The organism is Cronobacter sp. HA18003, from assembly GCF_011605905.1.
In the GTDB taxonomy this organism is placed as follows: Bacteria; Pseudomonadota; Gammaproteobacteria; order Enterobacterales; family Enterobacteriaceae; genus Cronobacter; species Cronobacter sakazakii.
In genome coordinates this window covers 115,344-344,477 of the sequence record NZ_JAANQO010000021.1, presented here as the reverse complement: position 1 = coordinate 344,477, position 229,134 = coordinate 115,344, and the positions used below count along the sequence as shown (strand labels likewise).

The 229,134-nt window shown below is 57.7% G+C and carries 208 protein-coding genes, 4 tRNA genes, 1 other RNA gene, 1 pseudogene and 1 riboswitch (2 of these 215 running past the window's edge); of the genes and pseudogenes, 131 read left to right on the top strand and 83 right to left on the bottom strand.

Annotation, left to right across the window (positions count from 1 at the left end; genetic code table 11):
- Both G6041_RS12790 and G6041_RS12785 read left to right on the top strand, forming a co-directional pair.
- Positions 1-581, top strand: partial view of a methyl-accepting chemotaxis protein gene (locus G6041_RS12790; protein WP_041460680.1) — the 3' end only. The gene continues 1,360 nt to the left of window position 1, outside the view; only the last 581 of its 1,941 coding nucleotides appear in the window; its start codon lies off the left edge, out of view; the stop codon is at positions 579-581.
- Between the two features lie 175 nt (positions 582-756).
- Positions 757-1,299: a sterol desaturase family protein gene (locus G6041_RS12785; protein WP_041460374.1), complete on the top strand. Its 543-nt coding sequence runs from the start codon at positions 757-759 to the stop codon at positions 1,297-1,299.
- On the opposite strand, the gene crtB is transcribed toward G6041_RS12785, so the two are convergent.
- From crtB to G6041_RS12750, 7 genes are all read right to left on the bottom strand, one after another.
- Positions 1,187-2,158, bottom strand: a complete 972-nt coding sequence (crtB, locus tag G6041_RS12780) for a 15-cis-phytoene synthase CrtB (protein ID WP_012123796.1) — start codon at positions 2,156-2,158, stop codon at positions 1,187-1,189. The genes G6041_RS12785 and crtB overlap by 113 nt on opposite strands.
- Positions 2,155-3,633 (bottom strand): phytoene desaturase, encoded by a 1,479-nt coding sequence (locus tag G6041_RS12775; protein ID WP_012123797.1) that lies wholly within the window; start codon positions 3,631-3,633, stop codon positions 2,155-2,157. Before G6041_RS12775 ends, crtB begins: the two co-directional genes overlap by 4 nt.
- Entirely contained in the window at positions 3,626-4,801 is a 1,176-nt protein-coding gene (crtY, locus tag G6041_RS12770) for a lycopene beta-cyclase CrtY (RefSeq protein ID WP_012123798.1), read from the bottom strand. The genes G6041_RS12775 and crtY overlap by 8 nt, the downstream gene beginning before the upstream one ends.
- Positions 4,798-6,072, bottom strand: a complete 1,275-nt coding sequence (locus G6041_RS12765) for a glycosyltransferase (RefSeq protein WP_012123799.1) — start codon at positions 6,070-6,072, stop codon at positions 4,798-4,800. Before G6041_RS12765 ends, crtY begins: the two co-directional genes overlap by 4 nt.
- A complete protein-coding gene (gene fni / locus G6041_RS12760; protein ID WP_012123800.1) occupies positions 6,069-7,112 on the bottom strand; it encodes a type 2 isopentenyl-diphosphate Delta-isomerase in 1,044 nt (347 codons plus the stop codon). The genes G6041_RS12765 and fni overlap by 4 nt, the downstream gene beginning before the upstream one ends.
- A gap of 42 nt (positions 7,113-7,154) precedes the next feature.
- On the bottom strand, positions 7,155-8,060 hold the full coding sequence (locus tag G6041_RS12755; RefSeq protein WP_004388238.1) for a polyprenyl synthetase family protein: 906 nt from the start codon (positions 8,058-8,060) through the stop codon (positions 7,155-7,157).
- A 261-nt stretch (positions 8,061-8,321) separates the two neighbouring features.
- On the bottom strand, positions 8,322-8,870 hold the full coding sequence (locus tag G6041_RS12750; RefSeq protein WP_012123801.1) for a YtfJ family protein: 549 nt from the start codon (positions 8,868-8,870) through the stop codon (positions 8,322-8,324).
- Positions 8,871-9,027: 157 nt separating this feature from the next.
- Here G6041_RS12750 and G6041_RS12745 point away from each other — a divergent pair, with 157 nt between their 5' ends.
- On the top strand, positions 9,028-9,399 hold the full coding sequence (locus tag G6041_RS12745; protein WP_012123802.1) for an STY0301 family protein: 372 nt from the start codon (positions 9,028-9,030) through the stop codon (positions 9,397-9,399).
- Between the two features lie 1,016 nt (positions 9,400-10,415).
- Positions 10,416-10,592 (top strand): annotated as a pseudogene (locus tag G6041_RS21455) (IS3 family transposase); the annotation flags it as partial.
- A 65-nt stretch (positions 10,593-10,657) separates the two neighbouring features.
- On the opposite strand, the gene G6041_RS12740 reads toward G6041_RS21455, so the two are convergent.
- Both G6041_RS12740 and G6041_RS12735 read right to left on the bottom strand, forming a co-directional pair.
- A complete protein-coding gene (locus G6041_RS12740; protein ID WP_012123803.1) occupies positions 10,658-10,915 on the bottom strand; it encodes a hypothetical protein in 258 nt (85 codons plus the stop codon).
- Positions 10,916-11,483: 568 nt separating this feature from the next.
- Positions 11,484-11,559 (bottom strand) — tRNA-Ile (locus G6041_RS12735).
- Between the two features lie 125 nt (positions 11,560-11,684).
- Between G6041_RS12735 and mug the strand changes: the two genes are divergently transcribed.
- Positions 11,685-12,191, top strand: a complete 507-nt coding sequence (mug, locus tag G6041_RS12730; protein ID WP_004385589.1) for a G/U mismatch-specific DNA glycosylase — start codon at positions 11,685-11,687, stop codon at positions 12,189-12,191.
- A 52-nt stretch (positions 12,192-12,243) separates the two neighbouring features.
- On the opposite strand, the gene G6041_RS12725 is transcribed toward mug, so the two are convergent.
- The 4 genes from G6041_RS12725 to rpsU all read right to left on the bottom strand — a co-directional run bounded on the left by G6041_RS12725 (position 12,244) and on the right by rpsU (position 17,066).
- Positions 12,244-12,666 (bottom strand): hypothetical protein, encoded by a 423-nt coding sequence (locus tag G6041_RS12725; RefSeq protein ID WP_004385590.1) that lies wholly within the window; start codon positions 12,664-12,666, stop codon positions 12,244-12,246.
- 242 nt (positions 12,667-12,908) lie between these two features.
- On the bottom strand, positions 12,909-14,753 hold the full coding sequence (rpoD, locus tag G6041_RS12720) for an RNA polymerase sigma factor RpoD (RefSeq protein ID WP_004385591.1): 1,845 nt from the start codon (positions 14,751-14,753) through the stop codon (positions 12,909-12,911).
- Positions 14,754-14,992: 239 nt separating this feature from the next.
- Positions 14,993-16,738 carry a DNA primase gene (dnaG, locus tag G6041_RS12715; protein ID WP_012123805.1) on the bottom strand — a complete coding sequence of 582 codons (1,746 nt, stop codon included), beginning with the start codon at positions 16,736-16,738 and terminating at the stop codon, positions 14,993-14,995.
- A 112-nt stretch (positions 16,739-16,850) separates the two neighbouring features.
- A complete protein-coding gene (rpsU, locus tag G6041_RS12710; RefSeq protein ID WP_001144069.1) occupies positions 16,851-17,066 on the bottom strand; it encodes a 30S ribosomal protein S21 in 216 nt (71 codons plus the stop codon).
- A 248-nt stretch (positions 17,067-17,314) separates the two neighbouring features.
- On the opposite strand from rpsU, the gene tsaD reads away from it, so the two are divergent.
- The gene (gene tsaD, locus G6041_RS12705) at positions 17,315-18,328 is read left to right on the top strand and encodes a tRNA (adenosine(37)-N6)-threonylcarbamoyltransferase complex transferase subunit TsaD (protein ID WP_007778149.1); all 1,014 of its coding nucleotides are present in this window, start codon (positions 17,315-17,317) and stop codon (positions 18,326-18,328) included.
- 36 nt (positions 18,329-18,364) lie between these two features.
- On the opposite strand, the gene plsY is transcribed toward tsaD, so the two are convergent.
- A complete protein-coding gene (gene plsY / locus G6041_RS12700; RefSeq protein WP_012123807.1) occupies positions 18,365-18,982 on the bottom strand; it encodes a glycerol-3-phosphate 1-O-acyltransferase PlsY in 618 nt (205 codons plus the stop codon).
- A gap of 107 nt (positions 18,983-19,089) precedes the next feature.
- Here plsY and folB point away from each other — a divergent pair, with 107 nt between their 5' ends.
- The gene (gene folB / locus G6041_RS12695) at positions 19,090-19,449 is read left to right on the top strand and encodes a bifunctional dihydroneopterin aldolase/7,8-dihydroneopterin epimerase (RefSeq protein ID WP_007707315.1); all 360 of its coding nucleotides are present in this window, start codon (positions 19,090-19,092) and stop codon (positions 19,447-19,449) included.
- A gap of 127 nt (positions 19,450-19,576) precedes the next feature.
- Positions 19,577-20,395: an undecaprenyl-diphosphate phosphatase gene (gene bacA, locus G6041_RS12690; protein WP_004385596.1), complete on the top strand. Its 819-nt coding sequence runs from the start codon at positions 19,577-19,579 to the stop codon at positions 20,393-20,395.
- Between the two features lie 5 nt (positions 20,396-20,400).
- Here the strand turns inward: bacA and G6041_RS12685 are convergent, their stop codons facing one another.
- Both G6041_RS12685 and G6041_RS12680 read right to left on the bottom strand, forming a co-directional pair.
- A complete protein-coding gene (locus G6041_RS12685; RefSeq protein ID WP_012123809.1) occupies positions 20,401-21,648 on the bottom strand; it encodes a multifunctional CCA addition/repair protein in 1,248 nt (415 codons plus the stop codon).
- Positions 21,649-21,743: 95 nt separating this feature from the next.
- Positions 21,744-22,358 carry a TIGR04211 family SH3 domain-containing protein gene (locus G6041_RS12680; protein WP_012123810.1) on the bottom strand — a complete coding sequence of 205 codons (615 nt, stop codon included), beginning with the start codon at positions 22,356-22,358 and terminating at the stop codon, positions 21,744-21,746.
- 250 nt (positions 22,359-22,608) lie between these two features.
- Between G6041_RS12680 and G6041_RS12675 the strand changes: the two genes are divergently transcribed.
- The 3 genes from G6041_RS12675 to hldE all read left to right on the top strand — a co-directional run bounded on the left by G6041_RS12675 (position 22,609) and on the right by hldE (position 28,262).
- Positions 22,609-23,910 (top strand): CYTH domain-containing protein, encoded by a 1,302-nt coding sequence (locus G6041_RS12675; protein WP_012123811.1) that lies wholly within the window; start codon positions 22,609-22,611, stop codon positions 23,908-23,910.
- 19 nt (positions 23,911-23,929) lie between these two features.
- A complete protein-coding gene (gene glnE, locus G6041_RS12670; protein WP_012123812.1) occupies positions 23,930-26,767 on the top strand; it encodes a bifunctional [glutamate--ammonia ligase]-adenylyl-L-tyrosine phosphorylase/[glutamate--ammonia-ligase] adenylyltransferase in 2,838 nt (945 codons plus the stop codon).
- A 67-nt stretch (positions 26,768-26,834) separates the two neighbouring features.
- Positions 26,835-28,262, top strand: coding sequence for a bifunctional D-glycero-beta-D-manno-heptose-7-phosphate kinase/D-glycero-beta-D-manno-heptose 1-phosphate adenylyltransferase HldE (gene hldE, locus G6041_RS12665; RefSeq protein ID WP_004385601.1), 1,428 nt, complete (start codon positions 26,835-26,837; stop codon positions 28,260-28,262).
- Positions 28,263-28,312: 50 nt separating this feature from the next.
- Here hldE and ubiK read toward each other — a convergent pair whose 3' ends face one another.
- On the bottom strand, positions 28,313-28,678 hold the full coding sequence (gene ubiK, locus G6041_RS12660; protein WP_007895210.1) for a ubiquinone biosynthesis accessory factor UbiK: 366 nt from the start codon (positions 28,676-28,678) through the stop codon (positions 28,313-28,315).
- A 123-nt stretch (positions 28,679-28,801) separates the two neighbouring features.
- Positions 28,802-28,985, top strand: a riboswitch (FMN riboswitch).
- Positions 28,986-29,092: 107 nt separating this feature from the next.
- On the opposite strand from ubiK, the gene ribB reads away from it, so the two are divergent.
- Positions 29,093-29,746: a 3,4-dihydroxy-2-butanone-4-phosphate synthase gene (gene ribB / locus G6041_RS12655; protein WP_012123813.1), complete on the top strand. Its 654-nt coding sequence runs from the start codon at positions 29,093-29,095 to the stop codon at positions 29,744-29,746.
- Positions 29,747-29,812: 66 nt separating this feature from the next.
- On the opposite strand, the gene zupT is transcribed toward ribB, so the two are convergent.
- A complete protein-coding gene (gene zupT, locus G6041_RS12650; RefSeq protein WP_041460375.1) occupies positions 29,813-30,589 on the bottom strand; it encodes a zinc transporter ZupT in 777 nt (258 codons plus the stop codon).
- A gap of 191 nt (positions 30,590-30,780) precedes the next feature.
- Here zupT and ygiD point away from each other — a divergent pair, with 191 nt between their 5' ends.
- Positions 30,781-31,572 (top strand): 4,5-DOPA dioxygenase extradiol, encoded by a 792-nt coding sequence (gene ygiD, locus G6041_RS12645; RefSeq protein WP_041460376.1) that lies wholly within the window; start codon positions 30,781-30,783, stop codon positions 31,570-31,572.
- A 27-nt stretch (positions 31,573-31,599) separates the two neighbouring features.
- Here the strand turns inward: ygiD and G6041_RS12640 are convergent, their stop codons facing one another.
- From G6041_RS12640 to tolC, 3 genes are all read right to left on the bottom strand, one after another.
- Positions 31,600-32,760 carry a glutathionylspermidine synthase family protein gene (locus G6041_RS12640; RefSeq protein ID WP_012123816.1) on the bottom strand — a complete coding sequence of 387 codons (1,161 nt, stop codon included), beginning with the start codon at positions 32,758-32,760 and terminating at the stop codon, positions 31,600-31,602.
- A gap of 3 nt (positions 32,761-32,763) precedes the next feature.
- Complete coding sequence (locus tag G6041_RS12635) at positions 32,764-33,417, bottom strand: DUF1190 family protein (protein WP_004385609.1); 654 nt, start codon at positions 33,415-33,417, stop codon at positions 32,764-32,766.
- Positions 33,418-33,567: 150 nt separating this feature from the next.
- Positions 33,568-35,055, bottom strand: a complete 1,488-nt coding sequence (gene tolC, locus G6041_RS12630; protein ID WP_007895224.1) for an outer membrane channel protein TolC — start codon at positions 35,053-35,055, stop codon at positions 33,568-33,570.
- Positions 35,056-35,268: 213 nt separating this feature from the next.
- On the opposite strand from tolC, the gene nudF reads away from it, so the two are divergent.
- The 6 genes from nudF to katG all read left to right on the top strand — a co-directional run bounded on the left by nudF (position 35,269) and on the right by katG (position 42,190).
- Positions 35,269-35,901, top strand: coding sequence for an ADP-ribose diphosphatase (gene nudF / locus G6041_RS12625; protein WP_004385611.1), 633 nt, complete (start codon positions 35,269-35,271; stop codon positions 35,899-35,901).
- A gap of 2 nt (positions 35,902-35,903) precedes the next feature.
- On the top strand, positions 35,904-36,326 hold the full coding sequence (locus tag G6041_RS12620) for a DUF1249 family protein (RefSeq protein ID WP_004385612.1): 423 nt from the start codon (positions 35,904-35,906) through the stop codon (positions 36,324-36,326).
- Between the two features lie 24 nt (positions 36,327-36,350).
- Positions 36,351-37,178, top strand: a complete 828-nt coding sequence (gene cpdA, locus G6041_RS12615) for a 3',5'-cyclic-AMP phosphodiesterase (protein ID WP_004385613.1) — start codon at positions 36,351-36,353, stop codon at positions 37,176-37,178.
- A complete protein-coding gene (gene yqiA, locus G6041_RS12610; protein ID WP_084999131.1) occupies positions 37,178-37,753 on the top strand; it encodes an esterase YqiA in 576 nt (191 codons plus the stop codon). The genes cpdA and yqiA overlap by 1 nt, the downstream gene beginning before the upstream one ends.
- A gap of 42 nt (positions 37,754-37,795) precedes the next feature.
- A complete protein-coding gene (gene parE, locus G6041_RS12605; protein ID WP_004385615.1) occupies positions 37,796-39,688 on the top strand; it encodes a DNA topoisomerase IV subunit B in 1,893 nt (630 codons plus the stop codon).
- Positions 39,689-40,009: 321 nt separating this feature from the next.
- Entirely contained in the window at positions 40,010-42,190 is a 2,181-nt protein-coding gene (gene katG / locus G6041_RS12600) for a catalase/peroxidase HPI (RefSeq protein WP_012123821.1), read from the top strand.
- Positions 42,191-42,253: 63 nt separating this feature from the next.
- Here katG and G6041_RS12595 read toward each other — a convergent pair whose 3' ends face one another.
- Positions 42,254-42,568, bottom strand: coding sequence for a putative quinol monooxygenase (locus tag G6041_RS12595; protein WP_004385617.1), 315 nt, complete (start codon positions 42,566-42,568; stop codon positions 42,254-42,256).
- Positions 42,569-42,599: 31 nt separating this feature from the next.
- Positions 42,600-43,181, bottom strand: a complete 582-nt coding sequence (locus G6041_RS12590) for an NAD(P)H-dependent oxidoreductase (protein ID WP_041460377.1) — start codon at positions 43,179-43,181, stop codon at positions 42,600-42,602.
- 199 nt (positions 43,182-43,380) lie between these two features.
- Here G6041_RS12590 and parC point away from each other — a divergent pair, with 199 nt between their 5' ends.
- The 3 genes from parC to ftsP all read left to right on the top strand — a co-directional run bounded on the left by parC (position 43,381) and on the right by ftsP (position 48,088).
- On the top strand, positions 43,381-45,651 hold the full coding sequence (parC, locus tag G6041_RS12585) for a DNA topoisomerase IV subunit A (protein ID WP_004385619.1): 2,271 nt from the start codon (positions 43,381-43,383) through the stop codon (positions 45,649-45,651).
- A 239-nt stretch (positions 45,652-45,890) separates the two neighbouring features.
- Positions 45,891-46,628 (top strand): 1-acylglycerol-3-phosphate O-acyltransferase, encoded by a 738-nt coding sequence (locus tag G6041_RS12580; RefSeq protein WP_012123823.1) that lies wholly within the window; start codon positions 45,891-45,893, stop codon positions 46,626-46,628.
- 47 nt (positions 46,629-46,675) lie between these two features.
- Positions 46,676-48,088, top strand: a complete 1,413-nt coding sequence (ftsP, locus tag G6041_RS12575; protein WP_004385621.1) for a cell division protein FtsP — start codon at positions 46,676-46,678, stop codon at positions 48,086-48,088.
- A gap of 384 nt (positions 48,089-48,472) precedes the next feature.
- Here ftsP and hemW read toward each other — a convergent pair whose 3' ends face one another.
- Genes hemW through G6041_RS12550 form a run of 5 tightly spaced genes read right to left on the bottom strand, consistent with a single transcriptional unit; the run spans position 48,473 to position 51,780 of the window.
- Positions 48,473-49,609: a radical SAM family heme chaperone HemW gene (gene hemW / locus G6041_RS12570; protein WP_012123824.1), complete on the bottom strand. Its 1,137-nt coding sequence runs from the start codon at positions 49,607-49,609 to the stop codon at positions 48,473-48,475.
- On the bottom strand, positions 49,602-50,195 hold the full coding sequence (locus G6041_RS12565) for an XTP/dITP diphosphatase (protein WP_012123825.1): 594 nt from the start codon (positions 50,193-50,195) through the stop codon (positions 49,602-49,604). Before G6041_RS12565 ends, hemW begins: the two co-directional genes overlap by 8 nt.
- 14 nt (positions 50,196-50,209) lie before the next feature.
- Positions 50,210-50,500, bottom strand: a complete 291-nt coding sequence (gene yggU, locus G6041_RS12560) for a DUF167 family protein YggU (RefSeq protein WP_004385624.1) — start codon at positions 50,498-50,500, stop codon at positions 50,210-50,212.
- Positions 50,497-51,051, bottom strand: a complete 555-nt coding sequence (locus G6041_RS12555; RefSeq protein ID WP_004385625.1) for a YggT family protein — start codon at positions 51,049-51,051, stop codon at positions 50,497-50,499. Before G6041_RS12555 ends, yggU begins: the two co-directional genes overlap by 4 nt.
- Before the next feature lie 21 nt (positions 51,052-51,072).
- Positions 51,073-51,780 (bottom strand): YggS family pyridoxal phosphate-dependent enzyme, encoded by a 708-nt coding sequence (locus tag G6041_RS12550; protein ID WP_012123826.1) that lies wholly within the window; start codon positions 51,778-51,780, stop codon positions 51,073-51,075.
- 15 nt (positions 51,781-51,795) lie between these two features.
- Here G6041_RS12550 and G6041_RS12545 point away from each other — a divergent pair, with 15 nt between their 5' ends.
- On the top strand, positions 51,796-52,812 hold the full coding sequence (locus tag G6041_RS12545; RefSeq protein ID WP_012123827.1) for a type IV pilus twitching motility protein PilT: 1,017 nt from the start codon (positions 51,796-51,798) through the stop codon (positions 52,810-52,812).
- On the opposite strand, the gene G6041_RS12540 is transcribed toward G6041_RS12545, so the two are convergent.
- Positions 52,809-55,067: an FAD-dependent oxidoreductase gene (locus G6041_RS12540; RefSeq protein WP_012123828.1), complete on the bottom strand. Its 2,259-nt coding sequence runs from the start codon at positions 55,065-55,067 to the stop codon at positions 52,809-52,811. The genes G6041_RS12545 and G6041_RS12540 overlap by 4 nt on opposite strands.
- Before the next feature lie 62 nt (positions 55,068-55,129).
- Between G6041_RS12540 and G6041_RS12535 the strand changes: the two genes are divergently transcribed.
- Positions 55,130-55,822 (top strand): IclR family transcriptional regulator domain-containing protein, encoded by a 693-nt coding sequence (locus tag G6041_RS12535; protein ID WP_041460378.1) that lies wholly within the window; start codon positions 55,130-55,132, stop codon positions 55,820-55,822.
- A 159-nt stretch (positions 55,823-55,981) separates the two neighbouring features.
- On the opposite strand, the gene ruvX is transcribed toward G6041_RS12535, so the two are convergent.
- From ruvX to metK, 8 genes are all read right to left on the bottom strand, one after another.
- Positions 55,982-56,398, bottom strand: coding sequence for a Holliday junction resolvase RuvX (gene ruvX / locus G6041_RS12530; RefSeq protein WP_007870755.1), 417 nt, complete (start codon positions 56,396-56,398; stop codon positions 55,982-55,984).
- Positions 56,398-56,961, bottom strand: a complete 564-nt coding sequence (locus tag G6041_RS12525; RefSeq protein ID WP_004385631.1) for a YqgE/AlgH family protein — start codon at positions 56,959-56,961, stop codon at positions 56,398-56,400. The genes ruvX and G6041_RS12525 overlap by 1 nt, the downstream gene beginning before the upstream one ends.
- 113 nt (positions 56,962-57,074) lie before the next feature.
- Positions 57,075-58,022 carry a glutathione synthase gene (gene gshB / locus G6041_RS12520; RefSeq protein WP_004385632.1) on the bottom strand — a complete coding sequence of 316 codons (948 nt, stop codon included), beginning with the start codon at positions 58,020-58,022 and terminating at the stop codon, positions 57,075-57,077.
- Between the two features lie 12 nt (positions 58,023-58,034).
- The gene (gene rsmE / locus G6041_RS12515) at positions 58,035-58,766 is read right to left on the bottom strand and encodes a 16S rRNA (uracil(1498)-N(3))-methyltransferase (protein WP_007870753.1); all 732 of its coding nucleotides are present in this window, start codon (positions 58,764-58,766) and stop codon (positions 58,035-58,037) included.
- Positions 58,767-58,839: 73 nt separating this feature from the next.
- Complete coding sequence (endA, locus tag G6041_RS12510; protein WP_012123831.1) at positions 58,840-59,547, bottom strand: deoxyribonuclease I; 708 nt, start codon at positions 59,545-59,547, stop codon at positions 58,840-58,842.
- Between the two features lie 88 nt (positions 59,548-59,635).
- On the bottom strand, positions 59,636-60,136 hold the full coding sequence (locus tag G6041_RS12505; protein WP_012123832.1) for a SprT family zinc-dependent metalloprotease: 501 nt from the start codon (positions 60,134-60,136) through the stop codon (positions 59,636-59,638).
- Positions 60,137-60,226: 90 nt separating this feature from the next.
- Positions 60,227-61,621, bottom strand: a complete 1,395-nt coding sequence (locus G6041_RS12500; protein WP_007796137.1) for a sugar porter family MFS transporter — start codon at positions 61,619-61,621, stop codon at positions 60,227-60,229.
- A gap of 413 nt (positions 61,622-62,034) precedes the next feature.
- Positions 62,035-63,189 (bottom strand): methionine adenosyltransferase, encoded by a 1,155-nt coding sequence (metK, locus tag G6041_RS12495; RefSeq protein ID WP_004385637.1) that lies wholly within the window; start codon positions 63,187-63,189, stop codon positions 62,035-62,037.
- A gap of 420 nt (positions 63,190-63,609) precedes the next feature.
- On the opposite strand from metK, the gene G6041_RS21675 reads away from it, so the two are divergent.
- The 4 genes from G6041_RS21675 to speB all read left to right on the top strand — a co-directional run bounded on the left by G6041_RS21675 (position 63,610) and on the right by speB (position 67,103).
- Positions 63,610-63,756: a hypothetical protein gene (locus G6041_RS21675; RefSeq protein ID WP_419715444.1), complete on the top strand. Its 147-nt coding sequence runs from the start codon at positions 63,610-63,612 to the stop codon at positions 63,754-63,756.
- Positions 63,757-63,843: 87 nt separating this feature from the next.
- Positions 63,844-63,990, top strand: a complete 147-nt coding sequence (gene yqgB / locus G6041_RS12485) for an acid stress response protein YqgB (RefSeq protein WP_139153191.1) — start codon at positions 63,844-63,846, stop codon at positions 63,988-63,990.
- Positions 63,983-65,959 (top strand): biosynthetic arginine decarboxylase, encoded by a 1,977-nt coding sequence (gene speA / locus G6041_RS12480; RefSeq protein WP_004385640.1) that lies wholly within the window; start codon positions 63,983-63,985, stop codon positions 65,957-65,959. Before yqgB ends, speA begins: the two co-directional genes overlap by 8 nt.
- A gap of 223 nt (positions 65,960-66,182) precedes the next feature.
- Positions 66,183-67,103 carry an agmatinase gene (gene speB, locus G6041_RS12475; RefSeq protein ID WP_007718896.1) on the top strand — a complete coding sequence of 307 codons (921 nt, stop codon included), beginning with the start codon at positions 66,183-66,185 and terminating at the stop codon, positions 67,101-67,103.
- A 113-nt stretch (positions 67,104-67,216) separates the two neighbouring features.
- Here speB and G6041_RS12470 read toward each other — a convergent pair whose 3' ends face one another.
- On the bottom strand, positions 67,217-67,975 hold the full coding sequence (locus G6041_RS12470) for a M48 family metallopeptidase (protein WP_004385643.1): 759 nt from the start codon (positions 67,973-67,975) through the stop codon (positions 67,217-67,219).
- Positions 67,976-68,255: 280 nt separating this feature from the next.
- Here G6041_RS12470 and tkt point away from each other — a divergent pair, with 280 nt between their 5' ends.
- On the top strand, positions 68,256-70,247 hold the full coding sequence (gene tkt / locus G6041_RS12465; RefSeq protein WP_012123836.1) for a transketolase: 1,992 nt from the start codon (positions 68,256-68,258) through the stop codon (positions 70,245-70,247).
- Between the two features lie 55 nt (positions 70,248-70,302).
- Here the strand turns inward: tkt and G6041_RS12460 are convergent, their stop codons facing one another.
- Positions 70,303-71,439, bottom strand: a complete 1,137-nt coding sequence (locus G6041_RS12460; protein WP_012123837.1) for an ADP-ribosylglycohydrolase family protein — start codon at positions 71,437-71,439, stop codon at positions 70,303-70,305.
- A gap of 353 nt (positions 71,440-71,792) precedes the next feature.
- On the opposite strand from G6041_RS12460, the gene epd reads away from it, so the two are divergent.
- The 6 genes from epd (at position 71,793) to G6041_RS12430 (ending at position 78,038) form a co-directional block, all read left to right on the top strand.
- On the top strand, positions 71,793-72,812 hold the full coding sequence (epd, locus tag G6041_RS12455; RefSeq protein ID WP_004385647.1) for an erythrose-4-phosphate dehydrogenase: 1,020 nt from the start codon (positions 71,793-71,795) through the stop codon (positions 72,810-72,812).
- A 76-nt stretch (positions 72,813-72,888) separates the two neighbouring features.
- Entirely contained in the window at positions 72,889-74,052 is a 1,164-nt protein-coding gene (gene pgk, locus G6041_RS12450; protein ID WP_004385648.1) for a phosphoglycerate kinase, read from the top strand.
- 96 nt (positions 74,053-74,148) lie between these two features.
- On the top strand, positions 74,149-75,225 hold the full coding sequence (gene fbaA, locus G6041_RS12445; protein ID WP_004385649.1) for a class II fructose-bisphosphate aldolase: 1,077 nt from the start codon (positions 74,149-74,151) through the stop codon (positions 75,223-75,225).
- A 190-nt stretch (positions 75,226-75,415) separates the two neighbouring features.
- The gene (locus tag G6041_RS12440) at positions 75,416-76,354 is read left to right on the top strand and encodes a small-conductance mechanosensitive channel MscS (RefSeq protein ID WP_012123838.1); all 939 of its coding nucleotides are present in this window, start codon (positions 75,416-75,418) and stop codon (positions 76,352-76,354) included.
- Between the two features lie 146 nt (positions 76,355-76,500).
- The gene (argO, locus tag G6041_RS12435) at positions 76,501-77,136 is read left to right on the top strand and encodes an arginine exporter ArgO (protein ID WP_007870733.1); all 636 of its coding nucleotides are present in this window, start codon (positions 76,501-76,503) and stop codon (positions 77,134-77,136) included.
- A 104-nt stretch (positions 77,137-77,240) separates the two neighbouring features.
- Positions 77,241-78,038: an oxidative stress defense protein gene (locus G6041_RS12430; RefSeq protein ID WP_007870732.1), complete on the top strand. Its 798-nt coding sequence runs from the start codon at positions 77,241-77,243 to the stop codon at positions 78,036-78,038.
- Positions 78,039-78,066: 28 nt separating this feature from the next.
- Here the strand turns inward: G6041_RS12430 and argP are convergent, their stop codons facing one another.
- Positions 78,067-78,960 (bottom strand): DNA-binding transcriptional regulator ArgP, encoded by an 894-nt coding sequence (gene argP, locus G6041_RS12425; RefSeq protein WP_004385653.1) that lies wholly within the window; start codon positions 78,958-78,960, stop codon positions 78,067-78,069.
- Positions 78,961-79,127: 167 nt separating this feature from the next.
- Between argP and rpiA the strand changes: the two genes are divergently transcribed.
- Together rpiA and serA are read left to right on the top strand one after the other, a co-directional pair.
- Positions 79,128-79,787, top strand: coding sequence for a ribose-5-phosphate isomerase RpiA (gene rpiA / locus G6041_RS12420; RefSeq protein WP_007796106.1), 660 nt, complete (start codon positions 79,128-79,130; stop codon positions 79,785-79,787).
- 269 nt (positions 79,788-80,056) lie between these two features.
- Positions 80,057-81,295: a phosphoglycerate dehydrogenase gene (gene serA / locus G6041_RS12415; RefSeq protein WP_012123842.1), complete on the top strand. Its 1,239-nt coding sequence runs from the start codon at positions 80,057-80,059 to the stop codon at positions 81,293-81,295.
- 86 nt (positions 81,296-81,381) lie between these two features.
- Here serA and G6041_RS12410 read toward each other — a convergent pair whose 3' ends face one another.
- From G6041_RS12410 to zapA, 3 genes are all read right to left on the bottom strand, one after another.
- Positions 81,382-81,978: a 5-formyltetrahydrofolate cyclo-ligase gene (locus tag G6041_RS12410; RefSeq protein ID WP_041460682.1), complete on the bottom strand. Its 597-nt coding sequence runs from the start codon at positions 81,976-81,978 to the stop codon at positions 81,382-81,384.
- 15 nt (positions 81,979-81,993) lie between these two features.
- A non-coding RNA gene (ssrS, locus tag G6041_RS12405) (6S RNA) lies at positions 81,994-82,177 on the bottom strand.
- 42 nt (positions 82,178-82,219) lie between these two features.
- Positions 82,220-82,549, bottom strand: a complete 330-nt coding sequence (gene zapA, locus G6041_RS12400; RefSeq protein WP_004385658.1) for a cell division protein ZapA — start codon at positions 82,547-82,549, stop codon at positions 82,220-82,222.
- Between the two features lie 161 nt (positions 82,550-82,710).
- Between zapA and G6041_RS12395 the strand changes: the two genes are divergently transcribed.
- The 8 genes from G6041_RS12395 (at position 82,711) to G6041_RS12360 (ending at position 92,865) form a co-directional block, all read left to right on the top strand.
- Entirely contained in the window at positions 82,711-83,289 is a 579-nt protein-coding gene (locus G6041_RS12395) for a YecA/YgfB family protein (protein ID WP_004385660.1), read from the top strand.
- Positions 83,290-83,312: 23 nt separating this feature from the next.
- Positions 83,313-84,629: a Xaa-Pro aminopeptidase gene (gene pepP, locus G6041_RS12390; RefSeq protein WP_012123843.1), complete on the top strand. Its 1,317-nt coding sequence runs from the start codon at positions 83,313-83,315 to the stop codon at positions 84,627-84,629.
- The gene (ubiH, locus tag G6041_RS12385) at positions 84,626-85,804 is read left to right on the top strand and encodes a 2-octaprenyl-6-methoxyphenyl hydroxylase (protein WP_012123844.1); all 1,179 of its coding nucleotides are present in this window, start codon (positions 84,626-84,628) and stop codon (positions 85,802-85,804) included. The genes pepP and ubiH overlap by 4 nt, the downstream gene beginning before the upstream one ends.
- A 10-nt stretch (positions 85,805-85,814) precedes the next feature.
- A complete protein-coding gene (gene ubiI / locus G6041_RS12380; RefSeq protein ID WP_007892620.1) occupies positions 85,815-87,017 on the top strand; it encodes an FAD-dependent 2-octaprenylphenol hydroxylase in 1,203 nt (400 codons plus the stop codon).
- 422 nt (positions 87,018-87,439) lie between these two features.
- Positions 87,440-88,537 (top strand): glycine cleavage system aminomethyltransferase GcvT, encoded by a 1,098-nt coding sequence (gene gcvT / locus G6041_RS12375; RefSeq protein ID WP_166491667.1) that lies wholly within the window; start codon positions 87,440-87,442, stop codon positions 88,535-88,537.
- Positions 88,538-88,560: 23 nt separating this feature from the next.
- A complete protein-coding gene (gene gcvH / locus G6041_RS12370; protein ID WP_004385667.1) occupies positions 88,561-88,950 on the top strand; it encodes a glycine cleavage system protein GcvH in 390 nt (129 codons plus the stop codon).
- 130 nt (positions 88,951-89,080) lie between these two features.
- Positions 89,081-91,954, top strand: coding sequence for an aminomethyl-transferring glycine dehydrogenase (gcvP, locus tag G6041_RS12365; protein ID WP_012123849.1), 2,874 nt, complete (start codon positions 89,081-89,083; stop codon positions 91,952-91,954).
- A gap of 167 nt (positions 91,955-92,121) precedes the next feature.
- The gene (locus tag G6041_RS12360) at positions 92,122-92,865 is read left to right on the top strand and encodes an SDR family oxidoreductase (RefSeq protein ID WP_041460380.1); all 744 of its coding nucleotides are present in this window, start codon (positions 92,122-92,124) and stop codon (positions 92,863-92,865) included.
- A gap of 287 nt (positions 92,866-93,152) precedes the next feature.
- Here G6041_RS12360 and G6041_RS12355 read toward each other — a convergent pair whose 3' ends face one another.
- Together G6041_RS12355 and G6041_RS12350 are read right to left on the bottom strand one after the other, a co-directional pair.
- Complete coding sequence (locus G6041_RS12355; RefSeq protein ID WP_012123851.1) at positions 93,153-94,586, bottom strand: 6-phospho-beta-glucosidase; 1,434 nt, start codon at positions 94,584-94,586, stop codon at positions 93,153-93,155.
- Between the two features lie 151 nt (positions 94,587-94,737).
- The gene (locus tag G6041_RS12350; protein ID WP_004385670.1) at positions 94,738-95,466 is read right to left on the bottom strand and encodes a MurR/RpiR family transcriptional regulator; all 729 of its coding nucleotides are present in this window, start codon (positions 95,464-95,466) and stop codon (positions 94,738-94,740) included.
- A gap of 176 nt (positions 95,467-95,642) precedes the next feature.
- On the opposite strand from G6041_RS12350, the gene yqfB reads away from it, so the two are divergent.
- Both yqfB and trhA read left to right on the top strand, forming a co-directional pair.
- Complete coding sequence (yqfB, locus tag G6041_RS12345; protein WP_012123853.1) at positions 95,643-95,957, top strand: N(4)-acetylcytidine aminohydrolase; 315 nt, start codon at positions 95,643-95,645, stop codon at positions 95,955-95,957.
- Positions 95,958-96,099: 142 nt separating this feature from the next.
- Positions 96,100-96,753, top strand: coding sequence for a PAQR family membrane homeostasis protein TrhA (gene trhA / locus G6041_RS12340; RefSeq protein ID WP_007777939.1), 654 nt, complete (start codon positions 96,100-96,102; stop codon positions 96,751-96,753).
- 104 nt (positions 96,754-96,857) lie between these two features.
- Here trhA and ygfZ read toward each other — a convergent pair whose 3' ends face one another.
- The gene (gene ygfZ / locus G6041_RS12335; protein WP_012123854.1) at positions 96,858-97,847 is read right to left on the bottom strand and encodes a tRNA-modifying protein YgfZ; all 990 of its coding nucleotides are present in this window, start codon (positions 97,845-97,847) and stop codon (positions 96,858-96,860) included.
- Positions 97,848-98,124: 277 nt separating this feature from the next.
- Here ygfZ and sdhE point away from each other — a divergent pair, with 277 nt between their 5' ends.
- Positions 98,125-98,391 carry an FAD assembly factor SdhE gene (sdhE, locus tag G6041_RS12330; protein ID WP_007870701.1) on the top strand — a complete coding sequence of 89 codons (267 nt, stop codon included), beginning with the start codon at positions 98,125-98,127 and terminating at the stop codon, positions 98,389-98,391.
- Positions 98,372-98,788, top strand: a complete 417-nt coding sequence (locus G6041_RS12325) for a protein YgfX (RefSeq protein ID WP_012123856.1) — start codon at positions 98,372-98,374, stop codon at positions 98,786-98,788. The genes sdhE and G6041_RS12325 overlap by 20 nt, the downstream gene beginning before the upstream one ends.
- Positions 98,789-98,801: 13 nt before the next feature.
- Here G6041_RS12325 and fldB read toward each other — a convergent pair whose 3' ends face one another.
- Positions 98,802-99,323, bottom strand: a complete 522-nt coding sequence (gene fldB, locus G6041_RS12320; RefSeq protein WP_004385676.1) for a flavodoxin FldB — start codon at positions 99,321-99,323, stop codon at positions 98,802-98,804.
- A gap of 101 nt (positions 99,324-99,424) precedes the next feature.
- On the opposite strand from fldB, the gene xerD reads away from it, so the two are divergent.
- The 11 genes from xerD (at position 99,425) to G6041_RS12265 (ending at position 110,918) form a co-directional block, all read left to right on the top strand.
- Positions 99,425-100,321, top strand: coding sequence for a site-specific tyrosine recombinase XerD (xerD, locus tag G6041_RS12315; protein ID WP_004385677.1), 897 nt, complete (start codon positions 99,425-99,427; stop codon positions 100,319-100,321).
- A gap of 22 nt (positions 100,322-100,343) precedes the next feature.
- Positions 100,344-101,063 (top strand): bifunctional protein-disulfide isomerase/oxidoreductase DsbC, encoded by a 720-nt coding sequence (gene dsbC / locus G6041_RS12310; RefSeq protein ID WP_004385678.1) that lies wholly within the window; start codon positions 100,344-100,346, stop codon positions 101,061-101,063.
- A 3-nt stretch (positions 101,064-101,066) separates the two neighbouring features.
- Positions 101,067-102,800, top strand: coding sequence for a single-stranded-DNA-specific exonuclease RecJ (gene recJ, locus G6041_RS12305; RefSeq protein ID WP_041460381.1), 1,734 nt, complete (start codon positions 101,067-101,069; stop codon positions 102,798-102,800).
- Positions 102,801-102,896: 96 nt separating this feature from the next.
- A protein-coding gene (gene prfB / locus G6041_RS12300; RefSeq protein WP_097564053.1) for a peptide chain release factor 2 occupies positions 102,897-103,995 on the top strand; the annotation gives its coding sequence in 2 pieces (ribosomal slippage) (positions 102,897-102,971 and positions 102,973-103,995; 1,098 coding nt in all).
- A 9-nt stretch (positions 103,996-104,004) separates the two neighbouring features.
- The gene (lysS, locus tag G6041_RS12295; protein ID WP_007870695.1) at positions 104,005-105,522 is read left to right on the top strand and encodes a lysine--tRNA ligase; all 1,518 of its coding nucleotides are present in this window, start codon (positions 104,005-104,007) and stop codon (positions 105,520-105,522) included.
- Positions 105,523-105,664: 142 nt separating this feature from the next.
- A complete protein-coding gene (gene actS, locus G6041_RS12290) occupies positions 105,665-106,423 on the top strand; it encodes an amidase activator ActS (protein ID WP_041460382.1) in 759 nt (252 codons plus the stop codon).
- 107 nt (positions 106,424-106,530) lie between these two features.
- Positions 106,531-106,604, top strand: a tRNA-Gly gene (locus G6041_RS12285).
- 539 nt (positions 106,605-107,143) lie between these two features.
- A complete protein-coding gene (locus tag G6041_RS12280) occupies positions 107,144-107,764 on the top strand; it encodes a LysE family translocator (protein WP_012123861.1) in 621 nt (206 codons plus the stop codon).
- A gap of 121 nt (positions 107,765-107,885) precedes the next feature.
- Entirely contained in the window at positions 107,886-108,545 is a 660-nt protein-coding gene (locus G6041_RS12275; RefSeq protein ID WP_012123862.1) for a helix-turn-helix domain-containing protein, read from the top strand.
- Positions 108,546-108,696: 151 nt separating this feature from the next.
- On the top strand, positions 108,697-109,875 hold the full coding sequence (locus G6041_RS12270; protein WP_012123863.1) for an acetyl-CoA C-acetyltransferase: 1,179 nt from the start codon (positions 108,697-108,699) through the stop codon (positions 109,873-109,875).
- Between the two features lie 362 nt (positions 109,876-110,237).
- A complete protein-coding gene (locus G6041_RS12265) occupies positions 110,238-110,918 on the top strand; it encodes an oligogalacturonate-specific porin KdgM family protein (RefSeq protein ID WP_012123864.1) in 681 nt (226 codons plus the stop codon).
- Between the two features lie 240 nt (positions 110,919-111,158).
- Here G6041_RS12265 and G6041_RS12260 read toward each other — a convergent pair whose 3' ends face one another.
- Entirely contained in the window at positions 111,159-112,337 is a 1,179-nt protein-coding gene (locus G6041_RS12260; RefSeq protein ID WP_012123865.1) for an oligogalacturonate lyase family protein, read from the bottom strand.
- 610 nt (positions 112,338-112,947) lie between these two features.
- On the opposite strand from G6041_RS12260, the gene kduD reads away from it, so the two are divergent.
- Positions 112,948-113,709: a 2-dehydro-3-deoxy-D-gluconate 5-dehydrogenase KduD gene (gene kduD / locus G6041_RS12255; RefSeq protein WP_004385688.1), complete on the top strand. Its 762-nt coding sequence runs from the start codon at positions 112,948-112,950 to the stop codon at positions 113,707-113,709.
- A 221-nt stretch (positions 113,710-113,930) separates the two neighbouring features.
- Here the strand turns inward: kduD and G6041_RS12250 are convergent, their stop codons facing one another.
- The 4 genes from G6041_RS12250 to G6041_RS12235 are packed head-to-tail and all read right to left on the bottom strand — an operon-like array spanning position 113,931 to position 118,171.
- Complete coding sequence (locus tag G6041_RS12250) at positions 113,931-115,220, bottom strand: ABC transporter substrate-binding protein (RefSeq protein ID WP_012123868.1); 1,290 nt, start codon at positions 115,218-115,220, stop codon at positions 113,931-113,933.
- 13 nt (positions 115,221-115,233) lie between these two features.
- On the bottom strand, positions 115,234-116,361 hold the full coding sequence (locus G6041_RS12245; protein WP_054628656.1) for an ABC transporter ATP-binding protein: 1,128 nt from the start codon (positions 116,359-116,361) through the stop codon (positions 115,234-115,236).
- A 12-nt stretch (positions 116,362-116,373) separates the two neighbouring features.
- Positions 116,374-117,288, bottom strand: a complete 915-nt coding sequence (locus G6041_RS12240) for a carbohydrate ABC transporter permease (protein WP_004385691.1) — start codon at positions 117,286-117,288, stop codon at positions 116,374-116,376.
- On the bottom strand, positions 117,281-118,171 hold the full coding sequence (locus G6041_RS12235; protein WP_004385692.1) for a carbohydrate ABC transporter permease: 891 nt from the start codon (positions 118,169-118,171) through the stop codon (positions 117,281-117,283). Before G6041_RS12235 ends, G6041_RS12240 begins: the two co-directional genes overlap by 8 nt.
- Positions 118,172-118,779: 608 nt before the next feature.
- On the opposite strand from G6041_RS12235, the gene wzz(fepE) reads away from it, so the two are divergent.
- Entirely contained in the window at positions 118,780-119,922 is a 1,143-nt protein-coding gene (gene wzz(fepE), locus G6041_RS12230; protein WP_012123873.1) for an LPS O-antigen length regulator Wzz(fepE), read from the top strand.
- 56 nt (positions 119,923-119,978) lie between these two features.
- Here the strand turns inward: wzz(fepE) and G6041_RS12225 are convergent, their stop codons facing one another.
- Positions 119,979-120,302 carry a cupin domain-containing protein gene (locus G6041_RS12225; protein WP_004385694.1) on the bottom strand — a complete coding sequence of 108 codons (324 nt, stop codon included), beginning with the start codon at positions 120,300-120,302 and terminating at the stop codon, positions 119,979-119,981.
- A 152-nt stretch (positions 120,303-120,454) separates the two neighbouring features.
- Here G6041_RS12225 and G6041_RS12220 point away from each other — a divergent pair, with 152 nt between their 5' ends.
- Positions 120,455-121,156, top strand: coding sequence for an aspartate/glutamate racemase (locus tag G6041_RS12220; protein ID WP_012123875.1), 702 nt, complete (start codon positions 120,455-120,457; stop codon positions 121,154-121,156).
- Here G6041_RS12220 and G6041_RS12215 read toward each other — a convergent pair.
- Positions 121,134-122,072 (bottom strand): LysR family transcriptional regulator, encoded by a 939-nt coding sequence (locus tag G6041_RS12215; protein ID WP_012123876.1) that lies wholly within the window; start codon positions 122,070-122,072, stop codon positions 121,134-121,136. The two genes, G6041_RS12220 and G6041_RS12215, sit on opposite strands and share 23 nt — an antisense overlap.
- A 303-nt stretch (positions 122,073-122,375) precedes the next feature.
- Between G6041_RS12215 and lysA the strand changes: the two genes are divergently transcribed.
- The gene (gene lysA / locus G6041_RS12210; protein WP_012123877.1) at positions 122,376-123,638 is read left to right on the top strand and encodes a diaminopimelate decarboxylase; all 1,263 of its coding nucleotides are present in this window, start codon (positions 122,376-122,378) and stop codon (positions 123,636-123,638) included.
- Here lysA and G6041_RS12205 read toward each other — a convergent pair.
- On the bottom strand, positions 123,615-124,652 hold the full coding sequence (locus G6041_RS12205; RefSeq protein ID WP_029463832.1) for a LacI family DNA-binding transcriptional regulator: 1,038 nt from the start codon (positions 124,650-124,652) through the stop codon (positions 123,615-123,617). The two genes, lysA and G6041_RS12205, sit on opposite strands and share 24 nt — an antisense overlap.
- Before the next feature lie 274 nt (positions 124,653-124,926).
- Between G6041_RS12205 and G6041_RS12200 the strand changes: the two genes are divergently transcribed.
- From G6041_RS12200 to G6041_RS12180, 5 genes are all read left to right on the top strand, one after another.
- Complete coding sequence (locus G6041_RS12200; protein WP_012123879.1) at positions 124,927-126,264, top strand: PTS sugar transporter subunit IIC; 1,338 nt, start codon at positions 124,927-124,929, stop codon at positions 126,262-126,264.
- Positions 126,265-126,271: 7 nt separating this feature from the next.
- Positions 126,272-127,699: a glycoside hydrolase family 1 protein gene (locus tag G6041_RS12195; protein ID WP_041460684.1), complete on the top strand. Its 1,428-nt coding sequence runs from the start codon at positions 126,272-126,274 to the stop codon at positions 127,697-127,699.
- A 9-nt stretch (positions 127,700-127,708) separates the two neighbouring features.
- Positions 127,709-128,026, top strand: coding sequence for a PTS sugar transporter subunit IIB (locus G6041_RS12190; protein WP_007870568.1), 318 nt, complete (start codon positions 127,709-127,711; stop codon positions 128,024-128,026).
- Positions 128,027-128,087: 61 nt separating this feature from the next.
- Positions 128,088-128,861, top strand: coding sequence for an FCD domain-containing protein (locus G6041_RS12185; protein WP_012123882.1), 774 nt, complete (start codon positions 128,088-128,090; stop codon positions 128,859-128,861).
- Complete coding sequence (locus G6041_RS12180) at positions 128,858-129,334, top strand: GNAT family N-acetyltransferase (protein WP_012123883.1); 477 nt, start codon at positions 128,858-128,860, stop codon at positions 129,332-129,334. The genes G6041_RS12185 and G6041_RS12180 overlap by 4 nt, the downstream gene beginning before the upstream one ends.
- On the opposite strand, the gene galR is transcribed toward G6041_RS12180, so the two are convergent.
- A complete protein-coding gene (gene galR, locus G6041_RS12175) occupies positions 129,295-130,311 on the bottom strand; it encodes an HTH-type transcriptional regulator GalR (RefSeq protein WP_007777824.1) in 1,017 nt (338 codons plus the stop codon). The genes G6041_RS12180 and galR overlap by 40 nt on opposite strands.
- A 495-nt stretch (positions 130,312-130,806) precedes the next feature.
- Here galR and aas point away from each other — a divergent pair, with 495 nt between their 5' ends.
- Together aas and lplT are read left to right on the top strand one after the other, a co-directional pair.
- Entirely contained in the window at positions 130,807-132,966 is a 2,160-nt protein-coding gene (aas, locus tag G6041_RS12170; protein ID WP_012123884.1) for a bifunctional acyl-ACP--phospholipid O-acyltransferase/long-chain-fatty-acid--ACP ligase, read from the top strand.
- Positions 132,959-134,152, top strand: coding sequence for a lysophospholipid transporter LplT (gene lplT, locus G6041_RS12165; protein ID WP_007894423.1), 1,194 nt, complete (start codon positions 132,959-132,961; stop codon positions 134,150-134,152). The genes aas and lplT overlap by 8 nt, the downstream gene beginning before the upstream one ends.
- A 50-nt stretch (positions 134,153-134,202) precedes the next feature.
- On the opposite strand, the gene G6041_RS12160 is transcribed toward lplT, so the two are convergent.
- The 4 genes from G6041_RS12160 to mutH all read right to left on the bottom strand — a co-directional run bounded on the left by G6041_RS12160 (position 134,203) and on the right by mutH (position 137,205).
- Positions 134,203-135,243 (bottom strand): NADP(H)-dependent aldo-keto reductase, encoded by a 1,041-nt coding sequence (locus G6041_RS12160; RefSeq protein WP_041460383.1) that lies wholly within the window; start codon positions 135,241-135,243, stop codon positions 134,203-134,205.
- Positions 135,244-135,379: 136 nt separating this feature from the next.
- The gene (locus G6041_RS12155; protein ID WP_071817993.1) at positions 135,380-135,598 is read right to left on the bottom strand and encodes a YgdI/YgdR family lipoprotein; all 219 of its coding nucleotides are present in this window, start codon (positions 135,596-135,598) and stop codon (positions 135,380-135,382) included.
- 128 nt (positions 135,599-135,726) lie between these two features.
- Positions 135,727-136,440, bottom strand: a complete 714-nt coding sequence (locus G6041_RS12150) for a TerC family protein (RefSeq protein WP_012123888.1) — start codon at positions 136,438-136,440, stop codon at positions 135,727-135,729.
- A gap of 78 nt (positions 136,441-136,518) precedes the next feature.
- Positions 136,519-137,205, bottom strand: a complete 687-nt coding sequence (gene mutH, locus G6041_RS12145) for a DNA mismatch repair endonuclease MutH (RefSeq protein WP_041460384.1) — start codon at positions 137,203-137,205, stop codon at positions 136,519-136,521.
- A 683-nt stretch (positions 137,206-137,888) separates the two neighbouring features.
- Here mutH and rppH point away from each other — a divergent pair.
- The 12 genes from rppH (at position 137,889) to recD (ending at position 156,215) form a co-directional block, all read left to right on the top strand.
- On the top strand, positions 137,889-138,422 hold the full coding sequence (rppH, locus tag G6041_RS12140) for an RNA pyrophosphohydrolase (RefSeq protein WP_004385951.1): 534 nt from the start codon (positions 137,889-137,891) through the stop codon (positions 138,420-138,422).
- A gap of 12 nt (positions 138,423-138,434) precedes the next feature.
- The gene (ptsP, locus tag G6041_RS12135) at positions 138,435-140,681 is read left to right on the top strand and encodes a phosphoenolpyruvate--protein phosphotransferase (protein WP_007894428.1); all 2,247 of its coding nucleotides are present in this window, start codon (positions 138,435-138,437) and stop codon (positions 140,679-140,681) included.
- Positions 140,682-140,845: 164 nt separating this feature from the next.
- Positions 140,846-141,721 carry a prolipoprotein diacylglyceryl transferase gene (lgt, locus tag G6041_RS12130; protein ID WP_004385953.1) on the top strand — a complete coding sequence of 292 codons (876 nt, stop codon included), beginning with the start codon at positions 140,846-140,848 and terminating at the stop codon, positions 141,719-141,721.
- 6 nt (positions 141,722-141,727) lie between these two features.
- The gene (thyA, locus tag G6041_RS12125; protein WP_012123890.1) at positions 141,728-142,522 is read left to right on the top strand and encodes a thymidylate synthase; all 795 of its coding nucleotides are present in this window, start codon (positions 141,728-141,730) and stop codon (positions 142,520-142,522) included.
- A gap of 180 nt (positions 142,523-142,702) precedes the next feature.
- Complete coding sequence (locus G6041_RS12120) at positions 142,703-143,176, top strand: prepilin peptidase-dependent protein (RefSeq protein ID WP_007894437.1); 474 nt, start codon at positions 142,703-142,705, stop codon at positions 143,174-143,176.
- The gene (locus tag G6041_RS12115; RefSeq protein ID WP_012123891.1) at positions 143,167-143,730 is read left to right on the top strand and encodes a prepilin peptidase-dependent protein; all 564 of its coding nucleotides are present in this window, start codon (positions 143,167-143,169) and stop codon (positions 143,728-143,730) included. Before G6041_RS12120 ends, G6041_RS12115 begins: the two co-directional genes overlap by 10 nt.
- Positions 143,731-143,747: 17 nt before the next feature.
- Positions 143,748-144,149 carry a DUF2509 family protein gene (locus G6041_RS12110; RefSeq protein ID WP_041460385.1) on the top strand — a complete coding sequence of 134 codons (402 nt, stop codon included), beginning with the start codon at positions 143,748-143,750 and terminating at the stop codon, positions 144,147-144,149.
- Positions 144,134-144,466, top strand: coding sequence for a prepilin-type N-terminal cleavage/methylation domain-containing protein (locus tag G6041_RS12105; protein ID WP_012123893.1), 333 nt, complete (start codon positions 144,134-144,136; stop codon positions 144,464-144,466). The genes G6041_RS12110 and G6041_RS12105 overlap by 16 nt, the downstream gene beginning before the upstream one ends.
- Positions 144,467-144,478: 12 nt before the next feature.
- Entirely contained in the window at positions 144,479-147,850 is a 3,372-nt protein-coding gene (gene recC / locus G6041_RS12100; RefSeq protein WP_007870519.1) for an exodeoxyribonuclease V subunit gamma, read from the top strand.
- A 105-nt stretch (positions 147,851-147,955) separates the two neighbouring features.
- Entirely contained in the window at positions 147,956-150,844 is a 2,889-nt protein-coding gene (gene ptrA, locus G6041_RS12095; RefSeq protein WP_041460386.1) for a pitrilysin, read from the top strand.
- The gene (gene recB, locus G6041_RS12090; RefSeq protein WP_012123895.1) at positions 150,841-154,383 is read left to right on the top strand and encodes an exodeoxyribonuclease V subunit beta; all 3,543 of its coding nucleotides are present in this window, start codon (positions 150,841-150,843) and stop codon (positions 154,381-154,383) included. The genes ptrA and recB overlap by 4 nt, the downstream gene beginning before the upstream one ends.
- The gene (recD, locus tag G6041_RS12085) at positions 154,380-156,215 is read left to right on the top strand and encodes an exodeoxyribonuclease V subunit alpha (protein ID WP_012123896.1); all 1,836 of its coding nucleotides are present in this window, start codon (positions 154,380-154,382) and stop codon (positions 156,213-156,215) included. Before recB ends, recD begins: the two co-directional genes overlap by 4 nt.
- Positions 156,216-156,251: 36 nt before the next feature.
- Here recD and argA read toward each other — a convergent pair whose 3' ends face one another.
- Positions 156,252-157,583 (bottom strand): amino-acid N-acetyltransferase, encoded by a 1,332-nt coding sequence (gene argA, locus G6041_RS12080; protein WP_032968395.1) that lies wholly within the window; start codon positions 157,581-157,583, stop codon positions 156,252-156,254.
- A 227-nt stretch (positions 157,584-157,810) separates the two neighbouring features.
- Here argA and amiC point away from each other — a divergent pair, with 227 nt between their 5' ends.
- Positions 157,811-159,064: an N-acetylmuramoyl-L-alanine amidase AmiC gene (gene amiC / locus G6041_RS12075; protein WP_012123899.1), complete on the top strand. Its 1,254-nt coding sequence runs from the start codon at positions 157,811-157,813 to the stop codon at positions 159,062-159,064.
- Between the two features lie 88 nt (positions 159,065-159,152).
- On the opposite strand, the gene G6041_RS12070 is transcribed toward amiC, so the two are convergent.
- Positions 159,153-159,229: transfer RNA gene (locus tag G6041_RS12070), tRNA-Met, on the bottom strand.
- Between the two features lie 41 nt (positions 159,230-159,270).
- Positions 159,271-159,347: transfer RNA gene (locus G6041_RS12065), tRNA-Met, on the bottom strand.
- Positions 159,348-159,550: 203 nt separating this feature from the next.
- On the opposite strand from G6041_RS12065, the gene mltA reads away from it, so the two are divergent.
- A complete protein-coding gene (mltA, locus tag G6041_RS12060) occupies positions 159,551-160,648 on the top strand; it encodes a murein transglycosylase A (protein ID WP_004385385.1) in 1,098 nt (365 codons plus the stop codon).
- Between the two features lie 109 nt (positions 160,649-160,757).
- Entirely contained in the window at positions 160,758-161,567 is an 810-nt protein-coding gene (tcdA, locus tag G6041_RS12055) for a tRNA cyclic N6-threonylcarbamoyladenosine(37) synthase TcdA (RefSeq protein WP_004385386.1), read from the top strand.
- Here tcdA and csdE read toward each other — a convergent pair whose 3' ends face one another.
- A complete protein-coding gene (csdE, locus tag G6041_RS12050) occupies positions 161,568-162,011 on the bottom strand; it encodes a cysteine desulfurase sulfur acceptor subunit CsdE (protein ID WP_012123901.1) in 444 nt (147 codons plus the stop codon).
- Positions 162,012-163,217 (bottom strand): cysteine desulfurase CsdA, encoded by a 1,206-nt coding sequence (csdA, locus tag G6041_RS12045; RefSeq protein ID WP_041460387.1) that lies wholly within the window; start codon positions 163,215-163,217, stop codon positions 162,012-162,014.
- Positions 163,218-163,409: 192 nt separating this feature from the next.
- Here csdA and G6041_RS12040 point away from each other — a divergent pair, with 192 nt between their 5' ends.
- The 4 genes from G6041_RS12040 (at position 163,410) to rlmM (ending at position 166,434) form a co-directional block, all read left to right on the top strand.
- Positions 163,410-163,637: a YgdI/YgdR family lipoprotein gene (locus G6041_RS12040; protein WP_004385389.1), complete on the top strand. Its 228-nt coding sequence runs from the start codon at positions 163,410-163,412 to the stop codon at positions 163,635-163,637.
- A 345-nt stretch (positions 163,638-163,982) separates the two neighbouring features.
- Entirely contained in the window at positions 163,983-164,900 is a 918-nt protein-coding gene (gene gcvA, locus G6041_RS12035; protein WP_004385390.1) for a glycine cleavage system transcriptional regulator GcvA, read from the top strand.
- A gap of 45 nt (positions 164,901-164,945) precedes the next feature.
- A complete protein-coding gene (locus tag G6041_RS12030; protein WP_007701398.1) occupies positions 164,946-165,341 on the top strand; it encodes a DUF423 domain-containing protein in 396 nt (131 codons plus the stop codon).
- Positions 165,334-166,434, top strand: coding sequence for a 23S rRNA (cytidine(2498)-2'-O)-methyltransferase RlmM (gene rlmM / locus G6041_RS12025; protein WP_012123905.1), 1,101 nt, complete (start codon positions 165,334-165,336; stop codon positions 166,432-166,434). Before G6041_RS12030 ends, rlmM begins: the two co-directional genes overlap by 8 nt.
- A gap of 244 nt (positions 166,435-166,678) precedes the next feature.
- Here rlmM and xni read toward each other — a convergent pair whose 3' ends face one another.
- From xni to queF, 5 genes are all read right to left on the bottom strand, one after another.
- Complete coding sequence (xni, locus tag G6041_RS12020) at positions 166,679-167,434, bottom strand: flap endonuclease Xni (RefSeq protein WP_012123906.1); 756 nt, start codon at positions 167,432-167,434, stop codon at positions 166,679-166,681.
- Positions 167,435-167,564: 130 nt separating this feature from the next.
- Complete coding sequence (locus tag G6041_RS12015; protein WP_041460388.1) at positions 167,565-168,932, bottom strand: L-serine ammonia-lyase; 1,368 nt, start codon at positions 168,930-168,932, stop codon at positions 167,565-167,567.
- A gap of 66 nt (positions 168,933-168,998) precedes the next feature.
- The gene (locus G6041_RS12010) at positions 168,999-170,285 is read right to left on the bottom strand and encodes an HAAAP family serine/threonine permease (RefSeq protein WP_012123908.1); all 1,287 of its coding nucleotides are present in this window, start codon (positions 170,283-170,285) and stop codon (positions 168,999-169,001) included.
- Positions 170,286-170,735: 450 nt separating this feature from the next.
- Positions 170,736-172,100: a nucleotide 5'-monophosphate nucleosidase PpnN gene (gene ppnN / locus G6041_RS12005; RefSeq protein ID WP_004388155.1), complete on the bottom strand. Its 1,365-nt coding sequence runs from the start codon at positions 172,098-172,100 to the stop codon at positions 170,736-170,738.
- Positions 172,101-172,217: 117 nt separating this feature from the next.
- Positions 172,218-173,063, bottom strand: coding sequence for an NADPH-dependent 7-cyano-7-deazaguanine reductase QueF (gene queF / locus G6041_RS12000; RefSeq protein ID WP_012123911.1), 846 nt, complete (start codon positions 173,061-173,063; stop codon positions 172,218-172,220).
- Positions 173,064-173,132: 69 nt separating this feature from the next.
- On the opposite strand from queF, the gene syd reads away from it, so the two are divergent.
- From syd to G6041_RS11980, 4 genes are all read left to right on the top strand, one after another.
- A complete protein-coding gene (gene syd, locus G6041_RS11995; RefSeq protein ID WP_054628655.1) occupies positions 173,133-173,678 on the top strand; it encodes a SecY-interacting protein in 546 nt (181 codons plus the stop codon).
- Positions 173,679-174,319: 641 nt separating this feature from the next.
- A complete protein-coding gene (locus G6041_RS11990; protein WP_004388159.1) occupies positions 174,320-174,649 on the top strand; it encodes a YqcC family protein in 330 nt (109 codons plus the stop codon).
- Positions 174,646-175,443 (top strand): tRNA pseudouridine(65) synthase TruC, encoded by a 798-nt coding sequence (gene truC, locus G6041_RS11985; protein ID WP_012123913.1) that lies wholly within the window; start codon positions 174,646-174,648, stop codon positions 175,441-175,443. Before G6041_RS11990 ends, truC begins: the two co-directional genes overlap by 4 nt.
- 3 nt (positions 175,444-175,446) lie before the next feature.
- Positions 175,447-175,896 (top strand): flavodoxin, encoded by a 450-nt coding sequence (locus G6041_RS11980; protein WP_012123914.1) that lies wholly within the window; start codon positions 175,447-175,449, stop codon positions 175,894-175,896.
- Positions 175,897-175,930: 34 nt separating this feature from the next.
- On the opposite strand, the gene barA is transcribed toward G6041_RS11980, so the two are convergent.
- Positions 175,931-178,690: a two-component sensor histidine kinase BarA gene (gene barA, locus G6041_RS11975; RefSeq protein ID WP_012123915.1), complete on the bottom strand. Its 2,760-nt coding sequence runs from the start codon at positions 178,688-178,690 to the stop codon at positions 175,931-175,933.
- 57 nt (positions 178,691-178,747) lie between these two features.
- On the opposite strand from barA, the gene rlmD reads away from it, so the two are divergent.
- From rlmD to eno, 5 genes are all read left to right on the top strand, one after another.
- Complete coding sequence (gene rlmD, locus G6041_RS11970; protein ID WP_084999301.1) at positions 178,748-180,046, top strand: 23S rRNA (uracil(1939)-C(5))-methyltransferase RlmD; 1,299 nt, start codon at positions 178,748-178,750, stop codon at positions 180,044-180,046.
- A gap of 51 nt (positions 180,047-180,097) precedes the next feature.
- Entirely contained in the window at positions 180,098-182,332 is a 2,235-nt protein-coding gene (gene relA, locus G6041_RS11965) for a GTP diphosphokinase (RefSeq protein WP_004386865.1), read from the top strand.
- Positions 182,333-182,432: 100 nt separating this feature from the next.
- Positions 182,433-183,224, top strand: a complete 792-nt coding sequence (gene mazG, locus G6041_RS11960; protein ID WP_012123917.1) for a nucleoside triphosphate pyrophosphohydrolase — start codon at positions 182,433-182,435, stop codon at positions 183,222-183,224.
- Positions 183,225-183,449: 225 nt separating this feature from the next.
- Positions 183,450-185,087, top strand: a complete 1,638-nt coding sequence (gene pyrG / locus G6041_RS11955) for a glutamine hydrolyzing CTP synthase (protein WP_012123919.1) — start codon at positions 183,450-183,452, stop codon at positions 185,085-185,087.
- Between the two features lie 82 nt (positions 185,088-185,169).
- Positions 185,170-186,468, top strand: coding sequence for a phosphopyruvate hydratase (eno, locus tag G6041_RS11950; protein WP_012123920.1), 1,299 nt, complete (start codon positions 185,170-185,172; stop codon positions 186,466-186,468).
- A 50-nt stretch (positions 186,469-186,518) separates the two neighbouring features.
- Here the strand turns inward: eno and G6041_RS11945 are convergent, their stop codons facing one another.
- Positions 186,519-187,628, bottom strand: a complete 1,110-nt coding sequence (locus G6041_RS11945; RefSeq protein ID WP_012123922.1) for an SDR family oxidoreductase — start codon at positions 187,626-187,628, stop codon at positions 186,519-186,521.
- 322 nt (positions 187,629-187,950) lie between these two features.
- Entirely contained in the window at positions 187,951-188,778 is an 828-nt protein-coding gene (locus G6041_RS11940) for a MurR/RpiR family transcriptional regulator (RefSeq protein ID WP_007894510.1), read from the bottom strand.
- 170 nt (positions 188,779-188,948) lie between these two features.
- On the opposite strand from G6041_RS11940, the gene G6041_RS11935 reads away from it, so the two are divergent.
- Together G6041_RS11935 and G6041_RS11930 are read left to right on the top strand one after the other, a co-directional pair.
- Complete coding sequence (locus G6041_RS11935) at positions 188,949-190,502, top strand: PTS transporter subunit EIIC (RefSeq protein ID WP_012123924.1); 1,554 nt, start codon at positions 188,949-188,951, stop codon at positions 190,500-190,502.
- A gap of 8 nt (positions 190,503-190,510) precedes the next feature.
- Complete coding sequence (locus tag G6041_RS11930; protein ID WP_012123925.1) at positions 190,511-191,200, top strand: N-acetylmannosamine-6-phosphate 2-epimerase; 690 nt, start codon at positions 190,511-190,513, stop codon at positions 191,198-191,200.
- Here G6041_RS11930 and G6041_RS11925 read toward each other — a convergent pair.
- The gene (locus G6041_RS11925) at positions 191,186-192,154 is read right to left on the bottom strand and encodes a TPM domain-containing protein (protein WP_041460389.1); all 969 of its coding nucleotides are present in this window, start codon (positions 192,152-192,154) and stop codon (positions 191,186-191,188) included. The genes G6041_RS11930 and G6041_RS11925 overlap by 15 nt on opposite strands.
- A gap of 198 nt (positions 192,155-192,352) precedes the next feature.
- Between G6041_RS11925 and queE the strand changes: the two genes are divergently transcribed.
- Complete coding sequence (queE, locus tag G6041_RS11920; protein ID WP_004386873.1) at positions 192,353-193,024, top strand: 7-carboxy-7-deazaguanine synthase QueE; 672 nt, start codon at positions 192,353-192,355, stop codon at positions 193,022-193,024.
- Positions 193,025-193,338: 314 nt separating this feature from the next.
- Here queE and queD read toward each other — a convergent pair whose 3' ends face one another.
- Both queD and G6041_RS21585 read right to left on the bottom strand, forming a co-directional pair.
- Complete coding sequence (gene queD, locus G6041_RS11915; protein ID WP_004387911.1) at positions 193,339-193,701, bottom strand: 6-carboxytetrahydropterin synthase QueD; 363 nt, start codon at positions 193,699-193,701, stop codon at positions 193,339-193,341.
- 180 nt (positions 193,702-193,881) lie between these two features.
- Positions 193,882-194,007, bottom strand: coding sequence for a hypothetical protein (locus G6041_RS21585; protein WP_007701306.1), 126 nt, complete (start codon positions 194,005-194,007; stop codon positions 193,882-193,884).
- Between G6041_RS21585 and cysJ the strand changes: the two genes are divergently transcribed.
- The 3 genes from cysJ to cysH all read left to right on the top strand — a co-directional run bounded on the left by cysJ (position 194,006) and on the right by cysH (position 198,412).
- Positions 194,006-195,808: an NADPH-dependent assimilatory sulfite reductase flavoprotein subunit gene (gene cysJ, locus G6041_RS11910; RefSeq protein WP_054628654.1), complete on the top strand. Its 1,803-nt coding sequence runs from the start codon at positions 194,006-194,008 to the stop codon at positions 195,806-195,808. The genes G6041_RS21585 and cysJ overlap by 2 nt on opposite strands.
- A complete protein-coding gene (gene cysI, locus G6041_RS11905; RefSeq protein ID WP_012123928.1) occupies positions 195,808-197,520 on the top strand; it encodes an assimilatory sulfite reductase (NADPH) hemoprotein subunit in 1,713 nt (570 codons plus the stop codon). The genes cysJ and cysI overlap by 1 nt, the downstream gene beginning before the upstream one ends.
- A gap of 157 nt (positions 197,521-197,677) precedes the next feature.
- On the top strand, positions 197,678-198,412 hold the full coding sequence (gene cysH / locus G6041_RS11900; RefSeq protein WP_004387915.1) for a phosphoadenosine phosphosulfate reductase: 735 nt from the start codon (positions 197,678-197,680) through the stop codon (positions 198,410-198,412).
- 31 nt (positions 198,413-198,443) lie between these two features.
- On the opposite strand, the gene G6041_RS11895 is transcribed toward cysH, so the two are convergent.
- Positions 198,444-199,433 carry an aminopeptidase gene (locus G6041_RS11895; protein ID WP_012123929.1) on the bottom strand — a complete coding sequence of 330 codons (990 nt, stop codon included), beginning with the start codon at positions 199,431-199,433 and terminating at the stop codon, positions 198,444-198,446.
- 244 nt (positions 199,434-199,677) lie between these two features.
- Here G6041_RS11895 and cysG point away from each other — a divergent pair, with 244 nt between their 5' ends.
- The 13 genes from cysG to rpoS all read left to right on the top strand — a co-directional run bounded on the left by cysG (position 199,678) and on the right by rpoS (position 211,236).
- Complete coding sequence (gene cysG, locus G6041_RS11890) at positions 199,678-201,093, top strand: siroheme synthase CysG (protein ID WP_012123930.1); 1,416 nt, start codon at positions 199,678-199,680, stop codon at positions 201,091-201,093.
- A 9-nt stretch (positions 201,094-201,102) separates the two neighbouring features.
- Positions 201,103-202,011: a sulfate adenylyltransferase subunit CysD gene (gene cysD / locus G6041_RS11885; protein ID WP_004387918.1), complete on the top strand. Its 909-nt coding sequence runs from the start codon at positions 201,103-201,105 to the stop codon at positions 202,009-202,011.
- 9 nt (positions 202,012-202,020) lie between these two features.
- Complete coding sequence (gene cysN / locus G6041_RS11880) at positions 202,021-203,448, top strand: sulfate adenylyltransferase subunit CysN (RefSeq protein WP_007777742.1); 1,428 nt, start codon at positions 202,021-202,023, stop codon at positions 203,446-203,448.
- Positions 203,448-204,053 (top strand): adenylyl-sulfate kinase, encoded by a 606-nt coding sequence (gene cysC / locus G6041_RS11875; protein ID WP_007870417.1) that lies wholly within the window; start codon positions 203,448-203,450, stop codon positions 204,051-204,053. The genes cysN and cysC overlap by 1 nt, the downstream gene beginning before the upstream one ends.
- A gap of 49 nt (positions 204,054-204,102) precedes the next feature.
- Positions 204,103-204,426 (top strand): DUF3561 family protein, encoded by a 324-nt coding sequence (locus G6041_RS11870; protein WP_004387921.1) that lies wholly within the window; start codon positions 204,103-204,105, stop codon positions 204,424-204,426.
- Positions 204,427-204,588: 162 nt separating this feature from the next.
- A complete protein-coding gene (gene ftsB / locus G6041_RS11865) occupies positions 204,589-204,900 on the top strand; it encodes a cell division protein FtsB (RefSeq protein ID WP_004387922.1) in 312 nt (103 codons plus the stop codon).
- A 19-nt stretch (positions 204,901-204,919) separates the two neighbouring features.
- The gene (gene ispD / locus G6041_RS11860; protein WP_012123931.1) at positions 204,920-205,630 is read left to right on the top strand and encodes a 2-C-methyl-D-erythritol 4-phosphate cytidylyltransferase; all 711 of its coding nucleotides are present in this window, start codon (positions 204,920-204,922) and stop codon (positions 205,628-205,630) included.
- Positions 205,630-206,109, top strand: coding sequence for a 2-C-methyl-D-erythritol 2,4-cyclodiphosphate synthase (ispF, locus tag G6041_RS11855; RefSeq protein ID WP_007851809.1), 480 nt, complete (start codon positions 205,630-205,632; stop codon positions 206,107-206,109). Before ispD ends, ispF begins: the two co-directional genes overlap by 1 nt.
- A complete protein-coding gene (gene truD / locus G6041_RS11850) occupies positions 206,106-207,155 on the top strand; it encodes a tRNA pseudouridine(13) synthase TruD (protein WP_012123932.1) in 1,050 nt (349 codons plus the stop codon). The genes ispF and truD overlap by 4 nt, the downstream gene beginning before the upstream one ends.
- A 380-nt stretch (positions 207,156-207,535) precedes the next feature.
- Positions 207,536-208,297: a 5'/3'-nucleotidase SurE gene (surE, locus tag G6041_RS11845; protein WP_007777731.1), complete on the top strand. Its 762-nt coding sequence runs from the start codon at positions 207,536-207,538 to the stop codon at positions 208,295-208,297.
- Entirely contained in the window at positions 208,291-208,917 is a 627-nt protein-coding gene (locus G6041_RS11840) for a protein-L-isoaspartate(D-aspartate) O-methyltransferase (RefSeq protein WP_012123933.1), read from the top strand. The genes surE and G6041_RS11840 overlap by 7 nt, the downstream gene beginning before the upstream one ends.
- A gap of 127 nt (positions 208,918-209,044) precedes the next feature.
- Entirely contained in the window at positions 209,045-210,184 is a 1,140-nt protein-coding gene (gene nlpD / locus G6041_RS11835) for a murein hydrolase activator NlpD (RefSeq protein ID WP_032987836.1), read from the top strand.
- Positions 210,185-210,243: 59 nt separating this feature from the next.
- Positions 210,244-211,236: an RNA polymerase sigma factor RpoS gene (gene rpoS / locus G6041_RS11830; RefSeq protein ID WP_007663544.1), complete on the top strand. Its 993-nt coding sequence runs from the start codon at positions 210,244-210,246 to the stop codon at positions 211,234-211,236.
- 54 nt (positions 211,237-211,290) lie between these two features.
- On the opposite strand, the gene G6041_RS11825 is transcribed toward rpoS, so the two are convergent.
- The gene (locus G6041_RS11825; protein ID WP_012123935.1) at positions 211,291-211,665 is read right to left on the bottom strand and encodes a hypothetical protein; all 375 of its coding nucleotides are present in this window, start codon (positions 211,663-211,665) and stop codon (positions 211,291-211,293) included.
- Positions 211,665-213,044 (bottom strand): MFS transporter, encoded by a 1,380-nt coding sequence (locus tag G6041_RS11820; protein WP_012123936.1) that lies wholly within the window; start codon positions 213,042-213,044, stop codon positions 211,665-211,667. The genes G6041_RS11825 and G6041_RS11820 overlap by 1 nt, the downstream gene beginning before the upstream one ends.
- Positions 213,045-213,152: 108 nt before the next feature.
- Between G6041_RS11820 and G6041_RS11815 the strand changes: the two genes are divergently transcribed.
- Entirely contained in the window at positions 213,153-214,058 is a 906-nt protein-coding gene (locus tag G6041_RS11815) for a LysR family transcriptional regulator (RefSeq protein WP_012123937.1), read from the top strand.
- 2 nt (positions 214,059-214,060) lie between these two features.
- On the opposite strand, the gene G6041_RS11810 is transcribed toward G6041_RS11815, so the two are convergent.
- A complete protein-coding gene (locus tag G6041_RS11810; RefSeq protein WP_007870392.1) occupies positions 214,061-214,471 on the bottom strand; it encodes a MarR family winged helix-turn-helix transcriptional regulator in 411 nt (136 codons plus the stop codon).
- A gap of 171 nt (positions 214,472-214,642) precedes the next feature.
- Between G6041_RS11810 and G6041_RS11805 the strand changes: the two genes are divergently transcribed.
- Genes G6041_RS11805 through G6041_RS11795 form a run of 3 tightly spaced genes read left to right on the top strand, consistent with a single transcriptional unit; the run spans position 214,643 to position 216,926 of the window.
- Positions 214,643-215,260 carry a non-oxidative hydroxyarylic acid decarboxylases subunit B gene (locus tag G6041_RS11805; RefSeq protein ID WP_012123938.1) on the top strand — a complete coding sequence of 206 codons (618 nt, stop codon included), beginning with the start codon at positions 214,643-214,645 and terminating at the stop codon, positions 215,258-215,260.
- The gene (locus G6041_RS11800) at positions 215,250-216,680 is read left to right on the top strand and encodes a non-oxidative hydroxyarylic acid decarboxylases subunit C (protein WP_012123939.1); all 1,431 of its coding nucleotides are present in this window, start codon (positions 215,250-215,252) and stop codon (positions 216,678-216,680) included. The genes G6041_RS11805 and G6041_RS11800 overlap by 11 nt, the downstream gene beginning before the upstream one ends.
- A 9-nt stretch (positions 216,681-216,689) precedes the next feature.
- Positions 216,690-216,926 (top strand): non-oxidative hydroxyarylic acid decarboxylases subunit D, encoded by a 237-nt coding sequence (locus tag G6041_RS11795; protein ID WP_007894575.1) that lies wholly within the window; start codon positions 216,690-216,692, stop codon positions 216,924-216,926.
- Positions 216,927-217,169: 243 nt separating this feature from the next.
- On the opposite strand, the gene mutS is transcribed toward G6041_RS11795, so the two are convergent.
- On the bottom strand, positions 217,170-219,731 hold the full coding sequence (mutS, locus tag G6041_RS11790; protein ID WP_012123940.1) for a DNA mismatch repair protein MutS: 2,562 nt from the start codon (positions 219,729-219,731) through the stop codon (positions 217,170-217,172).
- A gap of 250 nt (positions 219,732-219,981) precedes the next feature.
- Positions 219,982-220,686, bottom strand: a complete 705-nt coding sequence (locus tag G6041_RS11785; RefSeq protein ID WP_012123941.1) for a GNAT family N-acetyltransferase — start codon at positions 220,684-220,686, stop codon at positions 219,982-219,984.
- Between the two features lie 207 nt (positions 220,687-220,893).
- Here G6041_RS11785 and tcp point away from each other — a divergent pair, with 207 nt between their 5' ends.
- Complete coding sequence (tcp, locus tag G6041_RS11780) at positions 220,894-222,561, top strand: methyl-accepting chemotaxis citrate transducer (RefSeq protein ID WP_012123942.1); 1,668 nt, start codon at positions 220,894-220,896, stop codon at positions 222,559-222,561.
- Positions 222,562-222,627: 66 nt separating this feature from the next.
- Here the strand turns inward: tcp and G6041_RS11775 are convergent, their stop codons facing one another.
- On the bottom strand, positions 222,628-222,840 hold the full coding sequence (locus G6041_RS11775; RefSeq protein WP_007870378.1) for a KTSC domain-containing protein: 213 nt from the start codon (positions 222,838-222,840) through the stop codon (positions 222,628-222,630).
- A 172-nt stretch (positions 222,841-223,012) separates the two neighbouring features.
- Between G6041_RS11775 and G6041_RS11770 the strand changes: the two genes are divergently transcribed.
- From G6041_RS11770 to alaS, 8 genes are all read left to right on the top strand, one after another.
- Positions 223,013-223,780: a basic amino acid ABC transporter substrate-binding protein gene (locus tag G6041_RS11770; RefSeq protein WP_041460392.1), complete on the top strand. Its 768-nt coding sequence runs from the start codon at positions 223,013-223,015 to the stop codon at positions 223,778-223,780.
- Positions 223,781-223,853: 73 nt separating this feature from the next.
- Positions 223,854-224,618 (top strand): amino acid ABC transporter permease, encoded by a 765-nt coding sequence (locus G6041_RS11765; RefSeq protein ID WP_004387893.1) that lies wholly within the window; start codon positions 223,854-223,856, stop codon positions 224,616-224,618.
- On the top strand, positions 224,605-225,327 hold the full coding sequence (locus G6041_RS11760) for an amino acid ABC transporter ATP-binding protein (protein WP_012123944.1): 723 nt from the start codon (positions 224,605-224,607) through the stop codon (positions 225,325-225,327). Before G6041_RS11765 ends, G6041_RS11760 begins: the two co-directional genes overlap by 14 nt.
- A gap of 115 nt (positions 225,328-225,442) precedes the next feature.
- Positions 225,443-226,525: a lytic murein transglycosylase B gene (gene mltB, locus G6041_RS11755; RefSeq protein WP_004387895.1), complete on the top strand. Its 1,083-nt coding sequence runs from the start codon at positions 225,443-225,445 to the stop codon at positions 226,523-226,525.
- Positions 226,526-226,665: 140 nt separating this feature from the next.
- Complete coding sequence (gene pncC, locus G6041_RS11750; RefSeq protein ID WP_004387896.1) at positions 226,666-227,163, top strand: nicotinamide-nucleotide amidase; 498 nt, start codon at positions 226,666-226,668, stop codon at positions 227,161-227,163.
- 88 nt (positions 227,164-227,251) lie between these two features.
- Entirely contained in the window at positions 227,252-228,316 is a 1,065-nt protein-coding gene (gene recA / locus G6041_RS11745) for a recombinase RecA (protein ID WP_004387897.1), read from the top strand.
- Positions 228,317-228,385: 69 nt separating this feature from the next.
- Complete coding sequence (recX, locus tag G6041_RS11740; RefSeq protein WP_012123946.1) at positions 228,386-228,883, top strand: recombination regulator RecX; 498 nt, start codon at positions 228,386-228,388, stop codon at positions 228,881-228,883.
- Between the two features lie 135 nt (positions 228,884-229,018).
- Positions 229,019-229,134, top strand: partial view of an alanine--tRNA ligase gene (gene alaS / locus G6041_RS11735; RefSeq protein ID WP_012123948.1) — the 5' portion only. 2,512 nt of this gene lie beyond the right edge of the window; 116 of the gene's 2,628 nt are visible here — the first part of the coding sequence; the start codon lies at positions 229,019-229,021; its stop codon lies beyond the right edge, outside the window.

Below are 229,134 nucleotides of genomic sequence, written 5' to 3'. Positions count from 1 at the left end.
AAATCGCCGACATTATCAGCGTTATCAACGGCATTGCCTTCCAGACTAATATTCTGGCGCTGAACGCCGCCGTGGAAGCCGCGCGCGCCGGTGAGCAGGGCCGCGGGTTCGCCGTGGTGGCGGGGGAAGTTCGCACCCTGGCAAGCCGCAGCGCCACCGCCGCCAAAGAGATAGGCGCGCTGATTACGGAGGCTAACCAGCGTGTCGAAAACGGCGCGCAGCTGGTGGCGAGCGCGGGCGAGGCGATGGAAGATATCGTCGGCTCCGTCGCCAAAGTGCGTGAAATTATGGATGAGATTGCCCGCGCCTGTACCGAGCAGAGCCGCGGCATCGCGCAGATTGGCCAGGCCATGTCGGAAATGGACACCACGACCCAGCAGAACGCCGCGCTGGTGGAGGAATCCTCCGCGGCCGCCTCGTCGCTCGAAGAGCAGGCGCGCGAGCTGGAGCAGATGGTCGCGATATTTAACGTCGGCACCAGCGCGCCTCGCCGTGCTGAGCCCGCCGCCGTGCCGGTCGCGGCGCCTGCGCCGAAAGCGCTCGCCGTGGCGGGTGCTCAGGGCGAATGGGAACATTTTTAAGCGTCAGCTCAGACACACATTAACCCCGGCCTGCCGGGGTTTTTTTTATTCGCAGGGGCAGGGCGACTCCCCCGACACTGACGCCTGGGTTGCTATACTCTCTGGGTTGCGGCGCGAACCGCGCTTACGTTTCCCGGCAACAGGACGTTCCGTTCAGGCGGGCCCAGGAGAAATTATGATAGTGCTGTATAACGTGGCGATTGTATTGCTGACGGTCGCGGCGATGGAAATCGTGGCGGCGCTGACGCACAAATATGTGATGCACGGCTGGGGATGGGGCTGGCATCTTTCCCACCATTCGCCGCGCAAAGGCTGGTTTGAAGTCAACGATCTCTACGCGGTGGTGTTTGCGGGCGTGGCGATTTTGCTTATTGCGCTTGGGGCAGGCGGACGCTGGCCGCTACAGTGGATTGGCGCGGGGATGACGCTCTACGGCGCGCTCTATTTTATCGTGCATGACGGGCTGGTTCACCAGCGCTGGCCGTTTCGCTATGTGCCGCGCCGGGGTTATCTGAAGCGGCTCTATCTGGCGCACCGGCTGCATCACGCGGTGCGCGGGCGCGAAGGCTGCGTCTCCTTTGGTTTTCTCTACGCGCCGCCGGTGGCTAAGCTGCAGGCGGTGCTGCGTGAGCGTAACGGTCGTCCTGCGCGCGCGGCCGCTGCCAGAGCGCCGAAGGGCGAGGCGACGACGACGCGCCGCGAGAACTCACAGCCATAACTGCGCCTTTCGCCAGCAGGGCCAGTTTCTCGGTCTTGCTGGTGCCCTGACGCGTTTCCCACGCGTTAACGCCCGCGCGCTTCACCTTTACGCCAATTTCCCGGTAGACCCCATGCGCGGTGGCGATAGCCCAGGCGCTGCGTAGCGGCAGTCCGGCAAGCCCGGCGCGCGCCGAGGCGTAATACGGCTCTGCTTCATCCACAAGACGTGCAGCGAGACGCGCCAGCGCCGGGCGGTGCGCGCGGTCTGTTAAGGTGTCAGCGCGAAGCCCTTCCTCCTGAAGCCACACCTCAGGCAGATAGCAGCGCCCGATGGCGGCGTCTTCGACAATATCCCGCGCAATATTCGTGAGCTGAAACGCCAGGCCCAGATCGCAGGCGCGATCCAGCACGGCCTCATCGCGCACGCTCATCACGCGCGCCATCATCAGCCCCACCACGCCCGCCACGTGATAGCAGTAGCGCAGCGTGTCATCAAAGGTGTGATAGCGCTCGTCGCGCACGTCCATCGCGAAACCTTCCAGATGATCGAGCGCCAGCGCAGGCGGGATCTGATGTGCCAGCGCTACCTCCTGAAACGCCGCGAAATTTGGCTCGCGCATCGGTTTGCCCGCGTAAGCCTCAAGCGTCAGCGCGCGCAGCAGGGCGATGCGCGCCTGCGGAGTGTCAGTCGGCGCGTCGGCTGTGCGAAAACCAAGCGACTGCCCGTCAGTCACATCGTCGCAGTGGCGACACCAGGCGTAGAGCATCAGCGCGCTGCGCCGGGTTTTTGCGTCAAACAGTTTCGAGGCGGTGGCAAAGCTTTTGGAGCCCGCCTCGATGGTTTCTGTGGCATGCGTCAGCAGCGGTTTGTCACTCATGCATGCCCCTCCAGCATCAGCCCGGCGGTAGCCTTCGCCGAGCCGATAACCCCCGGAATGCCCGCGCCGGGGTGCGTGCCCGCGCCGACTAAATAGAGGTTATCGATGCGGCTGTCGCGGTTATGCGGGCGGAACCAGGCGCTCTGGGTGAGGATAGGCTCTACCGAAAACGCGGAGCCATGATACGCGCCGAGCTGGTCGCGGAAATCGAACGGCGTGAACATACGGTGCGTCACCAGTTGATCGCGAAGGCCCGGCATATAGTGCTGCTCAAGATATTCAAAAATCCGGTCGCGCAGGCGCGGCCCTTCGACATCCCAGTTCAGGTTCGCGGTGCCAAGGTGCGGCACCGGGGCGAGCACGTAATAGCTGCCGCAGCCCGGCGGAGCCAGCGACGGATCGGTGACGCACGGCGCGTGCAGATAGAGCGAGAAGTCGTCCGCGAGCGAGTCGCGTTTGAAGATATCTTCAATCAGCCCTTTGTAGCGCGGCCCGAAGCAGACGGTGTGGTGTGCGAGCTGGCTGTGGTGGTGATTGAGCCCGAAATAGAGCACGAACAGCGAGTTGCTCATCCGCTTGCGGCGCAGAGAGGCCGCCTGCGAGACGCCGCGCGGGTGATGGCCCAGCAAATTGTTGTAGGTATGTACCACATCAGCATTCGACGCCACGGCGCGCGCGGGAATGCGTCGGCCATCGGCGAGCGTCACGCCGCTGATTTTGTCGCCCTGAGTGTCGAGGCGCGTCACTTTGGCGTTAAGTTCGATTTCGCCGCCCAGATCGGTAAACAGCTTCACCAGCCCCTGCACCAGCGCGCCGGTGCCGCCGCGGGCGAACCAGACGCCCCACTGGCGCTCCAGCGCGTGGATAAGCGTATAGATTGATGACGTCGCAAACGGGTTGCCGCCCACCAGCAGGGAATGAAAAGAGAACGCCTGGCGCAGATGATCGTCTTCGATAAATTTCGACACCATGCCATACACACTGCGCCACGCCTGAAGACGCGCGAGCTGCGGGCCTGCGCGCAACATATCGCGAAACGAGAGGAACGGCACCGCGCCAAGCTTCAGATAGCCTTCTTTAAACACCGCCTGCGAATACGCGAGGAACTGGCGATAGCCTTCGACATCGCGCGGGTTGAAGCGGGCGATTTGCGCCTCAAGGCTCGCCTGATCGTTATCGTAGTTAAAGACCTGGCCATTCTCCCAGCACAGGCGGTAGAACGGCGTGACGGGCAAAAGATCGACATAATCGGCGATGTTTTTACCGGCCAGCGTGAACAGCTCCTCGATGGCCGAAGGATCGGTAATCACCGTCGGGCCGGCGTCAAAGGTAAACCCTTTATCTTCATAAACATACGCCCGCCCGCCGGGTTTATCGCGCTGCTCAAGCAGTAAGGTGGGAACGCCCGCCGCCTGTAAGCGGATAGCCAGGGCCAGGCCGCCAAAGCCGGACCCGATAACAACAGTTTTAGTCATGATGAAAAGCTCGCAGCCGGGGAGTTTGCTTTAGCACGGCCTGCATGGCCTCGCCCACCGGAACCGGGGGTTTGCCTGTCAGCAGTCGCGCCATATCCATTGGGGTCAGTCGTCCGGCGTAAAACCGGGCGATAAGCCCCGCATTGAGTCCATAAAAGCGCTGCATCACCTGCCAGCGTCGGTCCGGTTGTCCGGCCAGAAACAGCATCCGGTTCAGCAGCCGGAAAAAGCGCTGACGCCGCCACTGGCGCTGCGCGTAGCCTGCCGTTAGCCCATACAGCGCCGCTGAAGAGACTGGCGGCTGCGCGGCGATAAGATCGGCAAGCGTTGCCGCGTGCGGCAGCGAATAGCCGGTTGTCGCGTGGAACAGCCCGGCGCGCAGGCCCGCGCGCGCCACGCCCTGCGCTTCGCGCCAGAACGCCTGCGGCGCGCCGGTAAGCGTAATCGGCAGGTTGCCGCGCTCCTCGCGCTCAAGCGTCGCCAGTTGCCAGCCCTGCAAACGCGCGTAGCTGGCTATATTTTCCCGCGCGCGGTCGTGATCGAGTGTGGCGCTGTCGATGTAGTGCGTATCTTCTATCAGCAACGTGTCGGGCGTGAGCGGCAGCGTGTAGACAAACCGATAGCCGCCCTGTTGCGCTACCGTGGCGTCCATCAGAACAGGACGCGTCAGGCCGTGGGGCGCGGCGAGCCGCCACTGCTGGCCGAGGAACGCCTGCTGGCCTGCGGTGAGGTGCGAGCTCGCCTGCCAGCCGCGGCCGTCAATCACCGCGCGGGCGTGCAGCGTGCGTCCGTCGGTGAGCGTCACGCTCTGCGGCGTCAGGCTCGCGACCGGCGCGTTACGCCAGAGGCGTTCACCCACGGCTTCCTGCAAAACGTGAGCGAAACGCTCAGACGTGACGCTGTAGTAGCCGCCATCCAGCGTGCGCGTCAGCGCCGGAAAGCGCACCTCGTAGCCGTCCCAGCGGTGCGCCACCAGCGGTGTGAGCCAGGCGTGCTGTTCGGCCGTGAGATCCGCCCCGTGAAATGACCAGGTGTGATTACCGCCGGGCGCGTCGCTTGCCTCAAGCAACAGCACGTTAAGCCGCGGCTGACGCACACGCAGGCGCAGGGCGATAAGCCCGTTCGCCAGACCGCCACCAGCGAGAATCAGATCCCACTGCGTGTTCATAAGGGAGCCTGCGCGAATACAGGGCGGCGCTCGTCCAGCGCCTGTTCAGCGATCTGCGCCGCGCGCACGACGCCACCCGCCTGCGCCAGCGCGCGCTGCATCGCGACGAGACGCGCGCGGCAGCGATCGTCGCCAAGCAGCGTTTTAAGCTTGCGGGCAAAGGTGCGACGCCCGGCGAAGCGCGAGATGCGCTGCCCGATGCCGCAGTGCTCCACCCGCGCCGCCACGCCGGGCTGATCGAACGCCAGCGGCACCACTAACAGCGGCGTGGCGCTGGCGATGGCGTCCATCACCGTGTTAAGCCCGCCGTGGGTGATGACGGCATCCGACTGGCTGAGCGCCAGCGGCTGGTCGGTAAATCCCGTGACCTGTGTGGCACCGCTGGCTTTCAGCGCGCTGGCCTGCGCGTCATTCAGGCCGCCGCAATGCGCGACAAGCAGCTCGACGTCGGCGTCGCGACAGGCGCGGGCGATAGTGCGAAACAGCCCGTAGCGATGCCCCTGTAACGTGCCGAGCGAGGCGAACACGCGCGGGCGCGTCGCCTCTGGCACCGGTTCCGCCACTGGCGGCTGCGGCGGACGCAGCGGACCGACCGCATGAAAGCAGGGCGGCAGTGCGTGGCGCGGAAAATCGAGCGCGCTGAGCGTCTGGCTGATTTGCGCCAGCGGCGAGAGACAATCATGCAGGCCGCGACGGGGCGAGAGCCCGAAGCGCTGCGCGTGGTGGGCAATCACTTTACTCTGGCGACCCATCAGCCAGTCGTGTATCTGCTGGCTGGTCTGGTAAATCTTGCGGGCGCGCGGCGTCTGCGCATAGCGAAACGGCATGACCGGCAGCGGAAGCCCTGCCTCGCGGTTAACCGGTAGCGCGCAGGCGACCGAGACAAACGGCAGCTCCAGCGCGTCGGCGACGATACCGCCCGCGGGCTCCATCTGATCGACAATCAGGCCGTCCACGCCAAGGCGCGTCAGCGCGTCGGGCAACTCCCGGCACAGCATATCGGTGGTACGCGCCAGGTCGTCAATCAGGCTCAGGATGGCCGGGCCACCCGGGTGCGCGGTCAGGCGCAAGGTGCGGGCGAGGCTGCCGGGCGGATGGCTCGCTTCGCCTACCGGATAAAAGCCGATGTTTGCATCGTCCAGCAGCGTGCGGGCCTCGGCCTGCTGAATAAAGGTGATGCGGTGCCCGCGCGCGATAAGCGCCTGCGCGAGCGCCTGCATGGCACGAACGTGACTGTAAAGCGGGGGCGTGATGACGGCGTAGTGGCTCATTCCTCATCCCCGACGCGCGCCAGCCGGGCCTCACGCAGCGCGCTGAGGCTGGCGCTGCCGGTGCAAAAACAGGCGACCCGCAACTGTTCAATCACGACTGCGAAATGGTCCAGCACCGCGCTGGTGGAGGTGGTCGCGCTGCCGAGCACCGCCGCGGCCTGCCCGACGAGACTTGCGCCCATCGCCAGGGCTTTGGCGGTGTCGATACCGTCGCGAATGCCGCCAGAGGCGATAAGCGGCATCGACGGGAATGCCTGATGTATCTGGCGCAGCGCCTGCGCGGTGGGTATGCCCCAGTCGGCGAAGGCCATCGCCACGCTACGGGCATGGTCGCTCGCCGCGCGTTCACCTTCCACGGCCGCCCAGCTGGTGCCGCCTGCGCCTGCCACATCCAGCATCGTGACGCCTGCCTCCGCAAGCTGGCGCGCCACCGGCACCGAGAGCCCGGCGCCGACTTCTTTCACCACCACCGGCACGGACAGTGCGTTTACGACGCGCTTGATGGCTGCCAACACGCCGCGCCAGTCGCGATCGCCGCCAGTCTGGAGCGCTTCCTGCAACGGATTAAGATGAATAATGAGCGCGTCGGCTTCCACCATCTCGACGGCGCGTCGGGCGTAATCGAGCCCCTGGAGGCTGCCTATCTGCGCGGCCCCGAGATTCGCCAGCAGCGGAATATCCGGCGCGTACCGGCGCAGTTCGCCCGTCAGCCCCCAGTTGTCTTCGCTCTCCAGCGCCACACGCTGCGAGCCGACGCCCATCGCCAGCCCCAGCGTCTGCGCGGCTTCGGCGAGGTGACGGTTGATATCGCTCGCGCGCCGCGCACCGCCGGTCATGGAGCTAATCAGAAGCGGCGCTTTCATCACGCGGCCAAACAGGCGGGTGCTGAGATCGATGTCGTCAAGCGCGAGTTCCGGCAGGGCGCAGTGCTCAAAACGCCACTGCTCAAAGCCGGTGCGAATCGTTTGTTTAGCCCGCTCCGGGTGCAGAACGATATCCAGATGATCGTTCTTGCGTTGGCTCAGTTCCTTGTCCTTCATTCATACTCCAGTAACAGTCACTGTCGGCGACACGGCGCGCGTTCAGCCAAACATAGCCAGCTGTTTATCAAACCAGGCGTACATAAAACGGCGGGTGGACGCGCCGCGCGAGCAGGCACCGGTGAGATGCTCATCGGCGCGCAGCAGGTGATCGCGCAGGCGCTGATGCACCGCTTCCGGGCCAAGCATCGCCACCAGCGTCGATTTCCCGGCGTCTTTATTAATGTCTTTACCGGTATGGTTCAGGCCATCCGCCAGATCGTCAAGCAGCTGGAACGCCTGGCCGAGATGGCGCGAGAACTCGCGAAGCTTATGGCGCACCGAGGCGGAAGCGCCGGCGGCGATGGCGGCGATTTGCAGCGTGGCGTCAAACAGCACGCTGGTTTTGAGATCGTTAGTGGCAAGTATCGCCTCGGCGCTGCGGGCCTGGTTGCCTTCACTGAGATCGCGAAACTGCCCCTGCACCAGCCCCTGCAACCCGACGGCGCTGGAAAGCTCGCTCACCGCCTGAGTTTTGCAGCTATCGGATAACGGGTTTGCCTGCGCCACCACGCCGAATGCCCGGCTCAGCAGCGCCACCGCCGCGAGGATCGCCACGCTTTCGCCATACTGGCGGTGAATGGTGGGCTTGCCGCGGCGCAGCAGGGCGTTATCCATGCACGGAATATCGTCGAGCATCAGCGACGCGGCGTGCACCATCTCCACGGCGCAGGCGAGATCCATCAGCGCAGGCTGGCTGGCGTCGCAGCCGAGATCGCGCGCGGCAAGAATGAGCAGCAGCGGGCGCACCCGCTTGCCAGGCGTCAGCGCGCCTTCGCGCATCGCGGCGCAGACCAGATCGCGCTCCTGACCCGGCGGCAGAAGCTCGTCAAGGCGGGTTTGCAGCGCATCGCGCAGCGCCTGCAATTCGATTTCCTGCCCTGAAGATTTCACGGCGTTAGCGTTCATGGTTAAGGCCTCTGATGGTGTCCGTTATCGCTGTGGCGTGGAAGGAATGAAAAGCGCAACTGCGCGCGAGTGCCGCCCTCAGGCGCGCGGCAGTCGTCGCATCAGGCGAAATGTGGGATTTTTTCTGTCTGAACAACTGATTATCTTCACGGTAATCTTTCCGGATACGTTCTTAAAAAGCGTAGCGTAATCCCGGAAAATTTCTTCAGCTAACCTCAGTGTGGCACAAAACTTTACAATTCTGTGAGCTGTTGTACAGGTTTATGTGAGCAGAGAGCGCAGCAGCGTCATCACCTGACGGACTTCATCCGGCGTAAGCGCGCCATCTTTGGCGAAGCGGATGCGGCCATCTTTATCCAGAACCACCACGGCGGAACCGCCCGGCTGAAGCCGCCAGGCGCGCTGCACCGCGCCCTGGCCGTCGAGCACAAAGACCGATGAGGGATACGCTTTTTTGGTGCTTTCCAGACTGCGGCGCACAAAGATGGCGCTGCCGGGAATGGCATCATCGGTGTTGATTATCGTGGTGGCCTGAAATTTATCTGCCGGCAGCTGCGCCGCCGCGATGGCGTCGCTGATGCCTTTATTCAGATCTTTCGCCGACAGCCTGCCCGCCACATGCAGCACCAGGCCCACTTTGCCGCTAAGCCGCGCGCTGTTCCAGTCACGATAATCAATCTCGCCCTGATTCAGCGTCAGCTCGCCGCGCTCAGCCACGCCAACCGGTGCCACCCGTTCGCCTTCCGTAAAATTGTGCGCGCAGGCGAAAAAGGGCAGCAGAGTGCAGATGAGCAGTGACGAACGCAGCATGGGAAATCCTCAACATTTGAAAGCTTGGGAAAGTGTAGTGGAGATTGGCCGGTTGGGTTGAGGGATCACAGATGAGCGCGTTCTGACGTTTTGATCGGGAAAAGAGTGAGGTTATTGATTTTGAGGTATAAAGGAAAATCAAAAACAGGGAGACGAGATGATGGGATGGATCAAAGCCGCGTTGTGTAGTATCGGCGTGATGTTTTTCTCAGGCGCAGCATGGGCTGAAAAAATCCAGTGCCCGAATACTCTGACAGAGAAAAATCACGTCCACAGGCTGAATCTGGTCGATGTGTTTGAAGGCCCGCCGGACGAGCTTGCGTCCTTATTGCCAGATACGGACGATGAAATGATCTGGACATTAAGCGATTCGCAAAACTATGCGAAAGCGCATAACACCGCTGTTTTTCTGGTGTGCCAGTATCAGGGCACCGCTAAAAAAATCACGCTGAAGGTACCTGCCAGCGCTAAAAAATGTATGGCCTGGTTTGGGAATAATAAAAATGATTTCTATGCCGGGTGTGAGTAGTGGTTTCAATTCACGTCCCGCATATTCAAGGAGCGGAAGCCCCGCTACGCGTCTGGTGATGTAGGCGAAGGTATACGTTTTGGCCGAAGCGTCGGCGGAGGCTGGTTTTATGGAGGCGCAGCCGTCTTCTGGCGTTCTGTCACTAATTGTAAGGGGAAACCAAAATCCCTTGGAATTATTACGGCCTGTCAGTAAAGAGGCTACGCTAATGCGGGGATTATTACGGTAAAACAGGTGACTGAAAAAATAGAGGTTTCACATCGTGACTTTTTCCTGATCCGTAGAAGTTCTGTAATGAAATGCCTCATAAATGGCATCTCCCTGGATTAATGTAAGCCATTATTTCATGGGGCGATTTCCGGTCAGGTGTAGTTACAATCAACACTATGAATGGCACTTACATGGAAAAAGCAAAAGGAGACACACATACCTTATGTAGCCGGATAGAGCTGTAAGCTGCTGCACTTGGTTACGTTATTCCTTATATAAAAATGGAATTTGCAAAAAATGCTTATAACATAAAAGATGATGCTCGGGGATACAGCTTCTATACACCAGCGATTTAGTCGAAGACGCAACATATTTCCAGAAGGTATTAGTTCAACTTTAATAATGTTGGTGGGCCAGCATCGCATGTAAGCACGGTTAAATTTTTTGATGCCCAGAAAATAACAAAAATTGATGACCACCTTGTTAAAAGAGGATTTAAGCAACAAGAAAATGCGATATCGAAGCGACTTGCTGGGTGACGGCAACCCAATAGAAACCGTGTGCGTTAATACTTCTCAAGGGGAAAATAGGGTAATTGTCGAAGTAGTAAATGATTTTCCGTAACAGGCAGCAATTTTAACGTAGATAGATATAGTCGCTCGTCAGGCGATTTGTTCATCACCATTATTCATCCGCTCTGCTCAGCGTCAACTAATACATCGCGATGTGAGTCATGTCTGCATCAGACACATGAGGTTAGCCACAGGAAAAATCGATTCTCAGACGGGCAGAATATGACTGTTCTTCGCAAGACCGAAGCAGTGGACGTATGTCAGGCAAAGGGGTTGTCGCAACATTATGCGGGCTGGCAGGTCTGCTACTGTCGACATATCGTTACTCGGCTCAGCGTTCGGTTGCTGATACGCAACAGTCTCTACGCATTGAGCTGGCGTTTTGGTTACGGGGATATCTGGCAGCTTTTACCGTTATTATGAAATCCGATTAGGTGAACAAAGCCCCAAAATTTCATCAGGGGCTTTCGACAGGCTTACTTCGTGTAGCTATTTCGAATGGTACGCAGAATGACACGCCCGTTTGGCTCTTCGCCATCGCCCTGAATGACAGAGAAGGTGTTTCCATCAAGGCATTTATCAATTCTTTTTTGACCTAATTCTGTAATACGCCAGGAGGCATCCGCAGCTTTTTTATAATCATAATCGTTGACTTCAGTGTTATCTTTAGCATGGATAACAATCCTGATTCCCTCTGTTTCCCATACTTTATCTTCAAAATCACGTACTTTCATTTTTAATCCCTATTGCTGTTTTTCGTCTAAATAATCCTAAGGCCCCTTTAGATGTTAAAACCTAAACAATCCTTTAAATGCTCAGGAGCCAAATGAGAATAACGCATTATTATCTTAATGTCTCTATGGACGAGCATTAATGTAGAACTAATGAGTTTCCACCATTCATCATAAATCGACTGGTAAAAGTGTGCCGTACCATGCGGGTGAGTTGTCGTGCTGGTAATTCTGTGTGTGCTCTTTCCAGTACAGCTCGAAACATGCAATAACATGCCCTAACAGATGATCTTTTTTATCCCGGCTAAGGCGGCATAAAGTTCTTTATCGATTAGAACGATGTTTTTTTCTGTCATATATTGTGATTTATACGATTTTATATTCGTGGGCTGGCTTTTTCTCATGTTTACCGCCTCAACAAGGGAGTGTTATTGAAGACAGACTATGATTACGTCTTCTGAACTCTGTGCAATTTGTTGCCGTCTATCTGCTGAAGTTGAGGCGCTTAAAGCAGAAACAAAAAAGCCACCCTTGCGAGGTGGCTTAATTATATGATTTTAATGCTAAAATTTGGTGGCCCCTGTTGGGTTTGAACCAACGACCAAGCGATTATGAGTCGCCTGCTCTAACCACTGAGCTAAGGGGCCGTGGCGCTGGATTATAAAGTAACTGGCGACGCCAATCCAGTCTCGGTGTCGCGGCTGCTGAATTTGTAAGCAGGCGCGGCGTAAGTCTTTATACTTTACAGATCCGAGAGTTAACAGGAGAGGACATGATTAACGATATTCTTGAGCCGGGTCTGCGGGTGGTCTTTTGCGGGATCAATCCGGGAAAGTCGTCGGCGCATACGGGCTTTCATTTTGCGCATCCGGGTAATCGCTTCTGGAAGGTTATTCATCTGGCCGGGTTTACGGATCGCCAGCTGAAGCCTGAAGAAGAGCGCCATTTGCTGGATACGCGCTGTGGCATCACGAAACTCGTGGAGCGCCCGACGGTGCAGGCGAACGAAGTGGACGTAAAAGAATTGCATGAAGGCGGGCGCAATTTGATTAAAAAAATCGAAGATTTTCAGCCAGATGCGCTCGCGGTGCTGGGCAAAAAAGCCTATGAGCAAGCATTCAGTCAGCGCGGTGTGAAGTGGGGTAAACAGAAGCTTAAAATCGGTAAGACGGAAATTTGGGTGCTGCCGAACCCGAGCGGGCTGAATCGCGCTTCGCTCGATAAGCTGGTGGAAGCCTACCGGGAGCTTGACGACGCGCTGGTGGCGCGCGGCAGATAGCATAACGGCGCAACTCTCGCTGCGCCGTTATGAGCAGAAAAAGGCAGGTGGCTTAGCCGCCAGCCTGTTCAATAATCAGCTTACCGAGCGACGACTGGATGCGGAAGCAGAGCGTCTTGATTTGCGACTGATACATCGTGATGACAATGTCGTTTAGCTCCGGCGTCATCCCGTCTTTCAGTGCCAGATATTTCCCCGTTTTCGCGGAAAGTGCGTCCATTTCAGCGGCGTAGCGGCTGTAGGTTTTCGGGCCGTAGTGCTTGAGCGCGTCGAGCTCTTTACGGCAGGTCGCCATGCTGTTGGTGCTTTCAGAGGCTGCCGAGAAAGGCTGGCTTTCAGGCTGCTGTGGAGCAGGCGGCGTTTGCGCGGCGACCGGAGCGGGCGCTGGCGTAAGCGGCGTTACCTGGCTTTTTGGCGGCTGGCTGGCGCATCCGGCCAGTAAAACGCATGTCATAAATAACAGCGACTTGTTCATCCCGGTTCCTTGCAATGTTATCAACGCGATGTTTCATTTTTATACGCAAAATCTCACAGCAAATTACTCAGAATCTATAATCCTGACAAATTCTTTTTGCTAATTAATCCACGCATATCACGATGATTTATCGTTGCAGGGCCGCCTGTTGAAAGGTAGCCCGTAAAAGTCGCTTTAGTCATTTCTGGTGCCAATAAAAAAGCCCTCCGAAGAGGGCTTTTTAAACGCGTTATCACAGACGATTAATCGTCCAGGAAGCTGCGCAGCACTTCAGAACGGCTTGGGTGACGCAGCTTACGCAGCGCCTTCGCTTCGATCTGACGGATACGTTCGCGGGTTACGTCGAACTGTTTACCCACTTCTTCCAGCGTGTGGTCGGTGTTCATGTCGATACCGAAACGCATACGCAGCACTTTCGCTTCACGCGCGGTGAGACCTGCCAGCACGTCGTGCGTCGCCGCACGCAGGCTTTCGGTGGTCGCGGAGTCCAGCGGCAGCTCGAGGGTGGTATCCTCGATGAAATCCCCCAGATGCGAATCTTCATCGTCGCCGATCGGCGTTTCCATGGAGATAGGCTCTTTGGCGATTTTCAGCACTTTGCGGATTTTGTCTTCCGGCATCAGCATGCGCTCGGCCAGCTCTTCCGGCGTCGGCTCGCGGCCCATCTCCTGCAGCATCTGGCGGGAAATACGATTGAGCTTGTTGATGGTCTCAATCATGTGCACCGGAATACGAATGGTGCGCGCCTGATCCGCGATAGAGCGGGTGATGGCCTGACGGATCCACCAGGTTGCATAGGTAGAGAACTTGTAGCCGCGGCGGTATTCGAATTTATCTACCGCTTTCATCAGGCCGATGTTGCCTTCCTGAATCAGATCGAGGAACTGCAGACCGCGGTTGGTGTATTTCTTGGCGATAGAAATAACCAGACGCAGGTTCGCCTCAACCATCTCTTTCTTCGCACGACGCGCTTTCGCTTCGCCGATAGACATGCGACGGTTAATATCTTTTACCTGCTCAATGGTCAGGCCGGTTTCTTCTTCGATCTGCTGCAGTTTTTGCAGGCTGCGGTGCACATCTTCCGCCACGTCGTGGAGCTTTTCAGACCACGGTTTGTTCATGGCGATTGCCGCGTTAAACCAGGTTTCGCTGGTTTCGTTGCCGGTGAAGAGGGTGATGAAGTTCTTCTTCGGCATTTTGCACTGCTCAACGCACATCTTCATGATGATACGTTCCTGGGTACGCACGCGGTCCATCATGGTACGCATGCTGTTCACCAGATAGTCAAACTGCTTCGGCACCAGGCGGAACTGTTTGAACACTTCAGAAAGCTTCAGGATCTCTTCCTGAGACGCCGCGTTGCTGCGGCCTTTGGCTTTGATGGTGTCGCGGGTCACTTCGTACTGGGTACGCAGCTCGCCAAATTTTTCACGGGCCAGTTCCGGATCGATGCTGTTGTCGTCGTCGCTGCTGTCGTCGTCAGACTCTTCGTCTTCATCTTCGTCATCATCCATCTCTTCCTGAGAGAGTTCTGAGCCGACATGCGTTGCGGTAGGCGCCAGATCTTCTTCGGCGTTCGGATCGACAAAGCCGGTTATCAGATCCGAAAGACGCGCTTCGCCCGCTTCAACGCGATCGTACTGCTCCAGCAGATAGGTGATCGCTTCCGGGTATTCGGCGACAGAGCACTGAACCTGATTGATGCCGTCTTCGATGCGTTTAGCGATGTCAATTTCGCCTTCACGGGTCAACAGCTCAACGGTACCCATTTCACGCATGTACATACGAACCGGGTCAGTGGTGCGCCCGATTTCAGATTCAACGCTTGAGAGCACCTGGGCCGCAGCTTCTTCCGCGTCTTCGTCGGTGCTGTTGGAGTTTTCAGCAAGCAACAGATCGTCGGCGTCCGGCGCTTCTTCCATCACCTGGATGCCCATGTCGTTAATCATTTGGATGATGTCTTCGATCTGATCGGAGTCGACGATATCTTCCGGCAGATGGTCATTGACCTCGGCATAGGTCAGATAGCCCTGCTCCTTACCACGGGTGACAAGAAGCTTAAGCTGTGACTGCGGGTTTTGCTCCATAAGACGGTATCCACACTTATTTCATGAGGTTGGTGTCGGTAGGCGTTGCCGCCAACAATAACGTATGCCCCGGGGCTCATATCACAACATGTTGCAAGCGACGGCGTTTCAATAGTGCCTGGACGCTTCGACAGCGATATAAAACCACAGGGCGGTGCGGGCTGTTTTATTATTGCCGCTGCCCGGCAGTGCGGCTCTCGGGTGCACCCGATCGTCAATCGGCAATTAAGCCGCGGAATTTATTTTCTGGCGCGCGCCTCGGTAATGATGCGCACTTCTTCGCGCTCCGCCGCGCTAAGTCCCTGGGTGCGCGAGCGGGCGATCAATTCTGTTAGTCTCAACTCCAGCACGGAATCAAACATATGGTCCAGCGCGTCGGTGAACGTTTTCTCTGCGATATCCTTATCTGCTATATCGTCCCACGTTGAGAGTTTTTCAAGGGTAGCGGCCTCTTTTGTACCGCGATAATGTTCGAGCAACTGCCCGGTGGTCAGACCAGGCTGCGAAAGACAAGTATTGACCAGCTCTGCAAAGAGCTCCAGTCCTGGCAGCTTTGTTTTGTCCAATGCGGCCAGTGAGGGCACCAGGGGCGCCAGCTCAGGATTCTGGACTAATAATCCTATCAGTATACGCATGGTTGTACGCTTTAGCGCCGGCGCAGGCCGCGTTTGCGAATTATCTGCCTGGCGCGTCATCAATCGTTCAAGCTGGCTGTCATCCAGAATACCGAGCTTGTTGCCTAACTCCTGACGCAGATAGATGCGCAGCGTCTCGCCCGGCACCTGACTGATTAACGGCAGCGCCAGCGTACTGAGCTGCGCACGTCCGTCCGGCGTGCTTAAATCTACCTGCGGCAGCAGGTTGTTAAACAGGAAAGTCGAGAGCGGCTGTGCCTGCTCCATACGCGCCTCGAACGCCGCTTTGCCTTCCTGACGAACCAGCGTATCCGGGTCTTCGCCATCGGGCAGAAACATAAAGCGTAGCTGACGTCCGTCCGTCATGTAAGGCAGCGCGGTTTCCAGCGCGCGCCACGCGGCGCTTCTGCCTGCTCTGTCGCCGTCGTAACAGCAAATCACGTTATTCGTGACACGAAAAAGCATCTGGATATGCTCTGCCGTGGTCGCGGTGCCGAGCGAGGCGACCGCATAGTTGATGTCGTACTGCGACAGCGCCACGACATCCATATAACCTTCGACCACCAGAAGCCGCGGCGGGTTCGGATCGCTTTGCTGCACTTCATAAAGGCCATACAGCTGGCGGCCCTTATGGAAAATATCGGTTTCCGGGGAGTTTAAATATTTCGGCAGCGCATCGCCTAACACGCGGCCGCCAAAGCCTATCACTCGCCCGCGCTTGTCGCGGATGGGGAACATCACCCGTTCGCGAAAGCGGTCGTAACTGCGGCCCTGATCGTTGGTCACCAGCATGCCCGCGTCGATAAGCGACTTGCGGTTTTCGCTGTTATTGCCAAAACGCTTGAGCACGTTGTCCCAGCCCGGCGGCGCGTAGCCAATCGCGAAACGTTCAATAACCGATTCGCTCAGCCCGCGTTTTGCCAGATACTGGCGCGCTGGTTCGGCGCTTTGCGCCTGTAAGGCCTGACGATAAAAACCGTTCAGCCCGTCCAGCAGCTCATATAGCGTCTGGCGCTGGTGACGCTCTATCTGCGTCGGTCCGCTACCCGCTTCGAACGGCACTTCCAGATTATGCATGGCCGCCAGCTCTTCGACGGTCTCGACGAATTCGAGCTTGTCGTAATTCATCAGGAAGTCGATAGCGTTGCCGTGCGCGCCGCAACCGAAGCAGTGATAAAACTGTTTTTCGCCGTTTACGGTGAAAGAGGGGGTTTTTTCATTATGGAAGGGACAGCACGCGTGGTAGTTCTTGCCCTGCTTCTTGAGCTTTACCCGTGCGTCTATCAGGTCGACGATATCGGTGCGAGCCAGCAGATCATTGATAAAGACACGTGGGATTCGTCCAGCCATAAGCCCCGTTTTTATCAGCCCATAAACGAGAATAAGCCGCGCATTCCTTTCGGAAGCACGGCCTCTACAACTACTACTCTGTCTGTTTCAGGGGACAATATCCCCTGAGGAATTAGTACAGACGAGTACGGCGTGCGTTTTCGCGAGCCAGTTTCTTCGCGTGACGTTTCACTGCGGAAGCTTTGGCGCGTTTACGTTCGGTAGTCGGTTTTTCATAGAATTCACGACGACGAACTTCCGCCAGAACACCCGCTTTCTCGCAGGAACGTTTGAAGCGACGCAGTGCTACGTCGAACGGCTCGTTTTCACGTACTTTAATTACCGGCATGTGCCTCTCACCTTTGATTAATTCGGTTCTGCTGGCATCAGATAGCCAGCTTATTTCAAAATGGTGCGGAATTTTACTGCAACTGCTGCTGCTTTGTAAAGCACCGCCAGGACCAGAAACGCGGTTTTTGTGCGGTCTATTCCAGGGGCACGTATTATACACTATCTGGCCGCCTGGGTTGAGCAAAGTTTTACATCGGCCACCGTTGGCCCTACACTGCGCGGCAGGCGAGAGAGGTAAGAAAAACCATGCGTGTACTGGGAATTGAGACATCCTGTGATGAAACCGGCATCGCGATTTATGACGATGAAAACGGGTTATTAGCCAACCAATTGTATAGTCAGGTAAAACTGCATGCCGATTACGGCGGCGTCGTGCCTGAACTGGCCTCGCGCGATCACGTGCGTAAAACTGTGCCCCTGATTCAGGCTGCCATAAAAGAAGCGGGCCTGACGGCGAAGGATATCGACGCGGTGGCGTATACCGCAGGGCCAGGACTTGTGGGCGCGCTGTTAGTCGGCGCGACGGTCGGCCGCGCGCTGGCGTTCGCCTGGGATGTGCCTGCGGTGCCGGTGCACCACATGGAAGGCCATCTGCTGGCACCGATGTTAGAAGACAATCCGCCCGAATTTCCTTTCGTGGCGCTACTGGTTTCTGGCGGCCATACGCAGCTTATCAGCGTGACGGGGATCGGCCAGTATGAATTGCTGGGCGAGTCTATTGACGACGCTGCGGGCGAAGCGTTCGATAAAACCGCCAAGCTGCTGGGTCTTGATTACCCGGGCGGCCCGATGCTGTCGAAAATGGCGGCGCAGGGCACAGCGGGGCGTTTTACCTTTCCGCGTCCGATGACCGACCGTCCGGGCCTGGATTTCAGTTTCTCCGGGCTGAAAACCTTCGCCGCGAATACCATCCGTGATAACGGCACCGACGATCAGACCCGCGCCGATATTGCGCGCGCGTTTGAAGATGCGGTGGTGGATACCCTGATGATCAAATGCCGCCGTGCGCTGGATCAGACCGGCTTTAAGCGTCTGGTGATGGCAGGCGGCGTGAGCGCTAACCGAACTTTGCGCGCGCGTCTCGCGGAAATGATGCAAAAACGCGGCGGCGAGGTTTTCTATGCGCGCCCGGAATTCTGTACCGATAACGGTGCGATGATCGCCTATGCGGGCATGGTGCGTCTGAAAGCGAAAGGCGAAGCGGGGCTTGGCGTGACCGTGCGTCCGCGCTGGCCGCTTTCGGAGCTGCCTGCCGCGTAACGCGTCAGCAAAGTCATAAAGAAAAGGAGTGAATCATCACTCCTTTTTTTGTGGCCGCTTTTTGCGAAACCGGCTCCAGATTTTGCTTTCCTGGCCGCGCCACAGGCGCTGAATATTATCGTGATGGCGCAGAAGGATAAGACACGAGAGCATCGCTACCGGGAACGTAAACTGCGGCTTAAACCACCAGACATAAAACGGTGCCACCAGCGCGCTGACGATCGCGCCAAGCGAGGAATACCCGCTCAGTAACACCGTCAGAAGCCAGGTGCCTGCCATCACACCGGTGAGATCCCAGCCGATAGGCGCAATCGCGCCGAACGCCGTCGCCACGCCTTTACCGCCGCGAAAATGGAAAAAGATCGGCCAGATATGGCCCAGACAGGCGGCGATGGCGATAAGCCCCAGCCAGAACGGCGTTACGCCCAACGCATACGCGCCCCAGACCGGCAGCATGCCTTTCAGCACATCGAATATCAGTACCGCCAGGGCTGCTCCCTTGCCGCCAATTCGCAGGACGTTGGTCGCTCCGGGGTTGCCGGAACCGCTGTCACGAGGATCGGGAAGACCCGCGATGCGGCAGACCAGAATGGCGCTGGAGATCGAGCCGCAAAGGTACGCGAGGAGGATCATTCCAGGCGCGATTGCACTCATAACGCTGTTCCGTTGTGAAAATGTCGTTGTATTCTCTGCATCTGTGGATAATACGCATATTTTGCCGGAAGTGGTATCCGGCGGGGCTAAAAACAGGCAGGGCCGTGATGGACATAGTATTTATAGAGCAACTTTCGGTAATCACCACTATTGGCGTTTACGACTGGGAACAGACCATCGAGCAGAAACTCGTGTTCGATATCGAAATCGGCTGGGACAACCGGGCGGCGGCGGCGAGTGATGACGTGCGCGACTGTCTGAGCTACGCGGACGTTACGCAGGCGGTGCTGGAGCATGTCGGTAATGGTCGTTTCGCGCTGGTGGAACGGGTGGCGGAAGAAGTCGCGGAGATCATTCTGACGCGCTTTAACGCTCCCTGGGTGCGCATCAAATTAAGCAAGCCAGGCGCAGTGGCGCAGGCCGCGAATGTCGGCGTGATGATTGAGCGTAGCAATAATCCGAATTAAAACATTTAAATTCATAATGAGTAAACCAAACGCGGGTATACCGGTCATAATGCAGGAACTTACGCGGCCGTCGCGCTGACTGCCGCGTTTTTTAGCGCTTATTTTTTGGGGTACGAGGGTTTACTGAATGACTGATATGCACTCGCTGCTGGTGGCGGCGATCCTGGGCATTGTTGAAGGGCTCACCGAATTCCTGCCGGTCTCCAGTACCGGTCATATGATAATTGTGGGTCACCTGCTGGGGTTTGAAGGCGACACTGCGAAAACTTTCGAAGTGGTTATCCAGTTGGGTTCCATTCTGGCGGTCGTCGTGATGTTCTGGCGTCGCCTGTTCGGGCTCATTGGCATCCATTTCGGGCATCCGCCGCATGAAGGCGTCGGCAAAGGTCGCCTGTCGCTCATCCACATTTTGCTTGGTATGGTGCCGGCGGTCGTGCTGGGGCTGGTGTTCCACGATTTCATCAAGTCGCTGTTTAACCCGATCAACGTGATGTATGCGCTGGTGGTGGGCGGCGTGCTGCTGATTATCGCCGAAGTGCTGAAGCCGAAAGAGCCAAAAGCGCCGGGGCTGGACGACATGACGTACCGCCAGGCGTTTTTTATTGGCTGCTTCCAGTGTCTGGCGCTGTGGCCGGGCTTCTCGCGTTCCGGGGCGACCATTTCCGGCGGTATGCTGGTGGGCGTGAGCCGCTATGCGGCTTCTGAATTCTCGTTCCTGCTCGCCGTACCGATGATGATGGGGGCCACCGCGCTCGATCTCTATAAAAGCATGGGCTTCCTGACGATGGCGGATCTGCCGATGTTCGCGGTCGGTTTTGTCACCGCCTTCGTCGTGGCGCTGGTGGCGATCAAAACCTTCCTGCACATCATCAAACGTATCTCTTTTATTCCTTTCGCGATTTACCGTTTTATCGTGGCTGCCGCCGTTTTCGCGGTGTTCATGTAAACGTCTTAGCCCTCAGCCGCTGGCTGGGGGCATCGCTCTTCCTTCCAGGCCGCCACCGCGCGAATACGCCGTTTTGTCAGTTCCTCACGAATCGCCGGGCCGGTAAAGCCTGCTTCCACCACCTCTTTTGGCGACACCGCGCGCGCCACCTCCCACGCTTCGCGCAATAGCCGCGCCTGCGGATAATCTTTCGCTTCAAAGCCGGTGCGTCCGCGCACGTCCGCTTCGCTGGTGATGGCAATCTGCTCCACGCGCTGCGGCTTGCGCCAGGCGTCTATCGAATCAAACAGGCCCACAATGGTGCGCGGCTTGAGTATCGGGAAGGTGTGGATCAGGTCATGGAACTCGGCCACCAGTTTCGCGAGATCGCGAATGTCGTTTGGCACGCGCAGCCGCTCGCAAACCTGCGCCACCAGCCGCACGCCCGCCGGGCCGTGGCCGTGATGACGCGGCCAGAGGTGCGGCGGCGTCAGGCCTTTACCGAGATCGTGGCACAGCGCGGCAAAGCGCACGTCTACCGCCGGGCTTAACATCGCGGCCATGGCGAGCGTCATCAGCGTATGGATGCCGGTGTCGATTTCCGGGTGCCATTTGGCGGGCGCCGGAACGCCGAACAGTTTATCGACTTCCGGGAACAGCACTTTCAGCGCGCCGCACTCGTGCAGCATCAGGAAGTAGATTTGCGGGTTGCGAGTAGTGAGCGCGCTTTCGGTCTCTTTCCAGACGCGCTCCGCCGTCAGATGCTCCAGTTCACCGTTCTCCGCCATCTCGCGCATGAGCGAAAGGGTCTCCGGCGCGATGCGAAACCCGAGATGCGCATAACGCGCGGCGAAGCGGGCCACGCGCAGCACGCGCAGCGGATCTTCGTTAAAGGCGGGCGAGACATGGCGCAGCAGGCGCGCTTTTAAATCGTCGCGGCCGTGGTACGGGTCGATAAATTCGCCGGAATCATCCTGAGCGATGGCGTTAATGGTGAGATCGCGGCGCTGTAAATCCTGCTCCAGCGTTACGTCCGGCGCGGCATAGCAGGTAAAGCCAGTGTATCCCTGGCCGGATTTCCGCTCGGTGCGCGCCAGGGCGTACTCTTCGTGGGTTTGCGGATGCAAAAACACCGGGAAATCTTTCCCGACTTGCTGATACCCAAGCGCCAGCATTTCGGCGGGCGTGGCGCCCACGACCACCCAGTCTTTGTCTTTTACCGGCAGCCCTAACAGGGCATCGCGTACCGCACCACCAACCAGATAACTCTTCACGCATTCCACTCCGACATCAATTCAGCCGACAGATAATACGTTAAGTGTAGAGGAGATGGTGAGTGAAAAGGGCAGCGGGCGCTGCCCTGAGAGGATTAGTTCATCCAGCGGTCTTTGCGTTTGCGGCTTGGGATCATGTGCGGGAGCAGCAAACCGAGCAGCAAACCAACACCCAGCACGCCGCCGCCATACATAAACCACTGCATGATGATGGTGCGCTGTTTATCGTCGATCTGGATAATGGCGGCGTTCACTTTCTTCTGCGCCACGATAAGCTCGTTTTTGAGCTTCTGGTTCTCATTTTTCAGGCCGTTGATGATGCCATCGCTCGCCGCGACTTTCTTCTGCATCTCCGCCGTGCGCTGATTCCAGGTGGTGTCGATATTCGTCAGCTTATCGGTCAGGGTTTTGACCTGATTTTCCAGCTCCGGCACGCGGGTACGCAGGCTGGGCTCGCTTTTCAGCTGTTCCAGCGGGATCCACGACGTGCGGCCGCTGGCATCACGAATCTGTCCATATTTGCCGTTACTTTCGAGCAGTGCGACTTCTTCGCCGGCGTTGACCGTGCCGACCAGGCGGTAATTGTCACCAGGGCCGCTACGCACCCAGGTGTTGAGTTCATCCGAGACATAGCGTTTTTCTTCGGCAACGGCCTGGAAAGTGACGCTAAGCGCAAGCAGGGAAAAGCAAATCAGACGTAATTTGTGCATCAGTTGGTCGTTATTGTCGTTGAAAGTGGAACGATAGTAGTGGCATCAGTCTGACGATGCAAAGCGTAAACCTGAATGGGAATCTTCCTGGTCAGCCCGTCGCCCGCCACCGTGGCAAATTTCGTGTTTTGATAGCGTCAAAAAGCCTTAAACATGGCAATTTTTCGCAAAATACTATCTACTGACAGATACTAGGCTATTAAGTTCGCTGGAGTTTTCTTCAGTGTGACCCAACGAGTAAAGCAAAGACATGGCTCAGGAAATCGAACTCAAATTTATCGTCGACCCGGAACAGATTGACGCGCTGCGCGCCACGCTGAACGCCCTTGAGGCTGAACACAGCGCCCCGCGCCAGTTGGTCAACATCTACTACGAAACCGCGGACAACCAGTTGCGCCGTCACGATATGGGGCTGCGTATCCGCGGCGATAATGGTCGTTATGAAATGACCATGAAAGTGGCGGGCCGCACGACCGGCGGGCTGCATCAGCGCCCGGAATATAACGTCGCGCTGGAATCCCCGGCGCTTGCGCTCACGCGCTTCCCGGCGGAAGTCTGGCCGGAAGGGCTGTCGCCCGAGACATTGCAGGTGGCGGTGAAGCCGCTGTTCAGCACCGATTTCGCCCGTGAAAAGTGGGTGGTTACTTACGGCGAAAGCCGCATTGAGCTTGCGCTTGATCGCGGCGAAGTGAAAGCCGGCGAGCTGGCTGAACCGATCTGCGAGTTGGAGCTGGAACTGCTGCAGGGCGAGGCGGCCGATGTGCTGAAATTCGCCCGTCAGCTGGTGGCGAAACCGGGCCTGCGCCAGGGCAGCCTCAGCAAAGCGGCGCGCGGCTATCATCTGGCTCAGGGGAATCCTGAACGTCCGCTGCGTCCGCTGACGCTTCTTAAAGTGCCTGCGAAAATCACGGTCGAACAGGGGCTTGAAGCGTCGCTGGAATGGGCGCTCGATCACTGGCTGTACCACGAAGAGCTGTGGCTGCGCGGTAACGACAAAGCGAAGCAGCAGGTGCGTGAGGCCATTGCGCTGGTGCGCCATACGCTGGCGCTGTTCGGCGGCATTGTTCCGCGAAAAGCGAGCACTCGCTTACGCGATCTGCTGACCCAGTGCGAAGCGACGCTTGCGACCGACGCATCGGCCCAGACGGTGGCTTTCAGCGCCATTCAGGCCTCTGCGCGCCTGGCGCTCACCGAATGGCTGATTTTCCGTAGCTGGCAGCCTTTCCTTGATGAAAAGGGCCGTCAGAAAATGGCGGATTCCTGGAAACGCTTTGCCGATATCAACCTCTCGCGTCACGCCGCGGAACTGAAAGCCGCGTTTGGTCAGCCGCTCGGCGACCGCTACGTTGATCAGCTGCCGCGCCTTTCGCGTGAACTGGACGCGCTGCGCCTGCTGGCGGGCGTCTATGACGACACCGTCGCGCTGTTCTGGCTCGATAACTGGCAGGGGCTGCGTCACGCCATCGAAACCGGCCAGCGTATTGAAATCGAGCATTTCCGCAATGAGGCTATCTCGCAGGCGCCGTTCTGGCGGCACAGCGGGAAAGTGTAAATAACCACAGGAAACCCGCATGAGGCCGCTCTCCCTCCCTTTGCAACAGCAGTGGCAAGCCGTGGTGGAGCGGCTGCCGTTTGATGCCGCCGCGCTCAGCGATGACGCGCGCGCGGTGCTCACCTTCAGCGATTTTGTCCGCGAGGCGCTCAGCGCGCACCCGGAATGGCTGAGCGGGCTGGAAGCCGCGCCGCCCTCGCCTGATGAATGGCGTCACTATCCCGCCTGGCTTCAGACCGCGCTCGCGGAGGTTAACGACGAGGCGGCGCTGATGCGCGCGCTGCGCCAGTTCCGCCGCCGGATGATGACGCGCATCGCCTGGTCGCAGACGCTTAAGCAGGCCACCACGCAGGAAACGCTCACGCAGCTCAGCCAGCTTGCGGAAACGCTTATCGTCGCCGCGCGCGACTGGCTCTACGCCGCCTGCTGTCGCGAATGGGGCACGCCGTGCAACGCGCAGGGCGTCCCTCAGCCGCTGATGATCCTTGGCATGGGAAAACTCGGCGGCGGCGAACTCAACTTTTCTTCGGATATCGATCTTATCTTCGCCTGGCCGGAAGGCGGCTCCACCCAGGGCGGACGGCGCGAACTCGATAACGCGCAGTTTTTCACGCGCCTCGGGCAGCGGCTTATCAAAGCGCTCGACCAGCCCACGCAGGACGGTTTTGTCTACCGCGTGGACATGCGCCTGCGGCCGTTTGGCGACAGCGGCCCGCTGGTGCTGAGCTTCGCGGCACTTGAGGATTATTACCAGGAGCAGGGGCGCGACTGGGAGCGCTACGCGATGGTCAAAGCGCGCATCATGGGCGATAACAAGGACGCCTGGAGTCAGGAGCTGCGCGCCATGCTGCGGCCGTTTATCTTCCGCCGCTATATCGATTTCAGCGTGATCCAGTCGCTGCGCAACATGAAAGGCATGATTGCCCGTGAAGTACGCCGCCGGGGGCTGACCGATAATATCAAGCTTGGTGCGGGCGGCATCCGCGAAACCGAGTTTATCGTTCAGGTGTTCCAGCTGATCCGCGGCGGGCGCGAGCCGTCGTTACAGCAGCGCTCGCTGCTGCCGACGCTTGAGGCGATTGAGCAACTGCATCTGCTCTCGCCGGATGACGCCACTTGCCTGCGCGACGCCTATCTTTTCCTGCGGCGTCTCGAAAACCTGCTGCAAAGCATTAACGATGAACAGACCCAGACGCTGCCGGGCGACGCGCTGAACCGCGCGCGTCTGGCCTGGGCAATGGACGAAGAGAGCTGGGAAGCGCTCAGCGCGCGGCTGGAGCGCCATATGGCGGGCGTGCGGCGCGTGTTTAACGAGCTTATCGGCGATGAAGAGCCGGGCACGGGCGAAGAGGCGCTGAACGAAGGCTGGCGCGAGCTGTGGCATGACGCGCTTGATGCCGACGACGACACGCCGGTGCTGAGCGAGCTCGGCGCGGAAAGCCGGATGCGGTTCCTCGCGACGCTCGCGGATTTTCGTAAAGAGACCGAAAAGCGCACCATCGGCCCGCGCGGTCGTCAGGTGCTTGATAATTTGATGCCGCCTTTGCTGAACGCCGTCTGTGCAAGCCCGGACGACGCGGCGCTGGCGCTCTCCCGCGTGACGCCGCTGCTCACCGGCATTGTCACCCGTACCACCTACCTTGAGCTGCTAAGCGAATATCCCGGCGCGCTGAAGCACTTAATTCGCCTGTGCGCCGCCTCGCCGATGGTCGCAAGCCAGCTGGCGCGCTACCCGCTACTGCTTGATGAACTGCTCGACCCGAATACGCTCTATCAGCCGACGGCGATGGACGCCTATCGCGACGAGCTGCGCCAGTATCTGCTGCGCGTGCCGGATGACGACGAAGAACAACAGCTTGAGGCGCTGCGCCAGTTTAAACAGGCGCAACTGCTGCGCGTGGCGGCGGCGGATATCGCCGGTACGCTGCCGGTGATGAAAGTGAGCGATCACTTAACCTGGCTTGCCGAGGCGATTATTGATGCGGTAGTGCAGCAGGCGTGGGGCCATATGGTGGCGCGCTACGGCCAGCCGACGCATCTGCGCGATCGCGACGGGCGCGGTTTCGCGGTGGTGGGCTATGGCAAGCTCGGCGGCTGGGAGCTCGGCTACAGCTCCGATCTCGATTTAGTCTTCCTGCATGACTGCCCGGCGGATGTCATGACCGACGGCGAGCGCGAAATCGATGGCCGCCAGTTCTATCTGCGCCTGGCGCAGCGCATTATGCATCTCTTCAGCACCCGCACGTCGTCCGGCATTCTCTATGAAGTGGACGCCCGTCTGCGCCCGTCCGGCGCGGCAGGCATGCTGGTGACTACCGCGGAAGCGTTCGCCGATTACCAGAAAAACGAGGCCTGGACGTGGGAGCATCAGGCGCTGGTGCGCGCCCGCGTCGTCTACGGCGACAGGCCGCTGCAGGCGCAGTTTGACGCGATTCGCCGCGACGTCCTCGCCACCCCGCGCGAGGGCGACAAGCTACAAACCGACGTGCGCGAAATGCGCGAGAAAATGCGCGCGCATCTGGGTAATAAACACCGCGACCGGTTTGATATCAAAGCCGATGAAGGCGGCATTACGGATATCGAATTTATTACGCAGTATCTGGTGCTGCGCTACGCGCCGGAGCAGCCGAAGCTGACGCGCTGGTCCGATAACGTGCGTATTCTGGAGCTGCTGGCGCAAAATGACATTATGCGCGAGGACGAGGCGAAAGCGCTGACGCACGCCTATGTTACGCTGCGCGATGAACTGCACCATCTGGCCTTGCAAGAACAGCCAGGTCATGTGGCGCACACGGCGTTCGGGCCTGAGCGCGAACAGGTGCGCGAGAGCTGGCGGCGCTGGCTGGCCCCGGCGTAACCGTGCGATTGCGCGTAACTGTGCTATCATCGCGCGCAAATTTTGGTGTCTCTCAGGAGAGTCAGGAATGAAAGTAACGCTGCCCGATTTTGAACGCGCAGGCGTCATGGTAGTGGGTGATGTGATGCTGGACCGCTACTGGTATGGCCCGACGAGCCGCATTTCACCAGAAGCGCCGGTGCCGGTCGTCAAAGTGGAAACCATCGAAGAGCGCCCGGGCGGCGCGGCGAACGTGGCGATGAACATCGCGTCTCTGGGCGCCAGCTCGCGCCTGGTCGGCCTGACGGGTATTGACGACGCGGCGCGCGCGCTCAGCCAGTCTCTGGCACAGGTGAACGTGAAATGTGATTTTGTGTCAGTGCCGACGCACCCGACCATCACCAAGCTGCGCGTGCTGTCCCGCAATCAGCAACTGATCCGCCTCGATTTCGAAGAAGGCTTCGATGGCGTGGATCCCGAGCCGCTGCACGAGCGCATTAACCAGGCGCTGGGGCAGATCGGCGCGCTGGTACTTTCTGACTACGCCAAAGGCGCGCTCGCAAGCGTTCAGCAGATGATCCAGCTGGCGCGTAAAGCAGGCGTTCCGGTGCTTATCGATCCGAAAGGCACCGATTTTGAGCGCTATCGCGGCGCGACATTGCTGACGCCGAACCTGTCTGAGTTTGAAGCAGTGGCAGGCAAGTGCAAAACCGAGCAGGACATTGTCGAGCGCGGCATGAAAATCATCGCCGATTTCGATCTCAGCGCGCTGCTGGTGACCCGCTCAGAGCAGGGTATGACGCTGCTGCAACCGGGCAAAGCGCCGTTCCACCTGCCGACGCAGGCGCAGGAAGTCTATGACGTGACCGGCGCGGGCGATACCGTGATTGGCGTGCTGGCGGCGACGCTGGCGTCCGGCAATTCGCTGGAAGAAGCCTGCTTCTTCGCCAACGCGGCGGCGGGTGTGGTCGTCGGCAAACTCGGTACATCAACCGTGTCGCCGGTCGAACTGGAAAACGCGGTGCGCGGACGCGCGGAAACCGGCTTTGGCGTGATGAGCGAGGCGGCGCTGAAAGAAGCCGTACTGGCCGCACGCAAGCGCGGCGAGAAAGTGGTGATGACCAACGGCGTGTTCGACATCCTTCATGCAGGCCACGTCTCGTATCTGGCGAACGCGCGCAAGCTTGGCGATCGCCTGATTGTGGCGGTCAACAGCGACGCCTCCACCCGACGCCTGAAAGGCGATACGCGCCCGGTAAACCCGCAGGAGCAGCGTATGATTGTGCTGGCCGCGCTGGAAGCGGTGGACTGGGTGGTGCCGTTTGAAGAAGACACGCCGCAGCGGCTGATTAGTGAAATCCTGCCGGATCTGCTGGTTAAAGGTGGCGACTACAAACCTGAAGATATCGCGGGCAGCAAAGAGGTGTGGGCGAATGGCGGGGACGTCATGGTGCTGAACTTCGAAGATGGCTGCTCGACCACCAATATCATCAAGAAGATCCAGAAGAACAGCTAACGCGCGTTGCACGAACGCCCCTTGCCTGGCAGGGGGCGTTGTCGTTTCTGTCAGTCCTGTTTGTCGAGGCTATCGACCGGCGGGATGGCAGGTGGCGGCGTCACGGCGGTCACGGGCGCGCTGGCGCTGCCTGCGGTCGTGGTCGCTGAGGCGTCAGCCGGTGCAGAGGCCGCAGCGCCACGCGATTCCAGCGCGGTCAGACGCTGCTCCAGCGCCGTCAGTTTCTCGCGAGTGCGCAGCAGTACCTGCGTCTGCACGTCAAACTCCTCACGACTCACCAGATCCAGGCGAGACAGCTGAGCCTGCAGTACCTGGCGGATTTTCTTCTCAACATCTTCCCCGATCTCACGGATCCCTTTTGGCATCGATTCATGGACCTGACGGGCGATCTGTTCAATTTTCTTCGGGTCAATCATAGCGGTTTCCCTGATCTGGTATGGTCTGAAGAGTAATTGTAATCGCTGATCGGAAGGGTATAAACCGGAAATGTTTGAATCTCATGCATTGCCGACGATTATCAATGGCGTTATAGTTATCCCGCTTATTCTCAGGGCGGGGTGAAATTCCCCACCGGCGGTAAATCAGGCTTGTTCTGCTCCAGCGCGAAAGCGAAGACGCAAGATAAACTGAAAGCCCGCGAGCGCTTCAGGTTGTTTCTGAAGGTCAGCAGATCCGGTGTAATTCCGGGGCCGACGGTTAAAGTCCGGATGGGAGAGGGTAACGATCTGCCTGGGCTTGCGCCCACTCACGTTATTTTGCTTGCCGCTTGCCGGCACTCCTAAGACCGCCCTGATTCTGGTAATCCATATAATTAATGAGGTTTCTTTACCATGAATCAGACGCTTCTTTCTGCTTTTGGCACCGCTTTTGAACGCGTGGAAAACGCGATCGCCGCACTTCGCGAAGGGCGCGGCGTGATGGTGCTCGATGACGAGAACCGTGAAAACGAAGGCGACATGATTTTCGCCGCCGAAACCATGACTGTTGAACAGATGGCGCTGACCATCCGTCACGGCAGCGGCATCGTCTGCCTGTGCCTGACCGAGGAACGCCGTAAACAGCTCGACCTGCCGATGATGGTGGAAAACAACACCAGCGCGTTCGGCACCGGTTTTACTGTAACCATCGAAGCGGCGCACGGCGTGACCACCGGCGTTTCCGCCGCCGACCGCATTACGACCATTCGCGCGGCGATTGCCGACGACGCGAAACCGTCCGATCTGCACCGTCCTGGCCACGTTTTCCCGCTGCGCGCGCAGCCGGGCGGCGTACTGACCCGCGGCGGCCACACCGAAGCGACTATCGATTTAGTCTCGCTGGCGGGCTTTAAACCGGCAGGCGTGCTGTGTGAACTGACTAACGACGACGGCACCATGGCGCGCGCGCCGGAGTGCATCGCGTTTGCCCGCGAACACAATATGCCGGTCGTGACTATTGAAGATTTAGTGAGCTATCGCCAGGCGCAGGAGCGCAAAGCGAGCTGACAAAAAGCCCGGCGAGCGCCGGGCCTGAATGCATCTGAAAAGCCCGGTCTGACCGGGCTTTTTTTATTAGCCGCTAAGGCCGCTCGTTTGCAGCAGCGTCAGGCTTAACCCCATCACCGACATGCCGCACAGCACGCCGTAGCTCGGGTTGTTATGCGGATCGATCTCTTTGGCAAGCGGCATCAGCTCATCCACCGACAGCGCCACCATGATCCCGGCGACCGCCGCCATAATCGCCGCCATGACCACCGGCGACACCATGGTACCGAGAATAAGCCACGCCAGCACGCCGCCCAGAATTTCGGCCATCCCGGAGAGGCCCGCCCAGATAACCGCTTTACGACGCGAGCCGGTGGCCGCGTAAACCGGGCCCGCCACCGCCAGCCCTTCCGGGATGTTGTGCAGCGCGACGGCGAGCGCAATCCCGAAGCCCAGCTCCAGGTTGGTGCTGGCCGTCACATAGGTGGCGATACCTTCCGGGAAGTTATGCAGGCTGATGCCCAGCGTCAGCAGAAGGGCGGTGCGGCGCAGATTGCGTGACGCATGGGTCGGCGGCGAGTCGATAAGATCCTGCGGGTGCGCGTGCGGCAATATACGATCGAGCGCGAAATAGCCGAGCAGGCCGACAATAAACATGCCATACCCCAGCACCGGTGACATGCCGTCTTCGCCGAGCGCGGCGGGCAACATTTCCATTAGCGAAATCAGCAGCATAATGCCTGCGGCAAAGCCCAGCGAGAAGGCCAGCAGCCGGTTGGAGGGCTTCTGCCCCAGCACACCGAGCAGCGCGCCGATAAACGTGGCGCCACCCGCCAGTAAGGTCAGGATCAGAGGCACTGACATCGAACACTCCTTTTTGATAATAATTATCATTAATTTATCGGGCGGAACGGAAAAGTCGAGGCCCGTCCGTGGCTTTTACAGATTACTTACATTCAAATTTTCTGATGGTCTTCATCACGGTTATCTCCGTTCTTTCTGTGTGCGATAAGCGTAAGGTAGCGTTATTGATATTACCGTTTCAGGATACAAAAATGACTGCTTCCACTCGCATGCCCGCACTGTTTCTGGGCCACGGCAGCCCGATGAACGTGCTGGAAGATAACCGTTATACCCGCGCCTGGCGCACGCTTGGCGAAACGCTGCCGCGTCCGAAAGCCATTGTGATGGTCTCGGCCCACTGGTTTACGCGCGGCACCGGCGTCACCGCGATGGAGCAGCCGCAAACCATTCACGATTTCGGCGGTTTCCCGCAGGCGCTGTTCGATACGCACTATCCGGCACCCGGCTCGCCCGCGCTGGCACAGCGCGTCGTGGATCTCCTGGCGCCGCTGCCAGTCACGCTTGATAAAGACGCCTGGGGCTTTGACCACGGTGCCTGGGGCGTACTGATAAAAATGTATCCGCAGGCCGATATTCCGCTGGTGCAACTGAGTATAGACAGCACCAAACCCCCGGTCTGGCACTATCAGATGGGCCAGCGCCTTGCGGCGCTTCGCGACGAGGGCGTCATGCTGGTGGCGAGCGGCAACGTCGTCCATAACCTGCGTACCGCGCGCTGGCATGGCGAAGGCGAGCCGTATGCGTGGGCAGAGTCGTTCAATAACTTTGTTAAAGAGAATCTGACGTGGCGCGGCGAGGCGGCAGAGCACCCGCTGGTCAACTATCTGGCGCATCCCGGCGGCAGCCTGTCGAACCCGACGGCAGAGCACTTCCTGCCGCTGCTGTACACGCTCGGCGCGTGGGACGGCAGCGAAAGCATCAGCATTCCGGTCGATGGGCTGGAAATGGCGTCGTTGAGTATGTTATCGGTGCAGGTGGGTTAACCATGGCGCCCTGGGGCGCCATTTCGGTTATTCCACAAACATGTGAGGGTAGAAGCGGGAGAGATCCTGGGTGATCAGCGCTCTGTCTTCACGAATGCCGATCCCGGCGGGCTGATCGTTGATAAGCCAGCTGCCGATAAGCGTGTAGCTGTCACCGAATTTCGGCAGCGGATGGAACTGCTGCACGATGGTGCCTTCTTCGCCATACGGGCCTTCCACCTGCGCGATAGTCTGGCCGTTTTCAACGATCGACACGTTAGCGCCTTCGCGGGAGAAAATGGGCTTCACCACATATTTCTCCATCGGCGGCGGGTTATCTTCGCTGAAGTACGCCGGCAGCAGGTTAGGGTGATTTGGGTAGAGTTCCCACAGCAGCGGCAGCAGCGCTTTGTTGGAGATAATGCTCTTCCACGCCGGCTCCAGCCAGCGCACGCCCGCGTCCTCAAGCTTAGTGGAGAAGGTTTCGCGCAGCATGTACTCCCACGGATAGAGCTTAAACAGGTTACTGATGACCTGATCCTGGAGATCGGTAAACTGCCCCTTTTCGCCAAGGCCGATATCTTCGATAAACAGAAAATCGTTCTCGATCCCGGCTTCGCTGGCGCAATCCTGTAAATACTGCACCGTGCCGCGATCTTCTACCGTATCACGACAGCAGGCGAGATGCAGACGGTTAAAGCCGTACTGCGCTTTCAGCTCGCCGAAACGCTCGATGATCTTCTCCTGGAGGCTATTGAACTGATCGCTGCCCTGCGGGAGATTCCCGGCGCGCAGCTGATCTTCGAGCCAGATCCACTGAAAGAATGCCGCTTCATATAAAGAGGTCGGCGTATCGGCGTTATTTTCGAGAAGCTTTGGCTCGCCGCGTCCGTCCCAGGCGAGATCTAGACGCGAATAGAGCGATGGCTGGCCGCTGCGCCAGGACTGGCGCACAAATTCCCATGTGTGCTTCGGAATGCGGAATTTGGTCATCAGCGCGTCGCTCGCGACCACTTTCTCGACCACCTGTAAGCACATCTGGTGCAGCTCGGCCGTCACCTCTTCGAGCTTTTCGACCTGCGCCAGCGTCAGGCGGTAGTACGCGTCCTCACACCAGTATGGCTCGCCGTACATGGTGTGAAAGTTAAAACCGTACTCCGTGGCCTTATCGCGCCAGTCCGGGCGCTCGCTGATAGTGATTCTTTCCATGTGTCAGCCGCCCATTGAACGAGAAGAAGAACCCGCCGCGCTGCGCTGCATCGTGGCCTGTTTCGCGACGGAATCACCAAAACCACCGCGGGTGATGGTTGAGGTGGTCGCCGGTTTCGGTGCCATCGCCGATTTCGGTACGGTCATGGTACGGCCCGGCTGCGCGGCACCGTAATTACGGCCGCTGGCGTCGGTATATTTACCGTAAGCCGGGCTTGCCGGGTTACGCGAGCTGAACAGCGGCTGTTGGGCGAATCCCATGCCGCCGCCCATCAGACGGCCCATCATGTAACCCGCCATCAGCGGCATCCACATGCTGCCGGTCTGCTGCGTGGCCTGGCTGGTATTGGTGTTATTGACTTGTTTGCACTGATCTTCGCCAAATTCCGCCACGCAGTCTTCACGCGTGGCGTATTTCGGCGCGGTGCGTTCCGCCTCTTTCAGGGCGTTGTTATACGCGGTAGTGCATTCAGCGCTTTTGCCGGGGTTGGCCGCCGAGCAGTCGTCTGCGTTTTGATAAAGCTGGACGGTTTCATCGCTCTTTTCGCAACCTGCCAGCATAAAGGCTGCCGTGACCGCGAAGGCCACCGGCGTTAAATGACGCGCGTTCCAGCTTTTGCGAAACATCGCGCGGTTAATCTGTTTTGTCCGTTTCATGCCTGCATCCTGACCCAGTGGTATTGCACAGTTATGGTGCTCAGGATAGTGGATGAGTGGTTGAAATTAAAGCGGGAGGCCGGAGGGGGCGGGGATCTTTACGTTGACTTACGTTCAGGCGGGAGGCCGTTGCGCCTCCCGCCACAGCGATTACTGACGGAACGGGTTGCCGCTGTTGCTGTTGCTGCTACGGGTGGCCGCGGCAGGCTGCATGGCAGGCGCATTGCCGCCGCCGTTCGCCATGTTATTCACGGCGGCGTCCTGCTCCGGGTTTTCCGGGGCGACGCTTTCAGGCGCGGTAGAGACCGGTTTGCCCAGCGAGTTATTCAGCGCGACCAGATCCTGCTCGTTGAGCGTACCCAGCGCAGATTTAATATTGAGCTGGTTGATCAGGTAGTTATAACGCGCGCTGGAGAGCTGCTGTTTGGCGTTGTACAGCGTGGTGGTGGCGTCGAGCACATCGACGATGGTACGCGTACCGACCGAGTAACCGGCTTCCATCGCATCCAGTGAGCTTTGCGCGGACACGACCGCCTGCTCATAGGCTTTGATGCTGCTGATGGAGGCGTTAACGTTGTTATAAGACGAACGCACGGTCTGCACGACGTTGCGGTGCGCGCTTTCCAGTTTTTCGCTGGCACCCACGAAGCTGTACTGCGCTTGTTTAACTTGTGATGTCACCGAGCCGCCGCTGTAGAGCGGCAGGTTGAAGCTCAGGCCGATGGAGTTCTGGCCGATTTTGCTGTCAGCGTAACGGCTTGCCGCCGCGCCGCTGGTTTTGCTGCCGCTGTAGTCGGTGTCCGACACGCTGCTGGACGCCGTTAAGCCGAGCGTCGGCATATGGCCGGTTTCAGCGTAGCGGATCTGCTCACGCGCCAGATCCTGGCTCAGACGCGCCTGCAGCAGCGTCAGGTTACGCTGTTCTGCCTCTTTCAGCAGCGCGTTAACGGCGGCCGGTTTGGTGGTTTTGAAATTATCGACGTTCAGCGACGCGAGCTGCGGGTAGTAGTTGCCCGTCACCTGGCGCAGCTGTTCCAGCGCGTTGTCGAGGTTGTTACGCGCGGTCACTTCGTTCGCGAGCACGTTATCGTACTGCGCGCGGGCGTTCTGCACGTCGGTAATCGCTACCAGGCCCACGTTAAAACGCTGGGTGGTTTGATCGAGCTGGCGGTAGATCGCCTGTTTCTGCGCTTCGGTGTAGGAGAGCGCGTCAATCGCGCTCAGCACCTGGAAATAAGCTGTCGCAGTGTTCAGCATCAGCGTCTGCTGATCGGTCTGGTAGGTCACATCCTGAATGCCTGCGGTTTTTTCCTGCAGGGTCAGGGCGCGCCATTTGGACATATCGAAAATGGTCTGCGTTAATTGCAGCGACGCGCTCTTGGCAGTGCTGTCTACGCCGTCGTTATCGCGAAAACCGCTGTTATAGGTGTAATCTGCACCCAGGCCGAGCTGCGGAAGTAAAGGACTGCGGGCTTCGTTAATTTTTTCGAATGCGGCGTCGCGGTCAGCAGCGGAGCTGCGCAGGTCCGGGTTACTTAAACGTGCCTGCTGGTAAACCTGCAACAGGTTTTCTGCCTGGCTCATGGCGCTGAAGCCCGTCAGGCTCAGGCCGATAAGGATGGGGAGCAGTTTCTTCATTTGCATTCCTTGTTGTGAAGCATAAAGAATTTATTAGCGCTGTCAGAAGCCGAAAAATTGATCGCCGATTCTACCAGAGTCAACCCGCCGTGAGGCTTGGCGTAACGTGCCTTCTGCCGCTAAATTTCCACAATCTATCACATGGGCAATGAAACGGCAGATAAACTGGCTTGAAATGCCCAGATTCGGCACCATCTCGAACCGGAAACCATCATGAGCAAATCAACCCCACGCCCCGTTACTTTCACCAAAAACGATGTAGAAATTATTGCACGGGAAAAGCTATATCGCGGCTTTTTTTCGCTCGATCTTTACCGCTTTCGCCACCGCCTTTTCAATGGCGAAATGAGCGGGGAAGTGCGGCGCGAAATTTTTGAGCGCGGCCATGCCGCAGTCCTGCTACCCTTTGACCCTGTGCGTGATGAGGTGGTACTGATCGAGCAGATTCGTATCGCCGCTTTCGATACCAGCGACACCCCGTGGCTGCTGGAACTGGTCGCCGGTATGATTGAGCCTGGCGAAACGGTGGAAGAGGTCGCGCGCCGCGAGGCGATGGAAGAGGCAGGCCTTTCCGTCGGGCGAGTAAAAAAATTCATGAGCTATCTGGCAAGCCCTGGCGGCACCAGCGAGCGCCTGTCATTAATGGTTGGCGAAGTGGACGCCACGACCGCGCAAGGCATACACGGTCTGGCTGATGAAAACGAAGATATTCGGGTTCATGTGGTAAGCCGGGAACAGGCATACCAGTGGGTAGAAGAGGGGAGAATCGACAACGCAGCCTCCGTCATCGCATTGCAATGGCTGCAGTTACATTATCAAGCATTGAGAAACGAGTGGAACACCTGAATATGAAGCGTTATACACCTGATTTTCCAGAAATGATGCGCCTGTGCGAAACCAACTTCGCGCAGCTGCGCCGCCTGTTGCCGCGCAATGACGCGCCGGGCGAAGCCGTAAGTTATCAGGTGGCGGGCGCGCAATACCGTTTAACTATCCTCGAATCAACCCGGTACACCACGCTTGTACAGATAGAGCAAACCGCGCCGAAAGTGAGCTACTGGAGTTTGCCGTCAATGAGCGTAAGGCTTTACCATGACGCCATGGTCGCGGAAGTGTGTTCAAGCCAGCAGATCTTTCGCTTCAAAGCGCGTTATGATTACCCAAATAAAAAGTTGCATCAGCGCGACGAAAAACATCAAATTAACCAGTTTCTTGCCGACTGGCTACGCTACTGTTTAGCGCATGGAGCAATGGCGGTTCCGGTTTGTTAGCGTCGTGAAACCTAAGGACACCATTTGGAAAGCCTGTTAAATCTTCCTGTTGCTGGTGGGGCCAGCGTCAGGATTCTACAAATTACCGATACTCACCTGTTTGCCGGAAAGAACGATACCCTGCTCGGCGTCAACACCTGGGAGAGCTACCAGGCGGTGCTGGCAGAGCTTCACGCCGAACAGCGCGAGTGCGATCTGATTGTCGCGACAGGCGACCTGGCGCAGGATCATACGCCTGAGGCTTATGAACACTTTGCAACAGGTATCGCCTCCTTGCCCGCACCCTGCGTCTGGCTGCCGGGCAACCACGATTTCCAGCCCGCGATGTACAGCACGCTCCAGGACGCCGGCATTTCGCCCGCCAAGCGCGTGTTCGCAGGAGATAACTGGCAGGTGCTGCTGCTCGACAGCCAGGTTTTCGGCGTGCCGCACGGCGAGCTGAGCGACTACCAGCTCGAGTGGCTTGAGCGCATGCTTCAGGCGGCGCCGGAGCGCCATACGCTGCTGCTTTTGCACCATCACCCGCTGCCGTCCGGCTGCGGCTGGCTCGATCAACACAGCCTGCGCAACGCGCAGGCGCTTGACGATGTGCTGAACCATTACCCGCAAGTGAAGCATCTGCTTTGCGGACATATTCATCAGGAGCTGGATCTCGACTGGAACGGACGCCGCCTGATGGCGACGCCGTCTACCTGCGTTCAGTTCAAACCTCACTGCGCGGGTTTTACGCTCGATACGGTCGCACCCGGCTGGCGCTGGCTGAATCTGCACCCTGACGGCTCGCTCACTACGGAAGTGTGCCGCCTCGAAGGCGCGCAGTTCCGCCCTGATACCGCATCAGAAGGATACTGATGTCTACGCTCCTCTACCTCCACGGTTTTAACAGTTCTCCTCGCTCGGCGAAGGCCACCAGCCTGCAACGCTGGCTGGCGCAGCAGCATCCAGAAATTAATATGGTCGTTCCGCAACTGCCGCCGTATCCGTCTGATGCCATGGAGCTGTTGGAGTCGTTAGTGCTTGAGCACGGCGGCGAGCCGCTCGGCGTCGTGGGCTCCTCGCTTGGCGGTTATTACGCGACCTGGCTTTCGCAATGTTTTATGCTGCCAGCGGTGGTGGTGAACCCGGCGGTACGCCCCTTTGAGCTGCTGACCGATTTTCTCGGCGCGAACGAGAACCCCTACACCGGGCAGCAATATGTGCTAGAGTCTCGCCATATTTACGATCTGAAAGTGATGCAAATAGAGCCGCTCGAAGCCCCGGATCTTATCTGGCTGTTACAGCAGACAGGCGACGAGGTGCTGGATTACCGCCAGGCGGTGGCGTACTACGCGCCGTGCCGTCAGACGGTGGAAACCGGCGGCAACCACGCTTTTGCAGGCTTTGAAGATTATTTCACGCAGATTGTCGATTTCCTTAGCCTGCGTTAACGCTAAGGCAACGATCCCGTTTTGTGACCTGACGATAAAATCATGACCCAATCCTATAATGCCGATGCCATTGAGGTGCTCACCGGGCTTGAGCCGGTGCGCCGCCGTCCGGGGATGTATACCGACACCTCCCGTCCCAACCATCTGGGCCAGGAAGTTATTGATAACAGCGTCGATGAAGCGCTGGCGGGGCATGCCAGACGCGTCGACGTGATCCTTCACGCCGACCAGTCGCTGGAAGTTATCGACGACGGGCGCGGCATGCCGGTGGATATTCACCCGGAAGAGGGCGTTCCCGCCGTGGAGCTGATCCTCTGCCGCCTGCACGCGGGCGGTAAATTCTCGAACAAAAACTACCAGTTCTCCGGCGGCCTGCATGGTGTTGGGATCTCGGTCGTTAACGCCCTGTCAAAACGTGTCGAAGTGAACGTGAAACGCGACGGGCAGATCTACAACATCGCCTTTGAAAACGGCGAAAAGGTCAAAGAGCTGAGCGTGGTCGGCACCTGCCCGAAACGCCAGACGGGCACCAGCGTCCACTTCTGGCCGGATGAGAAATTCTTCGACAGCCCGCGTTTTTCCGTCTCCCGCCTGACGCACCTGCTGAAAGCGAAAGCGGTGCTGTGTCCGGGCGTTGAAATCAACTTTAAAGATCAGGTGAACAACACCGAGCAGCGCTGGTGCTATCAGGATGGTCTTAACGATTACCTCTCCGAGGCGGTAAACGGGCTGATTACGCTGCCGGAAAAACCGTTTATCGGTAACTTCTCCGGCGAGACGGAAGCGGTGGACTGGGCGCTGTTGTGGCTGCCGGAAGGCGGCGAGCTGCTGACCGAGAGCTACGTCAACCTGATCCCGACCATGCAGGGCGGCACCCATGTCAACGGCCTGCGTCAGGGTCTGCTGGACGCCATGCGTGAGTTTTGCGAATACCGCAATATTCTGCCGCGCGGCGTGAAGCTCTCGGCGGAAGATATCTGGGAGCGTTGCGCTTATGTCCTGTCAGTGAAAATGCAGGACCCGCAATTCGCCGGCCAGACCAAAGAGCGTCTCTCCTCGCGTCAGTGCGCGGCGTTTGTCTCGGGCGTGGTGAAAGACGCCTTCAGCCTGTGGCTGAACCAGAACGTCCAGGCGGCGGAACAGCTCGCCGAGCTCGCCATCGCCAGCGCCCAGCGCCGACTGCGCGCCGCCAAAAAAGTGGTGCGTAAAAAGCTCACCAGCGGCCCTGCGCTGCCCGGCAAGCTTGCCGACTGCACCGCGCAGGATCTCAACCGTACGGAGCTCTTCCTGGTGGAAGGGGATTCCGCAGGCGGCTCCGCCAAACAGGCGCGCGATCGCGAATACCAGGCGATCATGCCGCTTAAAGGTAAGATCCTGAACACCTGGGAAGTGTCGTCGGATGAAGTGCTGGCCTCGCAGGAGGTGCATGACATCTCGGTTGCGATCGGCATCGATCCGGATAGCGACGATCTCAGCCAGCTGCGTTACGGCAAGATCTGTATCCTCGCGGATGCGGACTCCGACGGCCTGCACATCGCCACGCTGCTGTGCGCGCTGTTTGTGAAACACTTCCGCGCGCTGGTGAAAGGCGGCCATGTCTACGTCGCCATGCCGCCGCTTTATCGTATCGATCTCGGTAAAGAGGTTTACTACGCGCTGGACGAAGAAGAAAAAGCGGGCGTGCTGGAACAGCTCAAGCGTAAAAAGGGCAAGCCGAACGTCCAGCGCTTTAAAGGTCTCGGCGAGATGAACCCGATGCAGCTGCGCGAAACGACGCTCGACCCGAATACCCGCCGCCTGGTGCAGCTCACCATCAGCGATGACGACGACGCGCGCACGCTGGCGGTGATGGATATGCTGCTCGCCAAAAAACGCTCTGAAGACAGACGTAACTGGTTACAGGAGAAAGGCGATATGGCGGATATCGAAGTCTGATAACGCCCGTTTTGTAACAACACTCCTTTCAGCGGCGCCTTTGGCGCCGCTGCTGTTTCCCTGATGTAATCCTTACTTTTATGGCGGATTGCGTTTTACCGCTTCGTTTTCGATCCCGATCAAACACGCCAGTTTCCATCCGTAGTACTCAACAGGACATGATTCGCCTGCATCTCTTGTTGACGCTTTTGGCTGAAAAACACTGCACCGATTATCCGTCGCATTAGCAAGGCACAGGCTATCGAATCCGTAGATTAATTCAGGTAGGACTTATCAAAAAGCGGGGCTATCGTAGCCTGAAAATGGAAAACGGAGCGAGACATGAGCACGCCATCTGATCAACACAATACGTTATCTGCCGGGAAATGCCCTTTCCATCAGGGCAACAGCAACCAGACCGCGGGCGGTGGCACGTCCAGCCGCGACTGGTGGCCGAATCAACTGCGCGTGGAGCTGCTGGCCCAGCACTCAAACCGCACTAACCCGCTGGGGGACGATTTCAACTACCGTAAAGCGTTCAGCGAGCTGGATTACGCGGCGCTGAAAGCCGATCTGAAAGCCCTGTTAACCGATTCCCAACCGTGGTGGCCTGCCGACTGGGGCAGCTACACCGGCCTTTTCATCCGCATGGCGTGGCACAGCGCGGGCACCTACCGCTCCGCTGACGGGCGCGGCGGCGCGGGCCGCGGGCAGCAGCGTTTTGCGCCGCTCAACTCCTGGCCGGATAACGTGAGCCTTGATAAAGCGCGCCGTCTGCTGTGGCCAGTGAAACAGAAATATGGCCAGAAAATCTCCTGGGCCGACCTGTTTATCCTCGCCGGTAACGTGGCGCTGGAAAACTCCGGGTTCCGTACCTTTGGTTTCGGTGCCGGGCGTGAAGACGTCTGGGAGCCGGATATGGACGTGAACTGGGGCGATGAGAAAAACTGGCTTGAGCATCGTCACCCGGAATCGCTGGCGCAGGCGCCGCTCGGCGCCACCGAAATGGGTCTTATCTACGTCAACCCGGAAGGGCCGAACCACAGCGGCGACCCGGCCTCCGCCGCGCCCGCCATTCGCGCGACCTTCGGCAACATGGGCATGAACGATGAAGAGACCGTGGCGCTGATCGCAGGCGGCCATACGCTCGGCAAAACCCACGGTGCGGCAGCAGCGAATCACGTCGGCGTCGATCCGGAAGCCGCGCCTATTGAAGCGCAGGGGCTCGGCTGGCACAGCAGCTTTGGCAGCGGCGCGGGGGCGGATGCCATCACTTCCGGCCTGGAAGTGACCTGGACCCAGACGCCAACACAGTGGAGCAACTACTTCTTCGAGAACCTGTTCAAATATGAATGGGTGCAGACCCGCAGCCCGGCAGGGGCCATCCAGTTTGAAGCGGTCGATGCGCCGGAGATCATTCCTGACCCGTTCGATCCGTCGAAAAAACGCAAGCCGACGATGCTGGTGACCGACCTGACGCTGCGTTTCGACCCGGAGTTCGAGAAGATCTCGCGTCGTTTCCTTAACGATCCGCAGGCGTTCAACGAAGCCTTCGCCCGCGCCTGGTACAAACTGACGCACCGCGATATGGGGCCGAAAGCGCGTTACATCGGCCCGGAAGTGCCGAAAGAAGATCTGATCTGGCAGGACCCGTTACCGGCGGCGATTTATCAGCCGACGCAGGCGGATATCGACAGCCTGAAAGCGGAGATCGCCAGCGCCGGTTTAACGGTTAGCGAACTGATCTCCGTCGCCTGGGCGTCGGCTTCCACCTTCCGCGGCGGTGATAAACGCGGCGGTGCCAACGGCGCGCGTCTGGCGCTTGCCCCACAGCGCGACTGGGACGTGAACGCCTCTGCCGCCCGTGCGCTGGCGACACTCGAAGCTATCCAGCGTACCGCGAATAAAGCATCGCTCGCTGACATCATCGTGCTGGCGGGCGTAGTGGGCGTTGAGCAGGCGGCGAAAGCCGCAGGCGTTGAGATTACCGTGCCGTTCGCGCCGGGCCGCGTTGATGCACGCCAGGATCAGACCGATGTGGCACTGTTTGAATTCCTGAAACCGAAAGCTGACGGCTTCCGTAACTATCGCGGCGTGCGCAGCAGCACCCCGACCGAGTCGCTGCTTATCGATAAAGCGCAGCAGCTGACGCTGACCGCGCCGGAACTGACCGTACTGGTGGGCGGGATGCGTGCCCTTGGCGCGAACTACGACGCCAGCGCGCACGGCGTGTTCACGGATCGCGTGGGCGTGCTCAGCACCGATTTCTTCGTCAATCTGCTGGATATGCGTTACGAGTGGAAAGCGACTGACGCGACCGCTGAAGTGTTTGAAGGGCGCGACCGCGAGAGCGGCGAAGTGAAATACACGGCGACCCGCGCGGATCTGGTATTTGGCTCGAACTCGGTTCTGCGTTCTTTCGCGGAGGTCTATGCGAGCCAGGATGCGCACGAGAAGTTCGTGAAGGATTTCGTGGCGGCCTGGACCAAAGTGATGAACCTGGACCGCTTCGATATCCAATAAGCGTGACGCGATAAACAAAAAAGGCGATGAATATTCATCGCCTTTTTTATTCGCATTTAAGCGTCAGACGCCGCTTTCCAGAATGCGAATGGTGGTGTCCAGCACATCGCCTTTCACCGCGTCACGAAAGCCCAGCATATGCGGCGTTTCCAGGTGCGCTTTTAAGTGTTCTGCGCTCGCCCACTGTTCCACCATCACGATGGAATCCGGCGCGCTGGTCTGAAAATCAAGGCCGGTGGCGCTGTCCACCATCGGCGCGTAGCCGTGGCAGCCTGCTTCCGCGAGCACAACGGGAATGATCTTCTTGAACTCTTCCAGCACCGCCTGACGGTGGTGTGCGCCAGGGCGGGTACGAATTTCTGCTATTACTGTCAGCATGGTTAACTCCTTTTGTAAAACCGTCAGTCAGTTAAGCAAAAATTTTCGCCAGATGCTCGCGATATTCTGCAATGTAGCGCGGCACGTCCGGCATTTTAATCACGTCGTTGGCGATAAACGTCGGCAGCGCGGTCAGGCCAATAAACTCATTCGCCTTGTGGAACGGCAGGTACACGCCATCCACGCCCACGCCGTGGAAGAACTGATCTTTCTCGGTGAACGCTTCCAGCGGCGCGTTCCAGGTGAGCGACAGCATATATTTTTTGCCCTGCAGCAGGCCGCCTGATCCATACTTTTTCGAGGCGTCAGAGCGGGTGCGGCCATCGCTGGCGTACAGTGAGCCGTGGCCTTCGGTAAAGACATCGTCGATATACTTTTTCACGGTCCAGGGCGCGCCCATCCACCAGCCCGGCATCTGGTAAATAATGACGTCAGCCCAGAGGTAATTCTGCACCTCTTCTTTGACGTCATACTCGCTGTCTGCGCGGGTGACCTTAACATCATGCCCAACGTCGCGCAGGTAACTCTCCGCGACCTCAGTCAGGGTGTCGTTAAGCTGGCCATTGGAATGCGCGAACTGTTTCGCGCCGTTAATGATAAGTACGTTGCTCATTATTTGTCCTCTAATTATCGCGTTTGTCATTAATTTTACCCCATCGGGCGAGACGGTAATATTGGCAAAACGCGCAAAGACATTTGCGAAATGAGCAATAATCAACCCTGCTGTGACTCGGCGTCGCAGATAAGGTACTATCGCGGCAATATTGCCGTTTCCCCCGTGTACGGCTGGCTTGTCTGAGGAATAACGAGTAATGAGTGATTTGACTCATGATGGTGCAGAGCGCCTGGCGCTGCATGAATTCACTGAAAACGCCTATCTCAACTATTCCATGTACGTCATCATGGACCGCGCGCTGCCGTTTATCGGTGACGGGCTTAAGCCTGTTCAGCGCCGCATCGTCTATGCCATGTCGGAACTGGGGTTGAATGCCAGCGCCAAATTCAAAAAATCCGCCCGTACCGTGGGCGACGTGCTGGGTAAATATCACCCGCACGGCGACAGCGCCTGCTATGAAGCGATGGTGCTGATGGCGCAGCCGTTCTCGTACCGCTACCCGCTGGTGGACGGGCAGGGGAACTGGGGCGCGCCGGACGATCCGAAATCCTTCGCGGCGATGCGTTATACCGAATCGCGCCTGTCTAAATACGCCGAAGTGCTGCTGGGCGAGCTGGGCCAGGGCACCGTGGATTATGTGCCGAACTTCGACGGGACGCTGAACGAGCCGAAAATGCTGCCGGCGCGCCTGCCGAACATTCTGCTGAACGGCACCACGGGCATCGCGGTGGGTATGGCGACGGATATTCCGCCGCACAACCTGCGCGAAGTCGCCAAAGCGGCGGTGAGTCTTATCGACAGCCCGAAAACCACGCTTGATGAGCTGCTGGATATCGTGCAGGGGCCGGATTACCCGACCGAAGCGGAAATCATCACTTCCCGCGCTGAAATCCGCAAAATCTATCAAAGCGGCCGCGGCTCGGTGCGTATGCGCGCCGTGTGGAAGAAAGAAGACGGCGCGGTGGTGATCTCCGCGCTGCCGCATCAGGTCTCCGGTGCCCGCGTGCTGGAGCAGATCGCAAGCCAGATGCGCGCCAAAAAGCTGCCGATGGTCGACGATTTGCGTGATGAATCGGATCACGAAAACCCGACGCGTCTGGTTATCGTGCCGCGCTCCAACCGCGTGGATATGGATCAGGTGATGAATCACCTGTTCGCTACCACCGATCTGGAAAAAAGCTACCGCATCAACCTTAATATGATTGGTCTCGATGGCCGTCCGGCGGTGAAAAACCTGCTGGAGATCCTCACCGAATGGCTGGCGTTCCGCCGCGATACGGTGCGCCGTCGTCTGAACTACCGTCTGGAGAAAGTGCTCAAGCGCCTGCATATCCTTGAAGGTTTGCTGGTGGCGTTTCTCAATATCGATGAAGTGATTGAGATTATCCGCAGCGAAGATGAGCCGAAGCCGGTGCTGATGAGCCGTTTCGGCATCAGCGAGACGCAGGCGGAAGCGATTCTCGAACTGAAACTGCGCCATCTCGCCAAACTGGAAGAGATGAAGATCCGCGGTGAGCAGAGCGATCTGGAGAAAGAGCGCGATCAGATCCAGGGCATTCTCGCCTCCGAGCGCAAAATGAATACCCTGCTGAAAAAAGAGATTCAGGCGGATGCCGACGCGTACGGCGACGATCGCCGTTCGCCGCTGCATGAGCGCGAAGAAGCGAAAGCGATGAGCGAGCACGACATGCTGCCGTCCGAGCCGGTCACTATCGTGCTTTCCCAGATGGGCTGGGTGCGCAGCGCCAAAGGCCACGACATCGACGCCAAAGCTCTGAGCTACAAAGCGGGCGACGGCTGGCTCTCGTCAGTCAAAGGCAAGAGCAACCAGCCGGTGGTGTTTATCGACTCCACGGGCCGCAGTTACGCGCTGGATCCGGTATCGCTGCCGTCGGCGCGCGGCCAGGGCGAGCCGATTACCGGCAAACTGACGCTGCCGCCGGGCGCGGTGGTGGAACATATGCTGATGACCGGCGAGGAGCAAAAACTCCTGATGGCGTCTGACGCCGGCTACGGTTTTGTCTGCACCTTCAACGATCTGATTGCGCGCAACCGCGCCGGTAAGGCGCTGATTACGCTGCCGGAAAACGCGCATGTGCTGAAGCCGCTGGAAATTGAACATGACGACGACATGCTGCTCGCCATCACGGCGGCAGGACGTATGCTGATGTTCCCGGTGGCGGATCTGCCGCAGCTTTCCAAAGGCAAGGGCAACAAAATTATCTCCATTCCATCCGCCGACGCGGCGAAGGGCGACGATAAGCTGGCGTATCTCACCATCCTGCCGCCGCAGAGCACCGTGACGTTGCATGTCGGCAAGCGCAAAATCAAGCTGCGCCCGGAAGAGCTGCAAAAAGTGCATGGCGAACGCGGTCGTCGCGGTACGCTGATGCGCGGCCTGCAACGCATCGACAGCGTCGAAGTGGATTCGCCGTCGCGCCCGAAAGCCGACGACAGCGAGGCGTAACCCCCCGAAATAGTGGCAAACGCATCGCCGCCGCGCTTTCTGTGATTCTCTGCAGGAAGCGCGGCGGCCTCGCTTGCGTAATTTTCCCGCCCACGCCATTGTTTGTTAGCGCGTGACGCATAAAAATAAGTGTTTGAGTCTGCTCAACATCATGAGCCGCCAGGGATGCCTGACCGTGAGCGGTGTGTTTTCCGTTAAAGCCGTTATACTGGTCCGCGGCTGCGGCTTCAGAGGTAGTTATGTTATCGATCGTTCGAATAATTATTGTGGTTCTCTACAGCATTGTGGTCTGTATTCTGGGTAGCATCTGGTGTCTGTTCAGCCCGCGCAATCCGCGCCATGTGGCGACCTTCGGCCATATGTTCGGACGCCTTTCCAGGGTGTTCGGTCTGAAGGTGGAACTGCGCAAACCGCAGGGCGCTGAAAACTACGGCAACGCGATTTACATCGCCAACCACCAGAACAACTACGACATGGTGACGGCGTCGAATATCGTTCAGCCGCCGACCGTGACCGTCGGCAAAAAAAGCCTGGTCTGGATCCCTTTCTTCGGCCAGCTCTACTGGCTGACCGGCAACCTGTTAATCGACCGTAACAATCGCAGCAAGGCGCACGGCACCATCGCCGAAGTGGTGAACCAGTTCCGCAAGCGCGATATTTCCATCTGGATGTTTCCGGAAGGCACCCGCAGCCGCGGGCGCGGCCTGATGCCGTTTAAAACCGGCGCGTTTCATGCCGCCATTGCCGCAGGCGTGCCGATTATTCCGGTCTGCGTTTCCAATACCCATGGTAAAATCAAGCTCAACCGTTGGAACAACGGTCTGGTCATCGTCGAAATGTTACCGCCTGTCGACACCCACGGTTGGGGAAAAGAACAGGTACGGGAACTTGCCGCCCACTGCCGCCAGTTGATGGAAGAGAAAATCGCCCAGTTGGATAACGAAGTGGCCGAGCGCGAAGCCGCTGGCAAGATCTGAGACTGACGGGCAGACCGTCATTCATTACCCGTTTTCATGGAGCACTTATGTCACTCAGTCGGCGTCAGTTTATTCAGGCATCGGGCGCGGCGCTTTGCGCGGGCGCGGTGCCGCTGAGGGCACATGCCGCAGGTCAGCAGCAGGCGCTGCCGGTGCCGCCGCTGCTGGAATCACGCCGCGGCCAGCCGCTGTTTCTGACGCTCTCCCGCGCGCACTGGTCTTTTGTGCCAGGCACCCGCGCACAGGTCTGGGGCTTCAACGGCCGCTATATGGGGCCGACTATTCGCGTCTGGAGCGGCGATGACGTCAAGCTTATCTACAGCAACCGCCTGCAGGAAAATGTCGCCATGACGGTGAGCGGGCTACAGGTGCCAGGGCCGCTAATGGGCGGCGCGCCGCGCATGATGTCGCCCGGTGCCGACTGGGCACCCGTGCTGCCGGTACGGCAGGCGGCCGCAACGCTCTGGTACCACGCCAATACGCCCAACCGCACTGGTCAGCAGGTCTATAACGGCCTTGCGGGCATGTGGCTGGTGGAAGACGCCGTGAGCAAAGCGCTGCCGGTGCCGAACCACTACGGCGTGGATGATTTCCCGGTCATTATTCAGGACAAACGCCTCGACAACTTTGGCACGCCAGAATACAGCGAGCCGGGCAGCGGCGGTTTTGTCGGCGACACGCTGCTGGTGAACGGCGCGCAAAGCCCGTATGTGGAGGTGTCGCGCGGCTGGGTACGCCTGCGCTTGCTGAACGCTTCTAACGCGCGTCGCTATCAGTTACAGATGAGTGATGGCCGCCCGCTGCACGTGATCGCAGGCGATCAGGGGTTTCTGCCCGCGCCGGTGGCGGTGAAACAGCTGGCGCTGGCACCCGGCGAGCGCCGTGAAGTACTCATCGATATGACCAACGGCGACGAGGTTTCCATTACCTGCGGTGAAGCGGCGTCGATTATGGACCGCATTCGCGGCATTTTTGAGCCGTCCAGCATTCTTATCTCCACGCTGGTGCTGACGCTGCGGCCCACCGGCCTGCTGCCGCTGGTGACGGATACGCTGCCGATGCGCCTGCTGCCAGATGAAATTATCAACGGCGCGCCGGTGCGTAGCCGCGATATCACGCTGAGCGACGATCCGGGTATTAACGGCCAGCTGTGGGATATGAAGCGTACCGACGTGCAGACCCAGCAGGGGGCGTGGGAGCGCTGGACGGTACGTTCCGATATGCCGCAGGCGTTCCATATGGAAGGCGTGAGTTTTCTGATCCGCAGCGTGAATGGCGCAGCGCCGTTCCCGGAAGATCGCGGCTGGAAGGATACGGTGTGGGTGGATGGCCAGGTGGAGCTGCTGGTGTATTTCAGCCAGCCATCGTGGGAGCATTTCCCGTTCCTCTATTCGAGCCAGACGCTGGAGATGGCCGACCGCGGCTCGGTGGGGCAGATGGTCGTAAACCCGGCCCCGTAAGCCGTTCGATGAATATGAAAAAGCCGCTGAGAAGCGGCTTTTTTTGTATCAGTTGCATGACGCTCGTGGAGGGTAAACGGTGGATGCGCTGCGCTTATCCACCCTACAACGCCCTCTTCCAGCTCGTAGGGCGGGTAAGCGCAGCGCACCCGCCGTTAGCAGCGCGAAACAGGAGAGGTAGGGCGGGTAAGCGCCGCGCACCCGCCATTAGCAGCGTGAAACAGGAGAATCAGGGCGGGTAAGCGCAGCGCACCCGCCATTAGCGGCGTGAAACAGGAGAGGTAGGGCGGGTAAGCGTAGCGCACCCGCCATTAGCAGCGTGAAACAGGAGAATCAGGGCGGGTAAGCGCAGCGCACCCGCCATATGCCGCAGCGCCAGACCCGCTACTCCGCCAGAAACAACTCCAGCAGCGAATTAAGAAACAGCTTACCGTGCTCGGTTATCTGCCAGCTCTCCGGCGTCTCCACCAGATAATTCAGCGCAATCGCCTCGTCAATCTGCGTGCGGATCGCGGCTTCGCTAAGCCCTGTATAACGGGCAAACTCGGCGCGCGGCGCGGGCTCCAGCAGGCGAAAGCGGTTCATGAAAAACTCGAACGGCTTATCCTGTGCCTCGACCTCATGCTGCTTATCGAGGTAATTACCGGTCATATAGCCGCGCGGATGGCGGGTTTTCGCGGTACGCAAAATACGCCCGTCGGCGAGCGTCACTTTGCCGTGCGCGCCGCAGCCGATACCCAGATAATCCCCGAAACGCCAGTAATTCAGGTTGTGCTGGCACTGATAGCCCGGTTTCGCGTAGGCCGATGTCTCGTACTGCGCATAACCGGCGGCGGTCAGCAGCTGATGCCCCTGCTCGAAAATATCCCACAGCGCGTCGTCGTCAGGCAGCACCGGCGGGCGCGAGCCAAACAGCGTATTCGGCTCAATGGTCAACTGATACCACGACAGATGCGGCGGGTTCAGCGCAATCGCCTCTCGCAAATCATCGAGCGCCTCTTCGAGCGACTGATCCGGCAGGCCATGCATCAAATCGAGGTTAAAGCTGCGAAGCCCAAGGCCGCTCGCAAGACGTGCGGCGCGCTTCGCCTCTTCCGGCCCGTGAATACGGCCGAGACGCGCGAGTTTCGGCTCGCTGAAGCTCTGCACGCCGATGGAAATGCGGTTCACGCCCGCGCGCTGATACTCCACAAAGCGGTCAGCTTCCACGGTGCCGGGGTTGGCTTCCATCGTGATCTCGGCATCCGGCGCGAGCGTAAGCCGCGCCCGCACGCCGTCCAGCAGCGTCTGCATCGCAGGTCCTGAGAGCAGGCTCGGCGTGCCGCCGCCGATGAAAATCGTCTTCACCTCGCGGCCCTGCGCCCAGGGCGCGTCGTTATCCAGATCGCGTAACAGATGCTGGACATAATCGTCATGCGGCACTTCACCCTTCAGTGCGTGCGAGTTGAAGTCACAGTAAGGGCACTTCTGCACGCACCAGGGGATGTGGATATACAGACTCAAGGGTGGCAAATCAGCCATTACGCATTGCTTCCAGTAATAATTTCAGCGCCTGCCCGCGGTGGGAAACCGCGCTTTTCTCTTCACGCGTCAGTTCGGCGGCGGTTTTGCCAATAGAAGGAACAAAGAAAATCGGGTCGTAGCCAAAGCCGCCCTGGCCCGCGGGCGCGCGGGTAATCACGCCAGGCCAGGCACCGTGAAAGACCAGCGGTGTCGGATCGTCGGCATGACGCATATAGACCAGCACGCAGTGGAACTGCGCCTGACGCTGCTCGTCCGGCACGTCTTTTAACGCCTCAAGCAGCTTTTCCAGGTTTTCCTGATCGGTGGCGTCGTTGCCTGCGTAGCGCGCGGAGTAAATCCCCGGCGCGCCGCCCAGCGCGTCGACCGCGAGACCGGAATCGTCAGCGATAGCCGCAAAGCCAGTGACCTGAGCCGCGTGACGCGCCTTCAGAATCGCGTTTTCGATAAATGTCAGGCCGGTTTCTTCGGCGGAGTCGACGCCAAGCTCGGTCTGCGCCACGATATCCAGCCCAAACTCCTGCAGCAATGAGGCGAGTTCGCGCACTTTACCGGCGTTGCCGGTCGCGAGGACAACTTTCTGCATAGCGTAATCCTGTATTAATCGGTGACAGCCGCAACTTCCGTTGGGATCTGTTGGGGTTCGATAATTTTGACTTGTTTATGACGGCCCAGTTCGCCTTTTTCAATCACCACCTGGCTTTTAGCCACGCGAAACTGTTTCGCGAGATATTTCACCAGATGGGCGTTGGCCTGGCCGTCAACCGGCGGGGCGGTAATGGCGACTTTCAGCTCGTCGCCATGTAAACCGATAATGCTGTCGCGGCTGGCTTTCGGCTGGATATAGAGCCGTAACACCAGCCCGTCGACGGTTTTACTGACGGCACTCACAGCAAATACCACAGCCCCGGGAAGAGATCCATGGCGAGGTAATTCAGCAGATAGAGCACGATAATCACGCCCATGGCGGAAAAATCGATGCCGCCCATGGCTGGCAGAATACGGCGGATCGGGGCCATCAGCGGTTCAGTCAGCTGAATCAGCACAAACTCAATCGGACTGCGGCCCTGGCTTACCCAGCTCATCAGCGAGCGGATAATAATCACCCAGAAGACTAACTGGCCTGCGGATTTCAGCAGCGACAGCAGGCCCACCACCAGGTTAAACGGATCGAGCGACAGCGCGCCTGACTGAATCAATAACAGCAGCGGGAATTTCAGCGTTGAGAGAATAAACGCCACCAGCAGCGATGAGGTGTCGATAGGCCCTATCGACGGAATAATACGGCGCAGCGGGCCTATCACCGGCTGGGTAAATTTCACCACCGTCTGGGCGAGCGGGTTATAAAAATCGCAGCGCGACCACTGCATCCAGATGCGCAGCAGCAGCACCATCACATACAGGTCGATCAGCGTTTTGACCAGGAAAGTCAACGTCAGCATGGCGTTCCTCAGAAGTTATTGTTAGGTGGCGCGGGCGTAATCGCGCGCGCCGAAAATCGCGGTACCAATGCGCACCATCGTGCTGCCAGCGGCGATGGCGGCTTCCATATCATCGCTCATGCCGAGCGAAAGCGTGTCTACCGTCGGGTAGCGCGCTTTAAGGGCCGTGAAGGCCGCCGCCATTTCACAGGCGACGGCAAACTGGCGCGCATACTCTTTTTCCGGTGCCGGAATAGCCATCAGCCCGCGCAGCCGCAGACGCGGCAGCGCCGCTATCTGCTCTGCCAGCGCGTCCAGCTCGCTTAAGGCAATGCCGGATTTGCTCTGTTCGTCGCTGATATTAACCTGAATCAGCACGTTAAGCGGCGTCATTTCATCCGGGCGCTGTTCATTCAGGCGAGTGGCGATGCGCAGTCGGTCGACCGTATGGCACCAGTCGAAATGCTCCGCCACCAGACGGCTTTTGTTGGACTGCAACGGACCGATAAAGTGCCAGGTCAGCCCGTCAACGCCCGCGTCGCGGAAGTGAAGGATCTTTTCCACGCCCTCCTGCACATAATTTTCACCAAATTCACGCTGCCCGGCGGCGATTGCTTCTGCTATCGCGCTCGCAGGTTTTGTTTTACTCACTGCAAGCAGCGTAACTTCTTCTGGAGCCCGGCCGCAGCGTTGTGCAGCCGCTGAGATCTTTTGCCGGACCTGCGTTAAGTTGCGTTCTGTCTCACTCATGATCAGGGAAGCTGTATGGAAATGGATGAATTAGTGGCGCTTAGTGTAAAGCATAACGTTTCGGATCTACACCTGTGTAGCGAACTGCCGGCGCGCTGGCGCAGACAGGGGCGGCTGGAGACGTTGCAGGAGCCTGTCCCGAAGCCGGAAAACCTGCTGGCGCGCTGGCTTGACGACGCCCATCAGCGCGAGCTTGCCGAGCGCGGGCAGACCGATTTTGCGGTCAGTCTGGCAGGCGGCGTGCGGCTGCGCGGCAACGCGTTTCGCCAGATGCAGGGCATTTCGCTGGTATTGCGCCTGCTGCCGCGCGGCTGCCCAAAGCTTGAGGCGCTCGGCGTGCCCGCCGCCGTGCCGGGGTTATTGACGATGCCGGATGGCCTGCTGCTGGTGACAGGCGCGACCGGGAGCGGTAAATCGACGACGCTTGCGGCGATGGTCGGCCACCTGAACGAGACGCTCGACGGCCATATTCTGACGCTTGAAGATCCGGTCGAGTTTTGTCATCAGCCGGCGCGCTGTCTTATCCAGCAGCGTGAAATCGGCACGCACTGCCAGAGCTTCAGCGACGGCCTGCGCGGCGCGCTGCGTGAAGACCCGGATGTCATTTTGCTGGGAGAGTTGCGCGACAGCGAAACGATCCGGCTCGCGCTCACGGCGGCGGAAACCGGCCATCTGGTACTGGCGACGCTGCACACCCGCGGCGCAGCGCAGGCCGTCGAGCGGCTGGTGGATGTCTTTCCCGCCGATGAGCAGAACAAAGTGCGCAGCCAGCTGGCGGGCAGCCTGAAGGCAGTGTTAGCGCAAAAGCTGGTGGCGGATGCGCAGGGCGGCAGAACGGCGCTGCATGAGCTGCTTATCAATACGCCCGCCGTGGCGAATCTCATCCGCGAAGGGAAAACGCACCAGTTGCCGGGCCTGATGGAAACCGGCCAGCAGCAGGGGATGCAAACCTTCGCGCAAAGCGTGGCGATGCGCCTGAACGAAGGCAGGCTGGCGCTGCAAAAAGACGCCAGCGCCGGGCACTGGGGCTAACGCACGTGGAGCGCGTAAAGGGCGGGCAGCGCGCCTGCGGTGCTGAGGATTTCAAGGCGTACGACGCTCGCGGTGCCTGGCGCATCGAGGCGGTGTTCGCAGACGGCGTGATGGTTATCCGTCACTTCCGCCAGCAGCGTCTCATCGGCCCACAGGCGGTAATGCATGACGCAGTGGGGCGTTACGGCGCAGTCGTGGCCCATCTGAACGGTTTCCATCGCGTTATCGAAATCGTTATCGAAAATCAGCGTCAGGATGTCGAACGTCTGTGGCTGCGCCCAGTACCATTCTACGGTTGGTTGCGGATCGTCCGCGGCGGGTGCCCAGGCGTTGGTTTGCTGTTCGGGCCGCAGGCGGCCATTCAACAGGTTTTCCGGCGGATAACAGCGCAGCGGTGCGTCGAGGCGCAGCGCGGGCATAATCTGGTGCGGGCGGCGGCGCGGCAGCCAGAAATCAAACTCGTCCACGCCGTAATCGCCATCGGCCACCTGGCGCGAGCGTTTGGCGACGCGCGCGTTAAGGCTGTTAAATACCATCATGATGCCAGGCAGGTGCTGCGCGCTAAGCGCCATCTCGATAGCGTCACATCGCTCGAAAACAATAAAGACGTAGCAATCCTGTTCGGCGGTATGGCGCAGCGCCACCCGGTACGGTGCTGCATCGTGAACCTCCAGCTCGCACTCGTCGAGCCAGCGCTCCGGCGTATAGTTGCCCGGTTTGTGGCTGGTCAGCAGTTGAACACGCAGGCGCTGTGGAGCTTCTGCCCGCAACGTAAAGTGCAGGGTCGGCAGCGACTGTCCGGCACGCAGGGGCAGCAGCAGCGCCGTGCGCGCCGAAAGCGTTGCCCATTCGCCGTTCGGCGTGAGTTCAGTGAGCTGATATTCACTGCTGACGCGAAGCCGCGCGCCGCGCGCCGGGTCGTCCAGCCGCTGGCGGGGAATATAACAGCCGGTCGCCTGCAGGTGCTGTTGCAACGCAGTGATGCGCTCGCGCGCCGCCAGCTGGCGCGGCGTGATGCCCTGCTGATGGCAGAGCGCGGCCGCCCGGCCAACCACTTCGCCCAGCAGCCCGCAGGTACACATTACGCGGGCACTGCCGAAAGCCACATGCGAGGCGGAGATAAGCCGCCCGGTCAGAAACAGATTATCCAGCGAGCGGCTGTAGAGGCTGCGCCAGGGAATGGTGTATGTGCCTTTGCTGTGAAACTGGCGGCAGCCGTCATGCGTGCTGTAGACGCCGTCCGCCGGGTGCAAATCGATAGACCAGCCGCCGTAGGCGACAGCGTCGTAATGGTCGCGCTGCTCGATAATATCCTGCTGGCAGAGCAGGTGATCGCCCATAAACCGGCGGCTTTCGCGCTTGCCGGGAATGGTGCCGACCCATTCGATCGTGAGATTTTCCGCATCCGGGAACCGGCCGGAGTTTTTAATGTGATCCCACACACCCCAGACTATTTTCCACAGCTCCCATTTGATCTCTTCGCTCTGATGAACGGTATCCAGACGGCCGCCCCATTCGAGCCACCAGAGATCGCAGCCGTTGAGCGTGGAAGTAAGCCGCTGATAGCGCGGAATATCGGTTATCTCTTTCAGCGCAAACGACGGCGGAACAAAGCGCACCGGGCCGCTGGTCTGTTTGGTGTAGAAGTAAATCGAATGCCCGAGCTTGTGACCGAAGCTATCGCCCGGTGCCATTTTTTCGCCAAGTTCGTCCGCCTCTTCCGCGCCGACGCGAAACTCGGCACCCGCAAGATAGCCCAGCACGCCATCGCCGGTGGCGTCGCAAAACTGGGCAGCGGTAATGCTATAAAAAGTTTCGTTAATGGCGTTAAAGCCACGGACACGTGTAATCCGCTGGCCATTATTGACGACGTCAAAAAGCGCGGTGTTCAGCAACAGCGTCAGTCCCGGCAGCGAGCGGGCGAGATCCAGCAGTACCAGATCGAACATCACCGGATTACCCTCTTTGTTGCGCCAGAGGTTTTCTTCGAGGATTTCGCCCATAATGCCGCCCTCGCGCGCCCAGCGATTGTTGTTGCCCATGTGCGAGGTTGCGCCGTTGGCCCACAGCCGCACTTCACTGGAGGCGTTGCCGCCCAGTACCGGCCTGTCCTGGACCAGAATTACCTGCAATCCGTCGCGGGCGGCCGCCAGCGCGGCGCACAAACCGGCAAGGCCGCCGCCTGCCACCAGCAGATCGGCATGGAGTTGTTCTTCAGGAAAGGTCCGGTCGGCGCTGCGGGGAAAGACGTTCATAAACTTGTATCCTTCTTAACTGGCATTACACTCATGACATTGTCATGCAACGGGACTTCGCTATGTCTTCACAACCCAACCAGAGCCTGATCGATGGGATCCGCTGCCTGCAATACCTGGTCTCCAGCGATCGGGCCATCGGTTGCCGTGAACTGGCCCGACTGATGGGCATTAACACCACACGCGTCAACCGCCTGCTGATGACAATGGCCTCTATCGGCCTCACCATGCAGGATGAGCAGCGCCGTTATCTGCCCGGCCCTGGCATTCACGCCCTGGCGGCACAGTCGATTCGTGGTTCTGCGCTTTTCTCCCATGCTCTGCCGCTACTTGAGCGTTACGCCCCTAAAGATGTGGTGGTGGCGCTGGGCGTGCTCTGGGAAGATCAAATCATCTACATTTACCATTCGACGCCTGGCAGTCAGATGAGCCAGGCGCTGGCCGGTTTTCGCATGCTGCCTGCCTGGCAGTCGGTCATCGGCATGTCGCTGCTGGCGGCGGAGAGCGACGAGACGCTGGAAGCGCGCTTTACGCCCGAGCAGTGGGAACAACTCGCACCACACGTGGCGCAGCAGCGCGAGCAGGGCCGGGTGGTCTGGCGCCACGACGACGGTGAAGTCTCAATGGCGAAACCGCTTGGCATTCATAACGCCGCGGTAGCGCTGGCTGGCATGTGGAACATCAGCAATCCTGAAATCCACACGCGTCTTGAGCAGCTTGATGCGCTTGCCGCGCGGCTGATGAAACCGGTCTGACGTAAACTTGCTATGTTTCTTTTATAGAAACGATCGGCGAGCCGGGCAAAGGCCACACCAGAGAAGTGTGATCCGGGGCGGATTCATGAGTGGAAATAAAGAATTCGGGCGGATAAGAGAAGGGCGAACGCAGCGCCTGGCAGCACTGCGTAAATTGCGTTAGCCGTGTTGCTCGAAGTAGCTTTCCAGGATGACGACTGCCGAGGCGGAGTCCACGCTGCCTTTGTTCAGCGCGCGGAAACCGCCGCGCTCGAAGAGCCCGGCGCGGGCTTCCACGGTGCTTAAGCGTTCATCGTGCAGCGTCACTTTAATGCCGAAGCGGCCATGCAGCCGGTTGGCGAATGTGCGCGCGCGCGCCGTCAGCGGCTGTTCTGTGCCATCCATATTCAGCGGCAGGCCAACAATCACGTCGTCCGGCTGCCACTCTTTCAGGAGCTTTTCGATGAGCGTCCAGTCCGGGTTGCCGTTTTGCGCTTTGATGGCAGTCAGCGGGCGAGCCGTGGCGGTGACGCGCTGCCCAATCGCCACGCCGATACTTTTCGTGCCAAAATCGAAGGCCAGCAGGGTGCCGCTCATTACGCGTGCCCCGCTTCGCCAGGCATGGTATGGATGTCGATACCGATAAGCTTCGCGGCCTCGCGCCAGCGGTCGGCGATAGGCGTGCGGAAGAGAATGTTCAGATCCGCCGGTGCCGTAAGCCAGGCGTTCTCCAGAATCTCTTCTTCAAGCTGGCCTTTCTCCCAGGAGGAGTAGCCGAGCGCCACCAGTACGTCATCGGGCTGTTCGGCCGTGCCGAGCGTTTCGAGCACGTCACGCGATGTCGTGATCACAGTGTTATCGGAAATACGGATGCTGGAGGAGAACGCATCCGGCGGCGTGTGCAGAATAAAACCGCGATCTTCGGCCAGCGGGCCGCCGAGAAACACGGGCTTATCGAGGCGAATTGCCGGGTCGCGCGGCTCCGGCGTGATTTTCAGTTTCTGAAGAACACCTTCAACCTGCAGATTTTCCAGAGGTTTGTTAATGATAAGGCCCATCGCGCCTTCATTATTGTATTCGCAGATATACACCACGGAACGGCGGAACAGCGGGTCCTGAAGGGCCGGCATGGCAATGAGGAAATGATGCTGTAAATTCATCGTCAAAAGTTCTGTAGTCCTGGTTGGAAAATCGGCAGATTCAGTATGCGGGGAAAGTCGCGAGCTGTCACCCCCGGTGGGGTAACGGGCGGGAGAGTTCCCGCCCGAAAGGCTTACTTAGCGAGGCGTTTTTCGATAGCGTCCATCAGCATGCCGGTAATGGAAACCGGGTACTGCGCTTCGATTTCACGCACGCAGGTAGGGCTGGTGACGTTAATTTCCGTCAGCTTGTCGCCGATGATATCGAGCCCCACAAAAATCAGACCTTTCGCTTTCAGCGTCGGCCCGACGCGACGGGCGATTTCCCAGTCGCTGTCTGTCAGCGGACGCGGTTCGCCACGGCCGCCTGCCGCCAGATTGCCGCGGGTTTCGCCGCCCTGCGGAATGCGTGCGAGGCAGTACGGCACCGGCTCGCCGTCGACAACCAGCACGCGCTTGTCGCCGTCTTTAATCGCCGGCAGGTAGTTCTGCGCCATACAGTAGCGGCTGCCGAGCACCGTCAGGGTTTCCGCAATGACGGAAAGGTTCGGATCGCCTTCTTTAACGCGGAAAATCGACGCGCCGCCCATGCCGTCCAGCGGTTTTAAAATGATATCGCCATGCTTTTCCCAGAAGGCTTTCAGCTGCGCTTTGTTGCGCGTCACCAGCGTATGCGGAGTGAGGTCGGCAAACCACGCGGTGAAGAGTTTTTCGTTGCAGTCGCGCAGGCTCTGGGGCTTGTTGACGATAAGCGTGCCTTTCTCTTCGGCGCGCTCAAGGATGTAAGTGGCGTAGATAAATTCGGTGTCGAACGGCGGATCTTTTCGCATCAGCACCACGTCGAGATCGGCCAGCGCAATATCCTGCTCGGTGCCGAACTCGTACCATTTGTCGTAGTTTTGCTCGACGCTCACCAGACGCGTGCGGGCGCGACCTTCGCCGTTATCGAGGTACAGATCCGCCATCTCCATATAGTGGAGTTCGTAGCCGCGGCGCTGGGCTTCCAGCAGCATAGCGAAGCTGGAATCTTTCTTGATGTTGATGTTTGCGATGGGGTCCATCACGATGCCGAGCTTGATCATTATTTTTCTCCTTTAGCCCAGATCGCCAAAGCGCACCTGCAGTGCGGTGATGGCGGTGAGCGCAGTGGTCTCTGTGCGCAAAACGCGTGGTCCTAACAGGATATCAGTAAACTGGTAACGTGCGGTCATGGCAATTTCGTCAGCGGAAAGGCCGCCTTCCGGGCCAATCAGCAGACGCACGCGCTCAACGGGCTGCGGCAGCGTGTTGATGCTGTGGGCGGCGCGCGGGTGAAGATTGAGCTTAAGGCCGCTGTCCGGCTCGGCGCACCAGGCTTCGAGCTCCATCGCCGGGCGGATTTCCGGCACCACGTTGCGACCGCACTGCTCGCAGGCGGCAATCGCGATTTTCTGCCACTGCTGCAGCTTTTTATTAAGACGCTCTTCATCAAGCTTAACGCCGCAGCGCTCGGAGAAGAGCGGGGTGATGACACTGACGCCAAGCTCAATCGATTTCTGGATGGTGAATTCCATTTTCTCGCCGCGCGACATCACCTGGCCGAGATGTAAAAAGAGCGGCGATTCGCGGTTCGCCTCTTCACGGCTCACCACATTCACCAGCACGCTTTTTTTGCTCGCCTGCGTGATTTCAGCGGCAAAGACGTGGTTGCTGCCGTCGAACAGTTGCAGCGCCTGGCCTGCGCTCATGCGCAGCACGCGGCCAACGTGGTTCGCGGCGTCTTCATCAAGAGCGATTTCACGCCCGACGACCAGCGGCTCGGGGTGATAGATGCGGGGAATTCGCATGGACATTTTCCGGTAAACGGGCTTGCGGCATCGCGCGGCAAGCCCTGCGTTAACAATTGCCCGGTAGTGTAGGTTAGCGGTTTTGCCCCTGGCAAGCCTGCTGTACATAGGGGTTATGGTTGCCCTGCACCTTCGCGATGCGTTCGTCGCGGGTACACTCCCACGGCGTCACCGGGTAGAGCTTGTTCCAGGCCTCGAAAAGCTGCGTCTGGGCGCGCGACAGGTTGAGCTGATATTTATCGCGCATATAGAAATAGGTACGCGCGATAGCGCCGCGGGCGCGGGCAGGCGGCTCGGCCTGTTTATTTTTAAAATCGACTTTCATTTCGCACTGGCCGTACTGGCCTTCACCGCCGCGCCACTGGCTGTAGAGGAAATTGCCGCGATCGCCGTTCACCTCGCCAACGGCGGGTTGCAGGTTATGAAGATCGGTTTCCATTTCGCGATAGACCGGGTCTTTATCGCAGTTTTTCCGCCCGCCATTCTGCCAGCACTGGCGCTGGTGGCCGAACTGCCACGCGGGCACCACGTGCTCCCATTCGATGCGCGAGGCGCGGTTTTCGTTTTTCCGCACCTGATAGCCGCAGGCCTTGAGATCGGGGATCCCTTTTTTGCCCTGCCAGGTAATCGGGCAGCCGCAGTAGAAATCGCCAGGTGCGTCGGCGTTGATTTTCACGCCAGCGGCTTTGGCCTGGCTGAAACTATGAATACCGGACGCCAGCGCGGCGGGTGCGGCAAAGGCGACGCACAGCGCCGCCGCCAGTGTAATTTTGCGAGACATCTTCCAGCTCCTTGTCCGAAGGTGTTCGCAACGTAACGAAGGCGGGCGCCGGAAGCAATCGGTTATTGCCAGAAATTTCCTGAAGGCGTCAGTTTTCTGCAACCAGCGTATCGCCGCAGCGCACGCAGCGGTACTGGGTTTCGCCGCGCACGACGCGGTTATGACGGCGGATGGTGAGCTGATGCTGCTGGCAGCGACAGCGGTAGGGGAAGGTATTGGCTCGCACCGAATCGAGCTCAAACTGATGCGTACGGCGCGCCGGAACGCCAAGCACGCTTTCCATCATCCATTTCCACTCTTTGCCGTGCGGCGGCACGCGGCCAAAATGCTTCCAGACCAGCAGGTGCGCCAGCTCGTGCGGCACCACTTCATCAATAAACGCCTGCTGGTTTTCCATCAGCAGTACCGGATTTAAGCGGATTTCATAGCTTTCGAGCCAGGCGGTGCCCGCCGCGGTGCCGCGCTGTTGATAGACCAGTTTCGGTTCAGGGTAGTTGCGGCCAAGTTTGAGGTTAGCGCGTGCGAGAGCGTCGCGCAGGCTGCGCATTACGGCCTGTTGAATGGCGATAGGGAGACGTGGGGTTTTCATAGCGAGAGGATAGAGCTGAGGAGGGGATGGGCGCAAGAGGCGGCAGCCCCTTGCGCATACCGCCCGCATGAACGGGCGGCAAGGTCAGGCTTAGTCGTTCGAACCGATGTCGCGCAGTTTACGGCCCTGCATCAGGTTACGTTCAATATGCTCCAGCGACACGTGCTTGGTTTCCGGTACCAGCAGTACGGTCAGCACGATGAAGAACAGGTTGAGACCAGCGTAGACCCAGAAGGTCGGCGCGTTGCCCAGCGTGTTGAGCATGGTGAGGAAGGTCGCACCGACAATCATGTTCGCAATCCAGTTGGTCGTGGTGGAGAGCGTGATGCCGAAATCGCGGCCTTTCAGCGGCTGAATCTCAGAGCACAGCACCCAAATCAGCGGACCGGCGCTCATGGCGAAACCGATGATGAACATCAGCAGCATCGCGACGGCGAAGTACTGGCCAGCCGGGCTGTCGATGCCCATGTGCAGCATGGTGCCGAGAATGCCCATACCGGCGGCCATGACGATAAAGCCCAGAATCAGCGTCGGTTTACGGCCCCAGCGGTCAACCAGGCCGATGGCGATAAAGGTCGCCAGGACGTTGGTCAGGCCGACAATTACGGTGCCCCACATCTGCTCGGTGGTGTTGGAGTAACCCGCCAGTTCAAAGATTTTCGGCGCGTAATACATGATGACGTTCATCCCGGTGAACTGCTGCATCACCTGCAACAGAATGCCGAGGAAGACCGCGCGGCGGAAGTTGCTGTTGTCTTTAAACAGCGCCCAGCCGCCCTGTTTTACCTTCAGGCTTTCACGAATCTCTTCCAGCTCGCGTTTGGCTTCAGCGCTGGAGTCACGCAGGCGCAGCAGGACGCGCTCGGCGTCGTGGAAGCGGCGTTTGGCGGCGAACCAGCGTGGGCTGTCCGGCAGGAAGAAAACGCCAATCAGCAGCAGGATGGCCGGGATAGTGATAACCCCCAGCATCCAGCGCCAGGCGCCGCTGTAGCTGAACGCGGTGTCAGAGAGATACGCGCCCAGAATCCCGATGGTGATCATCAGCTGATACATAGAAATCATACTGCCGCGGATTTTCTCCGGCGCAATTTCAGAGAGGTACAGCGGCGCGGTGTAGGAGGCGATACCGACCGCGAGGCCCAGCAGCACGCGGGAGATAATCAGCACTTCCACATTCGGCGCGAACGCCGAGCAGAGGGAGCCGATAACGAACAGCACGGAGCCAATCATCAGGCTGTATTTACGCCCGAGACGCGAAGAGAGCCAGCCGCTGCCGACCGCGCCGACCGCGGCACCGAACATCATGGAGCTGACCACCCACTCCTGTTGATGCGGCGTGATATTAAAATCTTTGGCGATGAAGGGCAGCGCGCCCGCAATGACGCCGATATCGAGGCCGAAAAGAAGTCCAGCCAGGGCCGCCAGAAAGCAGACGAAGAACGTCATGGCCTTGTGTGAACGCCCCTGTTTTTTATTGTCAGGCATACTGCCCTCCAGTTGGGTTATTGGTTTTATCGTGGTAAAGGGTAAGTTAGCGTAACGTAAAAATATGTGATATCAGTCACGTGCGTGTAATCGGTTACACTGGTGTCAGCTTGTGTAAAGCGCTTATCCCTTTTTTAATCAGTTAATTAGTGTAGACAGAAACGAAGCGGCGGAGAGGAATTCAGACTAAACCGAAGCGGGATGTAACAGACCGCAGAAGGAGCGTTTGCGTATAGACAATTCCGAAAAAACGCCGCTTTTCCAGCTCATGTAATCGGTTTCAGTAAGATCGTGTCCGTCGCGATGGCAGAAAGTATAGCTGCTGGCAGAAAAGAAGAAGGGGCAGGGGGCTATCACCACCCAAAAAGCAAAAGGCCAGCACAAGGCTGGCCTTTAAGAGAACCACGCAGGGATTATTTCAGACCGGCAGCGTCGCGCAGCAACTGCGCTTTGTCGGTTTTTTCCCACGGGAAGTGTTCGCGACCAAAGTGACCGTAAGCGGCGGTCTCTTTATAGATCGGGTGCAGCAGATCCAGCATCTGGATCAGGCCGTACGGACGCAGGTCGAAGAACTCACGCACCAGCAGGGTGAGCTGCTCGGTGGCGATCTTCTCGGTGCCGAACGTTTCAACCATGATGGAAGTCGGCTCCGCGACGCCGATGGCGTAGGAAACCTGGATTTCACAACGGTCAGCCAGGCCTGCGGCCACGATGTTTTTCGCCACGTAACGCGCCGCATACGCTGCGGAACGGTCAACTTTAGACGGGTCCTTACCGGAGAACGCGCCGCCACCGTGACGCGCCATGCCGCCGTAGGTATCAACGATGATCTTACGACCGGTCAGACCGCAGTCGCCCATCGGCCCGCCGATAACGAAACGGCCCGTCGGGTTGATGAAATATTTGGTGGATTCATTCAGCCATTCCGCAGGCAGAACCGGCTTGATGATCTCTTCCATGACCGCGTCGTGCAGAACGTTCTGCTCGATGTCTTCCGCGTGCTGCGTGGAGAGCACAACGGCATCAATACCCACGATTTTGCCGCCATCGTACTGGAACGTGACCTGGCTTTTCGCATCCGGGCGCAGCCACGGCAGCGTGCCGTTTTTACGCACTTCCGCCTGACGCTGTACCAGACGGTGCGCGTAGGTGACCGGCGCAGGCATCAGCACGTCGGTTTCGTTGGTGGCGTAGCCAAACATCAGGCCCTGGTCGCCCGCGCCCTGCTCAAGCGGATCGGTGCGGTCAACGCCCTGGTTGATGTCCGGAGACTGTTTGCCGATAGCGCTCAGTACGGCGCAGGAGTTGGCGTCAAAGCCCATATCGGAATGGACGTAGCCGATTTCGCGTACGGTGTTGCGGGTAATCTCTTCGATATCGACCCACGCGCTGGTGGTGATTTCACCGCCGACCAGCACCATGCCGGTTTTCACGTACGTTTCGCAGGCCACGCGTGCTTTCGGATCCTGCTCAAGAATGGCGTCCAGCACTGCATCGGAGATCTGGTCCGCAATTTTATCGGGATGTCCTTCTGAGACAGATTCAGAAGTAAAAAGGTGTTTTGCCATGTTTTGTATCACCCTGGATAAATCAATTAGCTCAGCATACCGTGTGTCGGTGCCATCTAAGAAGAAAATTCTGCGGCCATGCAGGTAAACACACAGGAAGGCTAAGTGTTAATCAGTATAGATGGATTAACATCTGGACGGCTATTCTAGGTTAAATCTTAAGCCGATTTCCAGCAGTTTTTGCGGCATTGAACAATACCTTTAACGCCGCGCTGGTAAGAATTCCTGACAAGGACGGCAAACGGCGCTTTTTTGTTTTGCTTTTTACCTGTGTTCCCGGTATAAAACGGCGCGCGCGGCTCCTGCAAAAAAGCGCACGGAAACCCTCTCCGTGTCGCCACTTCCAGCCGGGCTGAGAGTGATTTTTAGCTTTGGCTTATCGCCGGTCTACAAGGGCTGGCGTGGAGGTGATACCAGATAATGAACCGCCGTTATTCGCTTAATCTGCCATGCCGTTCTGGCGTGCGCTTTTCCCCCGCAACCTGCATCTCTTTTTTGCAAACCTGCCGATGTTCTACCCATCTCGGCGCTTCTCAGGATTCCCGGGCCGGTCACGGCTTGCGATAACTGAACAAGGGCTCTCCTGACGTCAGGAGTTTTCTCGTGGTTTCGCCGACCCGTCACACGGAGTTCGGTTACGTGTTTTACAATGATATGAATAAGAAACCGGTCGCGCGGCGGGGTGGTCAGCACTATGTGCTGGATAACTCTGCTGTTTATGGGTTGTTATCACAGTGTAACGCTGCGATAGTAGTTAACTGTTTTACACTTTCGACAAAATTTGAGGTTCGCTATGTCTGACGACATCTTTTCATCTTCGCCTTCGTCAGCGGGCGAACAGGGTGTACTACGTTCCATGCAGGAGGTTGCAATGAGCTCCCAGGAAGCCAGCAAGATGCTGCGTACTTACAATATTGCCTGGTGGGGCAATAACTACTACGACGTCAACGAACTGGGCCATATCAGCGTTTGCCCGGATCCTGACGTCCCCGAAGCGCGCGTCGATCTCGCGAAGCTGGTAAAGGAGCGTGAAGCTCAGGGCCAGCGCCTGCCTGCGCTGTTCTGCTTCCCGCAGATCCTGCAACATCGCCTGCGTTCCATTAACGCGGCGTTTAAGCGCGCCCGTGAATCCTACGGCTATAACGGCGACTACTTCCTGGTCTACCCGATTAAGGTAAACCAGCATCGTCGCGTGATTGAATCGCTGATCCACTCCGGCGAGCCGCTGGGCCTGGAAGCGGGCTCCAAAGCGGAGCTGATGGCGGTACTGGCGCACGCGGGCATGACCCGCAGCGTTATCGTCTGCAACGGCTATAAAGACCGCGAATATATTCGTCTGGCGCTGATCGGCGAGAAGATGGGCCACAAGGTCTATCTGGTCATCGAGAAGATGTCAGAAATCAAAATCGTGCTGGAAGAAGCCGAACGCCTGAACGTGATCCCGCGTCTTGGCGTGCGTGCGCGTCTCGCCTCGCAGGGCTCCGGCAAATGGCAGTCTTCCGGCGGCGAAAAATCGAAATTTGGCCTGGCGGCGACGCAGGTGCTGCAACTGGTTGAGATGCTGCGCGAGGCCAATCGTCTCGACAGCCTGCAACTGCTGCACTTCCACCTGGGTTCCCAGATGGCGAATATCCGCGATATCGCCACCGGCGTGCGCGAATCCGCCCGCTTCTATGTGGAACTGCACAAGCTTGGCGTGAATATTCAGTGCTTCGACGTGGGCGGTGGCCTGGGCGTGGACTATGAAGGGACGCGCTCGCAGTCTGACTGCTCGGTCAACTATGGCCTGAACGAATACGCGAACAACATTATCTGGGCTATCGGCGACGCGTGTGAAGAAAACGGCCTGCCGCACCCGACGGTCATTACCGAATCCGGCCGCGCGGTAACCGCGCACCACACCGTGCTGGTTTCCAATATCATCGGCGTTGAGCGTAACGAATATACCGAGCCGACCGCGCCGTCTGAAGACGCGCCGCGCCCGCTGCAAAGCATGTGGGAAACCTGGCAGGAGATGCACGAGCCGGGCACGCGCCGTTCGCTGCGCGAGTGGCTGCACGACAGCCAGATGGATCTGCACGATATTCATATCGGCTACTCTTCCGGGTCATATTCGCTCCAGGATCGCGCCTGGGCGGAACAGCTTTACCTGAGCCTGTGCCAGGAAGTGCAGAAACAGCTCGATCCGCAAAACCGCGCGCATCGCCCGATTATCGACGAACTGCAGGAGCGCATGGCGGATAAGATTTACGTCAACTTTTCGCTGTTCCAGTCGATGCCGGATGCCTGGGGTATCGATCAGCTCTTCCCGGTGCTGCCGCTGGAAGGTCTGAACCACGCGCCGACGCGCCGTGGCGTGCTGCTCGATATTACCTGTGACTCCGACGGCACCATCGATCACTACGTCGATGGCGACGGCATCGCGACCACCATGCCGCTGCCGGAATACGATCCGGAAAACCCGCCGCCGCTGGGCTTCTTTATGGTGGGGGCGTATCAGGAGATTCTGGGCAACATGCATAACCTCTTCGGCGATACCGAAGCGGTGGACGTGTTTGTGTTCCCGGATGGCAGCGTGGAAGTGGAGCTTTCCGATGAAGGCGACACCGTGGCGGATATGCTGCGTTACGTCCAGCTCGACCCGGATACGCTGCTGACGCACTTTCGCGATCAGGTCAAACAGACTGGTCTTGATGCCGCGCTGCAACAGCAGTTCCTGGAAGAGTTCGAGAGCGGCCTGTACGGCTACACCTATCTCGAAGACGAGTAATCAGGTTTTAGCCTCCTGCCGGTCAGGAGGTTAAAAAACGCGCGGCGAAATTTCCTGTTCTATACTGACGAGCATGAGCCACGCGCTATTGAACCTGAACGAAAATCTGGCGATAATCCGCGCCAACACGCTGTACACGAATCCATCCCTTCCTCGTCGGGTTTAACGACGCGGAGGGGATTTTTTTTATCCCACGTCTCAACCTTAAAAAGAGGTCAGATTCATGAACACCTTAGGCCATCAGTACGACAACTCCCTGGTTTCCAACGCCTTTGGTTTTTTACGCCTGCCGTTGAATTTCATGCCGTATGACAGCGACGCCGAGTGGGTGATCACCGGTATTCCGTTTGATATGGCCACCTCTGGCCGTTCGGGCAGCCGCTTCGGACCTGCCGCTATTCGTCAGGTATCCACCAACCTCGCGTGGGAAGGCAACCGCTTCCCGTGGAACTTCGATATGCGTAAGCGCCTGAACGTCGTGGACTGCGGCGATCTGGTTTACGCGTTCGGCGATGCGCGCGAGATGAGCGAGAAACTCCAGGCGCACGCGGAAAAACTGCTGGCGGCCGGTAAGCGTATGCTCTCTTTCGGCGGTGACCACTTCGTGACGCTGCCGCTGCTGCGCGCCCACGCGAAGCACTTCGGTAAAATGGCGCTGGTGCATTTCGACGCGCATACCGATACCTACGCCAACGGCTGTGAATTTGACCACGGCACCATGTTCTACACCGCGCCGAACGAAGGCCTGATCGATCCGACCCGCTCGGTGCAGATTGGTATTCGTACCGAGTTCGACAAAGACAACGGCTTTACCGTGCTGGACGCGCCGCAGGTGAACGACCGCACCGTTGACGATGTGGTGGCACAGGTGAAACAGATTGTCGGCGACATGCCGGTATACCTGACGTTCGACATCGACTGCCTGGATCCGGCGTTCGCACCGGGCACCGGCACGCCGGTGATTGGCGGCCTGACCTCCGATCGCGCGCTGAAACTGCTGCGCGGCATTCAGGATCTGAACATCGTCGGTATGGATATTGTGGAAGTGGCACCGGCATACGACCAGTCTGATATCACCGCGCTGGCCGCTGCGACGCTGGCGCTGGAAATGCTCTACATCCAGGCGGCGAAAAAAGGCGAGTAATCTGTGCCAGGCCCGGCAGCGTAATGCTGAGCCGGGCTGACAGTATTCATTCGCAAAAACGCCGGACAAGGCGAAACCCTGTCCGGCGTTTTCTTTTATATAGCTAAAGCCGCTTATTTCAGCCCGTCTGCCTTCATGCGATCGCGAATGTGCTGCGCGCGCGCTTCTGAGGCCGGGTGATCGTCGAACATGGAGCTCTGACGGCCTTTTTCCAGCTTCGCGAGTTTCTCAAAGCTGGTGGCAAGCCCTGACGGATTAATGCCGCGTTTACGCAGCAGATCGTAAGAGTAGTCATCCGCTTCAGATTCCTGACGCTGCGAGAACTGGGCGTTCACCAGCTGTTCGCCAAGCTCGCCCAGCTGCGACTGCGACAGGCTGCCCACGATGCCGCCCGCAGAAGCCGCCGCACCACGCAGCGCGTTGGTGCCCAGCGCCACCTGCATGCCGCGCTTCACATGGCCCAGCGCGACGTGGCCCATTTCATGGCCAATCACCGCTTCCACTTCGTTATCGTTCATCATGTCCATCAGACCGCTGTAAACGCGGATGCAGCCGTTTGCCATCGCGAAGGCGTTGACGTCTTTTTCCTCGTAAACCTTGTAGTTCACCGGCTGGCCGTTGATGTTATCGCCAAGCGCCGCGGCGATTTTGTTCAGGCGCTGCGTATACTGGCTGTTCGCTGGCGCGATTTTCGCTTTGCTGTCCTGCGATTTACAGGCTTCGTCGCTCAACGCTTTTACCTGCGCGTCGCTTAAGGTATAGGCCTGGAACGCCTCGGCACCTGAGCTCAGCAGGCCGTTGGAATTCATGTTTTGGCAGCCGCTCAGCAGCGCTGCTGCGGTCATGCTCAGTACTATCGCGCGCATTTTCATCGTTATGCTTCCACGCTCCATTGAGGTTTTCATTATCGTCGCCGCGAAACGGCTTCGCTGGCTTGCGGCTTAGTATAAAGAGGTTTGCGCACCTGCGGCGAGTGGGTTGCGCAAACTGCGAGCGGCTTCCAGAGATTTCTTATCGGACAAAAGGATGCTCCATGTACATGCCCAGCCGCTTGGGTTACATTGTGGGACACTTTTTCGGGCGTAGCCCATAACGCGTAGTAGTCAAGCCGTTAACAAGGCGTGGCCTTCAACTATCCGATCTGGAGTCAAAATGTCCTCTCGTAAAGAGCTTGCCAATGCTATTCGTGCGCTCAGCATGGACGCAGTACAAAAAGCCAAATCCGGCCATCCGGGTGCCCCGATGGGCATGGCTGACATTGCCGAAGTCCTGTGGCGTGATTTCCTGAACCATAACCCGCAGAACCCGTCCTGGGCCGACCGCGACCGCTTCGTGCTGTCCAACGGTCACGGCTCCATGCTGATTTACAGCCTGCTGCACCTCACCGGTTACGATCTGCCGATCGAAGAGCTGAAGAACTTCCGTCAGCTGCATTCCAAAACGCCGGGCCACCCGGAAGTCGGCTATACGCCTGGCGTGGAAACCACGACCGGTCCGCTGGGGCAGGGGATTGCGAACGCGGTCGGCATGGCTATCGCCGAGCGCACGCTGGCAGCGCAGTTCAACCGTCCTGGGCATGACATTGTCGACCACTACACCTACGCCTTCCTGGGCGACGGCTGCATGATGGAAGGCATCTCCCACGAAGTCTGCTCGCTGGCCGGTACGCTGGGCCTCGGCAAACTGGTGGCGTTCTACGATGACAACGGCATCTCCATCGACGGCCACATTGAAGGCTGGTTCACCGACGATACCGCTAAACGCTTTGAAGCCTACGGCTGGCACGTGGTGCGCGGCGTGGACGGCCACGACGCCGATTCCATCAAGCGCGCCATCGAAGAAGCGCGTTCTGTTACCGACAAACCGTCTCTGCTGATGTGCAAAACCGTTATCGGTTTCGGCTCGCCGAACAAAGCAGGCACCCATGATTCCCACGGCGCGCCGCTGGGCGACGCCGAAGTGGCCGCGACCCGCGAACAGCTGGGCTGGAAATATGAGCCGTTTGTGATCCCGCAGGAAATCTACGCGCAGTGGGATGCCAAAGAGATGGGCCAGGCCAAAGAAAGCGCCTGGAACGAAAAATTCGCGGCCTACACGAAAGCATTCCCGCAGGAAGCCGCTGAATTCACCCGCCGTATGAAAGGCGAAATGCCGGCTGATTTCGCCGCGAAAGCGCAGGAGTTCATCGCGAACCTGCAGGCGAACCCGGCGAAAATCGCCAGTCGTAAAGCCTCTCAGAACGCTATCGAAGCCTTCGGCAAACTGCTGCCGGAATTCCTGGGCGGCTCTGCGGATCTCGCGCCGAGCAACCTGACCATCTGGTCTGGCTCGAAAGCAATTAATGAAGATGCCGCAGGCAACTACATTCACTACGGCGTGCGCGAATTCGGCATGACCGCCATCGCGAACGGTATCGCGCTGCACGGCGGTTTCCTGCCGTACACCTCGACCTTCCTGATGTTTGTGGAATATGCCCGTAACGCGGTGCGTATGGCTGCGCTGATGAAGCAGCGTCAGGTGATGGTCTACACCCACGACTCCATCGGTCTTGGCGAAGACGGCCCGACCCACCAGCCGGTTGAACAGCTGGCGGCGCTGCGTGTGACCCCGAACATGAGCACATGGCGTCCGTGCGACCAGGTGGAATCTGCGGTAGCGTGGAAATACGCGGTTGAGCGCCACGATGGCCCGACGGCGCTGATCTTCTCCCGTCAGAACCTGGCGCAGCAGGAACGTAGCGAGCAGCAGCTGGCGGATATCGCCCGCGGTGCCTACATCCTGAAAGACTGCGACGGCCAGCCGCAAATCATCTTCATCGCCACCGGCTCTGAAGTTGAACTGGCGGTTGCCGCTGCCGATAAACTGGCTGCAGAAGGCGTGAAAGCGCGCGTGGTTTCCATGCCGTCTACCGATGTTTTCGACAAACAGGATGCCGCTTACCGCGAAGCCGTGCTGCCGAAAGCGGTCAGCGCGCGCGTGGCTATCGAAGCGGGCATCGCCGACTACTGGTTCAAATACGTTGGCCTGAACGGCGCTATCGTCGGTATGAGGACCTTCGGCGAATCCGCGCCGGCTGAGCAGCTGTTTGAAGAGTTCGGCTTTACCGTGGATAACGTGGTAAGCAAGGCGAAAGCGCTGCTGTAATCGCGCATAGCGTTATAAAACGAACGGGAGGCCAGCGCCTCCCGTTTTTTTTGGCTCAGTCGCCCGGATATTTTGCCCGCAACGCGATGGCAAACGATGAGTTATCGTAGTCAGAGACTGGCCAGTCGCGGTAGTCCAGCAAATCATCCGCCATTTCCTGAATCACCGCGTTAAGCTCAAGCCGCGCCAGCCATGTTTCCGGCAGGGCCGTGATGCCGTACATCGCGCCGAGCAGGTTCCCGGCTATCGCGCCGGTCGAGTCGGAATCGCCGTCATGGTTTACCGCCATCAGTACGCCCTCTTCAAACGAGCGGGCGCGCAGCGCGCAAAACAGCGCGATGGCGAGCGCCTCTTCGGCCACCCATCCCTCGCCCAGTGTTTTGATAGCCTCCCGCGGCGTAAGCGGCGCGGCGGCGAGCGTGCGCGCATGCTCCAGTGCGCGCCATGTTTCTTCATGCTGCGGCGCGTTTTTCAGTAAATCCAGCGAGCGCGTCAGCGCAGCGTCAAGGGATTCTCCCTGTACGAGCTGCAAAACCAGTGCGGCCAGCACACCGCCGGTGAGATAGCCGGTCGGATGACCGTGCGTGAGCGCGGCGAGCTGGCAGCCGGTGTCAAACGCCGCTTTCAGTAAATCGCCGCCCGGGTAACGCACGTAAAAAAGCCCCACCGGTGCCACGCGCATAACGCCGCCGCAGCCTTTGCTGTCGTTACGGGCCGGTTCGCCGAAGGCGCGCATTTCGCGCAGTGCGCTGAGGCATGTGTTGCCCGGCGCGCGGGCATGGAAGAGGGCGTTATGCCCGATAAGCCAGCCGGATAACTGCGTTTTATCCAGCAGATTGTGGCGGTTGCGCTCGCCCTGCGTCAGCAGCCAGCGCAAATACGCGTGAGCGGTCACACCGGTGAACGATGGGCCGATGCCGCGTATCGCCGCACGCATCCAGGCCCGTAACAATCCTTCGGCGGTAAAGAGCGTCATCTGCGTATCGTCCGTGATTTTCCCGATGCCGCCCCATGCGTATTCATAATCCGTGACGCCATGCGCCCCGAAGCGCGCAGTGATTTCCGCAAGCCGTAAAAATTCCACCGGTCCGCCGAGCGCATCGCCCACGGCACCGCCGAGCAAACAGCCGCGAAACCGCGCGCGCAGAGTGGCAAGCCTTGCCGCGTTTTCGTACTCTTCTGGATACGCCATCACCGTCCCTTTGTTAATGTGGAGTTGTGACCATTGTAGGATGCGGCGGCGGGCGCGTAACGTCGATATTGACTGCCGTTATGGTTTATTTCTGTCCGTCATTCACCCCGGCAGGTGTAATGGTGGAATTTATTCCAGAAAAAATGTGATGCAGGTCAGAAGTTAGTGTCATTTCGCTGCGTTATCATTCCTTTTATTCCACGTTTCGCTTATTCTTGCTGAAGCGTTTCAGTCGACTGATTGTTCGACAATCCATCAAACGGTTGTAGTTTGTGACGGGCGAGGATTCCCCTTCAAAGGTGGCTGCATTACTCTGTCAGCTCCTTCACATCCGGGATTCTGGCAGGAGAGATATGACCTTACGCGTAGCGATTAATGGCTTCGGTCGCATCGGGCGCAACGTAGTTCGTGCGTTGTATGAGTCCGGCCGTCGCGCGGAAATCAGTGTGGTCGCCATTAATGAGCTGGCCGATGCTGCGGGCATGGCGCATTTGCTGAAATATGACACCAGCCACGGCCGCTTCGCGTGGGATGTCCGTCAGGAAGGCGAGCAGCTCTGGATTGGCAACGATGTCATTCGCCTGCTGCATGAGCGCGACATCAACGCGCTGCCCTGGAAAGCGCTGGATGTGGACGTGGTGCTCGATTGCACCGGCGTTTACGGCAGCCGCGCCGATGGCATCGCCCATCTCGAAGCGGGCGCGCGCAAAGTGCTGTTCTCACACCCGGGCGGCAACGATCTCGATGCCACCGTCGTTTACGGCGTTAATGAAGAAGAACTGCGCGCTGAGCATCGCATTGTTTCTAACGCCTCCTGCACCACCAACTGCATTATTCCGATTATTAAGCTGATGGACGACGCGTTCGGGATTGAATCCGGCACCGTGACGACCATCCATTCCGCCATGCACGATCAACAGGTTATCGACGCTTATCATCCGGATCTGCGCCGCACTCGCGCGGCCAGCCAGTCCATCATTCCGGTCGATACCAGGCTTGCCGCCGGTATAACGCGTATTTTTCCTAAATTCCATGACCGCTTTGAGGCAATTGCGGTGCGCGTGCCTACCATTAATGTGACGGCCATTGATTTAAGCGTGACGGTGCAAAAACCGGTAAAAGCCTATGAAGTCAACCTGTTGCTGCAAAAAGCGGCACAGGGTGCATTTCATGGTATAGTTGACTATACGGAATTACCGTTGGTCTCAACAGATTTTAACCACGATCCGCACAGCGCCATTGTGGACGGCACCCAGACACGGGTGAGTGGAGCGCACCTGATTAAAACCCTGGTCTGGTGCGATAACGAATGGGGCTTCGCTAACCGGATGCTCGACACCACGTTAGCGATGGCAGCTATTGGTTTCAGGTAAGATTTCATGCGTTATGGCCTTAAGGCCTGTGCGTATGGTGTCTGCAAAACTTTAAGAATCAACGAGAGGATTCACCATGTCTGTAATTAAGATGACCGATCTGGATCTGGCAGGTAAACGCGTTCTGATCCGCGCCGATCTCAACGTTCCGGTAAAAGAGGGTAAAGTTACCTCTGACGCGCGTATCCGCGCCTCCCTGCCGACCATCGAACTGGCTCTGAAACAGGGCGCTAAAGTGATGGTGACGTCCCACCTGGGCCGCCCGACCGAAGGCGAATACAACGAAGAATTCTCTCTGCTGCCGGTAGTTAACTACCTGAAAGACAAACTGAACTCCCCGGTTCGCCTGGCGAAAGACTACCTCGACGGCGTTGAAGTGGCCGAAGGCGAGCTGGTCGTTTTAGAAAACGTTCGCTTTAACAAAGGCGAGAAGAAAGACGACGAAACACTGGCGAAAAAGTATGCGTCCCTGTGCGACGTGTTCGTAATGGATGCCTTTGGTACCGCGCACCGCGCGCAGGCTTCCACTCACGGTGTTGCGAAATTCGCTGACGTCGCGTGCGCAGGCCCGCTGCTGGCAGAAGAACTGGACGCGCTGGGTAAAGCGTTGAAAGAGCCGGCTCGCCCGATGGTTGCTATCGTGGGTGGTTCTAAAGTTTCTACCAAACTGACCGTACTGGACTCCCTGTCTAAAATTGCTGACCAGCTGATCGTGGGCGGCGGTATCGCCAACACCTTCGTTGCAGCCCAGGGCCACAACGTCGGTAAATCTCTGTATGAAGCGGATCTGGTTGACGAAGCGAAACGCCTGCTGGGCACCTGCGACATTCCGGTTCCGACTGACGTTCGCGTAGCGACCGAGTTCTCTGAAACCGCGCCGGCTACCCTGAAATCTGTTACTGAAATCAAAGATGAAGAGCAGATCCTGGATATGGGCGACGTTTCCGCTGAGAAACTGGCTGAAATCCTGAAAAACGCCAAAACCATTCTGTGGAACGGCCCGGTGGGCGTGTTCGAGTTCCCGAACTTCCGTAAAGGCACCGAAATTGTGGCTCGCGCTATCGCTGAAAGCGACGCGTTCTCCATCGCCGGCGGCGGCGACACCCTGGCGGCTATCGACATGTTCGGCATCGCCGACAAAATCTCCTACATCTCCACTGGCGGCGGCGCATTCCTCGAATTCGTGGAAGGCAAAGTCCTGCCGGCAGTTGCGATGCTCGAAGAGCGCGCGAAGAAATAATCTAAGCAGGCGGGGCATCCCGCCTGTTTTTCAGCGCGCCTGACAGCTCGCTTACCCTTTTCAACGGTCGAAGATACACATACAGGACAACGCAATATGTCTAAAATTTTTGATTTCGTAAAACCGGGCGTCATCACTGGCGACGACGTACAGAAAGTATTCCAGGTAGCTAAAGAGAACAACTTTGCGCTGCCGGCAGTTAACTGCGTGGGTACCGATTCCATTAACGCCGTTCTGGAAACCGCTGCGAAAGTTAAAGCGCCGGTTATCGTTCAGTTCTCTAACGGCGGTGCCGCGTTTATCGCAGGCAAAGGCTTCAAAGGCGAAGGCCAGCAGGCAGCGATTCTGGGCGCTATCTCCGGTGCGCATCACGTTCACCAGATGGCTGAACACTACGGCGTGCCGGTTATCCTGCACACCGACCACTGCGCGAAGAAACTGCTGCCGTGGATCGACGGCCTGCTGGACGCGGGTGAAAAACACTTTGCCGCTACCGGCAAACCGCTGTTCTCTTCTCACATGATCGACCTTTCTGAAGAGTCTCTGGAAGAGAACATCGAAATCTGCTCCAAATACCTGGAGCGCATGTCCAAAATGGGCATGACCCTGGAAATCGAACTGGGCTGCACCGGCGGTGAAGAAGATGGCGTGGACAACAGCCATATGGACGCTTCCGCACTCTACACCCAGCCGGAAGACGTTGACTACGCGTACACCAAACTGAACGCGATCAGCCACCGTTTCACCATCGCGGCGTCCTTCGGTAACGTACACGGCGTTTACAAACCGGGTAACGTAAAACTGACCCCGACCATCCTGCGCGACTCTCAGGAATATGTTTCTAAGAAACACAACCTGCCGCACAACAGCCTGAACTTCGTGTTCCACGGCGGTTCCGGTTCTTCCGCTCAGGAAATCAAAGATTCCGTCAGCTACGGCGTAATCAAAATGAACATCGATACCGACACCCAGTGGGCAACCTGGGAAGGTATTCTGAAGTACTACAAAGAAAACGAAGCTTACCTGCAGGGTCAGCTGGGCAACCCGAAAGGCGAAGACCAGCCGAACAAGAAATACTACGATCCGCGCGTATGGCTGCGCGCCGCGCAGACCAGCATGGTGACTCGTCTGGAGCAGGCGTTCAAAGAACTGAACGCGGTAGACGTACTGTAATCTTTTCTACAGCGTCATCTGAAAAAGCCCACCTCTGGTGGGCTTTTCTTTTTGGGAAGAGCAACATACCGAAATCTGATTCGCGGGTGGTCGACTGGCAGAGCGCCGGGGTTTTGTTTACCCTTTAACGACTGGCGCTGCCGCAATCCGGGCAGTTTATCAATCACCCGACCAGGGGAAAGGATGTCGAATGGATGATTTACACGTAATAGACAGCATTAATAACGCCGGCGGCTGGCTGGTGCGCAACCAGGCGCTGCTTATCAGCTACGCCGTGAATATCGTGGCGGCTATCGCCATTATTATTGTCGGGATGATTGTGGCGCGCGCCATTTCCAATACGCTTAACCGCGTTATGGTTGCCCGTCATATCGACGCCACCGTGGCGGATTTCCTCTCAGCCCTGGTGCGCTACGGGATCATCGCCTTTACGCTGATTGCCGCGCTGGGCCGAGTGGGTGTGCAGACGGCGTCCGTCATCGCCGTACTCGGTGCCGCCGGTCTGGCCGTGGGTCTGGCTTTACAAGGCTCACTCTCAAACCTCGCGGCAGGCGTTCTGCTGGTCACGTTCCGTCCGTTCCGTGCGGGTGAATATGTCGATCTTGGCGGCGTCGCGGGCTCCGTGCTGCATGTGCAGATCTTCTCCACTACGCTTCGCACGCCGGATGGGCGTATCGTCGTGGTGCCGAACGGAAAAATCATTGCAGGCAACATTATTAACTTCTCCCGCGAGCCGGTACGCCGTAATGAATTTATCATTGGTGTGTCTTACGACGCGGATATCGATAAAGTGCGCGCGCTGCTGACTGAGATTATTCAGTCCGAAGACCGCATTCTGAAAGATCGTGAAATGACGGTGCGCATGAACGAACTGGGCGCGTCGTCTGTGAACTTTGTCATTCGCGTGTGGAGTAAAAGCAGCGATCTGCAGGAGGTTTACTGGGACGTGCTGGAGCGCATCAAGAAAACGCTGGATGCCAACGGTATCGGCATTCCTTACCCGCAGATGGATGTGCATTACAAGCCGGTAAAAATCGAGGCTGAAGAGAAAACTCAGCCGCAAGCGCCGCAGTCAGCGATTATTACACAGCCTGACGCGCCGAAAGAAAAACCGGCCGACGGCCAGTAAGCTCAGGACGGTCTGCCACACGCAGGCCGTTTTTTTTGCTTTTCTTTATTAGATTTGCTTATTAGTGATTAAAATTATTCGTTTCTGCTAATGAAAAGCAGCCCGTACACTGAGCGCCTGTCATAGCCACTCTTCAGGAACGCAACGTGTTAAGTTTTTATTTTCAGGGGTTTGCCTTGGGGGCAGCGATGATTTTGCCGCTCGGCCCGCAAAACGCTTTTGTGCTCAATCAGGGTATCCGCCGCCAGTATCATCTGATGATCGCCTCGCTCTGTGCGCTGAGCGATGTCGTCCTGATCTGCGCCGGAATTTTTGGCGGCAGCGCCATCCTGATGCAGTCGCCCTGGCTGCTGGCGCTGGTGACATGGGGCGGCGTGGCGTTTTTGCTATGGTACGGTTTCGGGGCGCTGAAAACTGCGCTGGCGGGCAACCCGGAACTGGCATCGGCAGACGTTCTCAAACAGGGCAGGCTGCGTATTATCACCACGATGCTCGCGGTGACCTGGCTTAATCCGCACGTTTATCTTGATACCTTTGTGGTGCTCGGCAGCCTTGGCGGGCAGCTTGACGCCATACCGAAACGCGCCTTTGCGCTCGGCACCATCAGCGCGTCTGTCGTCTGGTTCTTCAGCCTTGCGCTGCTTGCCGCCTGGCTTGCGCCGCGGCTTCGTACCGCACGCGCGCAACGGATGATTAATCTGTTAGTTGGTCTGGTGATGTGGGTTATCGCCTTCCAGCTGGCGCGCGAAGGGATAGAAAATCTGTCTGCGCTCGGCCTCTAAGCCTTCTCTGATGGACATTCGGCACTGAACCGCTAAGCTTGCAGGCAGATGCCCGACACTCTCTGGCGGGCAGTTTTACTTGCACGCAGCATGGAGGAAGAACAGTGAAGTTTAAAGTGATGGCCCTTGCGGCAATGATTGGTTTCGGCGCGGCGTCTGTGCAGGCGAATGAACTGCCCAACGGCCCGCATATCGTCACCTCCGGCACGGCGAGCGTGGATGCGATACCGGATATCGCGACGCTGGCTATTGAGGTCAATGTTTCCGCGAAAGACGCGGCGGCGGCAAAAAAACAGGCGGACGAGCGAGTAGGGCAGTACCTGACTTTCCTGCAAAATAACGGCGTTGAGAAAAAAGACGTTAACGCCGCTAACCTGCGTACCCAGCCGGAATATGAGTACCTCAAGGATGGTAAAACCCAGCTGAAAGGCTATCGTGCGGTACGTACCGTCGACGTGACGTTGCGCAAGCTCGATAAACTGAACGAGCTGCTGGATGGCGCGCTGAAAGCGGGCCTGAATGAAATCCGCTCCGTCTCTTTAGGCGTGGCGCACCCGGATGAATATAAAGATAAAGCCCGCAAAGCGGCTATCGATGACGCGGTGCGTCAGGCGCAGCAGCTGGCGAGCGGCTTTAACAGTAAACTTGGCCCGGTTTACAGCGTGCGTTATCACGTCTCTAACTACCAGCCGACGCCTGTGATGCGCATGATGAAAGCCGAAGCGGCAGCGCCGGCTTCTGCGCAGGACACCTACGATCAGCAGACTATCCAGTTTGACGATCAGGTGGATGTGGTGTTTGAACTTGAGCCTTCTCAGGCGCAGAGCGGTACGGCGAATCAGAATGGTTCGGGAAGCCAGGGCACTGCGCCTGCGGCGACCAACGCGCCATCACAGCAGTAAACGAAAAACCCGCCATCCGGCGGGTTTTTTAATCCTGACGCAACACTTTGTGGCCGTATTCCAGCAGCGCATCGGTAACCTTGCGCATCATTCTGCTTTCCGGCGCAAATCGGTGCCAGAAGAGCATCCGGCGCTGGTACAGCCCAGGCGTAAGGTCGATAAGCTCACCGCTTTGCAGCTCTTTTTCAATTTGCAGGTGCGGGATCATACAGCACGTAGTGCCCTGACGGGCCAGCTGTACGAAGGCTTCTGACGAGTTAACGATGTGGCAGGGCACGCTGCCTGGCGGCAGATCGAAATTCTGCTGTAAAAACGCCTGATGCATATCATCCAGATGGTCGAACGCGACGGCGGGCGCTTTCAGAAGCGACGCGCGCGTCACGCCGTTTGGAAAGTAGCGATCGGCAAAAGGTTTCGAGGCGACAAAGAGATAGTCCAGCGCGCCCAGTTGATCGACGAGACAGCTCGGTAACGCCTGCGGCTGAATACTTACCGCGCCGACCACTTCACCGCGGCGCAGCCGCTCCTGGGTGCGGGTTTCATCTTCCACCTGCAAATTAAGACGCACTGGCGAATCCGCCAGCACGGGGGCCAGCGCGGGCAAAAGCCAGGTCGCGAGACTGTCGGCGTTGACCGCGAGCGACAGCAGCAGCGGCGTTGAACCGGTCTGTTCATCGCCCAGCCACTCTTCTTCCAGCAGCTCAACCTGGCGCAGCAGAGCCAGCAGCTTTTGCCCTTGCTCGGTCGGGCGCGGTGGCACGGTGCGCACCAGCAGCGGCTGGCCGAAGGTGTTTTCCAGCTGTTTAATACGTTGTGACACGGCGGACTGCGTAATACACAGCTTTTGTGCGGCGCGCTCAAACCCGCGCTCTCTGATTACCGCATCCAGCGCCTGTAGTGTTCGGTAGTCCGGGCGTTTCATCTCTCTGGTGTGCTCCCTGTCTCGTTATGTTCCGCACTATGACATAAATTTGCACCGGATACAGACCCAAACGCAAACATCGGAGCTGTGCCGCAGAATGACTCCCCCATTGCCCGGCGGGTTGTTTTATAATGCGCCACAGTTTTTACACCACAGGCAAAACTCTCATGACGCAGGATGAACTTAAAAAAGCCGTCGGCTGGGCCGCACTGAAGTATGTCGAGCCGGGCACGATTGTCGGCGTAGGCACCGGTTCCACCGCCGCGCATTTTATCGACGCGCTGGGCACCATGAAAAACGAGATTGAAGGCGCGGTTTCCAGCTCTGACGCCTCCACCGCAAAGCTCAAAAGCTTAGGCATTACTGTTTTCGATCTTAACGAGGTGGATTCTCTGGGCATCTATGTCGATGGCGCAGATGAAATCAACGGCCAGATGCAGATGATCAAAGGTGGCGGCGCGGCGCTGACGCGCGAGAAAATCATCGCGTCGGTGGCGCAAAAGTTCATCTGTATCGCGGATGCGTCCAAACAGGTGGATGTGCTTGGCACTTTCCCGCTGCCGGTGGAAGTGATCCCGATGGCTCGCAGCGCGGTCGCGCGTCAGCTGGTGAAGCTCGGCGGACGCCCGGAGTATCGCCAGGGCGTGGTGACGGATAACGGCAACGTGATTCTGGACGTGTACGGTTTAACCATTCTCGACCCGATCGCGCTGGAAAATGCCATTAACGGCATTCCGGGCGTCGTTACCGTTGGTCTGTTTGCGAATCGCGGCGCGGACGTGGCGCTCATCGGCACCGCCGATGGCGTGAAAACCATCGTAAAATGATATGACCGGGGCGCTCCGGCGCCCCTGCGGTTAAAAAAATTCCCCTGCGTTAAATTTGGTGACATCTCTCACATTTTTGTTTCCATCCTGTTAATCCTTCCGTCATATTTCTGCCCTGCAACATTTTCTTCTGCCTTTTATCTCTGCGTGATGTTTCTTCAACGTCGCGACGCAAACGTTCATATTGCCGGGAACGCAAATTTTGATATGTTGGCAGAAGGCTGGCTTATTTCAGCTTCATAACAGTTCAGACAAGACAGGGTCGGGAAATGGCAAAAGTATCGCTGGAGAAAGACAAAATTAAATTCTTGCTGGTGGAAGGGGTTCACCAGAAAGCCATCGATAGCCTGCGTGCCGCAGGTTATACCAATATCGAATACCACAAGGGCGCGCTCGACAGCGAACAGCTGAAAGCGTCCATCCGCGATGCGCACTTTATCGGCCTGCGATCCCGTACTCATCTGACTGAAGAGATTTTTGCCGCGGCGGAAAAACTGGTGGCGGTCGGCTGCTTCTGCATCGGCACCAATCAGGTGGATCTGGACGCGGCGGCGAAGCGCGGCATTCCGGTCTTTAACGCGCCGTTCTCCAACACCCGCTCGGTGGCCGAGCTGGTCATTGGCGAGCTGTTGCTGCTGCTGCGCGGTATTCCGGAGGCGAACGCCAAAGCGCATCGCGGCATCTGGAATAAGCTCGCGACGGGCTCGTTTGAAGCGCGTGGAAAAAAACTCGGCATTATTGGCTACGGCCATATCGGCACCCAGCTCGGTATCCTTGCGGAATCGCTGGGGATGAACGTGTTTTTCTACGATATCGAAAGCAAGCTGCCGCTCGGTAACGCCACGCAGGTGCAGCACCTCTCCGATCTGCTCAATATGAGCGACGTGGTGAGCCTGCACGTGCCGGAAAACGCGTCCACCAAAAATATGATTGGTGCCGAAGAGCTGGCGCTGATGAAACCCGGCGCGCTGCTGATTAACGCCGCGCGTGGTACGGTGGTCGATATCCCGGCGCTGTGCGAGGCGCTCTCCAGCAAACATCTGGCCGGTGCCGCGATTGACGTTTTCCCGGTTGAGCCTGCGACCAACAGCGATCCGTTTAACTCGCCGCTGTGCGAATTCGACAACGTGATCCTGACGCCGCACATCGGTGGTTCCACCCAGGAAGCGCAGGAAAACATCGGTCTGGAAGTGGCGGGCAAACTCGCGAAATACTCCGACAACGGCTCTACGCTCTCAGCGGTGAATTTCCCGGAAGTTTCTCTGCCGCTGCACGGCGGAAGCGTCAGCCGTCTGCTGCATATTCATGAAAACCGTCCGGGCGTGCTGACCGCCATCAACCAGATCTTCGCCGAGCAGGGCATTAACATCGCGGCGCAGTATCTGCAAACCACGCCGCAGATGGGTTATGTGGTGATTGATATTGATGCGCCGGAAGACATCGCGTACAACGCGCTGCAAAGCATGAAGGCGATTCAGGGCACGATCCGCGCGCGTCTGCTGTACTAATGTTGATGTTATAAAGCCGGGCATTTTACCCGGCCTGCTGAACGAGATGTTGAGCCGGGTGAGCGTAAGCGACCCGGCTTTTTATTTCACCAGCGCCAGATTTTCGTCGGCGTCACTACCACTGGCAGTGGAATGTCCCACTCCTGTACAGGCAGGCTTTCTACCTGCTGGCAGTCGTGCGCGTAGCCGACCGGCAAGAATCTGTGCGCGCGCCAGTTTTGCAGCGTGCGGTCGTAAAAACCGCCGCCCATGCCGAGGCGCTGCCCAGTGCGGTCAAACGCCACCAGCGGCGTGATAAGCACGTCGAGACGGTCTAACGGCAGCACATGGCGCACATCAAGCGCAGGCTCAAGAATTTTCAGACGATTTGTGGCGAGCAGGCTGTCCGGCAGGTAACGCAAAAACAGCAAATTGCCGGGGCTGAAAGGGTGAAGTACAGGCAGGTATACCTGTTTTCCGGCGCGCCACAGGCCTTCGATCAGTGGGCGGGTATCGAGTTCGCCATCAAATGAGAGAAACACCGCCACGCTTTTGGCTTCCACCACCGGCGCGAAGCCCAGCATACGGGCAGCGGCCTGTTCAGCGAAATGTGCCTGCTGGTGAGCCGTCAACGCGCGACGCTTCTGGCGGATCTCTTTACGGATGTGCTGACGAAGGTCTGAAGTAACGGGAAGTTCTGTCATGGTAGTAAAAGAAGGGGAATCTCCGAGATGCCGCCGCAGGCTGTAACCCTTGAACCCGCGGTTCAAGGTGAATGCGTCGTCACGGTTTTCAGGCTTCTCGGACGAACCGAGCATGCTCACCAACCGTGGAGCGTCACATTCTGTTTTTTTGAAATATCGGCTCAGGGGACTGGCCCGCTTGCGAACATCTCAGAGAAATTTTTTGCTTCACGGTCACTCTACCATAGTAGACCCAGAAGCGTTATTCAAACTTAGGCTCCGCTCTTTCGCTTATGCGACCTTGCTCAAGTAATGCTTGTTCAATGGTCTGCTGGAGCATCCGGATACGCTGTTCCATGTTGGCCGCGTAGTCACGGGTTTTCACTTTTTCCTGAGCGAGTTCATAACAGATGTTTAATGCTGCGATGAAAACTAACTGCTCAGTATTGGTGACTCTAGTGCGAACTTTCAGATCTTGCAACCGTTGATTCAGCTCGTCCGCAGCCTGATTCAGTGCATCTCGCTGTTCAGGCGGGCAATTCACCCGCAGTGAACGCCCAAAAATTTGGATATCGACTGGTTGTGCAGACATTCCACTTTCCTGCTGTTGACTCGCCAACCATTCGCGCCGGGGCTGCGAAGGGGCGACACTATAGCTACCCTGATATGAAGACACAAGCCCTTTTCTGGTATCACCAGGGCACGAAGTGGTAGCATAACACGAACTCATCCTCCCAACGACGACGAATGCGCATGTCTATACAGAACGAAATGCCTGGTTACGACGAGGTCGGCCAGTTGCTTAATCAGCAAGGCGTGGGCCTGACCCCCGCAGAAATGCACGGCCTTATCAGCGGAATCCTGTGCGGCGGCAATCATGACAGCAGCTGGCAACCGCTACTGCACGACCTGACCAACGAGGGGCTGGCGTTCGGCCAGCAGCTCGCTCAGGCGCTGCGTCAGCTGCACGCCGCCACCAGCGATACGCTGGAGGATGACGGTTTTCTGTTCCAGCTCTGGCTGCCGGACGGCGACGATGTCTCGGTCTTTGATCGCGCCGACGCGCTGGCAGGCTGGGTAAACCATTTCCTGTTGGGCCTCGGCGTCACCCAACCGAAGCTCGACAAAATCACTGGCGAAACCGGCGAAGCCATCGACGATCTGCGCAACATCGCTCAGCTCGGCTATGACGAAGGCGAGGATCAGGAAGAGCTGGAGATGTCGCTTGAGGAGATCATCGAGTATGTGCGCGTCGCGGCGCTGCTCTGCCACGACACCTTTACGCGCCAGTCACCGACCGCGCCGGAAGTGAAAAAGCCCACGCTTCACTAACATTCGTTTACTCAGGAGGTGCAATGACACAGCAAGAGTTTCTGCGACGCCGTCAGGCGTTGCTGGCGAAAATGGCTCCGGCCAGCGCGGCGCTGATTTTCGCCGCGCCGGAAGCGACACGCAGCGCCGACAGCGAATACCCGTACCGTCAGAACAGCGATTTCTGGTACTTCACCGGCTTCAACGAGCCTGAAGCGGTGCTGGTGTTGATCAAAAGCGATGAAACGCACAGCCACAGCGTGATTTTCAACCGCCTGCGCGATAAAACCGCGGAAATCTGGTTCGGCCGTCGTCTCGGCCAGGAGGCTGCACCGGCGAAGCTTGGCGTCGACCGCGCGCTGGCGTTTAACGAAATCGACGAGCAGCTGTATCAACTGCTGAACGGGCTGGATGTGGTCTACCACGCGCAGGGCGAATATGCCTACGCCGACGCCATCGTGTTCGCCGCGCTGGATAAACTGCGCCGCGGCGCGCGTCAGAATCTCTCCGCGCCCGCCACCCTCACCGACTGGCGGCCCTGGGTACACGAAATGCGCCTGTTTAAATCACCGGAAGAGCTGGTCGTTATGCGCCGCGCCGGTGAAATCAGCGCGCTGGCCCACACCCGCGCGATGCAGAAGTGCCGTCCGGGCATGTATGAATACCAGCTCGAAGGCGAAATTCTGCATGAGTTCACTCGCCACGGCGCGCGCTTTCCGTCTTACAACACCATTGTGGGCGGCGGCGAAAACGGCTGCATCCTGCATTACACCGAAAACGAAAGCCAGCTACGCGACGGTGACTTAGTGCTTATCGACGCGGGCTGTGAATACAAAGGCTACGCGGGCGATATCACTCGTACCTTCCCGGTGAACGGCAAATTCACACCCGCTCAGCGCGCGGTTTATGACATCGTGCTGGAATCGCTCGAAACCGCCCTGCGTCTTTTCCGTCCAGGCACCTCGATTCAGGATGTGACCGGCGATGTGGTGCGCGTGATGGTGAAAGGGCTTATCGGGCTTGGCATTCTGAAAGGCGACGTGGAACAGCTGGTCGCCGAAAACGCCCACCGTCCATACTTTATGCACGGGCTCAGCCACTGGTTGGGGCTGGATGTGCATGATGTCGGCTTCTATGGCCCGGATCGTTCGCGCATCCTGGCACCAGGCATGGTCATTACCGTTGAGCCGGGGCTTTATATCGCACCGGACGCCGACGTGCCTGAAGAGTACCGCGGCATTGGCATCCGTATCGAAGACGATATCGTCATTACCGAAACCGGCAATGAGAACCTGACCGCCAGCGTGGTGAAATCGGCGGACGATATCGAAGCGCTGATGGCGGCGGCGCGTCGCTCATGAGCGTGATTATCGCCGGCGGCGGCATGGCTGGCGCGACACTGGCGCTGGCGCTCTCTCGTTTTACCCATGGCGCGTTGGAGGTGCATCTGGTGGAAGCCAGCGCGCCGGAATCCGCCGCGCATCCGGGCTTTGACGCCCGCGCCATCGCGCTTGCCGACGGCACCTGTCGTGAGCTGGCGCGCGTTGGCGTCTGGCAGGCGCTCGCGCCCTGCGCCACGCCTATCACCACCGTTCACGTCAGCGATCGCGGCCATGCCGGTTTTGTGACGCTGAACGCGCGCGATTACCAGACGCAGGCGCTGGGGAACGTGGTGGAGCTGCACGACGCCGGGCAGCGGCTCTTCAGCCTGCTGCGTAAAGCGCCGGGCGTTCATCTGCATTGTCCGGCGCGCGTGACGGCTATTACACGCCGTGACGAGACAGTCAGCGTACAGCTTGATAACGGCGAGACGCTGGAAGGGCAATTGCTGGTCGCGGCAGATGGTTCGCGCTCGTCCATTGGCGCGCAGTGCGGCATCAAGTGGCGTCAGCAGCCTTATCATCAGGCGGCAATCATCGCGAATGTTGCGACGGCGCTGCCGCATCAGGGCCGCGCGTTCGAGCGTTTTACCGAGCACGGCCCGCTGGCGCTGTTGCCGATGTCGGGCGGTCGCAGTTCGCTCGTCTGGTGCCATCCTCTCGATAAACAGGCCGAGGTGCTCGGCTGGAGCGATGAGCGCTTCTGCCGCGAATTGCAGACCGCCTTTGGCTGGCGGCTGGGGCGCATTACGCACGCGGGCGCGCGCAGCGGTTATCCGCTCGCGTTAAGTCTCGCCTCGCGGGTGATTTCGCACCGCACGGCGCTGGTCGGCAACGCCGCCCAGACGCTGCACCCGATCGCAGGACAGGGGTTTAACCTCGGGCTTCGCGATGTCATGACGCTCGCCGAGACGCTGGCACAGGCTTTCGTGCGCGGCGAAGATATCGGCGCGTATCCGGTGCTTGGCGCGTATCAACAGCGCCGCGAGCAGGATAAAGCCGCAACCATCGGCGTGACCGACGGACTGGTGCAGCTTTTCGCCAACCGCTGGTCGCCGCTGGTCGTTGGGCGCAACCTTGGCCTGATGGCAATGGATCTATTTACCCCGGCGCGTGACGCGCTGGCCAGACGCACCCTCGGTTGGGTGCCGCGCTAAGGAGTCGAATGTGCAAAGTGTAGATGTAGCGATTGTTGGCGGCGGCATGGTTGGGCTGGCGGTGGCCTGCGGGCTGGAAGGCAGCGGGCTGCGTGTCGCGGTGCTGGAGCAGCGCGCGCCGGAACCGCTGGAGGCGAGCGCGCCGCCAGCACTGCGGGTATCAGCGATTAACGCCGCCAGTGAAGCGTTGCTCAAAAAGCTTGATGTCTGGGATGCCATTCTTCGCCAGCGCGCTGCCGCCTATCACGGCATGGAAGTCTGGGAGAAAGACAGTTTCGGGCGCATCGCGTTTGATGACGCGTCGTTTGGCTTCAGCCATCTCGGGCACATTATTGAAAACCAGGCGATCCACTACGCGCTGTGGCAAAAAGCGCAGCAGTGTAAATCGGTGACGCTGATGGCACCCGCGACGCTGCAGCAGGTCGCGTGGGGAGAAAACGAAGCCTTCCTTACGCTTGAAGACGGCAACATGCTGACGGCGCGTCTGGTTATCGGCGCAGATGGCGCGAACTCCTGGCTGCGCACGAAAGCGGAAATTCCGCTGACGTCCTGGGATTATCAGCATCATGCGCTGGTCGCCACGATCCGCACCGATGAGCCGCATGGCGGCGTGGCGCGCCAGGTGTTCCACGGCGACGGTATTCTGGCGTTTTTGCCGCTAAGCGACCCGCATCTGTGTTCCATCGTCTGGTCGCTTTCGCCTCAGGAAGCCGACCGGATGCAGCAGGCACCGGTGTCGACATTTAATCAGGCGCTCTGCGTGGCGTTCGATAATCGTCTCGGCTTATGCTCACTTGAAAGCGAGCGTCAGGTCTTTCCGCTCACCGGGCGTTACGCGCGCCAGTTCGCCGCGCACCGTCTGGCGCTGGTCGGTGACGCGGCGCACACCATCCATCCGCTGGCCGGGCAGGGCGTTAACCTCGGCTTTATGGATGCCGCCGAACTGATAAGCGAACTGCGCCGTCTGCATCAGCAGGGTAAAGATATCGGTCAGCACCTTTATCTGCGCCGCTACGAGCGCAGCCGTAAACATGCCGCCGCGATGATGCTGGCGGGCATGCAGGGTTTCCGCGAACTTTTCTCTGGTGCTAACCCGGCGAAAAAGCTGCTGCGCGATCTGGGCTTAACGCTTGCCGATAAATTGCCGGGCGTTAAACCGCAGCTGATTCGTCAGGCGATGGGGCTTAATGACCTGCCGGAGTGGTTGCGTTAACTGCGTCACACTTCTCTTTCCGGCCCCCGGAAAGAGAAGTCTCTCCCCGTTTGAAATATTCTAATTTCACTCTCTTTTTCGGATTAGTTTTTTTAATCTCTGGATTTTTCTCTTTCCATTATTTTCCCTTCAAAACAGCGTTTTCTGCCCGGTTATTTTGAAAAGGCGGTAAAGCGTTAGCTTTTTGGCATCACCTGAAACCTTTCAGGCAGTGTTTCATGCTACAGGGTGAAAAAGGATTTTGCGCCATAAGCTAATCTGATGACACAGCCTGGCTTATGGTTTACGCCCTCGTTCGGTGATAAGTTCAGACGCAAGATAACGTTTGCGTCGCCGCCGGGATCGGCGTCGGCGCCGGGTTTCATTCAGCGCGTTACGCCGTTCGAAACCCACACCAACCCGGCTGACAGGATGAGGAAAAGATGGCTCAACAAACCCCGTTGTATGAACAGCACAACCTCTGCGGCGCGCGCATGGTGGATTTCCACGGCTGGATGATGCCGCTGCATTACGGCTCGCAGATTGATGAGCACCATGCGGTGCGTAACGACGCGGGGATGTTTGATGTCTCCCATATGACCATTGTCGACCTGCGCGGCGCGCGTACCCGCGAATTCCTCCGCTACCTGCTGGCAAACGATGTGGCAAAACTCACCCAGCCGGGCAAAGCGCTCTACACCGCCATGCTTAACGCCTCCGGCGGCGTGATTGACGACCTGATTGTCTACTTCATGACCGAAGACTATTTCCGCCTGGTCGTGAACTCCGCCACCCGTGAAAAAGACCTCGCCTGGATTAACGAGCACGCCGAGCCGTATGGCGTGTCCGTCACAGTGCGCGACGATCTCTCCCTTATCGCCGTCCAGGGGCCGAACGCGAAAGCGAAAGCCGCCACGCTCTTTACCGACGCGCAGCGTAAAGCCACAGAAGGCATGAAGCCGTTTTTCGGCGTGCAGGCGGATGACCTGTTTATCGCCACCACCGGCTACACCGGCGAGGCGGGCTATGAAATCGCGATGCCGAATGAAAAAGCGGCCGGCTTCTGGAGCCAGCTTGTGGAAGCGGGCGTCAAACCGTGCGGCCTTGGCGCGCGCGATACGCTACGCCTTGAGGCGGGCATGAATCTTTACGGCCAGGAGATGGACGAAGGCGTTTCGCCGCTCGCCGCCAATATGGGCTGGACGATCGCCTGGCAGCCGGAAGACCGCGCGTTTATTGGTCGCGACGCGCTGGAAGCCCAGCGTGAGTACGGCACGGAACAGCTGGTTGGTCTGGTGATGACAGAAAAAGGCGTGCTGCGCGGCGAGCTGCCGGTGCGTTTTACCGATGATCAGGGCAACGCCCGCGAAGGCATCATTACCAGCGGCACCTTCTCGCCAACGCTTGGCTACAGCATTGCGCTGGCTCGCGTTCCTGCGGGTATCGGCGATACTGCCATTGTGCAGATCCGCAACCGCGAAATGCCCGTGAAAGTCACTAAACCCATTTTCGTGCGCGCCGGTAAGCCGGTCACGCAGTAAGTTTTGTTATCAGGAGAGAAGCAATGAGCAATGTGCCAAACGAACTGAAATACAGCAAAGAACACGAATGGCTGCGTAAAGAAGCTGACGGCACTTACACCGTCGGGATCACCGAGCACGCGCAGGAACTGCTGGGCGACATGGTATTTGTCGATCTGCCGGACGTCGGCACGACCGTTAACGCGGGCGATGACTGCGCCGTCGCGGAATCCGTAAAAGCCGCCTCCGACATCTACGCGCCGGTCAGCGGCGAGATCGTGGCCGTCAACGACGCGCTGAGCGATTCGCCGGAGCTGGTTAACAGCGAGCCTTACGGCCAGGGCTGGATCTTCAAAATCAAAGCCAGCGACGAGGCCGAAGTGGCTGCGCTGCTGGATGCCAGCGCGTATGAAGCGCTGTTAGAAGACGAGTAATTCACGGGACCTCGCCCCTGCGTAACGTCAGGGGCAGGCGCGGGCGCGCTTCGCCTGCGCCGCTCCCGACGGGAGCACAACTGACCATCGCATTTATTTGCCTCACTGCACGTTTCAGGAAATATCGCCCATGACCCAGACCCTGAGCCACCTGGAAAATCGCGACGCTTTTATCGAGCGCCATATCGGACCGGGTGTTGACCAGCAGCAGGAGATGCTGCGCACCGTTGGCGCGGACTCGCTGGATGCGCTGATTTCGCAAATCGTTCCTGCCGATATCCAGCTTGCGACGCCGCCTGATGTCGGCGACGCCGCCACCGAATTCGCCGCGCTGGCGGAGCTCAAAGCCATCGCCGGGCGCAACAAGCGCTTTAAAAACTATATCGGCATGGGCTACACCGCAGTCCACACGCCGCCGGTTATTCTGCGCAATATGCTGGAGAATCCGGGCTGGTACACGGCCTATACGCCGTATCAGCCGGAGGTGTCGCAGGGGCGTCTGGAAGCGCTTTTGAACTTCCAGCAGGTGACGCTGGATCTGACCGGGCTTGATATCGCCTCCGCCTCGCTGCTCGATGAAGCCACCGCGGCGGCGGAAGCCATGGCGATGGCCAAACGCGTCAGCAAACTGAAAAACGCCAACCGTTTCTTCGTGGCCGCGGATGTGCATCCGCAGACGCTGGATGTGGTTCGCACCCGCGCCGAAACGTTCGGCTTTGAAGTGATCGTTGATGACGCGCCAAAGGCGCTCGATCATCAGGATCTCTTCGGCGTGCTATTGCAACAGGTCGGCACCACCGGTGAAGTGCATGACTACCGCGAACTGATTAGCGAGCTGAAATCCCGCAAAGTGATTGTGAGCGTGGCGGCCGATTTTATGGCGCTGGTGCTCCTGACCGCGCCTGGCAAACAGGGCGCGGATATCGTTTTCGGCTCCGCCCAGCGTTTTGGCGTGCCGATGGGCTACGGCGGCCCACACGCCGCGTTCTTTGCCGCCAGCGATGAATTTAAACGCTCTATGCCGGGGCGCATTATCGGCGTGTCGAAAGACGCCGCCGGGCGCACCGCGCTGCGTATGGCGATGCAGACCCGCGAGCAGCACATTCGCCGCGAGAAAGCGAACTCCAACATCTGTACCTCTCAGGTGCTGCTGGCCAATATCGCAAGCCTCTACGCCGTGTTCCACGGCCCGGCAGGGCTGAAGCGCATCGCCAGCCGTATTCACCGTTTCGCCGATATTCTGGCGGCGGGCCTGCAACACAAGGGGCTGAAACTGCGTCACGCGACCTGGTTCGATACGCTGTGCGTCGAGGTGGCGGATAAAGCCACTGTTCTGGCGCGCGCCGAGGCCAGTGAAATCAACCTGCGCAGCGATATTCCGGGCGCAGTGGGCATCACCCTTGATGAAACCACAACCCGCGCCGATGTGCAGGCGCTGCTGCGCGTGGTCACGGGCGAGGACGCGACGTTTGATATCGACGCGCTGGATAAAGAGGTGGCGCATGACAGCCGCTCCATTCCGGCCGCAATGCTGCGCGATGACGCTATCCTGACGCATCCGGTCTTTAATCGCTATCACAGCGAAACCGAGATGATGCGCTATATGCACAGCCTCGAGCGTAAAGATCTGGCGCTGAACCAGGCAATGATCCCGCTTGGCTCCTGCACCATGAAACTCAACGCGGCGGCGGAAATGATCCCGATCACCTGGCCGGAATTCGCCGAGCTGCATCCGTTCTGTCCGGCGGATCAGGCGGAAGGGTATCTGCAGATGATTAGCCAGCTCTCCGACTGGCTGGTGAAGCTCACCGGTTATGACGCGCTCTGCATGCAGCCGAACTCCGGCGCGCAGGGGGAATACGCGGGCCTGCTGGCGATTCGCCATTATCACGAGAGCCGCAACGAAGGCCATCGCGATATCTGCCTTATCCCGAGCTCCGCCCACGGCACCAACCCGGCTTCTGCACAGATGGCGGGGATGCAGGTGGTAGTGGTCGCCTGTGATAAACAGGGCAACATCGATCTCGCCGATCTGCGCGCCAAAGCCGAAACGGCGGGCGATAAGCTCTCCTGTATTATGGTGACGTACCCGTCCACCCACGGCGTGTATGAAGAAACCATCCGCGAGGTGTGCGATATCGTGCATCAGTACGGCGGCCAGGTTTACCTCGACGGTGCCAACATGAACGCCCAGGTAGGCATCACTTCGCCGGGTTACATCGGGGCGGATGTGTCGCACCTTAACCTGCACAAAACGTTCTGCATTCCGCACGGCGGCGGCGGCCCGGGCATGGGCCCGATTGGCGTGAAAGCGCATCTGGCGCCGTTTGTACCGGGCCACAGCGTGGTACAGATTGAAGGCATGCTGACCTCGCAGGGCGCGGTTTCCGCCGCGCCTTTCGGCAGCGCGTCGATTCTGCCGATTAGCTGGATGTATATCCGCATGATGGGCTCGCAGGGGCTGAAAAAAGCGAGCCAGACGGCCATCCTCAACGCGAATTACATCGCAAGCCGCCTGAAAGACGCCTATCCGGTGCTCTACACCGGCCGTGATGGCCGCGTGGCGCACGAATGTATTCTGGATATTCGTCCGCTGAAAGAGGCGACCGGTATCAGCGAGCTGGATATCGCCAAGCGTCTTATCGACTACGGCTTCCACGCGCCGACCATGTCCTTCCCTGTCGCGGGTACGCTGATGGTTGAACCAACCGAATCGGAAAGCAAAGTTGAGCTGGACCGCTTTATCGACGCGATGCTGGCTATTCGTGGCGAAATTGACCGCGTGGCGCAGGGCGAATGGCCGCAGGACGACAACCCGCTGGTGAACGCGCCGCACGTGCAGCGCGAACTGGCGCAGGAGTGGGAACACGCCTATAGCCGCGAGCTGGCGGCTTTCCCGGCAGGTTTTGAGAATAAATACTGGCCGACCGTGAAGCGTCTCGATGACGTCTACGGCGACCGTAATCTGTTCTGCTCCTGCGTGCCGATGAGCGAGTATCAGTAACGTCAGGCTTTAAATACAAACCACAGAGGGCGCTCCGGCGCCCTTTTTTATTCTGTAGCGCCCGTTTTTATAGCCACACTACCTGATTGGTAGAGTGTTCCTGTGGCGCGCGGATGGGTAAGGTACTGCAAGCTTTCTGTATCCCATACCATGAAAAGGAGAGAAGTATGTCCGTTGCACTTATCACCGGCGCGAGCCGCGGCATTGGCAGAGCGACGGCGCTTCTGCTGGGTGCGCAGGGCTACACCGTGGCGGTCAATTATCTGCATAACGCCGCGGCAGCACAGGAGGTAGTTGAGCGCATCGTGGCGAGCGGTGGACGTGCGTTTGCCATTCAGGCCGACATCAGCGACGAGCCGCAGGTGATGGCCATGTTCAGAACACTCGATGAGCAGGACGAGCCGCTGGGTGCCCTGGTCAATAACGCGGGCGTGCTGTTTACCCAGTGCATGACGGAGAACCTGACGGCGGAGCGTATCAACAAAGTGCTGGCGACCAACGTAACGGGCTACTTTCTGTGCTGCCGTGAGGCCGTGAAGCGTATGGCGCATCATCACGGCGGGCAGGGCGGCGCGATTGTCAATGTGTCGTCCGCCGCCTCGCGGCTTGGCGCGCCCGGCGAATATGTCGATTACGCGGCATCAAAAGGGGCGGTGGATTCGCTGACCATTGGGTTGTCGCTGGAAGTGGCGGCGCAGGGTATCCGCGTCAACGGCGTGCGTCCGGGCCTTATTTATACCGATATTCATGCCAGCGGCGGCGAGCCGGGACGCGTTGACCGTGTGAAATCCGCCCTGCCAATGCAGCGTGGTGGACAGCCGGAAGAGGTGGCGGAAGCGATCGCCTGGTTGTTGAGTGATAAAGCCTCGTACGTGACGGGGAGTTTTCTCGATCTCGCTGGCGGGAAATAGGGGCGTTTAAGGCGGGTGCGCTGCGCTTACCCGCCCTACGTTCGGCCAAACGCTATTGTAGGGTGGGTAAGCGCAGCGCACCCACCGTATCGTCAAACCACGCCAGCAAATCCGGCCGGTTTTCAGCATCGTAGTGTAGGTAAGCGCAGCGCACCCACCGTATCGTCAAACCACGGCGGCAAATCTGGCCGGTTTTCAGCATCGTAGGGTGGGTAAGCGTAGCGCACCCACCGGGATAGCCGCGCCACGACTGCAAACCCGGCGCAACTCTCCGCGGTAACATTACATCAAAGCGTCTCGCCGTTGCTCGCAATCACCGCTTTATACCAGGCAAAACTCTTCTTGCGAGAGCGCGACATATCGCCCGTACCGTCGTCGTGCTTATTCACATAAATAAAGCCGTAGCGTTTGCTGTACTGCCCGGTGGTAAACGACACGCAGTCGATGCAGCCCCACGGCGTATAGCCCAGCAGCTCGACGCCATCATGCGTCACCGCTTTCATCATCTGCTCAATGTGGGCGCGCAGATAATCGATGCGGTAATCGTCATTAATGCTGCCATCCGCTTCCACGTTGTCATACGCGCCGAAGCCGTTCTCCACAATGAACAGCGGCTTCTGATAACGCTCGTAAAGCTCGCACAGCGCGTAACGCAGGCCCACAGGGTCAATCTGCCAGCCCCAGTCGGAGGCTTTCACATGCGGGTTCGGCACGCTGCCCTGGAAACCGCTCAGCGCATCGCCGCTGCCGCCGTCGGCTTTCACTGCGTTGGTCATGTAATAGCTGAAACCCAGGTAATCGCAGCAGCCTTCACGCAGGACTTGTTCGTCGCCTTCTTCCATTTTGATATTGAAACTACGGCGCTCCCACTCGTTCAGCACGTAAGAGGGGTAGTAACCGCGCAACTGAACGTCGGTAAATACATAACGCTCGCGCATCGATTCCTGCGCATACATTACGTCTTCTGGTTTGCAGGAGAACGGATAGAGCGGCACCATCGCCAGCATGCAGCCGATTTGCATCTCCGGGTTAATGCGATGGCCGATTTTCACCGCCATAGCGCTCGCCACGAACTGATGATGCAGCACCTGGTACATCGTCTCTTCCGGGTTGTCGTGCTCGGTGTAAACGACGCCGGAACAGCAGTAGCCAAACAGCGGCGCGCGCCAGTTGCGCTGGTTGTTGATCTCGTTAAAGGTCATCCAGTATTTGACCTTATTCTTGTAGCGCTCAAACACCACTTCGGCGAAGCGGACAAAGAAATCCACCACTTTGCGGTTGGTCCAGCCGCCATACTGCTTCACCAGATGCAGCGGCATTTCAAAGTGAGAAAGCGTAATCACCGGTTCGATATTGTATTTCAACAGCTCATCGAACATATCGTCGTAGAACTGAAGGCCCGCTTCGTTAGGCTGCGTCTCGTCGCCGTTGGGGAAAATGCGCGTCCAGGCGATCGATGTGCGGAAACACTTAAAACCCATTTCGGCGAAGAGTTTAATGTCTTCTTTGTAATGACCGTAAAAGTCGACGGCTTCATGGTTCGGATAATATTTGCCCGGCACCACCTCCTGCGTAATTTCACGCGGTACGCCATGCGCGCCGCCGGTCAGGACGTCACAGATACTTGGTCCTTTGCCGCCCTGATCCCAGCCGCCTTCTACCTGATGCGCCGCGACCGCGCCGCCCCATAAAAAGTCTTTCGGTAATTTAAGCTGTTTCATCGTGTCATCTCATTAACAGAAATAGTAAAAGGGAATAATAACGATAAAGTTATTGAGGCTGATTGCGAGTCTAACAAAGGAAAAAGAAATGTCACGCTATAACAAATAGCGCATGGCGTGACTTGTTACAAATGAAAAACAGGATGTTTTTTTATGCGAGTTTTTTCGCCAGCTTGCGACCGAGTGTTTCGAGAATATAAATAACGGGGATTTGCGTCGTAATATCATACACGCCCGCGATACGCGTTTGCGGAATATGCCAGGAGAGATTAAAGTCCGCGAGTTTCGCCAGCGATGAGTTCTCGTGGCTGGTAACAGAGAGCACTTTGCAGTGATGCAGGCTAAACTGGCTGGCAAAACGCAGGATCTCTTCTGTCTCGCCAGACACCGACAGCACAATCGCCAGCGCATTTTTCGCCATGTCACTGGTGACCGGAAAATAGGGGTCATCGATATGGTTACTGAATTTACCGACGTTTGAGAAAAATCGTGCACCATATTTAGCAAGCGCGCCGGAGGTTCCTGCGCCAACGAAAATAATACGCTCAGACTGTAAAATAATGTCGGTCGCCCGATCCAGCAGCGCGTCAAATTCATCATTATTTACACTACGGAAAAAACTAATTATTTCGCTGGCACCAAAATTGGCCTGCTGCGGTTCATTTTGTTCCAGATATAATTTAAAGCGTACGCGGAATTCAGAATATCCTTCACAATGCATTTTGCGACAAAAACGCAGTACGGTGGTGGTGGAGACGCCTGCCGCATCCGCCAGCTCACGAATGGTCATGTACATGACCTTATCACGGTTTTTGACCACAAAATTGTAAACCATCATCTCAAGATTATTGAGGCTGGCGACAGCGGAATGGGTAAACATCGTCACGGCGCAACATCCTTTGGTCAAAGCGTTCGGGCTCCGGCACGGGCACTCTCAGCCGCATCGGTTCGCTTATGCTGCCATAATTTACGCAGGCGCGCGTCACTCTTTGCGCCGCGAATAGCGCCTGCGCGCCATCAGACTTATCATAGGCCGTTACTTTTGAGAGAGAGACAATGAAAAACGACATCACGTTTTATACCCGTTTCCAGCAGGACATCCTGGCGGGCACGAAGACCATTACCATCCGTGACGAGAGCGAAGCGCACTTCATGCCAGGCCAGCGGCTGCGCACCGGCCGCTATGAAGATAATGGCTACTTCTGCACGCTGGAGGTCCTGAGAGTGACGCCTGTCACGTTAGCGCAGTTGAATGAGGAACACGCGCGGCAGGAGAACATGACGCTGGCTGAACTCAAAAAAGTTATCGCTGACATTTATCCGGGAATAAATGAGCTGTATGTGATTGCTTTTAAAAAGGTTGAAGGGTAACGCCCGGCGTTGCGGCGAACGTTGAACAAGACGGTAACGGACTGTCACAGATTTATTTTAGCGAACAGGTGTTCACTGGAATCATTCTCAGTTAGGCTATGTGGGCTGCGTTTTTTTTATTCAGTTTTACCGGAGTCGCCACATGGTTCGTAAACCATTACTTGCGCAGGGATATTCACTGGCTGAGGAGATAGCCAACAGCATCAGTCACGGGATTGGACTGGTGTTCGGGATAGTCGGACTTGTTCTGTTACTTGTTCAGGCCGTGGACAGCAATGCCAGCGCCACCGCCATTACCAGTTACAGCCTCTATGGCGGCAGCATGATTTTGCTGTTTCTCGCCTCGACGCTGTACCACGCCATACCGCATGCGCGCGCCAAAACCTGGCTTAAAAAGTTTGACCACTGCGCGATTTATCTATTGATTGCAGGCACTTATACGCCGTTTTTGCTGGTAGGGCTGAAATCCTCACTGGCACACGGCCTGATGATTGTCATCTGGAGCCTGGCGCTGCTTGGCATCCTGTTTAAGCTCACAATCGCGCATCGCTTCAAAGTGTTGTCACTGGTCACTTATCTGACGATGGGCTGGCTGTCGCTGGTGGTGATTTATCAGATGGTGATGAAACTCGCGCCTGGCAGCGTCACGCTGCTCGCGGCAGGGGGCATTATCTATTCGCTGGGCGTCATTTTTTATGTCTGTAAGCGGATCCCGTACAATCACGCCATCTGGCACGGCTTCGTGCTGGGCGGCAGCGTTTGCCATTTTCTGGCCATTTACCTCTACATTCGCTGAGGATTGCGCGCTGCGCAAATCGCTTCACTCATTCCCTCGAAGACCCACCGCCAGGCGGCAGATGCCCCTGGCGGCGTGACTGCTTTTATAAAGCCATCAGACGCTTACGCTTCTTCAAGCGAGTAGGGCAGCGGTTCGATGTGCAGCGTATGCGCACCGCTCTCTTCGCGAACGCGGAAGAGCGTGCCGGTTTCCAGATCGTTATTCATCACTACCTGCGCCAGCAGACGCCCGTCATCCAGCTGTACAGCGGCAAGCACGGTGCCGGTGCGACGCCAGTTCTCACCCATCTGCATTTCGATATCTTCGCCAGGCTGCGGCACACGGCTGCCGTGGCCTGCCAGATACCAGAGCGAGCGTTTATTCGCGCCGCGGAATTTTGCCCGCGCCACCATCTCCTGGCCTGCATAACAGCCTTTTTTAAAGCTGATGCCGCCCAGCGCCTGAATGTTGGTTGCCTGTGGAATAAACTGATTGCTGTTCGGCGCGTCAATCACCGGGAAACCGGCTTCGATATCAAGCGCCAGCCACTGCGCGCTGGCGTTGAGCTGCGCTTCGCCATGGAGTTTGTCACTAAGCTGGCTTGCGGTTTCAGCATCAGTAATCACCATAAAACGCTCTGCCGGCAGGCCGAACCACAAAAGTGTGGTGGCACCGTCCACGACACGCGGATTCTGCTCATCCGGTAGCGTAGCGAAATGGTTCGCCAGCGCCGCACGCGCCTGGAAACCGGCTACACCCAGCAGCACGGCGTCGTCGTTCGGCGCGATGGTGACTTTTGAGAACACCGCATATTTTTTCATTTCCGCGAGCTGCGTGTCACGCACGCTGCGGCGTTCAATCCAGGCGAAACCGTCGCCATGACGGAACAGGCGCAGGTTGCTCCACATTTTGCCTTTGGCATCGCAGTGCGCCACCAGCAGATGCTGATTCTCGCCAAGCTCGGTAACGTCCGCCGTCACCTGGCCCTGCAAATATTTTTCGCTGTCCGGGCCCGTTATCGTCGCCAGCGCCCAGTCTTCCAGCGAAATGAGCGTCAGCGGCAGGCGCGCGCTGGCGGCTGGCTGACGGGGAGGAAATGGAGTAAATGCCATAAATAAAGTCCCAGTGTGCTATCGCAATAATGCTCCACATGAGTGGAGAGATAGCTTCATATTGTTAAAGAGCGGGCGAAGTTTGCAAGCCTTTTAGCATTCCCTTTTGTGCCGTTAACGCATTCTTCGAGACGGCTCGAAAGAAAAAATGTCGATTGCATCAGAGACGTCATATTCAGGATAACGCCTCGCAAATACGCACATTCGGCTGAAGGATGGATGAAAAACGGGTTACACTAGCAGCCGTCATCCAATGGTGGTTTAGCAGGTAAAAGACATGGATATTAATAATAAAGCCCGTATTCACTGGGCATGTCGCAGAGGTATGCGCGAGCTGGATATTTCCATCATGCCTTTCTTTGAATATGACTATGACTCCCTGAGCGACGAAGACAAACGCGTTTTTGTCCGCCTGCTGGAGTGTGACGATCCTGATTTATTCAACTGGCTGATGAATCACGGCAAGCCAGCTGATGCGGAGCTGGCGCGAATGGTGGAATTAATCCAGCAGCGGAATCAGGCACGTGGTCCTGTGGCACTCTGATCTTCGCGTTTCATGGCGCTCGCAGTGGCTATCGCTGCTGCTGCACGGCGCCGTGGCCGTTATTATTTTGCTGCTCCCCTGGCCGCTGCGGTATCTGCCCGTGTGGATGCTGTTGCTGTCTCTGGTGGTGTTTGACTGCGTACGTAGCCAGCGGCGTATCAATGCGTTCCAGGGCGAGGTCAGCCTGACGGCTGATTATTACCTTCGCTGGCAGGGCGTTGACTGGCAGATTTGCGCCACGCCCTGGATGCTGCGCAGCGGAATGATGCTGCGGCTGCGTCATCCTAAAACGACACGCCGCCATCATGTCTGGCTGGCGGCGGATAGCATGACGGAAGCAGAGTGGCGCGATTTGCGTCGCCTTCTGTTGCAACAGCCCGTAGGCGACAAACGCTAATGAAGCCCTGAAATCAGGAGAAGTGCGCCGCCATTTCGCCGAGGATTTGCTCGCACCAGCTTTCGATACGGGCGTCGCTCAGGTCATACTGGTTGGTTTCATCCAGCGCGAGGCCGACGAACAGCTCACCATCGGCGATAACGGGTTTGGCGCTCGTGAACTCATAGCCTTCTGTAGGCCAGTAGCCGACAAACTTCACGCCCTTAGGGCTCAGTTTGTCATGTAGCATGCCGAGCGCGTCGAGGAACCATTCGCCATAGCCTAACTGATCGCCCATGCCGTACAGCGCCACGATTTTTCCGTCGAGGTTGAGTGCGTCCAGCTGTTCCCAGATGGCTTCCCAGTCTTCCTGGAGTTCGCCGAAATCCCAGGTAGGAATGCCGAGGATCAGCACATCATACTGTTCCATGAGCGTCGGCGAGTCGTCTTTAAGGTTATGCAGCGTGACCAGTTCGGGACCAATAATATCGCGGATTTTCTCAGCCGCCATTTCGGTGTAACAGGTGCTGGAACCATAAAAAAGACCAATGTTCATAACGATAACGTCTCATTTCCTATTCTGCAGAAGCGTCAGTGTATCAGATCCCGCTTCCAGTCAGGCATAATGCAGCGACCGGGAGCGTAAGAGAGGTGGCAGTGGAACAGGATTTAGCCCGTATCGAACAATTTCTCGATGCGCTCTGGCTTGAGCGCAACCTGGCCGAGAACAGCCTAAGCGCGTACCGGCGGGATCTCAGCATGGTCGTGGAGTGGTTGCACCATCGCGGGTTATCTCTGGCAACGGTACAGAGCGGCGATCTCCAGACGTTGCTGGCAGAGCGCGTTGAAGGCGGTTATAAGGCGACCAGCACTGCGCGTATGCTCAGTGCCGTACGTCGGTTGTTTCAGCATCTCTACCGTGAAAAAATTCGCGATGACGATCCGAGCGCGCTGCTGGCGTCGCCTAAGCTGCCGCAGCGTCTGCCAAAAGATTTAAGCGAAGCGCAGGTGGAAAGACTCCTTCAGGCGCCGACGGTCGAAGAGCCGATTGAGCTGCGTGATAAAGCCATGCTGGAAGTGCTTTATGCCACCGGTTTGCGCGTCTCTGAACTGGTCGGGTTGACCATGAGCGATGTGAGCCTGCGCCAGGGCGTGGTACGCGTTATCGGTAAAGGCAATAAAGAGCGGCTGGTGCCGCTTGGCGAAGAGGCCGTTTACTGGCTTGAACAGTATCTCACGCACGGCCGCCCGTGGCTGCTTAACGGGCAGTCGCTGGATATCCTCTTTCCAAGCAACCGCGCCCGGCAGATGACCCGTCAGACCTTCTGGCATCGCATCAAACATTATGCTCAACTGGCGGGCATTGATAGTGAAAAGCTTTCGCCGCACGTTCTACGCCATGCGTTCGCCACGCATCTGTTAAATCATGGTGCCGATTTGCGCGTGGTACAGATGCTCTTAGGCCATAGCGATCTTTCCACCACGCAGATCTACACGCACGTGGCGACGGAACGGTTGCGGCAACTTCATCAACAGCACCACCCCAGAGCGTGAGTGCCGAAATTAAGGACATGTTATGAAAAAAACTATTGCGCTGCTCTCCGTTACGCTGGCGGCTTTTTCAGGATTTGCCCAGGCGGATGACGCAGCCATTAAGCAGTCGCTCACCAAACTCGGTGTAGCGAACGCTGAAATTCAGCCGTCTCCGCTGGCAGGCATGAAAACCGTACTGACCGAAAGCGGCGTTATCTATGTGACTGAAGACGGCAAACATATCATTCAGGGCCCGCTGTATGACGTCAGCGGCGGCCAGCCGGTCAACGTGACCAATCAGATGCTGATGACCAAACTCAACGCGCTCGAAAAAGAGATGATTGTTTATAAAGCGCCGCAGGAAAAACATGTCATCACCGTCTTTACCGATATCACCTGTGGCTATTGCCATAAGCTGCACGAAGAGATGAAAGACTATAACGCGCTGGGCATCACGGTGCGCTACCTGGCTTTCCCGCGTCAGGGGCCGCGCAGCGAAACAGCGAAAGATATGCAGGCTATCTGGTGCGCGAAAGATCGTAATAAAGCCTTCGATAACGCGATGAGCGGCGGCAAAGTTGAAGCGGCCAGTTGCGACGTCGACACCGCGAAACATTACGAGCTCGGCGTGCAGTTTGGCGTCCAGGGCACACCGGCGATCGTGCTGAGCAATGGCGCGATGGTGCCGGGCTATCAGGGGCCAAAAGAGATGAAAGCTTTTCTTGATGAGCATCAGAAACAGCTTCAGGCGAGCGGAAAGTAACGGGTGAGCAGACAGACACAACTTCGCAGGCGTTCTCCGGATGAGTCTATTACGCTGCCGGATACCCTGCCGCCGCTGCTGCGCAGGCTCTATGCCAGCCGCGGCGTGCGTGGCGCGCAGGAGCTTGAGCGCAGCGTAAAAGGCATGCTCCCCTGGCAGCAGCTCTGCGGTATCGATAAAGCCGTTGCGATGTTGCATTACGCGCTGCGCGAAGGGCTGCGCATTATCGTTGTCGGCGATTTCGATGCGGACGGTGCTACCAGCACCGCGCTTAGTGTGCTGGCGCTTCGCGCGCTTGGCGGCAGCAACGTGGCGTATCTGGTGCCTAACCGGTTTGATGACGGTTATGGGCTGAGCCCGGAAGTGGTCGATCAGGCCCACGCGCGCGGCGCGCAGATGATCCTGACCGTGGATAACGGCATTTCATCTCATGCGGGTGTCGCGCGCGCGCATGAACTGGGCATTCCGGTGCTGGTTACCGATCACCACTTACCCGGCGATACGCTTCCGGCGGCGGGCGCTATCATCAATCCTAACCTCGCGGAGTGTACCTTTCCGTCGAAATCACTCGCAGGCGTCGGCGTCGCGTTTTACCTGATGCTGGCGCTGCGCGCGCATTTGCGAACCGTCGGCTGGTTTACGGAAAAGGGTATTCCGGAGCCGAATCTCGCGGAGTTTCTTGATCTGGTGTCGCTTGGCACCGTCGCAGACGTGGTGCCGCTGGATGCCAACAACCGCATTCTTATCTGGCAGGGGCTGAGCCGCATCCGGGCAGGCAAATGCCGCCCTGGCATTCGCGCGCTGCTGGAAATAGCCAATCGCGAGGCGCACCGACTGACCGCAAGCGATCTCGGTTTTGCGCTGGGCCCGCGTCTTAACGCGGCAGGCAGGCTGGATGATATGTCTGTCGGCGTCGCGCTGCTTCTGTGCGACAACATCGGCGAAGCGCGCATGCTGGCAAACGAGCTGGACGCGCTGAACCAGACCCGTAAAGAGATTGAGCAGGGAATGCAGGCGGAGGCGTTAACGCTCTGCCAGCAGCTTGAGCGCAGCGGGGAAACGCTGCCGAGCGGAATTGCGATTTTCCATCCCGAATGGCATCAGGGCGTGGTCGGCATTCTCGCCTCGCGTATCAAAGAGCGTTTTCACCGCCCGGTTATCGCGTTCGCGCCCGCAGGCGAGGGGATACTCAAAGGCTCAGGCCGTTCGGTGCAGGGGCTACATATGCGCGACGCGCTGGAGCGTCTCGACACGCTTTATCCCGGTATGATGCTCAAATTCGGCGGCCATGCGATGGCGGCAGGACTTTCGCTTGAAGAGGCGCGTTTCCCGGAGTTTCAGGCGCGCTTCGCACAGCTGGTTAACGACTGGTTAGATCCGGCGATGTTGCAGGGCGAAATCTGGTCTGACGGCGCGCTCGCGCCACAGGAGATGACGCTGGAAGTGGCTGAGATGCTGCGCGACGCGGGCCCGTGGGGGCAGATGTTCCCGGAGCCGCTGTTTGACGGGCGTTTTCGCATTCTGCAGCAGCGTCTGGTGGGCGAGCGTCATCTCAAGCTGATGCTGGAGCCGGTCGGTGGTGGGCCATTGCTTGACGGCATCGCGTTTAACGTCGATACCACCTGCTGGCCCGACCCCGGCGTGCGTGAAGTCGAGCTTGCCTACAAGCTTGATGTGAATGAGTTTCGCGGCAACTGCAGCCTGCAATTAATTATCGACCATCTCTGGCCCGTTTAGCGCCAGGATAAACTATAAAAGGCGGCGTAAATCCGGTAAACTTTCCGTTTTACGACCGCATTTTGCCCATCTTCATCACTAAAAGATTCTACAGCCATGTTTGAAATTAACCCGGTAAAGAACCGCATTCAGGACCTCACGGAGCGCTCAGACGTTCTTAGGGGGTATCTTTGACTACGATGCTAAGAAAGAGCGTCTTGAAGAAGTAAACGCCGAGCTGGAACAGCCGGACGTCTGGAACGAGCCCGAGCGCGCGCAGGCGCTGGGTAAAGAGCGTTCATCCCTTGAAGCTATCGTCGAGACGCTGGATCAAATGTCCCAGGGGCTCGATGACGTCGCGGGCCTGCTTGAGCTTGCCGTTGAAGCGGACGATGAAGAAACCTTCAATGAAGCGGTAGCCGAGCTGGATCAGCTTGAAGCCAAACTCGCGCAGCTCGAATTCCGCCGTATGTTCTCCGGCGAATATGACAGCGCCGACTGCTACCTGGACATCCAGGCGGGCTCCGGCGGCACCGAAGCGCAGGACTGGGCCAGCATGCTGTTGCGTATGTATCTGCGCTGGGCCGAAGCGCGCGGCTTCAAAACAGAAATCATTGAAGAGTCTGAAGGTGAAGTGGCTGGCCTTAAATCCGCCACCATTAAAATCTCCGGCGATTACGCGTTCGGCTGGCTGCGCACGGAAACCGGCGTACACCGTCTGGTGCGTAAGAGCCCGTTTGACTCCGGCGGCCGTCGACACACCTCTTTCAGCTCCGCGTTTGTCTACCCGGAAGTGGAAGACGATATCGATATCGAAATCAACCCGGCGGATCTGCGTATCGACGTGTACCGCGCGTCAGGCGCGGGTGGTCAGCACGTTAACCGTACGGAATCCGCGGTGCGTATTACCCACATTCCGACCGGTACGGTCACGCAGTGTCAGAACGACCGTTCTCAGCACAAAAACAAAGACCAGGCCATGAAGCAGATGAAGGCGAAGCTGTACGAGCTGGAAATGCAGAAGAAAAATGCTGAGAAGCAGGCACTGGAAGATAACAAGTCCGACATCGGCTGGGGCAGCCAGATCCGCTCCTACGTGCTGGACGATTCCCGTATCAAAGATCTGCGCACCGGCGTTGAAACCCGCAATACACAGGCGGTGCTGGATGGCGATCTGGATAAATTCATCGAAGCAAGTCTGAAAGCAGGGTTATGAGGAACCAACATGTCTGAACAACAAGCACAAGGCGCAGAAGCGGCGGTCGATCTTAATAACGAACTGAAAACGCGCCGCGAGAAGCTGGCTGCGCTTCGCGAACATGGCGTCGCGTTTCCGAACGATTTTCGTCGCGACCATACCTCAGACCAACTGCACGCTGACTTCGATGGTAAAGAAAACGAAGAGCTGGAAGCGCTGAACATTGAGGTCTGCGTGGCAGGCCGCATGATGACCCGTCGTATTATGGGTAAAGCGTCTTTCGTTACGCTGCAGGATGTCGGCGGCCGTATTCAGCTGTATGTGGCGCGTGACGATCTGCCGGAAGGCGTTTACAACGAGCAGTTCAAAAAATGGGATCTCGGCGATATCCTGGGCGCGCGCGGTAAACTGTTTAAAACCAAAACCGGCGAGCTTTCCATTCACTGCACCGAGCTGCGTCTGCTCACCAAAGCGCTGCGCCCGCTGCCGGATAAATTCCACGGTCTGCAGGATCAGGAAGCGCGCTACCGCCAGCGTTACCTCGATCTCATCGCGAACGATGAATCCCGCAAAACCTTTAAAGTGCGTTCGCAGATCCTGGCGGGTATCCGTCAGTTCATGGTTGGCCGCGGCTTTATGGAGGTGGAAACCCCGATGATGCAGGTGATCCCGGGTGGCGCGTCCGCGCGTCCGTTCGTGACGCACCACAACGCGCTGGATCTCGACATGTATCTGCGTATCGCGCCGGAGCTGTACCTCAAGCGTCTGGTCGTGGGCGGTTTCGAGCGCGTGTTTGAGATCAACCGTAACTTCCGTAACGAAGGCATCTCTGTGCGCCATAACCCTGAGTTCACCATGATGGAACTCTACATGGCGTACGCGGATTACAAAGATCTGATCGAGCTGACCGAATCCCTGTTCCGTACTCTGGCGCAGGATGTGCTCGGCACAACGCAGGTGCCTTACGGCGAAGAGACGTTTGATTTCGGCAAGCCGTTTGAAAAACTAACCATGCGCGAAGCCATCAAGAAATATCGCCCGGAAACCGATTTGGCGGATCTGGATGATTTCGAGAAGGCCAAAGGCATTGCGCAGGCAGTCGGCATTAAAGTTGAGAAAAGCTGGGGTCTTGGCCGCGTTGTGACCGAAATCTTCGAGGAAGTGGCCGAAGCGCACCTGATTCAGCCGACCTTCATCACCGAATACCCGGCAGAAGTCTCTCCGCTGGCGCGTCGTAATGATGAAAACCCGGAAATCACCGACCGCTTTGAATTCTTCATTGGTGGCCGCGAAATCGGCAACGGCTTTAGCGAGCTGAACGACGCGGAAGATCAGGCGCAGCGCTTCCAGGATCAGGTTGCCGCGAAAGACGCGGGCGATGACGAAGCGATGTTCTACGACGAAGACTACGTCACCGCGCTGGAGCACGGCTTGCCGCCGACGGCGGGTCTCGGTATCGGGATTGACCGTATGGTGATGCTGTTTACTAACAGCCACACCATCCGCGACGTTATACTGTTCCCGGCGATGCGTCCGGTGAAATAAGCCATCCGGCTTCATCGTGAAAGCCGCGCGCTCCTTCGGGACGCGCGGCTTTTCTTTTTAGGGTTACGGGTTTGGGTCATCCGGGCGTAGCTGCTAAGATAACCGCCGTTATTTCAAGGTGTCACTGAATTAAGGAGCCGTTTTGAACACGGACTGGCTGGCCGCCCGCACAATTCTGAAAACGCTGTGTTTACTGTTTTGCCTGTTTCTGACCGCCTGTTCAAGCAACAAAGCGGGCGTCTCAGATGCGACAAAAGGCGGCTATAGCGGCTCTGTCTATACGGTCAAACGAGGCGACACTCTCTATCGCATTTCCCGCATTACCGGATCCAGCGTCAGCGAACTGGCGCGACTGAACGGTCTCTCTGCGCCTTACACGATTGAGGTTGGGCAGCGGCTGCGCGTGAGCAGCGCTTCTGGTTCAGCCTCTTCACGTAAAACCGCCTCCCGCCAGACAACGGCTGCACGCAAAACCGCCTCATTACCGAAAGTGGATGCGCCACCGCCGGGTCAACGCTGCTGGCGCTGGCCGACCAGCGGTAAAGTAGTCATGGGGTATTCAACCGCCGATGGCGGCAATAAAGGCATTGATATCGCCGGTCGCCGCGGACAGCCGATTTACGCCTCGGCAGCGGGCAGGGTGGTCTATGTCGGCAATCAGCTGCGCGGTTACGGGAATCTCATCATGATTAAACATAATGAAGATTACATCACCGCCTACGCGCACAACGACACAATGCTGGTGAATAATGGCCAGCAGGTAAAAGCAGGGCAGAAAATCGCGACGATGGGCAGCACCGGCTCCGATTCCGTCGGCCTGCACTTCCAGTTGCGCTACCGCGCGACGGCCATCGACCCGCTGCGCTACCTGCCGCCGCAGGGCAAAGCGCCTTCCTGTTAACGTTATACCGCCCGCCTGCGCGGGCGGTTGCTTATAAATCCGTCAGTTAACGTGCCGGGGGCTTGTCAGCCATGGGTGAAGGCCTATAATGCTTATCGCACCTCATCGCGGGCGTAGTTCAATGGTAGAACGAGAGCTTCCCAAGCTCTATACGAGGGTTCGATTCCCTTCGCCCGCTCCAGAATCCTTCCTGGCACTCCCTGATTTCTGTGTAATAACACATTTATGTTATGACACTGCACAGGTGCTTAAGACAGGCTGAACATGCCCTGTTACCACAAATCCTGTTAAGTAATTCATTATGTATGGTGTCCTGACCATTTCAGGATAATGGCTCAGCTGCCTGGCGTTGTTCCATTTTCATTGCGCCAATCCTCCCTGACAAAAATTTAAGCCCCGCAACTGTCTGTCATCACGCTATTCAGCGAGTTATCAAATAAAAAGCGCCTGATAATATTTATCAGTGAAGCGGTGGGGAGCCACATGAATCATGCTGACGCATTAATATGTCATCACAGATATCAGGTAAAACTATAAATGCGGTGAACCTGCCGATGACTTTTATCATGGTGCTAATCTTTCTGGAGCGTTAAACATCAAGTCTGCTTTCTGGTCACAGCATCCGATTTGCCCATACTGTTAATATCCCCCTGCGTAACTAACTCCCTGATTGCCGGGCCTGTTTTTCTTCTGTAAGATTTTTCTTTTCGGAGGATAAATATGTCGGTTACTGATGCTCTGCTTGCCTATATTCTTGCGGCGACGCTGTTAACTCTGACGCCGGGGCTGGATACGGCGCTCATATTGCGAACCGCGGCGGCGGACGGGGGTAAGAAAGCCGTTCAGGCGGCGCTTGGCATCGATGTTGGCTGTTTTATCTGGGGGGCGCTGGTGGCGTTTGGTCTGGGAGCGCTGTTCGCTGTGTCTGAAATGGCGTACTCCATTCTGAAATGGTGCGGCGCAGGCTATCTCTGCTGGCTAGGCATCCAGATGCTGCTGCGCCCGCGCGCCACGTTTGATACCCGCGTGGGAAATGAAGCGCGCGCCAGCAACAGTTTTCTGCGCGGTTTGCTGGGCAACGTGCTGAACCCGAAAATGGGCGTGTTCTATGTCTCCTTTCTGCCGCAGTTTATCCCGGCCGGGCATTCGCCGATGGTCTGGACATTCCTGCTGGTGGCCATCCATGCGCTGATAGGCACCCTCTGGTCGCTAACGTTGATTGTCGCAACCCGCTACGCGTCAGGCGTACTAAAAAAACCAGGCGTGGTGAAATGGATGGATCGCGTCACAGGTGGCGTGTTCCTGCTGTTTGCCGTAAAGCTGGCCTTAAGTAAACGCTAATGCGGTACTGGCGCCTGCGCGTTTAAGAATATTAAACGTAAATAAGCTCTTTCTTTAGTGGTTTTATTAATGCGCCGTCTCATTGTGAAAAAATAAGGCGGCGCGCAATCAAGTTTTTACTATGCTGATCGTAACGTTATCTCTGGTGCGTGTTATCAGCATGGAAACATATCCGCTTCCTGAAAGGCCCGAAGAGGCCATCAATCAGCTTATCGACGCCCTGAAAATTAGCGGTGAACTGCGTCGTTTCGCCAGTGGTGCGCATATTCCTGCGCAGCCTGATCATATTATTGTGATAGAGCAGGGCGCACTCTCGATGCACCGCATGATGGATGGCCTGATGATGATTGAGTCGACGCGGCCTCAGTTGCTCGGCATCACCTACAATAATCAGTTCAGCCACCATTTCACGATTAAAGCCGAATCAGTCTGTGAGGCGCGTCTGGTGCCGCGTAGCGATTTTGAAGCCATTATTGAGACGCGCCAGCTATGGCGCGAACTGCTGCTGGTCGTCTCCTGGTACTACGATGTGCTTTACTGGAAGAGTTACCACTATCTTGGGCGGCAATCCTATACGCTTATTCGCAACTGCTTAATAGAGCTGGCAGCCAAAAACGAGCAGGAGCGAGAGGAGATTAACGCCTGTGATTTTATTCGTGGTAAAACCAATCTTTCTCAAAGTTATATTCTCAAAGTCTTTAGCGATTTAAGAAAAGGCGACTACATCGATATTTCGCGCGGTCGACTGAAATCCATTAATAAACTGCCTGACCGGTATTAACTGCCTCTCGCCTGCATAGCTGTCTTTGCGCCGACGCCCGATGGGGTGCGGCGCAGATTCCTTGTGATACCCCTCACCAATTTTTAAACATTTACGAAATGATTTTATAACAAGCGGCTACTATGTCCCGGTTCACTTCCCGGAGATAACAATGAAAGATGTGGTAATTGTCGGGGCTGCTCGCACGCCCATTGGCTGCTTTCAGGGCCAGCTTGCGCGTCGCTCGGCGGTCGAGCTCGGCGCGGTGGTCATTGAGGCACTGCTGACGCGCACCGGGCTTAACCCTCAGGATGTCGATGAAGTTATCCTGGGCCAGGTGCTGACGGCAGGCGCAGGCCAGAATCCGGCGCGGCAGACTGCGCTCAACAGCGGCCTGCCGTGGTCGGTTTCGGCGATTACCATCAATGATGTGTGCGGCTCTGGCCTGAAGGCGCTGCATCTGGCGACGCAGGCGATCCAGTGCGGTGAGGCGGATGTGGTGATTGCTGGCGGTCAGGAAAATATGAGCCGCGCGCCGCATGTGCTGACCGAAGGGCGCACCGGCGGGCCCGGCGACAGCCATATTATCGACAGCCTGGTGCATGATGGGTTGTGGGATGCGTTTAACGATTACCATATGGGCGTCACGGCGGAAAATCTGGCGCGCGAATATAACATCAGCCGTGAACATCAGGATGCTTACGCGCTTGCATCACAGCATAAAGCGCGGGTCGCTATCGACAGCGGACGCTTTCGTGACGAAATCGTGCCCGTCGTGATCGAACAGATGCAGGGCGCGCCGCTGGTGGTCGATACCGACGAGCAGCCACGCGCCGATACCAGCGCGGAAGGGCTGGCGCGCCTGTCGCCCGCCTTTGACCGGCTGGGAAGCGTTACCGCGGGCAACGCCTCGTCAATGAATGATGGCGCGGCGGCGGTGCTGATGATGAGCGCCAGCAAGGCGCAGGAAATGGGGCTGCCGGTGCTCGCGCGCATACGCGCTTTCGCAAGCGTGGGCGTCGATCCGGCTCTGATGGGCATCGCGCCGGTCTACGCTACGCGCCGCTGTCTGGAGCGCGCGGGCTGGCAGCTCAATGATGTTGATCTTATCGAGGCCAATGAGGCGTTCGCGGCACAGACGCTATCGGTCGGCAAACTGCTTGCGTGGGACGAGCGCAAGGTGAACGTTAACGGCGGTGCGATTGCCCTGGGACATCCGATTGGCGCGTCCGGCTGCCGCATTCTGGTTTCTCTGGTCCATGAGATGGTGAAACGTCAGGCTCGCAAAGGGCTCGCCACGCTTTGCATTGGTGGCGGCCAGGGCGTGGCGTTGGCGATTGAACGCGATTAATCCTTTCCTTTCTTATTAAGAAATGTGCCGTCACTTCACGGCGCACTTTCTTTGTCAGCTAATAGTATTGAAAGAGCAATTATATTCCTGATATCAGTTGCTCTGTTTACTATTTCCTTCATTTAAGTTAATTCTCAGATTGCAGTCACTATCGCCGCTTTTCATGGGTGAATTTAAAAGCAAACTGTGATTCAAAACATCATTTAATGGCCGTTTGTTGATTTTTTATTGAGCGCAATCACGTGCTTTCTTTTCGTTATTTTTGAAACAAAGTATTGCGATCCGGATCGCTAAAATAACCTATATTAAAAAATAAAATGCAGTTTCATAAAAAAGAAACGATATTTCATTGAGGGTATTTTATGTTTAAGAAAGCTCTGGTACTGGCTGTCCTCTGTGGTTCATCATTCGCGGCGCAAGCCGTAACCGTTGATTTACGTCACGAGTACATTGATAGCGGAATCAATGCCGATCGCGTTGCGGTTTCACATCGTTTTGATAATGGATTTGGTTTTTCCGTGGAGGCGAAATGGAAAACCGGCGGAGACGATCAGTCGCGTCCATTTAATGAAGTCGTGGGTAACGGTCATGAAGATCAGATAAGCTGGCGCTGGAAAGCAACCGACGCTATCGCTATCACGCCAGCATTTACTATTGAAAGTGTTGATAGTAAAACCATTTATAAGCCAAACATCCATGTGCAGTACAGCTTTGAGAATGGCTTCTATGTCGCGGCCCGTTATCGTTATGAGTATACCCGCGTCCCGGAAGGTAAAGATGATGACGATAAAGTTAACCGTGGTGATGCCTGGGTGGGATTTGCGCTCGGCGACTGGCGCACTGAGCTGAACTATGTGTATGCCCAGAGCGAAGAAGGCTTTACCCGTAATAACGGGAAAAACTCTTCCAACGAATATAACGCCAAAGTGGCTTATAAAATTGATAAGAACTGGGCACCTTATTTTGAAGTCGGAAATATTGGCGTAAAAGAGTCTGACGAGCGCCAGACGCGTTTACGTGTCGGCGTGGCATACAGCTTCTGATGAAATTAGCCTCCGTCAGTGCGGGGGCGTTAAGTTTTTTTGCTGTTTCCTGATAGCGTGCTCCTGAGAATAAGCACACCGCCCATGCAGGGGCGGTTTTTTTATGCCCGCTGTAAATTATTTTTTTTTCGCATGCGCTCATTCTTATTAAGCTGCTGGGTTTACCTTAAACATGAAAAAATAAAAAAGCCCTCCAGGAGAGGAGGGCAAAGGTCAGTAATGGAAACAGGACGCTTATTATTATGACACGCTCAGCATTTCACGCTGTTCGGGTAATTTTGCAAGATAGACCGCCGGTTTGCCGTCTTTATCGGTACTGAAAAGAATGGTGTTGCCGTCCGGCGTGAAAGAAGGGTGTGGATGCGTCACCTGACGGCTGCCGGCAAACGTCTCCCAGGACGTATCGTGACGCGCCACACGATAATAGGATTTATTATTTACATCAAAAACATAGAGATAAGGATCGTTGTCAATGGTGTAGCCGCCGGTGTCTTTCACATCGACCGGCGTGCCAGAGCCGTCGCCCACCAGCAGCGTGCCGTCGAAATTACTCATCAGGTGCGAGCATGCCGGGATTGGCATGATCTCTTCATTAACACCGCGCTCCGGCAGGTAGCGGTAAACCGTGCGGCCCTGCTGGCCCTTGAGATAAGAGACATAAACCAGCGCTGAGCCGTCCGGCACCCAGAATTCGTGAGTGCAGCTTTCACCCTCGGCGTGTTCCTTCACTTTGCGCACATTGCTGCCGTCTTCATTCACCATCCACATACGGGCATCGATCAGATCGTGCGGGCCTTCATGACAGAACGCGACGGTATTGTCGTCGAACGGGCGATAAATCGGATGCCCCAGCCAGATTTTCTCTTCGTGGATCGTCTGGCTGGCGCCGGTTTGCAGGTCAATGTGCAGCAGGCGGCAGTGCGGCCCTTTGTGGAAGAAGTCATGAAAGATTTTCCAGTCGCTCAACGGCACATAGTCGCTTTTTGCGATTTCGATCCCGACCAGTTTGGTGCAGTCGCTGTTCGCCACCCAGGTGCCGTAGCCGACCCACGCTTCCGGCACGCGATAGACGTCGCGCTCGGCAAGTGTGGTGAGGTTAACTTCGCGCAGGACGCGATCGTTTTTCACATAGTAAAGATAGTTGTCGTCCGGTGAGAGAAAACCGCCAAAGGTATTGTCGCCCGCGCCTTCGGTGAGCTGTACCGCTTCGGCGTTTTCCAGATCCAGCAGATAGTAGTTCCAGTGCCCGTCGAATTCGCCGGCAAACAGCAGGTGGCTGCCATCGTTAAAAAAGCATTTCTGGTAGAAATAATTGCGGTGACATGTCACTTCCGGTGGGGTTAAACGCGTGACTTCCGCCCCGGTATCCGGGTCAATGCTTATCTGATACTGAAGTTTCACCCGCATGCCTTTGGCCATACTCTGCTCCTTACGTTACCGGCTGGCGTTCGCTGATTAAATTTCGAAAACAGTAATATAAATTATCAAAACAGTGTTTCAATGTGTGTGACTGTGGGCGCATTTCTGCTCAACTGTTCTAATGGAAAGAGTATTTTTGGACAAAATCAGCGCGAAAGCGGTATCGAGGGATGCCGGGTGACGGGCGGTAGACTTTTCATTAAAACCGCGCCGTAAAATTTTATTTAACTGATTTTAAAGCGAAAATTTGCAGATTGTGTAAAGGTTGTCTGTCTGGCCAACGCGATAAACGTGACCGCAACATCAAATCCGGCAAGATGTAACCATAAAAATGAAACAATGTTTTATTTATAATTGAAAACACGTTTCGCTACGTTTAAGATGGATGTCATCTCAAAAAACGAAACGCTGTTTCGCTGTTTTATTTCCTTCTGCGGTCTCTCTTTTAATGCGCGGTGAGTGGCAGATGTCATAACGCGATACGTGCCAGGCTGCCTGTTACCTGGCGTTTTATGGCATCGATATCCGTGATGAAGAGAGGGCGTAAGCGGCGGACAGCCTTATTACGGTCACGCCTGTCACAGACAGGCCCGATAACAAGGAAACACACATGATTCTCGATGCATTCTCTCTTCAGGGTAAAGTCGCGATCGTTACCGGTTGTGATACCGGTCTTGGTCAGGGTATGGCGCTGGGCCTCGCAGAAGCAGGCTGCGATATCGTGGGCATTAATATTGTCGAACCGGCGGAAACCATCGAACGTGTGACTGCGCTGGGCCGCCGTTTTCTGAGCCTGACGGCTGACTTGCGTAAAATCGACGCGATCCCGGCGCTTATCGGACGCGCAGTGGCAGAGTTCGGGCATATCGACGTGCTGGTTAATAACGCAGGGCTTATCCGCCGCGAAGACGCAATTAACTTCAGCGAGCAGGACTGGGACGACGTGATGAACCTGAATATTAAGAGCGTGTTTTTTATGTCTCAAGCCGTGGCGAAGCAGTTCATCGCTCAGGGCAACGGCGGCAAAATTATTAATATCGCGTCAATGCTCTCCTTCCAGGGCGGCATTCGCGTGCCGTCTTACACGGCGTCTAAAAGCGGGGTGATGGGCATTACGCGCCTGATGGCGAACGAGTGGGCGAAGCACAATATCAACGTCAACGCCATCGCGCCCGGGTATATGGCGACCAACAACACCCAGCAGTTGCGCGCCGATGAGCAGCGCAGCGCCGAGATCCTTGACCGCATTCCGGCAGGCCGCTGGGGTTTGCCGAGCGATCTGATGGGACCGGTGGTGTTCCTGGCGTCCAGCGCGTCGGATTACATTAACGGTTATACCGTTGCGGTCGATGGCGGCTGGCTGGCGCGTTAAGCGAGATGTGCAGGTAAAAAAACCTCCCGCGTGGAGGTTTTTTTTATGGGGAACGTTTAGCGGTGCGGGATGCGGTGGGTGCGCTTTGCTTACCCACCCTACAAAGTAGGTAATCCTGATGTTAGCGTAGGGCGGGTAAGCGAAGCGCACCCGCCGGACAACATCTTTACCATGTTTACCCAACCCCTCCCACACCGGCGGGGTTGCAACAGAAACCCCTCTTAGCGCATCGCGCGTTTCAGAATACGCTCTGCCTGGCGCTGGAATTCCGCCGCGGCGTCTTCAACGGATTTCTGGCCGTAATCGATATACTGCAGCGCGGTGCCGAACTGCGACACGATCTGCGGATCGTCAAAATAGGGCGAAACGGCAAGCGAGGTCGGCAGCGACTGCGCCAGCTTCAGGCCAGACACCGACGGATCGCCATCTTTAATCACGCCCGCTTCGGTAAGCTGCGCCACCGCGGCCTTGCTGAGCGGCACGCCGCGTTCAAGCCCCAGCGCCGCCACGCCCTCTTTGCTGTTCAGCAGGAAGTTAATCAACTGCGCGGCCTCTTTCGGGTGTGTAGTCGATTTACCGATGGATAGCATCTGCGCCGGTTTAAAGAAGAGGCCCGCATCTTTCGCGCCCGGCAGCATCGGATAGGCACCCAGCTCAAGCTTCGCGGGCGGCTTTAAGTTGTCGGAGTATTTGGTGATAGTGGAGTTCCACATATAGGTGCCCGCCCATTCGCCCTGGATCCACGGCTTCATCTCATACATGTTGCTCTTGCCGAACGAGGCATAATATTTGGTGTCCGGCATCACGTGGCTGTCGATGAGCTTCTTGTACATCCCGAAGAACTCAACCCACTGCGCTTTGCTGTAGGCGAATTTTTTCGTTTTCTCATCCACCGCCGGAATATTGTATTTCTGCACCATGTACGAGTTGAGCAGGGCCAGCACATCCTGATGCTCCAGCACGACCGGGTAATACTGTTTGCCGAGTTTCGACTCGAACGTTTTACCGGCGGCCATCAGCTCATCCCAGGTTTTCGGGTAGTCGACGCCCGCTTTCTTCCAGGTTTCGTTGTTGTAGTAGAACACGCGGGCGGTGACGGAGATCGGAATACCGTTGAGCTTGCCGTTGACAGTAGTGGACTTCAGCTCTTTCGGATCGAACTGGCTCAGGTCGATGACATCTTTTACCTGATTTAAATCGTAAAACCCGTCGCCGTTTTTGGAGAAGATCGGCAGCCAGTTCCAGTTGGTCTGCATCACATCCGGCTCGGTGCCGCCCGCGATTTGCGTGGTTAGACGCGAAAGATGGCCGTCCCAGCCGGTGTATTCCGGCTTAACGCTAATCTCCGGGTGCTGTTTGTGAAATTCCTCCAGCGCTTTCAGCGTCACCTGGTGACGGCCATTGCCGCCCCACCAGGACATCCGCAGTTCGACGTTTTCCGCTGAGTGCGACGGCAGCGCGCAAAGGGTGAGGGTAGACGCTAATGCTGTGCTAACGAGGGCTTTTTTCATTATAAGACTCCTGTCAGAGAGTGAGGTTTTGTTCTGTTTTGGCGTCAAAAAGATGACACTTATTCATGTCGAACTTAAAAAACACCTTGCGGTGAAGGCCCTTTTCAATCATTGGCTTAGCTTCATCGGAAGGGATGCGGCAGGTCATTTCGAAATCCGCGACCTTGAGATAGACGAAAAACTCGTGACCCATATTCTCCACGCGCACCAGTTCACCGGTGCCACAGGGTTCGGCATAGGGCGTGTCGGAAATTGAGACATATTCCGGGCGAATGCCGAAGAAAACCTCTTGCCCGGCGTATGCGGTTACTTTCTCCTGCTGGCGTGGTGTCAGCGCCAGGCGGTCATCGCCGATGCAAATTCGCAGCTCGCCTGCCTCTTCCACCAGTTTGCCGGGCTTGATGTTCATCTCCGGCGCGCCAATAAAGCCCGCCACAAACATGTTTTTCGGGTAGTGATAGAGATTATCTGGCGTGTCCACCTGCATAATATGACCAAGCTTCATCACGCAGATGCGATCGCCCATAGTCATTGCCTCGGTCTGATCGTGCGTGACGTAGACCGTGGTGGCCGGTTTGCCGCTCTTTTTCAACTGCTTATGCAAATCGGAAATACGGATGCGCATCGAGGCGCGCAGTTTGGCGTCGAGGTTAGAGAGCGGCTCATCGAAGAGAAAGACATCCGGCTTTTTCACAATCGCGCGGCCCACCGCCACGCGCTGCGCCTGGCCGCCGGAGAGCTGGCGCGGCAGACGGTCAAGCAGCTCTTCCAGCTCAAGGATTTTCGCGGCTTCATCCACCTGGCGGTTAATCTGATCTTTCGGCAGCTTGCTGAGCTTCAGGCCGAATGCCAGATTTTCGCGCACCGTCATATGCGGGTAGAGCGCGTAGTTCTGAAACACCATCGCGATGCCGCGCTCTTTCGGTGCCAGGTTATTCACCAGCTTCTCGCCGATGCGTACTTCGCCGCCGCTGATGGTTTCAAGGCCCGCGAGCATACGCAGCGTGGTGGATTTGGCGCAGCCTGACGGGCCGACAATCACCATAAATTCACCGTCGGCGATTTTCAGGTCGATACCATGAACCGCTTTAAAGCCGTTGGAATAGACTTTTTCTAACTTATTGAAAATAACTTCAGCCATGATATTCCCCTGTTAACCTTTGATTCCGCTGCTGGCCACGCCCTGTACGAAGTAACGCTGAGCCAGGAAAAAGACGATGATGGACGGCAGGATTGAGATGCTCGCCATTGCCAGAATTTCGTTCCACGGCGCGCCTTCGGTCACGTCGATGGACATCTTAAGCGCCAGGGCTATCGGGTATTTATCGACGCTGTAGACGTAAATCAGCGGGCCGATAAAGTCGTTCATCGACCACATAAACTGGAACAACGCGACCGAGATCATGGCGGGCTTGAGGATCGGCACCACCACATACCACAGCACCTGGAAGGAGTTGCAGCCGTCGATTTGCGCCGCTTCTTCCATGTCGCGCGGCACGCCGCGCAGGAACTGGATCAGCATAAAGACGAAGAACCCCTGGGTAGCGAAGGCCATCGGCAGCCAGAGCGGCAGGTAGCTGTTGAGCATCCCCATTTCGCGGAACATCAGGTATTGCGGGATAAGCAACACGGTGCTCGGCAGCAGCATGGTGGCGATAAGCGTGGCGAACCAGAATTTCTTCCACGGGATCTCAAAGCGTGCGAAACCGTACGCCACAATGGTGGAGGAGATAACCGTCAGCACGACTTTCGGGATCACATATTTAAACGTGTTCATCATGTAGTGGCCGAAATTATATTCAGTGCCGGTTTTCCAGCCGTTAATAAAGCCATCCCAGGTCGCGTGCGTCGGCCACAGGCCGAGCGTGGTAAAAATCTCGTGGTTGGGCTTAAACGACGCTGAGAACATCCATGCCAGCGGGTAGAGCATCAGCAGGCCGACGAACAGCAAAATCACGTAACGGATGGCGCGGCTTGCTTTTTCGCGCCGTAGCGTGCGCGCCACTTCGCGATCGCCCGCGCTCATGGCCGGGCGGCGAGCCAGTGGTTCCTGTTGAATATCAGCCATTTTTGCCTCCCTTATCGGCGGAGTAGAAGACCCAGTATTTCGAGGATTTAAAGGCGATGGAGGCGAAGAGCGCCACCACCAGGAACAGCACCCACGCGAGCGCCGCGCCGTAGCCCATGTCGAAATATTTAAAGGCGGTGTCGTAGATATAGAGTGAGAAGAGATAGGTGTAATAGGTCGGGCCGCCGCCGGTAATCACATACGGGCCGGTAAATTCCTGGAACGCCTGAGTGGTCTGCATAATGAAGTTAAAGAAAATGACCGGTGTGATCAGCGGGACTGTCACTTTCATAAACATCTGCCACTTCGAGGCACCGTCGATCATCGCCGCCTCATACTGCGACTGCGGCACGTTTTGCAGCGCGGCCAGGAAAATCACCATCGCGGAGCCAAACTGCCAGACGCGCAGCAGCGTGACGGACATCAGCGCCAGCGAGGGTTCGCCAAGCCAGTTCACCGGATCGAGCCCGAACACGCCGATAAAACTGTTCAGCAAGCCATCAATGGCAAACAGCGCGCGCCACAGCACGGCGATGGCAACAGAGCTGCCGAGGATCGACGGGATGTAATAGGCCGTGCGGAAAAAGCCGATGCCGCGCAGTTTGAAATTGAGCACAAACGCAATGCCAAGCGCGAAGGCGAGCTTCAGAGGGATAGTCAGGAATACATAGGCGAACGTCACGCCCATCGATTTCCAGAACAGATCGTCATCCATCAGCATATAACGGTAGTTTTCAATGCCGTTAAACACCGGCGGATTCATCAGGTCGTACTCGGTAAAGCTAAGCGCGAAAGAGGAAACAAACGGGAAGGCCGTAAAGACTATCAACCCGATGATATAGGGCGATATCCAGGCCAGACCCAGGAGCTTGTTTTCATTCATAAATACCTACCTGGCATTCAAGGGTTCGTTAATCGGATATGAGATGGTGTTTAAAGCGTGACAGCGAATACGCCAGGCTCGTAAGGGCGTGGCTGGACTGCCATGCCATCGCGATGCCAGCAACGTCTCGCCATGGAAAACGGCGGGCGTAACGTAATGAATATCGCGATTTTTATAATTTATTGAACCGTTGTTTCTTGTTTCTAAAACAGCGTTTTAATTTATTTTATTGCTATTTGTTTCGCCGTCATTCGATAAATAGTGGAAATGTGATCGTGGTCGAAACGCTGTTCTGGTTTTTTGAAGCAGCGCCGTTTTCGGGGCAAGGGCGGTGATACAACTTTTGGTAGGCACGCAAATTAGTGTTTGCTCTCAATTAGGATTATTCGTAATAATGATTATTACGGACGTAATACCTCTCCTCACAACAAGGATATGTTTCTTTGTTTTGCATAGTTTTTCCTTTTTTGTCAAAGAGATAGTTGTGTGCGCCCGTTCACTTTCTCAAAACAATACATTTGACCGGTGAAACAATTCGCACGCATATTGTTTTTGGTGGAAATAATTTCGACTTCATCAGCAGCTTAATTAAACGTAACGCACTCACTATGTCATCGATAGATATCAAAAATAATCCGCTCACCTCGTCTGCGGATTATCCGCTCCTGGGGCAGCCGCGCGCCGAGTTAGATCTGTTTGCGCTGGTCGACGTGCTTTTCAAATCCCGTAAGGTGATCCTCTCCATTACGGCATTGTTTATCGTGATGGGTCTGGCGCTGGCCTTTTTGCTCCCGCAAAAATGGACCAGTGACGCTGTGGTGTCCATTCCTGAAACGCCGCAACTTATTGAATTAAAACGCGTGCTGGTTGATCTCCAGGTGCTGGATGTGGATGCCGCTATCGATGCCGCGTCGCTTGAAAATATGTTCCTGAAAAAATTCGATTCGCGCGCGCTTCAGGAAAAATTTCTGCGCACCTCGCCGTGGGTGCAGGCGCAGGTGAAGGAAGCGCAGGGGGATACTGAAAGCCTGCAGCGCGCGATTACGCTTGTGGCGCAGCGGATAAAAATGGTTTCTAACGACAACCCGAAAGCGGCGTCAGCCTCGCCTTACAGCTCCTGGACGCTGAGCTTCACTGCGCCGAAAGCGCAAGATGCGCAGCGCGTGCTGAAGGAATACATCAATTATGCGGCGCTGGCGGTACAGCGAGAGGTGCTTGAGAACCTGCGCTCGACCATTGAGCTTAAAGTGAAATCGGAAGAGAGCCGTCTGATTCTTGACCGTAACACGCTGGCTAACGAGCATAAAATCGCGATTCAGCGACTGAACTATTCATTGCAGGTTGCCAATGCCGCGGGCATTAAAAAGCCGGTGTACAGCAATGGACAGGCGGTGAAAGACGACCCGGATTACTCCATTGCGCTTGGCGCGGATGGGCTTGCGCAGAAGCTGGCTATTGAGCGCTCCATTACCGACGTGACGGCGCTGAATGCGGCCATCCAGAACCGCGAATATCGTCTGGCAGAGCTGAAAAAGCTCAACCTGGCGGACGTGGATTTCCAGCCGTTCCACTATCAGATGGCACCTTCGCTGCCGATGAAAAGCGACGGGCCGGGAAAAGCGCTGGTACTTATCCTTGCCGCGATGCTGGGCTTTATCATTGCCTGCGCGACGGTGCTGGTGCGTGATGTCTTCACGAAGCGTCAGGTTATGACGCAGCACGCAAGCGACGTTGACGCGCTGCTCTCCTGATACCGTTCGTATGACAAAAAAGCCGCCTGATGAGGCGGCTTTTTTCTGGGCGCGATTTACTTCAGAAAATCTTCCCGTACCGGCGTAAAGGTATCAAGCAGCGTGCCGGGTGTAATACAGACGCAGCCATGCATAATATTCGGCTGTTTATAAAGCGTATCGCCTGCGCTCACGCGGCGGGTTTCTTCGCCGATGGTGAATTCAAATTCACCAGAGAGCACATACGTCAGTTGCTCATGCGGATGGCAGTGCATCGGGCCGACCGCACCAGCGTCAAAATTCACTTCCACCGCCATCATTTTGCCGCCATGGGCCAGAATGCGGCGCGTGACGCCATTGCCCAAATCCTCAAGCGTCGTCTCTTTGTGATAGATAAACATGCCGTGCCTCTGATTTGTGAAACGTTGTTTCAATTAATCTATCCTGGCATGAAAAAGATGAGAACGCGCCGGCGTGTGAAATGGCGGGCAGATCACATTTGTTCCGCTCTGTGAGCATGTTATAACCGGGGAAGCGCAAACAGGAGGCAACGATGAAAACAGTAGGCTTGCTCGGCGGCATGAGCTGGGAATCGACCATTCCTTATTACCGGTTAATTAATGAAGGCGTACGCGACCGGCTCGGCGGGCTGCACTCCGCGCAGTTACTGCTGCACAGCGTCGATTTTCACGATATCGAAGCCTGCCAGGCGAGCGGTGAATGGGAAAAGGCGGGCGAGATGCTGGCGCAGGCGGCGCTCGGTTTAGAACGCGCCGGTGCGCAGGCCATCGTGCTCTGTACCAATACGATGCATAAAGTAGCGCACCAGATTGAAGCGCGCTGCGCGCTGCCGTTTTTGCATATCGCCGACGCGACGGGCCGCGCCATCGAACAGGCGGGGCTGCACCAGGTGGCGCTGCTCGGCACCCGGTACACCATGGAGCAGGATTTCTATCGCGCGCGGCTGGAAGAGGGGTTCGGCGTCACCTCGCTTATCCCGGATGCGCCCGCCCGTTTGCGCATCAATCAGATTATTTTCGACGAGCTGTGTCTTGGGAAAATCACCGTGGAATCAAAATGCTACTATCAGCAGCAGGTAGAAATTCTGGCAGAGCAGGGCGCGCAGGGCGTGATTTTCGGCTGTACCGAAATCGGTCTGTTGCTCGGCGCGCAGGATTGCCCGCTGCCGGTGTTCGACACCGCCGCGCTGCACGCCGCCGATGCGGTGAACTTTATGCTGGGCGACCAGGACTGACCAGCATCGTCTCCAGCGTGTCGCTAAGCCCTTTCATCTGCTGCTGTAAGTGCTGGCTGAACGCCTCAACCAGCGCAGAAGCGGGGCGGTGCAGAGGGCGGATGAGGCTCACCGTGAAGGGCACCGCCACGCTGAAGCGGCGCACCACAATGCCCGTCGCCGCGTAATCCAGCGCGGTGAGCGGGTTTACTATTGATACCCCGACGCCAGCACGCACCATCGCGCAGACCGACGCGGCGCTGTGCGTTTCCAGTACCATGCGGCGCTGCACGTTATGCTCCTGAAAGAGCGAATCAAGCAGTTGCCGGTAGCTGTCGGTACGCGACAGGCTGATGTAGTTTTCGTCCGCGAAATCCTGCGGCGTCAGCTGCGGTTTATCGGCCAGCGTATGGCCTGTGGGCAATACGCACACCTCATTTAACGTCAGTAGCGTCAGGCGCTCGGTGCCGGCGGGCGTGGCGGTATTTTCCGTAATGCCTAAGTCGTGACGCTGCGCGGAGAGCCACTCTTCGAGCAGCGGCGACTCCTGCGGCACGATGTTCAGGCTCACGTCCGGGTAGCTATCCAGAAAGGGTTTTAACACCAGTGGCAACAGCGACTGTGAGAAAACCGGCAGGCAGGCGATGGAAAGCTCGCCCTGGCGGAACTGGCGCAGGCTTTCGGCGGCGCTGATGATGCGGTCAAGCCCGTACCAGGAGCGCTGGACTTCTTCAAACAGGCGCAGCCCCTGGACGGTGGTATGCAGCCGCCCGCGGCTACGGGTAAAGAGCGACAGGCCAATGAGTTTTTCAAAGCGCGCCAGCTCGCGGCTGACGGTGGGCTGCGAGGTGCGCAGCAATGCCGCGGCTTCCGTGAGATTGCCCGCCGTCATGACCGCGTGAAAAATTTCGATATGGCGAAGCGTGACGCCAGGCATAAGTGAACCCTTGTTTGTGTGAACAGACACCGCTGGCGATCCGGCGGCGGGTGCACTTTGCTTACCCGCCCTACAATAACAGTTACGCCGCCTCTGGCGGTTGCGCTGCGCTTATCCGCCCTACAACAACAGATACGCCACCACTGGCGGGTGCGCTCTGCTTACCCGTCCTACAACAACTACGGGTTAATCTGCGGCCTCCAAAAAACCATATCATTTTTGCATAGACTCACGAGAAAACGATATTTTTTCTTCGTTAACGGCTGTGGCGTAATAAAGGCATCAGCTTAAAGGAGTCTCGCCATGCCACGTTCGCTTTATCACACCGACAGTGCCCTTAACGCCGACACGCTTCTGCCGCTGCCTGCGCAGTACGGCGGCCCGGTCTGGGTTTATGACGCGCAGATCATCCGCGCGCAAATCGACCGCCTGCGCCAGTTCGACGTTATTCGTTTTGCGCAGAAAGCCTGCTCGAATATTCATATTTTGCGCCTGATGCGCGAGGCGGGCGTGAAAGTGGATTCTGTGTCGCTCGGCGAGATCGAACGCGCTATCGCCGCGGGCTACGATCCGCGCCAGAACCCGGATGATATTGTGTTTACGGCGGATGTGCTGGACGACGCCACCATCGCCCGCGTGCATGAACTGGGCGTGCCGGTCAACGCAGGCTCAGTGGATATGCTGGCGCAGCTCGGCGCGGTATCGCCGGGCCATCGCGTCTGGCTGCGCATTAATCCGGGCTTTGGCCACGGCCACAGCCAGAAAACCAACACCGGCGGCGAGAACAGCAAGCACGGTATCTGGTACAGCGATCTCCCGACGGCGCTGGCGGTGATGCAGCGCTATCAGCTTAAGCTGGTTGGCATGCACATGCATATCGGCTCCGGCGTCGATTACGGGCATCTGGAGCGGGTATGCGGCGCGATGGTAAGCCAGGTGATCGAGTTCGGCCAGGATCTGGAGGCGATCTCCGCCGGCGGCGGGCTCTCGATTCCTTACCGCGAAGGCGACGAAACCATTGATACCGACCACTATTTCGGCCTGTGGAACCGCGCCCGCGAGCAGATCGCCGCGCACTTTGGCCACCCGATCAAGCTTGAGATTGAGCCTGGGCGTTTTCTGGTGGCGGAAGCGGGCGTGCTGGTGGCGCAGGTGCGCAGCGTGAAAGAGATGGGATCGCGCCACTTTGTGCTGATCGACGCGGGCTTCAACGATCTGATGCGCCCGTCGATGTACGGCAGCTATCACCATATTTCCGCGCTGGCAGCGGATGGGCGCGATTTGCGCGACGCGCCGCTGATGGAAACGGTGGTTGCCGGGCCGCTGTGTGAATCGGGCGATGTGTTTACGCAGCAGGAGGGCGGCAAAGTGGAAACCCGCGCGCTGCCGGCGGTGCGTCCGGGCGATTATCTGGTGCTGCATGATACCGGCGCGTATGGCGCGTCAATGTCGTCTAACTACAACAGCCGTCCGCTCCTGCCGGAAGTGCTGCTGGAAAACGGCGAGGCGCGCACCATTCGTCGCCGTCAGACGATCGACGAATTACTGGCGCTTGAGCGCTTTTAACGGCGCGACGGCGTAAGGGCCCGGTGCGACGGAATCCCGCAGCACCAGGGTGCCGGTAAATGGCGGGATCGCGGCGAGCGGTTCGTCGCGCGCCAGCCGCACCGCGCTCTCAATCGCGGTGGTTATCATATCTTCGATCGGCAGACAGACCGTCGAGAGCCCCGGCTCCAGCCAGGCGGCGCTCGGCGCGTCGTCGAAGCCGAACAGCGACACATCTTCAGGAATACGCAGGCCCGCCTGGTAGAGTGCTTTTGACGCCCCGAGCGCCATATCGTCGTTACAGGCGAACAGCGCGGTGAAGCGCACGCCGCGCTCCAGCAGCTCTTTACAGCGCGCGTGGCCGCCGCTCATGCTTGAATCGCCGTTTTTAATCAGCGCCTCGTTCCCGGCGATGCCGTGCTTTTCCAGCGCGCGACGATAGCCGAGCAGACGCGCCTGGCCTGTGGGCGTGGCGAGCGACACCGTGATGCAGGCTATCTCCCGGTGCCCCTGTTCAATCAGATATTCCACCGCCTGAAAAGCCGCGTCCTGCTGTTCGAAAAAGACGCAGCGTTCGCGCGCCTGGCTGACGTCGCGGTTGATAATCACCAGCGGCACGGCGGTGTTATCGATAAGTTCCATAATCGCGGTTTCGCTCATATGGCGGGTATAGAGGACGATGGCGTCGCACTGTCTGTCCGCCAGCATTTGCACGGCTTCCAGCTCGCGCGCGGGCGTGTCGTGGCCGTCGGTGACGATAAGCTGTTTGCCGTGCGCCTCGGTCTGGCGCGACGCCTGCTGCAACAGACGCCCGAAGTAAAAGCCGTTAAAGCTCGATACCACGAGGCCAATGCTGTTACTGGTGCGGTGCGCCAGCGAACGAGCCAGCAGGTTAGGGCGGTATCCCAGTTCTTCCATCGCCCGGAACACCTGCGCGCGGGTGCTCTCTTTCACCTGGCCCGTGTTGTTCAGCACGCGTGAAACGGTCGCTTTGGAAACGCCTGCCCGAACTGAAACATCCCGCATTGTCACCATTCCCTTCGCTCCCATTGTCGTCGTGATTCGATGGAGTTTAACACACAAGCCGGACCGCGACGGAGCCGCCCACGCACGCTGTCGGCGCGTTCACACCGGCTCTGTTTCTGGTATACCAAATTTCATAAATTGCACTTTTGGAATACCAATGGCCGGTTGTGGGAGAAGCGTCACAGATAATTGTGCCAGTCGATCCTATTTTTTGGCATACCAAAAAAGGTGTTCAGCGGTAACCTTTCCATTAAAAAAGCCACATTCAAAGAGGGTATACCCTATGGCGTTCCAGGAAAAGTTGATCGATTCTCTGGGCAGTTTCGCGACTAAATTCAACAGTTACCGCTATATCATGGCCATTAAAGCGTCGTTTATTACGCTGATGCCGGTGATTATCGTCGGCGCGTTTTCGGTGCTGATTTCCAATATGGTGCTGGATCCGAAAAACGGGCTGGCGAGCTTTCAGGCGCTGTCGTTCCTGGCGGCGCTCAAGCCCATCACCAGCGCCATTAACTACGCGACGCTGAACTTCTTAAACATCGGCGCGGTGTTTTTGATTGGCATTGAGCTTGGACGTATCAACGGCATCAAGACGCTTTTCCCCGGCCTGCTGGCGGTGATCTGTTTTATCTGCGTGACGCCAACCACGGTCGAAATGCTGGTGGATGGCGAAATGCATGTGGTGAAAGATGTGCTGCTGCGCCAGTTCTCTGACACCCGCAGTCTGTTCCTCGGGATGTTTATCGCCATTCTCTCCGTTGAGATCTACACCTGGCTTGAGCACCGCGACGGGCTGAAAATCAAAATGCCTGATACCGTGCCGCCAAACGTTTCGGCGTCGTTTTCGGCGCTGATCCCGGCGATCATTACCACCACCGCAATCGCCACATTCGGTTTTGTGTTCCATCAGGTGACCGGCATGTATCTCTACGACGCGGTCTATCAGGTGGTGCAGCAGCCGCTGGAGCGCGTGGTGCAAAGCCTGCCGGGTATTCTGCTGCTGATGTTCGTCGCCCAGCTTTTCTGGGTTATCGGCATTCACGGCAACCAGATGATCAAGCCGATTCGCGAACCGCTGCTGCTCGGCGCGATTACCGTCAACATGAGCGCGTTCGAACAGGGCAAAGAGGTGCCGAACATCATCACGATGCCGTTCTGGGATGTCTATATGAGCATCGGCGGCTCCGGGCTGACCATCGGCCTGCTGATCGCGGTGATGATCGCCACCAAACGCAAAGAGATGAAAGAGATAGCCAAGCTCTCGTTCGGCCCCGGCATTTTCAATATCAACGAACCGGTGATTTTCGGGATGCCGATTATGCTCAACCCGATCCTCGCGGTGCCGTTTATCATCACGCCGCTGGTGACGGGTTCGATAGGCTATTTCGCGACCGTCATGGGCTTTGCCGGGAAAGCCGTGGTGATGGTGCCCTGGACCACGCCGCCGCTGATTAACGCCTGGCTCTCCACCGCTGGCTCCATGGGCGCAGTCGTCACGCAGCTGGTCTGCATTCTGGTCTCCATTCTTATCTATCTGCCGTTTGTGAAGATAGCCTCGCGCCGTGCCGAACAGGCGCAGGCAGAAGCCACCCGCGTTGAAACCGCGAAAAATGTATGAGGACCGCATGAGCGAAAAAACTCTCGCCATCCCGCAGGATTTCATTCTCGGCGCGGCGTCGTCCGCCTGGCAGACCGAAGGATGGAGCGGCAAAAAACCGGGCCAGGATTCGTGGCTCGATCTCTGGTATCAAAACGATCGCCACGTCTGGCACGAGGGCTACGGCCCGGCGGGCGCGACGGATCTTATCAATCGCTACGAAGAAGACGTGGCGCTGATGAAACAGGCGGGGCTGACGCACTATCGCACGTCGATCAACTGGTCGCGCTTTTTCACCGACTATGAAAACGGTGTTGTCGATGAAGAGTACGCGGCGTATTACGACCGCTTTCTGGATGCGATCAGGGCGGCGGGCGTCGAACCGATGATCTGCCTGGAGCATTACGAGCTGCCGGGCTATCTCTTTGACACTTATGGCGGCTGGTCGTCCAAAAAGGTGGTCGAGCTGTATGTGCGCTACGCCGAAAAAGTCTTTGAGCGCTACCACCAAAAAGTGTCGCGCTGGTTCACCTTCAACGAACCGATTGTGGTGCAGACGCGCGTCTATCTCGACGCGCTGCGCTGGCCCTGTGAGCAGAACACCGCGACCTGGATGCAGTGGAACCACCATAAAACGCTTGCCACTGCGAAAGTGGTCCGGCTGTTTCGCGAGAAGGGCTACGCGGGCAGCGTGGGAGTGATTCTGAACCCGGAAGTGACCTATCCGCGATCGCGCGCGCCGCACGATGTCAGCGCCGCCGAACGCTACGATCTCTTCTATAACCGGGTGTTTCTCGACCCGTTAGTCAAGGGCGTCTATCCGCCTGAACTTATGGAACTGCTGGAGAAACATGGCGTCGCGTGGGAGTACAGCGAAGAGGAGTTTGCCGTCATTCGCGACAATACCGTGGATGAGCTTGGCATCAATCTTTATTACCCGCATCGCGTCAAAGCGCCGTCGCGCGCCTGGCACCCGGAGACGCCGTTCCATCCGGCGTATTACTACGAGCCGTTTGAACTGCCGGGGCGGCGAATGAACAAATCGCGCGGCTGGGAGATCTACCCACGCATTATTTACGACATGGCGATGCGGCTCAAAAACGATTACGGCAACATCCCGTGGTTTGTCGCAGAGAGCGGAATGGGTGTCGAAAACGAAGCGCAGTTTCGCAACGCCGACGGCATGATTGAAGATGACTACCGCATCGGGTTTATCGGCGAGCACCTGTACCAGACGCTGCTGGCGCGCGAGGCGGGAGCCAATTGCCAGGGTTATATGCTGTGGGCGTTTACCGATAACGTCTCGCCCATGAACGCCTTTAAAAACCGTTATGGTCTGGTCGAAATTGACTTAGCAAACCAGCGCGCGCGGCGGCCGAAAAAATCCCTGCACTGGTACAGGCGGCTGCGCGAGTCGCGCACGCTGACGCTTACGATTGATGATGAATGGAAATAAGGACCGCTGATGAAACGTATCGTACTGTGTTGTTCCGCCGGCATGTCCACGTCGCTTGTGGTCACGAAAATGGAAAAAACCGCCGCCGAACGCGGGCTTGATCTGAACATTTACGCCATTCCCGAGCAGAATCTGCGCGATGAACTGGAACTTCACGGCGGCGATATTCAGGCGGTGCTGCTGGGGCCGCAGGTACGCTTTAAGCTTGCCGAAAATAAAAAACTCACCGACGAGCATCAGATCCCGATCGCGGTCATTGATTCTGTCGCTTATGGCACGCTTAACGGCGCGAAAGTTCTCGATCAGGCGTTATCTCTGGTAATCTAACGCGCCGCGAAGCCCGCTTGCGGCACGCGAAATTGGGTCCATTCAGAGCACAGGTGATCACGTGGAGAAGGCAGTCGTTCCGCCGGAGAAAAAGCAGTATCAGGAGATTGGTGAGGATCTGCGCGCGCAAATTATCCAGGGCCATTACCCGGTCGGCTCCCGTCTTCCGCCGGAGCGCAATATCGCCGAGAAATATGGCGTCAGCCGCACCATCGTGCGCGAGGCGCTGCTGATGCTGGAGCTACAGGGCACCGTGGATATTCGCCAGGGCTCCGGCGTCTATGTGATGCGCATTCCGGCGGAGCACGAAGCCGAAGAGGAGCGCTTTTTCTCAAGCGATATCGGCCCGTTTGAAATGCTGCAGGCGCGGCAACTGCTGGAGAGCAATATCGCGGCGTTCGCGGCGAAAATGGCCACCAAAGCGGATATCGACAACCTGCGGCGCATTCTGGAGCAGGAACAGCGCGCCATCGCCATGAATGACACCACGCAGGATAACAACAAGCTGTTTCATCTGGTGCTGGCGGGCGCGTCGCAAAACCAGATGCTGCTGGCGACGGTGGAAAGCATCTGGCATCACATGGACAGCAGCCCGCTCTGGCAGCAGCTGCGCGCCCATATCGAAACCCGCGCGCATCGCCTGAAATGGCTTGGCGATTACCAGACCATTCTCGCGGCGCTGCGTCGTCGCGACGTCATGGGGGCCTGGCAGGCGATGTGGCAACATTTGGAAAATGTGAAAAACAGCCTGATGGAGCTCTCCGACGCCGACGCGCCCGATTTTGACGGCTACTTATTTGAATCTGTGCCGATTTTCCATGGAAAACTGCAATGAACATTGTGCCGCTCTATGAGGCTCCGCAGCATGCGGAGCTGGTTACTGACTGGCTGTGGCAGGCGTTCGGCACATCGCTGCCGCGGGCGTTTTTTGCAAGTATCGTCACGCACAGCCAGCGGCCGGGTCAGTTGCCACTTACTTTTGTGGCGATTGATGGCGAACGAGTGCTCGGCACCGTGGGGCTGTGGCGCTGTGATTTAATCAGCCGTCAGGATCTCTTTCCGTGGCTGGCAGCGCTTTACATCGATGAGGCGCAGCGCGGCAGAGGGCTTGGCGGGGCGTTACAGCGCGCGGTGATGGACTACGCGCGCGCGCAGGGGTTTAAGGAGCTGTTTCTCTATTCCGCCTGCCGGGATTACTACGAGCGGTTTGGCTGGGCGTATATCGGCGACGGTCTGGACTATCCGGACCAGACCGTGCATCTCTATCGCTACGATTTATCCGTTTCGGCGGGGGCTACCACCGAGTGACGGCGCACCAGCGTCGGGGTAAAGATATTGGTGATTTCCGGTGCGGGGCGGTTATCCGCCAGCGCTAACGCCAGCTCCGCCGCCTGGGTCGCCATCGTGACGATCGGGTAGCGGATAGTTGTCAGCCGCGGGCGCACGTAGCGCGACACCAGCACGTCATCAAACCCTATCAGCGAAATCTCCTGCGGCACCGCGATGCCGTTATCGTTCAGCACGCCCATCGCGCCCGCCGCCATCGAGTCGTTATAACAGGCCACGGCGGTAAATTGTTTCCCCTGCCCGAGCAGCTCGGTCATCGCCTGCTCGCCGCCGCTCTCATCCGGTTCCGCCCAGGCGACCAGACGGTCGTTACACGGCAGATCGTGCTCGCGCAGCGCGTCGTAATAACCCTGCAAACGGTCCTCGGCGTCTGAAATCGCATGGTTTGAACAGAGATATCCGATGCGCGTATGGCCCTGCTGAATCAAATGGCGAGTGGCAAGCCAGGCGCCGTAGCGGTCGTCGAGCGCCACGCAGCGTGATTCAAACCCCGGCAGAATGCGGTTAATCAGCACCATGCCTGGGATCTGTTTCATGAGCGGGATAAGGTCTTCATCGGGAATGGTTTTGGCATGTACCACCAGCGCCGCGCAGCGATGACGAATTAGTTGTTCAATTGCCTGACGCTCTTTTTGCTCGCTATGGTAGCCGTTACCGATAAGCAGAAAATTCCCGGTGTGGTAGGCCACCTGTTCCACCGCTTTGACCATCGCCCCGAAGAACGGGTCGGAAACGTCGCCCACGACCAGACCAATGGTTTCTGTGGTCTGCTGGGCCAGCGCCCGGGCATTGGCGTTAGGGTGGTAATTGAGCTGTTCCATGGCGCTCAGCACCGCCTGGCGGGAGGCGTCACTGGCTTTGGGGGAGTCGTTAATAACGCGGGAGACCGTCGCAACAGAGACTCCCGCAAGCCGCGCAACATCCTTAATAGTCGGCATTCAGTACCTTCAGGGGTAAGCGTTTACACTGCGGTAAGTGTTACGGAAAAGCGCAGTCACTTCAAGCCGAATGCCGGTCGGGCGGGCGCTTGCTCACAAAAGATCGGGAGAAAAATAAGAAGAAGACCCTACGGATGTAACCAGAAAAAGCCAAATAATTTCAGGTAAAACCTTTAGTTACACTTTGCGATGGGCTGTTGCGATTGCTGGCTGGCGGGGAGTGTGGGCGGGTTGCTACATTTGAGATCCCAGAGGTATTGATAGGTGAAGTCAGCGACTTAGCTGATCACAACACTTACACCAACCTGCGCGGATGCGCAGGTTTTTTTTTTGCCTGCTTTCCGCCTCGCTATAGCCTTCCCGCTGCCTGAATCCCTCATCACATTATTTATCGCGCTGGGCGTGACAATTTCTCCTGTCGCCCCTGTTCGCCGAGTCGTGTAATCTGCGATAACTATACTTAACCCTCGCTAAAGGAAAACAAAGGGCGTTGATATGGTTTTAAAATTTTTTCGTTGGCTGTTCCGTTTGCTCTTTCGCATTCAGGTATACGGAGATACCGGGCCGCTGACTCAGCAGCGCGTGCTCATCACGCCAAACCACGTATCGTTTCTGGACGGCGCGCTGATGGCGCTGTTCCTGCCTGTCCGCCCGGTGTTCGCGGTCTACACATCTATCAGCCAGCAGTGGTATATGCGCGCGCTGAAGCCGCTGATTGATTTCGTCCCGCTCGACCCGACCAAACCGATGTCGGTCAAACAGCTGGTGCGTCTGGTGGGCGAGGGGCGTCCGGTGGTGATTTTCCCGGAAGGGCGCATCTCTATCAGCGGCTCTCTGATGAAAATCTACGAAGGCGCGGGCTTTGTGGCGGCGAAATCGCAGGCCACGGTGATCCCGGTGCGTATCGAAGGCGCGGAGCTGACCTTCTTTAGCCGCCTGAAAGGGCTGGTGAAACGCCGTCTCTTCCCGCGTATTTCCATTCACATCCTGCCGCCGACCAGTATCCCGATGCCTGACGCGCCGAAAGCGCGCGACCGCCGCAAAATGGCGGGCGAAATGCTGCATCAGGTGATGATGGAAGCGCGCATGGCGGCGCGCCCGCGCGAGACGCTGTTTGAGGCGCTCATTAATGCGCAAAAGCGCTATGGCGAGAGCAAAAGCTGCCTGGAAGATATCAACTTCAAGCCGGACACCTACCGCAGCCTGATGATGAAAACGCTGTTCGTGGGGCGCATTCTCGATAAATACAGCGCGCCGCGCGAGGCCATCGGCCTGATGTTGCCGAACGCCAGCATCAGCGCCGCGGTGATTTTCGGCGCGGTGATGCGCGGGCGAATCCCGGCGATGATGAACTACACGGCGGGCGTGCAGGGGCTGACCAGCGCCATTACGGCGGCGCAGATCAAAACGATTTTTACCTCGCGCCAGTTCCTGGATAAAGGCAAGCTCTGGCATCTGTCTGAGCAAATCACCTCTGTGCGCTGGGTCTTCCTGGAAGATCTGAAAGGCGAAGTGACGGCGAAAGACAAAGCGTGGATCTTCGCGCATCTGTTAATGCCGCGCCTCGCGCAGGTGGAGCAGCAGCCGGAAGACGCGGCGCTGATCCTCTTTACCTCAGGGTCAGAAGGCAACCCGAAAGGCGTGGTGCACAGCCACAAGAGCCTGCTCGCCAACGTGGAGCAGATCCGCACCATCGCGGATTTCACCGCCGACGATAAATTTATGTCGGCGCTGCCGCTGTTCCACTCTTTTGGTCTGACGGTCGGGCTGTTCACGCCGCTGCTGACCGGCGCGGAAGTCTTCCTCTACCCAAGCCCGCTGCATTACCGCGTGGTGCCGGAGCTGGTGTATGACCGCAACTGTACGGTGATTTTCGGCACATCCACTTTCCTTGGCCACTACGCACGCTTCGCGCATCCGTACGATTTCCATCTGGTGCGCTATGTCGTGGCCGGTGCCGAGAAGCTGCAAGAGAGCACCAAACAGATCTGGCAGGATAAATTCGGCCTGCGCATTCTGGAAGGCTACGGCGTGACCGAGTGCGCGCCGGTGGTGTCCATTAACGTGCCGATGGCGGCGAAGCCGGGCACCGTCGGGCGTATTCTGCCGGCGATGGACGCGCGGCTCGTTGAAGTGCCGGGCATTGAGCAGGGCGGACGTTTGCAGTTAAAAGGCCCGAACATCATGAAAGGCTATCTGCGCGTGGAAAACCCGGGCGTGCTGGAAGCCCCGGCGGCGGAAAACCCGCAGGGCGTCAGCGAGCCGGGCTGGTATGACACCGGCGATATCGTCGCTTTTGACGAGCAGGGCTTTGTCCAGATCCAGGGGCGCGCCAAACGCTTTGCCAAAATCGCAGGTGAAATGGTGTCGCTTGAGATGGTGGAAAGCCTGGCGCTCGCCGTCTCGCCGGAGAAAATGCACGCCACGGCGATTAAACACGATGCCGCGAAAGGCGAGGCGCTGGTGCTGTTCACCACCGACCCGGAACTGACCCGCGAAAAACTGGCGCAGCAGGCCCGCAGTAAAGGCGTGCCGGAACTCGCGGTGCCGCGTGATATCCGCTTCCTCAAGCAACTGCCGTTACTTGGCAGCGGCAAGCCGGATTTCGTGTCGCTGAAAAAACTCGTCGACCAGGAAGAGACGCATCATGCCTGATTCGCAAAGCCCGAACGGCTCGCTGTTTTCGCGGGGAATGATGGCGGTTATCGTCGCGCAGTTTCTTTCGGCGTTTGGCGATAACGCGCTGCTTTTTGCCACCCTCGCGCTGCTTAAACAGCAGTTCTACCCGGAATGGAGCCAGCCGGTGCTGCAGATGGTGTTTGTCTGCGCCTATATCCTTCTGGCACCGTTTGTAGGCCAGGTGGCGGACAGCTTCTCCAAAGGCCGGGTGATGATGGTCGCCAACGGTCTGAAGCTGCTCGGCGCGGTGGTCATCGTCTTTGGCGGCAACCCGTTTGTCGGGTATACGCTGGTGGGCGTCGGCGCGGCGGCGTATTCGCCCGCCAAGTACGGCATTCTCGGCGAAATCACCACCGGCGATCGTCTGGTGAAAGCGAACGGGCTGATGGAATCGTCGACGATCGCGGCGATCCTGATTGGCTCTATGGCAGGCGGCATGCTGGCGGACTGGCATGTGGGCGCGGCGCTTGGCGTCTGTGCGCTGGCCTACGCCGGGGCGGTAGGCGCGAACCTGCTGATCCCGAAACTGGGCGCAGCGCGCCCTGGACAGTCGTGGCGCTTTGGCCCGATGACGCGCAGTTTCTTCACGGCCTGTCGCACGCTGTGGCATAACGACGAAACCCGCTTCTCGCTGGTCGGCACCAGTATGTTCTGGGGCGCGGGCGTGACGCTGCGTTTCTTGCTGGTGCTGTGGGTGCCGGTGGCGCTTGGCATTACCGATAACGCCACGCCGACCTACCTGAACGCGATGGTGGCGGTCGGCATTGTGGCGGGCGCGGGGGCTGCGGCGAAGCTGGTGACGCTGGAGCGCGTGTCGCGCTGTATGCCTGCGGGCATTCTGATTGGCATTGCGGTTATCTTCTTCTCCCTGCAGCAGGCGGCGCTGCCCGCTTATCTGTTGCTGCTGCTGATAGGTTTTTTCGGCGGGTTCTTCGTGGTGCCGCTCAATGCGCTGTTGCAGGAGCGCGGCAAGCGCTCCGTCGGCGCGGGCAACGCGATTGCGGTGCAAAACCTCGGCGAGAATACCGCGATGCTGTTGATGCTGGGGCTCTATTCGCTGGCGGTGAAACTCTCGCTGCCGGTGGTAGGGATTGGCGTCGGTTTCGGGGCGATTTTCGCGCTGGCCATCGCCGGGCTCTGGCTGTGGCGACGTAAACAGTAAAAAAAGACCCGCTCCGGCGGGTCTTTTTTTATCACCAGTAAGCACCGCGCTTACGGTGCCGGGTAGGTATAGACCTGATGCACTGCTTCCAGCTCCGCCAGCACATCTTCACTGAGCGTCAGATGCAGGCTTTCGACGTTGGTTTTCAGCTGTTCCATCGTCGTGGCACCGAGCAGCGTGCTCGCCACAAACGGCTGCTGGCGCACAAACGCCAGCGCCATCTGCGCCGGATCCAGCCCGTGGCGCTTCGCCACATCAACATACGCCGCCACCGCTTTTTGCGACTGCTCGCTGCTGTAGCGCGTAAAGCGGCTGAAGAGCGTATTGCGTGCGCCTGCGGGTTTCGCGCCGTTCAGGTATTTGCCGGTCAGCGTGCCGAACGCCAGCGCGGAATAGGCCAGTAGCTCCACGCCCTCAAACTGGCTCACTTCGGCCAGCCCCACTTCAAAACTACGGTTCAGCAGGCTGTACGGGTTCTGGATGGTGACGATGCGCGGCAGATCGTGTTTATCCGCCAGATGCAGATAGCGCATTACGCCAAAAGCCGTTTCATTCGAGACGCCGATATAGCGGATTTTCCCGGCGCGCTGGAATTCCGCGAGCGCTTCCAGGGTTTCCAGCAGCGTGACGACCGGCGCGCTGTCGGTCCAGGTGTAGCCCAGCTTGCCGAAGCTGTTGGTCGGGCGCTGCGGCCAGTGCACCTGGTAGAGATCGAGATAATCGGTCTGTAAACGTTTCAGGCTGGCGTCGAGCGCGTCGCGGATATTTTTGCGATCCAGCGCCTGATTGGGGCGAATGCCGCTGTCGTTGTTGCGGCTCGGTCCGCTGACTTTGGAGGCGATCACCAGCTTTTCGCGATTGGCGCGTTTTTTCAGCCAGTTGCCAACATAGGTTTCCGTCAGGCCCTGCGTTTCCGGGCGCGGAGGCACGGGATACATTTCGGCGACATCAATCAGGTTTATGCCCTGGCTTACGGCGTAATCGAGCTGTTCGTGGGCGTCGGCCTCGCTGTTTTGTTCACCAAAGGTCATGGTTCCCAGCCCCAGCGTGCTGACTTCAAGTGAGCTATGAGGAATACGGTGATAATGCATAGCCGGCCTACCTTCTGTTGTTCATTCCGCGTCAGGCCATTCCTGACAAAGGAATATAAACATGGCAGAGGGGAGACAAAAGGAAAAGAGGCAAGGGAGAAAAAACCAAAAGGTCAGCGCGATGCTGACCTTTTATTTAACGCTCAATGATTTGCGAAACCTGATCGCGGTTTATCTGCATCTTGTTACCCTGTGGGTCACGATAACTGACCAGACCGGTTTCGTCATCAACCTGCGGTTTGCCTTCAGTCAGGATCATCCGGCCATCTTTGGTCGCCATGACGTAATCACTGCTACAGCCTGAAACCGCGAAGGCCAATCCGACGGCAGAAATTGCTACAGCCCATTTATTCATTGTTTTTCGCCTCATCAGGAAGGGGTCCACGTAGAGTCTAGTAAAAAGCAGCGAGGCGGCGCGAAAAAGCAGCAAATTCTTAAAAGTTCAGGGGAATAAACAAAAACGCTCCCGAAGGAGCGTTCTGATTACAGCGGTCTTTTCTTGTTGCGCAGCAGATTGAGGCTTTCCACGGCGATGGAGAAAAACATCGCGAAGTAAATGTAGCCTTTCGGCACGTGAATATCGAAGCTCTCCAGCATCAGGGTAAAACCCACCAGGATCAGGAACGAAAGTGCCAGCATTTTCACGGACGGATGGCGCTCGACAAACTCGCCGATAGGGCGCGCGGCGAACATCATCACGCCCACTGCGATCACCACCGCCGCCATCATAATAAACAGATGATCGGAGAGACCCACCGCGGTGATAACCGAATCCAGACTGAAGATAATATCCAGCAGCATGATCTGAATGATGGCGCCGAAGAAAGAGTGCACGTTGGTTTTCAGGCCTTCCTCTTCGCCTTCGATAGTCTCGTGGATCTCTTTACTGGCTTTCCAGATAAGGAACAGACCACCCAGTAGCAGGATCAGATCCCGCATCGAGAGCGCCTGATCGAAAACGGTAAACAGCGGATTAGTGAGCTTCACGACCCAGGCGATCGACGCCAGAAGCGCGAGGCGCATAATCATCGCCGCGCCGAGGCCCATTTTGCGCGCCAGCGCCTGCTGAGATTTCGGCAGTTTCGCCACGACCAGAGAGAGAAAAATAATATTGTCGATCCCAAGCACAATCTCCAGCAGCGTCAGTGTACCGAGTGCCAGCCAGGCGTTGGGATCCGTTATCCATGCAAACCACATTCAAAAAAGTCCTGCTCAAAGAAACAAAACGCTAATTATATGCGTCGGGGGAGGGCTGTTGACAAAATTTTAAGGGATTCATAACAAAAAATGGCGCGCCAGCAGCGCGGCGGTGAAGTTTTTCTTCAGATAAAAGCCGCGCGGCAGCGTCATTATCGGCTCGCCATGTGCGCCGAACGCGGGCGTCAGCGCTTTGCTGTTGGCGGCTTTTGGACGCAGCTGCAATACCTCGCCGTGACGCGCGGTGATGCGCTCTACCTGACCTAACACAATCAAGTCCATTAACTCGTCCCAGTCACGACGTAGCTGATCGTCTTCCTGCGGCGACGGGCTCCAGAGCAACGGCGCGCCAACGCGGCGCTCTGCCAGCGGGATTTCGCGCTCGCCTTCTACCGGCACCCACAGTACGCGTTTGAGCTTGTGGCGCACGTGACTGGTTTCCCATGTCACGCCGGTATTGCCGGTAAGCGGAGCGACGCAGACAAACGTCGTCTCAAGCGGGCGGCCCTGGCTGTCGATGGGGATCGTTTTCAGCTCCACGCCAAGCGCTGCGAAATCCTGCTCAGGTTTACTGCCTGCGCTCGCGCCAAGCCAGCGCTCCAGCAGCACGCCGATCCAGCCCTTATCACGACGCAAATCGGCGGGCGTTTCGAGGCCTGCCAGCGCCGCCAGTTCGCCAAGCGTCAGCCCCGCCAACTGCTGCGCCTGATGCAGCAGTTGCGCTTCATCGACGGGCGGTTGAACAAGAGGAGCAAGGGAAGTCATAATGATTACCTTCTGTTTAAAAAATGAACAGCAAAATGTCTGCTTGTGGAAAGAGTTTACCTGCTTGTGAGCAAGCAATTCAATTACATGATTTTAAATGATTTTTATGAAAAAGAAGGATTTCTCAGACGTCAGAAATAAAGGTTGTTCAAATCTGGTCACCGACAATAAACAGGATCTTACACCAGTTTATCCACAGAAAAATGGGATAACTGTGTAAATCCCTCACTACTGTTTCGATTTACAGCCTTGACGGACGGGGAAAAACGCCTTTTTCAACAAATTGTGACTAAGTTATTGGCATAATCTGTGGATAAAAACGACGCTGGTCGATCTTTCGTCAGAGTAAGGATCGTGAGTGTGATGATCGTCACACTGAGCGGTGAATATCACGTTTTTTTTAGTTTAATTGTTTGAATAGCAATGCAATTTTCTCTATAAGAATAATCCCTGGTTTTGGGTTGCTTTGGGTTTTCCCTGGGAAATAAGACACTTCTTCACAAAGATATCCACAGAAAAAGTGAATAAAAGCGGGCCTTAACCGCTTCCCCTGTTTATAACCCCGCATATTTTTGTGAGTTATTCAAATGTTATTCCTGTTCACAGCGGCTAACAGAGTGGTTTACCGTCAATGAGGAGTATGAAACAATCGTTACTATCCAGGTTTATTTTGAGGTAGTCCGGTGATCGATGATGATGGCTACCGCCCGAATGTTGGTATCGTGATCTGTAATCGTCAGGGACAGGTAATGTGGGCCAGGCGTTTTGGTCAGCACTCCTGGCAATTTCCGCAAGGGGGTATTAATCCTGGCGAGTCGGCGGAGCAGGCGATGTATCGCGAGCTTTTCGAAGAGGTCGGTTTACAGCGAAAAGATGTGCGCATCCTTGCGACTACCCGAAACTGGTTACGTTACAAATTACCAAAACGTTTGGTGCGTTGGGACACAAAGCCGGTATGTATCGGCCAGAAACAAAAGTGGTTTCTTCTGCAGTTAATGAGCAACGACGCCGATATCAACATGCAAACCAGCAGTACGCCAGAATTTGACGGCTGGCGGTGGGTAAGCTTCTGGTATCCGGTGCGCCAGGTGGTCTCTTTCAAGCGCGATGTCTATCGTCGGGTGATGAAAGAGTTCGCAAGCGTTGTGATGCCGTTGCAGGAGAGCGCGCCACCGCAGCGTAATCCTTCGCCTGCCTGGCGACGTAAAAGAGGTTAAGCCACGCAAATTATGCTCACCCGGTTGCGAGAAATAGTCGAGAAAGTGGCCAGCGCCCCGCGCCTCAACGAGGCGCTGGATATTCTCGTTACGGATATCTGTCTTGCGATGGATACCGATGTTTGTTCGGTTTATCTCGCCGATCACGACCGACGTTGCTATTACCTGATGGCAACGCGTGGGCTGAAAAAACCGCGCGGGCGCACCGTAACGCTGGCCTTTGATGAAGGTATCGTCGGCCTGGTCGGGCGCCTCGCCGAGCCGATTAACCTCGCCGATGCGCAAAAACACCCCAGCTTTAAATACATTCCCTCTGTGCGTGAAGAACGTTTTCGCGCTTTTCTCGGCGTGCCGATTATTCAGCGCCGCCAGCTGCTTGGCGTTTTAGTCGTCCAGCAGCGCGAGCTGCGCCAGTATGATGAGAGCGAAGAATCCTTCCTGGTGACGCTCGCCACCCAGATGGCGGCGATTTTGTCGCAGTCTCAGCTGACCGCGCTGTTTGGCCAGTATCGTCAGACGCGTATCCGCGCGCTGCCGGCCTCGCCGGGCGTGGCGATCGCGCCGGGCTGGATGGACGCCACGCTGCCGCTGATGGAGCAGGTCTACGAAGCCTCGACGCTCGATACCGGGCTTGAGCGCGAACGCCTGACCACCGCGCTTGAAGAAGCCGCTGGCGAATTCCGCCGCTACAGCAAACGTTTTGCCGCAGGCGCGCAAAAAGAGACGGCGGCGATTTTCGATCTCTATTCCCACCTGTTGTCCGACGCGCGGCTGCGTCGTGAGCTTTACGACGAGGTGGATAAAGGCTCGGTCGCCGAATGGGCGGTCAAAAAAGTTATTGAGAAATTCGCCGAGCAGTTTGCCGCGCTGACCGATGGTTATCTGAAAGAGCGCGCGGGCGATCTGCGCACGCTCGGCCAGCGGCTGCTGTTCCATCTCGACGATAATATTCAGAGCCCGAACACCTGGCCTGAGCGTTTTGTGCTGGTGGCGGATGAGCTTTCCGCCACAACGCTCGCCGAGCTGCCGCAGGACAGGCTGATGGGCGTCGTCGTGCGTGACGGGGCCGCCAACTCCCATGCCGCTATTATGGTGCGCGCGATGGGCATTCCAACCGTGATGGGCGCGGATATTCAGCCTTCTGTGCTGCATCATCGTATGCTGGTGGTCGATGGTTATCGCGGCGAACTGCTGGTCGACCCGAGCCCGGTGCTGCTTCATGAATATCAGCGGCTTCTCAGCGAAGAAAATGAACTTAGCCGGATTGCCGAAGATTATGTCGAACAGCCCGCCTGCCTGAAGAGCGGCGAGCGGGTGCAGGTCATGCTCAATGCGGGTTTGAGCCCGGAGCATGAAGAAAAACTCGGCAGTCGTATCGACGGCATTGGTCTTTATCGCACCGAAATCCCGTTTATGCTGCAAAGCGGTTTTCCGTCCGAAGAAGAGCAGGTAGCGCAGTACCAGGGCATGTTGCAGATGTTTAACGACAAGCCAGTGACGCTGCGCACACTTGATGTCGGCGCGGATAAACAGCTGCCCTATATGCCCATCAGCGAAGAAAACCCCTGTCTTGGCTGGCGCGGGATCCGCATCACGCTCGATCAGCCGGAGATCTTTTTGATCCAGGTGCGCGCCATGTTGCGTGCCAATGCTGCAACGGGCAATCTCAGCATCCTCTTACCGATGATCACGAGCATCGACGAAGTGGACGAAGCGCGTCGGCTTATCGACAGAGCTGGCCGCGAAATGGAAGAGATGCTCGGCTATGAGATCCCTAAACCGCGGCTGGGCATTATGGTGGAAGTCCCGTCGATGCTGTTTATGCTGCCTCACCTGGCAAGCCGCGTTGACTTTATTTCCGTCGGCACCAATGACCTCACCCAATATCTGCTGGCGGTAGACCGCAATAACACGCGCGTCGCCAGTCTCTATGACAGCCTGCATCCGGCGATGCTGCGCGCGCTGAAAATGATCGCCCTTGAGGCGCAACGCCTCGGCATCGATCTCTGCCTGTGCGGTGAAATGGCGGGTGACCCGATGTGCGTCGCGCTGCTGGTTGGCATGGGCTATCATCATCTCTCGATGAACGGCCGCTCGGTCGCGCGCGTGAAGTATCTGCTTAGACATATCACGCTGGAAGAGGCCGAGACGCTCAGCGCGCGCAGCCTCGAATCGCAATCAGCCACAGAAGTGCGTCACCAGGTGGCGGCGTTTATGGAGCGTCGCGGCATGGGCGGTCTCATTCGCGGCGGCCTGTAACACTGCTATAACCGGTTGTGCTCTTACATATCTTTTACAACTTCCTGTCCTCGCCCACGCCAGGCTTTATGCTATGATCCGCAGCCTCAGGAGCGTCCGGAAAAGGGCGCAGCATCTCACCCGCTGTCCACTTTCAGCGGGATAACAACAGGTTTTGGTGACAGATGAATAGTGGCTATCTGCATTTTCCCGATTTTGATCCGGTAATCTTCTCTCTTGGACCGGTTTCGCTTCACTGGTACGGGCTGATGTATCTTGTGGGCTTTGTGTTCGCCATGTGGCTTGCCGTTCGTCGCGCTAATCGTCCTGGCAGCGGCTGGACAAAAAACGAAGTGGAAAACCTGCTGTATGCGGGCTTTCTCGGCGTCTTCCTTGGCGGGCGTATCGGTTATGTGCTGTTTTACAATCTGCCGCTCTTCCTCGAAAACCCGCTTTATCTGTTCCGCGTCTGGGATGGCGGGATGTCCTTCCATGGCGGACTCATCGGCGTAATCTGCGTGATGATCTGGTTTGCGAAGCGCACCAAACGTAATTTCTTCCAGGTCTCCGATTTTATTGCGCCGCTGATCCCCTTCGGGCTTGGCGCGGGCCGTCTGGGTAACTTTATTAATGGCGAGCTGTGGGGCCGTGTCGACCCGGGCTTCCCGTATGCCATGCTTTTCCCGGGCTCGCGCAGCGAAGATATCGGCCTGCTGGCCTCGCATCCGGAATGGCAATCGCTGTTTAATACTTACGGTGTGCTGCCTCGCCATCCGTCGCAGCTTTATGAGTTGTTCCTCGAAGGCATCGTGCTGTTTATCATTCTGAATCTGTTTATCCGTAAACCGCGTCCGATGGGGGCGGTCTCCGGCCTGTTCCTGATTGGTTACGGCGCATTCCGTATTATTGTTGAATTTTTCCGTCAGCCGGACGCGCAGTTTACCGGCGAGTGGGTGCAGTACATTAGCATGGGGCAAATCCTCTCCATTCCGATGATCGTCGCAGGCGCAGCTATGATGATCTGGGCTTATCGCCGCCGCCCACAGCAGCAACTTTCGTGAGACGCCATGAAACAGTATCTTGAACTGATGAACAAAGTGCTCCATGAGGGAGCACAAAAAGATGATCGTACCGGCACCGGGACGCTCTCGATTTTTGGCCACCAGATGCGTTTTAACCTGCAGGAAGGTTTCCCGCTGGTTACGACTAAACGTTGTCATTTGCGCTCCATCATCCATGAGCTGCTCTGGTTTCTGAAAGGCGACACTAATGTCGCTTATTTACATGAAAATAACGTCACCATCTGGGACGAGTGGGCAGATGAAAACGGCGATCTGGGCCCGGTATACGGCAAACAGTGGCGCTCATGGGCGACACCCGATGGCCGCCATATCGACCAGCTGGAAACCGTCCTGAACCAGCTGAAAAACGATCCAGATTCGCGCCGTATCATTGTTTCTGCCTGGAACGTCGGCGAGCTGGATAAAATGGCGCTGGCGCCTTGCCACGCGTTTTTCCAGTTCTACGTAGCGAACGGCAAGCTCTCTTGCCAGCTCTACCAGCGCTCCTGCGATGTGTTCCTTGGCCTGCCATTTAATATCGCCAGCTACGCGTTGCTGGTGCATATGATGGCGCAGCAGTGTGACCTTGAGCCCGGCGATTTCGTCTGGACGGGCGGCGATACGCACCTCTACAGCAATCACCTGGAGCAGGCGCGTTTGCAGCTCACACGCGAGCCTCGCCCGCTGCCGAAGCTGGTTATCAAGCGTAAGCCGGAATCGCTCTTTGATTACCGGTTCGAAGATTTCGAAATCGAAGGCTACGATCCTCACCCGGCCATCAAAGCGCCCGTCGCGATTTAATGCTTACCCTGCCATAACCGACGCACTTCCGCGTCGGTTTTTTTATTCCTGTTATTCATTCTTCGGCACATCTTCCAGCGCTTATGCAAGCACATGCAAAAGAACCGATTTCTTTCGAGAAGTCTTCCGGTTTCGCGGATTACCGCTGGTCACGTTTACCATCAGTGGCACACTTGCGCCATGAACAGAAAACAGCAGGGCTATAGCCTGATTGAAGTGATGGTGGTGCTGGTGATTATTATCAGCATGAGCGCGGCGGGCGTGTATGGCTGGCAGCGCTGGCAAAACCAGCAACGTTTATGGCAGACCGCGCAGCAAACGCGAGATTTTCTTGAGGCACTCAGGGAGGAGGCGAACTGGCGTAATGTTGACTACAAACTCTGGGTAAATCGTGGTTCGCAGGGATGGTGCCTGGGTACACAGACGAGTAGTGAGCAGACGTGTCGTAAAGGAGCAAAGGATCAGTTTTCACCGCCGTGGCCGGAAGTGGAGATCGCTGAAATGACGCCCGGGCTGGCCTTCTTTGGATTACGCAATACGGCCTGGCCAGGACACATCATTTTACGTAGCCCCGTTGGGGAGTGGCGCATCATTATTTCGGTCTGGGGGCGGATCCGGCTATGCGAGCCAGGAGAAGGGACATCATGCGTGTAAAGGAGAAAGGATTCTCTCTGCTTGAGGTGCTGATTGCGCTTGGCATAAGCAGCGTATTGTTAACCGGAGCCGCAAGGCTGCTTCCCGCGTTGCAGCTCGGCATACTGCGTCAGGCGCAACAAACGCTCTTGCAAGAAGAGCTCTGGCAGCTGGCATTTACAGTGGGCAAACAGATACAGCGAGCTGGTTACTGCTACGGCGGTTGTGATAGCCGCGCACTGCAACTCAATAGCGACGGCAGCTGTTTGCTGGTGCAGTGGGATGCGAACAGCAATGGCCGTTTCGAGAGCGCGCCTTCAGCCGATGCTGAGCAAACGGGGTATCGCCTGCGCGACGGTAGCCTTGAGACACTAAGGGGCGCTACATCCTGCGAGGGGAAAGGGTGGGAGAAAATGACGAATCCCGCCATGGTGCGCATCGACAAGTTTCAGGTGCAGGAAAAACGGCGGCCCGGCTTCCCTGCGCTATTTACCGTGGCGTTGCGCGCAACAATGCTCCGCTACCACGGCGATCCGGTGGCTGTGGAGCATAGCGTCAGTGGGTTTAACTTATGAGCGCCAGAGAGAAGGGCATGTCGACCATTGCTATGGTTCTGGCTTTGCTGCTGTTGGGCAGTCTGATGTTAGGTGGGCTTCAGCAGCAACTGGACAGCCGTTTTGGCCGCGCGGCAAACGAAAGTGCGGCGATTAAAGCATTTAACGCGGCGCTTTCAGCGCTGGCATTGTCGCAAAGCCAACGCTGGATGTTTACACCACAGTGGCAATGCCAGACGTTGCCTGAAGTCAAAGGACGGGCCTGCGTCAGGCAGATGCAAACGTATCTGCTGGTCGCAGCAGAGGGCGCGGATGAGAATGCCGTGCCCCTCACGCTCTGGCGCTGGGCGCAGCCTGACGGTGATCGCCTGCGTTTTATGCCGCATGGCTGGAGCGACTTCTGCCCGCTCACGGAGGCGAAGCAATGCCAGTTACCTTAGCTCGCCAGCGTCAGGCCGGGTTTAGCTTGCCCGAAGTGTTGGTGTCTCTGGTTTTGTTCATCATCATCATCGGGGCGTTAACGGGGTATTACCAGGTACTGGCGCAAGGGTTTCTTAATCAGTGTCACTATCGGCAGCTCTGGCGTTTTGCGAGTCAGCAGGCAGAAATCAACCCGCCACCTTTGCCTGAAGGCTGGAAAGCGACGCGGGTGGAGACTTCCGTAGCGGGATGTGTCAGCATTTCGGTTATTGTGTCGAGCCCTGGGGGCAGGCAAGGGCAGTTAAGACGTTTACATTGCCCCTCTGAAAAGCAGTAGTCAGGAGTCACTATGTTACGGGTTTATCACTCCAACCGGCTTGATGTGCTGGAAGCGATTATGGAGTTCATTGTTGAACAACAGCCGCTTCCCGATCCCTTCGAGCCTGAGATCGTCCTGGTGCAAAGCACCGGTATGGCGCAGTGGTTGCAGATGAGCCTGGCACAAAAATTTGGCATCGCCGCGAATATCGAGTTTCCACTTCCGGCAAGCTTCATCTGGGACATGTTCGTGCGCGTGCTGCGTGATATTCCGCAGGAGAGCGCCTTTACCAAACAGAACATGAGCTGGAAACTCATGAAGCTTTTGCCAGGTATGCTCACTTTGCCTGACTTCGACATGCTGCGGCACTACCTGCACGATGACGAAGATAAACGCAAACTGTTCCAGCTCGCCTCACGCGTGGCGGATCTCTACGATCAGTATCTGGTGTATCGCCCCGAATGGTTGACCCGCTGGGAGGCAGGAGATGTTGTCGATGGTCTTGGCGAGCCACAGCGCTGGCAGGCGCCGCTCTGGAGGGCGCTGGTTGAACACACCGCAGCGCTCGGGCAGCCGCAGTGGCACCGCGCCAACCTTTATCAGCGTTTTATTCGTACGCTTGAGACGGCGGAAAGCCGCCCGGAAGGGCTGCCTGCCCGCGTGTTTATTTGTGGCATTTCGGCGCTGCCCCCTGTCTATCTACAGGCTTTACAGGCGCTGGGTAAACACATTGATGTACATCTTCTTTTTACTAACCCGTGCCGTTATTACTGGGGCGACATACAAGACCCGGCTTTCCTCGCGCGTCTGTTAAGCCGCAAGCGTAAACTGCATGCGAAAGAGGGAACGGCACCGCTTTTTAAAGACAGCGAAACGGCCCCCGCTCTGTTCAATGAAGAAGGCGAGCAGGAAGTGGGAAACCCGCTGCTTGCTTCCTGGGGCAAATTAGGTCGTGACTACACGTACCTGCTTTCAGGCCTTGAGCGTTTTGAGGAGATGGATGTATTTGTCGATCTCGAACCTGATAACCTGTTGCACAGTCTGCAGTTCGATCTGCTGGAACTACGTAATCAGGCGCAGGCGGGCGTGACGCTTGAGGAGTTTGAGCGAAGCGATGGAAAACGCCTGCTGGATCCTGACGATCGCAGTATCAGTGTGCATGTCTGCCATAGCCCCCAGCGTGAAGTGGAAATTCTCCATGACCAGCTTCTGCAAATGCTGGAGGCCGATCCACAGCTGACGCCGCGAGATATCATCGTGATGGTGGCGGATATCGACAGCTACAGTCCGTTTATTCAGGCTGTCTTTGGCAGCGCGAGCCAGGAGCGATACCTGCCGTTCGCCATCTCTGACCGGCGCGCGCGTCAGGCGCACCCTGCGCTTCAGGCATTCATTACGTTACTCTCGCTGCCGGACAGCCGTTTTGTCTCTGAAGATGTCCTGGCACTGCTGGAAGTCCCGTCGCTTGCCGCCCGTTTCAATATCAGCGAAGAGGGGCTGCGCTTCCTGCGACAGTGGGTGAATGAGTCCGGCGTACGCTGGGGCATTGATGATGACAACGTGCGTGAACTGGCGCTGCCAGCGACCGGTCAGCACACCTGGCAGTTTGGTCTTACCCGTATGCTGCTGGGCTACGCCATGGAAAGCCATCTTGGCGAATGGCAGTCGGTGTTGCCGTATGATGAATCCAGCGGGTTAATTGCTGAACTGGTCGGCCATCTTGCTGAACTCTTAATGCAGCTTAACCTGTGGCGCAAAGGGCTTTCGCAGGCGCGGCCGCTGGCGGAATGGCTGCCGGTCTGTCGGGAAATGCTCGATAGCTTCTTTGCCCCTGATGCTGAGACCGAAGCCGCGCTGGCGCTCATCGAACAGCAGTGGCAGGCGATTATCGAGCAAGGCATTAGCGCACATTATGAAGATGAAGTGCCGCTCACGTTGCTGCGTGATGAGCTGGCGAAAATGCTCGACCAGGAGCGCATCAGCCAGCGTTTTCTCGCCGGACCGGTAAATTTCTGTACGTTAATGCCGATGCGCTCGATTCCTTTTAAGGTTGTATGTTTGCTGGGCATGAACGATGGCGTTTATCCGCGGACGCTCGCGCCATTGGGGTTTGATCTGATGAGCCAGAAGCCGCAGCGTGGGGATCGCAGCCGTCGCGACGACGATCGTTACCTCTTCCTGGAGGCGCTGATTTCCGCCCAGCAGCAGCTTTACATCAGCTACATTGGCCGCTCGGTACAGGATAACAGCGAAAAGTATCCATCAGTGCTGGTGCAGGAGCTGGTGGATTATCTTGCGCAGAGCCATTATCTGCCGGGCGACGAGGCGCTTAACTGTGATGAAAGCGCGAAAAAGGTCAAAGCCCACCTGATGCGGCTCTACCCACGGACTCCTTTTGATGCGGAAAACTTTCAGCCTGCCAGAGAGACTCAGAGCTACGCCCGCGAATGGCTGCCCGCGGCCAGCGAGCAGGGTGAGGCGCATCCGGAATTTATCAAACCGCTGACGCCAGTCACGCTTGAGGAACTGCCATTTGAACAGTTCCAGCGTTTCTGGCGCCACCCGGTGCGAGCCTTTTTCCAGTTGCGGCTGAAAGTTAACTTCCGCACGGAAGAGAGCGAACTGCCGGATGCCGAGCCTTTTACGCTGGATAGTCTCGGCCGCTACCACATGAATCAGCAGCTACTGAATACGCTGGTGGAGCAACAAGATCCTGAAGCCCTCTATCGTCGATACCGCGCGGCAGGTGAGCTGCCCTATGGCGCGTTCGGCGAGCTGTTCTGGGAAAGCCAGCTACAGGAAATGCAGGCTCTGGCCGAGCGAGTGCTGGCTGAGCGCGATGGCGGCGAAAGCCAGGAGATTGCGCTTGAGCTTGGTAATGTCGAAATGACGGGCTGGTTGCAGCATGTGCAGCAGGACGGGCTGTTACGGTGGCGGCCTTCCATACTGCGTGTTGAACATGGAATGCAACTTTGGCTTGAGCATCTGGTCTACTGTGCCTGTGGCGGTGAAGGAACCAGCCGCCTTTATGGCCGTAAAGATAGCTGCTGGCGCTTTCCGCCCGTACCGCGTGAGCAAGCGGAACACTATTTGCGCGAGCTTACCGACGGGTATCAGCAGGGAATGCGCGAACCGCTGATTTTGTTGCCGCAGAGTGGTGGTGAGTGGCTAAAAGCCTGTTATGACGTGAAAAACGATGCCATTTTGTGGGATGAAGAAACCCAGTTGAAAGCACGTAATAAGCTGATTCAGGCCTGGACGGGTAACCAGATGGTAGAAGGCGAGGGGATGGATATCTGGTATCAGCGTCTGTGGCGTAACCTGGAGCCGGAGTATTACGAGGCCATCATCCGCGAGGCGCAGCGTTATCTGCTGCCGCTGTTCCGCCATCACCAACCCTGACCATTAAGCGCAGACGGCGACGTTGACGCCCTCATAAGAAGGACGTAGCCGTATGCGCCGCATGTTAATGATGAATAGCAGAAGCAGTAAATGAGAGGTTTATTGATGCCTGGATGTCGTAACTGGTACAAAGCGCTGTTGTTATGCATGGCCTTCTGGGCTCCCTTGTCTCAGGCCGATACAGGCTGGCAACCACTGAAAGAAACGATCCGCAAAAGCGATCGTGATAACCGTCAATACCAGGCTATCCGGCTTGATAACGGAATGGTGGTTTTACTGGTCTGCGATCCGCAGGCCGTAAAATCGCTCTCCGCGCTGGTGCTGCCGGTAGGTTCGCTGGAAGACCCTGACGATCATCTGGGGCTTGCGCATTATCTTGAGCACATGACGCTCATGGGCTCCAAAAAATACCCTGAGCCTGACAGTCTGGCGGAATACCTGAAGCTCCACGGCGGAAGCCATAACGCCAGCACGGCACCTTACCGCACCGCCTGGTATCTGGAAGTAGAAAATGACGCTCTCGATGGCGCGATGGACAGGCTTGCGGACGCGATCGCTGCGCCGAATCTCGATAAAACTTATGCCGATCGTGAACGCAACGCGGTAAATGCGGAATTAACCATGGCGCGTGCGCGCGACGGGATGCGTATGGCGCAAATCAGCGCCGAAACGTTAAACCCGGCGCATCCGGGCTCGCGTTTTTCCGGCGGCAACCTGGAGACGCTGCGTGATAAGCCTGGCAGTCCGCTCCATCAGGCACTGGTGGGCTTTCGGGATAAATACTACTCCGCGAACCTCATGAAAGCCGTGGTCTACAGTAACCGCCCGTTGCCGGAGCTTGCCCGCATGGCCGCGCAAACCTGGGGACGCGTGCCGAATAAAAACCTGACGGCGCCTGAAATCACTACCCCTGTCGTAACACCCGCACAGCAAGGCATTTTTATTCACTATGTCCCTGTGCAGCCGCTTAAGGCGTTGCGCGTTGAATTTCGCATCGATAACAACAGCGACAAATTCCGCAGTAAAACCGATGAACTCATCGGCTACATGATAGGCAGCCGCAGTCCTGGCACATTATCTGACTGGCTGCAAAAAGAGGGGCTTGCCGAAAGCGTCAGAGCGGACTCCGATCCGGTTGTCGCCGGAAACAGCGGCGTGATGGTCATTTCCGTCTCGCTCACAGACAAAGGGCTCGCGCAGCGCGACCGCGTTGCGGCAGCTATTTTCCGCTATCTTCAGACGCTGCGCGATAAAGGCATTGATAAACGCTATTTCACCGAGCTCTCTCATGTTCTGGATCTCGATTTCCGCTATCCCTCCATCACCCGGGATATGAACTATGTTGAGTGGCTGGCTGACAGCATGCTGCGCGTGCCCGTTGAGCATACGCTGGATGTGGTAAATATTGCGGATCAGTTCGATCCCCAAGCGGTGAACGCGCGTCTTGCGATGATGACGCCGGAAAACGCGCGAATCTGGTATATCAGCCCTGAAGAACCGCACAACAAAACGGCCTATTTTGTCGGCGCGCCTTATCAGGTTGAGAAAATCCCGGCTGCAACGCTAAAACAGTGGCAAACGCTGGGGCAGCAGATTGCGCTTACCCTGCCGGAGCCAAACCCTTATATCCCGAGCGATTTCAGCCTGATTAAACCGCAGAAGCCGTATGCGCATCCTAAGCTGCTGGTTCAGGAGCCGGAACTGCGCGTGCTCTATATGCCAAGCCGCTATTTCGCCAGCGAGCCGAGAGCGGATATCACCCTGGTGCTGCGCAATGAGCAGGCGATGAACAGCGCGAAAAACCAGGTGTTGTTCGCGCTGAATGATTATCTGGCCGGGATTGCCCTTGATCAGCTGAGCAACCAGGCCTCCGTAGGCGGCATCAGTTTCTCCAGCAGCGCCAACAGCGGGCTGATGATTAGCGCGAATGGCTACACCCAGCATTTACGTAAGCTGTTCCTGACGTTGCTGGACGGCTATTTCAGCTATGAGCCTACCGAGGATCAGCTGGCGCAGGCGAAATCCTGGTATAAGCAGATGCTGGCATCGGCGGAGCAGGGCAAAGCCTACGATCAGGCTATCATGCCGGTACAGATGGTCTCTCAGGTGCCGTATTTCCAGCGTGAAGCGCGCCGCGCGCTGTTGCCGGAAATCACCCTAAAGGACATCCTCGCTTATCGCGAGAGCCTGAAAACCCATGCCCGCGCGGAATTCCTTGTGGTCGGCAACCTCGCCCCTGAGCAGGTGAAAAATTTCACACAGGAGGCCGTTCGTCAGTTGGGCCTGAAAGGGAAAAGCTGGACGCGCACCCGGGACGTCAGCGTAGATAAAGCGCAGCAGGCTATCTTTAACAAAGCGGGCAGCAGCACGGATTCCGCCCTCGCCGCGCTGTTTGTGCCAGTCGGGTATAACGAGTCGACCAGCTCTGCCTGTAGCGCCATGCTTGGACAGATTATTTCGCCCTGGTTCTACAACCAGTTGCGTACGCAGGAGCAGTTAGGCTATGCCGTCTTCGCCTTCCCGATGCCTGTCGGCCGCCAGTGGGGGATCGGTTTCCTGCTGCAAAGCAGCGAAAAGCAGCCCGATTATCTCTGGAAGCGCTATCAGGCTTTCTTCCCGCATGTGGAGTCGCGGCTTCGCACGCTTAACGCGCAGGATTTTGCTCATATTCAGCAAAGTATCATCAACGACATGCAGCAGGCACCACAGACGCTTGGCGAAGAAGCCTCGCAGGTGAGTAAAGACTTCGATCGGGATAATTTAAACTTCGATTCTCGTGATAAAGTTGTGGCCGAAATCAGACAGCTGACGCCGCAAAAACTGGCCGACTTTTTCCATCAGGCCGTACTGGCCCGACAGGGTATGACCATCCTCTCACAGGTCTCCGGCAGCCAGAGCCCGCAGGCGCGTTATGCAGCGCCAGAAGGATGGCCGGTGTATCAGAGCGTCAGCGACTTGCAACAATCTTTACCGCTTCTGAGTGATACGCAATGACCGATGAGCCCGCAGCCTCCCTTGATCCCCTCCGCCTGCCCTTAACGGGCGAGCGGTTGATAGAAGCCTCTGCTGGCACCGGGAAAACCTATACCATCGCAGCGCTGTATCTGCGTCTGCTGTTAGGCCTGGGCGGCGAGGCGGCTCACCCACGCCCGTTAACCGTAGAAGAATTGCTGGTCGTAACGTTTACCGAAGCCGCGACGGAAGAGCTGCGCGGGCGTATTCGCAGCAATATTCACGAACTGCGTGTGGCCTGTCTGCGCGAGCGCACCGACGATCCGCTCTATCAGCGCCTGCTGGATGAGATTCCGGATAAACCACTGGCGGCCCGCACGCTGCTGCTGGCGGAGCGGCAGATAGACGAGGCGGCCATCTTCACCATTCACGGCTTCTGCCAGCGCATGCTGAGCCTGAATGCCTTTGAATCCGGGATGCCATTCGAGCAGCAGTTAATTGAAGATGAATCGCTGCTGCGTTATCAGGCCTGCGCCGATTTCTGGCGTCGTCACTGTTACCCGCTCGCCAAACCCCTGGCGCGCGTGGTCTGCGAACAGTGGGACGGGCCGGAATCGCTGCTGCGCGATGTAAACAGCTTTCTGCATGGCGAAGCGCCTAAGCTCAAAACGCCACCGCCGGATGACGAAACGATTGAATCGCGCTATGAAAACGCGATAGCGCGTATTGACGAGGTCAAAGCCCTGTGGCGTGAAAACGCTGAAGAGCTGGCGGCGCTGATTCAGAATTCGGGCGTCGATAAGCGCAGCTACAGCAGCCGTTATTTGCCCGCGTGGCTTGACCAGATGGCCGCCTGGGCGCAGGAAGAAACCAATTCCTGGCAACTGCCGGGCGCGCTGGAAAAATTTGCCCAGAGTACGCTGCTTGAGAAGACTAAAAAAGGCGATGCACCGCGCCATGCGGTGTTTGAAGCAATCGATGCGCTGCTGGCCGAGCCTTTCACCATCCGCGATCTGCTCATTGCCAGAGCGATGGCGGAAATCCGCTATACCGTCGCGCAGGAGAAGCGCCGCCGCGGCGAGCTGGGCTTTGACGACATGCTGAGCCGTCTTGACGAGGCGCTGAATCAGCCGGGCGGCGAGGCGCTGGCGGCGGCGATTCGCACCCGCTACCCGGCGGCGATGATCGATGAGTTTCAGGATACCGACCCGCAACAGTACCGTATTTTCCGTCGCATCTGGCTGGGCCAGCAAGAGACCACATTGCTGCTCATCGGCGACCCGAAACAGGCAATTTATGCGTTTCGCGGTGCGGATATTTTTACTTACATGCGCGCTCGCGGCGAAGTAAACGCTCACTATACACTTGATACGAACTGGCGTTCGGCACCAGGCATGGTGGAGAGCGTCAATAAAATATTCAGCCAGATGGAAAACGCGTTTATGTTTCGCGATATCCCTTTTCTGGCAGTGAAGCCTGCCGCGCGTAACCAGTCGTTGCGTTTTACTTTTGCCGGGAAAACACAGCCCGCCATGAAACTTTGGCTTATGGAAGGCGACGGCGCAGGAGTAAGTGATTACCAACAAACAATGGCGCGCGTCTGTGCGCAGCAGATCCGCGACTGGTTAAGCGCGGGTATGAAGGGTGAAGCGCTGTTGTGGCGCGAAGAGCGTGCGAGACCGGTACAGGCGTCAGATATCACGGTGCTGGTGCGTAACCGCATCGAAGCGAATCTGGTGCGCGAGGCGCTGAACGCGCTTAACATTCCTTCCGTTTATCTTTCTAACCGCGACAGCGTCTTCGCCACCCAGGAGGCGCTGGAGATGCTCTGGTTGCTACAGGCCGTGCTGGCACCGGAAGTGGAGACGCGGCTTCGCAGCGCGCTGGCGGCAAGTATGCTCGGGCTGGATGCGCCTGCCATTGAGGCGCTCAATGAAAATGAAAACGCCTGGGATGCGCTGGTAGAGGAATTCGACGGCTACCGGCAGATCTGGCTGCGGCGCGGCGTGATGCCGATGCTGCGCGCGCTGATGACGCACCGGCAGGTGGCGGAAAATCTGCTCGCCACACCGGGCGGCGAGCGCAGGCTGACGGATATTCTCCACCTGAGCGAATTACTCCAGGAGGCTTCTGCGCAGGCCGACAGCGAATATGCGCTGGTGCGCTGGTTAGCCCAGCATATCGCCGAGCCGGACGCGAGCGCCTCCAGCCAGCAACTGCGTCTGGAAAGTGATAAACATCTGGTTCAGGTCGTCACTATTCATAAATCGAAAGGGCTTGAATATCCGCTGGTCTGGCTGCCCTTTATTGCCGATTTTCGCGAACAGAAACAGGCCTTTTACCACGATCGCGAGACGTTTACGCCGATGCTCGATCTGAGCAACGCTGAAGAGAGCCTTGAACTGGCGGAGATGGAGCGGCTGGCGGAGGATTTACGCCTTCTGTATGTGGCGCTGACGCGCTCCGTCTGGCATTGCAGCCTGGGTGTAGCGCCGCTCTTTCGCCGCCGTGGCGCGAAAGAAGGGGAAACCGATCTCCACCGCAGCGCGCTTGGCAGGCTGATTCAACAAGGCGAAGCGCTGGATGCGAACGGCCTGCGTCGCTGTATCGAAGCCTTATGCGATGAAAATCTGGCGCTGGAGATCCCGGGCGAGCCGGATAACACGCCCTGGATGCCACCGGAGTCAGCGCCGCCGACGCTTGCTGCACGTGAGCTGCAACGACGCATTATTGATGAATGGCGCGTCACCAGTTATTCAGGTTTACAACAGCATGGCGCAGGGCGCGCGCTGGATCTGCTGCCGAAGCTGGATCTGGACGGCGCGGGCGCGCGTGACGTGCCTGATGAACCGGTAATGTCGCCGCATACGTTTCCACGCGGCGCGTCGCCAGGCACTTTCCTGCACAGCCTCTTTGAGGAGATCGATTTTACCCAGCCGGTATCGCCGGAGTGGGTAACGCAGCAGTTGCAACTGGGCGGTTTCGACGAAGCCTGGCAGCCGGTTTTGAGCCGCTGGATAGATGACGTACTGAGCGCGCCACTGAACGAGACCGGCGTGTCGCTGAATCAGCTTGGCGCGAAAGATAAACAGGTGGAGCTGGAGTTTTACGTGCCGATTGACGCCGCGCTGCGCCCTGAGGCGCTTGACGCGCTGATTCGCGAGCACGACCCGTTTTCCGCGCAGTGTCCGCCGCTCGATTTCCGCCAGGTGCGCGGCATGCTGAAAGGCTTTATCGATCTGGTTTTCCGCTGGCAGGGGCGTTATTACCTGCTGGATTATAAATCGAACTGGCTTGGGGACAGCCCGGAAGCGTATACGGTGGAAGCGATGTCGCAGGCGATGCAGACGCACCGATACGATCTGCAGTATCAGCTATACACGCTGGCGCTGCATCGCTATTTGCGCCATCGCCTGCCGGATTATGATTACGAGCGTCACTTCGGTGGCGTGATTTACCTGTTTTTGCGCGGCGTAACGAAAGAAGATATGCGTCAGGGCATCTTTACGACTCGTCCGGCGCAGGCGCTGGTCACGGCAATGGATGCGCTGTTTGCCGGCGCGGAGGAGAAAGCGTCATGAAAATGCATCAACTGATCCAGCAGGCCGTAGTGCAAAAGCTTCTGCGCCCGCTGGATGCCCAGTTCGCGATGATGGTGGCAAGCGATGATGAACCGGCGGTGATGCTCGCCGCCTCGCTGGTGAGCCGCGACGCCGGTGAAGGCCACGTCTGTCTGCCGCTCTCCCGGCTGTGTGCGACGCACTGCTTCGCCGGGCGTCACGATGAAATGGCGCAAACGCTGTTTGAGGCGGCGGGCAATCCGGACGACTGGCGCTCGCTGTTACTGGCATCGCCTGCGGTGAGTGAGGACGACGCGCCGACGCCGCTGAAGCTCATCGGCGAGCGTTTGTATCTGAACCGTATGTGGCGTCATGAGAGGGCGGTCGCGGCGTTCTTTCGCGAGCGTAACCATAGTATTGAACTGGAAGAAGCGCGCCTGAGCGCGGTACTGGAGGCGCTTTTTGGGCCACCAGGCGATGAAGTGGACTGGCAGAAAGTGGCGGCGGCAGTCGCGCTCACCCGGCGCATCTCGGTGATTTCCGGCGGGCCGGGCACCGGGAAAACCACCACGGTGGCGAAACTGCTGGCGGCCATGGTGCAGCTCTCGGAAGAGAAACTGCCGCGTATCCGCCTTGCCGCGCCGACCGGTAAAGCCGCGGCGCGCCTGACGGAATCGCTCGGTGCTGCGCTGCGTCGTTTGCCACTGAGCGACGCGCAGAAAAACGCGCTGCCGGAAGAAGCCAGCACGCTGCACCGCCTGCTGGGTGCGCAGCCGGGCAGCCAGCGTCTGCGCTACCACGAAGGTAACCCGCTGCATCTGGATGTTCTGGTGGTGGATGAGGCTTCGATGATAGACCTGCCGATGATGGCGCGGCTTATCGCGGCGCTGCCGGACCATGCGCGGGTGATTTTTTTAGGCGATCGCGATCAGCTGGCGTCCGTGGAAGCGGGCGCGGTGCTCGGTGATATCTGCCACTACGTGAACCACGGTTTTACCACTGAACGCGCCACCGAGCTTGCCCGCATCACGGGGTGTCACATTAACGGCGGCGAGCCTCATCCGGCAGGCGCGCTGCGCGACTGCCTGTGCCTGCTGCAGAAAAGCTATCGTTTTGGCAGCGATTCCGGCATCGGCCAGCTCGCGTTTGCTGTTAATCGCAGCGATCATCGCGCCGCCAGAGCGACGTTTAGCCGAGGATTTGACGATATCGCCTGCAAAACGCTGGCGGGTAACGACGATTACGCACAGATGATTGACGAGACGCTGGCAGGCTACGAGCGGTTCTTAACGCTGGTCCGCGAGCGTGCCGAGCCGGAGGCCATTCTTGCGGCCTTCAGCGAATTCCAGATGCTCTGCGCGCTGCGTGAAGGGCCGTTCGGCGTCGCCGGGCTTAACGAGCGTGTGGAACATGCGCTGGCGCAGCGGCGGCTGATTCGTCGCACGCCGCTGTCGCGCTGGTATGAAGGGCGGCCGGTGATGATTTCGCGCAACGACAGCGCGCTGGGGCTGTTTAACGGCGATATCGGCGTGGCGCTGGATCGTGGCGATGGCCTGCGCGTCTGGTTCCCGATGCCCGGCGGCAAACTGAAACCCGTCGTGCCAAGCCGCTTGCCGGATAATGACACCGCGTGGGCAATGACGGTGCATAAATCACAGGGTTCGGAGTTCGATCATGCGGCGCTGCTCCTGCCGGGGCAGTTCGCGCCGGTGGTCACGCGAGAGCTGGTCTATACGGCGATTACGCGCGCGCGGCGACGGTTGTCGCTGTATGCGGATGAGCGGGTGCTGGAGATGGCCATCGCGACCAGAACGGAACGGCGCAGCGGCCTGATGGCCTGCTTTGAACAATAAGCGCGGCCCGGCGATGGCCAGGCCGCAGCGGGGCTGTCAGGTTAAATCCGCCATCAGCACCTTCGAGCGGCGCTGATAGTTGTACATCTGCTTTTTGCTTTCGGGCAGCAGGTCGATATCCACCGGCGCGAACCCGCGCTCCTGGAACCAGTGAATGCTGCGGGTAGTAAGCACAAACAGTTTGGATAGACCCATCTGTTTGGCCTGGGTGGCGATGCGCTGCAACAGGACTTCGCCGCGCGCTGAGCTGCGGTAATCCGGGTGAACGGCCACGCATGCCATTTCACCGATTTTCTCTTCCGGGAACGGATAGAGCGCGGCGCAGGCGATGGTCAGGTTATCGCGCTGGATAATCGTGAATTTATCGATCTCCATCTCCAGCTGTTCGCGCGAGCGGCGCACCAGAATGCCCTGCTGCTCCAGCGGCCGGATAAGCTCCAGAATGCCGCCGATGTCATTAATGGTGGCGCGGCGGATCTGCTCGGCGCTCTCCATCACAATCTGCGTGCCGATACCGTCGCGGGAGAACAGCTCCTGCAACAGCGCGCCATCTTCCTGATAGCTGATAAGGTGGCAGCGACGTACGCCGCTGCGGCAGGCTTTGACCGCGCCACGCAGAAAGCGCACGGTACCGGAGTGGTAGTCGCCTGCCGCTTCCAGCGTCTCAAGACGCGCCTGCGCCTCGTTCGGGAACAGCTCGGAAATAATGTCGCCGTCGTCGCTCATCACGCCCTGCGACGAGCAGAACCCGATCATCTTCTCAGCCTTAAGCTTGATGGCAAGCTGGGTGGCGACTTCTTCAGACGTCAGGTTAAAGCTCTCGCCTGTCACCGACACCGCCACCGGCCCGAGCAGCACAATCGCGCCGCTGTCGAGTTGGCGGTGAATAGCGTCTTCATCGATGCGGCGAATGCGCCCGCTGTGGCAGTAATCGACACCGTCATCCACGCCGAGCGGCTGCGCGATGATAAAGTTGCCGCTCACCACATTAATATGCGCGCCCTGCAGCGGCGTGTTGCCGAGGCTCATTGAGAGTCGGGCGGTGATATCGAGCTGCAACAACCCGGCCGCCTGCTTTACCAGCTCCAACGTTTTGGCGTCGGTGACGCGGGTGTGCTTGTGGTAAACCGGCTCATGATGGTGTTCGGCAAGGTTGGCGTCGATTTGCGGACGCGCGCCATAAACCACCACCAGGCGGATGCCGAGGCTGTGAAGCAAACCTATATCGTTGACGATACTGGAAAAGTTTTCATGCTCAATGGCCTCGCCGCCAAGCATGATGACAAACGTTTTGCCCCGATGGGCATTAATATAGGGAACAGAATGGCGGAATCCCTGGACCAGTTCGGTTCGACGCTCCTTCACCACGGCAAAACCTCTCAGTGAATGTTTATTCGTAATTTGTGTATTTTTATTCTTTTATTATCCCATGCGCAAGTGGCAATTTTATGGCGGCGGCGCGTCATTACCGCGAACTTAGACGTTCAAAGGCATTTGTTTACCCTTTTATAGATGACAGTTTCGCTACCATTCGCTAAAGTTTTTGGCCATTTGGGTCGTAAGTTGAGTTATTCGCATTAGTGCTCGGGAGTGGCATGTCAGGTTCCAGTCATCTTTTTAGTCGCCGCCAGCTGTTACAGGGCGCGGGGGCGATGTGGTTATTGAGCGTCAGCCAGGCAGGCCTGGCTGCGTCGGGCCAGGTTATTGCGGTGCGCGTCTGGCCTGCTTCCGCCTATACCCGCGTGACGCTGGAATCTAACCGTGTGCTGAAATATCGCCAGTTCGCGCTAAGTAACCCGGAACGCATCGTGGTTGATCTCGAAGGCGTTAACCTGAACGCGGTGCTAAAAGGCGTGGGCAGCCAGATCCGTGTCGACGATCCGTTTATAAAATCCGCGCGCGTCGGGCAGTTTGACCCGAAAACCGTGCGCATGGTGTTTGAGTTAAAGAAAAACGTGACGCCGCATCTTTTTGCGCTGGCACCGGTCGCCGAGTTCCGCGAACGTCTGGTTATCGATCTCTACCCGGCTAACGGCACTAACGAGCAGGATCCGCTGCTGGCGCTGCTTGAGGATTACAACAAGGGCGAGCTGGATAAACAGGTGCCGCCTGCCACCAGCGGCCCGCAGCCGGGCAAAGCAGGGCGCGATCGCCCGATAGTCATTATGATCGACCCCGGCCACGGCGGCGAAGACCCCGGCGCGATTGGCAAGAATAAGACGCGTGAGAAAGACGTGGTGCTGCAAATCGCCCGCCGCCTGCGCGCGCTGATTGAACGCGAAGCGAACATGAAAGCGTTCATGACCCGCAACGAAGATATTTTTATTCCGCTGAAAGTGCGCGTGGCGAAGGCCCAGAAGCAGCGCGCCGACCTGTTTGTCTCTATTCACGCTGACGCCTTTACCAGCCGCGCCGCGCGCGGTTCGTCCGTTTTTGCGCTCTCAACCAAAGGGGCGACCAGTACGGCGGCGAAATATCTGGCGCAAACGCAAAACGCCGCGGACCTGGTAGGCGGCGTGAGTAAAAGCGGGGACGTTTATCTCGATCACACCATGTTTGACATGGTGCAGTCGCTGACGATTTCCGACAGCCTGAAATTTGGCAAAGAGGTGTTAGGGCGTCTCGGGCGGGTCAACAAACTGCATAAGAACAAAGTGGATCAGGCGGGCTTCGCCGTGCTGAAAGCGCCGGATATTCCCTCGATTCTGGTCGAAACCGCGTTTATCAGTAATGAGGAAGAGGAGCGTAAGCTTCGCACCGCGACATTCCAGCAGGAAGTGGCGGAGTCGATTCTGGCAGGGATCAAAGCTTACTTTGCCGATGGCGGGACGCTGGCAAGGCGCGGATAACGCGCCTTTTTAACGGGCCGTAAAAGGCAGTCAAAGGGAATGCTGAATTGCAGGCATAAAAAAACACCCGTCAGGGTGTTCATTTTATTGGTTGCGGGGGCCGGATTTGAACCGACGACCTTCGGGTTATGAGCCCGACGAGCTACCAGGCTGCTCCACCCCGCGTCCGTTTTACTGCTTCACATTGTCGCGCCGTGCGCGTTAATTGGTTGCGGGGGCCGGATTTGAACCGACGACCTTCGGGTTATGAGCCCGACGAGCTACCAGGCTGCTCCACCCCGCGTCCGTGGATGCGCACTATACTCCGCTGAGCTTTCGTTGCAACCTTTTTTTAAAACAATAAGCTGAATCGGCGTCAGCTTGCCGAAATATTATCCGTGTTGATGATTCTTTAATCCCGATGCCTGTCTGAAAGGGCTTATGCGTTTCCTTGCGAGCGCCGGTTTGCTATCTTCGCCTGCGGACAGCGCAATAGCGGAGAGAGTCATGAAAGGACGTTGGGCAAAATATCTGGCGGCAGGGGCGATGATCGCGCTGCTTTCCGCCTGTTCCTCCAAACCGACCGATCGCGGTCAGCAATATAAAGACGGCAAATTTACGCAGCCGTTTTCGCTGGTAAACCAGCCGGACGCCGTTGGCGCGCCCATTAACGCCGGAGATTTCTCCGAGCAGGTCGCGGCTATTCGCAGCGCCTCTCCGCGTCTTTTTGGCTCTCAAAGCAGCGTCTATAACGCCGTGCAGGAGTGGCTGCGCGCCGGTGGCGATACCCGTTCGCTGCGCCAGTTCGGCATCGACGCCTGGCAGATGGAAGGGGCGGATAACTACGGCAACGTCCAGTTCACTGGCTATTACACGCCGGTGGTGCAGGCGCGCTATACCCGTCAGGGCGAATTCCAGTACCCGATTTACCGTATGCCGCCGAAACGCGGACGCCTGCCGTCGCGCGCCGAGATTTACGCCGGCGCGCTCAGCGATAACTACGTGCTGGCATACAGCAACTCGCTGATGGATAACTTCATTATGGATGTGCAGGGCAGCGGCTATATCGATTTCGGCGACGGACGCCCGCTGAATTTCTTCGCCTATGCCGGTAAAAACGGCCATCCGTACCGCAGCATCGGTAAAGTGCTTATCGATCGCGGAGAAGTGAAGCGTGAAGATATGTCGATGCAGGCGATTCGCCACTGGGGCGAAACCCACAGCGAGCAGGAAGTACGCGCGCTGCTGGAAGAAAACCCGTCTTTCGTTTTCTTTAAACCGCAAAATTACGCGCCGGTGAAAGGCGCAAGCGGCGTACCGCTGATTGGCCGCGCGTCGGTGGCCTCTGACCGCTCGATTATTCCGGCAGGCACCACGCTGCTGGCAGAGGTGCCGCTGCTGGACAATAACGGCAAGTTCAACGGACAATATGAGCTCAGGCTGATGGTGGCGCTGGATGTCGGCGGCGCGATTAAAGGCCAGCATTTCGATATTTATCAGGGCATCGGCCCGGACGCCGGGCACCGCGCAGGCTGGTATAATCACTACGGCCGCGTCTGGGTGCTGAAAACCGCGCCGGGTGCCGGCAACGTGTTCAGCGGCTGATTATGCTATTCTGAGCAACCTGTCGCCCGGCGGCGTAACGTCTGCCGGGCCTGCGGATTTCTGAGCAAGGGTGAGGGAGAACTCTCACCCTTTTTATATCTGAGGTTTTATGGCTGTAGTTATCACAGACGCCTGGCGCAGTCGCTTTGGCGGCACGGCTCGTTTATATGGCGAAGCGGCGTTGCAGCTCTTTGCCGACGCGCATGTCTGCGTGGTGGGTATCGGCGGTGTCGGCTCATGGGCGGCGGAAGCGCTGGCGCGCACCGGTATCGGCGCGATTACGCTTATCGACATGGATGACGTGTGCGTCACCAATACCAATCGTCAGATCCATGCGCTGCGCGACACGGTCGGGCAGGCGAAATCCGAAGTGATGGCCGAGCGTATTCGCCAGATCAACCCGGAGTGCCGCATCACCGTGGTAGATGATTTCGTCACTGTCGATAATGTGGCGCAATACATGAACGCCGGGTTTAGCTATGTCATCGACGCTATCGACAGCGTGCGGCCAAAGGCGGCGCTGATTGCGTACTGCCGTCGTAATAAAATTCCACTGGTCACCACCGGCGGCGCGGGCGGGCAGACCGATCCGACGCAGATCCAGGTGGTCGATCTCGCCAAAACCATTCAGGACCCGCTGGCCGCGAAACTGCGCGAGCGGCTGAAGAGCGATTTCGGCGTGGTGAAAAACAGCAAAGGGAAACTTGGCGTGGACTGCGTTTTCTCCACCGAAGCGCTGGTCTATCCGCAGGCCGACGGCTCGGTGTGCGCGATGAAAAGCACGGCGGAAGGGCCGAAGCGTATGGACTGCGCTTCAGGTTTCGGCGCGGCTACGATGGTGACCGCCACGTTTGGTTTTGTGGCGGTGTCGCACGCGCTGAAGAAGATGATGGCGAAAGCGGCGCGCAGCGCCGTGTGATCAGGCGTTGCGGGCGGCGTTCTGTACCGCCTGCGCCAGCGCCGCCAGGCCCTGGCCGCGAGACGCGCTGAGCTGGGCGCGCAGCCCTAACTCGTCAAATAACGCCAGCGGAGAGTGTTCCTGTAGCTCCTGCGGCGTTTTGCCTTCCACGGCGGTGAGCAACACCGCCAGCAATCCGCGCACGATGCGCCCCTCGCTGTCGCCATAAAAGTGCAGGCCGCCGTCGGGGCGTTTTTCATAGCCGAGCCAGACCCGGTTTTCACAGCCGGGGATCTCCTGTGCCTCTTGTTTTAATTCCTCCGGCAGCGCCGGAAGCTGTTTGCCGAGCAGGATCAGCTGGCGATATTTATCTTCCCACTGGGTGAGCGGGCCAAACGTCTCACGCAGCGTGTCAGGGGTAATGGAAGCGCCGAACGGGTGCCCGGCAAGGTAAGCAGTCGTCATTTAATCCACCAGTATGTCCAGCGCGCGGTCGATGGCGGCGATCAGCGCCTCGACGTCGCCTTGCGTGTTATAGGGCGCGAAAGAGGCGCGCAGCGTGCCACTGACGCCAAGCGCCGCCAGCAGCGGCTGGGCGCAGTGCTGGCCGGCGCGCAGCGCGATGCCGGATTCCGCGAGCAGCGTCACTAGATCGCTGTGGTGCACGCCTGCGAAATCAAACGCCAGCAGGCTGGAATCCTGACAGCGAAACGAGCGAAAGCCCGGGCGTTTCGCCAGTTCCGCCTCGGCAAGCGTCGCAAGCCCCCGGCTGTAGCTTTCAGCTTTCACCAGATCGATATCCTCAAGCCAGGCGAGCGCGGCGCTAAGACCGATAACGCCCGCGACATTCGGCGTGCCCGCCTCAAAGCGGTACGGCACCGGCTGGGTTTTAAAGCCATCGAACGTCACTTCAGTTACCATTTTTCCGCCGCCCAGCCACGGCGACATCTGCGCCAGCAGGTCAGTTTTGCCATACAGCACGCCGATGCCGGTCGGGCCATAGAGTTTGTGGCCGGAGAAAGCGTAAAAATCGATATCCAGATGCTGAACGTCAGGCGGGCAGTGAACCACGCCCTGCGCGCCATCCACCACCACCACCGCGTCTGCAGCATGGGCACTGGCAATCGCCCGCGCGAGATCCGGGCAGCCGCCGGTGACGTTGGACATCTGGCCGAGCGCCAGCAGGAATGTGCGTTCATTGATGAGCGTGGGGAGAGTTGAGAGATCCGGCAGACGGTCGGCACCCAGCGGCAGTTTCACGACCTTCGCGCCGGTCTGCTCCGCGACCATCAGCCACGGCACCAGGTTGGCATGATGCTCTGCTTCGCTGACGATAATCTCATCGCCCGGCTTCAGGCGCGGACGCGCGTAGCACTGGGCGATGAGATTGATGGATTCGGTGGTGCCGCGCGTCCAGACGATATCGCGGCTGTCGGGCGCGTTAATTAATCGTGCGACGCCGTCACGCGCGGCTTCGTAACGCTCGGTAAGGCGCTGCGCCTCGGCAAACTGGCTGCGATGCACATTTCCGGCGCTCAGCGAATAGAACTGCTGGCTGGCGTCGATAACCGGCTGTGGCTTTAACGCCGTGGCGGCGCTGTCGAGATAGACGCCCGCGTCACGAAGCGAGGGAAATTGCGCGCGAAATTGGGCGGGACTGAATGCTTTCATGATACTCCTCTTTCCAGTCCTTCGATCGTGGCCCATTTGACGTCGTTAAACAAGGTCATTGATAACCATCGGATAAGTCTGTTTATTCTGGCAAACGGCAGAAAGCAGGTTATGCTGAATAGTGTTAGGTGAATATTTCAGCCTGTTAGCAGACGAAGTTTACATAGCATTAAACTCTAAAGGAGAAGAACCATGAATAAACTTGCCGCTGTAGTATCAGCATGCATGATGACTTTTGCTCTGAGCGCTTGTTCCGGTCCTAACTACGTAATGCATACCAATGATGGCCGTTCTATCGTGACCGACGGGAAACCGAAAACCGATGACGATACCGGTATGATCAAATATAAAGACGCCAACGGTAATCAGCAGCAGATCAACCGTACTGACGTGAAAGAGATGGTTGCGCTGGAGAAATAATCGACTCGCGCAGGCAAAAAAAAGCACCGCAAAGTGCGGTGCTACATTAATCACTATGGACAGACAGGGTAAATGTACAGGAAGTGAAAGAGTAGCTTAGCTACGATGGTCTGAATCGCAGACCAAATGCAAACACAACAACACAACATCACAACCGTAAGCCAAAAGCCCTCCAGAACTCTCATTCTTAAAGACTTTTCGTTCCGGCTCAGGAAGTGCCGCCACTATAGGTATTTGCTGGTGTAACCTCAACGGACAAATTATAATGGCTCAGATAAAAAAAACTAATGGGTGACGACTTGTTTCTCGTTTGTTAATACGCATTTACACTTAAGCCAAATCATCATGTCCAAGCGATTACCGCCGTTAAACGCATTACGTGTTTTTGATGCCGCCGCACGCCATTTAAGCTTCACCAAAGCCGCCGAAGAGCTGTTTGTCACCCAGGCTGCCGTCAGCCATCAGATAAAATCACTGGAAGATTTCCTGGGGCTTAAGTTATTCCGCCGACGCAACCGTTCTCTTCTGTTAACGGAAGAGGGGCAGAGCTATTTCCAGGATATCAAAGAGATTTTCTCACAGCTGACGGAAGCGACGCGCAAACTCCAGGCGCGCAGCGCAAAAGGCGCGTTGACGGTAAGCCTGCTGCCGAGTTTCGCGATCCACTGGCTGGTGCCGCGGCTCTCCAGTTTTAACAGTAGCTGGCCTGGGATCGACGTGCGTATTCAGGCGGTGGATCGGCAGGAAGATAAGCTTGCCGATGATGTGGACGTGGCGATTTTTTATGGGCGAGGCAATTGGCCGGGGCTACGCGTAGAAAAACTCTACGCCGAGTACCTGCTGCCGGTCTGCTCGCCGCTGCTGCTCACGGGCGACAAGCCGTTAAAAGCGCCCGAGGATTTAGCCCGCCACACGCTTTTGCATGACGCTTCGCGCCGCGACTGGCAAACTTATACGCGCCAGCTTGGTCTCAATCATATTAATGTCCAGCAGGGACCCATTTTCAGCCACAGCGCGATGGTGCTGCAGGCGGCTATTCACGGCCAGGGCGTGGCGCTCGCCAACAATGTGATGGCGCAGTCGGAGATCGAAGCGGGCCGTCTGGTCTGCCCGTTCAACGATGTCCTGGTCAGTAAAAACGCTTTTTACCTCGTTTGTCATGACAGCCAGGCAGAACTGGGTAAAATAGCGGCCTTTCGACAATGGATACTGGCGAAGGCGGCGAGTGAACAAGAAAAATTCCGTTTTCGCTATGAACAATAACGACGATTCGCGCGATGTAATCGCGCTTTACTGTAGGGTTACATCATGACCAGCCGTTTTATGCTGATTTTCGCCTCAATCAGTGGCTTTGTTTTTGTGGCGCTGGGTGCCTTCGGCGCACACGTTTTACGTAAAACGCTCGGCGTTGCGGAGATGGGCTGGATCCAGACCGGCCTTGAATATCAGGCGTTTCATACGCTCGCGATTTTAGGGCTGGCGGTCGCGATGCAGCGTCGCATCAGCATCTGGTTTTACTGGAGCAGCGTTTTCCTGGCGCTCGGCACGGTACTTTTTAGCGGCAGCTTATATTGTCTGGCGCTCTCTCATCTTCATTTATGGGCCTTCGTTACGCCGGTCGGCGGCGTAAGTTTTCTGGCCGGTTGGATATTAATGTTAATTGGCGCGGTGCGTCTGAAGCGTAAAGGTTCGGTTCATGAATAAGGTCATTTTGTACTGCCGTCAGGGTTTTGAGAAAGAGTGCGCGGCAGAGATAACCGACAAAGCCGCGCAGCAGGGCGTGTTTGGTTTCGCCCGCGTCAAAGAAAACAGCGCCTATGTGATTTTCGAATGTTACCAGCCAGACGATGCCGATAAGCTCGCGCGCGAGCTGCCATTCAGCTCGCTGATTTTTGCCCGCCAGATGTTTGTGGCAGGCGAGCTGTTGCAGGATCTGCCGCCGGAAGATCGCGTCACGCCGGTCGTCGGAATGTTACAGGGCGTGGTAGAGAAGGGCGGTGAGCTGCGTGTTGAAGTGGCGGACACCAACGAAAGCAAAGAGCTGATGAAGTTCTGCCGCAAATTCACCGTGCCGCTGCGTACTGCGCTTCGCGACGCGAAGATTCTGGCGAATTTCGAAACGCCGAAGCGCCCGGTGGTGCATGTCTTTTTCATCGCGCCGGGCTGCTGCTACACCGGATATTCGTATACCAATAATAACTCGCCGTTTTATATGGGCATTCCGCGCCTCAAATTCCCGGCAGACGCGCCAAGCCGTTCAACGCTGAAGCTGGAAGAGGCGTTTCATGTGTTTATCCCGGCGGATGAGTGGGATGAGCGTCTGGCAAACGGCATGTACGCGGTGGATCTGGGTGCCTGCCCTGGCGGCTGGACCTATCAGCTGGTGAAACGAAACATGTGGGTCGCGTCGGTGGATAACGGCCCGATGGCGCAGAGCCTGATGGATACCGGGCAGGTGACGTGGCTGCGTGAAGACGGCTTTAAATATCGCCCGACCCGCACCAACATTACCTGGATGGTGTGCGACATGGTGGAAAAACCGGCCAAAGTCGCGGCGCTGATGGCGCAGTGGCTGGTGAACGGCTGGTGCCGCGAAACCATTTTCAACCTCAAGCTGCCGATGAAAAAGCGCTATGAAGAGGTGTCGCAGAATATCGCCTCGATTCAGGCGCAGCTGGATGAACACGGTATTAACGCGCAGATCCAGGCGCGTCAACTTTATCACGACCGTGAGGAAGTGACCGTTCACGTGCGCCGCTGGTGGGCTGCCGTCGGCGGGCGTCGCGACGAGCGATAAGCGCGTTGAATGACGCATAAGGAAACGGCGGGTGCACTGCACTTACCCGCCCTACGGATATGCGGTTAAATAATTATGGTATGGCGGGTGCACTGCACTTACCCGCCCTACGGATATGCGGTTGAATAATTATGGTATGGTGGGTGCGCTGCGCTTACCCACCCTACGGGATATACGGTTGAATAACTAATGTAGGGCGGGTAAGCGTGAGCGCACCCGCCTTTTTACTGGAAGCGCCCCAAAATCATCCATGCAACCGCAGCTGCTGCAAATTCCCGTCGAGTTGTAAATCCGTTTTCAATGTCGCCACCGCACGGCAAACAAAGGCGCTCTCACGGTGCGCTTCGAGCTTTTTACGCCACTTATCCGGCACGTCGTCGAGCCGCTCGTAGAGCGCTTCGAGCGTGCCGAAATCATTAATCAGCTGCGTGGCGCTTTTCGGGCCAATACCCGGCACACCCGGTATCTTCGAGCTGCTAATTCCTGCAAGCCCCCAGAAATCCGCCAGCTGGCCTGGCGACACGCCAAATTCACTCTCGATAAACGGCGCGTCCAGCCAGCGTTTCTGGAAATAGTCGCGGATGCGGATTTCCGGACGTAAGAGCTGGCAATAGCCTTTATCGGTCGACACGATGGTCGCCTCATGGCCCGCTGCCGCCACTTTCACTGCGAGCGTCGCGGCGAGATCGTCAGCCTCGTTGCCTTCCACATGCCAGCAGGGCACGCCGCGGCGGGTAAAAGCGTCGCGAAGCGCGGGCATCTCCTGGTGCAGATCGTCCGGCATTGGCGGGCGTCCGGCTTTGTAATCAGGCAGAAGCTGGTGACGCCAGCCCTGCGCGCGGGCTTCATCATCAAACACCGCGACGGCGTGTGTCGGCTGACTGTTGCCAATCAGTTGCTCCAGCGCGTGCAGGCAGGTATCCACGCACGGCGTGCCCTGCACCGCATGTATCCGGCGGATCAGGTTTAGCGCATCGACAATCAGCAAATGAACGGGCATGGCGGCATCCCTTACGAAAATGACAGGCCGTTACCGTAACATTTTTGCCGGATGCTCACCATTAAGCCGGGTGGATTCAGGAAGATAACGCGCAAAAAAACGCCCTGCGAACAGGGCGGTGAGGAGGGGGTTAATCGCAGGCGACCACTTTAACTGCCAGTCCGCCGCGTGAGGTTTCACGATAGCGGGCGTTCATATCCTTGCCGGTCTCGAACATGGTTTCGATGACTTTATCGAGGCAGACGCGCGGCTCGCTGGTGCGGCGCAGCGCCATGCGCGCGGCATTGACGGCCTTCACTGAGGCAATAGCGTTACGCTCGATGCATGGCACCTGTACCTGCCCTGCCACCGGGTCGCAGGTCAGCCCCAGGTTGTGCTCCATGGCGATTTCCGCTGCGATGCAGACCTGCGCCGGGCTGCCGCCGAGCAGTTCCGCAAGGCCCGCCGCCGCCATTGAGCAGGCGACGCCCACTTCGCCCTGACAGCCAACTTCGGCACCCGAGATAGACGCATTCATCTTATAGAGTGAGCCAATCGCGCTCGCCACCAGCAGGTAGCGCGCCAGTGAGTTAGCGTTTACTTCACGGATAAATTTGTCGTAGTACGCCAGCACCGCCGGTACGATACCGCACGCGCCGTTGGTTGGCGCGGTGACCACGCGACCGCCTGCGGCATTTTCTTCATTGACTGCCAGCGCGAACATGTTGATCCAGTCCACGACGTTCATCGGATCGGCGTCGTTCTTGTCGTGGCTGACAAGCATACGACGCAGCGCGGCGGCGCGACGCGGGACGCGCAGTTTGCCGGGCAGAACGCCTTCGGTGGTGGTGCCGCGCTCAATGCCTGCGCGCATTACGTCCCACACCTGCGAGAAATGGGCTTCGAGTTCTTCTTTGCTGTGCAGCGCCAGCTCGTTTTTCATCATCAGGCCGGAGAGCGACAGGCCGGTTTCACGGCAGTGGCGCTGAAGATCTGCGGCAGTGTTATACGGATACGGTACATCGATTGCGGACGATTGCGTCTGGCCGAAGTGGGCTTCGTCAACAATAAAGCCGCCGCCAATCGAGTAATACGTCTGGCTGTAGATAACATCGTCGCCCGCCAGCGCGGTAATACGCATGCCGTTTTCGTGCAGCGCCAGGTTATCGGCATGAAAATTCATGCACTGATCCACCGGGAACGCCACTTCGTGCGTGCCGTTCGCCAGCATCAGACGGCTGTGGGTATTCACGTCCTGAATGAAACCGGGAATGGCGTCGATGTTTACAGTGTCCGGCAGGTTGCCCGCAAGGCCCATAATAATGGCGATATCGGTATGGTGGCCTTTGCCGGTCAGCGACAGGGAGCCATACACATCCACCACCACTTTCGTCGTCTTATGCAGCAGGTTCTGCGCGACAAGGTCGTCGGTGAACTGTTTGCCCGCTTTCATTGGCCCTACGGTATGGGAGCTGGAAGGACCAATACCGATTTTGAAAATATCAAAAACGCTGATCATGATGTGTACCATCGAATAAATAACGGGGGAGGGCTCGCGCCGCCGGGCGGCGGCGCGGACAAAACATTAGCTGAAGAGTGAGTAGAAAATCGCGGAGATGGCGATAAGACCCATGATGGTCACAAATACGTTGCTGATGTGGCCGCTGTATTTGCGCATCGCCGGGACTCTTGCAATGGCGTACATCGGCATCAGGAACAGGATCATCGCGATAATCGGACCGCCCAGCGTTTCGATCATGCCGAGAATGCTCGGGTTCAGGGTCGCTACGATCCAAGTGGTGATCAGCATGAACAGCGCGGTGATGCGGTTCAGTTTGTTTACTTCGATGGTTTTGCCACGGCTGCGCAGCGATTTAATCACCATGCCGTTGAAGCCTTCACGTGCGCCCAGATAGTGGCCGAGGAACGATTTGGTGATGGCGATGATTGCGATAACCGGACCTACCCAGGCGATAACCGGCACATTGAAGTGGTTAGCCAGGTAAGACAGGATGGTGATGTTCTGTGCTTTCGCTTCCGCCAGGTTTTCCGGGGAGAGGCTCAGTACGCAGCTGAATACGAAGAACATCACGGTAACGACCATCATGATGTGCGCGTACGCCAGAATGCGGGAGCATTTTTTCTCCGCTTCAGCGCCGTACTCTTCACGTTTCGCCACGGCGAAAGCGGAGATGATCGGCGAGTGGTTAAAGGAGAACACCATGACCGGGATAGCCAGCCACAGGGTCATCAGCAGGCCATTACCGGTGGAAGCATGGCTGAAAGAGAGAGTTTCCAGCGCTGCACCACTCCAGTTCGGGATCAGGAAGCAGGCCATCAGCATCAGGACAGCAACGAACGGGAACACCAGTACGCTCATCGCTTTCACGATCATCTGCTCGCCGAAACGCACGATAGTCATCATGCCGACAATCAGAATCAGAGAAAGGATCGCGCGCGGCGGAGACGTCAGCCCCAGCTGGTGTGTAATGAAGCTATCAACCGTGTTAGTGATCGCTACGCTGTACATCAGCAGGATAGGGTAAATTGCGAAGAAATAGAGAAGAGTGATGACTTTACCTGCACCAACGCCGAAATGTTCTTCGACCACTTCGGTGATGTCTTCACCTGGGTTTTTACCGGACAGCACGAAGCGGGTCAGCGCGCGGTGTGCGAAGAAGGTCATCGGGAATGCAAGAATTGCCATGATAATCAGGGGAATCAGGCCACCAACACCGGCGTTGATCGGCAGGAAAAGCACCCCTGCGCCAATCGCGGTGCCGTACAGGCCAAGCATCCACATGGTATCAGTTTTTCGCCACGCGCTGCTTTTGGCTGCTGTAGCAACATTGACGGTTTGAGTCGTTTCCATCTGTGTATCTCCTGGAGGAAGCAAAAACGAACTTTAAAGTGACATTCAATAAATTTGCGACGAACGGTAAAACGAAATCCTGTAGAGCGGGATTTTTTTGTAATTTTTCCCCAAATCTCTGGCGGTGCGAAAGATACATTCACGCACTGAATCTATCAGTGATCCCGATCCCAATTGCAATAATCCACTTTTTTATTACGCGTTTTTTAGATCATATCACTGGCTTTGGGCGTGACACCGTTATTAATGCGCGCAGAGCCTGACACTGACGGCAGATGAGGTAAATAGAGCGGAAGAAAATGATGATTAATTTTCTGTAAAAACCAGCAAAAACAGCACGTCCGGATTCTTTCGCAGAAATTTCCGGGATTATGCGCGGTGTTTTTTAGAGCGCAAACGTTTTGGTTAAGTGACAGATGATAAAAAAGGCGGCCTCGCGGCCGCCTGATTTCAGGTACAGATTTCGTAGCAGGGAATATAGGCAGAACCAGGCAGTTTCATGCGGTGCTGGGCAACGAACCCTTGCAGGAGATCGTCCATGCGCTTCATCATCTGCGCATCCCCATGAATTTTATAGCGTCCGTACTTCTCAATGGCGCGGATGCCCACCTCTTTCACGTTACCCGCGACAATACCAGAGAAGGCGCGGCGCAGGTCGGCCGCCAGAATTTCCGTCGGCTGATCGGGGTAGAGCTTCAGGTTAGCCATGTTTTCGTGGGTCGGCTCGAACGGCACCTGGAGATCCGGCGAAATGCGAATCGCCCAGTTAAAGCTGTACGCATCACCCGTTTCGCGGCGGCACTCTTTCACCAGCGGCATCGCTTTTTTCATTTCGCGCGCCACTTCCGCCGGGTCGTCGATGATGACGCGATAGTGGCGGCGGGCCTTCTCGCCGAGCGTGTTGACGATAAAGTCGTCCAGCACGCGGAAGTAATCGGCGCTCTCTTTCGGGCCGGTCAGGATCAAGGGCAGTACCTGATCCGCATTGTGTGGGTTCATCAGAATACCAAGCAGATAAAGCAGCTCTTCCGCCGTACCAACGCCGCCCGGGAAGATGATGATCCCGTGGGCGATACGCACGAACGCTTCGAGGCGTTTTTCGATATCCGGCATGATGATAAGTTCGTTCACCAGCGGGTTAGGCGGCTCGGCGGCGATGATGGAAGGCTCGGTCATGCCGATAAAACGCCCTTCTTTATAACGCTGCTGGGCATGTCCGACCGCCGCGCCTTTCATCGGCGCTTCCATCGCGCCCGGCCCGCAGCCGGTGCAGATGTTCAACTCGCGCAGCCCCAACTGGTTGCCGACGCGGCGGGCGTAGAGATATTCGGTTTCGTTAATGGAGTGGCCGCCCCAGCAGACCACCATATTCGGCGCCTCGCCCACGTGCAGCGCTTTCGCGTTTCGCAGGATAGAAAACACCAGGTTGGTGATATGAATGGAGTCAGTCAGATTCAGATGCTGAAAGCGCCCGGCGTTATGGATTTGCCCGTTGACGAACAGAATGTCGCGCAGCACCGCGAAGAGGTTGGCCTGCAACGAACGAATAATCTGCCCGTCGACGAAGGCCTCTTCCGGCGGGTTAATCAGCTCAAGCTTTACGCCGCGTTCGCGGCGCAGCACATTGATATCGAAATTTTCAAAGCGCGACAGCAGCGCTTTGCTGTTATCGGTCTGGCTACCGGAATTGAGAACCGCGAGCGAACAATTGCGAAACAGTTGATACAGGTCGCTGCTGGCGGTGCGCTTAAGCATGTCCACTTCCAGCTGCGACAGCAGATCCATCGAGCCCAGCGGGCTAATATGTGTAATCAAGTAAGCTCCTTACGGGGCGATAAACGCCGCTCCCTCTGATTACAATAGCCCCGCCATGTGACATTTAACAACCCACCCCGCACCGCCTTCATGACGGATTTGCGGGATGTTTAGCAATTACTGACGCGCCAGACGCCCGGTGGCTGGCGTAAAGTCGCCGTTGCTGCGCCATGGGTTGATATCCAGACCGCCGCGGCGGGTGTAGCGCGCATACACACTGAGCTGTTCCGGCTGGCAGAATCGCGTGATGTCGTTAAAGATGCGCTCGACGCACTGCTCGTGAAATTCGTTGTGATGGCGGAAAGAGACCAGATAGCGCAGCAGTTTTTCCCGGCAGATTTTCGGCCCGCGATAGTGAATTTGTACGGAGCCCCAGTCCGGCTGGTGCGTGATAAGACAGTTGGATTTGAGCAGGTGGCTCACCAGCGTCTCTTCCACCGTCTCTTCACCTGCGGCTCCGGAAAGCAGCGCGGCGTCGAATTCATAATCGGTGATGTTAATATCCTGATTATCGATGCAGTCGCCGCTAAAACGGGCAACCGGCTCGCCTTCCACATCCTCAAGGCGGCGAAGCGTGACGGAGACATCGCCCTGCGCGCAGGCGCGTAAATCGCGCTCCAGCGTCTCGCGTACCGCCTCCAGGCTCTCAAACTGCGTCTGGTTAAAGCTGTTGAGATAGAGCTTAAAGCTTTTCGATTCCACCAGGTTGACGCTGGTCGCGTTAATCTCAACCTGACCTATCGCCACCTGCGGCAGGCCGTTGCGGTTAAGCCATGATAGCTCGTACATCGTCCAGATATCCGCGCCGTGGAAGGGCAGGGCATCGGCGCGCAGGCCCAGCGGATCGCGGTTTAAACTGCGCGGAACTGGCTGGAGCAGCGAGGCGTCGTAAACGTCGCGATAATCAGTGGATTTGCCGAGCGTCAGGCCGTGAAGCGCCTGATGATTTTCATAAGAAGTCATGTGTCACCGTGATAATACAGGTACAATACAGGGTTCAGTGTATCTTACCTGACCTGAAGAGAGAATCTGGTGCAAAACGAAGTCCAACAGGCGCTGGCGGCATTCAGCGCGCGCTACTGCGAAGCGTGGCGGCAACAGCGGGGCAGCCTGCCCGTCAGTGAAGAATATATCGGTATTTCCTCCCCGTGCATTGTATCCACCCACCCGGACGCGGTAGAGTGGGAACCTCAGCCGTTTACGCCTGAAGATTCGCTCGGCGCGGTTGAGAAGGCGCTCGACATTGTGATTCAGCCGGACGCCCATGCCTTTTACGCAAGCCAGTACGCTGGCGATATGGCCGCGCGGTATGATGACGTAGCATTAACGCTGCTACAGGCCTGGAGCCAGGACGATTTCCGCCGCGTGCAGGAAAACCTGATAGGCCACCTGGTGACGCAAAAACGCCTGAAGCTGTCGCCGACCATTTTTATTGCTACGCTTGATAGCGAGCTGGATGTGATTTCGCTGTGTAACCTGACCGGTGAAGTCGTCCAGGAGACGCTCGGCACCCGCAAGCGCCGCGTGTTGGCACCGTCGCTCAGCACATTTCTGAGCCAGCTTACCCCCCTCGTGTAATCCTTTTTTGCCTGCACCCGTGTAAGAGATCTCTCACAAACCCTGTGAGAGATCGCCGTCAGAGTAAGGGTTTTCTTACGTCAGCTAAAAATGAATAGTCTTATAATTCAAAGGCCTTTGTGCTCACGCTTCGCTTGCGAATGAAACTTATCTTAAATTGAACCTGTAAGCCGCCTTGTAAGTGCAGGCGGATTGCGAGATTCTATCCCTGCCGACACGGAGTGGCGCTGAAGCGAACATCAGGATGATGGCGCTTCAAAAAGGACACGCCGGAGGGCGATTCAGGGAAGGCTTCAGGATGAAGCGAAAGGACGGCGCAGGAGCGCTGAGGGACACCTCCAGGAAGGAGAATGTGAGCCGGTCAGGATTACCGGTGGGTCAGGAAGACCAGGGACACGCATCAGGATGATGCACCAGTGACATCAGGACGATGTGGGCAGGACGCGTAAACGGACGTAAGGTCGAAAGGCCGCAGGAAAAGTTGTCACGGACGAGCAGGGAGCACCGAAAAGTAGCCGGACTGCTGCGAAACGAACCGGGAGCACTGTGTTATCACAGTGCTCCCTTTTTTTATGCTTTTTTTTCTGCCGCCGGGAAATGGTATGCTGCGCGCCCGGTTTTTTTGATTCACAGAGGTTGTTATGGAACGCCATCAACGGGTTCGCCAGCAGTTGCAGCGCGTCGAACAGGTGTTGCGTCATCATCAGCAGTGGCAAAGCGCCGCGCCGCATTCCTCCGCGTTTGAAAGCACGCAGCCTTTTTGCATGGACACGCTTGAGCCTTACGAATGGCTGCAATGGGTGTTGATCCCACGCCTGCACGCGCTGCTGGACGCCGGCGCGCCGCTGCCGCAGGCATTTGCCGTTGCCCCTTATTATGAAGTTGCGCTTGAAGCGAGCCATCCGGCGCGCGACGCTGTACTGGTGACGCTGGTTGAGCTGGACGCGCTGTTCGCCGGTGACGACGCGTGAGCCTCGAAATCCTTTATCAGGATGAATGGCTGGTGGCGGTCAATAAGCCGTCCGGCTGGCTGGTCCACCGCAGCTGGCTCGATCGCGATGAAAAAGTCGTCGTCATGCAGACGGTTCGCGATCAGATTGGCCAGCACGTTTTTACCGCTCACCGTCTCGACAGGCCCACATCCGGCGTGTTGTTGATGGGCCTTTCCAGCGAGGCGGGAAGGCGGTTAGCGCAGCAGTTTGAACAGCATCAGATCCAGAAACGCTACCACGCTATCGTGCGCGGCTGGCTCACCGACAGCGCCGTGCTGGATTATCCGCTGGTGGAAGAGCTTGATAAAATCGCCGATAAATTCTCACGGCAGGATAAGGAACCGCAGCCAGCCGTAACGCACTATCGCGGCCTTGCGACCACCTCGCAGCCGGTCGCCGTCGGGCGTTATGATTCAGTGCGCTACAGCCTGGTGGAGATGCTGCCGCAGACCGGCCGTAAACATCAGCTGCGCCGCCATATGGCGCATCTGCGCCACCCGATTATCGGTGACTCAAAGCATGGCGATTTGCGCCAGAACCGCGCAGCGGCCGAGCATTTCGGCTGTAACCGCTTGATGCTTCACGCCAGCGAGCTGACGCTGACGCACCCGTTTACCGGCGCGCCGTTCACTATCCGCGCAGGTCTGGATGACGTCTGGCGTCAGGCGCTGGCGCATTTTGGCTGGCAGACGCATCTCCCCGCTGCCGATGGGGTTGAGTTTCCCGCTGTGAACCCTCACGATGAAGACAGTCTGAATCCAGAAGGAGAGTAAGCGATGGCAAGCGTAGGGATTTTTGTCGGCACGATGTACGGGAATTCACTGCTGGTGGCAGAAGAAGCACAGGCGATCCTGAAAAAGCAGGGACATAACGCAACGGTATATGAAGATCCCGATATCACCGACTGGGAGCGTTATGGCGATGGGTACGCGCTCATTGTCACTTCCACGACCGGTCAGGGCGATCTGCCGGACAGCATCGTGCCGCTCTATCAGGCTATCAAAGATCAGCACGGTCATCAGCCGACGCGGCGTTACGGCCTGATTGCGCTCGGCGACAGCAGTTACAGCCATTTTTGCGGCGGCGGCAAGAAATTTGACGCGCTGTTGCAGGAGCATGCGGCGCAGCGCGTCGGCGAGGTGTTATACATTGACGCCGCGGAATATCCGGAGCCGGAAACGCTCTCCAGCCCCTGGGTCGAGCAGTGGAGCGCGCTGCTTAAGTAAACCACGCGGTCGGCGCTTTGTGCGCCGACGCGGTTTATATCCCGGAGATCCGCTGCGCTTCACGCGCCACGTTATCCATTTCATCCAGCAATTCCAGCAACTCCGGCTCCAGGTCGCTTGCGGGAACGCCGCTGCGCAACTGCTGTTCAATCAACTGACAGAGGTTTTTCAGACGCGGCACGCCGCTGTAGCCGCAGCTCCCGTGCAGTTTATGGATAAGATCGGTCAGCCCTTCCGGGTTTTCACCGACCAGCTGTTCTTCCACGCGGTTGCGAACTTCCGGTAAAAACGCCAGCAGCATGTGCAGCATATCGCGCGCCAGATCGGGTTTATTGGCGGCCTGTCGCAGGGCCAGACTCCAGTCGAGCGTGGCGTCAGCCTTCACCGCGGGGGGCGCTATCGCGGGTACACTTGTCACAACCGGCACGGCGTAGCCGGGCTGATAACGCAGCAGCATGGCGCGCAGTTTCTCTTCTTCAATGGGTTTCGCCAGATAGTCGTTCATCCCGGCGCTGAGCAGCTTTTCCTTCTGCCCCGACATGGCATGCGCCGTGACCGCGATAATCGGCGTATGCTGCTGTTGCGGCAGTTTACGGATAAGCTCGCAGGCGTGAATACCGTCCATGTCCGGCATCTGGATATCCATCAGAATAATGTCGAACGGCTGCAGCATGGCGCGCTCCACCGCCTGATGCCCGCTTTCGCACAGCACCACATGCTGAACCATATCTTCAAGCAGCGCGCCGATAAGCTTCAGGTTGGCCGGGTTATCGTCCACGGCCATCACCGTCATCGGCATCCGGCTTTGATCGCCTTCCGGCAGCTCACGGGCGTGAATGAGCCGGCAGTGCTCCAGCAACAGCGGCATTAATCGCGTGGCGGTCACTGGTTTCAGCAGGCAGGCGCTGGCCCCCTCTTTTTTCAGCATTTCGGCGTTTATCTGCGCGTGGCACGGCAGGGCGAGGATCAGGCAATCGGTGAGCGTCGCCGCGCTGGCCAGCTGATCGTGGCGCATCGACAGCGGCTCGCGATCCGTGACGGGCGCGGCGTACAGCAAAATGTCGTAATGTGCCTGCGGCAGTGACGCCAGATCGGGGCTGTAGACGACCGTGAGCGGCGTATTGGCCAGCAGATCGCGCGTGCTTTTCGCTGCGGCTTCGTTTTTCTCAACATACGCCAGACGCATTCCCGCCAGCATATCGGTGGCGTGGCGGTCCACCAGCGCGTTCGGGTTGAGATCAAGGCTGATATGGAACCAGAACGTCGAGCCGCGATGCGGTTGGCTGTGGAAGGAGATATCGCCGCCCATTTCGTTCACCAGCTTCTGGGTTATCACCAGCCCAAGCCCGGTACCGCCGTGGCGGCGTGAAATGCTGGCGTCGGCCTGGCGAAACGCCTGGAACAGACGCGACTGATCGCGCTCCGGAATGCCGATGCCGGTATCGCGGATTTGCACCTCGATCTGCACCTTGTTGTTACTGATGGCGCGCTTCTCAACCACGATGTCAATATTGCCGTGGTCGGTAAATTTAATCGCGTTGCCCACCAGATTCGTAATCACCTGCTGGAGACGCAGCGGGTCGCCAATGACATTGTCCGGTACGTCGTGGCGCACGCTGATGGTCAGTTCCAGCCCTTTATCATGCGCGGAGTGCGCGAGCAGCGTGACCACTTCATCCAGCGTACTGCGCAGCGGGAACGGAATGCTCTCCAGCAGCAGTTTCCCTGCCTCAAGCTTCGAGAAATCCAGCACGTCATTGATAATGCTGAGCAGGTTATTCGCCGAGCGCTCGATGGTATTAAGATGATCGCGTTGGGTGGGCGTGAGGTCAGTTTTCAGCGTCAGGCGGGTAAAGCCAATCACGCCGTTCAGCGGCGTGCGCAGCTCGTGAGACATATTGGCAAGGAATTCAGACTTGATGCGCGCCGCTTCCTGGGCGCGTTTTTTCGCCAGATCCAGCTCGACGTTCTGAATTTCCATCTGCTCCAGCGTTTCACGAAGATCAGACGTCGCCTGGTCGATATTGTGCTGCATCTCTTCGTGATAAGCGGCAAGCGACATTGCCATCGAGTTGATGCCGTTTTTCAGCATATCCAGCTCGCCCAGCATAAAGCCTTCCACACGGCTGTCGAGCTGGCCGCGGCGAATACGGTCGACGGTATTAACCATATTGCGGATAGGCGCGGTGACGTCGCGCATCAGACGCCAGGCGAACAGCACCGCGCAGGCCATGCAAATCAGCATCATCAGCAGCGAAATCGCGATCTCCTGGTACTGCTGCAGTCGCACTGATTTCAAATCAAGCTCCAGCGCGACATAGCCCAGCGGATTAGTGCTGAGCTTGGCCTCAGAGATTTCAGACTCATCAGGTGAATAGCGCTCGGAAACCACGGGCGTGCGCAAAATCAGCATGTCGTCGCGGCGCGTCACGCTAAGCCCGGTCGGCATGGATGCGCCGTCAGGAAGCTGCAGTTCGGAAGGGTCAAGCTGATAATTGGAGGTGACAAACAGCTTATTGTGCCGATCGTAAACCGAAATGGCGCGTACAATTTCTGAATGCCGACGATGCAGTACGCTGACCAGCTGGCGCACCGACTCCTTATTTTGCAGGCTCATGCCATATTCGCTGGCGACCGCCAGCGGCTCGATAATACTGGCACCGGCGTCTTCCAGCTGACGCTGCAAATCATGATAGCGGTGCACAACGAAGAAAACGCTGAGCAGCAGGCCGATGATAAAGGTGGGCGCCAGGATAAGAATCATCATCCGCGCCCGCAGGCTGTAGTTGGTCATGGGGTTCCGTTATGGGACAATCAGCGACATTCAGTTTATGTGAGAAATTTCCTGGCGATGGCGCAATTCTACTCTGCAAAGCGACGCGTGACGACGCGTGAAATCATAACCGTGACGACCGACGGCCTCGATGCCTTCGGGCAGGGCGTGGCGCGCCACCACGGCAAGGCGTTGTTCATCGCTGGTCTACTGCCAGGCGAGCGCGCGGAAGTGGTGCTCAGCGAAGACAAAAAACAGTTCGCCCGCGGCGATGTTAAAAAGCGGCTTTCAGAAAGCCCCGAGCGCGAGACGCCGCGGTGTCCGCATTTTGGCGTATGCGGCGGCTGCCAGCAACAGCACGCCAGCGTGGCGCTACAGCAGCGCAGCAAGGCGCAGGCGCTGTGCCGCATGATGAAGCGCGAGGTCGATGAGGTCATCAGCGGGCCTGCGTGGGGCTACCGCCGCCGGGCGCGTCTGAGCTTGAATTTCACGCCGCGCAAACCAGGCTTACAGATGGGTTTTCGCAAGGCGGGCTCAAACGATCTGGTGGATGTGCATCGCTGCCCTGTGCTTGTGCCCCGTCTTGAGGCGTTGCTGCCGAAACTTCGCGACTGCCTGAGCAGCCTTGATGGCGTTCGTCATCTTGGCCATGTCGAACTGGTGGATGTTACCAGCGGTCCGCTGATGGTCGTGCGTCATCTCAAGCCGCTAAGCGCCGCCGATCGCGAAAAACTGGAATGCTTTTCGCATTCCGAAGGCGTGGCGCTGTACCTTGCGCCACAGAGCGATACCCTTGAGCACCTTAATGGCGAGATGCCGTGGTATGAATCCGACGGCCTGCGGCTTACCTTCAGCCCGCGCGATTTTATTCAGGTCAACGATGCTGTAAATCAGCAGATGGTGGCCCGCGCGCTGGAATGGCTGGAGATTCAGCCCGGCGAGCGGGTGCTGGATCTCTTCTGCGGCATGGGTAACTTTACGCTGCCGCTGGCCCGGCGCGCGGAAAGCGTGGTGGGCGTTGAGGGCGTTGCGGCGCTGGTGGAGAAAGGCGACTATAATGCCGGGCTTAACGCGTTGAAAAATGTCACTTTCTTTCAGCATAACCTGGAAGAAGACGTCACCCGCCAGCCGTGGGCGCAGCAAGGGTTCGACAAAGTGCTGCTCGATCCCGCGCGTGCGGGCGCGGCGGGCGTGATGCAACATATTGTGAAATTAAAACCGCGTCGGGTGGTCTATGTCTCCTGTAACCCTGCCACGCTGATGCGTGACAGTGAGACGTTGCTCGCGGCGGGCTATCGCACGGTACGGCTGGCGATGCTGGATATGTTTCCACACACTGGCCATCTGGAATCGATGGCGTTATTTGAAAGAGATTAAGTAGTCAGGCCACCGCGCGGTGCGGGCAGGCTGTCCCGAAAGGAGAGGACGATGGTTGCGGTAAGAAGTGCACATCTTAATAAAGCTGGCGAATTTGACCATGAAAAATGGGTGGCGAGCCTCGGCATCGCCAGTCAGCCATCGTGTGAACGCTTAACCGAAACCTGGCGCTATTGCGAGCAGCAGACTCAGGGCCATCCTCAGGCGGATCTTCTGCTCTGGCGCGGTGTGGAGATGGTCGAAATCCTCACCACGCTCAGTATGGATATCGACACGCTGCGCGCCGCGCTGCTCTTCCCGCTGGTGGATGGCGGCGTGGTTAGCGAAGAGGTGCTCAAAGAGAGCGTGGGTAAATCTGTCGTCGGGTTAATCCACGGCGTGCGCGATATGGCCGCCATTCGCCAGCTTAAAGCCACGCATCACGACTCTGTCTCTTCTGAACAGGTTGATAACGTACGCCGCATGCTGCTGGCGATGGTCGATGATTTCCGCTGCGTGGTGATAAAACTTGCGGAGCGCATCGCGCACCTGCGCGAAGTCAAAGACGCACCGGAAGATGAACGCGTACTGGCGGCGAAAGAGTGCACCAACATCTATGCGCCGCTGGCGAACCGTCTTGGCATCGGCCAGCTCAAGTGGGAGCTGGAGGATTTCTGCTTCCGCTATCTGCACCCCGAAGAATACAAGCGCATCGCAAAGCTGCTGCATGAGCGGCGCATCGACCGCGAGCACTATATTGACGAGTTTGTGACGCATCTGCGCACCGCCATGAAAGAAGAGGGCGTTAAGGCAGAGGTTTACGGGCGTCCGAAACATATCTACAGCATCTGGCGCAAAATGCAGAAAAAGCATCTGGCGTTTGATGAACTCTTCGACGTGCGCGCCGTGCGCATTGTCGCGGAACGCCTTCAGGACTGCTACGCCGCGCTCGGGATAGTTCACACGCACTATCGCCATCTGCCGGATGAGTTCGATGATTATGTCGCCAACCCGAAACCCAACGGCTACCAGTCCATTCATACCGTGGTGCTTGGCCCTGGCGGCAAAACCGTGGAAATTCAGATCCGCACCAAACAGATGCACGAAGACGCTGAACTCGGCGTGGCGGCGCACTGGAAGTACAAAGAAGGCGCGGCAAGCGGCGTGCGTAACGGTCACGAAGACCGTATCGCCTGGCTGCGTAAACTCATCGCCTGGCAGGAAGAGATGGCCGATTCCGGCGAGATGCTCGACGAACTGCGCAGCCAGGTGTTTGACGACCGCGTTTACGTGTTTACCCCGAAAGGCGATGTCGTCGATCTGCCCGCAGGCTCCACGCCGCTTGATTTTGCCTATCACATACACAGCGATGTCGGGCACCGGTGCATCGGCGCGAAAATCGGCGGCAGGATCGTGCCGTTTACTTACCAGCTGCAAATGGGCGATCAGATTGAAATCATCACCCAGAAGCAGCCCAACCCAAGCCGCGACTGGCTGAACCCGAACCTCGGCTATGTCGGCACCAGCCGCGCGCGCGCGAAAATTCACGCCTGGTTCCGCAAACAGGATCGCGATAAAAACATCATCGCCGGTCGCCAGATCCTCGACGACGAGCTGGCGCATCTCGGCATCAGCCTGAAAGAGGCCGAGAAACACCTGCTGCCACGCTACAACTTTAATGAAGTCGATGAGCTACTGGCGGCGATTGGCGGCGGCGATATTCGCCTTAACCAGATGGTGAATTTCCTCCAGGCGCAGTTCAACAAGCCCAGCGCGGAAGAGCAGGACGCCGCAGCGCTGCGCCAGTTGCAGCAAAAAACCTATACGCCGCAGGGGAGAAACACACGAGATAATGGCCGCGTTGTCGTCGAAGGGGTGGGTAATCTGATGCACCATATTGCCCGCTGCTGCCAGCCGATCCCTGGCGACGATATTGTCGGCTTTATCACCCAGGGGCGCGGGATTTCCATCCACCGCGCCGACTGCGATCAGCTGGCGGAGCTTCAGTCGCATGCGCCGGAGCGTATCGTTGACGCCGTCTGGGGCGAAAGCTATTCAGCAGGGTATTCGCTCATTGTGCGCGTAACGGCGAACGACCGCAGTGGCCTTTTGCGTGATATCACGACGATCCTCGCTAACGAAAAGGTCAATGTGCTTGGCGTCACCAGTCGCAGCGATACCCGTCAGCAGCTGGCGACCATCGATATGGAAATCGAAATCTATAACCTCCAGGTTCTCGGGCGCGTGCTGGGTAAGCTCAACCAGGTGCCTGATGTCATTGATGCGCGCCGCCTGCATGGCGGCTGACGCGCGGCGGCGCAGTCGGTAACGGCGTCGCCGCCTTTTATTTTTCCTCCAGCGTGAGGCGCGTGGCGATATCGCCACGCCTGTTTTATAAGGATTTTCCATGACTCAAATCGACCGCCTGCTCGGCATTATGAAGCGTCTGCGCGACCCGCAAAACGGCTGCCCGTGGGATAAAGAGCAAACCTTCGCGACCATCGCCCCATACACCCTTGAAGAAACCTACGAAGTGCTCGATGCCATTGCGCGTGAGGATTTCGACGACCTGCGCGGCGAACTGGGTGACCTGCTGTTCCAGGTGGTGTTTTACGCCCAGATGGCGCAGGAAGAGGGGCGTTTTAATTTCGACGACATTTGCGCCGCCATCAGCGATAAGCTTGAGCGCCGCCATCCGCATATCTTTGGCGACGCGGATTTCGGCAACAGCGCCGAGGTGCTGGCCAACTGGGAGAAAACCAAAAGCGCCGAGCGCGCTGAAAAAGCACAGCATTCCGCGCTGGACGATATTCCGGAAAGCCTGCCTGCACTGATGCGTGCGCAGAAAATCCAGAAGCGCTGTTCAGCGGTTGGCTTTGACTGGACGTCGCTTGGGCCGGTGGTCGACAAAGTGCATGAAGAGATAGACGAAGTGATGCACGAAGCGCAGCAGGCGGTTATCGATGAGGCGAAACTCGAGGAAGAGATCGGCGATTTGCTGTTCGCGACCGTCAATCTTTCCCGCCATCTGGGGGCGAAAGCGGAGACTGCGCTGCAAAAAGCGAACCGCAAGTTTGAGCGCCGTTTCCGCCAGGTCGAGGCGATTATTCGCGCGCAGGGCGTGGAAATGGAGCGGGCGAGTCTCGAACAAATGGAAGCGGCCTGGCAATGTGTTAAACGCCAGGAAATTGATAGTTAACGTTTTTTCGCATCAAGCGCCTGTTGTTAACACTTATTTCCAACAAGCGCTTGATTTGTGTCAAAAACATTTCTGAGAAAAGGGCTATTTTCTTCCGGCTTGGGTCTGGCGAGGCCAGCGGGTATTCGTGCAGAATGAAAGTTTGTGAGCCCCGTCCTGTTCGGGTATACTACTTTCCCGTCCTGGTTATTCCATCGTCTTTAAACCTAACTTCTCAGGTTCAGCATGACAACGAACTATATTTTTGTGACCGGCGGGGTCGTTTCCTCTCTGGGTAAAGGCATTGCCGCAGCCTCCCTCGCAGCCATTCTTGAAGCCCGTGGCCTTAACGTGACCATCATGAAACTGGATCCGTATATCAACGTCGATCCTGGCACCATGAGTCCAATCCAGCACGGGGAAGTGTTCGTTACTGAAGACGGCGCTGAAACCGATCTGGACCTGGGGCACTACGAGCGTTTTATCCGCACCCGCATGACGCGCCGCAACAACTTCACGACAGGCCGTATCTACTCTGAAGTTTTGCGCAAAGAGCGCCGTGGCGACTATCTGGGCGCGACCGTTCAGGTTATTCCGCACATCACCAACGCTATCAAAGAACGCATTCTGGCGGGCGGCGAAGGCCATGACGTCGTGCTGGTCGAAATCGGCGGCACCGTAGGCGATATCGAATCCCTGCCGTTCCTTGAAGCCATTCGTCAGATGGCGGTTGAAGTGGGTCGCGAACACACGATGTTCATGCACCTGACGCTGGTGCCATACATGGCGGCGGCAGGTGAGGTGAAAACCAAACCGACCCAGCACTCCGTTAAAGAACTGCTGTCTATCGGTATTCAGCCGGATGTGCTGATTTGCCGTTCCGATCGCGCGGTTCCGGCTAACGAACGCGCCAAAATCGCTTTGTTCTGTAACGTTCCGGAAAAAGCGGTCATTTCTCTGAAAGACGTCGATTCCATTTATAAAATTCCGGGCCTGTTGAAATCGCAGGGGCTGGACGATTATATTTGTAAACGATTCAGCCTGAACTGCCCGGAAGCTAACCTGTCTGAATGGGAACAGGTTATTTATGAAGAAGCGAATCCGGTGGGCGAAGTCACTATCGGTATGGTCGGCAAATACATTGAACTGCCGGACGCCTATAAATCGGTTATCGAGGCGCTGAAACACGGTGGCCTGAAGAACCGCGTGACCGTCAATATCAAGCTTATCGATTCGCAGGACGTAGAAACCCGCGGCGAAGAACTGCTGAAAGGTCTGGATGCGATCCTTATCCCTGGCGGCTTCGGTTATCGCGGCGTGGAAGGCAAAATCGCCACCGCGCGCTACGCCCGTGAAAACAACATTCCTTACCTCGGCATCTGCCTCGGTATGCAGGTTGCGATGATTGAATATGCACGCAATGTTGCGGGCATGGAGAACGCCAACTCCACGGAATTTGTGCCAGACTGTAAGTACCCTGTCGTGGCGCTCATCACCGAGTGGCGTGATGAAAACGGTAATGTCGAGACGCGTAGTGAGAAGAGCGATCTCGGCGGGACAATGCGTCTGGGCGCGCAGCAGTGCCAGTTGTCCGATGACAGCCTGGTGCGCAAGCTGTACGGCGAGCCAGTGATTACAGAACGTCACCGTCACCGTTATGAAGTCAACAACATGTTGTTGAAACCGATTGAAGCAGCTGGCCTGCGCGTTGCGGGCCGTTCCGGAGATGATCAGTTGGTCGAGATCATCGAAGTGCCGAATCATCCGTGGTTTGTCGCTTGTCAGTTCCACCCGGAATTTACTTCCACACCGCGCGACGGGCATCCGCTGTTTGCAGGCTTCGTAAAAGCCGCCAGCGAGTACCAGAAACGCCAGGCGAAGTAAGCAGAGTTAAAACGGCAACGCGCGACGATTTCGCGCGTTGTTTGTCTGGAGTTTTAGTTTAACTTGTACTGAGGAAAATCTAATGTCCAAAATCGTTAAAGTCATCGGTCGTGAAATCATCGACTCCCGTGGTAACCCGACTGTTGAAGCCGAAGTTCACCTGGAAGGCGGTTTCGTAGGTATGGCTGCTGCCCCGTCAGGTGCTTCCACTGGTTCCCGCGAAGCGCTGGAACTGCGCGATGGCGACAAATCCCGTTTCCTGGGCAAAGGCGTAACCAAAGCGGTTGGCGCGGTTAACGGCCCGATCGCTCAGGCTATCGTTGGCAAAGATGCTAAAGATCAGGCTGGTATCGACAAGATCATGATCGATCTGGACGGTACTGAAAACAAATCTAACTTCGGTGCAAACGCCATTCTGGCCGTTTCTCTGGCTAACGCTAAAGCTGCTGCTGCTTCCAAAGGCATGCCGCTGTACGAGCACATCGCTGAACTGAACGGCACTCCGGGCAAATTCTCTATGCCGGTTCCGATGATGAACATCATCAACGGCGGCGAGCACGCTGACAACAACGTTGATATCCAGGAATTCATGATCCAGCCGGTTGGCGCTTCCAGCGTTAAAGAAGCCATCCGTATGGGTTCTGAAGTTTTCCATCACTTGGCGAAAGTGCTGAAAGGCAAAGGCATGAACACCGCTGTGGGTGACGAAGGCGGCTACGCGCCGAACCTGGGTTCTAACGCCGAAGCTCTGGCTGTTATCGCTGAAGCGGTAAAAGCAGCAGGCTACGAACTGGGCAAAGACATCACCCTGGCGATGGACTGCGCAGCGTCTGAATTCTACAAAGACGGTAAATACGTTCTGGCGGGCGAAGGCAACAAAGCGTTCACCTCTGAAGAGTTCACCCACTTCCTGGAAGACCTGACCAAACAGTACCCGATCGTTTCCATCGAAGACGGTCTGGACGAGTCTGACTGGGACGGTTTTGCATACCAGACCAAAGTGCTGGGCGACAAAATCCAGCTGGTGGGCGACGACCTGTTCGTTACCAACACCAAAATCCTGAAAGAAGGCATCGAGAAAGGCATCGCTAACTCCATCCTGATCAAATTCAACCAGATCGGTTCTCTGACCGAAACTCTGGCTGCGATCAAAATGGCGAAAGACGCTGGCTACACCGCTGTCATCTCTCACCGTTCTGGCGAAACCGAAGACGCAACCATCGCTGACCTGGCGGTAGGTACTGCGGCAGGCCAGATCAAAACCGGTTCCATGAGCCGTTCTGACCGCGTTGCTAAATACAACCAGCTGATTCGTATCGAAGAAGCGCTGGGCGAAAAAGCACCGTACAACGGCCGTAGAGAGATCAAAGGCCAGGCATAATCGCCCGACCTTTCTCTGTGAAAATGCCAGTCGATTGACTGGCATTTTTTTTACTTAAAATCGACTTCCATTTGCTGCGGAATGGTCAACCCGTTCGTGGTCTGCACACAGCGCGCAATATAGTCGGTAAAGCGCGGCGGTTTCGGCATACCGAGCTTCAGCAGCTTATCATTAGAGAAACGCACGTTCAGCGTGGCGAACGCGCCATATAAACGCATCGCTTTCAGCATCAGACGCTCATTGCACGGCCCGAAAATTGTTTTCAGCTCACGGCGCATTTTCACTAACGTTTCATAACTCACCTGCGCATAGTTATCCGCGATAGGCGCTTTTTCCTGGGCCTTCGCCATAGCGATATCAATGTCAGCGAAACGCACGCTGTTCTCTTCGCCGGCAGAAATATGCACCACTTCGCCTTGCGCGATATCTTTATCAAGCAACAGCAGCAACGCCGCGGCGCAATAATCTACCGGGATCACATCCACGCGGTCTTCCAGCGAGCACATAAATTTCTGAAGCATCAGCCCCATGCTGAAGACCCAGAAAATACTGGTCGAAGGCTGGCAGCCGTGATGGGTATGGCCAACCACGATAGAAGGGCGGGCGATCACCAGCGGCAGTTGCGGACAGTGCTGGCGCATCAGCTGTTCAATTGTCGATTTCGAATGCGTATAGGTCACCAGGTGCTCGGCGTTTTCACGAAACTCGGTGCTTTCAGGCACCAGTGAATGCGGCTCAGGCGTACAGGACATCGCCGTGCCCACATGCAGAAAGCGCTGCAAACCTGCCACCTCAGCCATACGGCGGGCGAACGCCAGGGTTCCTTCAACATTCACTTTCCAGATAAGCGGATTGTTGCCAAACGACGCCACGGCCGCGCAGTTAATGACATGCGTGACGCTATCAAGGCGGGTATCGTGCAGGAAACTCTCCGGCTCGCCTAAATCACCGCATAAAACTTGCGTGGTGTTCAGCATCGCAAGCTGTGCCTCGCTGAGGTTGAACTTGCGCATATTGCTGAGCACGCGCACCAGTCCGGCTTCGCTGTTCTGCGCACGCACCAGCAGCAATAAATTGATCTTTTCAGTGCGCTGAAGAATTTTTTCTAATACTGCACCGCCCAGAAAACCCGTTACGCCCGTTATTAATAAAGTCTTCATTTCTGTTATTCCACCTGGGTTAATTGGGCGGATTGTAGGAGCAGAAAAGTAAACGGCGTTTAAATAACAACGAGGCGGAAAAAGAGGAAAATTAAGGTTATTTTAAGGAAAGTCGCATGAGGCATTTTTCTATGACATCGTAATGATGAGAAAAATCCTTTCGCTATAATAAAAATATTTATCTTATTGAATTTATGTGATTTTATTAGGCTACCAGAAAATAGTATTAAACCGAAAAATCCCACGGAAATTACGTCTGGTTACATTATTGCAGGTTTAAAAAAGCCGTTGCAGATTATTCGCATCTTGCAACGGCTTTTTATTACAGCAATAACGGCAGCGTGGCGCTGGCGGTTTGTTGGCTGATTTCACGGTAATGGCTATCCGTCGCTATCAGCCCTGCTGTTAATAATTCCACCAGCAGCATTGCACCTACTTTCGCGTTCAGCGCACCCGCATTCAGCGGGCCTTCCGGTTTGGCCGCGACAAGCAGCATATTGCTTAGTGATGCCAGCGGGCTGCGCGGCGTATTACTGAGCGTAAGCACCGGCGCGCCCGCCTTACGCGCGAGCGTCACGGCATGCAGCAGGTCGCGCGTGGAGCCCGAGCTGGAAATGGCGACCACCAGATCGGTTTCGCCAAGCGTAGTTGCGTTCATCGATGCGCGGTGCATATCGCTAAACAGATGCGCCGCTTTGCCAAGGCGCAGCAGCTTGTAATGCAAATATTCGCCAATAATGGCGCTCGCCGCGACGCCGTAAATCTGCACCGACCGCGCCTGATGCAGCGCCTGCGCGGCCTGTTCCAGCACGGCGCGATCCAGCAGTTGCGCGGTATCACGCAGCGCCTGCACCGATTCCTCCACCAGCGCGTCCAGCGCATCGCCGCTCTGCGCGCGCGGTGCCTGCCCGCGCTGAACATCCAGCGCCAGCGCCATTTTAAATTCGGTATAGCCTTTGCACCCGAGCGCGCGGCAGAGCCGCGTCACGCTGGCTTCACTGGTGTCACTCTCGCGGGCGAGTTCGGTGATAGTGAGATAAAGCACGCGCGCCGGGTCGCTCAGCACATAGTCCCCGAGTTTGCGCTGTGTGGGGCTAAACCCTGACAGCGCCTGGCGCAGCTTAAGCAGTAAATTTTCATGGTCAGACATAACAGGATCCTGAAGCACCGACGACTGCCGATGAGTGTGCGGGAAAGCCCGCCAACAATGCCAGCCATTTTAAAAAAGTATGATCGGCTTCGCTATTATTGGTGATAATTTTCACAATATATTTTTATTGTGATAAATATTTTCATCAACATCACGGCGGGGGATTCACCATGGCATTTTTCAGCGGAACATCGTCAGGGCGCTGGTTTGAAAAGGCGCAGCGGTTTGGTAAGTCGTTTATGTTGCCGATTGCCGTGTTACCGGCGGCGGGCTTGTTGCTTGGCGTGGGTGGCGCGCTCTCTAATCCCAACACGCTCACGGCGTATCCTTTTCTCGATGTCGGCTGGCTGCAGGCGATTTTCACGATCATGAGCAGCGCCGGGGCGATCGTCTTTGCGAATCTTTCGGTGCTGTTTGCCGTTGGCGTGGCGGTGGGGCTCGCGCGTACCGATAAAGGCACGGCCGGTCTTGCCGCGTTACTGGCGTTTCTGGTGATGAACGCCACCATCAATACGCTGCTGACTTTGACCGGCCAGCTCGCGCAGAGCAATCCTGGCGCGGTCGGCCAGGGAATGGTGCTCGGGATCCAGACGCTGGAAACCGGCGTTTTCGGCGGCGTGGTGATTGGCCTTGTGACCTGCGCGCTGCATCAGCGGTTTAATAAAATCGCGCTGCCGCAGTTTCTGGGCTTTTTTGGCGGATCGCGGTTTGTACCTATCATCAGCGCGCTGGCGGCGATTGTGGTCGGCGCGGCGATGACCGTCGTCTGGCCACATTTTCAGAAGCTGATTTTCGGGCTTGGCGGGCTGGTTGAGGCGACCGGTTATGTCGGCACGCTGCTGTATGGTTTTATCCTGCGTATGCTTGGCCCGTTCGGCCTGCATCATATCTTCTATCTGCCTTTCTGGACGACGGCGCTCGGCGGCAGCGAAATCGTCAACGGCCAGCTGGTGGAAGGCACGCAGCGTATTTTCTTCGCGCAGCTCGCAGACCCGACCACGCAGCAGTTTTATATCGGCACATCGCGGTTTATGTCCGGGCGCTTCATTACCATGATGTTTGGTCTGATCGGCGCGTGCCTTGCGATGTACCACACCGCGAAGCCAGAGAATAAAAAGCGCGTCGCCGGTCTGCTGCTTTCTGCGGCGCTGACTTCATTCCTCACCGGCATCACCGAGCCGATTGAGTTCTCCTTCCTGTTTGTCGCGCCCGTGCTGTATGTCATCCACGCCTTCTTCGACGGGCTGGCTTTTATGCTGGCGCACATTCTGCACATTACTATCGGCCAGACATTCTCAGGCGGTTTTATCGATTTCATTCTCTTTGGGGTGTTGCAGGGCGAGGCGAAAACGCACTGGCTGATGGTGCCGCTGGTCGGCGTGCCATGGTTTTTCCTCTATTACTTCACGTTCCGTTTCCTCATTACACGTTTCGATTTCGCCACACCCGGCCGGGAGAAAGAAACCCAGGACAGCGTGGCGATAAAAGACAGCGAGCGGGCGCAGGCCGTCGTGGCCGGGCTCGGCGGGCGGGAAAACCTTCAGGAGGTCGACTGCTGCGCCACGCGGTTGCGCGTCACCGTGAACGATGGAACCAAAGTCGATGAGGCCGCGCTGAAGGCGACCGGCGCGCGCGGCGTGATCCTTCGCGGCAATGGCGTGCAGGTCATCTACGGCCCGCATGTCACGATTATTAAGAACGAAGTCGAAGAGCTATTAAGCTGAGGTCAACGATGTTAGAGCAGATTAAAGGAAAGCTGGTGGTCTCCTGCCAGGCCCTGGAAAACGAACCGCTGCACAGCCCGTTTATTATGGGGAGGATGGCGCTGGCCGCCGCGCAGGGCGGGGCGGCGGGGATCCGCGCCAACAGCGTGGCCGATATCATCGCGATAAAAGAACAGGTGGCGCTGCCGGTCATCGGCATCATCAAACGGGATTATCCCGCAAGCGACGTGTTTATCACCGCGACGATGCGCGAAGTCAGCGAGCTGATGGAAGCGGCGCCTGAGATGATCGCGCTGGATGCCACCGCACGCCCGCGCCCTGGCGGCGAAACGCTCGAACAGTTCGTCGGGAAGATCCGCCATACCTGGCCTGATGTACTGCTGATGGCGGATGTCTCAAGCGTTGAAGAGGCCGTGACGGCTGAAGCGCTCGGTTTCGACTGCGTGGGTACCACGCTTTATGGCTATACGGCGAACACCCAGGGGCATCGTCTGCCAGAAGACGATTTCGCGCAGCTAAAAGCCGTGCTGGCGGCGGTGACGGTCCCGGTTATTGCCGAAGGGAATGTGGACACCCCGGAGGGCGCGGCGCGCTGCCTGGCGCTCGGCGCGCACACGGTGGTGGTGGGCGGCGCGATTACGCGCCCGCAACAAATTACTCGCCGCTTCGCCGACGCGCTGCGCTCACCAGTTGTCTGATGAGCCGCCGCCGTCACTTGAGCCGCCATCGCCTGAGCTGACGCTGTGGTGGCTGCTGTGATGGCTGGCGCTGTCGCCGCCTGAGGACGAGTGAAGGTGGCTGGTCGCAAGCCAGGCGGCGGAGGTATCGCCAGATGATGAGCCGTTACCTGCCGCGCTGAGCCGATAATTCGGGAAGGCAAACACCACGATCAGCGCCAGGATCATCAGCAAAAAGGGCACGGTAAAGCTCAGCCAGAGAAAGGGCTCCACCCACGGGAAAAAGTTGCTGGTGATGGCAAGCGCGGGCGTCAGCAGGCAGGAGGTGCCGAAAAAGAGTGTCACCAGCGTTTTCTTTTTGCGCAGCATGATTAAGGCAAACAATACGATGGCGAGAACAGGCAGCGCCAGCCAGTAAGAGAAATTCAGCAGCAACGGCTTAAGCCACGACTGTACCCACGTGGGCGATGTCGCAGGCGGCAGCGGCTGATGGCTGAGCAGCGCGTCGATACCGGTCAGCCCATGACGCAGGCCCGCGGTGAGATCGCCTGCCCTGAACCAGGGCAGCATCTGTTCTTTGATTACCCGGCTCGCCTGTTCATCCGGAATCGTCTTCTGCAGCCCGCGCCCCGTTTCGATACGCATCAGGCGATCGTGCCAGGCGACCAGAATCAGCACGCCATCGTTGCGCTGCGCATTGCCGAGCCGCCAGCTATTAAAGGTACGCGTCGCAAAACGCTCCAGGTTGTCGCCTTTTAATTCCGGTAACACCAGAATCGCTGTTTGCGCGTGGGTGCGGGTATTAATTGCCGATACGTCGTCAAGCAAGGCCGCGTATTCCTGCCCGCTCAGCAGATCGGCGGGATCGTTGATAACACCACGCATCGGCGGTACGTCGAGGGGCTGCGCCAGCGCGCTTACGCTCACTAACGTCAGCGCTACCGTCAGAATGAATGACGTTAATATGCGTACCATAACTCTCGCCTTGTCCTTGTTATCCGGCTGGCCGTCCCGCGCCATAGTAACTGCCGATTTACAGGCCTGCCAATGCCCTGGAATTCGGGGGGAGTTCTTATCGGGCCTGGCAGCGGTGGCCCGGATAGCGCAAATGGCACATGCCAGTCCGACGGTTATCTGTAATAATTACCGTTTTAGTCATCAACTGAGTGAATCATGCAGTACCCGATTAATGAGATGTTTCAGACCCTGCAGGGCGAGGGTTATTTTACCGGCGTGCCCGCCATTTTTATTCGTCTGCAGGGATGCCCCGTAGGTTGTGCCTGGTGCGACACCAAACACACCTGGGAGACGCTCGCCGATCGGGAAGTGTCGCTTTTCAGCATTATCGCGAAAACCAAAGAGAGCGATAAATGGGGCGCGGCGAGCCCGGAAGATCTGCTGGCGGCCATTGAGCGCCAGGCTTATACCGCGCGCCATGTGGTGATCACCGGCGGTGAGCCGTGTATCCACGACCTGCTGCCCTTAACGGAGCTTCTGGAAGCGCACGGTTATAGCTGTCAGATTGAAACCAGCGGCACCCATGAAGTGCGCTGTACCACGGGCACCTGGGTGACGGTTTCGCCAAAAGTAAATATGCGCGGCGGTTACGAGGTGCTGGATCAGGCGCTGATGCGCGCCGATGAGATCAAGCACCCGGTGGGGCGTATGCGTGATATCGAGGCGCTGGATGAACTGCTGGCGCGTCTGCATGACGAAAGACAGCGGGTGATCGCGCTGCAGCCGATTAGCCAGAAAGAAGATGCGACCCGCTTGTGCATTGAAACCTGTATCGCCCGCAACTGGCGGCTGTCGATGCAGACGCATAAGTATCTGAATATCGCATAAACAAAAAAGAGGGGCATGAAGCCCCTCTTTTTTTTTGTGTGTGGCATGTGAGCGGTGGGTGCGCTGCGCTTACCCACCCTACGAGAATGCCATTGCTTCGGTACTGTAGGGCGGGTGCGCTGCGCTTACCCACCCTACGAGAATTCCAGGGCGTTTGTGTTGTAGGGCGGGTAAGCGCAGCGCACCCGCAGCAGAACTTCGCTTACCCACCCTACATACATTTAACGATGTTCTGTGAGTAGGGCGGGTAAGCACAGCGCACCCGCCATCAGAACGCGCACCCGCCATCAAAATCCACTCACACCGAAAGAACCTTATTCGCCGCGATAGACGCAACCGGCGGTGCAGGTCTCTTTAATCATCACCGCGCTCAGCAGCGGCAGGCGGGGTTTCATCTGATCCCAGATCCAGCGCGCCAGCACTTCGCTGGTCGGGTTTTCAAGGCCCGGAATATCGTTCAGATAATAGTGATCCAGGCTATCGTAAATTGGTTTAAACGCCGCTTTCAGCTCGGCGAAATCGATAATCCAGCCGGTATGAGGGTCTACCTCGCCCGTTATCTCCAGGCGCACCATAAAAGAGTGTCCGTGCAGACGACCGCACTTGTGGCCTTCGGGGACATGGGGGAGTCGGTGAGCGGCTTCGAAGATAAAATCTTTAAACAGGGTGGTAGGCATAACGCAGTCTCAGTCTTGCTAAAAAACCGCCGCATAGTACCGGAATTGACCGTTTTTAGCATTAACTAAAACCCTCATAAACGATAAGCGCACAAAACGCATCGCTATTTAAAAAAATAACCATTAATTTCAATTGGTTGGTTAACCTGTTTTTACGCTTATGCTTATTGGTAAAACTGGTTAGTCCATTTGGTTATTTATTATTTCCATCCCTTCTTTAATTGTTATTCTTGCCGCCGTTACCCTTACTTTCTCTTCTGTTTTTGCAATAAAAAACAGCTTTGCTACTGGAACATAACGACGCATGACGACTCAGGCCCCACCGAACGCTTTGCTCCCGCTCAGCCCGGAGCAGCTGGCTCGCCTTCAGACGGCGACTCATGATTTCACCCCCACGCAGCTCGCCTGGCTTTCGGGCTATTTCTGGGGAATGGTAAACCAACAGCCAGGTGCAGCGGTGATGCAAAAGCCCGCGGCGCCGGCGTCGGTGATTACGCTGATTTCCGCTTCCCAGACAGGCAACGCGCGCCGCGTGGCGGAAGCGCTGCGCGACGATCTGCTGGCGGCGCAGCTCAATGTGAATCTGGTAAACGCGGGCGACTATAAATTCAAACAAATTGCCCAGGAAAAACTGCTTATCGTCGTGGCCTCAACCCAGGGCGAAGGCGATCCGCCGGAAGAAGCCGTCGCGCTGCACAAATTCCTGCTATCGAAAAAAGCGCCGAAGCTTGATGGCACGGCTTTCGCCGTCTTTGGCCTTGGCGACACCTCTTATGAACACTTCTGCCAGGCCGGTAAAGATTTCGATACCCGTCTTGCGGAACTCGGTGCCGAGCGCCTGCTGGATCGCGTGGATGCCGATGTCGAATATCAGGCGGCCGCTCAGGCGTGGCGTCAGCGCGTGGTAGATGTCCTGAAAGCGCGCGTACCGAAAGAAGCGCCGTCCCAGGCGGCGATCACCGCCAGCGGCGCGGTCAATCTGGTCGATTCGACTCCCTATACCAAAGAATCGCCGCTTACCGCGACGCTCTCGGTGAACCAGAAAATCACCGGTCGTCATTCAGAAAAAGACGTGCGCCATATCGAAATCGATCTCGGCGATGCGGGCCTGCGCTATCAGCCGGGCGACGCGCTCGGCGTCTGGTATCAGAACGATCCGGCGCTGGTGCAGGAACTTCTTGAGCTGCTGTGGCTGAAAGGCGACGAGCCGGTGACGGTGGGCGAGAAAACGCTGCCGCTCAGCGAAGCGCTGCAATGGCATTTCGAGCTGACGGTGAACACCGCCGCTATCGTTGAAAATTATGCGACGCTGACCCGCAGTGAAGCGCTGCTGCCGCTGGTGGGTGATAAAGCGAAGCTGCAGGACTATGCCGCCAGGACGCCCATCGTCGATATGGTGCGCTTCGCACCGGCCCAGCTTGAGGCCGACCAACTGCTCGGCCTGCTGCGCCCCCTTACGCCGCGCCTCTATTCCATCGCTTCGTCACAGGCGGAAGTCGAAAACGAAGTGCACATTACCGTCGGCGTGGTGCGTTTCGACATCGAAGGCCGCGTGCGTGCGGGCGGGGCGTCGAGTTACCTTGCCGATCGTCTGGAAGAAGATAGCGAAGTGCGTGTGTTCATCGAGCACAACGACAACTTCCGCCTGCCGGCAACGCCTGAAACCCCCGTCATTATGATTGGCCCCGGCACCGGCATCGCGCCGTTCCGCGCCTTTATGCAGCAGCGCGAAGCCGATGGCGCGACCGGTAAAAACTGGCTCTTCTTCGGCAACCCGCACTTTACAGAGGATTTCCTCTACCAGGTCGAATGGCAGCGCTATGTCAAAGAAGGGCTGTTGACCCACATCGACCTTGCCTGGTCACGCGATCAGGACCATAAAATTTACGTACAAGATAAAATCCGCGAGCAGGGCGCGGAGCTGTGGCGCTGGCTCCAGGAAGGCGCACACCTTTATGTCTGTGGCGACGCTAATCGCATGGCGAAAGATGTCGAGCAGGCGTTACTGGAAGTGATTGCGGCTTACGGCGGGATGGATGCCGAAGCGGCGGATGAATATTTAAGTGAGCTGCGCGTTGAGCGCCGTTACCAGCGAGACGTCTACTGATGAGCGAAAAATACCCAGGACCTTTGGTGGTCGAAGGAAAACTTTCCGATGCGGAACGCATGAAGCGTGAAAGTAACTTCCTGCGCGGCACCATTGCCGAAGATTTACATGACGGGCTGACCGGCGGGTTTAATGGCGACAACTTTCTGCTGATCCGCTTTCACGGCATGTATCAGCAGGATGACCGCGATATCCGCGCCGAGCGTGCTGCCCAGAAGCTGGAGCCGCGTCACGCGATGATGCTGCGCTGCCGTCTGCCGGGCGGCATCATGACGCCGCAGCAGTGGCTCGCCATCGATAAATTCGCCGAAGAAAACACGATTTACGGCAGCATTCGTCTGACCAACCGCCAGACGTTCCAGTATCACGGTCTGCTGAAGAAAAACGTCAAGCCGGCGCACCAGATGCTGCACTCGGTTGGCCTTGACGCGCTGGCGACCGCCAACGACATGAACCGTAACGTGCTCTGCACGTCAAACCCGGTCGAGTCGCAACTGCATGCCGAAGCTTACGAGTGGGCGAAGAAGCTCTCTGAGCATCTGCTGCCGCGCACCCGCGCCTACGCGGAGATCTGGCTCGATCAGGAGAAAGTGGCGACCACCGACGAAGAACCGATCCTCGGCGCGACCTATCTGCCGCGTAAGTTCAAAACCACCGTCGTGGTGCCGCCGCAGAACGATGTCGATCTGCACGCGAACGACATGAACTTCGTCGCCATTGCGGAAAACGGCAAGCTGGTAGGCTTTAACCTGCTGGTCGGCGGCGGGCTCTCTATTGAGCACGGCAACAAGAAAACCTACGCGCGCACCGCGACCGAGTTTGGCTACATTCCGCTGGAGCATACCCTGGCGGTGGCCGAAGCGGTGGTGACGACCCAGCGCGACTGGGGCAATCGTACCGATCGTAAAAACGCCAAAACCAAATATACGCTGGAGCGCGTCGGGCCTGACGTCTTTAAAGCGGAAGTGGAGCGCCGCGCAGGCGTGACGTTTGAGCCGGTGCGTCCGTATGAATTTACCGGCCGCGGCGATCGCATCGGCTGGGTGAAAGGCATCGATGATAAATGGCACCTGACGCTGTTTATCGAAAACGGTCGTATTCTCGATTTCCCGGACAAGCCGCTGAAAACCGGCCTGAAGGAAATCGCCAGAATCCATAAAGGCGATTTCCGCCTGACCGCCAACCAGAACCTGATCGTGGCGGGCGTGCCGGAAGGCGACAAAGCGAAGATTGAACAGATTGCCCGCGCCCACGGTCTGATGGCGGGCGTGACGCCGCAGCGCGAAAACTCGATGGCGTGCGTCTCCTTCCCGACCTGCCCGCTGGCGATGGCCGAAGCGGAGCGTTTCCTGCCGCAGTTTATCGATAAAGTCGACGGGATCATGGCGAAGCATGGCCTGGCGGAAGAGCACATTGTGTTGCGCGTGACCGGCTGCCCGAACGGCTGTGGCCGCGCGATGCTGGCGGAGCTGGGCCTGGTGGGTAAAGCGCCGGGGCGCTACAACCTGCATCTTGGCGGCAACCGCATCGGTACGCGTATTCCGCGGATGTATCGTGAGAACATTACCGAATCGGAGATCCTCGATAATATCGACGAGCTGGTCGGCCGCTGGGCGCAGGAGCGCGAGCCGGGCGAAGGGTTTGGCGATTTCACGGTGCGCGCCGGGATTATCCGTCCGGTGCTCGACCCGGCGCGGGATTTCTGGGAATAAACGGTTAGCGCGGTGGGCGGTAACGGTGGATGCGCTGCGCTTATCCACCCTACAACGGGCTGCCATTCCGTAGGGCGGGTAAGCGTAGCGCACCCGCCAGCGCGCGCCTGGCGCGTCACCGCCACACCGGTATCACATTCATGCAAGCGAGGTTCACATGTCCGTACTCGATCTACATGCGCTGAACGCACTGGAAAAAGACGCCCGTGCCGGGGCGCTGGCCGACACCAACGCGCAGCTTGAGGCGTTAAGCGCCGAGGCGCGCGTCAGCTGGGCGCTGGAAAACCTGCCGGGCGAGTTTGTGCTCTCCTCAAGCTTCGGCATCCAGGCGGCGGTCTGCCTGCATCTGGTCACGCAGCAGCGCCCGGATATTCCGGTGATCCTCACCGATACCGGCTATCTCTTCCCGGAAACCTACCGCTTTATCGACGAGCTGACCGAAAAGCTCAACCTGAACCTGAAAATCTACCGCGCCGAGCAAAGCCCGGCCTGGCAGGAAGCGCGCTACGGCAAGCTGTGGGAGCAGGGCGTTGAAGGGATTGAGAAATACAACGACATCAATAAAGTCGAGCCGATGAACCGCGCGCTAAAAGAACTTAACGCGCAGACCTGGTTTGCGGGCCTGCGCCGCGATCAGTCCGGCAGCCGCGCGAATCTGCCGGTGCTGGGCGTGCAGCGCGGCGTCTTTAAAATCCTGCCGATTATCGACTGGGACAACCGCACTGTTTATCAGTATCTCCAGAAGCACGGGCTGAAATACCACCCGCTGTGGGACGAAGGCTATCTCTCGGTGGGCGATACCCATACCACTCGTAAATGGGAGCCCGGCATGGCGGAAGAAGAGACCCGCTTCTTTGGCCTTAAACGTGAGTGCGGCCTGCACGAAGGCTAATAAAAAAAAGCGCGCCCTGAGGCGCGCTTTTTTACTTCTCCGCTTTCGCCAGCGTTTTCACCAGCGGCAGCAGTACGCGCATCACGTCGCGACAGCGTTTGTCGATACGCCCCGGCAGCGTCTGATCCAGATATTGCAGGCTATCCTCGCGGGCGTTGTGCGCCACCGGCGCGAGCGCATGACGCCCGCGATGGCGGGTGGCGTCATTGACGGCGGCAATCGCCAGCACCGGGATACCCGCGTTATCAAACGCGGCGGCATCGTTATCCTCAGGCAGCACGCTGTTTGCCGCGACCGGAATGCCAAAACGGCGCGCAAGCTTCACCGCGCTGTCGCGCGTTAGCTGGCGCACTGCGGCAGGCGTACGCTTACCGCTGGTAAACGCGAGTTTATCGCCCGCCACCAGATGGCTGAGGTTAATCACCAGCAGCGTCTGTTTTTTCTCAATGGCGCTCATTCGTTTAAGCAGGTTCTCCGCGCCCATACCGCCTTCTTCTTCACCGCTGGTGGCGATAAAGCGTACGCCGTAACGCGTCGGCACATCTTTCAGGCGCTCCGCCAGCTCCAGCATCACGCCGACGCCCGCCGCGTTATCATCCACGCCCTGTAGCGTCAGCCCGCCAAGGTTGTTATCGACATCCGCGTCGCTCTGCGGCGCATAGGTATCAAAATGCGCCATCACGATAATCTGTTGCGGCGATGTGCCTTCGTGGGCGGCAATGACAGTGCTGCCGGTCACGTTCTGCCAGTTGGTGCGATGGTTTCCGGCGGTGTAGATATAGCGGCTGTGAAACGCGCGAATATCGCTCTGGTAACCGAGACGCACAAATTGCTGGCGCAGATAGTCTGCAGCGAGCATCTCAGCGGGCGATCCGGTCATGCGGCCTGGAAATAACGTCGCGATATGACGGGTTTGCTCACTGGCGATATCGCCGGGATGAAGGGGGTGCGAGAAAGCGGGCAGGGTGAAGCATACGCTCAGCGCCAGGCTCAGGGTGCAGCGGCGCACTGCGGAAAACATAGAACGTCCTTACTCAAAAAAGCGCGACCAGTTAATGGCGCTTAGTATGAAACTGTGACGTCGGTTACACAATTTGATTTACCGTTAAATGCCAGAAATTTCACGGCTTAAGCACTTTTTGATATTTGCATTTCTGCGGCCTTATTCCTTTGTGGAACTATAAATGCCAATTCGTAATTTCATCTGCGATCGGCCTCCCCCTATAGTCCCCTCTGGTCCCCTGTTGTTAGCGAGTTGTATCGTCGTGGAATATCTCCCGTTATTTGCTCAACTGAAACAGCGCCCGGTGCTGGTGGTCGGTGGCGGCGAAGTGGCGCTGCGTAAAATCGCGCTGCTGCGTCGCGCGGGCGCCTGCGTCTCTGTCGTGGCGAAAAAGTTGCACCCGGAACTCGCAGCGCTTGAGCAGGAAGGCGCGCTGCGCTGGCTGGCGCAGTCGTTTGAGCCTGCGCAGCTCGACGCCGTGTTTCTCGTTATCGCGGCAACCAGTGACGCAGCGCTCAACCGCCGGGTCTTTGATGAAGCTAACGCCCGTCAGCGCCTGGTCAACGTGGTGGACGATCAACCGCTGTGCTCGTTTATTTTCCCCTCAATCGTTGACCGCTCGCCGCTTATTGTCGCTATCTCCTCCAGCGGCAACGCGCCGGTGCTGGCGCGGCTGCTGCGCGAGAAAATCGAATCTCTGCTGCCGGCAAGCCTCGGACGTATGGCCGAAGTGGCGGGCGGCTTTCGCGATCGGATTAAAGCACGCATTCCCACGACCGACGGACGCCGCCGCTTCTGGGAAAAAGCCTTTCGCGGACGCTTTGCGAGCCTGATGGCCGCAGGCGACACCCGCGCCGCCGAAGCGGTGCTGGAAGCCGAACTCGACGCGCCGCAAGGCCCGCAGGGGGAAATCATTCTGGTGGGCGCAGGTCCCGGCGACGCGGGGCTGTTGACGCTGCGCGGTTTGCAGGTGATGCAGCAGGCGGACGTCGTGCTTTACGACCATCTGGTGAGCGACGGCGTGCTGGATCTGGTGCGCCGCGACGCCGACCGCATCTGTGTGGGCAAACGCGCGGGCGCGCACGCGGTGGCGCAGCATGAAACCAACCAGATGCTGATTGATTTCGCCCGCGAGGGCAAAACCGTGGTGCGCCTGAAAGGCGGCGACCCGTTTATTTTCGGGCGCGGTGGCGAAGAACTGGAAGCGGCGAAAGCCGCAGGCGTGCCGTTTCAGGTCGTGCCCGGCGTCACGGCGGCCAGCGGCGCCACCGCCTACGCTGGCATTCCGCTGACCCACCGTGATTACGCCCAGAGCGCGGTGTTCGTCACCGGCCATTACAAACCGGACAGCGAGCCGTTCGACTGGGCGCTGCTCGCGAAAAGCCGTCAGACGCTCGCCATCTATATGGGCACCATGAAAGCGGCGGAGATAAGCCAGCAGCTTATCGCGCACGGCCGTGATGCCACGACGCCGGTCGCGGTGATAAGCCGCGGCACGCGCGAGGATCAGCGCGTTCTGACCGGCACGCTCGACACACTCAATATTCTTGCGAAAGACGCGCCCATGCCCGCGCTGCTCGTTGTGGGCGAAGTGGTGCAGCTCCACCAGCAGCTCGCCTGGTTTCAACATTCAACCGACGCGGAAAACCTTCGTTCTTCCGTGGTGAATCTGGCTTAAGGAAAGGTTATGGATCAAAAACGACTCACTCACCTGCGGCAACTGGAGGCGGAAAGCATCCATATCATTCGTGAAGTGGCTGCGGAATTCGCCAACCCGGTGATGATGTATTCCATCGGCAAAGACTCCAGCGTCATGCTGCATCTGGCGCGCAAGGCGTTTTACCCCGGCACGCTGCCGTTCCCGCTGCTGCATGTGGATACCGGCTGGAAGTTTCGTGAAATGTACGAATTTCGCGACCGCACCGCCAAAGCCTACGGCTGCGAGCTGCTGGTGCACAAAAACCCGGAAGGCGTGGCGATGGGCATTAACCCGTTCGTTCACGGCAGCGCCAAGCACACCGACATCATGAAAACCGAAGGGCTGAAGCAGGCGCTGAACAAGTACGGTTTTGACGCCGCTTTCGGCGGTGCGCGCCGTGACGAGGAGAAATCCCGCGCCAAAGAGCGTATTTACTCCTTCCGTGACCGCTTCCACCGCTGGGATCCGAAAAACCAGCGTCCTGAGCTGTGGCACAACTACAACGGCCAGATCAACAAAGGCGAAAGCATTCGCGTCTTCCCGCTCTCCAACTGGACCGAGCTGGATATCTGGCAATACATCTATCTGGAAAATATCGAGATTGTACCGCTGTACCTGGCCGCCGAGCGTCCGGTGCTGGAGCGCGACGGCATGCTGATGATGATCGACGACGATCGTATCGATTTGCAGCCGGGCGAAGAGATCAAACCGCGCATGGTGCGCTTTCGTACCCTGGGCTGCTGGCCGCTGACCGGCGCGGTGGAATCGAACGCGCAGACGCTGCCGGAGATCATCGAAGAGATGCTGGTCTCCACCACCAGCGAGCGCCAGGGGCGCGTTATCGACCGCGACCAGGCAGGCTCAATGGAGCTTAAAAAACGTCAGGGTTATTTCTAAGGAGCCGCCATGAACACCACTATCGCACAACAGATCGCCAAAGAAGGCGGCGTGGAAGCCTATCTGCACGCTCAGCAGCACAAAAGCCTGCTGCGCTTTCTGACCTGTGGCAGCGTGGATGACGGGAAAAGCACCCTGATTGGCCGTCTGCTGCACGATACCCGCCAGATTTATGAAGATCAGCTCTCGTCGCTGCATAATGACAGCAAGCGCCACGGCACCCAGGGCGAGAAACTGGATCTCGCGCTGCTGGTGGATGGCCTTCAGGCCGAGCGCGAGCAGGGCATCACGATCGACGTGGCGTACCGCTATTTCTCCACCGAAAAACGTAAATTTATCATCGCCGACACCCCGGGACATGAGCAGTACACCCGCAATATGGCGACCGGGGCTTCGACCTGCGATCTGGCTATTCTGCTGATGGACGCCCGTAAAGGCGTGCTGGATCAGACTCGCCGCCACAGCTTTATTTCCACGCTGCTCGGCATCAAGCATCTGGTGGTGGCGGTGAACAAAATGGATCTGGTGGATTTCAGCGAAGAGACGTTTGAGCGCATTCGCCAGGATTATCTGACGTTCGCGGGCCAGCTGCCGGGCAACCTGGACATTCGCTTTGTGCCGCTGTCGGCGCTGGAAGGCGACAACGTGGCGGTGCAGAGCCAGAACATGCCGTGGTATACCGGCCCGACGCTGCTGGAAGTGCTGGAAAATATTGAGATCCAGCGCGTGGTCGACGAGCAGCCGCTGCGCTTCCCGGTGCAGTACGTTAACCGCCCGAACCTCGATTTCCGCGGTTACGCGGGCACCGTCGCGGGCGGCGTGGTGAAAGTGGGCCAGCGCGTAAAGGCGCTGCCGTCCGGCGTGGAGTCGAGCGTGGCGCGCATCGTCACCTTCGATGGCGATTTAGAGGAAGCGGGCGCGGGCGAAGCCGTCACGCTGGTGCTGAAAGATGAAATCGACATCAGCCGCGGCGATCTGCTGGTGGACGCCTCCCAGACACTGGCCGCGGTGCAAAGCGCGGCGGTGGATGTGGTCTGGATGGCCGAACAGCCGCTGGTGCCTGGCCAGAGCTACGACATCAAAATCGCCGGGAAGAAAACCCGCGCGCGCGTGGATAACATCCACTATCAGGTCGATATCAACAATCTGACGCAGCGCGTGGTGGAAAACCTGCCGCTCAACGGCATCGGCCTTGTGGATCTGACGTTCGACGAGCCGCTGAACCTCGATAAATACCAGGAAAACCCGGTGACCGGCGGGCTTATCTTTATCGACCGCCTCTCTAACGTGACGGTCGGCGCGGGTATGGTGCGCGAGCCGCAACAGAATGTGTATCAGGAGCCTTCCGCGTTTAGCGCGTTTGAGCTGGAGCTGAATCAGCTGATTCGCCGTCACTTCCCGCACTGGGGCGCGCGCGATCTGCTGGGAGGCAAATAATGGCGCAGCATGACGAAAATGTCGTCTGGCACGCCCACCCGGTGACCGCGGCGCAGCGCGAGCAGCTCCACGGCCACCGCGGCGTAGTGCTGTGGTTTACGGGGCTTTCGGGCTCCGGAAAATCCACCGTCGCGGGGGCGCTGGAAGAGGCGCTGCATCAGCTTGGCGTGAGCACCTATCTGCTGGATGGCGACAACGTGCGCCACGGCCTGTGCAGCGATCTGGGCTTTAGCGACGACGATCGTAAAGAGAACATTCGCCGCGTCGGTGAAGTGGCGAAACTGATGGTGGACGCAGGTCTCGTTGTATTGACCGCGTTTATCTCGCCGCACCGCGCCGAGCGTCAGATGGTGCGCGATCAGCTGGGCGAAGGGCGCTTTATCGAAGTGTTTGTGGATACGCCGCTTTCGGTATGCGAAGCGCGCGATCCGAAGGGGCTGTATAAAAAAGCCCGCGCCGGCGAACTGCGTAACTTTACCGGCATTGATGCCGTGTATGAGGCACCCGAGAGCCCGGAAATTCATCTCGACGGCCAACAATTGGTAACAAATTTGATGGCGCAATTATTAGACCTGCTGCGTCGCGAAGATATCATCAAATCCTGAGACCGCGCCGGGAGTCCTTTTCCCGGCCCGTCACGTCACAGGATAAGCGATGCGGAATACCACGAATATGATTGTCACCCAGGCGGATAGCGCGCCTGCCGTCGAAGAACCCACCTGGGCCTGGCCTGGCGCCGTGGTGGGCTTTATTTCGTGGCTACTGGCGCTTGGCGCGCCGTTTCTGCTCTACGGCTCCAATACGCTCTTTTTCATGCTCTATACCTGGCCGTTTTTTCTGGCCTTGATGCCGGTGGCCGTGGTGGTCGGCGTGGCGGTCTTTTCGCTGCTGGAGCGCCGTCTGGTCTACAGCACGCTTGCCACGCTCATCAGCGTCGGGCTGATGTTCGGTCTGCTCTTTCTCTGGCTGGTGAGCTAACCTTTCGCGATTTTCACACTCTCTCTACCGGCGCATGCGCATCGGCGCGCTTTCTGTGGTACATTCTGCCGCTGTTTAATTTCTTAACCTGCACGTCGTAGCAAGCCGGGTAGAGTCCGGCGGGAAGTTATGGGATGATGAGGCCGTTTTTCAGGGGGCAGAATGGGTAAACTAACGCTGCTATTGCTGGCTTTGCTGGTCTGGCTACAGTATTCGCTGTGGTTTGGAAAAAACGGCATCCACGACTATTCCCGCGTAGCCGACGACGTGGCGGTACAGCAGGCCACGAACGCCAAACTCAAAGCGCGTAACGATCAGCTTTTCGCCGAGATAGACGATCTCAACGGCGGTCAGGAAGCTATCGAAGAGCGCGCGCGCAACGAATTAAGCATGACCAAACCGGGCGAAACCTTCTATCGTCTGGTGCCGGACGCCACGAAACGCGCCGGTGGGCCTGCGCAAAATAATCGATAACCAGAAGCGGGTTTTACACATGGCGCCTTCCTTTGCGGACGTGATTGCCGTGGTGCCGGCGGCCGGAATCGGCAGCCGTATGCAGACGGAATGTCCCAAACAATACCTCACCATCGGGAACCAGACGATTCTCGAACACGCGGTCGCCCCGCTGTTGCAGCATCCGCGCATCAGCCGGGTGATCATCGCGATAAGCCCTGCTGACACTGCCTTCGCCCGGCTGCCGCTTGCGGCGCATCCGGATATCCAGGTGGTGCGCGGCGGCGCGCAGCGGGCTGATTCCGTACTGGCCGGGCTTCAGGCCGCGGGCGACGCGCGCTGGGCGCTGGTGCATGACGCCGCGCGCCCGTGTCTTAGCGCCCAGGATCTCGAACGGCTGCTGGCCTTAACAGAAACCAGCCAGGTCGGCGGCATTCTCGCCGCGCCCGCCTGCGACACCATGAAGCGCGCGGAGCCGGGCAAACCCGCTATCGCGCATACCGTCGATCGCGAAAACCTCTGGCATGCGCTCACCCCGCAGCTGTTCCCGCTGGAACTGCTGCGCGACTGCCTGACGCGCGCGCTCGCGGAAGGCGCGACCATTACCGACGAAGCCTCGGCGCTGGAGCACTGCGGTTTCCACCCGGAGCTGGTCGCCGGTCGCGCAGACAATATTAAAGTGACCCGCCCTGAGGATCTGGCTCTGGCGGCGTTCTATCTTACCCGCTTAACCCCTATGGAGACGGCATAATGCGTATCGGACATGGTTTTGACGTACACGCCTTTGGTGGCACAGGCCCGATTATTCTTGGCGGCGTCCGTATTCCTTATGAGCAAGGGCTGCTGGCGCACTCTGACGGCGATGTGGCGCTTCACGCGCTGACCGACGCGCTGCTTGGCGCGGCGGCGCTGGGCGATATCGGCAAACTCTTTCCGGATACCGATCCGGCCTTTAAAGGCGCTGACAGCCGCGAACTGCTGCGTGAAGCCTGGCGTCGTATCCAGGCGAAGGGCTACACGCTTGGCAACGTCGATGTCACCATCATCGCTCAGGCACCGAAAATGGCTCCGCACATCCCGCAAATGCGCGTGTTCATCGCCGAAGATCTGGGCTGCCATATGGATCAGGTGAACGTGAAAGCGACCACCACGGAAAAACTCGGCTTTACCGGCCGCGGTGAAGGCATCGCCTGCGAAGCCGTGGCGCTGCTAATGAAGGCTGGTGCATGAGTGATTTCAACACGCTGCGCTGGCTGCATGGCCAGCCGCAGGGGCAGGGGCGTCTGAAGGTCAGCCCGACCGATTTTCAGGTGGTCGAGGATTTAGGCTTCGCGCCGGACGGCGACGGTGAACACCTGCTGGTGCGCATCCGTAAAACCGGCTGCAACACCCGCGCGGTGGCGGACGCGCTGGCGAAGTTTCTCGGCATCGCGGCGCGTGAGGTCAGCTTTGCGGGGCAGAAAGATAAATACGCGGTAACGGAGCAGTGGCTGTGCGCGCGACTGCCGGGCAAAGAGATGCCCGCGATGCGCGCGTTTACGCTGGAAGGCTGTGAGGTGCTGGAGTTCGCCCGTCACCGCCGCAAGCTGCGTTTAGGCGCGCTGAAAGGCAACCGCTTCTCACTGGTGCTGCGCGATATTACGCACCGCGATGAAATCGAACAGCGCCTGAGCCTGATTAGCGAAAAGGGCGTGCCGAACTATTTCGGTCCGCAGCGTTTCGGGCGGGGCGGCAGCAATATCTACCAGGCGAAGCGCTGGGCGCAAACCGGCCAGCCGCCGCGCGAGCGCAATAAGCGCGGTTTCGCGCTCTCTGCCGCGCGCAGCCTGATGTTTAACACGCTGGTCAGCGAACGTCTGCAACGCTTCGGGGTTAACCAGGTGATGGACGGCGACGCGCTGCAACTCGCCGGACGCGGCAGCTGGTTTGTCACCACCCCTGAAGAGCTTACTGATTTACAGGCTCGCGTGGACAGCGGCGAGCTGCTTATCACCGCCGCGCTGCCCGGCAGCGGCGACTGGGGCACCCAGCGCGCGGCGCTGGCGTTTGAGCAGGCGACGCTTGCAGACGAAACCGAGTTGCTGACGCTGTTGACCCGTGAAAAGGTCGAGGCCGCCCGACGCGCCATGTTACTGTTCCCGCGCGAGCTGCGCTGGCAGTGGCAGGACGATGCGACGCTTGAGGTGAGCTTCTGGCTGCCCGCCGGCAGCTTCGCCACCAGCGTTATCCGGGAGCTGTTCAATACCGCTGACGATGTCTCGGATATCAGCGAGTAACACCCCATTGCGTTTTATTCTTCGCGACGCATTCAAAAACCGCCTCCGGGCGGTTTTTTTGTCTTTACGCTCAGTCAAACAGCCAGCGCCCGGCTTTCGCGGATTGCGCTTTTCCTGAACACCGCAGTTTGGCTTTCCTGGCAAAAATGAACTAATAACTGATGACGCGAAGCGCGGGACGTTATTCCTCCTGCTCATGTAACGACATGATATTGCGAAAATCGACCCTACCGGACAGCGGCATCGCGCGTTAGAATGCCAGCGAGCGGCTATCCGGCCTTCTGCCTGAATCAGCTTCAGCGCAGGCAAACTGAAAAAGCAGAATGAGATTTAAGGAATCACGCTTGCATGTTTAACACCAGGAAAGGATTACGCGCGTTATGCGGATATTGTTAAGTAATGATGACGGGATCCACGCGCCGGGCATTCAGGCGCTGGCGAAAGCGCTGCGTGAATTCGCTGAGGTTCAGGTGGTGGCTCCCGACCGCAACCGTAGCGGCGCGTCTAACTCCTTAACGCTCGAATCTTCGCTTCGCACGTTCACCTACCCCAACGGCGACATCGCGGTGCAGATGGGCACGCCCACCGACTGCGTCTTCCTCGGCGTTAACGCGCTGATGCGCCCGCGCCCTGATGTGGTCGTCTCCGGCATCAATGCCGGGCCGAATCTTGGCGATGACGTGATTTACTCCGGCACCGTGGCCGCGGCGATGGAAGGCCGTCATCTGGGCCTGCCGGCGCTGGCGGTGTCTCTTAACGGCCACGAGCACTACGAGACCGCCGCTGCCGTGACCTGCACGCTGTTACGGGCGCTGGCCCGCGAGCCGCTGCGCACCGGGCGCATCCTTAATATCAACGTGCCCGATCTGCCGCTTGAGGAGATCAAAGGCATTCGCGTCACCCGCTGCGGCAGCCGTCATCCGGCGGATAAAGTCATTCCGCAGGACGATCCGCGCGGCAACACGCTCTACTGGATTGGCCCGCCGGGCGAGAAGCTCGACGCCGGCCCGGATACCGATTTTGCCGCGGTGGACGAAGGCTACGTCTCCGTCACGCCGTTGCATGTCGATTTAACCGCGCACAGCGCGCAGGATGTGGTAACCCGCTGGTTATCCAGCGCCGGAGTGAACGGGCAATGGTAAACAATCGTGTTCAGACCCTTCTGAATCAACTGCGTGCTCAGGGCATTAAAGATGAACGCGTGCTTGAGGCGATTTCGCGCGTGCCGCGTGAAAAATTTGTCGATGAAGCGTTTGAGCACAAGGCCTGGGAAAACGTTGCGCTGCCTATTGGTTCAGGGCAAACCATTTCTCAGCCTTATATGGTGGCGCGGATGACCGAGCTTCTGACACTTACGCCCGCCTCCCGGGTGCTGGAAATCGGCACCGGCTCCGGCTACCAGACGGCGATTCTGGCCCATCTGGTGCATCATGTCTGTTCTGTCGAGCGCATTAAAAGCCTGCAATGGCATGCCAGACGGCGTTTAAAGCAGCTCGATCTGCACAATATCTCCACCCGCCACGGCGATGGCTGGCAGGGCTGGCAGGCGCGCGCGCCATTTGACGCTATTATTGTGACTGCCGCTCCGCCTGAAATCCCGACAGCCTTGCTATCGCAACTGGACGAGGGCGGCATTCTGGTTCTTCCCGTGGGCGACGAACAGCAGGTGTTAAAGCGCGTTCGTCGGCGGGGGAGCGAATTTATTATCGACACCGTAGAAGCCGTACGCTTTGTGCCTCTGGTAAAAGGGGAGCTGGCGTAAACCAGGAATTTTTCCTGAGTTTTTAGCGCGTTTTTGGCGTATGGTGGGCGAAAATCGCGCCGGCCAGACGCCGGGCAGAGCGGTTGTCATCGTATTTATAGAGAAGTAAACCATTCCAGGGGGATAAATGAGCGCGGGAAGCCCAACCTTCACAGCACGCCGTGTCGCGGCGCTGTCACTGATTTCGCTTTGTCTGGCGGCATGTAATTCAAATAACTCCTCCGCACCGGCGCCTGTCAGTTCCGTTGGCGGCAGCGCGAGCAGCAGCGCAGAAGCCAGTTCCGGCGCAGGCGGCGGGATGATTATGCCGCCATCGAATATCTCCACGCAGGCAAGCCAGCCGCAGATTCAGCCAGCGCCGGTGCAGCCGCAGATAAGCCAGCCGCGTCAGGCGCAGGTTATTCCCGAACAGCCGGTTCAGACCCAGAACGGCCGTATTGTTTACAATCGCAAGTATGGGAATATTCCGAAAGGCAGCTATGCGGGCGGCAGCACCTATACCGTAAAACGCGGGGATACGCTGTTTTATATCGCCTGGATTACCGGGAACGATTTCCGTGACCTCGCGCAGCGTAACCATATTGAAGCCCCGTACAGCCTTAATGTCGGTCAGACGTTACAGGTAGGTAACGCATCTGGTACGCCGATCACAGGTGGCAATGCAATTACACAAGCTGATGCAAGCGCACAAGGAATAGTCTCAAAACCTGCGCAAAATACCAGCACAGTAGTTGCGTCCAAACCGACAATTATTTACTCTGAGGATTCAGGTGAACAGAGTGCTAACAAAATGTTGCCTGGGAATGTGAGCTCTGGGGCAGTCGTGGCTCCTTCCACAGCACCTGTTGTTAGCACGCAAGAACCGACCGTAAGCAGCACGACCAATAGCGCACCTGTCGCTACCTGGCGCTGGCCGACTGAAGGCAACGTTATCGAGAACTTCTCCGCCGCTGAAGGGGGGAACAAAGGGATCGATATCGCAGGCAGCAAAGGACAGGCAATCATCGCGACCGCAGATGGTCGTGTTGTGTACGCCGGTAATGCGCTTCGCGGTTACGGTAATCTTATTATCATCAAACACAACGATGATTACCTGAGTGCCTACGCCCATAACGACACAATGCTGGTCCGGGAACAACAAGAAGTTAAGGCGGGGCAGAAAATCGCTACCATGGGTAGCTCCGGAACCAGTTCAACACGCTTACATTTTGAAATTCGTTACAAGGGGAAATCCGTAAACCCGCTGCGCTATTTGCCGCAGCGATAAATTGGCAGAGTGCGCTTCTTCAGGCGCTTTGCTCAGGGATCACGGGTAGGAGCCACCTTATGAATCAGAATACGCTGAAAGTTCATGACTTAAATGAAGACGCGGAATTTGATGAGAACGGAGTAGAGGCTTTTGACGAAAAAGCCTTGGTAGAAGAGGAACCCAGTGATAACGACCTGGCTGAAGAAGAGCTGCTGTCGCAGGGTTCAACACAGCGTGTATTAGATGCAACTCAGCTGTATCTTGGTGAGATTGGTTATTCGCCTCTGCTAACCGCTGAAGAAGAAGTTTATTTCGCACGCCGCGCTCTGCGTGGTGATGTAGCCTCCCGCCGTCGCATGATCGAAAGTAACCTGCGTCTGGTGGTGAAGATTGCCCGCCGTTACAGCAATCGTGGTCTGGCGCTGCTGGATCTGATTGAAGAGGGCAATCTGGGGCTTATCCGCGCTGTTGAGAAATTTGACCCGGAACGCGGGTTCCGTTTCTCTACGTACGCAACCTGGTGGATTCGTCAGACCATCGAACGGGCAATCATGAACCAAACCCGTACGATTCGCCTGCCGATTCACATCGTAAAAGAGCTTAACGTCTATCTGCGTACCGCTCGTGAACTGTCCCATAAACTGGACCACGAACCGAGTGCAGAAGAGATTGCAGAACAGCTGGATAAACCAGTTGACGACGTTAGCCGTATGCTGCGCCTGAACGAGCGTATTACCTCTGTTGACACCCCGCTGGGTGGCGATTCAGAGAAAGCGCTGCTGGATATCCTGGCCGATGAGAAAGACAACGGCCCGGAAGACACCACGCAAGACGATGATATGAAACAGAGCATCGTCAAATGGCTGTTCGAACTGAACGCCAAACAGCGTGAAGTTCTGGCCCGTCGTTTCGGTCTGCTCGGTTACGAAGCGGCAACGCTTGAAGATGTCGGCCGTGAAATTGGCCTGACTCGTGAACGCGTTCGCCAGATTCAGGTTGAAGGCCTGCGCCGTCTGCGTGAAATTCTGCAGGGCCAGGGGCTGAACATCGAAGCGCTGTTCCGCGAATAATCACCATTCCCGTCAAAAGGGCCAGTCATCCGACTGGCCTTTTTCTTTTGTGCCTTACGCCTGCCGTGTTTCATGCAAGTGACGCCAGCGCGGCTCTCCCTCATGAAGTTCAAACACGACGGTTGACCAGCGCACCGTGCTCTCCTGCGCTATCCGCTGCGTTTCGCGATACCCCACAACCGCGCCTTCGGGCCATTCGACGATCACCGAAAGTGCGTCCACCTGAATCTCCAGACCGGGTTTACTGCCGCCCGCGGCGGTAAAGAACGCGTTGAGCGCGTGCATATCGAGCGGCACGCCGTTCAGCGGGATCATGGAATAGTCCGGGCTAAAACGGCCCAGCAGCGCCTGGACATCACCCTCGCCCCGGCCGAGCCAGCGTTCAATTGCCACATGGGCGTCGTGAACTTCTTTAAACCAGCGATTCATCACTTCTCCTTCTTTTCGACAAATGACAGCGTGACAGCCTGACGGGGCAGGCGCCACGCGAAAACCAGCGGCACCAGCGTCAGCGCCGCCGCGAGGGTAAACGTCGCCTGCCAGGCGATAAGTGGTGAAAGCCACATCAGCAGCGCATTCAGCGCGAGGCTCACCAGCGTGACGCCAAAGCAGAAGCTGAGCTGGCGGTTGATATTCCACAGCGCGCTGGCGTCCGGCATATCGGTATTGGCGGTATGCAAAAACGCGCTGCTCTGCGCGGTACTGCTGCACAAGCTGCCGCCTGCGCCCATCAGAAAGAACGCCGTCACCAGCAGCGCCCACGGGCTTTGCGCATCAGTTTGCGTCAGCAGCACAATCCCGCCCGCCTGCAACAGGCAGCCGAGGGAAATTAACGGCCGTGGGCCGAGGCGGTTAAACAGGCGGGCGGTCGCGGAAATCGCCATAAATGACGCCACCGACCACGGCACCATCAGCGCCCCGCTGGCGGCAGGTGAAAGCCCCGCGACGGTTTGTAGCCAGAACATGCCGACCACGTTAACGCCAATAAACATGCCGGGCACGCACTGATAAACCAGCATCGAAAAACGCATCAGCGGCTCGCCCAGCAGATGCACTCTCAGCAGCGGCGCGGGATGACGACGACAGCGGCGCAGCATCAGCGCCATAAGCACCATGCCCGACGCAAGACCCGCCGCGGCAAGCCACGGCGCCGTTTTTTCGCTAAGCCCGTTCAGCCCGAACAGCACCAGCAGCAGGCCGCCTGCGCCGGTAATAACGCTTATCGTATCGAGCGGGCGTTTATCGGGCGCTGGCGCATCGGGTTTGAGCCAGCAGAACGCCATCACAAGCGCCAGCAGCGAGAGCGGCAGGCTCGCCAGAAAAACCCACTGCCAGCCCGCCGTCTGAACAATAACCCCGCCTGCGACCGGCGAAAGCGCCGGTGCCAGCAGGCCCGTCAGCATCACGGCGGAAGAGAGCCCGGCACGCTCGTGTTTTGCATATAACTGCCAGACCAGCGCCTGCCCGACCGGGATCAACACGCCGCCGCCCGCGCCCTGGATGACGCGCCAGAAGATGAGCGACTCCAGCGACGTCGCCAGGCCGCAGGCTGCTGTCGCTACGGTGAACAGCGCCAGCGACAGTAAAAACAGACGGCGCGCGCCGAGGCGCTGCGTGAGCCAGGCGCTGAGTGGGATCACTACCGTCAGCCCGGCTATATAGGCGTTGCTAATCCAGGAAAGCTGCGTCACTGACGCATGCAGCGCATCGCCAATGGCCGGAAAGGCCACCGCCGCGATAAACATATTGATGAGATCGAGAAAAAAGCCCAGCAGATAAATCAGGGTAACTCTGTTTCGGTAGGTCATGACACGCCCTCTGTGGAAGAGGGGCACTCTAACCGCTCGCCATGAAAGGAAAAACGGCGTCCAGGTTGATATACTGTCAAACCCTTTTTGACAATCGGCGCAAAGACGATGCTGAATTTATCGCGGCTGGCTATGTTTGTCGCCGTCGTGGACGCGAAAAGTTTTACCGGTGCCGCAGCGGCGCTCGGGCAGACCAAAGCCGTAGTCAGCTTTAATATCCGCCAGCTTGAAAGCGAACTCGGCGTGACACTGCTGCTGCGCTCGACGCGCCGCCTGACGCTGACCGACGCGGGCGAGCGGTTATACCAGCGCAGCCTGGTATTGCTGAAAGATGCTGATGCGTTGCTGGACGATGTGCAGGCAAGCCATGACGGGTTTAGCGGCGAGCTGCGTGTGACCACCACGCCGGAATATGCAACGCACGTGGTCGGCCCGGCGCTCGCCGCCTTCAGCCGCGCGCATCCGGCGCTGCGCATTCGCCATTTTTCGTCGTCGCAGCACGCCGATTTAATCTCAGAGCGCGTGGATGTCGCAATCCGGCTCGGCACATTGCAGGATTCCGCCTACCGCGCGGCGCTGATTTCCCGTTTCGATATTTTCCCCGTTGCGTCGCCCGCGTGGCTTGAGCGCCACCCGATCTCAACGCCCGGGGCGCTCAGCCAGGCGGACTGGCTGGTGCATACCCGGCTGGCGTCGCCGCTGCGCTGGGAACTCACCGGCCCTCATAACGAGACGCTGTGGTTTGAGATAACGCGCCCGCCCGTGATAGCGGCCGACGGCGCAGGCGCGCTGATGACGTTCGCGCTGGAGGGCTGCGGCGTGGCGCTGCTGCCCGCGTGGCTGGTTAAAACCGCGCTGGAAGAGGGCAGGCTGGTGCGGCTACTGCCTGCGTATCGCTTTCCCGCGCAGGGCGTTTATGCGGTTTACCCCGACGCGCGCCACGTTTCCGGCAAAGTGCGGGGGTTTATCGATTTTCTGCGCGCCCGCGAAGCGCAGGCGACAGCCGGAAAATAGCGTTACGGTTTGTCTATCATCCGCGTGATGAGTGCTGCGAACAGCGCCCGCTCTTCGGCGTTCAGCTTGCCTAAAAACGCTTCATCCACGGCGTCGCCCTTCGGAATACTGGCGTGCAACAGCGCCTCGCCTTCTGGCGTGAGGTATATAAACCGGCGGCGCTTATCCTCCGGCGCGCTTTCACGGCGCACCAGCCCGCGGCTCTCCATCCGGCTCAGCATTTCGGCAAGCGTCGCTTTGGTGCTGACGGCGGCTTCGGTCAGCGCCACCTGTTCGATACCAGGGTTTTCAGCTATAGAGCGCAGCACCGCGTATTGCGGCTTGGTCAGCTCAGGCAGCGCCAGCTGCCACTGCGCCGTATGCTGCTGAAAAAGCTGGCGTAACAGATGAAAGGCTTGTTGTTTTACGGCCATACACTCTCCGGGATCAGGATCTTCTCACCATCATAACCGCTGCGATGCGGAAAGCTAACGCGGCGCTTTTTAGCAAAAAGTGTGACTGTACACGAACGATCTTGCCAGATTCCCCTGCCGGGCGTACTTTTAATTTATATGTTCGTACACGAACAATAATTGAGGTAACGCATGAGGCTAATTGTCGGAATGACGGGCGCAACCGGCGCGCCGCTTGGGGTCGCGCTGTTGCAGGCGCTGAAAGCGATGCCTGAGGTGGAAACCCATCTGGTGATGTCAAAGTGGGCGAAAACCACGATCGAACTGGAAACGCCGTTCTCCTGGCAGGATGTCGCGGGGCTGGCAGATGTGGTGCACAGCCCGGCGGATCAGGCCGCGACGATCTCCTCAGGATCGTTTCGCACCGACGGCATGGTGATCATTCCGTGCAGCATGAAAACCCTGGCGGGCATCCGCGCGGGCTACGCCGACGGGCTGGTGGGCCGCGCCGCTGATGTGGTGCTGAAAGAGAACCGTAAACTGGTGCTGGTGCCGCGCGAAACACCGCTTAGCACCATTCATCTGGAAAACCTGCTGGCGCTCTCGAAGATGGGCGTGGCCATCGTGCCGCCCATGCCCGCCTGGTACAACCATCCCGCGACGATCGACGACATCATCAACCATATCGTCGCGCGCGTGCTCGATCAGTTCGGGCTCGATGCCCGCAACGCCCGCCGCTGGCAGGGGCTAAATCCTGCGAAAACAGCCGACACCCATTCATCACGAGGAGGAAACACGCATGGCGTTTGACGATCTGCGCAGCTTTTTGCAGGCGCTTGAAGAGCAGGGGCAACTGCTGAGGATCAGCGAAGAGGTGCAGGCGGAGCCGGATATCGCGGCGGCCGCCAACGCGACCGGACGCATCGGCGAAGGCGCGCCCGCGCTCTGGTTTGACAATATCCGCGGCTTTACTGACGCGCGGGTGGCGATGAACACCATTGGTTCATGGCCGAACCACGCGATCTCGCTCGGTCTGCCGCCTGCCACACCGGTAAAGCAGCAGATAGAAGAATTTATTCGCCGCTGGGATACCTTCCCGGTCGCGCCGGAACGCCGCGATAATCCGCCATGGGCGGAAAACAGCGTCGACGGCGACGACATTAACCTGTTCGACATTCTGCCGCTGTTTCGCTTAAACGACGGCGACGGCGGGTTCTACCTTGATAAAGCGTGTGTGGTCTCGCGCGATCCGCTCGATCCCGAACACTTCGGCAAGCAGAATGTCGGCATCTACCGGATGGAAGTGAAAGGCAAGCGCAAGCTCGGGCTGCAACCGGTGCCGATGCATGACATCGCGCTGCATCTGCATAAGGCCGAAGAGCGTGGCGAGGATTTGCCGGTTGCGATTACGCTTGGCAACGATCCGATCATCACGCTGATGGGCGCCACGCCGCTGAAATACGATCAGTCGGAATATGAAATGGCGGGCGCGCTGCGCGAAAGCCCGTACCCGATAGCCACCGCGCCGCTGACCGGTTTCGACGTGCCGTGGGGGTCGGAAGTGATCCTTGAAGGGGTGATTGAAGGACGCAAGCGCGAGATAGAAGGGCCGTTCGGCGAGTTTACCGGGCACTACTCCGGCGGGCGTAACATGACCGTGGTGCGTATCGATAAAGTCTCTTATCGCACCAAACCGATTTTCGAATCGCTCTATCTCGGCATGCCGTGGACCGAAATCGACTACCTGATTGGCCCGGCGACCTGCGTGCCGCTTTACCAGCAGCTTAAAGCGGAGTTCCCGGAAGTGCAGGCGGTGAACGCGATGTATACCCACGGGCTGCTCGCGATTATCTCCACCAAGAAACGCTACGGCGGTTTCGCCCGCGCGGTGGGCCTGCGTGCGATGACCACGCCGCACGGGCTTGGCTACGTGAAGATGGTGATTATGGTGGATGAGGATGTCGATCCGTTCGATCTGCCGCAGGTGATGTGGGCGCTGTCGTCAAAAGTGAACCCGGCGGGCGATCTGGTGCAGTTGCCGAATATGTCGGTGCTGGAGCTTGATCCTGGCTCAAGCCCGGCGGGGATTACCGACAAGCTGATTATCGACGCCACTACGCCGGTTGCGCCGGATAACCGCGGGCATTACAGCCAGCCGGTGAAAGACCTGCCGGAAACCCCGCAGTGGGTAGAGAAGCTGACCGCCATGCTGGCTAACCGTAAAAAATAAGGAGACGAGATGATTTGTCCACGTTGTGCCGATGAAACCATCGAAATCATGGCGACGTCGCCGGTGAAAGGCGTCTGGACGGTGTATCAGTGCCAGCATTGTTTGTACACCTGGCGCGACACCGAGCCGCTGCGCCGTACCAGCCGCGAGCATTACCCCGAGGCGTTCCGGATGACGCAGGCCGATATCGATAACGCGCCGGAAGTGCCAACGGTGCCGCCGCTGCTGGCGGATGGTAAGCGTTAACCCTCTGGCGCGATGGTTTAAATGGCGGGTGTGAAACTTTAAACGGCGGGTGCGCTACGCTTACCCGCCCTACACGACAAAATGAAGGCATTCACGTAGGGTGGGTAAGCGAAGCGCACCCACCATTCACGCCCCGCCATCACCAACGGCACCCACCCTACAAAAAATAAGGCGCTGAAATTATGTAGGGCGGGTAAGCGTTGCGCACCCGCCACCTCAAACTACCCACCCACCACATCAAACTTACACCAGGCTCTTCAGCCGATAGATCCACTCCAGCGCCTGGCGCGGCGACAGCGAATCCGGGTCGAGATTCTCCAGCGCCTCTACCGCCGGGCTGGTCTCTTCGGCGGCGGCGAGCAGCGACATCTGCGTGCCGTCCACCTGCGTTGCCGCCGCGTTACCGGAAAGGCTCTCCAGCTCGCGCAGCTTCTGGCGCGCGCGCTTAATCACCTCTTTCGGCACGCCCGCCAGCGCCGCAACCGCCAGGCCGTAACTCTTGCTCGCGGCGCCGTCCTGAACGCTGTGCATAAACGCTATCGTATCGCCATGCTCAATCGCATCCAGATGCACGTTGGCGACGCCTTCCATCTTCTCCGGCAACTGGGTCAGTTCGAAATAGTGCGTGGCGAACAGCGTCAGCGCTTTAATACGGTTGGCGAGGCTCTCCGCGCACGCCCACGCGAGCGACAGCCCGTCATAGGTAGATGTGCCGCGGCCAATCTCATCCATCAGCACCAGACTGTGCTCGGTGGCGTTATGCAGGATATTGGCGGTTTCGGTCATCTCAACCATAAAGGTCGAACGCCCGGAAGCCAGATCGTCGGCGGCGCCCACGCGGGTAAAAATGCGATCGATTGGGCCGATTTCCGCCTGCTCTGCCGGCACGAAGCTGCCGATATACGCCATCAGCACAATCAGCGCCGTCTGGCGCATATAGGTACTCTTACCGCCCATGTTCGGGCCGGTGATTATCAGCATCCGGCGCTGCGGGCTGAGCGACAGCGGGTTAGCGATAAACGGCTCGTTCAGTACGCGCTCCACCACCGGATGACGGCCTTCCACCAGGCGAATGCCGGGCTTGTCGGTCAGCGTCGGGCAGTGGTAGTTCAGCGTGTCGGCGCGCTCGGCAAGGTTTGTCAGTACGTCGAGTTCAGCAAGCGCGGCGGCGCTTTTTTGCAGTTCCGCCAGGTGCGGTAGCAGCAGATCGAACAGCTCATCATAAAGCTGTTTTTCCAGCGCCAGCGCTTTGCCTTTGGAGGTCAGAACTTTGTCTTCATACTCTTTGAGCTCAGGAATGATATAGCGCTCGGCGTTTTTCAGCGTCTGGCGGCGTACATAGTGAATCGGCACCATATGGCTCTGCCCGCGGCTCACCTGAATAAAGTAGCCGTGCACGGCGTTGAACCCTACCTTGAGCGTGTCGATGCCGAGTTTTTCGCGCTCGCGGATCTCCAGGCGGTCGAGATAATCGGTCGCGCCGTCAGCCAGCGCCCGCCATTCATCAAGCTCTTCATGGTAGCCAGGCGCAATCACGCCGCCGTCGCGCACCAGCACCGGCGGCGCTTCAATAATCGCGCGCTCCAGCAAATCTCTCAGCTCAGCGAAATCGCCCATCTGTTCGCGCAGCGTCTGCACATACTCAGCCTCAATATCGGCAAGCAGCGTATTGAGCGTCGGCAGTTGCTGGAAGGCGTGACGCATCCGCGCCAGATCGCGCGGGCGGGCGGTACGCAGCGCCAGGCGCGCCAGAATACGCTCCAGATCGCCCACCTGGCGCAGCACTGGCTGGATCTCTGTGCTGTATTCCATTAGCGCCGCGATGGCCTGCTGACGGTGGCGCAACACGCTCGTATCGCGCACCGGCATATGCAGCCAGCGTTTTAACATGCGGCTGCCCATCGGCGTGACGGTGCAGTCGAGTACGGAGGCCAGCGTGTTTTCCACGCCGCCCGCCAGATTCTGGGTGATCTCAAGATTACGGCGCGTGGCGGCGTCCATAATGATGCCGTCCTGCTGGCGCTCCATCGTGATGGAGCGGATATGCGGCAGGCTGGTGCGCTGCGTGTCTTTCACGTACTGCAACAGACACCCGGCGGCGCACAGCCCGCGCGGCGCGTTCTCCACCCCAAAGCCCACCAGATCGCGCGTGCCGAATTGCAGGTTAAGCTGCTGGCGCGCGGTATCGAGTTCAAACTCCCAGAGCGGGCGACGGCGCAGGCCGCGTCGGCCTTCAATCAGCGACATCTCGGCGAAATCTTCGGCATACAGCAGCTCCGCCGGGTTGGTGCGCTGCAATTCCGCCGCCATGGTCTCGCGGTCCTGCGGCTCGCTTACGCGAAAACGCCCGGAGCTGATATCAAGCGTTGCGTAGCCAAAGCCTTTGCTATCCTGCCAGATGGCGGCCAGCAGGTTATCCTGGCGCTCCTGCAACAGCGCTTCATCGCTGATGGTGCCGGGCGTGACGATGCGCACCACTTTGCGCTCCACCGGGCCTTTTGACGTGGCCGGGTCGCCAATCTGCTCGCAAATCGCCACCGACTCGCCAAGGTTAACCAGCTTCGCCAGATAGTTTTCCACGGCGTGGTGCGGCACGCCCGCCATCGGGATCGGCTCGCCCGCCGAAGCGCCGCGTTTGGTCAGCGAAATATCCAGCAACTGCGACGCGCGTTTCGCATCGTCATAAAAGAGTTCGTAAAAATCGCCCATGCGATAAAACAGCAGGATGTCAGGGTGCTGCGCCTTGAGCTTCAGATACTGCTGCATCATGGGCGTGTGGGCGTCGAAGGTTTCGCTTGTGCTCATGGAGTGGAGATGTCCATTTCGTTGGATTTCAAAAGGATGTGATATTTGTAGTTATCGTGGGTTATCACGCAGAAGGGTATGATAACCAAGTCTCGGGAGCAGGGAAACTGGTGGCGTGCGGCAATGCGCGACACCCTGAAGCCGGGTCGCAAAAATGCGCGCCGAGGAACCGCGCGTGGGCAGGGCTCCTCTTTTTTACTGATAAAAAACCGCGCCGCAATCATTCGCGATTTTACATCTGGTCACGCCTTTATTTGTCCTTAAACTCGTCCAGATGTTTAATCTGCCGACCGCGCTCATTAAAGTTTTCCGGGCGCAACCAGGCGCGCAGCGCTTTGGCGTGATGCGGCCACTCGGCTTCGACAATCGAATACCAGTTCACATTACTGTTGCGGCCTTTTCGCACCTGACATTCCCGGAATGTCCCTTCATAAATAAAGCCGAGACGTTGAGCAGCCTGAATGGCAGGCGTATTCAGCTCATCGGTTTTCCATTCGCAGCGCCGGTATTTTAATTCTTCGAAAACATACGCCAGTAATAAGCAGATAGCCTCCGTACCGTAATGGGTTCTTTTCATGGAAGGCGACCAGTTCACATTGCCAATTTCAATCACGCCGTGGGTTTTATCGACATTCATCAGGCAGAGTGTGCCGGTGGGCTGGCCGCTAATATTTTCCAGCACGGTGAAATACCAGGCGTCCGGCGTGGCCTCCAGACGACGCAGATAATATTCAGTGGCGGTCAGCGTCGGCGGGCGCTCATCGGCAAGATAAGTCCAGTCGCGCGTGTCGTCAATGCTGTGCCAGGCATGGTGCAGCGCCAGCGCGTGGCGCACACTGACCGGCTCAAGGTGACAAAAATGCCCGGCGAACATTTTCTTTTGCGGTAGCTCACGCGGTTTCCAGTCCGCCACGGGCTGGCCAACATACTGACCGAAGCTGTTTAGCTCTTTCATGGTGCCTCCTTAAAACCCGGAAGGGGACGTTCTGGAACGCTCGCGGGGTGAAAGGGATACTTTGACTATCGGTCAAAAAGGTAAGGTTTTTATCTTTTTATTTTAAATTATGGCGTCGTTCGCATATTTAAAGGGGATGGATAAAGTTTGCGCAGGTTATTCCGATAACAGCTTCACACGAGCGCCTTGTTCAGGGGATAGTTAACGATGATTAAAAATATAAAAGTGGTTAGCGGGATTATTATTATCCTGTTGACCTTTACGGTGTTGCAGATGGTCACCGGCAGCCTTTTTTATTCGGCAGTCAATAATGACAGAAATAATTTCCAGAATGCGAATTTACTTAATTTTCAGCAGGAGCAGCTTGGCGACAGTTTTCAGACGCTGGTAAAAACCCGCGTGACGGTGAACCGCGTTGCGATCCGTTTTCTGAAAAACCAGCGCGATCCGGCGTCGCTTGCGGCAATCAACAAACTGCTGGCGACCGCCTCGACCTCGCTTGGCAAAGCGGAAAAACATTTCGCACTCTACAAAGGCTCGCCGCGTCTGAACGGGCAGGATGAAGCGACGGCCAGCAAAATAACTGAAAAATACCAGGCGCTGCATGACACTCTTCAGGCGTCCATTGGTTATCTTAGCGCGAATAACTATGAGGCTTACGGCAATCTCGACGCCCAGAAAGCGCAGGACGAGATGGAGGAGATCTACACCACCTGGCGCGCGCAGAACACCACGCTGCTGCAGGCTGCCGCCCAGGAGAACCAGCAGAGCTTTACGGGCATGCTCTGGACGCTTGGCGTTATCGCGGTCATTGTCATACTGGCGATCGCCACCATCTGGCAGGGCTTACGCCATCTGCTGCTGGGGCCATTGCGTGAAGCGATGGAGCATATCCGCGCCATTGCTGGCGGCGATTTAACGCGCCAGATCGCGGTAGAAGGGCGTAACGAGATGGGGCAGCTTGCCGCGTCGCTTCTGGCGATGCAACAGGCGCTGGCGGGCACCGTCACGGCGGTACGCGACAGCACGGAATCCATTTACACCGGCGCGGGGGAAATCTCCGCAGGCAGCAACGATCTCTCCGCGCGCACCGAGCAGCAGGCCGCGTCGCTGGAAGAGACCGCCGCCAGCATGGAGCAGTTGACCGCGACAGTGAAACAGAACAGCGATAACGCGCGTCAGGCGTCGCAACTGGCGAAAAACGCCTCGGAGACCGCCGATAAAGGCGGGCGCGTGGTGGAGAACGTGGTGCAGACCATGAAGTCCATCGCCGAAAGTTCGCAGCAGATTGCGCATATCACAAGCGTTATCGACAGCATCGCCTTCCAGACCAACATTCTCGCGCTTAACGCCGCGGTAGAAGCGGCGCGCGCCGGAGAGCAGGGCCGCGGCTTCGCGGTGGTGGCGGGTGAAGTGCGCACGCTTGCCAGCCGTAGCGCCAACGCGGCGAAAGAGATCAAAGCGCTTATCGAAAATTCAGTAAACCGCGTCGATACCGGCTCCGGCCAGGTACAGGAAGCGGGCGACACCATGAAAGAGATCGTGCAGGCGGTCACCCGCGTGACCGATATTATGGGTGAAATCGCCTCAGCCTCTGATGAGCAGAGCCGCGGTATTGAGCAGGTGAGCCTTGCGGTATCGCAGATGGACAGCGTCACGCAGCAGAACGCCGCGCTGGTGCAGGAATCCGCGGCAGCCGCCGCTGCGCTGGAAGATCAGGCAGAGCAGCTGCGCCAGGCCGTGGCAGCCTTTAAGGTCTCCCGCGGCGTCGTCAGTGCATCAGCACGCACCGGTGCCGCGCCGCTTGTCCGCGTCGAGCCGGTAAAACCCGCGCTGGCAGCGCCTGCGGGCGGTGATAACTGGGAAACGTTCTGATCTCTGCCTGTTAGCGAAATAAAAAAGCGTGGCGAGCCACGCTTTTTTTATGCCTACTTTATCGCTTCAGCTGACGGACACTTTGAAAAAGCTGCTTTTGACATTGCTGTTGAACCAGCTCTCTTTCTCGTTGCTCATCAGAAACGTTTGCCAGGTTTTCGCCGGTACGCCGAGAAACTGCTCCACGCGCCCATTGGCGTACTCAATTTCCATAATCGAACAGGTTGGATCGTAGCCTGCGCTTTTAAACGTTCTCGACTGGACAGGATGTCGTTTCATTTCAGCCCCTTGATTTGAAAACCACTGAGCGTTATCGGCATTTCACCCGCTGCGCTTGACTACCAGAACTGGCGGGGCGGGTGGAGCGGCGAAGAATATATTCTTGTTGCGCGCCCTGACTAATCTATGTATTTTTATTCACATTTAGTGCATAAAAATGAGGGTTGCGAACATGATGAAATCTTTACTCAAGGCCGGTTTATTAATGGCAGCCCTCGCGGGCAGCGCGCTGGCAGCGCAGGAAACCTATGTTGTCGGCGCGGGCGGCACCTATCGTCCGTTTGAATTCGAAAACAGCCAGAAACAGCTGGAAGGCTTCGATATCGACATCATTAAAGCCATCGCCAAAGCCGAAAACTTCAACGTGAAGCTGGTGAACACGCCGTGGGAAGGGATCTTCGCAACGCTCGGTTCTGGCGATCGCGACATTATCATCTCCGGCATTACCATTACCGATAAGCGTAAGCAGATGGTTGATTTCTCAGCGCCCTATTTCCCGGCGGAACAATCCATCGTCGTTGCGGCAGATTCGAAAGTGGATTCACTGGCTGCGCTGAAAAATGAAAAAGTCGGCGTGGTGAACTCCAGCACCGGAGATATCGTGGTCTCTGATGTGCTTGGCAAAAACAACACGGCGATTAAGCGCTTCGACAACACGCCGCTAATGCTTCAGGAGCTGTTTGAAGATGGCGTCAGCGCCGCCGTGGGCGACGTTGGCGTGGTGAAGTACTACATCAAACAGCACCCGGAAAAACAGTTCAAACTGGTGCCGGACGCCAAATTTGAACGCCAGTATTTCGGGATCGCGGTGGCGAAAGGCAACGACGAACTGCGCGATAAAATTAACGCGGGCCTCGCGAAAATCGTCGCTGACGGCACTTACGCGAAAATCTACAAAGCCTGGTTTGACGACAACGTGCCGACGCTGCCTGCGCAGTAATCGCGCGCTTTCGCTTCCTGTTATTTAGCGGCTGACCGTCTCTGCGTCAGCCGCCTCTTTTTCGGAAATGGACATGTCAGGATTTCATTGGGAGATAATCCAGGAGTATGGCCCGCTGTTTATGCAGGGCGCCTGGATGACCATCAAATGCACCATTATCTGCGTGATCCTCGGCACGCTGTGGGGCTTAACGCTCGGGCTGGGGCGCATGGCGCACGCGGAGCACGGGCCGTGGAAATATGTGCTGCGTTACCTGGTGCAGTTCCCGGTGCGCTTTTATGTCAGCGCGTTTCGCGGCACGCCGCTGTTTGTACAGATAATGGTGGTGCACTTCGCACTGGTGCCGCTCTTTATTAACCCGCGCGACGGCTGGCTGGTGGAAAGCGGCCTGATGAGCAGCGAATTCGCCCGTATGCTGCGCTCCGATTACGGCGCGTTTCTCTCCTGTATCGTGGCGATCACCCTTAACGCGGGCGCGTATGTTTCCGAAATTTTCCGTGCGGGTATTCAGTCTATCGATCGCGGGCAGATGGAAGCGTCGCGCGCGCTCGGCATGCCGTGGTGGAAAACCATGCGCAAAGTCATTCTGCCGCAGGCGTTTCGCCGCATCCTGCCGCCGCTTGGCAACAATGCGATCGCCATTGTGAAAGATTCGTCGCTCGCGTCTGCCATCGGTCTTGCGGATCTGGCTTACGCGGCGCGTACCGTCTCCGGCGCTTACGCCACATACTGGGAGCCCTACCTGACCATTTCACTGGTCTACTGGGTGATTACCTTCCTGCTATCGCAACTGGTGGCGCGGCTGGAAAAGAGGTTTGGCAAAAGTGATTCACGTTAAAAATCTGCATAAGCATTTCGGCGCAAGCCACGTTCTGCGCGGTATTCACTGCGACATCAAGCCGGAAGAAGTGGTCTGCGTAATTGGCCCTTCCGGCTCCGGAAAAAGCACCTTTTTACGCTGCCTGAACGCGCTGGAGACGGCAGAAGAGGGCGAAATTGTCGTGAACGGTTTTGCGGTGCATGACCGCAACGCCGATATAAACCAGCTGCGCGCAGGCGTCGGGATGGTGTTCCAGCGCTTTAATTTGTTCCCGCATATGACGGTGCTGGAAAATCTCATTATGGCCCCGATGAGCGTGAAGGGCATGAAACGCGCGCAGGCGGTGACGCTCGCCGAAGGGCTACTCACCAAAGTCGGGCTTAGCGATAAGCGCGACGCGTGGCCTTCGAGCCTCTCCGGTGGCCAGCAGCAGCGTGTGGCGATTGCCCGTGCGCTTGCGATGAACCCGTCGGTTATGCTGTTTGATGAACCGACCTCCGCGCTGGATCCGGAGCTGGTGGGCGAAGTGCTGGCGGTAATGAAAAATCTTGCCGAAGAGGGCATGACGATGGTTATCGTCACCCACGAAATGGGATTTGCGCGTGAAGTCGCCGACCGGGTGATTTTTATCGACAGCGGCGTGATTCAGGAAGAAGGCCCGCCCGCGCAGCTTTTTACCGCCCCGCAAAACCCGCGCACCGCGGCTTTTCTCAGCAAAGTTCTCTGATGGCGGGCGCAGGCGGAAAAATTTACCGCCTGCGCCTCATGCCCGCGCTTCCTCGGCTGGCCCAGGATGATCTACCATTACTGCCATTCGTTCTGAACAGCCATATGGATATCTCATGTTAAAGCGTCGCTATGTCGCCCTGTTGCCGCTGATGATGGCGCTTGCCGCCTGCAGCAGCAAGCCGAAGTCTCAATCTGCAACCACTCAGACCGCAGGCGCAAGCCAGGGCGGCTTCCTGCTCCAGCCGCAGCACGATATGTTGCTGCCAACCGGCGATTTCACCGGCAACCCGGCGGCGGAAAATTTCATCAACATGATGGTCAGCAAGCACGGGTTTAACCGCCAGCAGCTCCAGGAAGTGTTTTCACAGACCAAAAGGCTCGATTACGTGCTGCGTCTGATGGACCGCCAGGCGCCGACCACCCAGCCTGCGCCGGGGCCAAACGGTGCCTGGCTGCGCTATCGCAATAAATTCATCACGCCGGACAACGTGCAAAACGGTGTGGCGTTCTGGAACCAGTATCAGGATGCGCTTAACCGCGCATGGCAGGTTTACGGCGTGCCGCCGGAAATCGTGGTCGGGATCATCGGCGTGGAGACGCGCTGGGGCCGCGTGATGGGCAAAACCCGTATTATCGACGCGCTGGCGACGCTCGCCTTTAACTACCCGCGCCGCGCTGACTATTTTGCCGGTGAGCTTGAAACTTTCCTGCTGATGTCGCGCGATGAAGGCGACGATCCGCTGGCGCTGAAAGGCTCGTTTGCGGGCGCGATGGGCTACGGCCAGTTTATGCCGTCCTCTTATAAAGAATATGCAGTCGACTTTAACGGCGACGGGCATATCAACCTGTGGGACCCGGAAGACGCTATCGGCAGCGTCGCGCACTACTTCCAGCAGCACGGCTGGGTGAAGGGCGATTTGGTGGCGGTGCCCGCCAACGGCCAGGCGCCGCAGCTTGAGAATGGCTTTAAAACCAAATACAGCGTCGGCCAGCTGGCGGCGGCGGGTTTAACGCCGCAGCAGCCGCTTGGCGATCACACCGAAGCAAGCCTCCTGCGTCTTGATATCGGCAGCGGCTATCAGTACTGGTACGGTCTGCCTAACTTCTACGCCATTACGCGCTATAACCATAGTACGCACTATGCGATGGCGGTCTGGCAGCTCGGCCAGGCGGTGGCGCTCGCCCGGGTACAGTAAGACGTTTCCCCGTCTGTGCAGGCGGGGAAATAAACACGACCTCAAACCTTGAATTCGCCTCGTAAAACCCGATGTAACTGCCTGCAACGCTTAAAAATCGCTGTGGGATGCCTGGGGTTACGTTTACAATCGGAGCCGTCATGACAGATAACGAATTAATGCAGTTAAGTCAGCAGCTTGGCGCTGCGCTGAAGGCGCAGGGCGCGACCGTGACGACGGCGGAATCCTGCACCGGCGGCTGGGTGGCGAAAGTCATTACCGATATCGCCGGTAGTTCCGCCTGGTTTGAACGCGGCTTCGTGACCTACAGTAATGAGGCTAAAGAACAACTTATCGGCGTGGATGGCGCTACGCTCGCGGCGCACGGCGCGGTCAGCGAGCCGGTCGTCAGGCAAATGGCGCAGGGCGCGCTGAATGCCGCAGCGGCCTCTTATGCTGTCTCTGTGAGCGGTATTGCCGGGCCCGATGGCGGCAGCCCTGACAAGCCCGTCGGCACCGTCTGGTTTGGCTTTGCCGACAACCAGGGAAGGGTGGAGGCACACGTGCAACGCTTTGATGGTAATCGGGATTCCGTACGCCGCCAGGCGACCGCGTTTGCGCTGCAAACCTTGTGGCAACATTTTATACAAAAGACTTGATACTGTATGCTCATACAGTATAATTGCACCAACGAAACAAATTCGCAGCGTGGCGCAATTGGGCTCACCCTGCATGACAGGAGTAAAAATGGCTATCGACGAAAACAAGCAGAAGGCGTTGGCGGCAGCACTCGGCCAGATTGAGAAGCAATTCGGCAAAGGCTCCATCATGCGTTTGGGTGAAGATCGCACCATGGATGTGGAAACGATCTCCACCGGCTCTCTCTCCCTGGACATCGCGCTGGGAGCGGGCGGTCTGCCGATGGGGCGTATCGTGGAAATTTACGGCCCGGAATCTTCAGGTAAAACCACGCTGACGCTGCAGGTGATTGCCGCAGCACAGCGCGCGGGTAAAACCTGTGCGTTTATCGACGCAGAGCACGCGCTCGATCCCGTCTATGCCCGTAAACTCGGCGTAGATATCGATAATCTGCTCTGCTCTCAGCCGGACACCGGTGAGCAGGCACTAGAAATCTGTGACGCGCTGGCGCGCTCCGGCGCGGTAGACGTGCTGGTGGTCGACTCCGTTGCGGCCCTGACGCCGAAAGCGGAAATCGAAGGGGAAATCGGTGACTCTCATATGGGCCTCGCGGCACGTATGATGAGCCAGGCGATGCGTAAGCTGGCCGGTAACCTGAAAAACTCCAACACCCTGCTTATCTTCATCAACCAGATCCGTATGAAGATTGGCGTGATGTTTGGTAACCCGGAAACCACGACCGGTGGTAACGCGCTGAAATTCTACGCGTCTGTGCGTCTCGACATCCGCCGTATCGGCGCGGTGAAAGAGGGCGAAGAAGTGGTAGGTAGCGAAACCCGCGTGAAAGTGGTGAAAAACAAAGTCGCTGCGCCGTTTAAACAGGCTGAGTTCCAGATCCTCTACGGTGAAGGGATCAACTTCTACGGCGAGCTGGTTGATCTTGGCGTGAAGCACAAGCTGATTGAAAAAGCGGGCGCCTGGTACAGCTACAACGGCGAGAAGATCGGCCAGGGTAAAGCGAATGCGACCAACTTCCTCAAAGAGAATAAGCCGATGGCTGACGAAATTGAGAAGAAGCTGCGCGACATGCTGCTCAACAATCAGGACTCTACGCCTGACTTCACCGTCGATGATAACGACGGCGGCGTTGAAGAAACCAACGAAGAGTTTTAATCTCAAGGGCTGCTGATGCAGCCCTTACTTTTTTCTGTCTCCTCAACTTCGCCACTGTTATTCACGCCTATGACTGACGCTACTCCCCGCCGCTCCGCTTACTCCCGCCTTCTTGACCGCGCCATGCGAATACTCGCGATGCGCGACCACAGCGAGCAAGAGCTCAGGCGCAAGCTTGGTGCCGTGTTGCCGGGCAAAAATGAAGAGGAGCAAGAGCAGGCGACGCCGGAAGATATCGAGAAAGTGATTGCGTGGTGCCACGAGCAGCATTATCTCGACGATGCGCGTTTCGCCGAGCGCTATATCGCCAGCCGTGGCCGCAAAGGCTACGGGCCGCAACGCATTCGTCAGGAGCTGCAGCAGAAGGGTATCTCCCGAAACGCGTGCGACAGCGCCTTCGCTGACTGCGAGGTGGACTGGGAGCAACAGGCCCGCGATCAGGCCGAGCGTAAATTCGGCGCGCCGCTGCCGCGCACCTTCCCCGAAAAAGCCAAAGTCCAGCGCTTTTTACTGTATCGCGGCTATTACATGGAAGATATCCAGGCGATCTACCGAAATTTTGAGTGATGACCCCATGCGGGGTTTTACTTCCCTGTAAAGAAAACTTATCTTATTCCCACTTTTTTCCGTTTAGCCTGGTCTGGCGGCAGCGTGCTGCGCCACTCGGGTGACACATTTCGTTAGCTTGATTTCAGGATAATTATGAGCAAGAGCACCGCTGAGATCCGTCAGGCGTTTCTCGACTTTTTCCATAGCAAGGGACACCAGGTAGTCGCCAGTAGCTCTCTGGTCCCGAATAATGACCCGACTTTGCTGTT

What these genes read in the sequence shown, in the direction of transcription:
- G6041_RS12785 (WP_041460374.1), top strand. Translation starts at nt 757, where the DNA reads ATGATAGTGCTGTATAACGTGGCGATTGTATTGCTGACGGTCGCGGCG.
- crtB (WP_012123796.1), bottom strand. Translation starts at nt 2,158, where the DNA reads ATGAGTGACAAACCGCTGCTGACGCATGCCACAGAAACCATCGAGGCG.
- G6041_RS12775 (WP_012123797.1), bottom strand. Translation starts at nt 3,633, where the DNA reads ATGACTAAAACTGTTGTTATCGGGTCCGGCTTTGGCGGCCTGGCCCTG.
- crtY (WP_012123798.1), bottom strand. Translation starts at nt 4,801, where the DNA reads ATGAACACGCAGTGGGATCTGATTCTCGCTGGTGGCGGTCTGGCGAAC.
- G6041_RS12765 (WP_012123799.1), bottom strand. Translation starts at nt 6,072, where the DNA reads ATGAGCCACTACGCCGTCATCACGCCCCCGCTTTACAGTCACGTTCGT.
- fni (WP_012123800.1), bottom strand. Translation starts at nt 7,112, where the DNA reads ATGAAGGACAAGGAACTGAGCCAACGCAAGAACGATCATCTGGATATC.
- G6041_RS12755 (WP_004388238.1), bottom strand. Translation starts at nt 8,060, where the DNA reads ATGAACGCTAACGCCGTGAAATCTTCAGGGCAGGAAATCGAATTGCAG.
- G6041_RS12750 (WP_012123801.1), bottom strand. Translation starts at nt 8,870, where the DNA reads ATGCTGCGTTCGTCACTGCTCATCTGCACTCTGCTGCCCTTTTTCGCC.
- G6041_RS12745 (WP_012123802.1), top strand. Translation starts at nt 9,028, where the DNA reads ATGATGGGATGGATCAAAGCCGCGTTGTGTAGTATCGGCGTGATGTTT.
- G6041_RS12740 (WP_012123803.1), bottom strand. Translation starts at nt 10,915, where the DNA reads ATGAAAGTACGTGATTTTGAAGATAAAGTATGGGAAACAGAGGGAATC.
- mug (WP_004385589.1), top strand. Translation starts at nt 11,685, where the DNA reads ATGATTAACGATATTCTTGAGCCGGGTCTGCGGGTGGTCTTTTGCGGG.
- G6041_RS12725 (WP_004385590.1), bottom strand. Translation starts at nt 12,666, where the DNA reads ATGAACAAGTCGCTGTTATTTATGACATGCGTTTTACTGGCCGGATGC.
- rpoD (WP_004385591.1), bottom strand. Translation starts at nt 14,753, where the DNA reads ATGGAGCAAAACCCGCAGTCACAGCTTAAGCTTCTTGTCACCCGTGGT.
- dnaG (WP_012123805.1), bottom strand. Translation starts at nt 16,738, where the DNA reads ATGGCTGGACGAATCCCACGTGTCTTTATCAATGATCTGCTGGCTCGC.
- rpsU (WP_001144069.1), bottom strand. Translation starts at nt 17,066, where the DNA reads ATGCCGGTAATTAAAGTACGTGAAAACGAGCCGTTCGACGTAGCACTG.
- tsaD (WP_007778149.1), top strand. Translation starts at nt 17,315, where the DNA reads ATGCGTGTACTGGGAATTGAGACATCCTGTGATGAAACCGGCATCGCG.
- plsY (WP_012123807.1), bottom strand. Translation starts at nt 18,982, where the DNA reads ATGAGTGCAATCGCGCCTGGAATGATCCTCCTCGCGTACCTTTGCGGC.
- folB (WP_007707315.1), top strand. Translation starts at nt 19,090, where the DNA reads ATGGACATAGTATTTATAGAGCAACTTTCGGTAATCACCACTATTGGC.
- bacA (WP_004385596.1), top strand. Translation starts at nt 19,577, where the DNA reads ATGACTGATATGCACTCGCTGCTGGTGGCGGCGATCCTGGGCATTGTT.
- G6041_RS12680 (WP_012123810.1), bottom strand. Translation starts at nt 22,358, where the DNA reads ATGCACAAATTACGTCTGATTTGCTTTTCCCTGCTTGCGCTTAGCGTC.
- G6041_RS12675 (WP_012123811.1), top strand. Translation starts at nt 22,609, where the DNA reads ATGGCTCAGGAAATCGAACTCAAATTTATCGTCGACCCGGAACAGATT.
- glnE (WP_012123812.1), top strand. Translation starts at nt 23,930, where the DNA reads ATGAGGCCGCTCTCCCTCCCTTTGCAACAGCAGTGGCAAGCCGTGGTG.
- hldE (WP_004385601.1), top strand. Translation starts at nt 26,835, where the DNA reads ATGAAAGTAACGCTGCCCGATTTTGAACGCGCAGGCGTCATGGTAGTG.
- ubiK (WP_007895210.1), bottom strand. Translation starts at nt 28,678, where the DNA reads ATGATTGACCCGAAGAAAATTGAACAGATCGCCCGTCAGGTCCATGAA.
- ribB (WP_012123813.1), top strand. Translation starts at nt 29,093, where the DNA reads ATGAATCAGACGCTTCTTTCTGCTTTTGGCACCGCTTTTGAACGCGTG.
- zupT (WP_041460375.1), bottom strand. Translation starts at nt 30,589, where the DNA reads ATGTCAGTGCCTCTGATCCTGACCTTACTGGCGGGTGGCGCCACGTTT.
- ygiD (WP_041460376.1), top strand. Translation starts at nt 30,781, where the DNA reads ATGACTGCTTCCACTCGCATGCCCGCACTGTTTCTGGGCCACGGCAGC.
- G6041_RS12640 (WP_012123816.1), bottom strand. Translation starts at nt 32,760, where the DNA reads ATGGAAAGAATCACTATCAGCGAGCGCCCGGACTGGCGCGATAAGGCC.
- G6041_RS12635 (WP_004385609.1), bottom strand. Translation starts at nt 33,417, where the DNA reads ATGAAACGGACAAAACAGATTAACCGCGCGATGTTTCGCAAAAGCTGG.
- tolC (WP_007895224.1), bottom strand. Translation starts at nt 35,055, where the DNA reads ATGAAGAAACTGCTCCCCATCCTTATCGGCCTGAGCCTGACGGGCTTC.
- nudF (WP_004385611.1), top strand. Translation starts at nt 35,269, where the DNA reads ATGAGCAAATCAACCCCACGCCCCGTTACTTTCACCAAAAACGATGTA.
- G6041_RS12620 (WP_004385612.1), top strand. Translation starts at nt 35,904, where the DNA reads ATGAAGCGTTATACACCTGATTTTCCAGAAATGATGCGCCTGTGCGAA.
- yqiA (WP_084999131.1), top strand. Translation starts at nt 37,178, where the DNA reads ATGTCTACGCTCCTCTACCTCCACGGTTTTAACAGTTCTCCTCGCTCG.
- parE (WP_004385615.1), top strand. Translation starts at nt 37,796, where the DNA reads ATGACCCAATCCTATAATGCCGATGCCATTGAGGTGCTCACCGGGCTT.
- katG (WP_012123821.1), top strand. Translation starts at nt 40,010, where the DNA reads ATGAGCACGCCATCTGATCAACACAATACGTTATCTGCCGGGAAATGC.
- G6041_RS12595 (WP_004385617.1), bottom strand. Translation starts at nt 42,568, where the DNA reads ATGCTGACAGTAATAGCAGAAATTCGTACCCGCCCTGGCGCACACCAC.
- G6041_RS12590 (WP_041460377.1), bottom strand. Translation starts at nt 43,181, where the DNA reads ATGAGCAACGTACTTATCATTAACGGCGCGAAACAGTTCGCGCATTCC.
- parC (WP_004385619.1), top strand. Translation starts at nt 43,381, where the DNA reads ATGAGTGATTTGACTCATGATGGTGCAGAGCGCCTGGCGCTGCATGAA.
- G6041_RS12580 (WP_012123823.1), top strand. Translation starts at nt 45,891, where the DNA reads ATGTTATCGATCGTTCGAATAATTATTGTGGTTCTCTACAGCATTGTG.
- ftsP (WP_004385621.1), top strand. Translation starts at nt 46,676, where the DNA reads ATGTCACTCAGTCGGCGTCAGTTTATTCAGGCATCGGGCGCGGCGCTT.
- hemW (WP_012123824.1), bottom strand. Translation starts at nt 49,609, where the DNA reads ATGGCTGATTTGCCACCCTTGAGTCTGTATATCCACATCCCCTGGTGC.
- G6041_RS12565 (WP_012123825.1), bottom strand. Translation starts at nt 50,195, where the DNA reads ATGCAGAAAGTTGTCCTCGCGACCGGCAACGCCGGTAAAGTGCGCGAA.
- G6041_RS12555 (WP_004385625.1), bottom strand. Translation starts at nt 51,051, where the DNA reads ATGCTGACGTTGACTTTCCTGGTCAAAACGCTGATCGACCTGTATGTG.
- G6041_RS12550 (WP_012123826.1), bottom strand. Translation starts at nt 51,780, where the DNA reads ATGAGTGAGACAGAACGCAACTTAACGCAGGTCCGGCAAAAGATCTCA.
- G6041_RS12545 (WP_012123827.1), top strand. Translation starts at nt 51,796, where the DNA reads ATGGAAATGGATGAATTAGTGGCGCTTAGTGTAAAGCATAACGTTTCG.
- G6041_RS12540 (WP_012123828.1), bottom strand. Translation starts at nt 55,067, where the DNA reads ATGAACGTCTTTCCCCGCAGCGCCGACCGGACCTTTCCTGAAGAACAA.
- G6041_RS12535 (WP_041460378.1), top strand. Translation starts at nt 55,130, where the DNA reads ATGTCTTCACAACCCAACCAGAGCCTGATCGATGGGATCCGCTGCCTG.
- ruvX (WP_007870755.1), bottom strand. Translation starts at nt 56,398, where the DNA reads ATGAGCGGCACCCTGCTGGCCTTCGATTTTGGCACGAAAAGTATCGGC.
- G6041_RS12525 (WP_004385631.1), bottom strand. Translation starts at nt 56,961, where the DNA reads ATGAATTTACAGCATCATTTCCTCATTGCCATGCCGGCCCTTCAGGAC.
- gshB (WP_004385632.1), bottom strand. Translation starts at nt 58,022, where the DNA reads ATGATCAAGCTCGGCATCGTGATGGACCCCATCGCAAACATCAACATC.
- rsmE (WP_007870753.1), bottom strand. Translation starts at nt 58,766, where the DNA reads ATGCGAATTCCCCGCATCTATCACCCCGAGCCGCTGGTCGTCGGGCGT.
- endA (WP_012123831.1), bottom strand. Translation starts at nt 59,547, where the DNA reads ATGTCTCGCAAAATTACACTGGCGGCGGCGCTGTGCGTCGCCTTTGCC.
- G6041_RS12505 (WP_012123832.1), bottom strand. Translation starts at nt 60,136, where the DNA reads ATGAAAACCCCACGTCTCCCTATCGCCATTCAACAGGCCGTAATGCGC.
- G6041_RS12500 (WP_007796137.1), bottom strand. Translation starts at nt 61,621, where the DNA reads ATGCCTGACAATAAAAAACAGGGGCGTTCACACAAGGCCATGACGTTC.
- metK (WP_004385637.1), bottom strand. Translation starts at nt 63,189, where the DNA reads ATGGCAAAACACCTTTTTACTTCTGAATCTGTCTCAGAAGGACATCCC.
- G6041_RS21675 (WP_419715444.1), top strand. Translation starts at nt 63,610, where the DNA reads ATGAACCGCCGTTATTCGCTTAATCTGCCATGCCGTTCTGGCGTGCGC.
- yqgB (WP_139153191.1), top strand. Translation starts at nt 63,844, where the DNA reads ATGAATAAGAAACCGGTCGCGCGGCGGGGTGGTCAGCACTATGTGCTG.
- speA (WP_004385640.1), top strand. Translation starts at nt 63,983, where the DNA reads ATGTCTGACGACATCTTTTCATCTTCGCCTTCGTCAGCGGGCGAACAG.
- speB (WP_007718896.1), top strand. Translation starts at nt 66,183, where the DNA reads ATGAACACCTTAGGCCATCAGTACGACAACTCCCTGGTTTCCAACGCC.
- G6041_RS12470 (WP_004385643.1), bottom strand. Translation starts at nt 67,975, where the DNA reads ATGAAAATGCGCGCGATAGTACTGAGCATGACCGCAGCAGCGCTGCTG.
- tkt (WP_012123836.1), top strand. Translation starts at nt 68,256, where the DNA reads ATGTCCTCTCGTAAAGAGCTTGCCAATGCTATTCGTGCGCTCAGCATG.
- G6041_RS12460 (WP_012123837.1), bottom strand. Translation starts at nt 71,439, where the DNA reads ATGGCGTATCCAGAAGAGTACGAAAACGCGGCAAGGCTTGCCACTCTG.
- epd (WP_004385647.1), top strand. Translation starts at nt 71,793, where the DNA reads ATGACCTTACGCGTAGCGATTAATGGCTTCGGTCGCATCGGGCGCAAC.
- pgk (WP_004385648.1), top strand. Translation starts at nt 72,889, where the DNA reads ATGTCTGTAATTAAGATGACCGATCTGGATCTGGCAGGTAAACGCGTT.
- fbaA (WP_004385649.1), top strand. Translation starts at nt 74,149, where the DNA reads ATGTCTAAAATTTTTGATTTCGTAAAACCGGGCGTCATCACTGGCGAC.
- G6041_RS12440 (WP_012123838.1), top strand. Translation starts at nt 75,416, where the DNA reads ATGGATGATTTACACGTAATAGACAGCATTAATAACGCCGGCGGCTGG.
- argP (WP_004385653.1), bottom strand. Translation starts at nt 78,960, where the DNA reads ATGAAACGCCCGGACTACCGAACACTACAGGCGCTGGATGCGGTAATC.
- rpiA (WP_007796106.1), top strand. Translation starts at nt 79,128, where the DNA reads ATGACGCAGGATGAACTTAAAAAAGCCGTCGGCTGGGCCGCACTGAAG.
- serA (WP_012123842.1), top strand. Translation starts at nt 80,057, where the DNA reads ATGGCAAAAGTATCGCTGGAGAAAGACAAAATTAAATTCTTGCTGGTG.
- G6041_RS12410 (WP_041460682.1), bottom strand. Translation starts at nt 81,978, where the DNA reads ATGACAGAACTTCCCGTTACTTCAGACCTTCGTCAGCACATCCGTAAA.
- zapA (WP_004385658.1), bottom strand. Translation starts at nt 82,549, where the DNA reads ATGTCTGCACAACCAGTCGATATCCAAATTTTTGGGCGTTCACTGCGG.
- G6041_RS12395 (WP_004385660.1), top strand. Translation starts at nt 82,711, where the DNA reads ATGTCTATACAGAACGAAATGCCTGGTTACGACGAGGTCGGCCAGTTG.
- pepP (WP_012123843.1), top strand. Translation starts at nt 83,313, where the DNA reads ATGACACAGCAAGAGTTTCTGCGACGCCGTCAGGCGTTGCTGGCGAAA.
- ubiH (WP_012123844.1), top strand. Translation starts at nt 84,626, where the DNA reads ATGAGCGTGATTATCGCCGGCGGCGGCATGGCTGGCGCGACACTGGCG.
- gcvT (WP_166491667.1), top strand. Translation starts at nt 87,440, where the DNA reads ATGGCTCAACAAACCCCGTTGTATGAACAGCACAACCTCTGCGGCGCG.
- gcvH (WP_004385667.1), top strand. Translation starts at nt 88,561, where the DNA reads ATGAGCAATGTGCCAAACGAACTGAAATACAGCAAAGAACACGAATGG.
- gcvP (WP_012123849.1), top strand. Translation starts at nt 89,081, where the DNA reads ATGACCCAGACCCTGAGCCACCTGGAAAATCGCGACGCTTTTATCGAG.
- G6041_RS12360 (WP_041460380.1), top strand. Translation starts at nt 92,122, where the DNA reads ATGTCCGTTGCACTTATCACCGGCGCGAGCCGCGGCATTGGCAGAGCG.
- G6041_RS12355 (WP_012123851.1), bottom strand. Translation starts at nt 94,586, where the DNA reads ATGAAACAGCTTAAATTACCGAAAGACTTTTTATGGGGCGGCGCGGTC.
- G6041_RS12350 (WP_004385670.1), bottom strand. Translation starts at nt 95,466, where the DNA reads ATGTTTACCCATTCCGCTGTCGCCAGCCTCAATAATCTTGAGATGATG.
- yqfB (WP_012123853.1), top strand. Translation starts at nt 95,643, where the DNA reads ATGAAAAACGACATCACGTTTTATACCCGTTTCCAGCAGGACATCCTG.
- trhA (WP_007777939.1), top strand. Translation starts at nt 96,100, where the DNA reads ATGGTTCGTAAACCATTACTTGCGCAGGGATATTCACTGGCTGAGGAG.
- ygfZ (WP_012123854.1), bottom strand. Translation starts at nt 97,847, where the DNA reads ATGGCATTTACTCCATTTCCTCCCCGTCAGCCAGCCGCCAGCGCGCGC.
- sdhE (WP_007870701.1), top strand. Translation starts at nt 98,125, where the DNA reads ATGGATATTAATAATAAAGCCCGTATTCACTGGGCATGTCGCAGAGGT.
- fldB (WP_004385676.1), bottom strand. Translation starts at nt 99,323, where the DNA reads ATGAACATTGGTCTTTTTTATGGTTCCAGCACCTGTTACACCGAAATG.
- dsbC (WP_004385678.1), top strand. Translation starts at nt 100,344, where the DNA reads ATGAAAAAAACTATTGCGCTGCTCTCCGTTACGCTGGCGGCTTTTTCA.
- lysS (WP_007870695.1), top strand. Translation starts at nt 104,005, where the DNA reads ATGTCTGAACAACAAGCACAAGGCGCAGAAGCGGCGGTCGATCTTAAT.
- G6041_RS12280 (WP_012123861.1), top strand. Translation starts at nt 107,144, where the DNA reads ATGTCGGTTACTGATGCTCTGCTTGCCTATATTCTTGCGGCGACGCTG.
- G6041_RS12275 (WP_012123862.1), top strand. Translation starts at nt 107,886, where the DNA reads ATGCTGATCGTAACGTTATCTCTGGTGCGTGTTATCAGCATGGAAACA.
- G6041_RS12270 (WP_012123863.1), top strand. Translation starts at nt 108,697, where the DNA reads ATGAAAGATGTGGTAATTGTCGGGGCTGCTCGCACGCCCATTGGCTGC.
- G6041_RS12265 (WP_012123864.1), top strand. Translation starts at nt 110,238, where the DNA reads ATGTTTAAGAAAGCTCTGGTACTGGCTGTCCTCTGTGGTTCATCATTC.
- G6041_RS12260 (WP_012123865.1), bottom strand. Translation starts at nt 112,337, where the DNA reads ATGGCCAAAGGCATGCGGGTGAAACTTCAGTATCAGATAAGCATTGAC.
- kduD (WP_004385688.1), top strand. Translation starts at nt 112,948, where the DNA reads ATGATTCTCGATGCATTCTCTCTTCAGGGTAAAGTCGCGATCGTTACC.
- G6041_RS12250 (WP_012123868.1), bottom strand. Translation starts at nt 115,220, where the DNA reads ATGAAAAAAGCCCTCGTTAGCACAGCATTAGCGTCTACCCTCACCCTT.
- G6041_RS12245 (WP_054628656.1), bottom strand. Translation starts at nt 116,361, where the DNA reads ATGGCTGAAGTTATTTTCAATAAGTTAGAAAAAGTCTATTCCAACGGC.
- G6041_RS12240 (WP_004385691.1), bottom strand. Translation starts at nt 117,288, where the DNA reads ATGGCTGATATTCAACAGGAACCACTGGCTCGCCGCCCGGCCATGAGC.
- G6041_RS12235 (WP_004385692.1), bottom strand. Translation starts at nt 118,171, where the DNA reads ATGAATGAAAACAAGCTCCTGGGTCTGGCCTGGATATCGCCCTATATC.
- G6041_RS12225 (WP_004385694.1), bottom strand. Translation starts at nt 120,302, where the DNA reads ATGTTTATCTATCACAAAGAGACGACGCTTGAGGATTTGGGCAATGGC.
- G6041_RS12220 (WP_012123875.1), top strand. Translation starts at nt 120,455, where the DNA reads ATGAAAACAGTAGGCTTGCTCGGCGGCATGAGCTGGGAATCGACCATT.
- G6041_RS12215 (WP_012123876.1), bottom strand. Translation starts at nt 122,072, where the DNA reads ATGCCTGGCGTCACGCTTCGCCATATCGAAATTTTTCACGCGGTCATG.
- lysA (WP_012123877.1), top strand. Translation starts at nt 122,376, where the DNA reads ATGCCACGTTCGCTTTATCACACCGACAGTGCCCTTAACGCCGACACG.
- G6041_RS12205 (WP_029463832.1), bottom strand. Translation starts at nt 124,652, where the DNA reads ATGGTGACAATGCGGGATGTTTCAGTTCGGGCAGGCGTTTCCAAAGCG.
- G6041_RS12200 (WP_012123879.1), top strand. Translation starts at nt 124,927, where the DNA reads ATGGCGTTCCAGGAAAAGTTGATCGATTCTCTGGGCAGTTTCGCGACT.
- G6041_RS12195 (WP_041460684.1), top strand. Translation starts at nt 126,272, where the DNA reads ATGAGCGAAAAAACTCTCGCCATCCCGCAGGATTTCATTCTCGGCGCG.
- G6041_RS12190 (WP_007870568.1), top strand. Translation starts at nt 127,709, where the DNA reads ATGAAACGTATCGTACTGTGTTGTTCCGCCGGCATGTCCACGTCGCTT.
- G6041_RS12180 (WP_012123883.1), top strand. Translation starts at nt 128,858, where the DNA reads ATGAACATTGTGCCGCTCTATGAGGCTCCGCAGCATGCGGAGCTGGTT.
- galR (WP_007777824.1), bottom strand. Translation starts at nt 130,311, where the DNA reads ATGCCGACTATTAAGGATGTTGCGCGGCTTGCGGGAGTCTCTGTTGCG.
- aas (WP_012123884.1), top strand. Translation starts at nt 130,807, where the DNA reads ATGGTTTTAAAATTTTTTCGTTGGCTGTTCCGTTTGCTCTTTCGCATT.
- lplT (WP_007894423.1), top strand. Translation starts at nt 132,959, where the DNA reads ATGCCTGATTCGCAAAGCCCGAACGGCTCGCTGTTTTCGCGGGGAATG.
- G6041_RS12160 (WP_041460383.1), bottom strand. Translation starts at nt 135,243, where the DNA reads ATGCATTATCACCGTATTCCTCATAGCTCACTTGAAGTCAGCACGCTG.
- G6041_RS12155 (WP_071817993.1), bottom strand. Translation starts at nt 135,598, where the DNA reads ATGAATAAATGGGCTGTAGCAATTTCTGCCGTCGGATTGGCCTTCGCG.
- G6041_RS12150 (WP_012123888.1), bottom strand. Translation starts at nt 136,440, where the DNA reads ATGTGGTTTGCATGGATAACGGATCCCAACGCCTGGCTGGCACTCGGT.
- mutH (WP_041460384.1), bottom strand. Translation starts at nt 137,205, where the DNA reads ATGACTTCCCTTGCTCCTCTTGTTCAACCGCCCGTCGATGAAGCGCAA.
- ptsP (WP_007894428.1), top strand. Translation starts at nt 138,435, where the DNA reads ATGCTCACCCGGTTGCGAGAAATAGTCGAGAAAGTGGCCAGCGCCCCG.
- lgt (WP_004385953.1), top strand. Translation starts at nt 140,846, where the DNA reads ATGAATAGTGGCTATCTGCATTTTCCCGATTTTGATCCGGTAATCTTC.
- thyA (WP_012123890.1), top strand. Translation starts at nt 141,728, where the DNA reads ATGAAACAGTATCTTGAACTGATGAACAAAGTGCTCCATGAGGGAGCA.
- G6041_RS12120 (WP_007894437.1), top strand. Translation starts at nt 142,703, where the DNA reads ATGAACAGAAAACAGCAGGGCTATAGCCTGATTGAAGTGATGGTGGTG.
- G6041_RS12115 (WP_012123891.1), top strand. Translation starts at nt 143,167, where the DNA reads ATGCGTGTAAAGGAGAAAGGATTCTCTCTGCTTGAGGTGCTGATTGCG.
- G6041_RS12110 (WP_041460385.1), top strand. Translation starts at nt 143,748, where the DNA reads ATGTCGACCATTGCTATGGTTCTGGCTTTGCTGCTGTTGGGCAGTCTG.
- G6041_RS12105 (WP_012123893.1), top strand. Translation starts at nt 144,134, where the DNA reads ATGCCAGTTACCTTAGCTCGCCAGCGTCAGGCCGGGTTTAGCTTGCCC.
- recC (WP_007870519.1), top strand. Translation starts at nt 144,479, where the DNA reads ATGTTACGGGTTTATCACTCCAACCGGCTTGATGTGCTGGAAGCGATT.
- ptrA (WP_041460386.1), top strand. Translation starts at nt 147,956, where the DNA reads ATGCCTGGATGTCGTAACTGGTACAAAGCGCTGTTGTTATGCATGGCC.
- recB (WP_012123895.1), top strand. Translation starts at nt 150,841, where the DNA reads ATGACCGATGAGCCCGCAGCCTCCCTTGATCCCCTCCGCCTGCCCTTA.
- recD (WP_012123896.1), top strand. Translation starts at nt 154,380, where the DNA reads ATGAAAATGCATCAACTGATCCAGCAGGCCGTAGTGCAAAAGCTTCTG.
- amiC (WP_012123899.1), top strand. Translation starts at nt 157,811, where the DNA reads ATGTCAGGTTCCAGTCATCTTTTTAGTCGCCGCCAGCTGTTACAGGGC.
- mltA (WP_004385385.1), top strand. Translation starts at nt 159,551, where the DNA reads ATGAAAGGACGTTGGGCAAAATATCTGGCGGCAGGGGCGATGATCGCG.
- tcdA (WP_004385386.1), top strand. Translation starts at nt 160,758, where the DNA reads ATGGCTGTAGTTATCACAGACGCCTGGCGCAGTCGCTTTGGCGGCACG.
- csdE (WP_012123901.1), bottom strand. Translation starts at nt 162,011, where the DNA reads ATGACGACTGCTTACCTTGCCGGGCACCCGTTCGGCGCTTCCATTACC.
- csdA (WP_041460387.1), bottom strand. Translation starts at nt 163,217, where the DNA reads ATGAAAGCATTCAGTCCCGCCCAATTTCGCGCGCAATTTCCCTCGCTT.
- G6041_RS12040 (WP_004385389.1), top strand. Translation starts at nt 163,410, where the DNA reads ATGAATAAACTTGCCGCTGTAGTATCAGCATGCATGATGACTTTTGCT.
- gcvA (WP_004385390.1), top strand. Translation starts at nt 163,983, where the DNA reads ATGTCCAAGCGATTACCGCCGTTAAACGCATTACGTGTTTTTGATGCC.
- G6041_RS12030 (WP_007701398.1), top strand. Translation starts at nt 164,946, where the DNA reads ATGACCAGCCGTTTTATGCTGATTTTCGCCTCAATCAGTGGCTTTGTT.
- rlmM (WP_012123905.1), top strand. Translation starts at nt 165,334, where the DNA reads ATGAATAAGGTCATTTTGTACTGCCGTCAGGGTTTTGAGAAAGAGTGC.
- xni (WP_012123906.1), bottom strand. Translation starts at nt 167,434, where the DNA reads ATGCCCGTTCATTTGCTGATTGTCGATGCGCTAAACCTGATCCGCCGG.
- G6041_RS12015 (WP_041460388.1), bottom strand. Translation starts at nt 168,932, where the DNA reads ATGATCAGCGTTTTTGATATTTTCAAAATCGGTATTGGTCCTTCCAGC.
- G6041_RS12010 (WP_012123908.1), bottom strand. Translation starts at nt 170,285, where the DNA reads ATGGAAACGACTCAAACCGTCAATGTTGCTACAGCAGCCAAAAGCAGC.
- queF (WP_012123911.1), bottom strand. Translation starts at nt 173,063, where the DNA reads ATGACTTCTTATGAAAATCATCAGGCGCTTCACGGCCTGACGCTCGGC.
- G6041_RS11990 (WP_004388159.1), top strand. Translation starts at nt 174,320, where the DNA reads ATGGAACGCCATCAACGGGTTCGCCAGCAGTTGCAGCGCGTCGAACAG.
- G6041_RS11980 (WP_012123914.1), top strand. Translation starts at nt 175,447, where the DNA reads ATGGCAAGCGTAGGGATTTTTGTCGGCACGATGTACGGGAATTCACTG.
- barA (WP_012123915.1), bottom strand. Translation starts at nt 178,690, where the DNA reads ATGACCAACTACAGCCTGCGGGCGCGGATGATGATTCTTATCCTGGCG.
- rlmD (WP_084999301.1), top strand. Translation starts at nt 178,748, where the DNA reads ATGGCGCAATTCTACTCTGCAAAGCGACGCGTGACGACGCGTGAAATC.
- relA (WP_004386865.1), top strand. Translation starts at nt 180,098, where the DNA reads ATGGTTGCGGTAAGAAGTGCACATCTTAATAAAGCTGGCGAATTTGAC.
- mazG (WP_012123917.1), top strand. Translation starts at nt 182,433, where the DNA reads ATGACTCAAATCGACCGCCTGCTCGGCATTATGAAGCGTCTGCGCGAC.
- pyrG (WP_012123919.1), top strand. Translation starts at nt 183,450, where the DNA reads ATGACAACGAACTATATTTTTGTGACCGGCGGGGTCGTTTCCTCTCTG.
- eno (WP_012123920.1), top strand. Translation starts at nt 185,170, where the DNA reads ATGTCCAAAATCGTTAAAGTCATCGGTCGTGAAATCATCGACTCCCGT.
- G6041_RS11945 (WP_012123922.1), bottom strand. Translation starts at nt 187,628, where the DNA reads ATGAAGACTTTATTAATAACGGGCGTAACGGGTTTTCTGGGCGGTGCA.
- G6041_RS11940 (WP_007894510.1), bottom strand. Translation starts at nt 188,778, where the DNA reads ATGTCTGACCATGAAAATTTACTGCTTAAGCTGCGCCAGGCGCTGTCA.
- G6041_RS11935 (WP_012123924.1), top strand. Translation starts at nt 188,949, where the DNA reads ATGGCATTTTTCAGCGGAACATCGTCAGGGCGCTGGTTTGAAAAGGCG.
- G6041_RS11930 (WP_012123925.1), top strand. Translation starts at nt 190,511, where the DNA reads ATGTTAGAGCAGATTAAAGGAAAGCTGGTGGTCTCCTGCCAGGCCCTG.
- G6041_RS11925 (WP_041460389.1), bottom strand. Translation starts at nt 192,154, where the DNA reads ATGGTACGCATATTAACGTCATTCATTCTGACGGTAGCGCTGACGTTA.
- queE (WP_004386873.1), top strand. Translation starts at nt 192,353, where the DNA reads ATGCAGTACCCGATTAATGAGATGTTTCAGACCCTGCAGGGCGAGGGT.
- queD (WP_004387911.1), bottom strand. Translation starts at nt 193,701, where the DNA reads ATGCCTACCACCCTGTTTAAAGATTTTATCTTCGAAGCCGCTCACCGA.
- cysJ (WP_054628654.1), top strand. Translation starts at nt 194,006, where the DNA reads ATGACGACTCAGGCCCCACCGAACGCTTTGCTCCCGCTCAGCCCGGAG.
- G6041_RS21585 (WP_007701306.1), bottom strand. Translation starts at nt 194,007, where the DNA reads ATGCGTCGTTATGTTCCAGTAGCAAAGCTGTTTTTTATTGCAAAAACA.
- cysI (WP_012123928.1), top strand. Translation starts at nt 195,808, where the DNA reads ATGAGCGAAAAATACCCAGGACCTTTGGTGGTCGAAGGAAAACTTTCC.
- cysH (WP_004387915.1), top strand. Translation starts at nt 197,678, where the DNA reads ATGTCCGTACTCGATCTACATGCGCTGAACGCACTGGAAAAAGACGCC.
- G6041_RS11895 (WP_012123929.1), bottom strand. Translation starts at nt 199,433, where the DNA reads ATGTTTTCCGCAGTGCGCCGCTGCACCCTGAGCCTGGCGCTGAGCGTA.
- cysD (WP_004387918.1), top strand. Translation starts at nt 201,103, where the DNA reads ATGGATCAAAAACGACTCACTCACCTGCGGCAACTGGAGGCGGAAAGC.
- cysN (WP_007777742.1), top strand. Translation starts at nt 202,021, where the DNA reads ATGAACACCACTATCGCACAACAGATCGCCAAAGAAGGCGGCGTGGAA.
- cysC (WP_007870417.1), top strand. Translation starts at nt 203,448, where the DNA reads ATGGCGCAGCATGACGAAAATGTCGTCTGGCACGCCCACCCGGTGACC.
- G6041_RS11870 (WP_004387921.1), top strand. Translation starts at nt 204,103, where the DNA reads ATGCGGAATACCACGAATATGATTGTCACCCAGGCGGATAGCGCGCCT.
- ftsB (WP_004387922.1), top strand. Translation starts at nt 204,589, where the DNA reads ATGGGTAAACTAACGCTGCTATTGCTGGCTTTGCTGGTCTGGCTACAG.
- ispD (WP_012123931.1), top strand. Translation starts at nt 204,920, where the DNA reads ATGGCGCCTTCCTTTGCGGACGTGATTGCCGTGGTGCCGGCGGCCGGA.
- ispF (WP_007851809.1), top strand. Translation starts at nt 205,630, where the DNA reads ATGCGTATCGGACATGGTTTTGACGTACACGCCTTTGGTGGCACAGGC.
- truD (WP_012123932.1), top strand. Translation starts at nt 206,106, where the DNA reads ATGAGTGATTTCAACACGCTGCGCTGGCTGCATGGCCAGCCGCAGGGG.
- surE (WP_007777731.1), top strand. Translation starts at nt 207,536, where the DNA reads ATGCGGATATTGTTAAGTAATGATGACGGGATCCACGCGCCGGGCATT.
- G6041_RS11840 (WP_012123933.1), top strand. Translation starts at nt 208,291, where the DNA reads ATGGTAAACAATCGTGTTCAGACCCTTCTGAATCAACTGCGTGCTCAG.
- nlpD (WP_032987836.1), top strand. Translation starts at nt 209,045, where the DNA reads ATGAGCGCGGGAAGCCCAACCTTCACAGCACGCCGTGTCGCGGCGCTG.
- rpoS (WP_007663544.1), top strand. Translation starts at nt 210,244, where the DNA reads ATGAATCAGAATACGCTGAAAGTTCATGACTTAAATGAAGACGCGGAA.
- G6041_RS11825 (WP_012123935.1), bottom strand. Translation starts at nt 211,665, where the DNA reads ATGAATCGCTGGTTTAAAGAAGTTCACGACGCCCATGTGGCAATTGAA.
- G6041_RS11820 (WP_012123936.1), bottom strand. Translation starts at nt 213,044, where the DNA reads ATGACCTACCGAAACAGAGTTACCCTGATTTATCTGCTGGGCTTTTTT.
- G6041_RS11815 (WP_012123937.1), top strand. Translation starts at nt 213,153, where the DNA reads ATGCTGAATTTATCGCGGCTGGCTATGTTTGTCGCCGTCGTGGACGCG.
- G6041_RS11810 (WP_007870392.1), bottom strand. Translation starts at nt 214,471, where the DNA reads ATGGCCGTAAAACAACAAGCCTTTCATCTGTTACGCCAGCTTTTTCAG.
- G6041_RS11805 (WP_012123938.1), top strand. Translation starts at nt 214,643, where the DNA reads ATGAGGCTAATTGTCGGAATGACGGGCGCAACCGGCGCGCCGCTTGGG.
- G6041_RS11800 (WP_012123939.1), top strand. Translation starts at nt 215,250, where the DNA reads ATGGCGTTTGACGATCTGCGCAGCTTTTTGCAGGCGCTTGAAGAGCAG.
- G6041_RS11795 (WP_007894575.1), top strand. Translation starts at nt 216,690, where the DNA reads ATGATTTGTCCACGTTGTGCCGATGAAACCATCGAAATCATGGCGACG.
- mutS (WP_012123940.1), bottom strand. Translation starts at nt 219,731, where the DNA reads ATGAGCACAAGCGAAACCTTCGACGCCCACACGCCCATGATGCAGCAG.
- G6041_RS11785 (WP_012123941.1), bottom strand. Translation starts at nt 220,686, where the DNA reads ATGAAAGAGCTAAACAGCTTCGGTCAGTATGTTGGCCAGCCCGTGGCG.
- tcp (WP_012123942.1), top strand. Translation starts at nt 220,894, where the DNA reads ATGATTAAAAATATAAAAGTGGTTAGCGGGATTATTATTATCCTGTTG.
- G6041_RS11775 (WP_007870378.1), bottom strand. Translation starts at nt 222,840, where the DNA reads ATGAAACGACATCCTGTCCAGTCGAGAACGTTTAAAAGCGCAGGCTAC.
- G6041_RS11770 (WP_041460392.1), top strand. Translation starts at nt 223,013, where the DNA reads ATGATGAAATCTTTACTCAAGGCCGGTTTATTAATGGCAGCCCTCGCG.
- G6041_RS11765 (WP_004387893.1), top strand. Translation starts at nt 223,854, where the DNA reads ATGTCAGGATTTCATTGGGAGATAATCCAGGAGTATGGCCCGCTGTTT.
- mltB (WP_004387895.1), top strand. Translation starts at nt 225,443, where the DNA reads ATGTTAAAGCGTCGCTATGTCGCCCTGTTGCCGCTGATGATGGCGCTT.
- pncC (WP_004387896.1), top strand. Translation starts at nt 226,666, where the DNA reads ATGACAGATAACGAATTAATGCAGTTAAGTCAGCAGCTTGGCGCTGCG.
- recA (WP_004387897.1), top strand. Translation starts at nt 227,252, where the DNA reads ATGGCTATCGACGAAAACAAGCAGAAGGCGTTGGCGGCAGCACTCGGC.
- recX (WP_012123946.1), top strand. Translation starts at nt 228,386, where the DNA reads ATGACTGACGCTACTCCCCGCCGCTCCGCTTACTCCCGCCTTCTTGAC.